General features: G+C 70.7%; 172 protein-coding genes. 72 read left to right on the forward strand and 100 right to left on the reverse strand.

From position 1 onward, the window contains the following. Window positions 1-130: 130 nt before the first annotated feature. The 5 genes from ACGFIE_RS25585 to ACGFIE_RS25605 all read right to left on the reverse strand — a co-directional run bounded on the left by ACGFIE_RS25585 (window position 131) and on the right by ACGFIE_RS25605 (window position 3,534). Window positions 131-709: a dihydrofolate reductase family protein gene (locus ACGFIE_RS25585; protein ID WP_393298983.1), complete on the reverse strand. Its 579-nt coding sequence runs from the start codon at window positions 707-709 to the stop codon at window positions 131-133. Then, window positions 706-1,905, reverse strand: a complete 1,200-nt coding sequence (locus ACGFIE_RS25590) for an RNA polymerase sigma factor (protein WP_393298986.1) — start codon at window positions 1,903-1,905, stop codon at window positions 706-708. The genes ACGFIE_RS25585 and ACGFIE_RS25590 overlap by 4 nt, the downstream gene beginning before the upstream one ends. A 19-nt stretch (window positions 1,906-1,924) precedes the next feature. Then, entirely contained in the window at window positions 1,925-2,278 is a 354-nt protein-coding gene (locus ACGFIE_RS25595) for a YciI family protein (RefSeq protein ID WP_363683991.1), read from the reverse strand. A 41-nt stretch (window positions 2,279-2,319) separates the two neighbouring features. Continuing rightward, window positions 2,320-2,730 (reverse strand): DUF6069 family protein, encoded by a 411-nt coding sequence (locus ACGFIE_RS25600; protein WP_393298989.1) that lies wholly within the window; start codon window positions 2,728-2,730, stop codon window positions 2,320-2,322. A 153-nt stretch (window positions 2,731-2,883) separates the two neighbouring features. Continuing rightward, complete coding sequence (locus tag ACGFIE_RS25605) at window positions 2,884-3,534, reverse strand: TMEM175 family protein (RefSeq protein ID WP_393298992.1); 651 nt, start codon at window positions 3,532-3,534, stop codon at window positions 2,884-2,886. Window positions 3,535-3,793: 259 nt separating this feature from the next. Here ACGFIE_RS25605 and ACGFIE_RS25610 point away from each other — a divergent pair, with 259 nt between their 5' ends. Continuing rightward, window positions 3,794-5,272, forward strand: a complete 1,479-nt coding sequence (locus ACGFIE_RS25610; protein WP_393298995.1) for a DUF1996 domain-containing protein — start codon at window positions 3,794-3,796, stop codon at window positions 5,270-5,272. 168 nt (window positions 5,273-5,440) lie between these two features. After that, the gene (locus ACGFIE_RS25615; RefSeq protein WP_393298997.1) at window positions 5,441-6,526 is read left to right on the forward strand and encodes a hypothetical protein; all 1,086 of its coding nucleotides are present in this window, start codon (window positions 5,441-5,443) and stop codon (window positions 6,524-6,526) included. Window positions 6,527-6,703: 177 nt separating this feature from the next. Here the strand turns inward: ACGFIE_RS25615 and ACGFIE_RS25620 are convergent, their stop codons facing one another. Beyond that, window positions 6,704-8,299: a hypothetical protein gene (locus tag ACGFIE_RS25620; protein ID WP_393299000.1), complete on the reverse strand. Its 1,596-nt coding sequence runs from the start codon at window positions 8,297-8,299 to the stop codon at window positions 6,704-6,706. 245 nt (window positions 8,300-8,544) lie between these two features. Between ACGFIE_RS25620 and ACGFIE_RS25625 the strand changes: the two genes are divergently transcribed. Beyond that, entirely contained in the window at window positions 8,545-10,104 is a 1,560-nt protein-coding gene (locus tag ACGFIE_RS25625; RefSeq protein WP_393299003.1) for an MFS transporter, read from the forward strand. A 41-nt stretch (window positions 10,105-10,145) separates the two neighbouring features. Beyond that, window positions 10,146-10,784, forward strand: coding sequence for a TetR family transcriptional regulator (locus ACGFIE_RS25630; protein WP_393299006.1), 639 nt, complete (start codon window positions 10,146-10,148; stop codon window positions 10,782-10,784). Window positions 10,785-10,846: 62 nt separating this feature from the next. Here ACGFIE_RS25630 and ACGFIE_RS25635 read toward each other — a convergent pair whose 3' ends face one another. The 3 genes from ACGFIE_RS25635 to ACGFIE_RS25645 form a co-directional block, all read right to left on the reverse strand. Continuing rightward, complete coding sequence (locus ACGFIE_RS25635) at window positions 10,847-12,244, reverse strand: acyl-CoA synthetase (RefSeq protein WP_393299009.1); 1,398 nt, start codon at window positions 12,242-12,244, stop codon at window positions 10,847-10,849. A 58-nt stretch (window positions 12,245-12,302) separates the two neighbouring features. Then, window positions 12,303-12,689, reverse strand: a complete 387-nt coding sequence (locus ACGFIE_RS25640) for a DUF302 domain-containing protein (protein WP_393299012.1) — start codon at window positions 12,687-12,689, stop codon at window positions 12,303-12,305. Between the two features lie 136 nt (window positions 12,690-12,825). Further along, on the reverse strand, window positions 12,826-13,260 hold the full coding sequence (locus ACGFIE_RS25645) for a glutaredoxin domain-containing protein (RefSeq protein ID WP_393299015.1): 435 nt from the start codon (window positions 13,258-13,260) through the stop codon (window positions 12,826-12,828). 254 nt (window positions 13,261-13,514) lie between these two features. Between ACGFIE_RS25645 and ACGFIE_RS25650 the strand changes: the two genes are divergently transcribed. The 3 genes from ACGFIE_RS25650 to ACGFIE_RS25660 all read left to right on the forward strand — a co-directional run bounded on the left by ACGFIE_RS25650 (window position 13,515) and on the right by ACGFIE_RS25660 (window position 16,171). Beyond that, window positions 13,515-14,654, forward strand: a complete 1,140-nt coding sequence (locus tag ACGFIE_RS25650) for a hypothetical protein (protein WP_393299018.1) — start codon at window positions 13,515-13,517, stop codon at window positions 14,652-14,654. A gap of 202 nt (window positions 14,655-14,856) precedes the next feature. Next, complete coding sequence (locus ACGFIE_RS25655) at window positions 14,857-15,462, forward strand: response regulator transcription factor (RefSeq protein WP_393299021.1); 606 nt, start codon at window positions 14,857-14,859, stop codon at window positions 15,460-15,462. A gap of 124 nt (window positions 15,463-15,586) precedes the next feature. Next, entirely contained in the window at window positions 15,587-16,171 is a 585-nt protein-coding gene (locus tag ACGFIE_RS25660) for a response regulator transcription factor (RefSeq protein ID WP_363683963.1), read from the forward strand. A gap of 28 nt (window positions 16,172-16,199) precedes the next feature. Here the strand turns inward: ACGFIE_RS25660 and ACGFIE_RS25665 are convergent, their stop codons facing one another. The 4 genes from ACGFIE_RS25665 to lanKC form a co-directional block, all read right to left on the reverse strand. Continuing rightward, complete coding sequence (locus ACGFIE_RS25665; protein WP_393299024.1) at window positions 16,200-17,978, reverse strand: ATP-binding cassette domain-containing protein; 1,779 nt, start codon at window positions 17,976-17,978, stop codon at window positions 16,200-16,202. Next, on the reverse strand, window positions 17,975-19,702 hold the full coding sequence (locus ACGFIE_RS25670; RefSeq protein ID WP_393299027.1) for an ABC transporter ATP-binding protein: 1,728 nt from the start codon (window positions 19,700-19,702) through the stop codon (window positions 17,975-17,977). Before ACGFIE_RS25670 ends, ACGFIE_RS25665 begins: the two co-directional genes overlap by 4 nt. Window positions 19,703-19,770: 68 nt before the next feature. Then, the gene (locus ACGFIE_RS25675; RefSeq protein WP_013734295.1) at window positions 19,771-19,890 is read right to left on the reverse strand and encodes a SapB/AmfS family lanthipeptide; all 120 of its coding nucleotides are present in this window, start codon (window positions 19,888-19,890) and stop codon (window positions 19,771-19,773) included. 5 nt (window positions 19,891-19,895) lie between these two features. Further along, window positions 19,896-22,490 carry a class III lanthionine synthetase LanKC gene (gene lanKC / locus ACGFIE_RS25680; protein ID WP_393299030.1) on the reverse strand — a complete coding sequence of 865 codons (2,595 nt, stop codon included), beginning with the start codon at window positions 22,488-22,490 and terminating at the stop codon, window positions 19,896-19,898. Between the two features lie 491 nt (window positions 22,491-22,981). Between lanKC and ACGFIE_RS25685 the strand changes: the two genes are divergently transcribed. Then, window positions 22,982-24,730 carry an RICIN domain-containing protein gene (locus tag ACGFIE_RS25685; protein WP_393299032.1) on the forward strand — a complete coding sequence of 583 codons (1,749 nt, stop codon included), beginning with the start codon at window positions 22,982-22,984 and terminating at the stop codon, window positions 24,728-24,730. A 70-nt stretch (window positions 24,731-24,800) separates the two neighbouring features. Here the strand turns inward: ACGFIE_RS25685 and ACGFIE_RS25690 are convergent, their stop codons facing one another. From ACGFIE_RS25690 to ACGFIE_RS25700, 3 genes are all read right to left on the reverse strand, one after another. Next, a complete protein-coding gene (locus tag ACGFIE_RS25690; RefSeq protein ID WP_393299035.1) occupies window positions 24,801-25,157 on the reverse strand; it encodes a DNA polymerase ligase N-terminal domain-containing protein in 357 nt (118 codons plus the stop codon). 82 nt (window positions 25,158-25,239) lie between these two features. Then, window positions 25,240-26,694: an alkaline phosphatase PhoX gene (locus tag ACGFIE_RS25695; RefSeq protein WP_393299038.1), complete on the reverse strand. Its 1,455-nt coding sequence runs from the start codon at window positions 26,692-26,694 to the stop codon at window positions 25,240-25,242. A 139-nt stretch (window positions 26,695-26,833) separates the two neighbouring features. After that, entirely contained in the window at window positions 26,834-27,550 is a 717-nt protein-coding gene (locus ACGFIE_RS25700) for a TetR/AcrR family transcriptional regulator (protein ID WP_393299041.1), read from the reverse strand. Between the two features lie 102 nt (window positions 27,551-27,652). On the opposite strand from ACGFIE_RS25700, the gene ACGFIE_RS25705 reads away from it, so the two are divergent. Next, on the forward strand, window positions 27,653-28,636 hold the full coding sequence (locus ACGFIE_RS25705; RefSeq protein WP_393299044.1) for an NAD(P)-dependent alcohol dehydrogenase: 984 nt from the start codon (window positions 27,653-27,655) through the stop codon (window positions 28,634-28,636). 22 nt (window positions 28,637-28,658) lie between these two features. Here the strand turns inward: ACGFIE_RS25705 and ACGFIE_RS25710 are convergent, their stop codons facing one another. Together ACGFIE_RS25710 and ACGFIE_RS25715 are read right to left on the reverse strand one after the other, a co-directional pair. Then, window positions 28,659-29,759, reverse strand: a complete 1,101-nt coding sequence (locus ACGFIE_RS25710; RefSeq protein ID WP_393299047.1) for a Gfo/Idh/MocA family protein — start codon at window positions 29,757-29,759, stop codon at window positions 28,659-28,661. Then, window positions 29,729-30,439 carry a ThuA domain-containing protein gene (locus ACGFIE_RS25715; protein ID WP_393299050.1) on the reverse strand — a complete coding sequence of 237 codons (711 nt, stop codon included), beginning with the start codon at window positions 30,437-30,439 and terminating at the stop codon, window positions 29,729-29,731. Before ACGFIE_RS25715 ends, ACGFIE_RS25710 begins: the two co-directional genes overlap by 31 nt. A gap of 214 nt (window positions 30,440-30,653) precedes the next feature. On the opposite strand from ACGFIE_RS25715, the gene ACGFIE_RS25720 reads away from it, so the two are divergent. From ACGFIE_RS25720 to ACGFIE_RS25740, 5 genes are all read left to right on the forward strand, one after another. After that, a complete protein-coding gene (locus ACGFIE_RS25720; protein ID WP_393299053.1) occupies window positions 30,654-32,891 on the forward strand; it encodes an ATP-binding protein in 2,238 nt (745 codons plus the stop codon). Between the two features lie 129 nt (window positions 32,892-33,020). Next, window positions 33,021-33,479 carry a peptidoglycan-binding protein gene (locus ACGFIE_RS25725; protein WP_393299056.1) on the forward strand — a complete coding sequence of 153 codons (459 nt, stop codon included), beginning with the start codon at window positions 33,021-33,023 and terminating at the stop codon, window positions 33,477-33,479. A gap of 181 nt (window positions 33,480-33,660) precedes the next feature. Next, the gene (locus ACGFIE_RS25730) at window positions 33,661-34,281 is read left to right on the forward strand and encodes a TetR family transcriptional regulator (protein WP_393299059.1); all 621 of its coding nucleotides are present in this window, start codon (window positions 33,661-33,663) and stop codon (window positions 34,279-34,281) included. A gap of 124 nt (window positions 34,282-34,405) precedes the next feature. Then, on the forward strand, window positions 34,406-35,905 hold the full coding sequence (locus tag ACGFIE_RS25735; RefSeq protein ID WP_393299062.1) for an FAD-dependent monooxygenase: 1,500 nt from the start codon (window positions 34,406-34,408) through the stop codon (window positions 35,903-35,905). Window positions 35,906-36,025: 120 nt separating this feature from the next. Continuing rightward, window positions 36,026-36,424, forward strand: a complete 399-nt coding sequence (locus ACGFIE_RS25740) for a hypothetical protein (protein WP_393299064.1) — start codon at window positions 36,026-36,028, stop codon at window positions 36,422-36,424. An 81-nt stretch (window positions 36,425-36,505) separates the two neighbouring features. Here ACGFIE_RS25740 and ACGFIE_RS25745 read toward each other — a convergent pair whose 3' ends face one another. Together ACGFIE_RS25745 and ACGFIE_RS25750 are read right to left on the reverse strand one after the other, a co-directional pair. Beyond that, on the reverse strand, window positions 36,506-36,652 hold the full coding sequence (locus tag ACGFIE_RS25745; protein ID WP_393299067.1) for a hypothetical protein: 147 nt from the start codon (window positions 36,650-36,652) through the stop codon (window positions 36,506-36,508). A 107-nt stretch (window positions 36,653-36,759) separates the two neighbouring features. Then, window positions 36,760-37,143: a hypothetical protein gene (locus tag ACGFIE_RS25750; protein WP_393299422.1), complete on the reverse strand. Its 384-nt coding sequence runs from the start codon at window positions 37,141-37,143 to the stop codon at window positions 36,760-36,762. Between the two features lie 214 nt (window positions 37,144-37,357). On the opposite strand from ACGFIE_RS25750, the gene nhaA reads away from it, so the two are divergent. Then, complete coding sequence (nhaA, locus tag ACGFIE_RS25755) at window positions 37,358-38,638, forward strand: Na+/H+ antiporter NhaA (RefSeq protein WP_393299070.1); 1,281 nt, start codon at window positions 37,358-37,360, stop codon at window positions 38,636-38,638. A gap of 69 nt (window positions 38,639-38,707) precedes the next feature. Beyond that, window positions 38,708-39,154 (forward strand): CBS domain-containing protein, encoded by a 447-nt coding sequence (locus tag ACGFIE_RS25760; protein WP_393299073.1) that lies wholly within the window; start codon window positions 38,708-38,710, stop codon window positions 39,152-39,154. 3 nt (window positions 39,155-39,157) lie between these two features. Here ACGFIE_RS25760 and ACGFIE_RS25765 read toward each other — a convergent pair whose 3' ends face one another. Further along, window positions 39,158-40,447, reverse strand: coding sequence for an ArsB/NhaD family transporter (locus tag ACGFIE_RS25765; protein ID WP_393299076.1), 1,290 nt, complete (start codon window positions 40,445-40,447; stop codon window positions 39,158-39,160). A 248-nt stretch (window positions 40,448-40,695) separates the two neighbouring features. Here ACGFIE_RS25765 and ACGFIE_RS25770 point away from each other — a divergent pair, with 248 nt between their 5' ends. Continuing rightward, window positions 40,696-41,259: a DM13 domain-containing protein gene (locus ACGFIE_RS25770; protein ID WP_393299078.1), complete on the forward strand. Its 564-nt coding sequence runs from the start codon at window positions 40,696-40,698 to the stop codon at window positions 41,257-41,259. A 136-nt stretch (window positions 41,260-41,395) separates the two neighbouring features. Here ACGFIE_RS25770 and ACGFIE_RS25775 read toward each other — a convergent pair whose 3' ends face one another. Beyond that, window positions 41,396-42,916, reverse strand: a complete 1,521-nt coding sequence (locus tag ACGFIE_RS25775) for an RICIN domain-containing protein (RefSeq protein ID WP_393299081.1) — start codon at window positions 42,914-42,916, stop codon at window positions 41,396-41,398. Window positions 42,917-42,951: 35 nt separating this feature from the next. Further along, window positions 42,952-44,391, reverse strand: coding sequence for a glycoside hydrolase family 43 protein (locus ACGFIE_RS25780; protein WP_393299084.1), 1,440 nt, complete (start codon window positions 44,389-44,391; stop codon window positions 42,952-42,954). Between the two features lie 636 nt (window positions 44,392-45,027). Here ACGFIE_RS25780 and ACGFIE_RS25785 point away from each other — a divergent pair. Then, window positions 45,028-46,341 (forward strand): ricin-type beta-trefoil lectin domain protein, encoded by a 1,314-nt coding sequence (locus ACGFIE_RS25785; RefSeq protein ID WP_393299425.1) that lies wholly within the window; start codon window positions 45,028-45,030, stop codon window positions 46,339-46,341. 107 nt (window positions 46,342-46,448) lie between these two features. On the opposite strand, the gene iolB is transcribed toward ACGFIE_RS25785, so the two are convergent. From iolB to ACGFIE_RS25825, 8 genes are all read right to left on the reverse strand, one after another. Then, on the reverse strand, window positions 46,449-47,273 hold the full coding sequence (gene iolB / locus ACGFIE_RS25790) for a 5-deoxy-glucuronate isomerase (RefSeq protein WP_393299428.1): 825 nt from the start codon (window positions 47,271-47,273) through the stop codon (window positions 46,449-46,451). A gap of 46 nt (window positions 47,274-47,319) precedes the next feature. Then, entirely contained in the window at window positions 47,320-48,504 is a 1,185-nt protein-coding gene (locus tag ACGFIE_RS25795; RefSeq protein WP_393299087.1) for a glycoside hydrolase family 88 protein, read from the reverse strand. 84 nt (window positions 48,505-48,588) lie between these two features. Further along, window positions 48,589-49,266, reverse strand: a complete 678-nt coding sequence (locus tag ACGFIE_RS25800) for a hypothetical protein (protein WP_393299090.1) — start codon at window positions 49,264-49,266, stop codon at window positions 48,589-48,591. A 5-nt stretch (window positions 49,267-49,271) separates the two neighbouring features. Further along, complete coding sequence (locus ACGFIE_RS25805; RefSeq protein WP_393299093.1) at window positions 49,272-50,168, reverse strand: carbohydrate ABC transporter permease; 897 nt, start codon at window positions 50,166-50,168, stop codon at window positions 49,272-49,274. Beyond that, window positions 50,168-51,031 carry a carbohydrate ABC transporter permease gene (locus ACGFIE_RS25810; RefSeq protein ID WP_393299096.1) on the reverse strand — a complete coding sequence of 288 codons (864 nt, stop codon included), beginning with the start codon at window positions 51,029-51,031 and terminating at the stop codon, window positions 50,168-50,170. Before ACGFIE_RS25810 ends, ACGFIE_RS25805 begins: the two co-directional genes overlap by 1 nt. Before the next feature lie 116 nt (window positions 51,032-51,147). Next, window positions 51,148-52,452, reverse strand: coding sequence for an ABC transporter substrate-binding protein (locus ACGFIE_RS25815; RefSeq protein ID WP_393299099.1), 1,305 nt, complete (start codon window positions 52,450-52,452; stop codon window positions 51,148-51,150). 41 nt (window positions 52,453-52,493) lie between these two features. After that, window positions 52,494-54,497 carry a DUF2264 domain-containing protein gene (locus ACGFIE_RS25820; protein ID WP_393299102.1) on the reverse strand — a complete coding sequence of 668 codons (2,004 nt, stop codon included), beginning with the start codon at window positions 54,495-54,497 and terminating at the stop codon, window positions 52,494-52,496. A 327-nt stretch (window positions 54,498-54,824) separates the two neighbouring features. Then, window positions 54,825-54,980 carry a hypothetical protein gene (locus ACGFIE_RS25825; protein WP_393299105.1) on the reverse strand — a complete coding sequence of 52 codons (156 nt, stop codon included), beginning with the start codon at window positions 54,978-54,980 and terminating at the stop codon, window positions 54,825-54,827. A 23-nt stretch (window positions 54,981-55,003) separates the two neighbouring features. Between ACGFIE_RS25825 and ACGFIE_RS25830 the strand changes: the two genes are divergently transcribed. Then, on the forward strand, window positions 55,004-56,143 hold the full coding sequence (locus ACGFIE_RS25830) for a substrate-binding domain-containing protein (RefSeq protein ID WP_393299108.1): 1,140 nt from the start codon (window positions 55,004-55,006) through the stop codon (window positions 56,141-56,143). 29 nt (window positions 56,144-56,172) lie between these two features. Here ACGFIE_RS25830 and ACGFIE_RS25835 read toward each other — a convergent pair whose 3' ends face one another. The 4 genes from ACGFIE_RS25835 to ACGFIE_RS25850 all read right to left on the reverse strand — a co-directional run bounded on the left by ACGFIE_RS25835 (window position 56,173) and on the right by ACGFIE_RS25850 (window position 59,311). Next, entirely contained in the window at window positions 56,173-57,090 is a 918-nt protein-coding gene (locus ACGFIE_RS25835; protein WP_393299111.1) for a serine hydrolase, read from the reverse strand. Continuing rightward, entirely contained in the window at window positions 57,083-57,544 is a 462-nt protein-coding gene (locus ACGFIE_RS25840) for a hypothetical protein (RefSeq protein ID WP_393299113.1), read from the reverse strand. The genes ACGFIE_RS25835 and ACGFIE_RS25840 overlap by 8 nt, the downstream gene beginning before the upstream one ends. A 383-nt stretch (window positions 57,545-57,927) precedes the next feature. After that, window positions 57,928-58,428, reverse strand: a complete 501-nt coding sequence (locus ACGFIE_RS25845) for a SigE family RNA polymerase sigma factor (RefSeq protein ID WP_393299116.1) — start codon at window positions 58,426-58,428, stop codon at window positions 57,928-57,930. Beyond that, window positions 58,421-59,311: a hypothetical protein gene (locus ACGFIE_RS25850; protein ID WP_393299119.1), complete on the reverse strand. Its 891-nt coding sequence runs from the start codon at window positions 59,309-59,311 to the stop codon at window positions 58,421-58,423. Before ACGFIE_RS25850 ends, ACGFIE_RS25845 begins: the two co-directional genes overlap by 8 nt. A gap of 310 nt (window positions 59,312-59,621) precedes the next feature. Between ACGFIE_RS25850 and ACGFIE_RS25855 the strand changes: the two genes are divergently transcribed. Both ACGFIE_RS25855 and ACGFIE_RS25860 read left to right on the forward strand, forming a co-directional pair. Then, window positions 59,622-60,905, forward strand: a complete 1,284-nt coding sequence (locus ACGFIE_RS25855; RefSeq protein WP_393299122.1) for a protein kinase — start codon at window positions 59,622-59,624, stop codon at window positions 60,903-60,905. An 84-nt stretch (window positions 60,906-60,989) separates the two neighbouring features. Then, window positions 60,990-62,780 (forward strand): extracellular solute-binding protein, encoded by a 1,791-nt coding sequence (locus tag ACGFIE_RS25860; protein WP_393299125.1) that lies wholly within the window; start codon window positions 60,990-60,992, stop codon window positions 62,778-62,780. 59 nt (window positions 62,781-62,839) lie between these two features. On the opposite strand, the gene ACGFIE_RS25865 is transcribed toward ACGFIE_RS25860, so the two are convergent. The 11 genes from ACGFIE_RS25865 to ACGFIE_RS25915 all read right to left on the reverse strand — a co-directional run bounded on the left by ACGFIE_RS25865 (window position 62,840) and on the right by ACGFIE_RS25915 (window position 75,868). Then, the gene (locus ACGFIE_RS25865; RefSeq protein ID WP_393299128.1) at window positions 62,840-63,307 is read right to left on the reverse strand and encodes a hypothetical protein; all 468 of its coding nucleotides are present in this window, start codon (window positions 63,305-63,307) and stop codon (window positions 62,840-62,842) included. A gap of 37 nt (window positions 63,308-63,344) precedes the next feature. Then, window positions 63,345-64,172: an SAM-dependent methyltransferase gene (locus ACGFIE_RS25870; RefSeq protein WP_393299431.1), complete on the reverse strand. Its 828-nt coding sequence runs from the start codon at window positions 64,170-64,172 to the stop codon at window positions 63,345-63,347. A gap of 22 nt (window positions 64,173-64,194) precedes the next feature. After that, window positions 64,195-65,574: an IS607 family element RNA-guided endonuclease TnpB gene (gene tnpB, locus ACGFIE_RS25875; RefSeq protein WP_393299131.1), complete on the reverse strand. Its 1,380-nt coding sequence runs from the start codon at window positions 65,572-65,574 to the stop codon at window positions 64,195-64,197. Then, on the reverse strand, window positions 65,571-66,149 hold the full coding sequence (locus tag ACGFIE_RS25880; protein WP_393299134.1) for an IS607 family transposase: 579 nt from the start codon (window positions 66,147-66,149) through the stop codon (window positions 65,571-65,573). Before ACGFIE_RS25880 ends, tnpB begins: the two co-directional genes overlap by 4 nt. Before the next feature lie 181 nt (window positions 66,150-66,330). Beyond that, window positions 66,331-67,350, reverse strand: a complete 1,020-nt coding sequence (locus tag ACGFIE_RS25885) for a LacI family DNA-binding transcriptional regulator (protein WP_393299137.1) — start codon at window positions 67,348-67,350, stop codon at window positions 66,331-66,333. A gap of 76 nt (window positions 67,351-67,426) precedes the next feature. Continuing rightward, on the reverse strand, window positions 67,427-69,154 hold the full coding sequence (locus ACGFIE_RS25890) for an IlvD/Edd family dehydratase (protein ID WP_393299140.1): 1,728 nt from the start codon (window positions 69,152-69,154) through the stop codon (window positions 67,427-67,429). A gap of 49 nt (window positions 69,155-69,203) precedes the next feature. After that, entirely contained in the window at window positions 69,204-70,088 is an 885-nt protein-coding gene (locus ACGFIE_RS25895) for a carbohydrate ABC transporter permease (protein ID WP_393299143.1), read from the reverse strand. Further along, a complete protein-coding gene (locus ACGFIE_RS25900) occupies window positions 70,089-71,030 on the reverse strand; it encodes a carbohydrate ABC transporter permease (RefSeq protein WP_393299145.1) in 942 nt (313 codons plus the stop codon). Between the two features lie 72 nt (window positions 71,031-71,102). Further along, a complete protein-coding gene (locus ACGFIE_RS25905) occupies window positions 71,103-72,443 on the reverse strand; it encodes an ABC transporter substrate-binding protein (RefSeq protein ID WP_393299148.1) in 1,341 nt (446 codons plus the stop codon). Between the two features lie 105 nt (window positions 72,444-72,548). After that, window positions 72,549-74,696, reverse strand: a complete 2,148-nt coding sequence (locus ACGFIE_RS25910) for an alpha/beta hydrolase (protein WP_393299151.1) — start codon at window positions 74,694-74,696, stop codon at window positions 72,549-72,551. A 149-nt stretch (window positions 74,697-74,845) separates the two neighbouring features. Beyond that, on the reverse strand, window positions 74,846-75,868 hold the full coding sequence (locus ACGFIE_RS25915; protein ID WP_393299154.1) for a LacI family DNA-binding transcriptional regulator: 1,023 nt from the start codon (window positions 75,866-75,868) through the stop codon (window positions 74,846-74,848). Window positions 75,869-76,451: 583 nt separating this feature from the next. On the opposite strand from ACGFIE_RS25915, the gene ACGFIE_RS25920 reads away from it, so the two are divergent. Further along, a complete protein-coding gene (locus tag ACGFIE_RS25920; protein ID WP_393299157.1) occupies window positions 76,452-77,975 on the forward strand; it encodes an alpha-N-arabinofuranosidase in 1,524 nt (507 codons plus the stop codon). 217 nt (window positions 77,976-78,192) lie between these two features. Here the strand turns inward: ACGFIE_RS25920 and ACGFIE_RS25925 are convergent, their stop codons facing one another. Both ACGFIE_RS25925 and ACGFIE_RS25930 read right to left on the reverse strand, forming a co-directional pair. Beyond that, on the reverse strand, window positions 78,193-79,710 hold the full coding sequence (locus tag ACGFIE_RS25925) for an aldehyde dehydrogenase family protein (RefSeq protein WP_393299160.1): 1,518 nt from the start codon (window positions 79,708-79,710) through the stop codon (window positions 78,193-78,195). Further along, complete coding sequence (locus ACGFIE_RS25930) at window positions 79,707-80,903, reverse strand: fumarylacetoacetate hydrolase family protein (protein ID WP_393299162.1); 1,197 nt, start codon at window positions 80,901-80,903, stop codon at window positions 79,707-79,709. Before ACGFIE_RS25930 ends, ACGFIE_RS25925 begins: the two co-directional genes overlap by 4 nt. A gap of 258 nt (window positions 80,904-81,161) precedes the next feature. Here ACGFIE_RS25930 and ACGFIE_RS25935 point away from each other — a divergent pair, with 258 nt between their 5' ends. Further along, entirely contained in the window at window positions 81,162-81,950 is a 789-nt protein-coding gene (locus ACGFIE_RS25935) for an IclR family transcriptional regulator (RefSeq protein ID WP_393299165.1), read from the forward strand. 13 nt (window positions 81,951-81,963) lie between these two features. On the opposite strand, the gene ACGFIE_RS25940 is transcribed toward ACGFIE_RS25935, so the two are convergent. Continuing rightward, a complete protein-coding gene (locus ACGFIE_RS25940) occupies window positions 81,964-82,368 on the reverse strand; it encodes a winged helix-turn-helix transcriptional regulator (RefSeq protein ID WP_393299168.1) in 405 nt (134 codons plus the stop codon). Window positions 82,369-82,421: 53 nt separating this feature from the next. Between ACGFIE_RS25940 and ACGFIE_RS25945 the strand changes: the two genes are divergently transcribed. Then, window positions 82,422-83,237: an alpha/beta fold hydrolase gene (locus ACGFIE_RS25945; RefSeq protein WP_393299171.1), complete on the forward strand. Its 816-nt coding sequence runs from the start codon at window positions 82,422-82,424 to the stop codon at window positions 83,235-83,237. 83 nt (window positions 83,238-83,320) lie between these two features. Here the strand turns inward: ACGFIE_RS25945 and ACGFIE_RS25950 are convergent, their stop codons facing one another. Then, entirely contained in the window at window positions 83,321-84,616 is a 1,296-nt protein-coding gene (locus ACGFIE_RS25950) for a BNR repeat-containing protein (protein ID WP_393299174.1), read from the reverse strand. Between the two features lie 211 nt (window positions 84,617-84,827). Here ACGFIE_RS25950 and ACGFIE_RS25955 point away from each other — a divergent pair, with 211 nt between their 5' ends. Beyond that, complete coding sequence (locus ACGFIE_RS25955; protein WP_393299177.1) at window positions 84,828-86,186, forward strand: carbohydrate-binding protein; 1,359 nt, start codon at window positions 84,828-84,830, stop codon at window positions 86,184-86,186. A gap of 299 nt (window positions 86,187-86,485) precedes the next feature. Here the strand turns inward: ACGFIE_RS25955 and ACGFIE_RS25960 are convergent, their stop codons facing one another. Both ACGFIE_RS25960 and ACGFIE_RS25965 read right to left on the reverse strand, forming a co-directional pair. Beyond that, entirely contained in the window at window positions 86,486-87,910 is a 1,425-nt protein-coding gene (locus ACGFIE_RS25960) for a DHA2 family efflux MFS transporter permease subunit (protein ID WP_393299179.1), read from the reverse strand. Continuing rightward, on the reverse strand, window positions 87,907-88,494 hold the full coding sequence (locus tag ACGFIE_RS25965) for an NADPH-dependent FMN reductase (protein ID WP_393299181.1): 588 nt from the start codon (window positions 88,492-88,494) through the stop codon (window positions 87,907-87,909). Before ACGFIE_RS25965 ends, ACGFIE_RS25960 begins: the two co-directional genes overlap by 4 nt. A 99-nt stretch (window positions 88,495-88,593) precedes the next feature. Between ACGFIE_RS25965 and ACGFIE_RS25970 the strand changes: the two genes are divergently transcribed. After that, window positions 88,594-89,229, forward strand: a complete 636-nt coding sequence (locus tag ACGFIE_RS25970) for a TetR/AcrR family transcriptional regulator (protein ID WP_393299184.1) — start codon at window positions 88,594-88,596, stop codon at window positions 89,227-89,229. Window positions 89,230-89,265: 36 nt separating this feature from the next. Here ACGFIE_RS25970 and ACGFIE_RS25975 read toward each other — a convergent pair whose 3' ends face one another. Further along, window positions 89,266-89,661: a PPOX class F420-dependent oxidoreductase gene (locus tag ACGFIE_RS25975; RefSeq protein ID WP_393299187.1), complete on the reverse strand. Its 396-nt coding sequence runs from the start codon at window positions 89,659-89,661 to the stop codon at window positions 89,266-89,268. A gap of 246 nt (window positions 89,662-89,907) precedes the next feature. Between ACGFIE_RS25975 and ACGFIE_RS25980 the strand changes: the two genes are divergently transcribed. Next, complete coding sequence (locus ACGFIE_RS25980; protein WP_393299190.1) at window positions 89,908-90,837, forward strand: hypothetical protein; 930 nt, start codon at window positions 89,908-89,910, stop codon at window positions 90,835-90,837. Between the two features lie 78 nt (window positions 90,838-90,915). Here ACGFIE_RS25980 and ACGFIE_RS25985 read toward each other — a convergent pair whose 3' ends face one another. The 3 genes from ACGFIE_RS25985 to ACGFIE_RS25995 all read right to left on the reverse strand — a co-directional run bounded on the left by ACGFIE_RS25985 (window position 90,916) and on the right by ACGFIE_RS25995 (window position 95,984). Then, on the reverse strand, window positions 90,916-94,101 hold the full coding sequence (locus tag ACGFIE_RS25985; protein ID WP_393299193.1) for a penicillin acylase family protein: 3,186 nt from the start codon (window positions 94,099-94,101) through the stop codon (window positions 90,916-90,918). A gap of 266 nt (window positions 94,102-94,367) precedes the next feature. Further along, window positions 94,368-95,153 carry a hypothetical protein gene (locus ACGFIE_RS25990; RefSeq protein WP_393299196.1) on the reverse strand — a complete coding sequence of 262 codons (786 nt, stop codon included), beginning with the start codon at window positions 95,151-95,153 and terminating at the stop codon, window positions 94,368-94,370. A gap of 213 nt (window positions 95,154-95,366) precedes the next feature. After that, a complete protein-coding gene (locus ACGFIE_RS25995; protein WP_393299198.1) occupies window positions 95,367-95,984 on the reverse strand; it encodes a TetR/AcrR family transcriptional regulator in 618 nt (205 codons plus the stop codon). Window positions 95,985-96,065: 81 nt separating this feature from the next. Between ACGFIE_RS25995 and ACGFIE_RS26000 the strand changes: the two genes are divergently transcribed. Beyond that, window positions 96,066-96,494, forward strand: coding sequence for a hypothetical protein (locus ACGFIE_RS26000; protein WP_393299201.1), 429 nt, complete (start codon window positions 96,066-96,068; stop codon window positions 96,492-96,494). A gap of 11 nt (window positions 96,495-96,505) precedes the next feature. Then, entirely contained in the window at window positions 96,506-96,904 is a 399-nt protein-coding gene (locus tag ACGFIE_RS26005; RefSeq protein WP_393299204.1) for a hypothetical protein, read from the forward strand. A 130-nt stretch (window positions 96,905-97,034) separates the two neighbouring features. Here ACGFIE_RS26005 and ACGFIE_RS26010 read toward each other — a convergent pair whose 3' ends face one another. From ACGFIE_RS26010 to ACGFIE_RS26030, 5 genes are all read right to left on the reverse strand, one after another. Further along, on the reverse strand, window positions 97,035-98,033 hold the full coding sequence (locus tag ACGFIE_RS26010) for a hypothetical protein (protein WP_393299207.1): 999 nt from the start codon (window positions 98,031-98,033) through the stop codon (window positions 97,035-97,037). Between the two features lie 99 nt (window positions 98,034-98,132). Then, on the reverse strand, window positions 98,133-99,368 hold the full coding sequence (locus ACGFIE_RS26015) for a hypothetical protein (protein WP_393299210.1): 1,236 nt from the start codon (window positions 99,366-99,368) through the stop codon (window positions 98,133-98,135). Window positions 99,369-99,544: 176 nt separating this feature from the next. Then, the gene (locus tag ACGFIE_RS26020) at window positions 99,545-99,871 is read right to left on the reverse strand and encodes a hypothetical protein (RefSeq protein WP_393299213.1); all 327 of its coding nucleotides are present in this window, start codon (window positions 99,869-99,871) and stop codon (window positions 99,545-99,547) included. 9 nt (window positions 99,872-99,880) lie between these two features. Beyond that, window positions 99,881-101,281 carry a hypothetical protein gene (locus ACGFIE_RS26025; RefSeq protein WP_393299216.1) on the reverse strand — a complete coding sequence of 467 codons (1,401 nt, stop codon included), beginning with the start codon at window positions 101,279-101,281 and terminating at the stop codon, window positions 99,881-99,883. Continuing rightward, the gene (locus ACGFIE_RS26030) at window positions 101,278-104,037 is read right to left on the reverse strand and encodes an ATP-binding protein (protein ID WP_393299219.1); all 2,760 of its coding nucleotides are present in this window, start codon (window positions 104,035-104,037) and stop codon (window positions 101,278-101,280) included. The genes ACGFIE_RS26025 and ACGFIE_RS26030 overlap by 4 nt, the downstream gene beginning before the upstream one ends. Before the next feature lie 154 nt (window positions 104,038-104,191). Here ACGFIE_RS26030 and ACGFIE_RS26035 point away from each other — a divergent pair, with 154 nt between their 5' ends. From ACGFIE_RS26035 to ACGFIE_RS26055, 5 genes are all read left to right on the forward strand, one after another. Further along, window positions 104,192-105,418 (forward strand): hypothetical protein, encoded by a 1,227-nt coding sequence (locus ACGFIE_RS26035; RefSeq protein ID WP_393299222.1) that lies wholly within the window; start codon window positions 104,192-104,194, stop codon window positions 105,416-105,418. 21 nt (window positions 105,419-105,439) lie between these two features. Continuing rightward, entirely contained in the window at window positions 105,440-106,357 is a 918-nt protein-coding gene (locus ACGFIE_RS26040) for an adhesin (RefSeq protein WP_393299225.1), read from the forward strand. A gap of 93 nt (window positions 106,358-106,450) precedes the next feature. Beyond that, entirely contained in the window at window positions 106,451-109,405 is a 2,955-nt protein-coding gene (locus ACGFIE_RS26045; RefSeq protein ID WP_393299227.1) for an ATP-binding protein, read from the forward strand. An 80-nt stretch (window positions 109,406-109,485) separates the two neighbouring features. Then, on the forward strand, window positions 109,486-109,638 hold the full coding sequence (locus tag ACGFIE_RS26050) for a hypothetical protein (RefSeq protein WP_393299230.1): 153 nt from the start codon (window positions 109,486-109,488) through the stop codon (window positions 109,636-109,638). A gap of 14 nt (window positions 109,639-109,652) precedes the next feature. Continuing rightward, window positions 109,653-115,838, forward strand: a complete 6,186-nt coding sequence (locus ACGFIE_RS26055) for a S8 family serine peptidase (protein ID WP_393299233.1) — start codon at window positions 109,653-109,655, stop codon at window positions 115,836-115,838. Between the two features lie 75 nt (window positions 115,839-115,913). Here the strand turns inward: ACGFIE_RS26055 and ACGFIE_RS26060 are convergent, their stop codons facing one another. Beyond that, the gene (locus ACGFIE_RS26060) at window positions 115,914-116,831 is read right to left on the reverse strand and encodes an NADP-dependent oxidoreductase (protein ID WP_393299235.1); all 918 of its coding nucleotides are present in this window, start codon (window positions 116,829-116,831) and stop codon (window positions 115,914-115,916) included. Between the two features lie 476 nt (window positions 116,832-117,307). Between ACGFIE_RS26060 and msrA the strand changes: the two genes are divergently transcribed. The 4 genes from msrA (at window position 117,308) to ACGFIE_RS26080 (ending at window position 119,872) form a co-directional block, all read left to right on the forward strand. Further along, window positions 117,308-117,814: a peptide-methionine (S)-S-oxide reductase MsrA gene (msrA, locus tag ACGFIE_RS26065; protein ID WP_363683808.1), complete on the forward strand. Its 507-nt coding sequence runs from the start codon at window positions 117,308-117,310 to the stop codon at window positions 117,812-117,814. Between the two features lie 110 nt (window positions 117,815-117,924). Further along, window positions 117,925-118,614 carry a TetR/AcrR family transcriptional regulator gene (locus ACGFIE_RS26070; protein WP_393299238.1) on the forward strand — a complete coding sequence of 230 codons (690 nt, stop codon included), beginning with the start codon at window positions 117,925-117,927 and terminating at the stop codon, window positions 118,612-118,614. A 152-nt stretch (window positions 118,615-118,766) separates the two neighbouring features. Next, window positions 118,767-119,222, forward strand: coding sequence for a GNAT family N-acetyltransferase (locus ACGFIE_RS26075; protein WP_363683804.1), 456 nt, complete (start codon window positions 118,767-118,769; stop codon window positions 119,220-119,222). Then, complete coding sequence (locus ACGFIE_RS26080; RefSeq protein ID WP_393299241.1) at window positions 119,219-119,872, forward strand: nucleotidyltransferase domain-containing protein; 654 nt, start codon at window positions 119,219-119,221, stop codon at window positions 119,870-119,872. Before ACGFIE_RS26075 ends, ACGFIE_RS26080 begins: the two co-directional genes overlap by 4 nt. Window positions 119,873-119,894: 22 nt before the next feature. On the opposite strand, the gene ACGFIE_RS26085 is transcribed toward ACGFIE_RS26080, so the two are convergent. The 8 genes from ACGFIE_RS26085 to ACGFIE_RS26120 all read right to left on the reverse strand — a co-directional run bounded on the left by ACGFIE_RS26085 (window position 119,895) and on the right by ACGFIE_RS26120 (window position 125,793). Continuing rightward, window positions 119,895-120,278, reverse strand: a complete 384-nt coding sequence (locus tag ACGFIE_RS26085) for a PPOX class F420-dependent oxidoreductase (RefSeq protein ID WP_393299244.1) — start codon at window positions 120,276-120,278, stop codon at window positions 119,895-119,897. Between the two features lie 23 nt (window positions 120,279-120,301). Continuing rightward, window positions 120,302-121,222: an NAD-dependent epimerase/dehydratase family protein gene (locus tag ACGFIE_RS26090; protein ID WP_393299247.1), complete on the reverse strand. Its 921-nt coding sequence runs from the start codon at window positions 121,220-121,222 to the stop codon at window positions 120,302-120,304. After that, complete coding sequence (locus tag ACGFIE_RS26095; RefSeq protein WP_393299250.1) at window positions 121,219-121,812, reverse strand: dihydrofolate reductase family protein; 594 nt, start codon at window positions 121,810-121,812, stop codon at window positions 121,219-121,221. The genes ACGFIE_RS26090 and ACGFIE_RS26095 overlap by 4 nt, the downstream gene beginning before the upstream one ends. Window positions 121,813-121,987: 175 nt before the next feature. Further along, window positions 121,988-122,824, reverse strand: coding sequence for a helix-turn-helix domain-containing protein (locus ACGFIE_RS26100; protein ID WP_393299253.1), 837 nt, complete (start codon window positions 122,822-122,824; stop codon window positions 121,988-121,990). Then, entirely contained in the window at window positions 122,821-124,038 is a 1,218-nt protein-coding gene (locus ACGFIE_RS26105; RefSeq protein WP_393299256.1) for a nucleotide disphospho-sugar-binding domain-containing protein, read from the reverse strand. The genes ACGFIE_RS26100 and ACGFIE_RS26105 overlap by 4 nt, the downstream gene beginning before the upstream one ends. Next, window positions 124,035-124,709 carry a VC0807 family protein gene (locus tag ACGFIE_RS26110; protein WP_393299259.1) on the reverse strand — a complete coding sequence of 225 codons (675 nt, stop codon included), beginning with the start codon at window positions 124,707-124,709 and terminating at the stop codon, window positions 124,035-124,037. Before ACGFIE_RS26110 ends, ACGFIE_RS26105 begins: the two co-directional genes overlap by 4 nt. Continuing rightward, window positions 124,706-125,323 (reverse strand): TetR/AcrR family transcriptional regulator, encoded by a 618-nt coding sequence (locus ACGFIE_RS26115; RefSeq protein ID WP_393299262.1) that lies wholly within the window; start codon window positions 125,321-125,323, stop codon window positions 124,706-124,708. Before ACGFIE_RS26115 ends, ACGFIE_RS26110 begins: the two co-directional genes overlap by 4 nt. 158 nt (window positions 125,324-125,481) lie before the next feature. Beyond that, complete coding sequence (locus ACGFIE_RS26120; RefSeq protein WP_393299434.1) at window positions 125,482-125,793, reverse strand: Rrf2 family transcriptional regulator; 312 nt, start codon at window positions 125,791-125,793, stop codon at window positions 125,482-125,484. On the opposite strand from ACGFIE_RS26120, the gene ACGFIE_RS26125 reads away from it, so the two are divergent. Beyond that, the gene (locus ACGFIE_RS26125; RefSeq protein WP_393299265.1) at window positions 125,781-126,200 is read left to right on the forward strand and encodes a nuclear transport factor 2 family protein; all 420 of its coding nucleotides are present in this window, start codon (window positions 125,781-125,783) and stop codon (window positions 126,198-126,200) included. The genes ACGFIE_RS26120 and ACGFIE_RS26125 overlap by 13 nt on opposite strands. A gap of 156 nt (window positions 126,201-126,356) precedes the next feature. Then, window positions 126,357-127,280, forward strand: coding sequence for an alpha/beta fold hydrolase (locus tag ACGFIE_RS26130; RefSeq protein WP_393299268.1), 924 nt, complete (start codon window positions 126,357-126,359; stop codon window positions 127,278-127,280). Between the two features lie 51 nt (window positions 127,281-127,331). Here ACGFIE_RS26130 and ACGFIE_RS26135 read toward each other — a convergent pair whose 3' ends face one another. Together ACGFIE_RS26135 and ACGFIE_RS26140 are read right to left on the reverse strand one after the other, a co-directional pair. Next, complete coding sequence (locus ACGFIE_RS26135) at window positions 127,332-127,715, reverse strand: nuclear transport factor 2 family protein (protein ID WP_363683787.1); 384 nt, start codon at window positions 127,713-127,715, stop codon at window positions 127,332-127,334. A 162-nt stretch (window positions 127,716-127,877) separates the two neighbouring features. Continuing rightward, a complete protein-coding gene (locus ACGFIE_RS26140; protein WP_393299271.1) occupies window positions 127,878-128,678 on the reverse strand; it encodes an SDR family NAD(P)-dependent oxidoreductase in 801 nt (266 codons plus the stop codon). A gap of 85 nt (window positions 128,679-128,763) precedes the next feature. On the opposite strand from ACGFIE_RS26140, the gene ACGFIE_RS26145 reads away from it, so the two are divergent. Beyond that, window positions 128,764-129,402: a TetR/AcrR family transcriptional regulator gene (locus ACGFIE_RS26145; RefSeq protein ID WP_393299274.1), complete on the forward strand. Its 639-nt coding sequence runs from the start codon at window positions 128,764-128,766 to the stop codon at window positions 129,400-129,402. Window positions 129,403-129,432: 30 nt separating this feature from the next. On the opposite strand, the gene ACGFIE_RS26150 is transcribed toward ACGFIE_RS26145, so the two are convergent. The 8 genes from ACGFIE_RS26150 to ACGFIE_RS26185 form a co-directional block, all read right to left on the reverse strand. Next, window positions 129,433-130,602 carry an FAD-dependent monooxygenase gene (locus tag ACGFIE_RS26150; protein WP_393299277.1) on the reverse strand — a complete coding sequence of 390 codons (1,170 nt, stop codon included), beginning with the start codon at window positions 130,600-130,602 and terminating at the stop codon, window positions 129,433-129,435. Continuing rightward, a complete protein-coding gene (locus ACGFIE_RS26155; protein WP_393299280.1) occupies window positions 130,599-131,771 on the reverse strand; it encodes an FAD-dependent monooxygenase in 1,173 nt (390 codons plus the stop codon). Before ACGFIE_RS26155 ends, ACGFIE_RS26150 begins: the two co-directional genes overlap by 4 nt. Next, complete coding sequence (locus ACGFIE_RS26160) at window positions 131,768-132,685, reverse strand: thiopeptide-type bacteriocin biosynthesis protein (RefSeq protein ID WP_393299283.1); 918 nt, start codon at window positions 132,683-132,685, stop codon at window positions 131,768-131,770. The genes ACGFIE_RS26155 and ACGFIE_RS26160 overlap by 4 nt, the downstream gene beginning before the upstream one ends. A 70-nt stretch (window positions 132,686-132,755) precedes the next feature. Beyond that, on the reverse strand, window positions 132,756-134,246 hold the full coding sequence (locus tag ACGFIE_RS26165) for a hypothetical protein (protein ID WP_393299286.1): 1,491 nt from the start codon (window positions 134,244-134,246) through the stop codon (window positions 132,756-132,758). Then, the gene (locus ACGFIE_RS26170; RefSeq protein ID WP_393299289.1) at window positions 134,243-136,165 is read right to left on the reverse strand and encodes a TOMM precursor leader peptide-binding protein; all 1,923 of its coding nucleotides are present in this window, start codon (window positions 136,163-136,165) and stop codon (window positions 134,243-134,245) included. Before ACGFIE_RS26170 ends, ACGFIE_RS26165 begins: the two co-directional genes overlap by 4 nt. Continuing rightward, on the reverse strand, window positions 136,155-137,786 hold the full coding sequence (locus ACGFIE_RS26175; RefSeq protein WP_393299292.1) for a hypothetical protein: 1,632 nt from the start codon (window positions 137,784-137,786) through the stop codon (window positions 136,155-136,157). The genes ACGFIE_RS26170 and ACGFIE_RS26175 overlap by 11 nt, the downstream gene beginning before the upstream one ends. Continuing rightward, complete coding sequence (locus tag ACGFIE_RS26180; protein ID WP_393299295.1) at window positions 137,783-140,365, reverse strand: hypothetical protein; 2,583 nt, start codon at window positions 140,363-140,365, stop codon at window positions 137,783-137,785. Before ACGFIE_RS26180 ends, ACGFIE_RS26175 begins: the two co-directional genes overlap by 4 nt. Continuing rightward, window positions 140,362-141,504, reverse strand: coding sequence for a hypothetical protein (locus ACGFIE_RS26185; RefSeq protein WP_393299298.1), 1,143 nt, complete (start codon window positions 141,502-141,504; stop codon window positions 140,362-140,364). Before ACGFIE_RS26185 ends, ACGFIE_RS26180 begins: the two co-directional genes overlap by 4 nt. A gap of 173 nt (window positions 141,505-141,677) precedes the next feature. Between ACGFIE_RS26185 and ACGFIE_RS26190 the strand changes: the two genes are divergently transcribed. Further along, complete coding sequence (locus ACGFIE_RS26190) at window positions 141,678-142,253, forward strand: hypothetical protein (protein ID WP_393299301.1); 576 nt, start codon at window positions 141,678-141,680, stop codon at window positions 142,251-142,253. A 190-nt stretch (window positions 142,254-142,443) separates the two neighbouring features. Here the strand turns inward: ACGFIE_RS26190 and ACGFIE_RS26195 are convergent, their stop codons facing one another. Both ACGFIE_RS26195 and ACGFIE_RS26200 read right to left on the reverse strand, forming a co-directional pair. Beyond that, window positions 142,444-142,626, reverse strand: coding sequence for a thiazolylpeptide-type bacteriocin (locus tag ACGFIE_RS26195; protein WP_363683761.1), 183 nt, complete (start codon window positions 142,624-142,626; stop codon window positions 142,444-142,446). A gap of 233 nt (window positions 142,627-142,859) precedes the next feature. After that, window positions 142,860-144,365, reverse strand: coding sequence for a SagB family peptide dehydrogenase (locus ACGFIE_RS26200; protein ID WP_393299305.1), 1,506 nt, complete (start codon window positions 144,363-144,365; stop codon window positions 142,860-142,862). 303 nt (window positions 144,366-144,668) lie between these two features. Between ACGFIE_RS26200 and ACGFIE_RS26205 the strand changes: the two genes are divergently transcribed. Together ACGFIE_RS26205 and ACGFIE_RS26210 are read left to right on the forward strand one after the other, a co-directional pair. Then, complete coding sequence (locus ACGFIE_RS26205; protein ID WP_393299308.1) at window positions 144,669-146,189, forward strand: class I adenylate-forming enzyme family protein; 1,521 nt, start codon at window positions 144,669-144,671, stop codon at window positions 146,187-146,189. Window positions 146,190-146,311: 122 nt separating this feature from the next. Then, window positions 146,312-146,920, forward strand: coding sequence for a DNA-binding response regulator (locus ACGFIE_RS26210; protein WP_120688552.1), 609 nt, complete (start codon window positions 146,312-146,314; stop codon window positions 146,918-146,920). A gap of 19 nt (window positions 146,921-146,939) precedes the next feature. On the opposite strand, the gene ACGFIE_RS26215 is transcribed toward ACGFIE_RS26210, so the two are convergent. The 4 genes from ACGFIE_RS26215 to ACGFIE_RS26230 all read right to left on the reverse strand — a co-directional run bounded on the left by ACGFIE_RS26215 (window position 146,940) and on the right by ACGFIE_RS26230 (window position 151,441). Further along, the gene (locus ACGFIE_RS26215; protein WP_393299311.1) at window positions 146,940-148,133 is read right to left on the reverse strand and encodes a sensor histidine kinase; all 1,194 of its coding nucleotides are present in this window, start codon (window positions 148,131-148,133) and stop codon (window positions 146,940-146,942) included. A gap of 122 nt (window positions 148,134-148,255) precedes the next feature. After that, a complete protein-coding gene (locus tag ACGFIE_RS26220) occupies window positions 148,256-148,954 on the reverse strand; it encodes a hypothetical protein (RefSeq protein WP_393299314.1) in 699 nt (232 codons plus the stop codon). A gap of 35 nt (window positions 148,955-148,989) precedes the next feature. After that, window positions 148,990-151,248, reverse strand: a complete 2,259-nt coding sequence (locus ACGFIE_RS26225) for a TOMM precursor leader peptide-binding protein (protein WP_393299317.1) — start codon at window positions 151,246-151,248, stop codon at window positions 148,990-148,992. Between the two features lies 1 nt (window position 151,249). Then, the gene (locus ACGFIE_RS26230; protein ID WP_393299320.1) at window positions 151,250-151,441 is read right to left on the reverse strand and encodes a hypothetical protein; all 192 of its coding nucleotides are present in this window, start codon (window positions 151,439-151,441) and stop codon (window positions 151,250-151,252) included. A gap of 287 nt (window positions 151,442-151,728) precedes the next feature. On the opposite strand from ACGFIE_RS26230, the gene ACGFIE_RS26235 reads away from it, so the two are divergent. The 3 genes from ACGFIE_RS26235 to ACGFIE_RS26245 all read left to right on the forward strand — a co-directional run bounded on the left by ACGFIE_RS26235 (window position 151,729) and on the right by ACGFIE_RS26245 (window position 154,247). After that, the gene (locus tag ACGFIE_RS26235) at window positions 151,729-152,334 is read left to right on the forward strand and encodes a response regulator transcription factor (protein WP_363683747.1); all 606 of its coding nucleotides are present in this window, start codon (window positions 151,729-151,731) and stop codon (window positions 152,332-152,334) included. A gap of 129 nt (window positions 152,335-152,463) precedes the next feature. After that, complete coding sequence (locus ACGFIE_RS26240; RefSeq protein ID WP_363683745.1) at window positions 152,464-153,426, forward strand: ABC transporter ATP-binding protein; 963 nt, start codon at window positions 152,464-152,466, stop codon at window positions 153,424-153,426. Further along, the gene (locus tag ACGFIE_RS26245) at window positions 153,423-154,247 is read left to right on the forward strand and encodes an ABC transporter permease (RefSeq protein ID WP_393299323.1); all 825 of its coding nucleotides are present in this window, start codon (window positions 153,423-153,425) and stop codon (window positions 154,245-154,247) included. Before ACGFIE_RS26240 ends, ACGFIE_RS26245 begins: the two co-directional genes overlap by 4 nt. Before the next feature lie 212 nt (window positions 154,248-154,459). On the opposite strand, the gene ACGFIE_RS26250 is transcribed toward ACGFIE_RS26245, so the two are convergent. Together ACGFIE_RS26250 and ACGFIE_RS26255 are read right to left on the reverse strand one after the other, a co-directional pair. Further along, on the reverse strand, window positions 154,460-154,681 hold the full coding sequence (locus ACGFIE_RS26250; RefSeq protein ID WP_393299326.1) for a hypothetical protein: 222 nt from the start codon (window positions 154,679-154,681) through the stop codon (window positions 154,460-154,462). Window positions 154,682-154,981: 300 nt separating this feature from the next. Beyond that, complete coding sequence (locus ACGFIE_RS26255; protein WP_393299329.1) at window positions 154,982-156,097, reverse strand: hypothetical protein; 1,116 nt, start codon at window positions 156,095-156,097, stop codon at window positions 154,982-154,984. A gap of 345 nt (window positions 156,098-156,442) precedes the next feature. Between ACGFIE_RS26255 and ACGFIE_RS26260 the strand changes: the two genes are divergently transcribed. The 3 genes from ACGFIE_RS26260 to ACGFIE_RS26270 all read left to right on the forward strand — a co-directional run bounded on the left by ACGFIE_RS26260 (window position 156,443) and on the right by ACGFIE_RS26270 (window position 159,896). Further along, complete coding sequence (locus ACGFIE_RS26260; protein ID WP_393299332.1) at window positions 156,443-157,903, forward strand: multicopper oxidase family protein; 1,461 nt, start codon at window positions 156,443-156,445, stop codon at window positions 157,901-157,903. A gap of 72 nt (window positions 157,904-157,975) precedes the next feature. Next, a complete protein-coding gene (locus ACGFIE_RS26265; RefSeq protein ID WP_393299335.1) occupies window positions 157,976-158,815 on the forward strand; it encodes a 2-amino-3,7-dideoxy-D-threo-hept-6-ulosonate synthase in 840 nt (279 codons plus the stop codon). Then, complete coding sequence (locus tag ACGFIE_RS26270; protein WP_393299337.1) at window positions 158,787-159,896, forward strand: 3-dehydroquinate synthase II family protein; 1,110 nt, start codon at window positions 158,787-158,789, stop codon at window positions 159,894-159,896. The genes ACGFIE_RS26265 and ACGFIE_RS26270 overlap by 29 nt, the downstream gene beginning before the upstream one ends. A 128-nt stretch (window positions 159,897-160,024) precedes the next feature. Here ACGFIE_RS26270 and ACGFIE_RS26275 read toward each other — a convergent pair whose 3' ends face one another. Further along, window positions 160,025-160,798 carry a hypothetical protein gene (locus ACGFIE_RS26275; protein WP_393299340.1) on the reverse strand — a complete coding sequence of 258 codons (774 nt, stop codon included), beginning with the start codon at window positions 160,796-160,798 and terminating at the stop codon, window positions 160,025-160,027. Window positions 160,799-161,110: 312 nt separating this feature from the next. Then, window positions 161,111-162,616 carry an endo-1,4-beta-xylanase gene (locus ACGFIE_RS26280; protein WP_393299342.1) on the reverse strand — a complete coding sequence of 502 codons (1,506 nt, stop codon included), beginning with the start codon at window positions 162,614-162,616 and terminating at the stop codon, window positions 161,111-161,113. A gap of 691 nt (window positions 162,617-163,307) precedes the next feature. Here ACGFIE_RS26280 and ACGFIE_RS26285 point away from each other — a divergent pair. The 3 genes from ACGFIE_RS26285 to ACGFIE_RS26295 all read left to right on the forward strand — a co-directional run bounded on the left by ACGFIE_RS26285 (window position 163,308) and on the right by ACGFIE_RS26295 (window position 166,089). Next, on the forward strand, window positions 163,308-163,886 hold the full coding sequence (locus tag ACGFIE_RS26285) for a hypothetical protein (protein WP_393299345.1): 579 nt from the start codon (window positions 163,308-163,310) through the stop codon (window positions 163,884-163,886). A gap of 253 nt (window positions 163,887-164,139) precedes the next feature. After that, entirely contained in the window at window positions 164,140-164,742 is a 603-nt protein-coding gene (locus tag ACGFIE_RS26290) for a lytic polysaccharide monooxygenase (RefSeq protein ID WP_363683723.1), read from the forward strand. A 102-nt stretch (window positions 164,743-164,844) separates the two neighbouring features. Continuing rightward, window positions 164,845-166,089, forward strand: a complete 1,245-nt coding sequence (locus ACGFIE_RS26295) for a PQQ-dependent sugar dehydrogenase (RefSeq protein WP_393299348.1) — start codon at window positions 164,845-164,847, stop codon at window positions 166,087-166,089. Window positions 166,090-166,180: 91 nt separating this feature from the next. Here ACGFIE_RS26295 and ACGFIE_RS26300 read toward each other — a convergent pair whose 3' ends face one another. Continuing rightward, window positions 166,181-166,960 carry an alpha/beta hydrolase gene (locus ACGFIE_RS26300; RefSeq protein ID WP_393299351.1) on the reverse strand — a complete coding sequence of 260 codons (780 nt, stop codon included), beginning with the start codon at window positions 166,958-166,960 and terminating at the stop codon, window positions 166,181-166,183. Between the two features lie 25 nt (window positions 166,961-166,985). After that, entirely contained in the window at window positions 166,986-168,446 is a 1,461-nt protein-coding gene (locus ACGFIE_RS26305; RefSeq protein WP_393299354.1) for a DHA2 family efflux MFS transporter permease subunit, read from the reverse strand. A gap of 187 nt (window positions 168,447-168,633) precedes the next feature. Between ACGFIE_RS26305 and ACGFIE_RS26310 the strand changes: the two genes are divergently transcribed. Next, window positions 168,634-169,095 carry a MarR family transcriptional regulator gene (locus ACGFIE_RS26310; RefSeq protein WP_363683715.1) on the forward strand — a complete coding sequence of 154 codons (462 nt, stop codon included), beginning with the start codon at window positions 168,634-168,636 and terminating at the stop codon, window positions 169,093-169,095. A gap of 43 nt (window positions 169,096-169,138) precedes the next feature. Here the strand turns inward: ACGFIE_RS26310 and ACGFIE_RS26315 are convergent, their stop codons facing one another. From ACGFIE_RS26315 to ACGFIE_RS26325, 3 genes are all read right to left on the reverse strand, one after another. After that, window positions 169,139-169,963, reverse strand: coding sequence for an alpha/beta fold hydrolase (locus tag ACGFIE_RS26315; protein ID WP_393299357.1), 825 nt, complete (start codon window positions 169,961-169,963; stop codon window positions 169,139-169,141). 19 nt (window positions 169,964-169,982) lie between these two features. Continuing rightward, window positions 169,983-170,552 carry a DJ-1/PfpI family protein gene (locus ACGFIE_RS26320; protein WP_357402270.1) on the reverse strand — a complete coding sequence of 190 codons (570 nt, stop codon included), beginning with the start codon at window positions 170,550-170,552 and terminating at the stop codon, window positions 169,983-169,985. 87 nt (window positions 170,553-170,639) lie between these two features. Beyond that, window positions 170,640-171,383 carry a GntR family transcriptional regulator gene (locus tag ACGFIE_RS26325; protein WP_393299360.1) on the reverse strand — a complete coding sequence of 248 codons (744 nt, stop codon included), beginning with the start codon at window positions 171,381-171,383 and terminating at the stop codon, window positions 170,640-170,642. 351 nt (window positions 171,384-171,734) lie between these two features. On the opposite strand from ACGFIE_RS26325, the gene ACGFIE_RS26330 reads away from it, so the two are divergent. From ACGFIE_RS26330 to ACGFIE_RS26360, 7 genes are all read left to right on the forward strand, one after another. After that, window positions 171,735-173,099 carry an extracellular solute-binding protein gene (locus ACGFIE_RS26330; RefSeq protein ID WP_393299363.1) on the forward strand — a complete coding sequence of 455 codons (1,365 nt, stop codon included), beginning with the start codon at window positions 171,735-171,737 and terminating at the stop codon, window positions 173,097-173,099. Between the two features lie 101 nt (window positions 173,100-173,200). Next, entirely contained in the window at window positions 173,201-174,046 is an 846-nt protein-coding gene (locus ACGFIE_RS26335) for a carbohydrate ABC transporter permease (protein WP_266244096.1), read from the forward strand. Further along, window positions 174,046-174,957, forward strand: coding sequence for a carbohydrate ABC transporter permease (locus ACGFIE_RS26340; protein WP_393299367.1), 912 nt, complete (start codon window positions 174,046-174,048; stop codon window positions 174,955-174,957). Before ACGFIE_RS26335 ends, ACGFIE_RS26340 begins: the two co-directional genes overlap by 1 nt. Further along, entirely contained in the window at window positions 174,957-176,024 is a 1,068-nt protein-coding gene (locus tag ACGFIE_RS26345; protein ID WP_393299370.1) for an ABC transporter ATP-binding protein, read from the forward strand. The genes ACGFIE_RS26340 and ACGFIE_RS26345 overlap by 1 nt, the downstream gene beginning before the upstream one ends. Beyond that, window positions 176,024-177,100, forward strand: coding sequence for an ABC transporter ATP-binding protein (locus ACGFIE_RS26350; RefSeq protein ID WP_393299373.1), 1,077 nt, complete (start codon window positions 176,024-176,026; stop codon window positions 177,098-177,100). The genes ACGFIE_RS26345 and ACGFIE_RS26350 overlap by 1 nt, the downstream gene beginning before the upstream one ends. A 250-nt stretch (window positions 177,101-177,350) precedes the next feature. Next, window positions 177,351-178,811: an NAD-dependent succinate-semialdehyde dehydrogenase gene (locus ACGFIE_RS26355; protein WP_393299375.1), complete on the forward strand. Its 1,461-nt coding sequence runs from the start codon at window positions 177,351-177,353 to the stop codon at window positions 178,809-178,811. Window positions 178,812-178,949: 138 nt separating this feature from the next. Beyond that, a complete protein-coding gene (locus tag ACGFIE_RS26360) occupies window positions 178,950-180,203 on the forward strand; it encodes an iron-containing alcohol dehydrogenase (RefSeq protein WP_393299378.1) in 1,254 nt (417 codons plus the stop codon). A gap of 71 nt (window positions 180,204-180,274) precedes the next feature. Here ACGFIE_RS26360 and ACGFIE_RS26365 read toward each other — a convergent pair whose 3' ends face one another. Then, on the reverse strand, window positions 180,275-181,360 hold the full coding sequence (locus ACGFIE_RS26365) for a hypothetical protein (protein WP_393299381.1): 1,086 nt from the start codon (window positions 181,358-181,360) through the stop codon (window positions 180,275-180,277). Between the two features lie 129 nt (window positions 181,361-181,489). On the opposite strand from ACGFIE_RS26365, the gene ACGFIE_RS26370 reads away from it, so the two are divergent. Genes ACGFIE_RS26370 through ACGFIE_RS26380 form a run of 3 tightly spaced genes read left to right on the forward strand, consistent with a single transcriptional unit; the run spans window position 181,490 to window position 184,448 of the window. Next, entirely contained in the window at window positions 181,490-182,629 is a 1,140-nt protein-coding gene (locus ACGFIE_RS26370) for a hypothetical protein (RefSeq protein ID WP_393299384.1), read from the forward strand. Window position 182,630: 1 nt separating this feature from the next. Then, window positions 182,631-183,752 (forward strand): sensor histidine kinase, encoded by a 1,122-nt coding sequence (locus tag ACGFIE_RS26375; RefSeq protein WP_393299387.1) that lies wholly within the window; start codon window positions 182,631-182,633, stop codon window positions 183,750-183,752. Between the two features lie 51 nt (window positions 183,753-183,803). Further along, window positions 183,804-184,448 (forward strand): response regulator, encoded by a 645-nt coding sequence (locus ACGFIE_RS26380; protein WP_393299390.1) that lies wholly within the window; start codon window positions 183,804-183,806, stop codon window positions 184,446-184,448. Between the two features lie 70 nt (window positions 184,449-184,518). On the opposite strand, the gene ACGFIE_RS26385 is transcribed toward ACGFIE_RS26380, so the two are convergent. Both ACGFIE_RS26385 and ACGFIE_RS26390 read right to left on the reverse strand, forming a co-directional pair. Continuing rightward, a complete protein-coding gene (locus tag ACGFIE_RS26385) occupies window positions 184,519-185,358 on the reverse strand; it encodes an ABC transporter ATP-binding protein (RefSeq protein WP_393299393.1) in 840 nt (279 codons plus the stop codon). A gap of 112 nt (window positions 185,359-185,470) precedes the next feature. Then, window positions 185,471-186,016: a GNAT family N-acetyltransferase gene (locus ACGFIE_RS26390; protein WP_393299395.1), complete on the reverse strand. Its 546-nt coding sequence runs from the start codon at window positions 186,014-186,016 to the stop codon at window positions 185,471-185,473. Between the two features lie 120 nt (window positions 186,017-186,136). Here ACGFIE_RS26390 and ACGFIE_RS26395 point away from each other — a divergent pair, with 120 nt between their 5' ends. The 8 genes from ACGFIE_RS26395 (at window position 186,137) to ACGFIE_RS26430 (ending at window position 197,290) form a co-directional block, all read left to right on the forward strand. Then, window positions 186,137-189,235: a hypothetical protein gene (locus ACGFIE_RS26395; RefSeq protein ID WP_393299398.1), complete on the forward strand. Its 3,099-nt coding sequence runs from the start codon at window positions 186,137-186,139 to the stop codon at window positions 189,233-189,235. A gap of 105 nt (window positions 189,236-189,340) precedes the next feature. Continuing rightward, complete coding sequence (locus ACGFIE_RS26400; protein WP_393299401.1) at window positions 189,341-190,027, forward strand: Type 1 glutamine amidotransferase-like domain-containing protein; 687 nt, start codon at window positions 189,341-189,343, stop codon at window positions 190,025-190,027. Between the two features lie 34 nt (window positions 190,028-190,061). Continuing rightward, a complete protein-coding gene (locus ACGFIE_RS26405; RefSeq protein WP_393299404.1) occupies window positions 190,062-190,361 on the forward strand; it encodes a hypothetical protein in 300 nt (99 codons plus the stop codon). 151 nt (window positions 190,362-190,512) lie between these two features. After that, window positions 190,513-192,639, forward strand: a complete 2,127-nt coding sequence (locus ACGFIE_RS26410; RefSeq protein ID WP_393299437.1) for a molybdopterin oxidoreductase family protein — start codon at window positions 190,513-190,515, stop codon at window positions 192,637-192,639. Window positions 192,640-192,655: 16 nt separating this feature from the next. Next, window positions 192,656-193,003, forward strand: a complete 348-nt coding sequence (locus ACGFIE_RS26415; protein WP_196924121.1) for a molybdopterin oxidoreductase — start codon at window positions 192,656-192,658, stop codon at window positions 193,001-193,003. Continuing rightward, window positions 193,003-195,516 carry a nitrite reductase large subunit NirB gene (gene nirB, locus ACGFIE_RS26420; RefSeq protein WP_393299407.1) on the forward strand — a complete coding sequence of 838 codons (2,514 nt, stop codon included), beginning with the start codon at window positions 193,003-193,005 and terminating at the stop codon, window positions 195,514-195,516. The genes ACGFIE_RS26415 and nirB overlap by 1 nt, the downstream gene beginning before the upstream one ends. Continuing rightward, entirely contained in the window at window positions 195,516-195,845 is a 330-nt protein-coding gene (locus ACGFIE_RS26425) for a Rieske (2Fe-2S) protein (RefSeq protein WP_393299410.1), read from the forward strand. The genes nirB and ACGFIE_RS26425 overlap by 1 nt, the downstream gene beginning before the upstream one ends. A 53-nt stretch (window positions 195,846-195,898) precedes the next feature. Beyond that, window positions 195,899-197,290, forward strand: coding sequence for a nitrate/nitrite transporter (locus tag ACGFIE_RS26430; protein WP_393299413.1), 1,392 nt, complete (start codon window positions 195,899-195,901; stop codon window positions 197,288-197,290). 75 nt (window positions 197,291-197,365) lie between these two features. Here the strand turns inward: ACGFIE_RS26430 and ACGFIE_RS26435 are convergent, their stop codons facing one another. Together ACGFIE_RS26435 and ACGFIE_RS26440 are read right to left on the reverse strand one after the other, a co-directional pair. Beyond that, window positions 197,366-198,466, reverse strand: coding sequence for a hypothetical protein (locus ACGFIE_RS26435; protein ID WP_393299416.1), 1,101 nt, complete (start codon window positions 198,464-198,466; stop codon window positions 197,366-197,368). Window positions 198,467-198,599: 133 nt separating this feature from the next. Next, window positions 198,600-199,277 (reverse strand): hypothetical protein, encoded by a 678-nt coding sequence (locus tag ACGFIE_RS26440; protein WP_393299419.1) that lies wholly within the window; start codon window positions 199,275-199,277, stop codon window positions 198,600-198,602. Window positions 199,278-199,976 lie beyond the last annotated feature (699 nt).

Below are 199,976 nucleotides of genomic sequence, written 5' to 3' on the forward strand. Positions count from 1 at the left end.
GGCCCACCCGGGGGAGGGGGTGGGGGGTGTGCGGGGGTGGGTGGGGGGGGGGGGGGGCCGCGGGCGGGGGGGGGCGGGGGGCGGGCGGGGGGGGGGGCGCCCCCCGCCCCACCGCCGGACCACGAACGACTCAGGCGTGCAGGCTGGGTCGGTAGATGAACTCCTGGGTGCGGCCGTCGAGCGTCCGGCTCTCGATCAGCTCCAGGTCGTAGTCGGCCGTCCCGTGGAAGATCGGCTCGGTTCCGGTCGCGCCGGTGACCACCGGGAAGAGCGTCACCTGGACGAAGTCGACCAGGCCGGCGGCCAGCAGTGCCCGGTTCATCGAGAGGCTGCCGTGCGAGCGCAACGGCACGTCGGACTCCTCCTTGAGCCGGGCGACGACGTCGACGGCGTCACCGCGCACGACGGTTCCGTCCGGCCAGTCGAGGGGGCCCTCCACCGTGTTCGACACGACAGTCGCCGGAAGGTTGATCATGCGGGTGACCCAGGCGTCCCGGACGTCGGAGTCCTCGGTGCTGGCAGCCAGCATCCCCGCGAACATGCGATAGGTGCTGGCGCCGAAGACCATCCGCAGGTCCTCGCCGTACGTGGCGAGGCGACGCTCCAACAGCTCCGGGCCCTGCTTACCCCAGTAGCCGCCCCAGTTGCCCGTGGTGCTGCCGAAGCCGTCGAGGCTGGTGAAGACGTCGAAGGTGTAGGTGGTGGTCATGATGATCTCCTCGGGTGGATGAGTGCGGTACGACGCGTCCGCAGGAAGGCACGCTCGGTCTCGTTACTGGTCAGGGCGATGGCCTGGTCGTAGGCGGCGCGGGCCTCCGCGTCGCGGCCGAGCCGGGCCAGCAGCTCGGCCCGGGTGGCGGGCAGCCGGTGGTAGCCCGGAAGGTCGACGGCCTCCAGCGCGGCGAGGGCCACCGCCGGCCCGTGCACCTCGGCGACAGCGACCGCCCGGTTGAGCGCGACGACAGAGGTCGGCGCGAGCGCGAGGAGCTGGTCGTACAGCGCCAGGACCTGCGGCCAGTCGGTGGCCACGCCGTCGGTGTGCACCGCGCCTATCGCGGCCTGGATCTGATACGGGCCGGGCCGGTTGCGCCGCAGGCAGCGCCGGACCAGGTCGTGGCCCTCGGCGATGAGCGCCCGGTTCCACAGCGACCGGTCCTGGTCGGGCAGGAGCACGAGTTCGCCGGTCGGGCCGAGCCGGGCCGGACGCCGTGCCTCGGTCAACAGCAGCAGGGCGAGCAGGCCCAGGACCTCGGGCTCGTCGGGCATCAACGCGGCCAGCTCGCGGGCGAGCCGGATCGCCTCGGCGCACAGGTCCGTCCTGATCAGCGGCCCGGCGGTGGACGCGTACCCCTCGTTGAACATCAGGTACAGCACGGTGAGCACGGGCGGCAGCCGGTCCGGCAGCTCGTGTTCGGCGGGCACTCGGTACGGGATTCCGGCGTCCCGGATCTTCTTCTTCGCACGCACGATCCGCTGCGCGATCGTCGTTTCCTGGACCAGGTACGCCCGGGCGATCTCCGGTACCTCCAGACCGCCGAGCAGACGGAGCGTGAGGGCCGTCCGCGCGTCCGGGGCCAGTGCCGGGTGACAGCAGGTGAAGATGAGTCGCAGTTGGTCGTCCTGCACCGGTCCCACCTCCTGGGGTTCGTCCTGTTGGTGTAGCAGCAGGGCCTGGGCGTGCCGGGCCTCGCGTGTCGACTCCCGGCGGAGCCGATCGATGGCCCGGTTGCGCGCGGTCGTCACGATCCAGGCCCCGGGGTTGGGCGGCAGGGCCTGCCACTTCTGCAGCGCTGTGGCGAAGGCGTCCTGGACGGCCTCCTCGGCGAGGTTGATGTCACCGAGGAGGCGGGCCAGGGTGGCGACGCAGCGGCCGTACTCCGCGCGGTAGATGCTCGCCAGGTCCATGTCGGGTGATGGCTTCCGCTCAGGCCTGGGAGAGGTCGTCGAAGGGGCGCACCTCGACCGGACCGCAGGCGGCCGCGCACCTCTCGGCCCAGGCCAGCGCCGCGTCCAGGTCGTCGCACTTGATCACCCAGAATCCGGCGATGTGTTCCTTCGTCTCGGCGAACGGCCCGTCGCTCATGGAGGTGGCGCCGTTCTCGACCCGTACGACTGTGGCGCTGTCGGGCGACGTGAGGCCCCCGGCGAAGACCCAGGCGCCCGCGGCCTGCATGTCGTCGTTGATCCGACCGGTCTCCCGGAACATGATCTGGGTTTCCTCGTCGGACGGCGTCGGCGCGCCCTCGACGAAGTGCACGGACAGCAGGTACTGCTTCATGGTGGTCCTCTCGATAACTCGACGGTGGGATGGGAACGGGGTCAGGCGGCCAGGCGACGCGCGACAGCCGGGATCACGATCGCGGCCGCGACCAGGTGGGTGAGCATCAGCAGCGCCTTGGTGGGCGTCCCGGCGTCGGCGAGCACGTCCGGCACCAGGGACAGGACCGTCAACACCACGGTCGTACGGACGAACGCGCGCCGCGGCCGCCGCGCGAAGCGGGCCAGCAGTACGGCGAGGAGCACGCCGATCGCCGAGAAGGCTGCGGTCAGCACACCGAACCCGGAAACCGGAATCGGGGCACCGCTCACGTCGAGGCTGACGCCCGCCGCACGGCCGACGGTGGCGACGGCCATGGTGGTGGCGCTCGCGGCGACCGTGGCGAGCACACCGGCCCCGATCAGCGCGCCGAAGGCCGTGGTGGTGCGGGTGGTCTGCGCGGTGGTGGTCATCGTGCCCTCCAGCGGGTGCGTGGCCCGTCTCGATGCCGGGCTCTCACTAGGGCTACGAAGAGAGCCGGCCCCGATCGACAGCCACGCCCACAATATTTTGACGAATCTCGACCGCGGTGTACGCCGAGCCGGTCTCCGGGCCAACGGGCCGGTTCAGCTCCGACTGTCGGTGGTCTCGCCGCCCTCGCCGTACTCGCCACGGATGGGCAGGTAGTAGGCGGGCAGGAAGGCCGCGATGATGGCCACGCCGGCGATCGGCACGAACGCGCCGACGAGGATGCCGCCGCCGATCCAGACCAGCGCGAACGCGTAGCGGCGGCCGATGGCCCGGACGCCGAAGGGCCCGAGACTGGGATCCAGGAGTTTCGCCCGGCGAAGGTGTGCCCAGATGACGTTGAACAGGGCCGCTGCCACCCACAGTGTGCTGCCGTAGACGACTACCGCAATGCGTAGCCCCTGCTCCGCGCGGAGCGCGTCGGCGAGCAGCGACGTGGAGAACGGCAGGAACGCGATGACCATCAGGAGCAGCGTGTTGAGGAACAGGACCGGACGGTCGACGTGCCGCACCCGGTCGAACATGACGTGGTGATTCACCCACACCTGCCCGATGAGCAGGAAGCTCAGCGCGTAGCCCAGGTACGACGGCCACAGCGCCCCAAGGCCCGGCAGGAGGCGCCCGAAGTCCTTCGGCGGTTGGATCTCCAGCACGAGGAGCGTCACGGCGATGGCGAAGACACCGTCGCTGAAGGCGACCAGCCGCCCCGGCCGGCGCGTCAGCCGAGGGGTGCCAGGTCGGGACGACATGCCCTCCAGTATCCGATCGGATGACGATTCGTTACCGCAGAATCCGTAATCAGCGGGGGTCGGGTCGCCTTCGGGGAGTTAAAACAAACTTAAGGCTGCGCGGGCGAAAAACTGTTATCCCGAGCGGGGACGGCGGCCACCAGGAGCCCTGCTCAGCACCCTCCTTAAATCTTTTTCCGCACGTTGCTGCGGGATCTGGACGTGCACATACTTCATCCCGACCGGAGCGTTATAGCCAACTCGAAGGAAACCACTGGCAATGCGGACTCCCCCCGCGCATGTCGCACCACCGGACCGGGCGCGGAAGCGCCGTCGCCTCGCTCGCACCACGCTCGCCGCCGCGGTCGTCGCCGCGCTGGGCGGCAGCGGCATCTACATCGCCGGCGCCCAGGCCGAAGAGGTAGCCGTGCCCGGCCGGGTCCAGGCGGAGGCATTCGCCGCGCAGTCCGGTGCGCAGACCGAGAGCACAGGCGACACCGACGGCGGCAGGAACGTCGGCTGGCTGGCCGACGGCGACTGGCTGCGGTACGACAACGTGGCGATTACCGGCGCCGACCTGACGGCCCGGGTCGCCGCACTGAACACCACAGGCGGCTCTGTCGAGTTGCACCTCGGCGCGCGGGACGGTCAACTGCTGGCCAGTTTCCCGATCGCCTCCACCGGCGGCTGGCAGAAGTGGACGACGGTCACCGCGAAGGCATCACGTGTGCCGGCCGGCGCGCAGACCGTCTTCGCCGTCCTGAAGAGCATCGGCACGTCGGACTTCGTGAATCTGAACTGGTTCACGTTCGGTCCGGCGACGGCCACGACGCCGAGCGTGACGGCCGCACCGAGCTCCAGCCCGTCGGCGTCCCCCTCGACGTCCCCGTCGGGCGCTCCGGCCGGCGGCGGCTGGGTGCCTGTCGACCAGGCCAGGTGGAGCAAGGAACTGGCCGCCTTCAACGCGATCACGCCGAAGGCGGTGCCGGCGGGCACCACCCGCGTCCCCGAGTTCCACACCGACTGCGAGGTCGCCAACTCCGCGCCGGACGACCCGATCGTCCTGCCCGGCCTCTCGGGCGCCTCGCACATGCACACGTTCTTCGGTCCCAAGGTCGACGCCTTCACCACCACCGACAAGCTGCTCTCCTCGACGACCACCTGCAACGCCCCCGGTGACCTGAGCGCCTACTGGGTCCCGGAGCTGCGCAAGGACGGCAAGCCCGTTCCGATGAAGAGCTTCCGGGTCTACTACGGCTCGCGCGTCAAGGACCCGTCGACAGTCAAGCCCTTCCCGCCGGGCCTGCGGGTTGTCGAGGGCGACGCCAAGAAGCAGGTGGACACCCCGAAGAACGCCGGTAGCAATCAGTTCTGGTGCGCCGGCAGCGCCGAGATCGGCCGCAGCGCCGACGGCAACTGGCCGGTCTGCGCCCCCGGCGGCAACCTCATCTTCCAGCTGGTGTTCAAGGACTGCTGGGACGGCAAGAACATCGACTCGCCCGACCACAAGTCGCACATGGGCGACCCGGTCAACGGCGTCTGCACCGGCAAGTACCCGGTGGCGGTGCCCGACCTCTCCTTCATGGTCAACTACCAGTCGCTGGGCGGGGACGGTCTCAGCCTCGCCTCCGGCAAGCCGTCCTCCATGCACGGCGACTTCATGAACGCCTGGGAGCCCGACCACCTGGGCGCCCTGGTGAAGTCCTGCCTCAACCAGGACGCCAAGTGCGGGGTGGAACCGACGTTCGCCGGCGGCTGATCCCCGCATCCGCACTCCTGGACGGCCCTCTCGCCCGGCGAGGGGGCCGTCCGTTGTCACCTGCGGGTGGCCGACACCCGACACCCGCACGCGGCACAGCCGACTGTGACCAACCCGTCACCAGGCGCACACTCCTTGCCGACACGTCCCTGTCGACTGGAGGAACAGATGCGTCTCCGATCGTTCGTCACCGCCGCGCTGGCCGCCGTCCTGGCCGCCGGCGCACTCGCACCGCCGACGCCGGCCGCCGCGGCCACCGCCGACCGCTGGGGGTTCGCGTACGTGCAGGACCCCACGGTGCCGGTCTGGACCGTGCTGGACACCAGCCGGCAGTGGGGTAGCTGGAAGACCGCGTTCCCGGCCGCCTGGGCCACCGGCGTCAAGCTCGCGCCCGGCCGGTTCCAGGTCCGCTTTCCACAGGTGGGCGCCGCCTCGCGGGGCGTGCCGCACGTGACTCCGGTGAACCGGACCGGGCACTACTGCGAGGTGGTTCGCTGGTTCCAGTCCGGCGTCGACGAGATCGTCGACGTGCAGTGCCACCGGCCCGGTGGCACGCGCGAGGACACCCCGTTCACGGTGCTCTGGACGACCAGCTCCGGCGTACTGCCGGCCGGCACCTCCCACGCGTACGTGCAGTGGGGCGGCGGCGTGGTGGTGCAGTCGTACAACTCGACGGGCGCGGTGAACACGGCCGGGCCACTGGGGGTCGGGCAGTACCTGGTGCGGCTGCCCGGGGTGGGGCTGGCCGGGGTGCTCGCCGGCAACGTGCAGGTCACCGCCGTGCAGCCGAACGCCGGCCCCCGCCGGTGCAAGGTCTACTCCTGGGCCGCCGTGGGCAGCGACGTGCAGGTGTACGTCTTCTGCTACGACCAGGCCGGCGCGTTCGTCAACACCGACTTCGCCCTGTCGTACCACCGCCGACGGCCGGTGATCGGCTCCCTCGCGCCGCCGTCGCGCTTCGGGTACCTGGGCACCGCCGTCGGCGGGCCGACAAACGACAACTCGGTCCTCGGCGTCGGCGCCAACACGGTGGCGCCGCTGGCGCCGGCCGGCCGCTACCTGGCGACCTTCCCGCAGATCGGGCTCAAGGAGACGCACGTCCAGGTGGTGGCGCAGGGCGTCGGCAGCAACTACTGCCATCTCACCCAACCGTGGACGTACACCACGAACGCCGACGTCGACGTGATCTGCTTCGACAACGCCGGGGTGGTTACCCCGCACCGCTTCCTGGCCACCTTCACCTCGCGGCTCTGACGCCACGACCGCGCCGGCGGTGGCCGCTCCCGGTCGCCGCCGGCAGGAAGAAGCCGCTCTGACGTACGCATCCGGTCCCGCCACGGTCCGATCTGGTGATCGAGCCGGAGCGGGACCGGATGTCCCGTACCGCTGTCGGTCGCGCTGGTCCGCTCGGCAAGCTGGCCGAGGAGCCGCTCAGCCGAAGCAGTTGGTGACTGGTGGCGCGCTGGGCGTGCAGTTGGTGGGCCGGTTGCCGCTGACGACCGACTTCTCGTCCACGGTGGCCTGGCCGCCGTCGTTGAAGATCCCTCCCGGCGCCAGGACGGAGATGTTCTCCGTGACCCTGGATTCGGTGAGGGTGACGGTGCCCCCGTTGTAGATGCCGCCGGCCCGCGAATCCGTGCCGAACGCCTTGTTGCGGCTGACCTGGGTGTGCCGCAGCACGACGACGCCGCTGCCGACGTAGACGCCGCCGCCGTTCTCTATGCTGCTGTTCGTGCTGGCGGCGTTCTCACTGATCTGGACGTCCTCGGCCACGAATTGACCGATCTGGTTGAAGATCCCGCCGCCGCGTTGGCCGGCGTTGTTGCGGCTGATCTTGCTGTGCTCCAGGTGGAAGACGCCGTCGCTGAAGATTCCGCCGCCCTCGCTGCCTGTCGCGTTCTCGGTGACCTCGATGTTCCGGGCCGTGGTGGTGGCGTTGATGCCGCTGCGGATGCCACCACCCCGGAAGCCGGCGGTGTTGTGGTGGACGCGGACGTCCTCGAGCACCGCGACGCTGGAGTTCGACAGACCACCGCCCGTGCCACCGATGGGCAGGACGTTGAAGATCCCGACCGTGCTGTTGTCGCTGAGCCTGGTGTTCCGCACGGTGAGGTTGCCGTTGTTGTAGACGCCCCCGCCGTCAATCTGGGAACCGTTGTCGCTGATCCTGCTCTCGTCGTCCCCGTGCTTGTCGCCGTCCTTGCCGTCCCGGCCCTTGTCGTCCCCGCCCTTGTCGTTCCGGCCCTTGTCCGCGCCGTGATCGCTCCGGCCGAGGATGCTGGTGTTCCCGAAGTTGGCGATCCCGCCGCCCAAGCCGTTGGTGTGGTTGAAGACCACCTCGATGTTCTCGAGGGTGGCCCGGCCGCCGATGTCGATCCGGATGCCGCCTCCACCGCCGCCGATCCCACTCCTGTCCTCGCCGCCCTTGATGGTGACGTCGCGCAGCTTCAGGTCTCCGCCCGCGCCCACCTCCAGGATCCGGAACGGTGTGGCGGTGGCCCCGCGGACGATCGTGGACCCGTTGCCGTCGATGGTGATCGGCTGAGTGACGATCGGCAGGCCGATGGGACCATGGGGCACGGGCGGCTGCGGCGCGGACGCGTTGAGCGTGTAGGTGCACCTCTCGGCGAGCTTGAGCTTCGCCCCGTGTCCGGCGTTCGCGCGGACGAGCGCCGCGATCAACTCGTTGGCGCCACAGGGTACGTCCCAGGCGTCGCCGCCCGCGCCGCTCCACTTGTCGTCGCCCCTGTGGTCCTTGTCGTCGCGACCGCCGGAGCCGTGCCCCGCCTTGTCGTCGTCCGCGGCCCGGCTGTTCCCGGTGAGCACCTGCTCTCCGACGTTCAGCAGGCTGCCGCCGCCCGTGGCGAACGCTGCGGTCACCCCTGCCGGTGCCGCGACGGCGGCCAGGCCGGCGACCCCGGTCAGGCCGGCCACCCCGGCGACGAGCCAGCGTGCCCGCCGCTTCCTCGGCGGACGAGGTCGATCTGCCGCTGTGTCGTCGTCGTTCGGGTGTCGATGGTTGGACATACCTGCCCCTTCTCCGTACACCATGTCTCTGCACGTCACACTCGGTGCAGACAGCGACAAATCGGTTGTCGCCCCCACGGGGAACGTAGCCGAGCGGAACTCGCATTAACCGGTCTTATGCGAAGAAGTCCTGCATTCGGTGCGGATACGCCGCAGTTCGCCCCCCACCGTCAGCGCTGTTGTCTCGGACACGCTCTTGCGTTAGCTTCTAACATGTTAGTGGCTAACTCGAAGGAGCCCTGAGGATGAGCACACGCGTTGATCGCCGCTGGTGGATGCTTGTCGCCGTCTGCCTTGCCGTACTGGTGCTGAGCCTCGATTTCACCGTCCTGAACGTGGCCCTGCCCAGCATCTCGAGCTCGCTGGGCGCCAGCACCTCCGACCTGCAGTGGATCGTCGACGCGTACTCGCTGGCGATCGCCGGCGCGATGCTGCCCTCCGGCGCGATCGCCGACCGTATCGGCCGCAAGAAGGTCATGCTGACGGGGCTCGGCCTGTTCTTCGTCGCCTCGATCGCCGCCGCGCTGTCGGAGACGGCGGGCCAGTTGATCGCGGCCCGCGCCGTGCTGGGTGTCGGGTCCGCGATCATCCTGCCGTTGACCCCGGCGCTTGTCATCACGACCTTCTCCGGCCGGGAACGCACCCGGGCCATGGCCCTGTTCACGGCCGCGGTCGGCGCCGGAATGCCGTTCGGGCCGATCCTCGGCGGCGTCCTGCTCGAGCGCTACTCGTGGAGTTCGGTCTTCTGGATCAACGTTCCGATCCTCGCGATCGCGTTCGTGGCCGGGCTGCTGCTGATCGACGAGTCGCGCAGCGAGACGCCGCGCCCGCTGGACGTCGTCGGCAGCATCCTGGCCGTGGTCGCCACTGTCGCCCTGGTGTACGGCGTCATCCGCGGCCCCGAATCGGGCTGGACGGACGGCCTGACCATCGCCCTGCTGATCGGCGCGGTGACAGCGATCGCGCTGTTCGTGGCCTGGGAACGGCACGTCATCCACCCGTTGGTGACGTTCCGACTGTTCCGCATGCCGCAGTTCACCTGGAACACCGTCGCGATCATGATCGTCGCCTTCGCGCTCGCCGGTGTCATCTTCGTGGTCCCGCTCTACCTGCAGGCGGTGCGGGGCTTCGACCCGCTCGGCACCGGCCTACGGATCATCCCGATGATGGCTGGCCTTCTGGTGTCCGGCGCCCTGGCCACCAGCCTGGACCGTAGGTTCGGCGGGAAGGTCATCGTGATCACCGGCCTGGTGGTGCTGGGCGCCGGGCTGCTCCTGCTGACCCGGGTCGACGAGGCCAGCGAGTACGTGTGGCTGGCGGTCGGCCTGGCCGGCTGCGGGTTCGGCGTCGGCGCCGTGATGGCCACCTCCCTGGAGGCGGCCGTCGGCTCGGTCGGCGACGACGACGCGGGCAGCGGCTCGGCGGTCGTGAACACGCTGCGCCAGGTCGGCAGCGCGGTGGCGGTGGCCGCGCTGGGCAGCGTGCTGTCCGGTGTCTACCGGAAGGACCTCGCTCCGGCGCTCGGCGGTCTCCCGTCCGACGCGGCCGACGCGGCGAAGGAGTCGGTGTTCGGCGCGGCCGCCGTCGCGGACAGGCTCGGACCGTCCGGTTCCGCGCTGTTGCGCTCCGCCCACCTGGCGTACGTCGACGGGATGTCGATGGTCATGTGGTGCTGCTTCGGCCTCGCCGTGGTCGGCGCCGCGCTCTGCCTGGCCTTCCTGCCGACACGCGAACCGCTCACGGCGGTGACACCGCACGATGACGACGAATCCCCGGCGCGTACCACCGCGCGGAGCAGAGGTTAGGCTGCCACGGTATCCCGATGAATCCGCGGAATGAGCCCCCTGTGAGCGGTACTGACACGTCCCGGGCCGCGGGAACCGACTGGCGGCGCGCGAAACGCGAGCGCACCCGACGGCTGCTTCAGCAGAACGCCATGCGGCTCTTTCTGGAGAAGGGTTTCGACGCCACGACGGTCGAGGAGATCGCGGCCGCCTCCGGCGTCTCCCACATGACGTTCTTCCGCTACTTCCCCACCAAGGAGGACGCGGCGCTCGAGGACGACTACGACCCGATGATCGCCGACCTGATCGCCGAGCGTCCGGCCGACGAGCCCGCCATCGACAAGATCCGGCACGCTCTCACGCACGGGCTCAACCAGCTCTACGACAGCGAACGCGACGTGCTGCTGGCCCGGATGCGGCTGGTCTACCGGACACCCGCGCTGCGAGCCGGCACCGGGCAGCGGCGCGACGCCGACCAGCGGCTGCTCCTCGCGGCCCTGGCGCCCACCGCCGGCGGGTCCCGCGGCGAGCTGCACCTGCGGGTCGTGGTCGCGGCGGCCCTGGCGGCCACGACGGAGGCCATCCGGTACTGGGCGGAGAGCAACGGCGCCGACGACCTGCGCCACCTCATCAACGAGGCCTTCGACGCGCTGCGCGCGGAGTTGACGCACGACGCGCCGACCGACGGGGCCTCCGACTGACCCGGCGCCGACCGTCTCCACGAGGACGACAGGCGCCGGGGCCGAGCCGCGCGCCACGGTGGTCAGCCGGCGAGCAGGTGCTTCTGCACCTTGCCCATCGCGTTGCGGGGCAGCGCGTCGAGGAACCTGATCTGTCGAGGCCGTTTGTGGACGGACAGCGTCCGTGCCACGAAGTCGACGAGCTCGGCCGCGGTGACCTGGTCAGCGACGACGAAGGCGGTCACCTCCTGGCCGAGGTCGTCGTCGGGCGTACCGACGACCGCAGCCTCACGAACGCCCGGGTGGGCCAGCAGCGCGTCCTCGACCTCACCCGCGCCGATCCGGTAACCACCGCTCTTGATCAGGTCGGTGGACCGGCGGCCGACAAGTCGGTGCGCGCCGTCGGGTGACACGCTCGCGATATCACCGGTACGGAACCACCCGTCCCCGTCGAGCAGTCGGGCGGTGACGTCGGGTTTGCCCAGGTAGCCGTCGAACAGCATCGGCCCTCGAACCCACAGCTCCCCGATGGCCGTACCGTCGGCGGGTACCGGGTGCCCGTCGTCGTCGACGACCCGCGTCTGCGCCCCCGGCACCGGAGTGCCGACCATGCCGGGCCGGCGGGACGGGTCGTCGGCCCGGTTGCTCAGCGTGATCAGCGTCTCGGTCATGCCGTAGCGCTCGACCGGCCGGTGACCGGTGAGCTGACGCATCCGCTCGAACGACGGCACGGGCAACGCGGCGCTGCCGGAGACCAGCAGCCGTGCCGAACTGAGGCGCGCGGCGGCCGCGGGCTGGGCGCAGATCCGCGACCAGACGGTCGGCACCCCGAAGTAGAGGGTGCCGCCGGCCTCGGCGTACGCCTGCGGGGTTGGTCGTCCGGTGTGGTGCAGTCGGCAACCCACCCGCAGTGCGCCGAGCACGCCGAGCACGAGACCGTGGACGTGGAACAGGGGAAGACCGTGCACCAGGAGGTCGTCGGGGGTCCAGGCCCAGGCGTCGGCGAGCGCGTCGATGCCGGCCTCCACGGCACGGTGCGACAGGACGGCACCCTTGGGCGCCCCCGTGGTGCCGCTCGTGTACATGATCAGGGCGGTTCGTTCGGGAGTCGGCTCCGGGTGTCGGGTGTCCGAGACGCGCCCCAGGTCGACCCGACGGACCGCGACCTGCGCCGGCTCGTCTCCCGTGCCGCCGAGCAGCAGCGTCGCCCCGGAGTCGCGCAGAATGTGCGCCCTCTCCCGAGGACCCGAGTCGGGCGGCACGGGGACGACGGCAGCCCCGCTGAGCAGCGCGCCGACCACCCCCACCACGGTCTCGGCGGTGGCGGTGGCGTGCACGGCGACGACCGGTTCCCCGTGCAGGTCGTCCGCCAGAGCGGCGGCGCATCCCAGCAGACGCTCGGCGGACATCGTCACCGGGCCGAACCGGATCAGGTCGCCGACGGCGGAGTTGGAGCTGGCGAGACCGGCGAGCAGGCGCATGGGCCGAGGCTACGCCGGATGTGACACGTACAGGACTGTGCGTGCGGGCGTACGTCGCTCAGCCGCCGTCCAGCGCGGAGGCGATGGTGGCCGGTGCCTTCAGGGGTGCGAGTTGGTCCCCGCCCAGTCCGTACCGCTCGGCGAGGTACGCCGGGTCCTGCCAGGTGACCAGCGAGCCGGGCTGGCCGTCGTCGCGCACCATGATTCGCATCGGCAGGTCGATGGCGATCTCCGGATGGGCCTGCATGAGCGGGGTGCCCGCCTGCGGGTTCCCGAAGATGACGACCTGCGTGTCCGGCATGCTCAGCCCGACCTTGCGAGCGGCCGCCGCGTGGTCGACCACCGCCGCCACCGCCGCGCCCGCGCGTTCCGCCTCGGCCCGCAGCGCCGCGACCGTCTCGCCGACATCGCGGGCGCTCCGCCTGGTGACCAACCCGTCGTTCACGCCCAACCCCCGCTCACCGTGGCATCAGCGAATCCATCTCATCGTGCCGGCAACCGAGGGCGGCCCGGGGAGGATTGCGGCAAACAGCCCCTGGTTCGCGACAGGCGTGGCGCCCGACCCCCGATGCGCGCGCGTGTCAGGACGAGCGGAGTCGCTCGCGGAGCCAGGCCCGATCGGGGTTCACCACGGCCCGACCGCCGAGCACGACGGTGGGCACGGTCTCATTGCCGCCGGTTATCGCCCGGACGGCGGCGGCACCCGCCGGATCGTGCCAGATGTCCACCCAGTGCGCCCGCCGGGCGAGCCGGCCAAGCGAGAACCGGAGGTGAAGGCAGTAGCGGCAGCCGGGACGCCAGTACACGATCGGCCGCCCGTCCGCCGCGCTGGCCCGTTGCGCCATGGCCGCGCCCACCGAGCGGGGAAAGGCCCACGGCGACAGCAACAGCGCCAGCACCAGGAAAATCAGGAACTCGACGCCGCCGACCACCGGTAACCCGGCCCGCAGCTGGGCCACCAGGACCACCACGCCGCAGGTCGCCGTCACGATCGCCAGGGTCCACCGCCGCGCCACGTCGGGGACACTACCGCCGGACGAGCGGACACGCGCTCTCGCCGGCCTGGGCGGAATACCCGGATCGCGCCGCCGAGATCGCGCGGACGCGGTGCCGAGTCCGGTTGACGACTCACACGCATCTTCAGATGCGAATGCGTGAGTGCATGGCTACCATGGGTCAGCAATCCAGAGGGAAGGGGGGTCGTGTCGGCGTGCGAAGTCCCGTCAACGGAACCGCGACGATGTCTGCGCCAGGCCGATCGGCTCCGCTCGTGGCCGGCCGACTGCGCAGGCTCGCCCGGCGGGTGGTGCTGATCGCGGCTGCCGTCGGTGCCGGTTTCCTGCTGGCCGCCCTGTTCCAGGAGCCGGCCGCCGCCGACGGGATACGCAGCCACCCCGGCGACGAGCCTCATCGGCAGCTCCGCGCTCTGGTCGAGCCGATCGCGCGGCTCACGGTCGCCGAGCGTTCCGCGGATGCCCGCCCGCGCGTCGTACGGGCCGACAAGACCCCCCATGACCGGCTTCGTGCCCCGCTGGCAGGGGCCATCGGCGGCGTCGTCGCGCCCCGTGACCTGACGCCCCCGGCGGCGCCTCGTCGGCCGACGAACGCATCGCGCGGGTCCGTGCCGCTGCCTCGGGTCGGCGCCACCGTCCCGTCCGGCACCGTCGAGCGCACACAGCTCCGGCCCGCCTCACCGGCATCCGTGACTCATCGCCCCGCTCCCCACGGGCGCCCGTCCCGGCCGGCCGCCGGCCCGGGACCGGGGCCGGCCCCCTCCGCGGCCGACGCGCCCGCGCTGCCCGTACCGGCCCATCCGCTCGCGCCGCCCGTACCGGCCGGTTCTCTCGCGGTGGGCCTGATCACCGCCCCGCTGCCGCACGTCGTCGACATCGTGCGCGCGGTGCCGATCCAGTCGGTCATCATCGCGCTCGTCCGTGTCACCGACGCTCTCCTCCCGCCCGCGCTCCGGGCGGTGATCCCTCCGGCCGCACCTCCGCTGGCTGCTCCCCGAGCGCCCGGGCCGGCCGAACTGCCGGTGACCGGCTCGCCACCGGTGACGGCCGTGCCGACATCACCGGCGCCGCCACCCGTCCCCGCCGCGTGCGGGGTGGCACGCGCCACGGCGGCCGCGCCGCTGCCGATGTTCGTCGCCGGCCCCGCGCGTTCCGCGGCGTCGACGGGGCACGCGGCCGTGCGCTCCGCCCCGTTGGCGGTGGCCGTCGACCATCCCGTCCGACCCGTCGCGCCCGTCGACGAGGATGCCGCCGGCGTCGACAACGGATCGACGCCAGTCCCCGGGCTGATCCTGCCGGTCGACCGGCAGTCCCCCCTCGGCACCGGGGTGCCCTGCGCACTCGTGCCACTCGCTGTCGAGAGCCGCGCTCCGTCTGCGATCGCCCGCCCGGGCTGAGGCGGATCGACCGCCCCGGGTGGCCGGCCGACACAATCGGCTCCGTCCGCTGGCGTGGTCGATCAGTGCCCGTGCCCGTCTGCCATGACGGTGTGCCGCGGGCCCATGCCTGTCCGCCCGTCGCGCACGACCGCCTGAGCAGCCCGTGGACGTTCCGGGTTCGGTGGCCGGTGTGACGCGTACCTGAGATCGGAGAAACGTGGTGATCCACGTTGTCGTCGCCGAGGACATGGGTTTACTTCGCGGTGCGCTGTGCGCCGCGCTGTCAGGTGAGGAGGACATGAAGGTGGTCGCCGACGTCGAGGGTGTCGGCGAGTTGTTGACGGTGGTCCGCAGGTGCAGACCCCAGGTGGTGGTGCTGGCGCTGACACCGGAGTCGCCCGACCCGGTGGAGGTGGTCGCCCGGATCAGCGACGAGGCGCCGCACGCGGCCGTGCTGGCCATGAGCCCTCGGTGGAGTCCTGCCCTGGTGGAGGCCGCGCTGGCGGCCGGCGCACGCGGCCTGGTCGGAAAGGACAGCTCACTGGTGGAGCTGGTACGGGCGATCCGCGCGCTCGCCGCCGGGGAACGGGCGATCGACCCGGCCGCCGCGGTGGCGGTGCTGAGCCCTCCGGAGGTCCCGTTGACAGCGCGGGAGATGGACGTGCTGCGGATGGCGGCCGAGGGTCTGCCCCTGAAGGAGATCGCGGCCCGCCTCTTTCTGGCACACGGGACGGTGCGCAACCACCTGTCGGTGATCCTGCGCAAGACGGGGGCTCGCAACCGTCTGGAAGCGGTGTGGCGCGCGCGAAGTAACGGCTGGTTGTAGCCGTCGGGGGCGGGGCCGGCAGAGGTGCCCGGACCCGCCCCCGTCGCCGTGCGGACCTCGCGGATGCGTGTTTGAATATTGACGTTGTGTGATCGCCATTCATCGGAGTGCGGGAAGGTCCATCGTGATCCGTACCCTGCTCGCCCTGGACGGCGCCCTGGTGCTGGGCGCGCTGTCGCTCGTCCTCGCCGCCGAGGACGACATCCATGTCGTGGCCGAGGTGGATCGCGGCGACGCGGTCTCCGCGGCCGTCCGCGCCCAACGCCCCGATGTGGTGGTGGCCGACCTCGACGTCGTCGAGGGAGTCGACCCGAGCCGCCTCGGCCGGTGCCCCGTCCTGGTGCTGGCCCACCCCCACCGGGCACGGCGCCTACGGGGCATGCTCTGCCCGACCCGTACGGTCGGCATCCTGCGCCGCGACGCGGCCCCTCAGCGGGTCATCGAGGGAATTCGCCGGCTCGCCCGCCGCGAGCCGGTGCTCGACGCGGACCTCATCGTGGCGGCGCTGCGCTCGGACGGGCCGCTGACCAGCCGCGAGACAGAGGTGTTGACGCTGACCGCGGCGGGGGCGCCGGTCGCGGAGGTGGCCGCGTCGCTCGGGCTCAGCCGGGGCACCGTCCGTAACCATCTCGGTCGAATCACCCGCAAGGTGGGTGCGCGCACCCGGGTCGAGGCCGTGCGGATGGCAGGCGAGGCGGGCTGGATCTGATGGCGACGTCGGCTCGGGCGGGGGGAATTCAGCCCCGCCGTGCCGCCGCCGTCCGGGGCCGCGCCACCGGGTCGTCCCAGCAGCCGACGAGCTCCCGGTAGGTGGCCGACCGGGCCATCAACTGCTCGTGCGTTCCCACCATGGGCTCGTCGCCACCGAGGACCAGCACCCGATCGGCCCGCAGCGCGGAACTGATCCGGTGCGCGATCACCACGAGGCTGCCGGGTCGCCGGGCGAAGGCGCTCTCGACCGTCGCCTCCAGCGCCGGGTCCAGGTGACCGGTCGCCTCGTCGAGGAGCACCAGCGGTGCGGGTGCCAGCCAGGCCCGGACCGCCGCGACGAGCTGCCGTTCCCCGGCGGACAGCAGAGCCGGCGCGACAGGCGCGTCCAGACCGCCCAGGCGGGTCGCCAGGGGACGCGCGCCGAGCGCGTCGAGGGCAACCTCCAGCAGGTCGGCGTCGGCGTCCGGCCGCAGGTAGCGGAGATTGTCGGCGAGGCTGCCGGTGAAGACGTACGCCTCCTGCGGCACCAGCACCCGCATCCGGGCCAGGTCTGGCGGCGCGACGTCGGCCACCGTGACGCCGGCCAGGTGGACCGTGCCGGCCTGCGGCGGCACCAGACCGGCCAGCAGGGCGGCAAGCGTGGACTTGCCCACGCCGCTCGGGCCCACCAGGGCGAGGTGCTCCCCGTCGGCGAGCGTCAGCGAGAAGTCCTCCAGCACGGGCCGGGCGCGCGGGCCGTACCCGAAGGTCAGTCGGCGAACCTCGGCGGCCGGTGCGCGGCCGGCCGGACCGGTCGGCGGGCGGACGGGCGCTGGCCGGGTGGCGGGAGCGGGCAGGCGGGGTCCGTCGGGCGCCGGACCGGCCCGCAGGATGTTCTCCAGGGTGACCACGTACCGCAGTCCACCACCGCCGAGGCCCTGCACCAGCGTGTGCAGGGCCGGTTGCAGGCCGGTGGAGACGTAGATCAGCGCACCCAGCACCGCGCCCGCCGTCAATCCGCGTTCGACGAGCCACGGAGCTGCCGAGAGCAGCACGACCAGCGGCAACCAGCCGCCGATGCCGAGGCTGAGGCTGCGGATCACCGCCATCCGCGCGAGGGTACGTTCGGCGACGGCCTGCGCCGACACCCGCTGCTCCACCTCGGACGTGACCCGTGCCTGCGCGCCGCAGGCGACCACGTCGCGGTGGCCGGCAAGCGCGGTCGACGCCGACTGGCCGAGCTGCTCACCGGCCCGGACGTACGCGCGTTGGTGCCCGACCATCGACGGCAACGCGGCGAGGAACACGACCAGGCCGGCGAGCAGCGGCGCGGCGGCCAGCGCCGCCACCACCGGCGCCAGGGCGAGCAGGCCGAGCAGTGCCGCGCCGGCGGAGAAGAGGAAACCGCGGGTCACCATCAGCAGGCCGGCGAAGGTGTCGCGGACGATCTCCATCTGGTGGGTCAGCCGGGTCACCGCTGCGCCGTCCGGGCGACCGCCCGCCCGGGTGGCGTCGCGCAGCGCACCCCGGACCACCTGGGCGGCCACCTCGTCGCGGAACGGCTCGACAACGGCACCCAGGCTCCGGTACGTCCGGCCGGTCGCCGCCGCGCCGACCAGCACGGCGACGGCGAGGACCGCCAACCACGCCAGGCCGGTGAGGAGACGTCCGGCCAGAAATCCCTCGTCGACGGCGCGGGCGACCAGGAGGCCGGCGAGCAGTGCGGGCAACGACTCGACGAGCGACCAGCCGCAGAGCCGGGCGAGGTCGCGCCGGCGGGCCCGCAGGGCCTGCCAGGTGACCCGCCGTACGCTGCGACGGCTCACGACCCGCCGCCGGGCGGCTGGAAGACGGCACGGTACTCCGGGTCGGCCCAGAGTCGCCGGTGTGGCGCCAGGCCACGCAGCCGACCACCGTCCAGCCAGGCGACGAGGTCGGCCGCCGCGGCTGCCGCGCTCCGATGGGTGACCACCAGTCGGGTACGCTCGCCGCCGCGTCCGAGGACCGCCTCGGTGATCCGGTGCTCGGTCGCGGTGTCCAGACTGGATGTGGCGTCGTCCAGGATCAGCAGCCGCTCGGCGGCGAACGCCCGAGCCAGGCCGAGGCGCTGCGTCTCGCCGCCAGAGAGCGGTGTGTCCACCAGCGGGGTGCGGTAGCCGTCGGGCAGGCGGTCGATCACGTCGGCGACCGCCGCCAGGTGGGCTGCCCGTCGGACGGCAGGCGTGGCCGGGTCCGGACCGACCGGCGGCGTCGCCGAGTCGAGCGGCAGCGCCAAGCCGATCGCGTCGTGCACAGTGGCGCCGATCAGCACCGGCTGGTCGAAGGCGTAGCCGACGGCTCGGCGCAGCGCCGGGCCGTCGAGGTCGCGCAGCGGCACACCGTCGAGTCGCACCTCACCGCCGTCGGGGTCGTGCAGCCGTCCCGCCACGGCGGCCAGGGTCGACTTGCCGGCACCGGACGCGCCGACGACCGCCACTGTCGCGCCGGCCGGCACGTCCAGGTCGATGCCGTCCAGGATGGGTCGGCCGTCGTCGGCGTACACGCGTACACCACGCAGGCGCAGGGCACCGCCGCCGGGTGGAAGGGGCCGGTCGCCCGCCGGCGCGACGGGTTGGTGCAGCAGCTCGGCGACGCGGGCCGCTCCCGCGCGGCTGCGTACCAGGTGGTTCAGGGTGGCGAGCACCGCGCCGAGCCCGGCGCCCATGGCCGCGTACCGGACCGCGGCGACCAGTTGGCCCGGCGTGAGCCAGCCCGCGGTCAGGGCGTACCCGCCGACCGCGACGACGCTCAGGTGCAGCAGCGGTGCCACGGCGGAGGTGCGCGCGCTCGCCCGGGCCAGCAGGTCCCAACCGCGCGCGCCGTGCCGGCCCAGCTCCGGCAGGTCCGCCAGCACGCGGTCCTCCTCGCTGCGGGTGGTGGCGGCGGCCGCGATGGTCCGGGCACCGCCCAGCGACTCCAGCAGTCGACCGGCGATGGCGCCGAGCACCCGTTGGTATCCGGCGGTCACGGCCGAGGCGTCGACAACGAAGGCGCGCATGAGGACGGCGAGCAGGCAGAGGCCGGCGAGCAGGGTGATCCCCAGGACCGGCTCCATGATGGCCAGCGCGATGACGCTGCCGAGTGGCGGGAGCACCGCAACGACGGCCAGGACCACGGCGTTGCCGGCCTGGCCGGCGTCGGCGGCCTGGCCGACCAAACGGCCGACGAGGTCACCGACCGGATATCGGCGGGTGACGCGAACGTCGAGCGCGAACAGGTGACGCAGCAGGTGCCGGCGCAGTCCGGCGGTGGCGCGTGCCGCCCCGTACCCGCTGGTCAGGTCCGTGAGGGTGTCGACGCCGATGAGGACGACCACCAGGCCACCGGCGGACACCGCCCACCAGCCGGCGCCGCCGACGAGGGCGGCGTCCACGGCGCGGCCGAGGGTCGCGGGTAGCACCAGTTCGGCGGCCGCGCCGAGCAGCGCGACGGCGGCGAGTCCACCGGTCCAGCCGCCGCCGGCCCGGGCCGTCCGCCGCAGCAGCCGGTCCCCCGTGGCGAACGTCGGCATGGGTCCTCCCGTGGGTACGCCGCTGCCCTGGGTGGGTACGTCTACCCACCCAGGGCGTGTACGGCGGATCAGTTGCAGGTCGTGACGGAGAGCGAGCTGTCGCCGCAGAGCAGCAGGCTCGCCCGGCTACCGCCACCCGTGCGGTCGGCCGGAGCCATCTCCAGGCCCTGGAGGTCCAGAAGCGCCATGTCGTTCACCTCCCTTCCATCCGTTCGCCGATCACTTCGCCCCCGCTGTCGCGAGGGAGTCTCTGCGCGCCCGGTAGGGGCGCGAGGAAGGGCAGCACCGGCGGCTGGTCGTGCTGCGCGCAGGCAAGCGCGTAGAGCACGCCGGCGGTGCCGGTGCCGAAGTCCATGGAGAGCCGCAGCAACTGCTCGCCGGGGAAGGCGGTTCCGTCGCGGTACGGCAACGCGTGCCAGGCCAGCCGGTCCCGCTGCGTGCCGAGTTCCCGGCGGTCGGCCTCGTCGGTCGAGGCGGCGAGGTAGGCGATGATGCCGGCCCGGCCGGCGAAGAGCCCGGACTGCGCGTAGAACGGTGACCGTGCCGCGCGTCGGATCCCCGCGCTCGCCTCGGCGAAGCGGTCGTCGGCGCGGTGGCGCAGGTACTGGTCGAGGATCAGCCCGATACCCACGCTGCCGTGCGCCAGGTACGGCATGGTCCGCCAGCCCTCGTTGACCTCCAGGGCGCCGTCCGGGCGCAGCACGCACCGGCGCAGATCCTGGCGCAGCGCCGTGGCGGCGTGCCCCAGCAGTTCGTCGTCACCGCTGAGCTCGTAGAGCCGCAGCAACATCAGCGCCGGTCCGGTCCGGCCGCGCAGCAGCCCGGCGTACGGGTTACGTCCGCCGCTGACATCAGGACCCGGGTCCTCGGCGAGTTGCCCGATCACCCGTTCGGCGGTCCGCCACGCGGTGTCGCGCAACGACGTCTCCCCGGTCCGTGCGGCCAGCTCGGCCAGGTTGAGCGCGATCCCGGACAGGCCGCTCGCCAGGCTGTGATCGAGCCCGTCCAGGGGTTCCCGCAGGCAGATGTCCAGCACGTCCAGCGCGTCCTGCCGACGTCCGAGGTGATCGAGGGCGTACGCGACGCCGTGCAGCCCGTCGTAGAAGCCGCATCGGGTGCCGGACGCAGGCGCTGTCGCCCGCCGCACCAGCCAGTCCTCGTGGTCGGGCCACCGCCCGGCACCGCTCTTGTCGAGCGCGTACAGCACGCCGGCCGCTCCGTGGGCGAGGTTGAGGCCGCCGCTGCGGAACTGCTCGATGTCACCGGGAAAGAGCCTGTCGTCGCGCTCGGGGGTGGCGCTCGCCAGGATCGCCGTGGTCAGTCGGTCCCGCGTGGTCGGCCAGTCAGCGGTGGCGTAGGCCCCTGCCGGGTCCGCGATCGGGACGGCACCGGTGATCTCCTCGACCGCCGGGTCGAGGAAGGACCTCGGCACCGGGAAGTTCGCGGCGATGATGTCGGCCAGGTGGGCGACCTTCGCCGGGGCGAGCCGGACCAGCTGGGTCAGGGGCAGGAACAGCGCCAACCGCAGGCACGCCAGGGCGTACCTGTCGACCGCCGGTCCGCTCCGGTCCCTCGGTGCCGCGAAGCCCTGGTTCCGCAGCCCGGGCCGGCGGTGCCCGGTGATCGGCGCGGCCACCTCGAAGTCGACAAGGGCGACCCGGTCGTCCGGCCGGATCATGATGTTGAACAGGTGCAGGTCCCCGTAGACCAGACCGCGCTCGTGGATCGCCGCGACGACGGACTCGACCTGCTCGTAGGTCTGCCGGGCCCAGCGGGCGTACGCCTCCCGGTCGTCGTCCGTCGCGTCGGCGTCGATGAGCGGATACCTGTCGACGAGCACCTTGTTCAGGGGCCGGCCCTCGATGAACTCGAGCGCGAGGAAACGGTGCTCGCCGAGGGTGAACTCGTCGTGCACCCGCGGCACCTGCGGCAGGTCGGCGAGTTGCCGCAGGGCGTCGGCCTCGCGGGCCAGCCGGGCGACGGCGTCGGTGCCGTCGGCGTCCAGGCCGGCGTGCGGCCGAGCCTCCTTCAGCACCACCTCGGTGTCGGTCCGCAGATCCCGGCCCACGTACAGCCCACCGCCGTTGGAGAAGTGGATCACCCGCTCGATCCGGTACGGCACCTGGTCGGTGCTGGTTCCGCTGCGGGCGGCCACGTGTGGGCCGAGGAAGTCGGGCAGGGTGACCCAGGCTGGTACGTGGAAGACGGGCTCGCGGCGGTCCGGCACCAGCGTGCCGGAGTCGTCCTCGATCGCCGGCACCACCTGGCCGTCGGGTGAGTGGCAGTAGCGGGCGGCGAAGCCCCCGTAGCGCACGTGGACCGGGCCGTCGCCGTAGCGGAGGTCACTGAGGATGTACGGGCCGGTTTCGCCGGTGAGCAGTTCGTCGAGCTCCTTGCAGACCAGCTCCAGCTCCGCGTCGTCGCGGGGGTAGACGGTGATGAACTTGCCGCTGGCGGCCCGCGCGGCGTACTTCGAGTTGCGCAGCAGCAGTGTGCGGGGCCCACGGAGGAACTTGAAGGACAGGCCGCGGGGGACGCAGTAGTTCCAGACGGCGTCCAGCACCCGCTCGGCGTTCGCCAGGCCCGCCGAAACGTGGATCTTCCAGCCCTGCTGTGGAAGCGAGCCGCCGTCGGGCGCGTAGATCAGCCAGTCGTCGAGCGGCTCGCGCCGCCAGCCGGTCGGGATCGGCCGGTCGGCGGCCGGGAAGACGGGCTGTGCGACGGCGCTGCCGAGCGAGTCGTAGAACAGCCGGTCCGCGGCGCAGTAGCTGTCGTAGCGTTCGTCCACCGTCCCGCCCCTCTCGAACTCGGCCGGCCCATTGTTCCGGCGTTGAATCGAGTCTCATCGACGGGATGGGGTGGGCTCCAGTGCGCTTAGTCACCGACTGCAATGCGGGGCGCACCGGCGGCCCATGACATAAGTCAGGGTCACCTCCACCAGGTGTGGGTGCCGGCGAGCGGCCCGGCGCTCCGCGCAGACGCCCGACCGCTCTGCAGCAGTGGTGACCCGACAAGCCGCCCGACCTGGGGTTTCTTTACCAAGCTCAGTAACGCAGAGCGTTCATCCGCTCACCGAGCCGCTTCTCCTTGACCCCCGCGACGGGCGGAACTTAGACTCCCGTCATTGTTAGCGTTAACAGTCGCGTCACTCGATCGAAACCACACGGATAAGCACCACCGGGACCACCGTCACTCTCAGTAGCGACGCGACACGCCAGTGCCGACCGGGCCGATGGGACCGCGACGGCGCGTACCACCACCACCCAGGAGGACGAGACCATGACGAACGAGCAGAACGAGCCGGTACGCGGCGAGCGACGACTGGTGAGCCGGAGAACCATCCTGACGACGATGGGCGCCGTGCCTCTCGCGACCGTCGCCACCGTCGCGGGGGCCACCGAAGCCTCGGCCGCGGCGGCGAGCATCAACCTGTCGGCGCAGCGGCAGACGATCCGCGGGTTCGGCGCGATGGCCCACGCCGCCTGGATCGGCGACCTCACCGCCGCCCAGCGCGAGACGGCGTTCGGCACCGGCGAGGGCCGACTGGGGTTCTCCCTGCTGCGGATCCCCGTCAACGAGAACCAGGCTGACTGGAGCGCCGACCTGGCGACGGCGCAGCGCGCCGCCGAGCTCGGGGTGACCGTCTTCGCGTCGCCGTGGAATCCCCCGGCCAGCATGATCGAGACCTTCACCCGCGGCGGTCAGACGAACGCGAAACGCCTCCGGTACAGCTCGTACGGCGCCTACGCCCAGCACCTGAACAGCTTCACCACCCACCTGCGCAACAACGGGGTGAACCTGTACGCCATCTCGGTGCAGAACGAACCCGACTACGCGTCGGAGTGGACGTGGTGGACGTCCACGGAGATGGTCCGGTTCCTGCGGGAGAACGCCGGCTCGATCAGCACCAGGGTCATCGCGCCCGAGTCCTTCCAGTACGTGAAGTCCATGTCGGACCCGATCCTCAACGACTCCACGGCCCTCGCCAACGTGGACATCATCGGGGCGCACCTCTACGGCACGTCGTACTCGAACTTCCCCTACCCCCTGTTCAAGCAGAAGGGCGCGGGCAAGGAACTCTGGATGACGGAGGTCTACTACCCGAACAGCAACACCAACTCCGGTGACGCCTGGCCCGAGGCCCTCGACGTGGGCGAGCACATCCACCACGCCATGGTGGACGCCGAGTTCCAGGCGTACGTCTGGTGGTACCTCCGGCGCAGCTACGGCCCCATGCGCGAGGACGGCCAGATCAGCAAGCGCGGCGCCATGATGGCGCACTTCTCCCGGTTCGTCCGCCCCGGCTACGTGCGAATCGACGCGACGGCGAACCCGGCGTCGAACGTCTACGTCTCGGCCTACCGGGGCGGCGACACCGTCGTGATCGTCGCCGTCAACAAGAACACCTCGTCGGTGAGCCAGCAGTTCACCCTGTCGAACACCACCGCGTCCGGCAGCGTCTCGAACTGGCTGACCGACGGGAGCAGGACCGTCGCGCCCCAGGGTGCGCTCACCATGTCGAACGGCTCCCTCACCGTCACACTGCCCGCGCGGAGCATGATGACCTTCGTGGCCAACGTGAGCGGCGGCGGCAGCACCCCCACCGGGGACACCTACAAGCTGGTGAACGTCGACACCGGCGTGGTCCTCGGCGTGCAGAACATGTCCACCGCCGACGGCGGTCTGGCCGTGGTGTGGGGTGACACCGGCACCGCCGACCACAACTGGGTCCGGGTCACCGACGGCAGCGCGTTCCGGTTCCGCAACGCCAACAGCGGCAAGGTCCTCGGCGTCGAGAACATGTCGACAGCCGACAACGCCCGCGTCCTGCAGTGGAGCGACAACGGCACCGCCGACCACCGCTGGACCCTGGTGGCCAACAGCGACGGCTCCTACCGCATCCGCAACGTCAACAGCGGCAAGGTGCTCGCCATCCTCAACGGCTCCAGCACCTGGGGCACGCAGGCCGTCCAGTACACCGACAACGGCAGCACCCGCAACAACTGGCGGCTGGTGCAGGTCGGCTGACCCTTGCACGGCTCCGGGCCGACCGCACCCGGCCGGCCCGGAGCCGTCGCCACGTCACAGAGCGCGGGCCTCAGCCCGGCGGCTGCTCCTTGGTCAGGTGCAGCAGCCAGCCCTCGCCGGTGCGGATGAGCGCGTAGCGCCGGTGACCGGTACGCCCGTGCAGCGTGAACAGCATCCGGCGGTCGGTGCGGTCGTGCTCCTCCCACGTGCCGATGTCGGCTATCGACTTGTCGGCGTCGGTGTAGGTGAGGTGATCGAGGTGGTGATCGGGCACCGCGATCGCGAGCCGGTTGTCGCGGGGGCTGTCCGGCAGGCCACGGGGAACCGCCCACGAGCGCAGCACCCCGTTCTCCTCGAGCCGCAGGTCGAAGTGCGGTCGTGGTTTGCGGTGGTCGTGCAGGACGAAGGCCGGGTCCACCCTTGCCATTGTCGGCGATCTCCGGCCCGGCCGCCGGTCCGGTGGGAATCAGGCCCGTCTCCCGATCCCCACCGGCCGGTGTGGCGCGCCCTCAGCCCAGGTACTTCTCCCACGGGCCGGTGATGGCCAGGGTGAGGCCGGGGTCCTGCATGTTGACGAAGAGCACCCTGCCGTCGGCCGTGAAGGTCGGCCCGCAGAACTCCGAGTCGTTGAGCTGGTTGCGGGCGATCGGGTACGTCGGCCCGCCCGGGATCGTGCTGAGCACGTGGGAGGCGCCGGTGCCGTCCTCGGCGAGCACCAGACTTCCCCACGGGGTGACTGTCACGTTGTCCGGGCCGTCGAAGGTGAGGTCGGTGTACTTGACCGGCGCGCCCTCCTCGGAGGCCGTCTGGTGCGGGAAGTACGTCACGAGCTGGATGGTCTGGGTCCGGTAGTTGTAGAACCAGACCATGCCGTCGTGCGGCGCGGCGTCGGCCGGCAGGTCACCGTCGTCCCAGGCGTACGAGTTGACCACGTACACGCCCTCGTCGGTGGCCCACACGCCCTCGAACTTGCGGCCCCGGGTGACCTGACCGTCGGCGAACTGCTCGCGGACGGACGTGGTCCGCGCGTCGCGGTCCGGCACCTCGATCCACCGCACCGGGAAGGGGCGACCCAGCTGGGCGGAGGTCAGGTAGGCGACGTCCGGCAGCACGGAGCCGTCGTCCATGATGATCTGCATCGCGGCGAGGACGCCGGCGTTCGGCGCGAGGCGGGTGAGCACGCCGGGGCCCAGCTTGACCCCGGACGGGGCGGTCCAGCGGTAGAAGAGACCGTTGGGCTCGTCCGCGTCCTCGGAGAGGTAGACGTGGGTCCGGTCCTTGTCGACCGCCACGGCCTCGTGGGAGTAGCGGCCCAGGCACTTGATCGGCCGAGGGTCGGCGCTGCCGTCGGCCCAGACCTCGAAGACGTACCCGTGGTCCTTCTGGAAGGCGCCGGTGCGGCCGCCCTCCTCCCACGCGTCGCCGGCCCGGTCCTCGGCCTCTTCGCAGCTCAGCCACGTCCCCCAGGGGGTCGGACCGCCGGCGCAGTTGGAGATGGTGCCGGAGAGCGCGACGAACTCGCCCAGGTTGCGACCCGCGCGGTCCGTCCTGATCACGGTGCAACCGCCGGCGTCGACCGCGCCCGCGTCGTAGACCGTGCCCTTGACGTGCGGTACGCCGAACTCGGCGCCCGGGTCGATCTCGTGGTTCTGGATGAGGGTGTAGCGGCCGTGGCCGGCGTCGTAGACGGCCATGCCGTCGTGGTCCGACGGCGTCGTGCCCTGACCGCGGTCGAGTCGGGTGACACCGGTGCGCGTGACCACGGTGTAGCTGAAGCCCTTTGGCAGGGCCAGGATCCCCTTGGGGTCGTCCACGAGCGGCGGGAAGGGCACGTGACCACCCGGGACCGGCGGATGCGGCCGAGCGGGGCTGGCCTGCGCCAGGGACGGCAGGCCACCGGCGACGGCGAGGCCCACACCGGCGGCGGCACCGCCGGCGAGGAAGGTACGACGGGAGGAAGGCACGCGGATCAGCTCCTGGTCAAGGCAAGTGCGACGGCCGACAGCCAACTCCCGCCGACGAACACGGACACGTCACCTCGGGGGTCGCACGGTGACATCGAAGTGAAGAATCAGGGCCGCGCCACCGGTGCCGGCTCCCGCCTCACCCGTTTCGGCGCGGCGACGTCCAGCCCCGCTGGTGCAGCCTTTCGATGCCGTCGAGCAGCAGGTCCAGCGCGAACTCGAACTCGAACTGGTCGTCGCAGCCCTGTCCCACGATCGACTCGTCGTCGTGGGACGCCGCCCCGGCGATCTCCGCCAGGTGGGGGAACCGGTCGGCGAACTCCGGCGGTAGGGCGGCGGGCGGCTCGGGGTTGGTGGCTCCGGACCGTCCGGCCTGGCGGGAGGCGTCGAACAGCTCCTGACTGAAGCCCAGAACCCGGCTGCCCATCGTGTGCATCACGTGGTGGGCGAGGTTGGCGGAGAACCCGCCGGCCTTGAACGTCGCGACCACCGAGTCGAGGTAGGCGAGGACGGCCGGCGTCGCCATCGTCCGGGACTCGATCGCGAGCGGCGCCCAGGGGTGGCGACGCAGCACCTCCCGCGCCGAGAGGATGCGCCGGCGGACGGCGTCCTTCCAGTGGGTGTCGGACGCGGGCGGGTCGATCTGGCCGACGATCACGTCGATCATGCCGTCGAGCAGTTCGTCCTTGTTGGCCACGTGCTTGTAGAGGGCCATCGGCACGACGCCGAGATCCTGGGCGAGGTTACGCATGCTGAGGGATTCGATGCCGGTCTCGTCGGCGAGCGTCACGGCGGCACGCAGGACGCGGTCCCTGCTCAGCGGCGTCCGGCGCAGCGTCTCAGCCTGCTCAGCCATCTCGTCCTCGTCCTGTCCGGCGGTCGTTGAACCATAACCGCCTTGACAGGTGTACGGCGTACACCTACCGTCGGTGTACGCCGTACACCCTCGGGAGGGGCCATGAAGGCGATCGTTCAGGACCGGTACGGCCCACCGGAGACGCTCGCGCTGGCCGAGGTCGCCGCGCCGACGCCCGCCCCCGACGAAGTCCTCGTCCGGGTGCAGGCCGCCTCGCTCAACGCGTACGACTGGCATGCCATGCGGGGTGATCCCCGGCTGGCGCGGTTGTCGATGGGCCGGACGCGGCCCCGGGCGCGCATCCGTGGCCGCGACTTCGCGGGCCGGGTCGAGGCAGTCGGCGCGAAGGTCCGGCAGGTACGCCCGGGCGACGCCGTGTTCGGCGACCTCGGCGACGCCAATGGCGCGTTCGCCGAGTACGTGTGCGTCCCCGAGACGTCTACAGCGGCGATGCCGGCGAGCCTGACGCCGCAGCAGGCGGCGGCCCTGCCGCTGGCCGGTGTCACCGCGCTGATGGGACTGCGCGACGTCGGACGGGTCCAGCCCGGCCACCGCGTGCTCGTCAACGGCGCCTCGGGCGGCGTCGGCACCCTCGCCGTGCAACTGGGCAAGGCGCTCGGCGCGACCGTGACCGGGGTGTGCAGCACCCGCAACGTCGACCTGGTCCGCTCCCTCGGCGCCGACCACGTCGTCGACTACCGGCAGGACGACTTCGCCCACGGCACGGACCGCCACGACGTCGTGTTCGACCTGGTCGGCAACCGCCCACTGAGCGAACTACGGCGGGCGCTGACACCGACCGGGACGCTGGTGCTCTCCGGTGGCGGCGTGTACGACGGTGGCCGCGTCCTCGGGCCGGTCTGGCTGATCGCGCGCGGACGGCTGCTGGCGCCTCTGGTCCGGCAGCGCATCGTCACGCTCGCGGCGACGCCGAGCCGACCACACCTCCACGCGCTGCGCGGTTACGTCGATGCCGGCCACCTCACCCCGGTCATCGACCGTACGTATCCACTCCACGAGGTGCCGGTGGCTCTCCGGTACCTCGAAGGCGAGCACGCGCGGGCGAAGGTCGTCATCACCATCTGACGGTTCGGCATCGGTGAGTGCGTTACGTCGTCCAGTCCTCTGTCGACGTGAACGGGACCGGCGCGGGCCGGCGCACCGCAGTCGTCAGCTCGATCCGCCGGCCTTCGGCAGCCGAACGGAGCAGAGCGGTCATCGTGTCGAGCACGTGCAGCGCGACATCGCCGCCGGCCCGCGGTGGACGCTGGCGGTCGGCCCGGATCAGGTCGAGCAGACCGATGCCACGGGCGGCTCCGGCGTAACCGGCTCGGGGTTCGAGGGCCTCCCACTCGGTGCCGCCGAGCGCGCGAAGGCGGACCGTACCGTCGAAGGTGTTCGGGTCGGGTACGGCGATCGTGCCGGTCTCCCCGTGCACCTCGATGGGCGCGGCCGTCGTCGCGACGCCGTCGAAGCTCGTGGTGATGGTGGAGAGAGCACCGTCGGCGTGTTCGAGCACGCCTGTGACGTGGGTGTCCACCTGCACCGGGATCGGCTCGCCGGCGCGCGGGCCCGAGCCGATGACACGCTCGGCGCGCAGACGGCTGGCGGCGCCGACCACCGCGCGAACCGGCCCGAGCAGGTGGATGAGCGCCGAGAGGTAGTACGGCCCCATGTCCAGCAACGGACCGCCGCCCGGGGCGTAGTAGAAGTCGGGGTGGGGATGCCAGCGCTCGTGCCCCGGCGTCACCATGACGGCCGTCGCGGACATCGGGCGTCCGATGAGCCCGCCGTCGATCGCCGCCCGCGCCGTCTGCGTACCCGTGCCCAGGACGGTGTCCGGAGCGCATCCCACACGGACGCCCGCCGCCGTGGCCCGTTCGATGATCGCTTGGCCGTCCGGGAAGGCCACGGCCAGCGGCTTCTCGACGTACACGTTCTTGCCCGCGTCGATCGCGCCCAGCGAGATGTCGGCGTGTGCCGCGGGGATCGTGAGGTTGAGCACCGTCTGCACGTCCGGGTGGGCGAGCAGACGCTCGACGCTCAACGCCTCGCTGCCCGCGATCGTGGCGGCGGCCGCGGCCGACCGGGAGGCGTCGAGGTCGGCCACCGCCGCGATGTGCACCGCCGGGTGGCTCGCGAGCGTGTCCAGGTAGGCGCGGGAGATGACCCCGATACCTACGATGCCGACGCCGTGCGGGTCGCCCACACCATTCCCCTCTCGATGACGGTACGGACGGCCGGGTGCTCCAGCACGTCCAGGCTGTGGCCCGGAGTGGTCACGACGACACGCCCGGCACCCCAGCGTCGGGTCCAGATCGCCGGTGAGGTGACCGGTCGGTGCCACGGTTGCCACGCCTGCGTCGGGTGGGTGGTGACGGCCAGGACGTCGATCAGGTCGTCGTGCAGCACCCAGTACTGCTCGGTGACCAGGTCGAAGTCCTCGATTCCCGCGGTGATCGGGTGCTCCCGGCCGAGGTCGGTGACGCACACCGTGTGCGGCAGGAAGTTGTCCTCCGCGCCACCGTGCCGCTCGCAGGGCTCCTTACCCGGATGGGTAGCGAACTGGCCGCCCACCAGATGCAGGTACTCCGAAGACGCGCGGAACGCGTCGACGATGCCGCCGTGCCAGCCGGTGAGGCCCGTGCCGGCGCTGACCGCCGCGCTCAGGCCCGCCGACTGGGCCGCGGTGATCTCCCCCATCGTCACGCACTGCACGACGAGGTCGGTTGCGGCCATCTCGGCGGCATCGGCGTAGATCTCCGTCGTCTCCTCGACCCGTACGGCATAGCCGCTGTCGCGGAGGAAGGGGATGAACAGGTCCGTCGCCCCGGCCGGTTGGTGCCCCTCCCAGCCGCCCCGAACCACCAGTGCTCTCGGCTGTGCCACTCGTGCTCCCTCCCCCGGTCCGTCGCCGCCGGGCCGGCCACTCCCGCCCGGCGACGTGCCGCCGACACCGGTGCTCGTCGAGCACCCAGCGGCGACGATCACGACCATTGTGTCCACGGCGGCGGGAGGGTGACAACGAGCGGACACCGCGGCTCGTGGTCTTGCGTCGTATGGCCGATTGTCCACACTGAACGCCGTCGATACGGTGAGCCACGTGTTCGGGGAGGCCGTACAGGAGCTGCGGCGGCACAGCGCGCTGACGCAGGAGGATCTGGCCGCGAAGACGGGGCTGTCGGTCCGGCACCTCCGGGACCTGGAGGCGGGACGGATCGCGCGGCCGCGACCCGCGACGATGCTGCTGTTGGCGGATGCCTTCGGCCTACGGGGCGTGCGACGGGACCGGTTCCTCGCCGGTACGCCGACGCCGGCATCCACCAGCGGTGTTCCGGCGCAGTTGCCTGCGGACGGCTTCGGTTTCGTCGGGCGAGCGGGCGCGCTGACCCGCCTCGACGAGATCCTGGCCCGGGCGGTGGAGCAACCGACCGCGATGGGACTCGCGATGGTCTCCGGCACGGCCGGAGTGGGTAAGACCGCGCTCGCGGTGCACTGGGCGCACCGCGTCGCCGCGCAGTTCCCCGACGGCCAGCTCTACGTCAACCTCCGCGGCTTCGACCCGGGCGGCGTCCCGGTCAGCCCGAGCACGGCGCTCGCCGGGTTCGTCAACGCCCTCGCGGGCCCCGGTGACCGTCCGGCGACCACCCTGGACGAGCAGGTGGCGCGTTATCGCAGTCTGCTCGGCGGCCGGCGGGTGCTTGTCGTCCTGGACAACGCCGGTGACGCCGATCAGGTACGCCCGCTGCTGCCCGGCGCTCCGGGCTGCTTCGTCCTCGTCACCAGTCGGGACCAGTTCCTGGGTCTGGTCAGCGTGAACGGCGCCCATCCGCTCACCCTGGACGTCCTGTCCGGGGGCGAGTCCCGTGAACTGCTGACCCGACGCCTCGGCGCGGAGCGCGTGACCGCCGAGCCGGATGCCGTGGACGCGATCGTCAGCGCCTCCTCCGGTCTGCCTCTGGCGCTGTCCGTGGTGGCCGCCCGGGCCGCCATCAACACCGGTTTCCGCCTGCTGGAGCTCGCGGCGAACCTGCGCCAGGTGTCCGGGCGCCTGGACGCCTTCGACGGCGGTGAGCCCGTCACCAACCTGCGGCTGGTCATGTCCTGGTCGTACCGGACCCTCGACACGCACACCGCCCGGCTGTTCCGGCTGCTCAGCGTTCACCCGGGCCCCGACTTCGCCGTCGCGGCGGCCGCCAGCATCGCGGGGATCGCGCCCGCCCAGGCCCACCGCCACCTGACCGAGCTGACCCGGGCACACCTGCTCAGCGAACACCGTCCCGGGCGGTTCACGTACCACGATCTGCTCCGCGCGTACGCCGCCGAGCTGACCGCTTCCGAGGACAGCGAGGCGAACCGTCACGCCGCCCGTTCTCGCCTGCTCGACCACTACCTGTCCGTCGCGTACGCCGCCGACGAGCTGCTCTACCCGCAGCGGGACCGGCTGCCTGTCGACCCGCCGGGGCCCGGGGTCGCGCCGGTGCCGCTCGACGATCGTGACCAGGCCATGTGGTGGTTCGCCGACGAGCACCAGGTGCTGCTCTCCGCCGTGCGGCTGGCGGGCGACCACGGCTTCGACCGCCACACGAGTCACCTCGCCTGGGCGATCACCACCTACCTCAACCAGGGCGGCTACTGGGAGGACTGGACCAGCAGCCTGCAGGCGGCGTTGTCGGCGGCGGTCCGGCTGGCCGACGACCGGGCCGAGGCGTACGCCCACGGGGTGCTCGGCTTCGCCGACATCGCGCTGCACCAGTACGACGACGCGCGGCGCCACCTGGAGCTGGCGTACGACAGGTACCGGCGCCTCGGCGACCTCGCCGGGCAGGCCCGGGTCGAGCTCAACCTCGGGTGGATCCGAGACCGCGCCGGTGAGCCCGCGGAGGCGCTCGGCCACGCCCGGGAGGCGCTGCGCCTGCACCGGCAGGCCGGGCACGTCACCGGCCAGGCCTTCGCGCTCAACGCGGTCGGCTGGTCGCACAGCCAACTGGGTGACCACCGCGCCGCGGTCGAGAGCTGCGAACAGGCTCTCGCCCTGTTCAGGTCGGTCGACAACGTGCTCGGCCAGGCGATCACCTGGGCCAGCCTCGGGCACGCCCACCTTCAGCTCGACGCGTCCACGGAAGCGGTCACCTGCTTCGAGCACGCGGTCCGCCTGCGCCGCGACATCGGTCACCGACGGCTGGAGGCGGACGCGTTGGTGAGCCTCGGCGACGCCCACCTGGCCGCCGATGAGGCCGCCTCGGCCCGCTCGGCCTGGCAGCGGGCGCTGGACATCTTCCTGTCGCTGGGCGAGGCCGACACCGGCGTGCTCGGCGCCAAGCTCGCCGCGCTGGGCTGAGCAGCCCCGAAGTGCCGGTCAATCTCCGGTCCGGCTCCTGTCCGGGCTGCGTGGTGGACGAAACGATTGTGGGGCAAGCCGCGCGCCCAGCGTTGCGCGTGCGACCCACACCTGGACCAGGGGGTTCCCATGCTCCGACGTCTTCTCCGCCTCGGCCTCACCGCCGTGCTCGCCGTCTCCACAGTGGGTGGCGCGGTGGCGATCTCCTCGCCGGCCCAAGCCGCCCTGCCGCACTGCAACGGCGCGGGCGTCTACACCTCCACCTGGTCGGGCGCCCGCGGCGCTACGGCCTGGATCCCGGCGTACGTCAGCAGCACCATCAACTTCAACTGCCTGCTGATCCGCGGCGACCACAGTTCCGGCGTCGGCGAGCTGCAGCGGACGCTGACGGGGATCTACGGGAGGTACCTCGGCCCCAACGGGGTCGACAACGACTTCGGCGGCTACACCCAGAGCGCGCTGCGCAGCGTCCAGGCCGACATCGGCATCTCGGCCGACGGCGAGTACGGGCCGCAGACCCGCGACAACCTGTGCTGGCGGTGGACGGGCAGCGACAACTCGTGCATCTGGCTCAACAACAACCACTGAAAACGCGCGGGGCGCGTCGACGGGGGCACCCCGCAACCGACCGCCTCGGCTCCGGCCGGGGCGGTCGTCTCTGCGAACGCGTCAGCTTCGGCTGGAGTGCGTGATCGGGCTCGGGCCGGCGCACCCTTACTTGCGTGCCACGCATATTTGCGGGGCGCGCAATTAGTGCTACCGTTGTGGCATGACGGGGCTACGGGAGCGCAAGAAGGCCGAGACGCGGGCGGCGCTCGGCTGGGCGGCCATCCACCTGACCGCCGAGCGCGGCTACGACAACGTCCGCGTCGAGGACATCGCCGAGGCGGCCGGGGTCTCCCCGCGTACCTTCAACAACTACTTCTCCAGCAAGGCCGAGGCGATCGCCTCCCGCCACCTCGACCGCAGCCTGCGCACCGCCGTCGCGCTGCGCGAGCGCCCCGTCGACGAGCCGCTCTGGGCGGCGCTCACCCAGGCCGCGCTGGAGCAGTTCACGCGCGGCCCCGAGGTCGACGCGATGCCGTCCCCCGCACACGCCCAGTGGGTGGCCGGCGTCCGCACCATGCTCGCCGAGCCCGCCCTGCAGGGCGAGCGACAGCGCGCCGTTGCGATCGCCGAGGCCGAGTTGGCCGCCGCGGTCGCCGAGCGCACCGGCACCGACCTCGCCACCGACATGTATCCCCGGCTCGTCGCGGCCGCCGCCAGCGCCGCCGTCGCCGTCGCCATGCAGCACTATCTCGACAGCCCCGATCCGCCCACCCCGATCGAGCGCCTCATCACCGACGCCTTCGCCCAGGTCGCCGCAGGCCTCCCGGCACCGCCCCGCTGACGCTCTGCCCCCGCTCGGGGCAGAGCCGCTCCCCCACGTCTCCCGCAGCGTCACACCCCACTGTGGGCCGGCCATGTGCCGCGCCTGGCGGGGCGATGACGCACGCCCCGAAGGGATCACCACCATGATCGATGTCCTCATCGTCGGAGCCGGCCCCAACGGCCTCATGCTCGCCTGTGAACTGGCCCTCGCCGGCGTCCACCCGGTCGTCCTCGAACGCCACGCCACACCCACCCGCGAGCCCCGCGCCAACGGCGTCGTCGGCCAGGTCGTCCGCCTGCTCGACAGGCGCGGCCTCTACACGCGGCTCAGTGGCGAGAACACCCCACCGGCCCCCCAACCGGCCTTCGTCTTCGGCGCGTTCCCGCTGGATCTCACGATGCTCGCGGAGAACCCGCACTACGTGCTCGGTGTGCCGCAGGCCCAGCTTGAGGCCACCCTCGCCACCCGAGCGGCCGAGCTCGGAGTCGACCTGCGCCGCGGCCACGAGGTCGTCGACCTTCGCCAACGCCCCGACGCGGTCGAGGTTCACCTCGCCGACGGTACGCGGCTGACCGCCCGCTTCCTCGTCGGCGCCGACGGTGGCCGCAGCGTGGTGCGCCGCCTCGCCGGCATCGACTTCCCCGGTGCCACGTTCGACCGGTCGGTCTCCCGCACCGCCACCGTGACCGTCCCGACGTCCTCCCTCGACCCCGAGACCGGCGGCCTGCGCGTCCCCGGCTACGGCGTCGTCCCACCGTTCCAGCACACCCGCACCGAGCAGGGCATGATCGCCTGGGCCCCGTTTCCCGGCCGCCCGGCGATCCTGAGCACGACGGAATGGCCCGACGTGCCGACCAACGACGAGGCCCCGATGAGCCTGGCGGAGCTACGCGCCAGCGTCGCCCGGGTACTCGGCGCCGACGTCCCCATCGGCCCGCCGGACGGCCCCGGCCTGCTGCGGCGGCTGACCGGCCAGAACACCCGCATCGCCGCCCGCTACCGCGCCGGGAGGGTGCTGTTGGTCGGCGACGCCGCGCACGTACACCCGGCGATCGGCGGCCCCGGCCTCAACCTGGGCCTGCAGGACGCCGCCAACCTGGGGTGGAAGCTCGCCGCCACAGTGCGCGGCTGGGCGCCACCGGGCCTGCTCGACACGTACGAGGCCGAGCGCCGCCCCGTCGCCGAGCGGGTGGTCATGTCCACCCGGGCGCAGTCGGCGCTCATCGGCCCCGGGGACGAGATCACCGGCCTGCGGGAACTCTTCGCCGAACTGCTGCGCATGCCGGAGGTGACCGGGCACATCGCGGCGCTGATGTCCGGTGCGGACATCCGCTACCCCGCCGACCCGGCGGATCCGTTGGCCGGGCGGTCCGCCCCCGACGTGGTCGTGCACGGTGACCACGGTGCCGTACGCCTCGCCGAGCTGACCCGTACGGCCCGGCCGCTGCTGTTGGACTCCACGGGTGTCTACGCCGAGGTGGCCGCGCCCTGGCGGGACCGGGTCGACGTCGTCACCGGAGCGCTGCGGGGCACGACCGCGACCGCGTTGCTCGTACGCCCCGACTGCTTCGTCGCGTGGTCCGCCGGGGACGCGGACACCCTGCGCGCCGCGCTCACCCACCACTTCGGCCTGCCGAGCTGACCGGAGATCACCGTTCGTCGGATCTCGTGCACCGAGCACGACCAGCCGTATCGTGGCAGGCGGAGACAGCGATCCGCCATCTTCGATGAGACACCACCTGCGGCGGCCGAGGAGGCCATCATGATCGGTGTGGCGACCATCGGTGCGGTCGTGGCCGTCCTGCTCGTCGGTGTCGTGGTCCTGGTCCGCAAACCGGCCGACGCTCGGCGGGTCCTCCGCTGGTCGGCCCTGGCGATCACCCTGCTGGTCGCCGCCGTGCTGACGCCCTACACCGTGGACGACTCCGGGGCCGCGGCCGCCTATCTGCTCGGGGTGCCCGTCGTCGCCGCGTTGCTGCCGGTTCTCGCACAGCGGATCGGCCGGCTGGCAGTGGTCGCCGACCTGACCGCCGCGCTGATCGTCGCCGGGTGGGGGCTGCTGCTGGGGCTGGGCATCGGCGGCGCGTTCCTGCCGGCAGTGGTGCTCCTTCTCGCCAGCGCCGTGAGCACCGGGGCAGCGCGGCCGGCCGCTACCGCCTGAGCTGGAAACGTCTGGTGGGCGTCGCTGGCGTCGGCCGACCGGCAGCATCTCGTGCGCATGCTGCCGGCCACCGACCGCGGCTCAGCCGGTGATCACCGGCCAGGCGTAGGCGAGCAGGGCGCAGGCGGCACCCAGCAGCGCGAACGAGATACCCCGGGTGGGCAGGGGCAGGGCGGCGAGCACGATCAGGATCACCGCGATGATGTAGAGAAATGCCTGAGCCGACATGACGCTCTCCTCAATAAGGGAATTGCTGGCGACCGGCGATGAGAGCCGGGGGGTGACACCCGCCGGTGGGCGAACGCCACACGGGCGGGACGGGCGCGTGAAATCGATCAGCCGTCTGGGGTGAAGAGCCCCTGGATGCCGACGACGATCGCGATGAGACCGAAGATCGCGAGCAACAGGCGGAGTCCGGTCGCGCCGTCCGACCGCTCCTCGCGGGACGCTGGCCGCCCGGTCAGCCGGCCCCACAACAGGGCGAGCCCCACACCGATCCCCACCACCTCGAAGTGGAACACCCGGGGGCCGGACACCAGGTGGACGATGAGGTAGTAGCCGCCGGTCACGAGCGCCACGAGGCCGACCACCCACGCGATCGGGGCCGCACGACCGGCGAGGCGGCCCAGGTCGTCACCGACACGCGGCAACAGCCGCAGCACGGCGACAGCGAGCAGAAAACCACCAACGATGTTGGCGAGGTCGAGCAGCAGAGCCATGATCACGAGGGTCTCCGTCGATCGGATGATCAGCCGGTGGGAGCGTACCCACGGACCCGGGCAGTTGAAACGAGATCCGGCGGCCGACAGCGCACCGCCGGCTGTGGGCGGTCGAGGGCGCTGCGGCGAATCGTCCCGGTAGGATGGCTTCCGGTGCGCCGGGAAGTCTGGTCGGCAATTGGCTCCGATCCGTCTTCCGAAAGCTGGCCCGCCTGTGACGTCGAATCCCCCTCCTCGTGTCCTCGGTCGTGGTTCCTGGGCTGAGGCACGGCGCATCGCCGACGTGCTGCGCAAGGAGACGATCGGCGGCGCGCTGCTGCTGCTCGCTGCCGTGGTGGCGCTGATCTGGGCGAACTCACCGTGGGCGCACCGCTATCAGGCGCTGACGACGCTCACCGTCGGGCCCCACGCGCTGCACCTCGACCTGTCGCTGGCGATGTGGGCCTCCGACGGACTGCTGGCGATCTTCTTCTTCGTCGCCGGTCTCGAACTCAAGCGCGAGTTCGTCGCCGGCGATCTGCGTGATCCCCGCCGGGCCGCGGTCCCGGTCGCTGCCGCCGTCGGCGGCGTCCTCGTGCCGGCCCTGCTGTACACGGTGGTGAACTGGGGCGGCGCGGTGAAGGGCTGGGCGGTTCCGACCGCCACCGACATCGCGTTCGCCCTCGCCGTGCTGGCAGTGATCGGCCGACATCTGCCGAGCGCACTGCGTACCTTCCTGCTGACCCTGGCGGTGGTGGACGACCTGCTGGCGATCGTCATCATCGCGGTCTTCTACACCGCCCACCTCTCGCTGCTGCCGCTGCTGGTCGCGGTGGTGCCGCTGGGCTTGTTCACGCTGCTGGTGCAGCGCCGGGTGCGCTCATGGTGGCTGCTTCTGCCGCTGGCGTTCGCCACCTGGGCGCTGGTGCACGCCTCCGGCGTGCACGCCACAGTCGCCGGAGTGCTGCTCGCCTTCGCCGTTCCGGTGCTGCGCTCCGCGGGGGCCGGCCCGGGGCCCGGCCTGGCCGAGCACTTCGAGCACCGGTTCCGGCCGATCTCCGCAGGTGTCGCGGTGCCGGTGTTCGCGCTGATGGCCGCCGGGGTGGCCGTCGGCGGCCTCGACGGCCTGGCGCAGGCCGCCAGGGACCCGATCGCCGTGGGCATCACGCTCGGCCTGGTCGTCGGCAAGCCGATAGGCATTCTGCTGGCGACCTGGCTCGTCGCCCGGTTCACCCGGGCCCGGCTGGACTCGGAACTGGTATGGATCGACGTGGTCGGTTTGGCCGTGCTGGCCGGCATCGGCTTCACCGTCTCGCTGCTGATCGGCGAACTCGCCTTCGGCATCGGCAGCGACGCCGACGGCCGGGTCAAGATCGCCGTACTGGCGGGCTCGGTGATCGCTGCCGCACTCGCCATGATCATCTTGCGGACGCGCAATCGCGCCTACCGTCAGATCTACGAGGCCGAGCAGGTCGATCGTGACCGCGACGACGTTCCCGACGTCTACCAGCAGTAGGTCTGCCGCAGGCGGCCTGACAGGCGGCATCAGAGCGGTCGACACGGCGCCCGGGCGTATCGTCGGTGCGTGCGCGCGAGCGATGTGGCGATCCAGATGGAAACCGTTACCGAGGACATGCCGGCCCGGGAGGCCGCGCGGATCCTGGCGGCGCAGGACCTGCCCGGCCTGATCGTGGTGGACACCATGGGCCGTCCCTCGACGGTGCTGGCCGGTACGCAGGTGCTGCGGATGGCGCTGCCGTCCTACTGCCAGGACGATCCGGCGCTGGCCCGGGTGATCGACGAGGCCGCCGCCGACGTGATCCTGGAGGGAATCGGTGACCGCACCGTGGCGGACCTGCTGCCCCGCAACCGTCCGGGGCTGCCGGTGGTCAGCGCCGACGCCACTCTGCTCGAGGTCGCCTCGGTGATGGCCCGATCGAACGTGCCGCTGGTCGCCGTCGTCGACGGCAACCGGGTGATGACCGGCGCGATCACCCTGGACGGTCTGCTCGACCGGATGCTCGGCACCTGAGCCTCAGAAGAACCGCAGCCACAGATACGGCACCGCGATCGCCACCGAGATCACGGTGACGATCAGACCGTACTTGGTGAATCCCCAGAATGTGATCTTGTGCCCGGCGCGGTCGGCGATGCCGAGCACCACCACGTTCGCCGAGGCGCCGACGGCGGTGGCGTTGCCGCCGAAGTCAGCCCCGATGGCGAGCGCCCACCACAGCACCTGAGCCTTGTCGAGCCCGCCCTCGGCGTTCACCAGCTCGCTCACGATCGGGCTCATCGTCGCCACGTACGGGATGTTGTCCACGATCGCCGACAGCCCCGCCGACGCCCACAGCAGCAACATGGTGGCCGGCCACAGCTTGCCCTGAACGGCCCCGGTGGCCGACCGGGCGATGCTGTCGATCACTCCGGTGGCGACCAGGGCCCCGACCATGATGAACAGGCCGGCGAAGAACACAAGCGTTGGCCACTCGACCTCCTTGGCCACATCTTCGGCGTCCAGCCGGGACAACGCCAGCAGCAGCAGGCCGCCGAGGATGGCCACCACCGACGGCTCCAGGTGCAGCACCGTGTGCAGGCTGAACGCGACAAGCACCGCGCCGAGCACCACCAGGCTGATCACCACGAGTCGGCGGTCACGAATCGCGTCGGCCTCCCGCAGCGCCATCACCCTGGCAACGCGCTCGGCGTCGTAGCGGAACGCCCTGCGGAACATGATCCGGCACAGCCCGATGAACACGACGAGCACGATCAGCACCAGCGGGGTCATGACGTTCAGGAAGTCGGTGAAGCTGAGCCCCGAACGGCTGCCGATGATGATGTTCGGCGGGTCGCCGACGAGGGTGGCCGCACCACCGATGTTGGACGCCATCACCTCGGCGATCAGGAACGGGACCGGCGGCACACCGAGCCGCTCGCACACCAGCAGCGTCACCGGCGCCACCAGCAGCACCGTAGTGACGTTGTCCAGCGCCGCCGACACCACTGCGGTCACCACGACCAGGATGACCATGATCGGGAACGGGCGGCCTCGGGCCTTCTTGGCACTCCAGATCGCCAGATACTCGAACAGGCCGGTGCGTTTCAGCACACCGACGATCAACATCATCCCCAGCAGCAGGAAGATGACGTTCCAGTCGATGCCCGCCTCCTCGGAGAAGAACGCGTGCTCGGCGTCGGTTGCCCCGATCGCCAGCATGATCGACGCACCACCCAGGGCCACCGCCACCCGGTTGATCTTCTCGGTGGCGATGAGGACGTAGGCGGCAACGAAAACGGCCACCGCGATCCAGGCCAGGGTGCTCATTCGGCGCTTCTCCGGTTCTGGTCAGCCGTCATCGCAACGCCGACCAGGCTTCCCGGCACACCTCACATCAACCTATCAGCCTGGGCGATCAGCATCGGGTGTGGTGTGTGCCGTCTGGCCGACCCGCAGCGGCACCGCACCACCTGTGCGCCGACGCCAACTGACGCAGGCTGGAGCCCGGAGCGTCGTAAGCGTTCCGAAAGGGCTCGCGAGCTCTCCGACGGCCGCAACGGTCGTACGCTCCGGGGGTGAGAAAAAGGATCTTCCGGTCGCGAGTGGCCTGGGCCGGTCTCGCCTCGGCTGTCCTCGTGACGGCTCTGGCCCTCTACTGGTTCCAGCCGTGGAAGCTGTTCACCGACACGTACGTCGACGAGGCGGTTCCCCCGGTGCGGGCGACATCGACCACGCCGACGCCCACACCCGCGGCGCCCGCCGCTCCGGCGGCGACACCGGCCGGGAACGAGATCCTGACCGCCGGCGAGTTCGTCACGCATGAGCACGGGACGACCGGCACCGCCGAGATCCACCGGCTCGCCAACGGCCGTCACCAGCTCGTCATCCGGAACCTGAGTACGTCGAGCGGACCGGACCTGCGAGTGTGGCTGAGCGACCAGCCGGTCACCCTCGGCAGGGCTGGGTGGCGGGTGTTCGACGACGGCGAATGGGTCGAACTGGCCCGCCTCAAGGGCAACAAGGGCAACCAGGTGTACGAGATACCGGCCTCGGTCGACCCCCGCGACTTCCGGAGCGTCTCCATCTGGTGCAAGCGATTCGCCGTCTCCTTCGGCGCGGCCGACCTCAGGGCCGCCTGACGCGGGAATCGCCGGGCCCAGCCGTTGCGAGGCCGACACCTCCGGCGTCGGTACGGCGCACACCCCCGGTGCCGGTCACCAGCTCGGTACCGGGGGTGTGGCTCACCGTGGATCGGTCGTCACGTCGAGAAGACCGTCAGACCGCCGTGCGCGACCACTGCTGGTTGGCGCCGGTGTTGCAGGTGTACTGCTTGAGGACCACGCCGTCCGCGGTCGAGGCCGCCGGCACGTCCACGCACTTGTTGCTGTGCCGGGCGCGGAGCTGGAAGTAGCTGCCGTTGGTGACCATCTGGAACTGCTGGTTGGTGCCGCTGCCGCAGGTGTACTGGACGAGCTCGGCGCCGTCGGCTGTCGACGCACTCACCACGTCGAGGCACTTTCCGCTGTTCCGGCTGATGATGCGCCAGTAGCCGCTGCCGGCGTCCTGGAACTGCCACTGCTGCCATGCGTTGCCGCCGTAGGTGTACTGGCCGACGCGGGCGCCGTTGTCGGTGTTCGGTGACTGGACGTCCATGGCCTTGCCGCTGTGCCGCACGTTGATCCGGTAGAACGTTCCCGTCGTGGGCGGAGGCGTCGTCGGGTCGCCGCCGCCGATGGTGTCGCCCCAGGCGTACCGGATCCGGTCGGCACCGGAGGTGTTGCGGACGGTCAGGTTGAGGTCGGTGCCGCTGCCGCTGAGGGCGAACATCGAGTACCAGTCGTAGCCGATGGTGCCGGTCTTGCCGCCGAGGGCGGGCCAGTAGGTGCCGCCCATCTGGTTGTCCCGCATGACCTGGGCCATGGCGCGGATGTAGCGCACGAAGTTGTCGGTGCTACCCGCGTCGGCGTAGTTGCGACCGTCGTTCATGGGGCCGCCGAACTCGGTCGCGACCGCGCGGGAGGCGCAGTTGCCGAGGCGTTCCCGGATGTGGCTGCGGAAGCCGTCGTAGGTCATCGCGCCGTAGAAGAAGGCGTAGTAGTGGAAGGACAGCAGCGTCGAGTTGAAGCGGCTGTCGTTGCAGATGTCGCGCAGGTCCTGGCTGAAGCCGGTGCCGCCGATCAGCACCCGGCCGGGCACCGCCGAGGTGTGGTAGCTGAGCCAGTTCGCGGCGACGTTGCGCCATTCCGTCGAGCTGTAGCCGTGCGGCTCGTTCATCGGCTCGAAGTAGACGTTGGGGTTCGAGCCGTACGTGTTGGTCACCGTGGACCACATCGTGTTCCACGCGGCCAGGTTCGTGATTCTGCCGCCGGAGGCGGCGGCGTCCTCCCAGTAGGCGAGGATGACTTTGAACCCGCGGGCGGTGGCGGCGTCGATGGCACCTCGGTACGCCTCCCACCAGGCGGTACCCACCGTGTGGGTGTTGATGGGCAGCCGGACGGTGTTGACCCCCATGGTGGAGGCCATGTCGTCGTAGAGTGCGTTGGCCTTGGCCCGTACGGTCGCGTTGCTGTCGGACATGCTCAGGCCCTGCACGACGAGCGGGCTGGTCTTGAAGTTGTCACCCAGCATGGCCCAGTTCATGCCGCGGAACTGGCTGGTGGCGGCAGTGGCCGGCTGCGTTGTGACGACGACGATGCCGACCAGCGCGGTCACCGCGCTCACCAGAGCGATCAGGAGCCGGCGCAGCGGCGGGGTGCTCGGCGACACGTGTCCGTGGGACAGCCTTTTCCGTTTCATGACAGGTCCAATCGGTGTGGGGTGGCAGTCGGTGGTCAGGTGGTCAGGCGGAAGGTGGCGTCGGCGCGGCTAGTCGTGTCGCTGACCGGGTCGAGCCGGAGCAGGTAGCTGTAGTGCCGGATGTAGCGATCCGGGTGGCTGTACGACTGGAACGATGTCCAGGAGGAGTTGGCCAGGCCGGGGACCTGCCGGAAGGTGGTGTCGGCGGCGAAGGTGGCGGTGCCGTCGTCGGCTTCCAGCCGGAAGTCGAACCCGTAGTGGCGCAGGTAGTAGCCCGGGTAGTTGACCGACTGGATGGAGACCGTGCCGGAGCCGGCCAGGCCGGGCACCAGCCGCCACTGGCCGTCCTGGGCGGGGCTGACGTTCGGGTCGATGCGGACGTCGTAGTCGTGGTGCCGCACGTACCGGTCCTGGAAGTTGTACGACTGGATCCGGTTGATTGCCGTGACGGGCCAGCGAGCGAGCACACGGCTCTGTTCGGCGGCGGTCAGGTTGAGGATCGAGCCGTGTCGCTTCCTGGTGCCACCCATGGCGTACGAGCCGGACGCCGGCAACCGGTAGCTGGCCGCGCTCGACGGGTCGGTGGTCAGGACCGGCAGGTAGCCGCGCCCGCTGGAGTACTGGTCCAGATAGAGGACCCACTCGTTACGGGAGTTGAACTTCATCCACATCGGCCCCTCGACCTCGGAGCCGGTCAGCCCGATGCCGGACAGGTTTCCGAGGTTGGTCCAGGTGCCGAGGATGGAGTTGCTGCCCTCGATGGTGATCTGGCCGTCCCGGGAGGCGCGGACGTAGCGGTAGGCGCCGACGCCGGCCGGCACCTCGACGATCTGGGTGTCGATGATCTCCTGGCTGCCAGGACGGTTGAGGTAGACCTGCGGCGCGCTGACGCTGCGGAAGTCCGCCGTGCGGGCGTAGTAGATGCGGTGCTTGGTCGCCCCGTTGAGCGGAACGTTCGTCGCCCAGTAGAGGACGTAGTCGCCGGTCGCCGGGTTCCAGATCGCCTCCGGGGCCCAGGCGTTGCGTCCGTCCGGGATCGCGCCGGCGACGTTCAGCAGCCACGGCACCGACCAGTTGACCAGGTCGGTGGACTCCCACACGACGAGGTTGCGGCTGCCGTTGTTGATGGCGGCCGACCAGTCCTGGCCGCAGCCGATGCACAGGTCCGTGGCGATGATCCAGTACCTGTCACCGGCGGGCGAGCGGACCAGGGCGGGGTCGCGGACGCCGCGGGTGCCGACTGTGGAACGCAGCACGAGCCCGCCGTTGTTGAGGTCCGTCCACCGCAGGCCGTCGGTGCTGTGGGCGAGGTAGATCTGTTGGCCGGTCGAGGACTCGCCGGTGAAATGCGCCATCAGGTAGCCGACGGTCGGGTCGAGTGCGGCTGCTTCCTTCGGTGTCGCCACCGACCAGGTGGTGAACAGCAGGCACGCGGCGAGCGACACCGCGTAGAGCCGGGCGAGGACTCTCGACATCGGTCCTTCTCCTTCGCGGAGGGGCAGACGACTCAGCTGGGAGGGCCCGACGACGGGGCGGATGCCTGCGTCGCCTCGGACCTTCGCCGGGTGTCGCGGGCGCCGACACTCTCGGATCGACTTCACGTGTGAGCGTTAACAGCTCTGGGGCGGTGTGTTCTCGGGCTACGCCGCCGTGGGTGGCGAATGACGTGCCACACCGGGGTCCCCGGCGAGGCAGACGCCATGTGTCCAGATCATTAAGTACGTGTTGCCGACAAGTGTTAGCGATCCCATCTAGAGTGTCAAGGCATCGAAGACGCTCGTTCGGGTTGGCCGAAGGGGGCATCCCGACGGCCGGATCCGGTTCGGGAATCTGCTCCACGGCGACTGATGACGTCATACGTCACACGACGATGCTAGTCTATTTGTGGCGTGGCTCACCGCCGGCTGGCGGCCCGGCGACCAGAACCGGACGCCGCGGCGTCGGCAGTGCCCGCGACGGTCCGCGAAGGACCGCCGTCGGCGCCATCGCTGGCCGGTGATCCCGAACGCCAGCAGCAACAACCAACCACCGATGTTCGTCCACCACCACCACCACAAGGAGTCGCAGCTGTGCCACTTCGCAAACTCTCCAGCCCCTGGATAGGGGCCGCCATGGCCGTCATGGTTCTCGTCGCCGTCGGGGCGTACGTCCTCATGGCCGGCGGATCGGCATCCGCCGCCACCACCGCCGGCTGCGGCAAGGCGCCCGGTCTGAGCAGCGGCACCCACACGATCCAGAGCAGCGGAAAGAACCGCAGCTTCATCCTTCGGCTGCCCGACAGCTACAACAACACCTACGCCCACCGGCTGGCCTTCGGGTTCCACTGGTTGGGGGGCACCGCCGAGCAGGTCGCGTCGGGCGGCAGCGACGGAGCACCGTGGGCCTACTACGGCATGCTCTCCCAGTCGAACAACACCACGATCTTCGTCGCCCCGCAGGGCATCGGTAACGGCTGGGGCAACTCCAACGGTGAGGACGTGACCTTCACCGACGACATGGTCCGCGTCATCGAGAACGCGCTCTGCGTCGACACGACGCAACTCTTCTCGGTCGGGTTCAGCTACGGCGGCGCGATGAGCTACTCGTTGGCGTGTTCCCGGCCCACCGTGTTCCGTGCGGTCGCGGCGATCGCCGCCCCGGGAGCGATCAGCGGTTGCAGCGGTGGCACCCAGCCGGTGGCGTACCTGGGGATTCACGGCGTCAACGACAACATCCCGAACGGCCGGGCGTTGCGCGACAGGTTCGTCCGGAACAACGGTTGCGCCGCGCAGAACCCGCCGGAACCGAGGGCGGGCAGCCTGACCCACATCACCACCGCCTACTCGTGTCGGGCCGGCTATCCGGTGCTCTGGGCCGCCTTCGACGGTGGCCACCAGCAGGGCCCGGTGGACGGGTGTGCCGGCTGTGAGAGCGGCGCGCGGAGCTGGGTCAAGCAGGAGGTGTGGAGGTTCTTCAGCCAGTTCGGGTCGACAGTGCCGCCCACCAGCCCCCCGCCCAGCACTCCCCCGCCCAGCACTCCCCCGCCGTCCGGCCAGCAGAACGTGCTGATCGCGGGTAACCAGTCCGGCCGCTGCATCGACGTCCCCGGTTCCAGCACCACCAACGGGGCCCGCCCGGCGCTGTGGGACTGTCACGGCCGCACCAACCAGCGCTGGACCCACACCGCCGGCCGCACCCTGACCGTCTACGGCAACAAGTGCCTGGACGCCAGCGGGGCGGGCAGCAGCAACGGCACGGCGGTCATCATCTGGGACTGCAACGGCCAACCCAACCAGCAGTGGAACCTCAACTCCAACGGCACCATCACCGGAGTCCAGTCGGGGCTCTGCCTCGACGCCGTCAACTCCGGCACGGCCAACGGAACGCAACTGCACCTCTGGGCCTGCCAGGGCAGCGCCAACCAGCAGTGGAGCACGCGCGCCTAGTGCCGCATCCGGCAACGCTGAGCCTGCCGGAGACGCGCCGCCCGGGTCCTGTCCCGGGCGGCGCGTCGCCGTCCGGCGGTGCGGGCGGCCGAACGGGGCAGGCATCGCTACAGCCCCACGCTGCGCAGGGTCGGCACGGTCTGACCCACCCAGGCGAGGTCGGCGTCCTCGCGGGCGCCCTGGGTGCGTTGTGTGCCGGCCAGGAACCACAGGAAGTACGTGGTGTAGCCGGGCGCGCTGACCACTGTGTGGTACCCCTCGGGCATCATCTGCATCACGTGGTCGCGGATGGTGACGTTCTCCTCGTACCCCTCGTCGGTGTAGACCCGGCTGATGCCGAACCCGTTCCCCGGGTTGACGCGGTAGTAGTACATCTCCTCGTGCGCCGCCTCGGCGGGCAGGTCGTCGACCTTGTGCCGGTGTGGTGGGTAGGTGCTCCAGTTACCCGAGGGCGTGTACGTCTCGCCGACGATGAGCCGGCGGGCGGGCAGGTCCGGTTGCGCGATCTCGGTGAGGATCTGGTGATAGGTGCGACCGAAGTTGGCCGCTCCCCAACGGCCGGTGGCGACCTGCTCCGGCGCGATGACATAGGGGTCGGTGGCCAGTTCGCTGGGGGCGCTGGGGAGGGCGATCTCCACGTCGGTGACGGCCTCGACGGTGATCGAGGAGCCGGCCGGGAGGTAGACGGAGTGCGGCTTGCCGGAGAACACGTCCGGACGACCGCCGACCTCCGGGAAGTGGTGGCCGGCGACGGTGAAGCTGGCGGTGCCACCGAGGATGACGGCCAGGATCTCCCGGTCACCGGACTCGCCGGTCCAGGACTCACCCGCCGACAGCCGCAGCAGGGTGAAGTCCAGCAGCCGGCAGGGATTGAAGGGCAGCGCGTTCCGGCCGTCGGCGGCGGGAATCGAGCAGTGGTAGCGGTAGTCCATGGTCACCTTTCTCAGGATGCGGGGCGGTGCGGATCGGTCCTGGCGGTCACCAGGGGCTGGTCCAGCCGGGGATCGTGGCGCGGGTGAGGGCTTCCAGGTAGAAGTAGTCGCCCCACAGGGTTCCCTCGTCGACGCCGACATCCTTGGGTTTGTCGTAGACGCCGTGCAGGATCAGCGCGTTCGAGACCGGATGGCCGCCTGTGGAGTAGTGGTCGATGAGCGAGCGCAGGATCGCCGCGGCGGCCGTCCGGTACCGGCCGGCGCTGGCCGGGTCGGCGAGGTTGTCGGCCAGTTCGACAAGGCCACAGACGGCGATGGCCGCGGCCGAGCTGTCCCGCTCCTGGCCGCTGCCGTCGCCGAACTCCAGATCCCAGTACGCGACGTGGTCGTCGGGCAGGCTGGCCAGGAAGCGGTCCGCGCAGGTCCGCGCGGCGGTGAGCAGTGCGGGGTCGCCGATGTGCCGGTGGTTGAGGCTGAAGCCGTAGATGCCCCAGGCCTGCCCGCGGGCCCAGCAGGAGTGGTCGGCGTGGCCCTGCTCGGTCTCCCCGCGCAGTGGCGCGCCGCTGTCCGTGTCCCAGTAGAAGGTGTGGAAGGTGGTGCCGTCCGGGCGCAGGATGTGCTGGCGCAGTTGAGCGGTGTGCCGGCGGGCCGCGGCGGCGTAACGGTCGTCGCCGGTGGTCTGGCTGGCCCAGAAGAGCAGCGGCGTGTTCATGAGGCTGTCGATGATCGTGCGGCCGCGTTGACGGCTGTCGTTCAGGTCACCCCAGGCCTGGATGATCCCGGCGGGTTCGAGGACGCGCGTCATCAGGTGGTCGGCGGCGGCGAGAGCAGCGTTCCGGGCCCGGCTGTCGCCGGTGCGGCGGGCCGCTGTGACGCAGGAGAGGGTGTAGAGGAAACCGAGGTCGTGGGTGTCCAGGTCGATGCCGCGGTGCACGCGCTCCGCGAAGCTGTCCACGTGGCACAGCGCCGCCCGCAGGTGGCGGTCGTCACCGCTCAGGTCGTGTGCCAGCCAGAGCTGGCCGGGCCAGAAGCTGGTGGTCCAACCGACGTTGGCGCCCTCGGGTTGGCCAGCGCTCGGGGGCCGGAGCGGGTAGCGGTTGGCGGCGGTGGTGTCCGCGGGGTACCGGTCGCCGAAGGTGGCGATGTTCGCGTCGACGGTGCGTATCGCGGCGGCCACCGCGGCCGCCGTGGCCTCTGCGTCGGAGCTGGGACGGACGTCGGTCGCCGTCATGGATGCTGTTCTCCCTCGTGGGTCCGGTCCGATGCCGGGCAGGTGTGTCATGGGCGTCCCGGCTGGATGGCCGGAACATGGTGGTCAGGCGCGCTGTGGTGCTGCCGTCGGTGGGTCGAGGGCGGCGCGCAGGGTGAAGCGGCTGTTGGCCCAGACGACGTAGAGCAGTGGCGCGGCGGCGAGGCCGAGCGCGATCGCGGGGCGGGCCGCCAGAATCTGGGCGAGCAGCGCGAGCACGAGCAGGGACGCGGCGGTGAGGTACCACCGGCGCACCGCCAAATACACGCAGGCGCGGGCCACCTCGCGCAGCGGCGCGGTGGGTCGCTCGGCGACTGTCACCAACCCGAGCAGCGCGGTCGCGACGGTGAGGACCAGCAGGGTCGCCAGCACCGGCAGGGCGAGTGCTCCCACCCGGTGGCCCCACGCGGCACGGGCGTCGACGGCGAGCACCACCACGGCAACCATGGCTACCGCCGTCCAGAGCATCGCCGGCCGGGCAGTGGCTCGCCAGGCACGGCCGTAGGTGCGCAGCACACCGCCGGTGTCGCCGGCCGAGTAGGCCGACATGACCGCGAAGACCGCACAGAGCCCTGGCGCGCAGAGTGGGGCGGTCAGCGCGTACAGGGGCCAGGAGCGCGCCGCCTCGGTCGTGAACGCGAGCGTCACCAGTGGCAGGCAACCGAGCACCAGCAACAGGTTGGTGACGAGCGCGACGTAGAACCCGTCGAAGACGGCGGTGACGATGGTGTGGCGCGAACGCATGGACCTCAGCCCTTCAGTCCGGTCGAGGCGACGCCCTCGACGAAGTAGCGCTGGCCGAGCAGGAAGATGACGGCGACGGGCAGCACGGACAGCACCGAGCCCGTCATGATCAGCGCGTACTCGGCGTTGTACTGGGAGATGAAGGTATTCAGCCCCAACTGGATGGTGCGCAGCTCCGGACTACGCAGATAGATCAGTGGGCCGAGGTAGTCGTTCCAGGTGGTCGTGAACGTCAGCAGGGCCAGGCTGGCGAGCGCCGGCCGGGACAGCGGCAGGATGATCCGTCGGTAGATGCCGAACTCGCTGAGCCCGTCCACCCGCGCCGCTTCGCTGAGTTCCTCGGGAATCGTCTCGTAGAACTGCTTCATCAGGAACACGCCGATCGCGCCGAACGTCTGTATCGCCACGATCGACCACAGGGTGTTCGACAGGTGCAGCTTCGACATGAGGATGAACTGCGGGATCATGTACGACTGCCAGGGCACCGCTATCGTCCCGACGTATGCCAGGAAGAGCAGGTTGCGGCCGGGGAAGCGGACGCGGGCGAAGCCGTAGGCGGCGAAGCTGCCGGTGAGCACCTGCAGGAAGGTGACGGTCACCGCCAGCAGCAGGGTGTTCCGCAGCCACGTCGTCATGTCCGAGCGTTGCCAGATGTCGAGGTAGTTGCGCCACACCACGGGATCGGGGAGCCAGGTGATCGGGATGGTGAAGACGTCGTTGTTGGTCTTCAACGACGTCACCACCATCCAGAAGAACGGCAGCAGCAGCCCGGCCGCCGCGAGCACGAGAGCGACGTACCCGACGAGCCGCCAGCCCCGAGACCTGCCACGTCGGGCGGACGTTGCGTGGTTGCCGGGCGCGGCGATGGCCGGGACGGACGTGGAGAGGTCGGTCGCGGTCATCAGCTGTTCCTCCGCTTGTTGACCCAGAACTGGATGACCGTGATGCCGAAACAGATGGCGAACAGGACGATGGAGACCGCCGAGGCGTAGCCGAACTGGTTCTCCTCGAAGCCCTTCTGGTAGATGTACTGCGAGAGCACCAGTGTCGACTGCCCCGGTCCGCCGCCGGTCATCACGAGGATGAGGTCGAAGACCTTGAAACTTTCGATGGTGAGCAGCACGGTGACGAAGAAGGTCGTGGTTCGTAACCCGGGCAGGGTCACGTGCACGAACCGCTGCCACGGTGAGGCGCCGTCGGTCTCGGCCGCCTCGTAGAGCTGGGTCGGGATGGTCTGCAGGCCGGCCAGGAACAGCAGCATGTAGTAGCCCATGTACCGCCACGTGCCGACGATGATGACCGCCGGCATCGACCAGGTCGCCGACGCGGTCCAGCCCGGCGGATCGTCCACCCCGACGGCGCCGAGGAGAGCGTTGATCGGGCCGTACTCCGGGCTGAACAGCTGGTTCCAGACGACCGCGATCGCCACGATCGACGTGATGTAGGGGAAGAAGGCGACGGTGCGGAAGAACCGCACACCACGGAGTTTGCGGTTGAGCAGCAGCGCCAGCCCGAGTGCTGCCGCGAGGGTCAGTGGGATGTGGAAGGCGGCGTAGTAGACGGTGTTGCGCAGTGCGGTCCAGAAGCTCGCGTCGTCCCACATCCGCCGGAAGTTGGCCGTGCCGGTCCACTCGGCCACCCCGAAGACGTTCCAGTTGGTGAAGGCCACGTAGAACAGCACCACGACGGGTAGCAGGGTGAGCACGGCGAAGCCGAGGAAGTTGGGCAGGATGAACGACCAGCCGGCGACCGTGTTGCGCGACACCAGCCGCCGGTTCCTGGGTCTCGTGCGCGGCAATGTTGCCATAGGGAGTCTCCGGAAGCGTTCGGCCTGGCGGCGGGACCGGCGTACGGCGCAGGCGCGCCGGTCCCGCCATCAGCTCACTGGTTGAGAACTTCGTTCTTGGCGCGGGTCTGCGCCTTGCTCAGCTCCGCGTCGACGCCCTTGTTGTCGGAGAGGATCGCCGAATGCGTCTCGTTGAGGAGGTTCTGCAGGCCGGCGGTGTGCTTCGACACCGGGTTCTCCGGCTTGATGGTGTGCTTGGTGTAGGCGAACTTCGACAGGTCGTCCTGCGGTACGCCGTCCAGCCCGAACAGGCTCGCGGTGACGGCGTCGGTGACCTGGGCCGGGGTGATGCCGATCCCGGCCAGTGCCTTGCCGGCTTCCGGGCCGGCCGCGTACCTGAGGAAGTCCTTGGCCGCGGCGGCCTTGGACTTGCTGATCTTCGGGTTGATCCCCAGGCCGGTCGGGTCACCGAAGGTGACGGGCGTGGCGGAGGTGCCGGTGGTGGACTTGTCGAACTGCGGCGCCGGCGCGATTCCCCACTGGAACGTGTCGGCGTCACCGCTCTTGCGCTGGTTGAGCAGCGTGGCCATGTACCAGGTGCCCATCAGCAGCATGGCCGACTGCTGCTTGCCGAACTGCGCCTGGTAGGTCAGCTTGTTGGTCTTCGCGGTGCCGAAGGTCGGCTGCGCGCCGGCCGCCTGCAGGTCCAGTGACCGCTCGTAGTACGGCTTCATGAAGCCGAAGTCGCCGGAGAGCAGGTCCGCGTTGGGGGTCTGGGCGAGCGCGAATCCCTGCACTGTCGACTGGAAGGTGTGCTGGTAGGCACCGGTCGCCTTCGAGCCGGCCCCCTTCAGGCCGGTGGTGAGCCGCTTCGCCGCGTCGGTGTAGTCGTCCCAGGTCCAACTGCCGTCCGGCAGCGCCACCTTCGCCTTGGCGAACAGGTCCTTGTTGTAGTAGAGCACCCAGGAGTCCTGCCGGTACGGCACCGCGTACGCCTTGCCGTCCACCTGGTACGACGCGAGCGCAGGGCTCGAGCCGAGACCGGAGGTGACGTCGGAGACGTCGAGCAGCTGACTCCCGCTCTGGTACGTGTAGAAGTTCTTGAGGTTCTTCATGACGTAGACGTCCGGGGCGGTGCCGGCGGCCAGGTCCGTGATCATCTGGGTGTCGTAGTCGTTGCCGGGGGCGTACTCCTTGAGCTCCACCGTCACGTTCGGGTGGGACGCCTTGAAGCCGTCGGCGAGCGTCTTGAACTCGGGCGTGGACGACAGGCTCCAGCCGGCCAGGGTGATCGTCACCGGGGCGTTGGGGTCGACTGGCTCGTCGTCGCCCCCGCAGCCGGTGAGAACAAGTGTCAGGGCCATCGCGGCGCTGATGACGGCCGGTATCGTGCGCTTCATCCCTTTCTCCTTAGGTCAGGGGCCCAGATGGGCCCGCACTGCTACCAGGTCGCCTGGCTGGGCCTGGAGTGCTTCGTGTCCGGACGGGTCGATGTGCTGATCCCGTCGGGCCAGTCGACCGCCACGTGGAGACCGCGGGCGTCCTCGTCGATCACGGCCCGGCATGCCTGCCCGACAGTGGTCGTCGGGGCCGTGGACAGCTCGATGAGGGTGGCGGCCCATGCGCCCGGCCGGACGGGGTGATCCAGCCAGGGCACGACCAGCCCGCCGGCCAGAGGGCCGCCGTTCGGAACGGTGGTGGCGTCGGCGGTTCCGCCGCCGTGCACGCTCTCGATCCGACTGGTCAGACCGGTGCCGGTCACGGCCGCCACGCTGCCGCGAACAGTTGCCGTCGCCTCCCCGGCGATGGCCCAGCCGCCGATCCGCAGTCGCAGCGCATCCGCCTCGATGCCCTCGGCGAGGCCGTCGACGCGGGTCAGACGCAGCTCCCAGGGGCCGCGGACCAGCGAGTACACGGTGAGGTGCCCGGCCGGTCGGGACCGGCCCAGGCGGCCGCCGCCGTGATCGCGCTGACCCGGATCCGGGTCGACCCAGTGGGCGAGGGCACGTGATCCGGCCACACCCACGCCGTCGGTGTCGACGTGCACGGTCAGCAGGCGCATGCCGGCGCGGTGCGTGACCCGGCCCGCGTCGTCGACGAGGGTGACGGACTGGTCGAGAGGACTGAGCCAACCGCCGTCGTCGAGGACGGGGCTGGTGGCGGTGGAGTAGCCCAGCCGAGCGTAGAGCGGGGAATCTCCGACGGTGGCACCCTCGACCGCGTGGTCGGTGCCGTGGTTGACGACGCGGACGATCCCGTCGCTACGGGTGCCGGAGACCAGCCAACCGGGTGCGTGTATCGCCCGCACCTCGTCGCGCTCCTCGACCGGCAGCGGCTCCTCGGGCGTCGTCCACACCGGATGATCCGCGGGCAGCGCGATGCCGAGCAGGCCCTTGCTGGCCCAGTACGGCGAGCCCGGCCCGGAGTACGACTGCGCCAGTCGCGGCCACGGCCGGTGCCAACCGACGGTGAGCAGGCCGCGTTCGTCCGGGGCGCCGTTGGCGGCGAAGTGGCGCACGATGCGGGTGGCCGCGCCGCGCAACCGGCCCAGGCTGACCGAGGGCACGCCGGCGATCGCGCCGACCCAGAACGGCGCTGCCGCGGCGAAGCGGTAGATCAGGCTCCGTCCCTGGATCAACGGTGATCCGTCGGCGCCCACGAGCGCGACCGCGTCACCCAGGAAGCGGTCGAGGCTGGCCCGGTCCCGATCGCGGCGCTGCTCGGCCAGGTCGGCAGCGCCGGCCATGCGGGCCCACAGCGTCGGGTACAGGTGCAGGGCCCAGCCCACATAGTGGTCGTAGGCGCGCTCCGGCCCGTCGGACATCCAGCCACCCCCGCGGGCGAAGCCGTCGTGCGTGTGCAGGTCCTCGGCCATCTCGTCGAGCGAGTGCGGCCCGCCCACCGACCGCAGGAACGTCTGGACGACCAGCCGGAACCAGACCCAGTTGATCCGTGGATACGTGTCGTCACCGACCGCCGGGCGCAGGTAGTCGACGACCCGTTCCTGCACGGCGGACGGCAGCCGATCCCAGATCCACGGACGGGTCAGGTCCAGGGCCAGCGCGATGGAGGCGGCCTCCACCTTCGCCTGGGGGTGCTCGTCCAGGCGTACCCACCGGTCCGGAGAGCGCGGGTCGGTGCCGGCGGTGATGCCGGCCGCGTACCGGTCCGGGAGCTCGTCCACGCCCACTCCCCGGGCGCCGGTGATGCGGAAAGCGGCCAGGAGGAAGGTGCGGGCGAAGCCCTCCAGGCCGTCGACGGCCCGTCCGTAGCCACCCTCGCGGCCGGGAAGGGTGACCAGAGCGTGGCCGGGTGACGCGAACGGTCGGGTGGCGGCGAGCATCCGGTCGGCGAGGGCCAACCAGTCAGCCCGGCCCCAGGTCACGGCGGTAGCGGCATCCGCGGCCGTTCCCAATGCCAACCGGCCGGTCGTCCCGGACGTCATCCCAGATCCTGTCGCATCGATCCGTCTCCATGGAGGGTGGCGAGCGGGGCGTCGCTCACGAATGTGACGCACCGGCTTCCACGAGGTTTCCGAAGTAAAACGCTCACATCAGATCAAGTCAATGCTGATCTCAAACCAGTTCGAGCACATCCGATCAGAACAGCACACGCAGCCGTCGTGAACTGCCGCGACCGGGGCACCGTCGGCATCGGACGGAGGTGGTTCTGCGGCCCGCGAGCCGACCGGCTCCGGCGTCACGGCGACTCGGCCAGCCCGTTCGACGCCGTAACTGATCTGATACGATCAGAATCGCTCATAGCTGCTCTCTCAGCTCGAAGGGCAGTGTTCGTCGCGAACCACCTCGCCGGCTTCGGGCTGCGAGTTGCCGGGCATCAGCAGGACACTGTCGGCAGGGGTGCCCACGCAGCCGCGTTCAACCCGGCCGGCAAGCTTGTCGTCACCACGCGAGAGCTTCCGCCGCACGAAGCGTTCCTCGGAGGTCCCCCATGAGCAAGGACAGTTCTGTCGTCGCCACGGCGGAGACGTCCCGTGCGCCGCTTCAGGTCGCCCGCCGCCAGCAACTGTTGGCAGCCCTGCAACGCGACGGCTCTATGCGCATCTCCGACCTGTCACACGTGCTTGGCGCCGCACCGGTCACCATCCGGCGCGACATCGCGGAACTCGCCGCCGAAGGGTTGGTTCGTCGCGTCCACGGTGGAGTCGCCCTGCTCCTGCCGGACGACGTTCCGGCAGCCGAGGAGCCGCCCGCGGCAGGTCTGAACCCGCTGGTCGGGCGTACGCTCGGCATGCTCGTGCCCTCCCTGGACTACTACTGGCCGGACGTGGCGCGCGGCGTCGAGAGCGCCGCCCGCGAGCTGGACATGCGGGTGGTGCTGCGCGGCTCCTCCTACGACACCGAGGACGACCAACCGCAGCTGGCTCGCCTGGTGGAGCGGATGGGCGCCGATGCGCTGATCATCGCGCCGAGCATGGACGCACCGACCGCCGAACGCACCATCGAGTGGCTCGACCAGGTCGGCGTTCCGGTCGTCCTGCTGGAACGCACCGCCACGGTCGGCAGTCATCACGCCGTCATGGAATCGGTGGTCACCGACCACGCGCTCGGCGCGGCCATGGCGGTGCGCCACCTCACCTCGCTCGGGCACCGCAAGGTCGGCCTGGTGCTCGACGCCGACAGCCCCACCAGTCAGCACGTGCGGCGCGGCTGGCTCGACGCCACCACCCAGTGCGGCCTCGACTCCGACGCGACGGTGGTCGCCGTCGTACCGGACACGCGGTCCCCGGAGCGGGACACCGTGCTCGACGGCGTGCTCGACCAGTGCCAGGCGACCGGGACGACGGCGCTGCTGGTGCACGCCGACGCCGAGGCGATCGCGCTCGTGCAGCACTGCGAGGAGCGGCACCTCTCCGTCCCCGGTGACCTCTCCATCGTGGCGTACGACGACGAGGTCGCCGGACTCTTCAGCCCGCCCCTGACCGCGGTCCGGCCGCCGCGACGCTCGATCGGACGGGCCGCCGTACGTCTCGTCGCCGACCGGCTCGCCGACCCCGACCGCCCCACCCATCGGGTCGTCATCAGCCCATCGCTGCGGATCCGGGAGTCGACCGCGCCGCCACCGGCGTAGGTGCTCTTCCACGGCCCCTAGCTCCACCGCTAAGAAGCACCGTCGCCGGCGGTGGCGGCGCGCAGCTCCTTGAGCACGTAGGTGGCGGCCTTCTCGACGACGCGGACGCCCTCTTTCTGGCTCACGTGATGGTCGGAGAGCACGGCGATCAGCCAGTCGTGACGGGCCTCGACGATCCGTCCGATGCTGTTGACCAGCCAGCGGCCGCCGTCCGCATCGGCGGTGTCCCACCCGTTCTTGACGTAGGAGGAACGAGTGTCCGGCGCCCGCGCGGCGGTGACTCCCCATCGTTGCTCAGGGATCACCTTCTTCATCAGACCCATGATGAAGGCACGGTCCTGCGGGGTCAGCGGTCCCGTCGGCGACGTCAGCGCGGTCAGCAGACGGAGCTGGTCGTCAGCCGTGGTCGTGGTGGTTCCCCAGTGCGAGCTGGGCTTGGTCTGCCGTAGACCGAGTGCACGGTTCGCGGCGGCGAGGCCGCGCGAACCGTCGATCCGCTGCCACAGGGCTACCGCCGCGTCGTTGTCACTGGACACGATCATGGCCTCGGCCAACCGTCGGGTGCCGGCGCTCAGTGCCCTGCCCTGCGGGCTCTGGCGCAGCAGCAGTGCCGCGAGGATGTTGACTTTGACGACGCTGGCGGTCTCGAACCGTCTGGTGCCCACCGTCACCGCAGCCGTCCCCTGTCGGTCCCGCGCCGCGACCGCCAGGTGGCCGTCGTACCGCTCCACGTAGGCCTCGATGCGCGTCCTCGCCTGGGCGATCCGGTCGATGGCCGGCGTGGTGGGGATCGGACTGGCAGGGGAGGGACCGCGCGATGGAGCGACTCCGTCGCCGTCGCGAGGGCGCGTTGCACCGAAGGCCGCCGTCGCGACACCGGCCAGGAAGATGGTGCCCGCCGAGACGACCCAGCGGCGCGACACCTGCCGACCGCTGCGCTCAGCCAAGGCGGGCCACCGCCCTCGCCGCGATCGAGTCCACCGCTGCCTTACTGCCCGGATCAGGCAGGCGGACCGTCGAAACCGTCTCCCCGCGCTTCAGCATCACGAAGTACGTGACCGTATCCGGGACGTCCCGGTGGGCGATGCGACCTCGGATGAGCATGCCAGCACCCTTCAGGTAGTGGGGATCGACGACGTCGAACGAGACCTGGGATCCGAGGACCGGGTACCTCGCGCACCGCAACAGGACCCGACGGACGTCATCGATGTTCCGACCGGCCCATCCAGGTTCGTACGTCTCCACGACGTGGTAGGCCGACGACGAGCCGTCAGGCAGCCGGTAGTAGCGCTCCACGGCGTTGCGCCGGTGTGACTTGGCCGGGTAGTCGCCGCTCTGATAGTTCGGGCAGTCGTCCTGCTCCCACGGCCAGGGCGGCAGACCGGTTCGAGCGTCGTCCACGCGCCAGTCCGCTCCCAGATCGCCCGCACCCAGCAGCAGGCTCAGATCGCCCCGATCCGCGTTCCCGCTGCGTCGCTCCTGGACGCCGACGTCGGATTCCCGCCGATCGCATCCCGCGGCCATCACGACCAACGCCGACAGGACCGCTGGCACGACAGCGGCCGAGACTCGGCCCCTACCGCGAATCCGGCCACGGCATGTCCTGCTGCTCGACTCGGACACCGGACACCCTTCCCACACGCAGATACTTGCCAACACGGTGGCGCTTCAGGCGACGACGCGTGGTGGCGCGCTCGTCGCCGCCGCAGCACAGGTGCAGCGGTCGACGGCCGACGGCCCGACACCACCGGAATCCGCCACTCCCCCGCCGCGGACGGGACCGGTCAATGGCGTTCCTCGGCGAACAGGTCGGAACGGGTCTCACCGAGCAGCTCGCGCAGGCGGTTGAGGGAGCGCATGCTCTGGCTCTTGACGACCGCGGTGGAGACGCCCACCACCTCGGCGGTCGCCTCCACGCTCAGGTCGTCCCAGTAACGCAGGACGATGATCGCCCGATCCCGCATCGGCAGGGTGGCGATCGCGTCCAGCAACGTCATGCGCAGCTCAGCCGGATGTTCCTCGCCCCGCTCCGGCGGCGCCGACATCGCGAACTCGCGGCTGGAGCGACGCCGCTTCTGGTCGATCATGCAGCGCAGCAGTATCTTGCGGGCGTACGCGTGGGGGTCGTCGGCCCGACGGACCCGCCTCCAGTTGGCGTACACCTTCGCCAGCGTCGTCTGGGTGAGGTCCTGGGCGAGATGCCAGTCGCGACACATCAGGAACGCGGCATCGCGCAGCCGGCCGGCGGCCGCCTGCGCGAACTCCAGGAAGTCCTCGTCAGCCATTCGACCGGGCCAGCGTCGGGAACCTCTTGGCACCGCTGATGACGTACTCGGTCGGCAGTCTCGTCCCCCAGATCGGGTTGGCGGCGATCTCGGTCGCCTCCTTCAGGGACAGGACGGGCGGTGCCGGCACGTTGCCCTTGCCGTCCCAGGCCAGACAGGTGGAAATCATCAGATCGACCTGGAGGCCATCGCGGTGGTGCACGGTGACCATCTGGTTCTCCACGCAGTTGTCGGGCACCTCGGTCAGCTCCACAGTCCCCGGGGCCGGGTCGCCGCCGAGCCTGTCCCGGTAGATGGAGAGCCGCAGCATCCCCGGTCCATCGCCCCGGTCCAGGTAGAGCTGGACGAACGGCATGCCGGGGCCCGCTCCACTGCTGGGCAGACTCGCAAATCCGCTGGTCTTTCCCGCGGGCAGCAGCCGGGTCAGCAGTTCCAGGGCGCCCTGCGGTGTGGTGGTCAGCAGCTCACCGCCCGGCTCCGGCCCCATCCTCAGGATGTCGATCACCGTGGGCGAGGGAGACGGCGGCACGAACCGATGGGACCCATCTCTGTGCTCCCCGTCGGTGCCCGTTCCGATCCCGCCCGGTGCGCCACCGGCGGACGCAGCCGGGGACGGCGTGCCGATGTCGACAGACCCACCCGGGAAACCCACGTTCGGCCCGCCGGGCTGACCGACGTCGTCGGCACCGACACCGATCGGCCCGGCGGCCAGGCCGACCACGAGCAGCATGGCCAACAACGAGCCGCCGCCGCCGAACTGCGCCAGGCGGCGTCGGCGACGCAGTCGGCGGCCCTGCAGCATCGACTGCTGGACCAGGTCACCCAACGGCGGGGCGGGGTGTCGTGCCAGGTCGTCCCTGAAACGCCTTCGGACGTCCCCCATGTCCCATCCCTTCTCGGCTGGCCGCCCGCGGTGGCGATCCATCACTGACCTGACGGGTTGGTCAGCAGATTTGGTTACCGAATTCCGGCGTGAAATCTCAGTCACACCTCTCGGCTGAACACCGTGTTCCACAACGTGTTCAGCCGCCTCCACAGCGTCATGTTTCTCGTGCCAGGAGCGTTGCTGCGGACGGCCGTCGGCGGCCAACGGCACCCCGAGGGTGGCGACCGACCCGCCGCCGACGGCCGACATGGCACGATGGCCGTGTCCTGCGCCGCCGGTGGCCGGGCACGACGCTTATGGAGTCGGGATGTCAGAACTGGCCGGCACGCCGGTGCCAGGGTTGGCGAAACTGTGGACGCACGATCCGGTCACCGCCGGCCCGTACCGGCTGGTCGGCCGGCTGGGCGCGGGTGGGCAGGGGGTCGTCTACCTCGGTGAGGACGACGCCGGTGACCGGGTCGCGGTCAAGATGGTCAACATCGATCTGAGTGACCCCCGGGCGCGGTCGCAGTTCGTGAAGGAGATCGCCGCCGCACGCCGGGTCGCTCCGTTCTGCACCGCGCAGGTGCTCTTCGCCGAGGTGGACGGCGAACGGCCCTATGTGGTCAGTGAGTTCATCGAGGGCCTGACCCTGCATCGGCACGTCCGCGAGCGCGGCCCGGTGACCGGAAACGCCCTGCACCGGCTCGCGGTCGGCACGGTCACCGCGCTCGCCGCGATCCACAGCGCCGGGGTGGTGCACTGCGATTTCAAGCCGGACAACGTGGTGCTGGGCGAGGACGGTCCCCGAGTGATCGACTTTGGCATCGCCCGTGCGTTGGGTGTCACCGAGACGGCGTCCAGCCGGGTCATGGGGACCACCGCGTACATGGCGCCCGAACGGTTCCGCAACGACGCTGTCGGTCCGCCCTGCGACGTCTTCGCCTGGGCGGCCACGATCGCCTTCGCCGCCGGTGGTCAACCACCGTTCGGCAACGACTCGCTCTTCGCCGTGATGCACCGGGTGCTGCACGATCCGCCCGACCTGCCGGCGTTGCCTCCCGTCCTGGACGAGCTGATCCGGGAGTGCCTGGCCAAGGACCCTGCCGACCGGCCGGCCGCCGAGCACGTGCTGGTCCGACTGCTCCGGCAGGACGGCACGGTCAGCGAGCCGCTACGTCGGGACAACCTGCTGGAGGTCGGCATCGAGACCGCGGGCGCACCGACGCCGAACGCCCCGCTGCCGCAGATCACGCCGACGGCACCGCAGCCGCGCCGGGCCCAGCCGCAGACGCCGACACAGCCGACGGTGCCTGCCCAGGCCCAGCCGACCCAACCGGTGACGACACGGCCTGCACACCAGCCGGCGACGGCGTCCGGCGTCGGTGCCGGAGGTGGGAGCGGCGCGTGGCGGCGGCTGCGTGGTGAGGCCCTCGACGCCTGGGGCATCTCGACCGCGCTCTTCCTCGGTTCGGCTGGCGCCGCCGCCGGCTACGTCGCGTCGAGCGCGATCGGCCCCGCCGCCGCGTCCGGCGCGGTCACCTTCGTCGTGGTCTACCTGGTTCGACTGCTGGTCGCGACGGCGGTCGGGGAACGACCCGACCACGGGTGACAGGCCCGCTGGGGTCAGGGTCGCCGGCTGGCACCGGATCGATAGGTTGACTGCCACCAGCCGCCCGCCGAGGAGGACGTCCCGATGGCCCCATCCGCTACGCGTACGCGGCAGTGGTTGCCGTACACCGCCGCCGTCACCGCCGGGCTGGTGGTCATCGCCGGGGCGTTCGTGTTCGTCCGGCAGCGCGAAGCGGGCAACGAGGGGGCACGCGGCGACTGCGCCACCACCCTCCAGGTCAACTCCTCCACCGAGAAGGCGGCTCTGCTGGTCGAGCTGGCCGAGCGCTACAACAGCAGCGACCGGTCGATCGACGGCGGCGGCTGCGCCCAGGTGCACGTCAGCGCGCTGAACTCGGGCCAGGCCACCGAGGCGCTGGCAAGCGGCTGGACCCACACCGGCCTGCCGCAGCCACAGGTCTGGCTGCCGACGTCGAGCCTGTGGACCGGTCAGCTCCGCCTGCTCGACAGGGCCGCCGGGCGGGAGTTGCAGACCCCGGACCACTACCCGTCGATCGCCAACAGTCCCCTGGTGATCGCGATGCCGCAGCCCAAGGCCGAGCTGCTACGCCAGCGCGGGCCGCTGGGCTGGGGAGAGATCCTGGGCCTGTCCGGGCGGGACGGGTGGGCGAGCTTCGGCAAGCCGGAGTGGGGCCGCTTCACCTTCGGCAAGGACAACCCGAACCTGTCGACCTCCGGGCTGGCGGCGACCATCGCCACCTACTACGCGGCGGTGCAACGGTCGAGCGATCTGACCCGGGACGACCTGGCCAACCCGACGGTCACCCAGTTCGTCCGCCGGATCGAGGCAAACGTGTCGCACTACAGCGACGACTCGGTGGACCTGCTCCGCAGCCTCGCCGAGGCGGACCTGGCCGGCGGGGCGGGCAGTGCGGACGACATGAGTGCCGTCGTCCTGCAGGAGGAGCTGGTGGACCTCTACAACACGGGCGCGCTGAGTCCTCGGCAGGACGGGCAGGAGCGGGGTCGCCGGCCGAACGTGCCGTTGGTCGCCGTCCACCCCAAGGAGGGCACGTTCAACCTGGACCACCCGTTCGTGGTGCTGCCCTCCGCGGACAAGCGGCAACGCGCGGCGGCGGCCGACTTCCAGAAATTCCTGACCGAGGATGACCAGCAGGAGAGCTTCGCCCGTCTCGGCTTCCGGGACCACGAGCGCCGCGCCTCGACGGAGCTGCTCGCCAGCGTCGGCGCCGAGCCCACCGGCGGGCTTACCTACTTCGACCCCCCCGACCCCCAGGTGGTCGGTGCGATGCTGGACGGTTGGCGCACGCTCCGTAAGAAGGCGAACATCCTGATCGCCCTGGACACCTCGGGGTCGATGCAGACGATGGTCGGCACCCGTACCCGTTTCCAGGTCGCCTCGGCGGCGGCGGGCAAGGGCCTTGCGCTGCTCAACAGCGAAGACCGGGTAGGGCTCTTGTCGTTCTCCTCGGAGACCCCGAAGCGGCCGAAGAGCCCCTACCGGACAGAGGTGCCTCTCGACGAGTTCGACCAGAAGCGGATCAACAGCAAGATCGCCGGCCTGCACGTCGAGGGTGGCACCGCGCTCTACGCGACGGTCCGGGCCGCACACCGCGAGCTTGTCGACAGGTACGACCCGCAGCGGATCAACGCGATCGTCGTGCTGACCGACGGCAAGAACGAGTACAGCAAGGACAACGACCTGGCCCGATTGCTCGCCGAGGTCGCCCTGGACCCAAAGCGTCCGGTGAAGGTGTTCTGCATCGCCTTCGACCGGGAGTCGGACTTCGCCACCCTGGACCAGATCGCCAAGGCGTCGTCGGGCAAGGCCTTCGACGCCACCGATCCCGCCAAGATCGACGAGGCGTTCGTGAAGCTGGTCAGCAGCTTCTGACGCTCTCCCTGCCCGGACCGGCGCGCTCAGAGCCGGGCGGCCGGCGTCGGTTCCGCGTGTCACGTGTCGGCCTGCGCGTCGCAGAGCACGTCGATGTGCAGCACCCTTGCGGTGCCCTCACGCACCGACTGCTGCTGGCTGCGGGTCAGGTGGTCATCAAGGTAACCCACCGCCTTGGGCCGGTCCCGGATCTCGTACACGGTCACCCGGCAGCTGCCCGTGTCCGAGTCGGTGCCCTCGCCGGTGGCCAGGTAGTCGTAGAACGGGTACGACAGGTCCGTGCCACCCGCACTCAGGGTGAGCCCGGGCGCGGTGACCGCGGGCGTGGCGTCGCCGGCAGGGCCGAGGTAGGACCGACCTTCGCCGTTCGCGTACGCGGTCTTGACCAGCGTGAATCCCTCTACGCGTATGCGGTCGGCGTACCGCTGGGTCTCGTTGCCGTCGTAACCGCACCCGGATGCGGCTACGGTGAGCAGCGCGGCCGTCACCGCGAACCGGGCGCGGCGACGCACCGACGTCGGGAACACGTGCGCACTCCGCAGTGGTGGGCCGGCCAACCGGGTGTCAGTGCTTGCGGCCGACCCCGCCGAAGGCGTCGATGTCGGCGGGCGTGTCGACCGCGTCGTCGGGTCGCCACTGCGGGCACGGTACGACGCCGGGAGCCACCAGCTCCAGGCCGTCGAAGAAGCCGGCGATCTCGGCGGGCGAGCGCAGCGTGTACGGGGTCGCCCCGCTGTCGTTGTAGTCGTCCTGCGCCTGCTGCATCTCGGCGCTGATCAGGCTCGTGCCGTCGTTCAGTGAGAGGTAGCTGCCGCTGGGCAGGGCGGCCAACAACTGGCGCGTGATCGACCGGGCCGTCTCGTAGTCGGGCACATGGCCCATGACGCCGCTGAGGATGAGACCTATCGGCTGCTGGAAGTCGAGCGTCTTGCCGGCCTCGGCGACGACCGCCGCCGGCTCCCGCAGGTCACCGTCGATGTAGGCGGTCCTGCCCTCGGTCGTGCCGACCAGCAGTGCGCGGGCGTGCACAAGCACCAGCGGGTCACTGTCGACGTAGACGATCCGCGCGTCCGGCGCGATCCGCTGCGCCACCTCATGGGTGTTGTTGGCCGTCGGCAGCCCCGTGCCGACATCGAGGAACTGGCGGACGCCCGCGTCGGCGGCGAGGAACCTGATCGAACGGACCAGGAACTGCCGCGAGGCGCGGGCGACGTCGACGACGCCGGGGAAGATCTGCCGGTACTGATCGCCGGCCTCGCGGTCGACAGCGAAGTTGTCCTTCCCACCGAGCCAGTAGTTCCAGATACGCGCCGAATGCGGCACCGACGTGTCGATCTTCTGCTGGGAGCCGACCTCGCCCGCCTCGGGCCGGCCGGTCGTCGGCGATTCCATGGTCACGACGAACCGTCACCTCTCAGTGCGCTTTAGCAAGCACATGGTTGGTAGTCCTGCCTTGCGGCGGAACGGTCCCGGTCTGACCGGCGGATGCCGTGCCGGGTTCACGCTTCGTCGCCACCTGCCCGCGTACGCGGGTCTTCTGGTCGGCTCCACGTGCTGGCACCGGGCCACTCCCGGCGGTATCGAACTCGGCCGCGAGAGCGGCCAGGTTCAAGGAGGCGTTGCGGTCCCGGTCGATGACCAGACCGCACGCCTCGCAGGTGTATTCGCGCTCGGACAGGGCCAGCTTGGTTTTCACTGTGCCGCAGCCCGAGCAGGTCTTGGAGGACGGATACCAGCGGTCGGCCAGCAGTAGCTGACCATTGTTCCATCCGGTCTTGTACGCCAACTGGCGGCGGATCTCCGCGAAACCGGCGTCTGCGATGTGCCGGGCCAGCCGCCGATTGGCGAGCATGCCGGCCACGTTGAGGTGTTCGACCACGATCATGCTGTGCTCGCGGGCCAGGCGGGTGGTGAGCTTGTGCAGGCCGTCGCGGCGCAGGTTCGCCACGCGGGCGTGAGCGCGGCCGAGCCGGGCGGCTGCCCGTTCCCACCGCTTCGAGGCTCGTCTTGCGGTACGCCGGTCCGGGCCGGTCCTGCGTGACAGCGCCCGACCCAACGAGCGCATGCGTTGCTGCGCGGCGACTAGGTGGCGCGGGTTGTCGACCAGTTCGCCAGTGGACAGCACCGCAAGGTGCGTGATCCCGACGTCCACGCCGACGACCGACTGCGGCCGGGCAGGGGCGCGTTCGGCCCGTTCGACGTCAACGGTGAACGACACGTGCCAGCGTCCGCCGTCGCGCCGCACGGTCGCGGACATGATCCGGGCGGTGCCGTTGTCCAGGCGGCGGGCGAGTTTGCGGGCCGACTCGTGCAGCTTCAACCGGCCCAGTCGGGGCAGCACCACGTGCATGCGGTCGGGTTCGACCCGGATCGCCCCGGTGGTGAACCGCACGGATGGTGTGCTGCGGCGGCGGGACTTGAACCGGGGAAACCTGACCGGCCGCCCGGCCCGTGCGCCCTTACGGGAGTCGGCCCAATTCTTCAAGCCGCGCGCGAGGGCGTCCAAGCCGGTGTTGAACGCCTCCTTCGACACCTCGTCCCACCACGGCGCAACCCCGGGCTTAGCGGCGTTCCACGCCTTGCGCAACCCAGCGAGGGACCATGACAGCGACGGCGTCAACGCCTCGCGCGGCACGCCGTAGGACCGCTCGGCGGTCCGCTGGTCCATGACCGCCTTGACCTTCGCCAGTGCCCAGTTATGCGCGGCCCGGGCCGCCCCGGCATGCGCGAGCACGTCACGTTCCTGGCCCGGGGTGAGGTCGAGGGCGAACCGGTACGCCTGGATCGTCTTCACACCGGAGCCTCGGTGGCGGCTTCGACTGCGCGGCGGGCGCGGTTCGCGGCGGCGCGACGACCGTACAGGCGGGCGCACAGCGAGGTCAGGATCTCGGTGACGTCGCGGACCAGGTCGTCATCGACCTCAGCCGGGTCGACCACCAGCAGACGCCGGCCCTGCGCGGCCAGCGCGGCTTCAACGTACTCGGCACCGAAGCGGGCGAACCGGTCACGGTGCTCGACCACAATGGTTGACACACCCGGATCGCGGAGCAGGGCCAGGAACTTCTCACGGTGCCCGTTCACCGCGGACCCGACCTCGGTGACCACCCGGTCCACGCCGAGCTTCTGGCCGGTGGCCCACACGGTCACCCGGGCGACCTGACGGTCCAGATCCGCCTTCTGATCGGCTGACGACACCCGGGCGTACACCACGGTCTGCCCGGCCTCGGCCGCCGTTGCGGTGACCGGATCTCCGACCATGATCAGGCGGCCGATCCGGTAGGTGGGAATGGGTAGCGTCCCGGACTCGTAACGCCGACGTGCTGTCGCATACGAGATCCCGGTGGCCGCTGCCCATTCCTTCAAGTTCACAACGCCGACTATAGCCCGCTAGTGAGCGCTACTGACGACCGACACGCCAACAGCCGACTACCCTCTCGTCTCGCTCGCGTACACGACGCCGTCGCGGGTGGACCTGTCGAGGAAACGGTCGCCCCTGGGCGTGTCACGCTATAGAAGGTCGACAATTCGCGCCACACCCCGGCCCCGTCGCTCACCTGCCGGTCCCGCTCAGAGGCGCCGTGCTCTCTCGAACCACGAGCGTGGGGACGACCAACGGCAGGGGCTGAGGCACGGTGTCGTCGATGGCCTGTGTGACGGCCGTGATGGCCCGCCGACCGACCGCGTCGAAGTCCTGCTGGATCGTGGTCAACGGCGGAACCAGGTACGCCGCCTCGGGAACGTCGTCGAATCCGACGACGGAGATGTCCTGGGGCACCCGCCGCCCGCGCTCGTGCAGCGCGCGCAGCACACCGATGGCCATCTGGTCGTTGGCGACGAAGACCGCTGTCGTCCCGCGCATCTCGCAGATCCGCAGCCCGGCGACGTAGCCGCTGGGTGCCCTCCAGTCACCCTGGACCGGCTCGGGTGGGCGTAGGCCCGCCGCACTCATCGCCGCGCGCCAGCCGTCACGGCGGGCACGGGCCTCGGCCCAGTTGAGCGGACCGGCCACATGCACGATCTCCCGGTGCCCGAGGCCGAGCAGGTGGTCGGTCGCCATCCGGGCGCCGAGCACCTGGTCGACCCCGACGGTGACGCTGGCCCTGGACACGTCGCCCTCCACCACCACGAAGGGGACGCCGGACCGGGTCATCCGCACCACCTCGAGAGCCTCGTCGTTGCCGGCGATCATCACGACGCCTTCCACACCGACGCGCATGAGGTGTTCGGTGGCGTCGCTGAGCGCCCGTACCGTGACCTCCGACAGGCTCACCGAGGTGGCGAAGTAGCCGGCAGCGCGGGCAGCGTCCTCGACGCTGCGGTGGATGCTCGTCGGACCGAACAGCGTCCTGGCCGTGCCGATGATGCCGATCATCCCGGAGCGTCCGCGCACCAGCGCGCGGGCGGCGGTGTTGGGGCGGTAGTCGAGCCGTCGGATCGCCTCGAGAACCCGTTCCCGTGTCTCGCGCCTGATGGCCGGCGCCCCGTTGATGACCCGGGACACCGTCTGGTGCGACACGCCCGCCAGACGGGCGACGTCCGCCATGACCGGCGGACGGTGGGCGGCCGTCACCGCTTTCTCCGCGTGAACTCGCACTGGCGGGCCGTCCGTTCTTCCATGAGTCGTTTCCTCGTCCGTTCCCCGGCCGTCAGTGTGAGTGACGGGGCACCGCGCTGCCGCTGCCACCGACGAGGAAGTCGAGGTCCGCGCCGCTGTCGGCCTGCAGAACATGTTCGCTGTACAGCCGTGTCCACCCCCGCTCGGCCACCGGCGGCGGTGGGACCCAGGCGGAACGGCGTTCGGCGAGTTCCGCGTCGTCGACCAGGAGGTCCAGGCGGCGGGTGGTGACGTCGACGCGGACCAGATCGCCGGTGCGTACCAGCGCGAGGGGGCCGCCCACGGACGCCTCCGGCGCCACGTGCAGGACGCACGTGCCATAGCCGGTGCCACTCATGCGGGCGTCCGAGATCCGCACCATGTCCGTGATGCCGTCGGCGAGCAACCGGCGGGGCATGGGTACGTTGCCCACCTCGGGGAAGCCGGGGTAGCCGCGTGGTCCGGCGTTGCGGACGACGATCACCGTGTCGGCTGTGACATCGAGATCCGGGTCGTCGGCGGCGACGACGTACTCCTCGATCCGGTCGAAGACGAGGGCCGGGCCGGTGTGCGTGAGAAGGTGGGCGGAGGCGGCGGAGACCTTCAGCACCGCCCCGGACGGCGCGAGCGACCCGCGCAGCACCACGGTGCCGGAGCCGGCGGGCTGGAACGGCTCCTCCAGGGTGGCGATGACGTCGGTGTTCCAGCACTGGGCGCCGTCGACGTTCTCGGCCACGCTCCGGCCGCTGACTGTGACGTGATCCGTGTGCAGCAGCGGGGCGAGTTCCTTCATCACCACCGGGAGGCCGCCCGCGTAGGCGAAGTCCTCCATCAGGTACGCCCCGGACGGCATGAGGTTGACGAGCAGGGGCACGTCGGCGGTGAGGGTGTCGAAGTCCTCCAGCGACAGGGGCACGCCGAGGCGTCCGGCGATCGCGAGCAGGTGCACGACCGCGTTCGTGGAGCCGCCGATCGCGGCGTTGACCCGGATGGCGTTCTCGAACGCCGAACGGGTGAGCACCGTGGACAGGCGCTGGTCCTCGCCGACCATGGCGACGATCCGACGCCCGGCGGCGTGCGCGAGCGCGTACCGCCGGGAGTCGACCGCCGGCACGGCGGCGGCGCCGGGCAGTTGTACGCCCAACGCCTCGGTCACGCAGGCCATCGTCGACGCCGTACCCATGGTCATGCAGTGGCCCCGGCTGCGGGACATGCCGACCTCCGCCTCCGCGCAGTCGGCGGCGGTCATCCGGCCGGCCCGCATCTCCTCGGTGAAGCGCCAGACGACCGTGCCGGAGCCGATGTCCTGGCCGCGGAACTTGCCGTTGAGCATCGGGCCGCCGGTCATCATCAGCGTCGGCAGGTCGACGCTCGCCGCACCCATCAGCAGGCCGGGAGTGGTCTTGTCGCAGCCGGAGAGCAGGACCACCCCGTCGAGGGGATTGGCGCGGACCGACTCCTCCAACTCCATGGCCAGCAGATTGCGGTAGAGCATGGTGGTGGGTCGCATGAGCGGCTCGCCCAGGCTCATCGCCGGGAACTCCAGCGGCAGACCGCCGCTCTCCCACACGCCCCGCTTCACCGATTCGGCCAGGTCGCGCAGGTGGGCGTTGCAGGGCGTCAGCTCCGACCAGGTGGTGGCGATGCCGATCACCGGGCGACCGTCGAAGACGTCGTCCGCGAAACCCTGGTTGCGCATCCAGGACCGATGGATGAACCCGTTGCGGCCCTCCGCACCGAACCACTGCCCGCTACGCAGGGACCCATCCGTCGTCGACATCGACACACCTCTCTGTTCGTCCGAACACGTGGCTGACGGAGGGTCGGCCCTACCGGAGGCCCCCGACGGACAGTCCGCCGCGCCAGTGTCGTTGCAGGCTGAAGAACGCGATGACCAGTGGGATCACGGACACGAGCGAGCCCAGGATGATGAGGCTCCACAGCGAGGTGCCTCCCGAGTTGTTCGCGGAGGCGATCCCCTGCCAGAGGCCGAGGCCGACAGTCACCGGGAAGAGCCGGTTGTCGGAGAGCATGGCCAGGGGCAGGAAGTAGTTGTTCCAGGACGCCACCGCCGACAGGAGCAGCACGGTGACCACCGCGGGGCGCATCAGCGGGAGGGCGATCTGGAGGAACGTCCGCACCTCCCCCGCGCCATCGACACGTGCCGCGTCCAACAGCTCGTCGGGCACGGCGTCGCGGGCGTACACGTGCATCAGGTAGACGCCGAACGGGTTGAGCAACGACGGGAGGATCACCGCCCACACCGTGTTCGTCAGGCCGAGCCGGGAGAACATGATGAAGGTCGGGATGACCAGGGCGGTGGCGGGCACCATCAGCGCGCCCAGCACGACGGCGAAGCTGAAGCGCCGCGCGGCGAACCGGTACTTGGCGAACCCGTAGCCGGCCATGACCGCCAGGACGGTCGCGCCGATCCCGCCGGCGATGGCGTACAGCGTGGAGTTGAGGATCCACCGCAGGTAGATGCCACCGTCGTAGGTGAAGAGCTGCCTGAGGTTGCCGAGGTAGTCGACCCGGTCGGTGAACCAGAGGGTGTTGCCCCCACCGAACAGGCCCGGCGCGTCTTTGGAGCTGTTGACGATGACCCACCAGAACGGTACGAGGAAGTAGATCACCAGGAAGCCGAGGAGGATCTGCAGAGGGAGGTAGCGCTGCGGGCGGCGGGTGCCTGCGCGGGCGCTGGTGTGATCGGTCATCTACAGGAAGCTCCTCCGCTTGCGGGTGAAGAACAGGAAGGCGTACACGCAGATGAACACGATGCCGCCGAGAGCGAACGAGATCGCGGACCCGTAGTTGAAGTTGGCGAGCCCGAACGCCTGCTGGTACGCGTACATGTTGGGCGTGAAGTCGGTCCCGATCGTGCCCGCGGCGAGGTAGCGCAGGATCTGCGGTTCGTTGAAGAACTGCAGGGTGCCGATGAGCGAGAAGACCAGGATCAGGATCAGCGCGGGAGCGATCAGCGGGATCTTGATGCGCGTGGCGATCTGGAATCGGCCGGCGCCGTCCATCCGTGCGGCTTCGTAGAGGGTCGGGTCGACTCCCTGCAACGCCGCGTACAGGATGATCATGTAGTAGCCGGCCCACTGCCAGGTGACGACGTTGAGCAGGCCGTAGAAGATCAGGTCACTGCCCAGGAAGTCGGGTGCGGTGGCGCCGAACAGCCCGAAGATGTCGGTGAGCGGGCCGAAGCCCTTGCTGTAGAGGAACCCCCACATCACGGCCCCGATGACCGTCGGGATCGCGTACGGAAGAAAGATCATGAGGCGGGAGAAGCGCGCGAAAAGCGTCGTCACCGAGTCCAGGATGAGGGCCAGCACGAGCGCGATGGCGATCTGCACCGGGATGGAGACGAGCGAGAAGCGGAGAACGAACCATGCCCCGGACAGGAAGCTCGGGTCGGTGAACGCCTTCACGTAGTTGTCGAAGAGGACGAAGCTGGTGCCGCCGATCAGCTTCTTCTGGAAGAGACTGAGGTACAACGCGTAGGTCAGCGGCGCGATGAGGAACGCCAGGAAGACGACCGCGAATGGCCCGACGAAGAGCCACCCCATCAGGTGCTCGCGGAGATGCACCTTGCCACGGATCTTGCGCGTCTCGTGCTGACGACGCCGTGCGCGCTTCTCGGTCAGGAGTGTCATCTGTGGTCTCCAGGACGTGGACGCTGGCGGTGGTGGGTGGGCCGGCCGTGCTGGCGCGGCCCACCCATCCGGTCACTGAACGGTGAAGCCCTGTTCCTTGGCGTACTTCGCCACGTCCTCCTGGAGCTTGTCGGCAGCCTGCGAACCGGTGACCGAGCCCTTGATGATCTCGCTGACCTGCTTCGTCATGGCGTCGAGGTAGTACTGGCCGAAGGGCGCGTAGGCGACCCCCTTGTAGGCCTCGGCCGCGGGAAGGTAGACCTCCCTGTTCGCCTGCTGGCCGTCGAAGAACGCCACCTTCAGGTCGACGAACGCCGGATCCTTGAGCGCCGTGAGGTTCAGCGGGAAGATGATCTGGTTGGTCCAGCCGTCGGTGAGCGACTCCTTGTCGGCGTAGAGCCCGTAGGCGACCTTCGCCGCCAGCTCCGGCTTCTTGGCCTGCTTGGTCACCGAGAAGGCCGACCCACCCCAGTTGACCTGGACCGGGTTGGCCGGATCCCACTGCGGCAGCGGCGCTACCGCGAACTTGCCGGTGTCCTGGCCCTTACCGACACCCGCGCCGGTGAGGTAGCCGGGCGCCCACGCCGCCGAGATGTAGGTCGCGTAGTTGCCGTTGATGACGCCGGAGATGTACTCCGGGGTGAACTGGTCCTGCGTGCCCACCAGGCCCTTCTTGGCGAGGCCGCCCCAGTAGTCCAGCACGTCCTTGGACGCCTGGTCGTTGAGCTTCACGCCTATCGACTTCGGCTGCGCCGGATCGAAGGTGAAGGGCGCGGCGCCCTTCTGGATCTGCAGCGCCATCAGGACCGCCGGCACGTTCGCGCCGAGGTCGCCGAAGAGCGGACCACCGGCGTCCTTCACCTTCTGCGCGGCCTGCTCGTACTCGGTCCAGGTCTTCGGCGGGGTGACCTTGTACTTGTCGAAGATGTCCTTGCGGTAGATCATGCCCATCGGACCGCCGTCGACCGGGACGCCGTAGACCGCGTCGCCGACCGACACGTCCTTCCAGGCGCCCTCGCCGTAGTTGGCCTTCACCGCGTCGTAGCCGTACTGCTTGATGTCGACGAGCGCGCCCTGGATCTGGAAGGTCGGGATCCGGTCCGCCTCGACCATGATCACGTCCGGCGCCCCGGTGCCCGCCGAGATGGCCGTCTGGAACTTGTCGTACTCGTCGCCGCCCTGCCCGACGTTGGTCCAGCAGACCTGCACGTCGTCGTGCTGCTTGTTGAAGTTGTCGACGACGAGCTGGGTGTTGGGGTACCAGCCCCACATCGTCACCACCGGCACGTTCTGCTTGGTGATGGTGTTCGTGCAGTTGCTCGCGTTGCTGCCGCCCCCGTCGGAGGAGCAGGCGACCAGGCCGCTCCCGGCCGCGAGCATGACCACCGTGGCGAGTATGCGTCGTCTCTTCATTGAGATGGTTCCCTTCGGAGGTGGCGGTGCGGAGGCATCCGTGCGCTGGCGGGCGCCACCGGGGCGGGAGACCCCGATCCCGGTGGCGTCGCCGGGTAGGGGCTCCTAGCGCTTGAACAGACGCGGAGCCAGGTCGATGAGGTTCTTCTGCCACACGTCCCAGCCGTGCGGCCCGGGGGTGACGCCGTCGAACTCGTAGCGGATACCGAGGGTGTCCAACGTGGTAAGCGACGCCACGAAGCTCGGGTGGACGAAGTCGGTCTGGTCGCCCACGTACAGGCGCAGCATCTTCGTCCCGTTGTTGATCGCGGCCACGTCGACGCCGGCGCCGCTGCCGAACCCGGCCGAGAGGGCCGCGACGTACGCGAACTCCCCCGGGTACGCCTTCAGCACCCCGAGCGCCTGCCCGCCGCCCATCGACAGACCGGCGAGGGCCTGCTGGGACGGATCGCTGGAGATGTGGTAGCGGGCACGGGCCGTCGGCACGATGTTCTCCAGCAGCTCCCGGTTGAAGTTCGACGAGTTGCCGTTGCCCATCACGACGACCATGGGCGTGAGGTCCCCGTCGAGGAACTGGTTGTCGAGGATTTGCTTGGCGCGGCCCATCTCGACCCAGTCGGTGTAGCTCTGGCCGCTGCCGTGCTGGAGATAGAGGACGGGGTACGGCTGCGCTCGACCCCTGTCGTACCCGGGTGGGGTCCACACCAGCGCGGTGCGGTCCTGACCGGCCACCGTGCTGGGGTAGGTCATGCGCTCGACGGTTCCGCCCCGGCCGGCGGGCACGTCCGACAGCAGGCGGGCACCCGGCCCCGGGAGGAGGAAGGTGCTCCACATCGGTTCGGAGGTCACGGTCGTCGGGTTCGAGGCGTCCTTGACCGCGACCCGGTCGACGATGAACCGGTAGTAGTAGAACCAGGGCTTCAACGGCCCGACTGTCGCCCGCCACCGGTCGCCGTCGCGCCTCAGTGGCACGCGCAGCCAACTGCCGCCCGGCGCGATGTTGGCCCACACCGTGACGTGCTGAGCGTCCGTGAAGTCGGTGGTCGTCTCGAAGGTGACGAACCCGCCCTCGCTGACGAACGGCGTCGGGGTGGTGCCGGCCGGCGGCGGGGTGAACTCCCGCCGCAACGGCTGGTGACCGGGGCTGGGCCGGTGGTCGGTCACGTGCCGGAACAGCCGCGGCAGGAAGTCGACCAGGTTCTCCTGCCACGTGGTCCAGTTCGCGCCGCCGTCCGGGTTGACCCCGTCGAACTCGAACCGGACGTCGGCTCGGTCCAGCGCCCTCATCAGCTGGTAGGTGGGGTTGTACGCGGGATCGGTGACGTTGCCCGTGTAGAGGCGCAGCAGCTTGAGGCCGCGGTTGGTCGCCGTGGCGTGCTTCCGGTCGATCGCCGGAGCCGACGTGCCCGAGAACGAACCGACGTAGCCGAACTGACCCGGCTTCGCGAGCGCGGCCCGCAGCGCCTGCGTGCCACCGTCGGCCACTCCCGCGATCGCCTGGTGTGCCGGATCGCGAAGGACCCGGTAGGTGTCGGCGACCGCCTTCCGGAGGTCGTTCAACTCCCTGTCGTCGGCGTCACTGAGCACCACCACCATCGGGCTGATGGCACGCGCGGCCGAGAGGTTGTCGAGGATCTGCCTGGAGCGACCGAGGTCGAGCCAGTCGGTGGCGGCAGCACCGGCGCCGGACTGGAGGAAGAGCGCCGGGTAACCCTTCGGCCCCTTGGCCGTGTACCCCGGTGGCGTCCAGACCAGGGCGGATCGCTGCGCGTTACCGGTGCGGTAGGTCAGCGTCTCGATCTTTCCGCCGGTGCCGGCGGGCGCGTCGACAAGCCACCGCGCCGAGTCACCCGCGACGAGGAAGGTGCTCAGCAGCGGGTCCGACGCGACGCCTGTGGCGTTCGTCGGGTCCTTGATGGTCAAGGTGTCGTCGGCGGTGAGCTGGTAGCGGTACAGCCCCGGGGCGAGCGCGCCGAGCACACCGGACCACACGTCACCGCGGCGGGTCAGACCGAATTCCGCCCAGGTGGCGGACGGACCGAAGTTGCCCTCGACGACGACCTGCGAGACGGTGCCCAGCTTCTCCTGGACGTACGCCGCCGGAACGGCGAACGAGGCGTAGCGGTCCCCGGAGACGGCAAGCCACGGCGTGTCCGCCGTCGCGGGCTGCGGGGCGAGCAGGGCCGCCGCGATGGCGACGACTCCGGCGGTGAACACCGCCGAGACCCGCCGGCGTACGCCCGGACGGCGCAAGCGCCCATGATAATGTTCGGTTGTCACGCTCCACTCCTTTCATGTGCCGGCAGCGGATGCGACCCGCTGGCCGGCTCAACTCATCGGTGGATCTCGCCGTGCGTGGTGCGTACACCCCCTTCCCGCTCCTGCCACGGGAGCGCGAGTTCTCACGGTCGTGCCGCGCTCTGCGGTGCGGCGGTCGAGTTGCGGACCACGAGGCTTGTCGGAAGCACTATCTGGTGGGGCTCGTCCCACTCGCCGGTCACCAGTGACTTGAGCATCCGCGCGGCCTCGTACCCGAGCTGGTACATCGACTGGTCCACTGTGGTCAGACCCGGCTCGGTCGACGCCGACTCCGGGATGTTGTCGAACCCGACGACGGACAGGTCCCCCGGGACGGAGAGCCCCAGCTCCCTGGCGACCTCCAGGACCTTGAGGGCCATCCCGTCGCTCGCCGCGAAGATCGCCGACGGCCGGTCGGCTCGTCGCAGCAGGGCACGCGCCAACGGAGCTGCCGACTCGGGGTTGAAATCCCCCCTGCCGATCAACGTCGGGTCGACCGGGACGCCGGCCTCGGTCAGCGCCGCCCGGTAGCCCTCCTCGCGCGACCACGCCGAGGCCAGGCTGTCGCGGCCGGCGATGAACCCGATGCGCCGATGACCCAGGCCGAGCAGGTGCTCGACCGCGGCGGTGGCGCCCACGAGGTTGTCGGCCGTGACCGAGGGCGCCGTCGAACCTCGCACCGGGTCGATGGCCACGACTGGTGTCCGGCTGCGTACCTCGCCCCACGGGGTGACGACTATGCACCCGTCGGTGAGGGTGCCCGACAGCCGGGTCAGATGCCGCTGCTCCCAGCCCTCCGAGTACGACCCGTAGAGGTCGCTGTTGGCGTAGATGATGAGGTCGAAGCCCGAGCGACTCAGGGCCTTCATGACCCCCTTGAGCACCTCTGCGGTGTACGACTGGAAGCTGTGCGCCACGAGGCCGAGAACATTGGTGCGGCTGCGGCGGAGGCTCGACGCCACCAGGCTCGACTCGTAGCCGAGCTGCTCGATCGCGGTCCGCACCTGGGCGATCGTGCGGGCGCTGACGCCGTAGTGCCCGTTGACGACGCGCGAGACGGTGGCTGTGGAAACGCCGGCGACCCGGGCGACATCACTCATTGTCACCGGCGCATTGGCTTCGATCATGCCGCTCTCTCTGGACTGCAATCGTTATCGGTTACGTTTCCAGGATGTTGCCAACGTAACGGACGACGATTACGAACACAAGACTCCTTCACGCGCACGGCAACCCGGTTCGAAAGGTCCTAACGGGACGGTCGCAGGGCGGGCTTCGCACCTCGATAACCGATACGACGGACACGATCGGTAGCCACTTCAGGCGTCCGGAGTGGATCGCCCAATTCCGCGATGGCTCCATTCGAGGACCACGTCGGGGTCCATTCCCGGCCACCGATCACCGATCACGGCACCGGAACGAGCCCGGGGCAGGCGACACCCGCGTGGCGTGCGGCCCGCCCGAGGCGAACATTGGTCACGGCCACCGTGTTCCCTGCTGCAAACGTGATCGGTAACGTTTACATAGATCGAGAACGTAATCGATGATCATGGCGATGTCCAGAGCTCGCACCGACCCACCACCCCTCGGTCCCGGCACCGCGACGGAGATCTCGACGTCGGGGCCCCGCACGAAGGAGCCCGCCCTGAACACCCACCCCCACCGCGCCGCGCTGCCGGTCCGACCCCGTCGACACCAGCGGGGAGGGCTGTCGTGAACACTGCACGCCTGCTCCTGGATCCACGCCGACGCGTCGCGCCGGTGCCCCGCCGGCTCTTCGGCTCGTTCGTCGAACACCTCGGCCGCGCCGTCTACAGCGGAATCTACGAGCCGGGCCACCCGACCGCCGACGCGGACGGCTTCCGAGGCGACGTCCTCGCGCTCGTCCGGGAGCTGGGCATCACCACGGTCCGCTACCCGGGCGGCAACTTCGTCTCCTCGTACCGCTGGGAGGACGGTGTGGGCCCGGTCGACAAACGACCGGCCCGGCTCGACCTCGCCTGGCACAGTCTGGAGACCAACGCGTTCGGGCTGGACGAGTTCATGCGCTGGGTCGGCAAGGCCGGTGTCGACCCGATCATGGCGGTCAACCTCGGCACCCGTGGTACCGCCGAGGCCGTCGACCTGCTGGAGTACGCCAACCACCGCGGCGGGAGTCACCTCGCCGACAAGCGCCGCGACAACGGCGCCGTCGACCCGTACGGGATCAGGCTGTGGTGCCTGGGCAACGAGATGGACGGCCCGTGGCAGGTGGGCCAGCGCAGCGCGACCGAGTACGGGCGGCTCGCGGCGCAGACCGCGAAGGCCATGCGCCGTTTCGACCCGGACCTCGAACTCGTCGCCTGCGGCTCGTCCCACCTCGGCATGCCGACCTTCGGCAGCTGGGAGCGCGACGTGCTGACCGAGGCGTACGACGACGTCGACCTGATCTCACTGCACGCCTACTACCAGCCGGTCGACGACGACCTACCCAGCTTCCTCGCCTCGGCCGAGGACATGGACGTCTACATCGACGCCGTCACCGCCATCGCCGACTCGGTCGGAGCGATCCGCCGGTCGACCAGGAAGATCATGATCGCGTTCGACGAGTGGAACGTCTGGTACCAGTCGGCCGCGCCGTCCACCCCGCCGAGTGGGGAGGACTGGCCGGTCGCGCCGCCCCTGCTGGAGGACCACTACAGCGTGGCCGACGCCGTCGTCGTCGGTGGCCTGCTCATCAGCCTGCTGCGGCACAGCGACCGGGTGACCGCGGCGTGCCAGGCCCAGCTGGTGAACGTCATCGCCCCGATCATGACCGAACCGGGCGGCTCGGCCTGGCGGCAGACCATCTTCCACCCCTTCGCCCGCACGGCCCGGCACGCCCGGGGCGCAGTGCTCGACGTGCTCCGCGACAGCAGCACGACGACCACCGACCGCTACGGCGCGGTCGACGCGGTCGACGCGGTCTCCACCTGGGACGACAGCACCGGGGAGATGACCGTGTTTCTCGTCAACCGGGTCGTCGACACTCCGGCCGAGGTGACAGTCGACGTCGCCGGCGCCCAGGTGGGCGGGATCATCGAGTGCGTCACAGTCGGCGGCACCGACCTCGACGCCAGGAACACCGCCGACGGTCCGGACCACGCCGAGCCGCGCCCCAACGACACGACCCGGGGCACTGGTGCCAGCGTCCGGCTGACCCTTCCGCCGGCGTCGTGGACCATGCTGCGGCTCCGCGCCACCGACGTGACCCCCTAGGGCACCCCGGCCGCGCGCCTCCTGGTGTGACCCGGGGGCGCGCGGCCGGGACTTCCCCACCAAAGGGAGTACGTCAGCAGAAACAGGAATTGCCACGACGGCCACAATGGGTCGACGAATGGATTCGGAAATCACGTCGACATCCATTCGGGCGCGTTTCGACGATGCCCGTCGCGGGTGGTCCCGAAACACACCCGTGAGAGAGCGCCGGACGCGATTATTCGACCGCTGGCATCAACCTCCCGTCGACGCGTCGGGGAATGGCTGTGTACTCGTCGCGCAACTCCTCGGGAAGCACCCAGGCCGGGGCGTCCTGCCACGCCAACGGGCGGAGGAATCGTCGGATCGACGTGGCGCCCACCGACGTGTGCACCGCGTTCGTCGACGGCCAGGGTCCACCGTGGTGCTGGGCCCACGACACCCGTACACCTGTGGGGTAGCCGTCGAAGACGATGCGGCCCGCGCGGGCGGAGAGCACGTCCACCAACAGGCGTACGACGTCGGCGTCGTCACCCGGGCCGCGATGGACGGAGCCGGTCAGCGACGATGGGACGGCGTCCAGCGCGGCGTCGAGTTCGCCGGCGTCGTGATAGCGGACCACCACCATGAGCGGGCCGAAACACTCGTCGGCGATCTCGGCGCTCAGACCCGGCAGATCGACCTCCAGGAGCCTCGGTGCGGCGGTGAAGCCCTCCCCGGGGTCGATCTGGGGCCGCGCCGAGAGGTGAGCGCCGGCCCGCTCGAACTCCGCGGCCCGGCGCTCGTACGCGTCCCGGATGCGCTCGTTGAGCAGGACCGTGCCGCCCGCGGAGGCGACCTTCTCCCGCAGCGTGTCGACCAGCCGATCGCCGCCCCGACCCGACGGAATGAACGCGAGGCCGGGCTTGGTACAGAGCTGACCACCGGAGGCGGTGAACGAGGCGAACAGCCCTTCGGCGATCTGGTCACCGCGGTCGGCGGCCGCGTCGGGCAGGACGACGATCGGGTTCACGCTGCTCAGCTCGGCGTACAGGGGAATGGGGTCGGGTCGTTCGTCGATGGCGGCCTGGATGGCGCGGGCGGCGTTGACCGAGCCGGTCAGGGCGGCCGCGCGGATCGCGGGGTGACGCACCAGCGAGCGGCCGGCCTGCTCCCCGTACACGAGGGCGATCACCCCCTCGGGGCCGTCGAGGTCGCCGATGGCCGAGGAGATCGCGGCGGCGGAGGCGTGCGAGGTCAACGGGTGGGACGGGTGGGCCTTCAGGATCGCGGGACACCCGGCGGCGAGCGCGGCTGCCGTGTCGCCGCCGGCGACCGAGAAGGCGAACGGGAAGTTGCTGGCCCCGAAGACGGCGACCGGTCCGAGGGGTACGAGCATCCGCCGCACGTCCGGGCCGGGTCCGAGCGGTGTGTCGACGGCGTGGTCGATGGCCGCCTCGACGTACGCCCCGTCGCGCAGCACGTCGCCGAACATCCGGAACTGGACCGCGGCACGGGTGAGCTCCTGGTCCAGCCGCGCGTGGGCCAGCCCGGTCTCCGCCTCGGCCGCCGCGACCAGATCCACCCGACGGGCCTGAAGAGACGCGGCGATCGCGTCCAGCAGGTCCGCCCGGCCGAGCCTCCCGAGGCCGGCCAACCACCGTGTCGCCCGGGACGCCTGGCCGACGATCACCTCCAGCCGGGACTCGTCGGTCTCGGTGAGATCCGTCGCGCGACGCCTACCGTCGCGCGGATCGACCGTGCTGACCACGTTCACAGCAGTCCCCTCCTTGCCAGATTGCCCATGAGGTCGCGGACGCCGAAGTGCCACGGCTCGCACTCCTGGGCGTGCCGCACCCGGTTGACCAGAGTGCCGAGTGCCGGGCAGCTGATGCGTACCACGTCGTCGATCTTGTGGGTGAAGCCCTCGCCGGGGCGGTCCCGGTCCTGGATGGGCGCGAACATGGTGCCGAGCATCAGGGCGGCGCCATCGGGATAGCGGTGGTGCGGGCCGATCAACTGCCGCACCAGGTCCTCCGGGTCGCGCGACATCCGGGTCATCTCCGAGACCGCCTCCAGGAGGAAGCCGTCCACGCCGCGGACCTCCAGGCGCACCTCGAGTTCGCGAACCTGTTGCATGCCGAACCGGTCGTCGAAGAGCCGGATCAGCGGGCCGAGGGCGCAGGAGGCGTTGTTGTCCTTCGCCAGGGGAAGCAGGAGCGCCGAGCGGCCCTCGATGTCGCGCAGGTTCACGTCGTTGCCGAGTGTGGCGCCGACGATCCGGCCGCTGGACGCCACGACGAGGGTGACCTCGGGCTCCGGGTTGTTCCAGGTCGACGCGGCGAGCACGCCGACTTCGACGGCGGTGCCGACGGCGGAGAGGATCTGCCCCTTGGTGAAGATCTCGGCGTCCGGGCCGATCCCCACCTCCAGGTACTGGCTCCACATGCCCTCGGCGACCAGCAGGCTCTTGAGTCGGGCCGCCTCGGCCGAGCCCGGGTCCAGGTCGTGCAGGCCGACGCCGATGTCGGCGAACATCCGTTGCCTGATGTCCGCCGCGAGCGCCAGGTCTCCCCGTGCCCGCTCCTCGATCACGCGTTCGATCATCGAGATGGGGAAGGTCACGCCGGCGGCCTTGAGCGCCTGGAGGTCGACCGGGGCGAGCAGCCAGGGCCGCCCACGGTCCCGGGTGGCGGCGCCCGTGTTGGCCAGGATCTCCCCGAAGTCGCCCACCCGCGCGCCGTCGAGCTCGGCCACGGTCGCCGCCGGGTCGGGTAGCTCGCAGATGTCCCGGATGGTGGGGAACCGGTGACTGAGGTCGATGACCTCGCCGTTGCGAACGGCAACGGGCGTGGGGCCGTCGACGGAAGGGTCCCAGATCCGGCCGATCAGGACGCTGTCCACCTCGCCCGGCAACGCCTCGGCGGCCGCCCCGAACCAGTCCGCGTCGGCTGCCGGCCCTCGGGTCACCGCGAACACGTACTCGTTGCGGGCGTGCGGGCGGTGGCGACCGGGTCGAGGGCACCTGTCGCCCTGGGGAAGCCGAAACGAGCGCGCTGATTACCCATCGTCACTCCACTGTTACGAGTTGGCGTCAACGAATGGAATTGCAACGATCGTAGCGACATGCGCAACGCTGTCAAGTGACGATTGCGCATTGCGTCGCATCTATTGCACATGATGCAATGGCCGTCACGGTGCTGCCGCCGCGCGAGGGGAGAAGCAGCCTTGGCGCAATCCATACGCCGCGCGATCGACCTCATCCGTCGCTCGGCCGAACATCCGCTGTCCCTGACGGAGGCCGCAGACGTGCTGGGCGTCCACAAGTCCACGGCCCTACGGATCCTGCAGACGCTGGAATCGGCTCGCTTCGTCCGCCGGACCGGGGCGGGCACGTACGTGCTCGGCAGCGGGCTCATCGAGCTGTCCGAACTCGCGCTCGGCTCGATGGACCTGCGCCAGCCCGCCGCCGCCCACCTCCGCGCGCTGCAACGCGCGACAGGCCACACCGTGCACCTGGCACAACTGACCGGCGATGAGATCATCTACATCGACAAGGTGGACAGTCCCGCGTTCGACGCCGTCAAGCTGCCCTCGCGGATCGGGCGTGCGGTGTCGATCTACGCGAGCGCGGTGGGCAAGACGATCCTGGCCCACCTGCCGCGGGAGGAGCGCGACCGTCTTCTCTCCCCCGTCGTCTTCGAGAGATTCACCGACACCACCCTCACCGACCACGACGCCCTCGAAGCCGAACTCGCCCGCATCCACGAACGCGGCTGGGCAGTGGACAACGGCGAGCACGACGCGTACGTGCTGTGCGTGGCCGCACCGATCAGGGATTCGCGAGGTCAGGTCATCGCCGCCGCCTCGATCACCGCGATCGAGGTCATCGCGAGCCTCGACCAACTGAAGAGCAACCTCCCGCTCCTCCTGGAGACCGCCGACCAGATCTCGTACGAACTCGGCTACCCACGGCCGTCCGTGGACCCGGACGGTGACGGCCGGTCCGCGCCCTGACGACGCGCGGCCCCTACTGACCAGGGCGACGACGGCACTCTTCGATGGAAGAAATGTGCTGCTCGGCCCACGCCCGGACCGCTGCCAGCGGGGCATCCAGGGAGAGACCCAGGCCGGTGAGCGCGTAATGGACGCGCGGCGGCACGCTCGCCTCGACCCGTCGGGTCACCAGACCATCGCGGCACAGGCTCTGCAGCGTCTGCGACAACATCTTGTTCGACACCCCGGGGGCGCGGCGGCGGAGCTCCGCGAAGCCGAGCTCCGCCGGATGGTTCTCTGCCAGCACCTTGATCAGCATCGACGTCCACTTGTCGCCGATCCGGTCGAGCAGCTGCCGGGTCGGACACGCCGGGCTGAACAGATCCCCAGTTACCCCGGCCTCACCAGGTGGCGCGAAAGTGCCGTCTTGCCAAGCCATCAGGCATCTCCCATGTTAAGCAGGTAACCAATGGTAACCGGCGGAGGTCAGACATGGAGTTGCGCAGAATCCGGACCAACGGCACCGAGTTGAACGTCGCCCTGGACGGCGCCGGCCCGCCGGTGCTGCTGATGCACGGTTGGCCACACACGTGGCAGGTGTGGCGGGAGGTGCTGCCGTTGCTGGGTGGACGACGCCGCGTCATCGCACCGGACCTTCGAGGGCTCGGCGACAGCGCTCGCGCGGCGGACGGCTTCGACGCGGCGACCGGCGCCGGAGACATGCTCGGCCTGCTCGACGCGCTGGGGGTCGAGCAGACCGAGGTCGTGGCCCTGGACGCGGGCGTGCCGGGCGCTTTCCTGCTCGGCGCGCTGCACCCGACCCGGGTACGCCGCCTCGTGCTGATGGAGGCGGCGCTGCCCGGCCTGCCCGGCGGCTTCCCGGCACCACCGTGGTGGTTCGGCTTCCACTCGGCTCCCGGGCTGGCCGAGACGGTGCTCGAAGGCCACGAGGCCGAGTACGTCGACTTCTTCCTCGCGGCCGGCACCTTCGAGCGACGGGGGGTGCCCCCGCAGATCCGGGACGCGTTCGTCAGCGCGTACACCGGTCGTGAGGCACTGCGCTGCGGCTTCGGCTACTACCGCGCCGCCGGGCAGAACGCGACGGCGATCTCCGCAGCCGGCCGACTGACCGTGCCCACCCTGGCCGTCGGCGGCAACACCGTCGGCGACCTGCTCCACCGGCAGCTCATCGGTGTTGCCGACGACCTTTCCGGTGAGCTGATCCCCCGCAGCGGGCATATCGTGCCGCTGGACCGCCCGGACGCCGTCGCGCAGTTACTCCGCACCGACTCCGCCGTGTCCCGTTAACCGAGCGGCGCCAGGGGCGCGACTACTGCCCCACGAGCGGGAACCCGGTCTGCTCCCGCTCGCGGCCGCCCTCAGCGGGTCGGTCAGTTCCCGGCGCTTGTGAAGTTCAGGACGTCGATCCGGCTGCCGCCCCGATGCGGCGCGAAGACGCTGGCGATGTTGTTCGACTTCAACAGGCGGTGGTCGAGCAGCGGATCGGAGGTGAAGGTCGCCGAGGACCGGTAGCGCACGGCCCAGTCCGACCAACCCGAGGCCCGGGACGCCGTCGCGACCTGCAATACGCCCGTGTTCGAGGCGGCGCTCACCACGAACAGATTGTCCCGGGAATCGACGCCGATGTCGCCGCGGCTGACGCCCGCCTGGTAGCCGAGGATTCGCTGACGCCACTGGCCGGTCGCGGCCTCACGCCAGTAGTGCACGAGCACGGCGCTGGTGCGGGCGTTGGTGAAGACGGCGTCACTGGGCGCCGACGGCGGCAGGTGGGAGGCCAGGACGTGCACGTTCCCCGCCGAGTCGACGGTCTGCGACTCCTGGTTCATCAGGCCGCGGTTCTGCCCGATGGCCCAGAACCGCGCGGCGGCGGTGGTCGTCGAGATCGGGCTGGAGTCGGCGGTGCCGATCAACGCACCCGAACCACTGCGCCACGTACGGCCCCGGTCCGTGCTGTACGCGTAGTAGAGATCGTGGTTGCTGCTCCCGTCGAAGGTCTCCCGGACGGTCCAGGTCATGTGCAGCACGCCCTGTCCGTCGTACTGGAAGCCGAACAGGTAGGCGTTGTTGCCGAGCGTGGTGCCGTTCATGATCTTGCCAACGAAACTCCACGCACCGGCCCGATACTCGAACAGAACCTGGTTGCCGTTCCCGCTCTCCCCCGTACGGATCGTCAGTTGCAGGTTGCCGTCGGGCATCGTGGTGAACTGCGGGTAGGTCATGACTGCCAGGTCGCGTCCGGCGAGGCTGTTCTGCACGGCGCCGAAGATGCCCGGTGACCAGGTGGCGGTGTCCGGCGAGGTGGCGATGCCGGCCACCGACTTGCGGTAGCGGAAGCGCTGGGAGTGCATGTCGAACGACAGGTGGATGCTTCCGTCCACGTGCGAGAGACCGATGCTGATCACGTTGTGCGAATCGGTGGCGGCGGTGCGGTAGTCCGTCAGGCGGATGGTCTGCCACGTGCCGTTCGTCGGACGCCTGGAGACGTTGACGTAGCCCTCGTCGTCCCAGAACGTCGCGTACTGCCACCGTCGGTGCGAGACGATGCCGTCCTGCTGGAACGACTCGCCGTTCATCAGGCCCGTGTAGCTCTCGGCGGTGCGGCCGTGGGTGGTCAGCGTGGTGGTGGTCGGCGTGTTGACCGTCGGGGAGGCCGCCGAGGCCGTCATTCGAAGATCCTCTCCTGGGTAGTGCCAACGCGGACTGTCCGATCAGGACGCCGGCAACGGATAGCGGGAGTACGTCTGGACATCTTGCACCCCGGACCGCTGGCGCTGACGATCCACCGGCCGCCCGGGATCTGTAAACAACCCTTGCTATTAACCGTTGTGAACGTCAATATGTGGAGGTCGCGGGACGTCGAAGCCTGGGGAGTGAGCCATGAGAAGCCGTCGGATTTTCGCAGTGGTAGCCGGGGCGGCGATGACTGTCGCGGCCGCCGTCGCCTTCGTCCCCAGCAGCATGGCGGCGGCCGTGTCCTCGGCGGGCACCGTCGCGATGGTCGCGTGCGCCGCACCGGCCTGGGCCGAGGGCGTCACCTACCAGGCGGGCGTCCAGGTCACCTACGGCGGCCGGCTCTACCAGGCTCTGGTCACCCACACCGCGTACCCCGGCGCCGGCTGGAACCCCGCCGCGACCCCGTCGCTGTGGCGCGACCTGGGCGCGTGCTCGGGCAGCACACCGCCGCCCACCACGGCGCCGCCAACGACCGCGCCGCCCACCACCCCTCCCCCCACCACGGCACCACCGACCACACCTCCCCCCACCACGCCTCCGCCGACCGGTGGGACCTGCGCGGTGAAGTCGCGGCCCGCCGGCAAGGTGTTGCAGGGCTACTGGGAGAACTGGGACGGCGCCTCCAACGGCGTACATCCCGGTCTCGGCTGGATCCCGATCACCGACAGCCGGCTCGGCCAGCACGGCTACAACGTGATCAACGCGGCGTTCCCGGTGATCCGCGCGGACGGCACGGTCCTCTGGGAGAACGGCATGGACGCCGGCGTGAAGGTCGCCACCCCGGCCGAGATGTGCCAGGCCAAAGCGGCCGGCGCCACCATCCTGATGTCGATCGGCGGGGCCGCCGCGGGCATCGACCTGAGCTCCACCGCCGTCGCCGACCGGTTCGTCGCGACGATCGTGCCGATCCTGACGGCCTACCACTTCGACGGCATCGACATCGACATCGAGACCGGCCTGACCGGCAGCGGCAGCATCAACACCCTGTCCACGTCGCAGGCCAACCTGATCCGGATCATCGACGGCGTGCTGGCCCGGATGCCGTCCAACTTCGGCCTGACCATGGCCCCCGAGACGGCCTACGTCACCGGCGGCAGCGTGGTCTACGGCTCGATCTGGGGCTCGTACCTGCCGATCATCAAGAAGTACGTGGACAACGGCCGGCTCTGGTGGCTGAACATGCAGTACTACAACGGCAGCATGTACGGCTGCGCCGGCGACTCGTACCCCGCCGGCACCGTGCAGGGCTTCACCGTGCAGACGCAGTGCCTCAACAACGGCCTCACCATCCAGGGCACCACCATCCGTGTGCCCTACGACAAGCAGGTCCCCGGCCTGCCCGCGCAGAACGGGGCAGGCGGCGGCTACCTGTCGACGTCACTTGTCACGCAGGCCTGGAACTCCGTGCCCGGCCTCAAGGGCCTGATGACCTGGTCGGCGAACTGGGACGGGTCGAAGGGCTGGACCTTCGGCGACAACGTCAAGCGCCTACAGGGCCGCTGACCGGCCCCCAGCCTGCGGCGAGAACGCGAGCACCGACCCGCCGACCGTCAACCGGCCGGCGGGTCGTGTGAGACCTGGCTGGGTGATCAGGTCGAGTGGGGAATGGAGGCGCCGTCGTCATCGAGGGGCGAGCCGCCCAAGGCACGGTCCATCTCGACGGCGGTCAGTTGCACTCCAACATCGCCGTCGGAGGTGGGCAGCTCAGGGGTCCAGGTAAGACAGCCCGTTCGCTGCGGAGGAGCCTTGCCGCTCGCCACGGGGGCGGCGAGCGGCGAGGTGTGTGCGGGGTGCGGCACTGCTCAGTGATGCGCCGGGGCGGTGGCCCGGTCACCGTTGCGGGACAGGATGAACCACAGCAGCAGGGCGCCCGCGAAGGCCGCGATGCCGGTGCCGGCCTGCCAGGTGAAGGCGACCCGGAAGGCATGATGCGCGCCGGTCGGCAGCGCGCGGGCCAGAACCACGGCGTAGATCGCCGCACCGAGCGCACCGCCGATGCGGACGATGATGTTGATCTGCGAGGTGGCGTCGGGCAGCCGCTCGCGGGGCACCGCGGTGAACGCCGACACCATGAGCGGGGTGGACGCCATGCCGATGCCCATCCCGAGCAGGAAGATCATGGCCTGCTCGAGGACCGGCTGCTGGTCGAGTCCGAGGGCGAAGGCGCCGGTGGCGACGGCCGTGCACAGCGTGCCGGTGGCGGCGACCGGGCCACCGCCGTACCGGTCGGTCAGCCGGCCGCTCAGCGGCAGCATCACCGCCGTGCCGGCACCCAGCGCGAGCGTGCGCAGACCGGTCTCGAACACGCCCTCACCGTGCAGCAACTGGAAATAGAGCGGGATCAGCAGCGCACAGCCGAAGGTCAGCGCCCCGTTGAACACGAACGCCACGCTCGCCGCCGTGTAGGCCGACGTCCGGTAGAGCGTCACGTCCAGCAGCGGATCGGTGCGTCGCAGCGCGTGCACCACGAATGCGGCCATGCCGGCGCAGCCGAGAGCCAGCGACAGCAGCACCCGGGCGGGCTCGGGCGTGCCGAGCGCCCCCCAGGTGGTGAGGCCGTAGACGGTCAGCGGCAGGCCGAGTCCGATGTAGGCGAACCCGGCCACGTCGAGTGGGCCGGTGTGGGTGCCCCTCTCGTGCGGGATCCACTTCAGCCCGGCCAGGATGGCGAGGATCCCGATCGGCACGTTGATCAGGAACAGCCAACGCCAGGACAGGCCGTGCAGCAGCAGCCCGCCGAGGACCGGGCCGAGGGCCGGCGCCAGCACCACGGCGATGCCGATCCGAGCCATGACCCGTCCGAGCCGGCCGGGGCCGACGGCCTGGCCGAGGATCGTCTGACCGGCCGGCACGAGCAGGCCCGCGGTCAGGCCCTGCAGCACCCGCAGGCCGATGAGCACCGGCATCGACGGGGCCGCCGCGCACAGACCGGAGACGACTGTGAACGCCACCAGCGCCCCGAGCCAGAGCCGGCCCACCCCCAGCCGCCGCCCCAGCCACGCGCACACGGGCAGGGAGACGGCCAGGGCCAGCAGGTACGCGCTCGAGATCCACTGAGCCAGCTCGAGATCGGCCCCGAAGTCACGCTCGATGGTGTTCAGCGCGATGTTGATCAGCGAGGTGTCGAGGCCGCCGGCGAACGCGCCGAACGCGACGACCCAGGCCAGGCGCCAGGTCTCGGGGCTGATCTCCAGCGGCGGCGCGGACCGGCTGTCGACGCGGGTCATACGAGGGCCGGGCTGCGCAGCGACTCCAGCGCCGTGGACCAGGCGGCGATCTCGCCGAGCATGGTGACCAGGGTCGGCTCGTTGTGGGCCCCCGGCGTGAACGAGCCGGTCTCGGTCGGCGCCGACATGGTGAAGTCGTTGAAAATCGACAGAACGACCTGCGTGCGTACGGTCGGGACCTTGAGCTCGGCCAGGATGAGCCGCAGGTGCTCGACGGCGCGCGTGCCGCCGTGCAGCCCGTAGCTGACGAAGCCGGCCGGCTTGTGGTGCCACTCGGCGAACAGGTAGTCGAGGGCGTTCTTGAGCGCCCCCGGGACGGAGTGGTTGTATTCCGCCGTCACGAAGACGAACCCGTCATACGACTCGATCGTCTCCGCCCAGCGCCGGGTGTGGTCCTTGCCGTACTTGCCGAACAGGGCCGGATGCTCCTCGTCGAGGAGCGGCAGGTCGAAGTCGGCGACGTCGACGATCTCGTAGGTCACGTCGTCCTGCTGCTTGGCGGCGACCTCGGCCACCCACTCGGCGACCTGCTGTCCCCGGCGGCCCGGACGGGTGCTGCCCAGGATGATCCCGATCTTGGTCATTAGGTGCTCTCTCTCCAGTCATGGACTCCGGCGAGGATCAGGTTACAACGAACGTTGCTCTAACTACAATGAACGTTGTAAGAGCGCTAGACTCGGGCCGTGACGGAGAAGCCGAACAGTTGGTCAGGCGGGGGCTCCCCGGACAAACGGCGGGCCATCATCGAGGGCGCGCTGGCGATCTTCTCGCGGGACGGCTACACGCGAGCCGGTCTGGACGCGATCGCCGCCGAGGCCGGCGTGTCCAGCCGGACGATCTACAACCACTTCAAGGACAAGGCGAGCCTGTTCGAGGCGGTGATCGAGGAGAGCTCGCGCCGGCTGGTGGAGACCCAGCTCGCGATCATCGACCGCCACCTGCACAAGATCGTCGAGCTGGAGGGCGACCTCGTCGCGTTCGGCATCGAGTGGATCTCAGTGCGCAACTCGGCCAACGCCCCGCATTTCGCGCTGGTCCGGCAGATCCACGCGGAGGCGGAGCACATCCCCGCCGCGGCCATCGCCGCCTGGCAGGAGAACGGGCCGCAGCGGGTGCGCCGGGAGTTGGCCGACCGGCTGTGCGCGATCGCCGAGCGGCACCCGCTCAAGATGGACGATCCGGAGCGCGCCGCGGGCCATCTGATGGTGCTGATCTCGTCGGACAATCTGCCCTACCTGGTCGGTCCGCCGGCCGAGCGCGAGGTGGCCGCGATGGTAGCGGCCGGGGTGCACACCTTCCTGCACGGCTACCAGGCGTAACCGGGCGGCGACCTTCCCGCCGCCCGGTCACGCGCGTCACGCCACCGACCGGATGCCCGCGTCGGGGTCGATGTTGAAGCTCAGGATGCGGCGGGGGTGGATCCGGATGAGCGCGCCGGTCGGCTCGCCCGCCGCGTTCGTCGCCTCTGGCAGGGCCTCGGCGCTGCCGCGGATCTCCAGGCAGCGCACGCTCCACGGATTGGTCGAGGCCACGTCGTCCACCACCAGCGAGACGCTGGAGCCGGCCGCCACGTTGCGGAACTTCTGGCTGCTCTCCATGCCGTGGCCGTCGATGTCGATCGCGTGCAGCGTGGTGTTGTACCCGAACGTCACCGGGTTGTTCTGCACGGTGCCGTTCCGCTGGACGGTGGCCAGCCTGCCCAGAAGTTGCTCACTCAGGAAGGCCAGCTCCCGCTCGGTGAACACGGTCATGTACCCGTTGCGTCGGCCCGGGAAGCGAGGACCCGATCTGCGACAGTGCCTCGTGAAGGCGTTCATCGTCGAATTCACCCGGCCGGCGTCGCCACACTGTGGACATCTCGGTGGGTTCGCCGCCGGGCAGCCAATTGCCTGCCGAATGATGGTCTCAACCAAGAACGTCGGCTGCGATGGGCGACAAGGCTGGTGTACTCGGCCGCCAACCGACGGACGAGAAGGACAATGTGGGCGGTATCTGTCGTGGTTGACGAAGTCGTTGTGGCAGGCGTGTCGACAATCGCCGCCGCCGCCGTCGCGGCGTGGGCGACGCTCAGAGCGCAACGACGCAGGGCCGAGGTGATCAGCCTCGTCGACGTGTTGGTGTCTGATGCCGAGGTGATCCAGGCAGAGCCGCACACTGACACGCACCTCGTGGGAACCATCGAGCCGGACCGGCCAGTTCTGGACGTCCTCGTGCGTAACGACGGCGATCGGCCGGGGCTGCTGCGACGCATTCACCTCGACGTGCAAGGCACCCTCCGCGTTCCCACGATCGATCCGCCTCTCGTAGTCAGGTTTCCCGGCGGAACGGTCACCGGTGGTGAGCAGGTGATGGAGCGGCGACTGGGGCCCAGTGCCTCGTATGCGGTCGACTTTCCGCTGCAGAAGGGGCGCTACTCCAGTCCGATCAGGCAGGAGATCCCCGCGAACGGCAACGACCGCTTCCTCGTACCCCTTGTGGCGAGCGAGGCGAGACGAGGCAGTGACTTCTACACGGTCACCCTCACCCTGGACGGGGTAAGGAACAGGAGAGGAAGTGCCCGACGCTCGTTTGAACCCGTGCGGGTCCTGGCGCTCGGTCCGCCCTGCTGGGAAGGCTCCGAGGTGATCAAGGAACGGCTGACAATGATCGCCGATCGTGTCTCTGAGCTGTCGCCGGGAGGTGGCAAGGATGTGGGCGTGATCTTCAATGCGGCCATCTATCCCGCTCGGACGGGCATGGAGGACTACGTCGCTTTTTATGCGGCGAAGCTTCGGACGCTGGAGGAGAGCTTGCGACACTGTCTGCACCACGCGTCGGACAAGGCGCTGGTGCGGGGGTGGCTCACCGAGCTGGAGCTGAGCCTCGCCACGGTCGACGAGCTCCATCAACACGCGAAGGATCTCCGCACTTCCGGCCGGCACCCCTGACGGGAGCGGGAACGAGCACCGCGGGCCCGGGCCTCGGAGAGGGCGGCGGGTGTGTGCCGCCGCCCCCTCCGACCGAGGTCACCGTCCGTACAGCTCGAATTCGTAGAGCGAGAATCCGTACGAGGTGGCCCGCTTGACTCCGTACACCCGCACGTAGCGGGCGGTGACCGGCGCGAAGGTGGCGTTGTCGACGCCGCCGTTGCCGGTGGTGGTGGCAAACACCGGCGTCCACGAGCTGCCGTCGCCGGATACCTCGATCCGGTACGAGGTGCCGTACGCGGACTCCCAGCGCAACACCGCCCGGCTGACGGTGCGGGCCGCGCCGAGGTCGACCCGGAGCCACTGGTTGTCGTTGTAGCTGCTGGCCCACCGGCTGCCGAGGCTGCCGTCGACCGCCTTGTCCGGCGTGTAGCTGGTCAGGAACTGGGTGCTCGACGCGGTGGCCGGGCGCCCCTGTGCCAGGTTGGTGACATCGTCGCCCCGGTGCGCCGGGAACGAGACGACCTGCTGGTAGGTGGGGCGGTTCTGCCAGGCGATCAGCGGCTGCGTGATGCCGCCGAGGCCGGACTGGGCGATCGAGTCGGCGCACCACTGGTCGCCGGCGGAGCAGGACTTGTCCCCCGGGTACACGGTGGTGGCCGGCACCGCGGCCGCCTGGCCGAGCCCGTCGAGCAACGCCTGCCGGCACGCGCCGAGGTTGCCGTCGCCGCAGTACGCGCGGCCCAGCCCACCGGCCACCGGGTCACCGAGCACGGTGCGCAGGTCCTTGTCGACGTAGCCCCACCAGCCGTGCTGGAACGACGAACCCTTGTGCGCCTGCCCCTGCGACGCCCAGCTCACGGCGCCGTCGCGCCCGCCGTTCTGGCCGCCCGACGGCGCCTCGTTCACCTCGATGGCATCGACGAGCGCGGCGTACAGGTCGGGCCCGAGGCCGGGGCGGAACTCCGCCGAGGCCAGCAGGGGCCACCAGGCGTCGAAGATCCGGATGGCATCGGCGTGCTGGTAGACCTTGGAGCCGGGCGACGTCTCCACCCGGCGGGTGCCGGCCTGCTGCCAGGCCCGCAGCTTGCCGATCGCGTCGGCCAACGCCGGGTCGGTGACCGGCGCGCTGTCCAGCACCCGCAGCAGGTCGCCGAGGACCTGCTGGCCACGCAGGTCGGTCACCGCCGCGTCCGCCATGATCTTCACGACGTCAGCGCGGCCGAGCTTGCGCTGGGCGATCGCGGCGCGCACCGGGCCGTCGAGCAACTGAGCACGGTGTACGGAGCCGAAACTGAAGTTGCCGTCCGCGGCCCCGAAGTCCCGCGCCTGCTTGTTGTTCCAGCTGACGTAGTAGTCCTGGTTGACCGACTGCGGATGCGCCGACGCCGGAGCGTAGGTGGCGTCGTTGGTGTCCGGGTTCCAGCCGGCCCACTCGTACGCCGGCTCGGCCTTGGTGGGCAGGTTCGGGTCGGCGGTGGCCGACCGGACCGGGTTCGAGCCGGAGTTGAAGTACGCCGCCTCGGTCGAGTTGACGTAGAACCAGTTGAACGCGTACCCGACGCTGGCCGCTGACGCCTGGAACGCCGCCGCGCTGCCCATCGCCGACGGGTCGTTGAAGGCCTGGAAGCCCATCGCCGAGTCGGCCTCGTGCCGGTAGGTCGAGCGCAGCTTGGTGAACGCGGTCGGCTGCCCGTTCACCAACCCCCGGTACGCGACCAGCCCGTACTTCGTGCGCAACGCGCGCAGCGTGTACGAGCCGGCCGGGGTGGAGTCGGCGAGCGTCGGCGACCAGGAGTTGCGCTGCTCCAGCGCCTCCATGGCGAGGCACTGCCCGTGGTAGAGGTAGCGGTTGGTACGCAGCGTCGGGGCGCTGCCGTCGGTGGTGCACAGCGGCACCGCGTACGTGTCGGTGAGGTCCTGGGAGGCGGAGGTCGCGCTCCACGCGTAGTCCTGGCCGCGGCCGAGCAGCACGTAGAGGTTCAGACCGGCGAACGCGGCGCCGCGCGCGCTGATCCCCGGCCCCTGCAACTCCTGGAGCATCAGGAGTTGCGGCGCGAAGTAGCCGGTCTGCGGCCCGAAGACGGCGATCGGGTTGCCGGTGGTGGTGTGCCGCCCGGAGACCACTACCGCGTTGGACATGCCGTGCGCGCGCAGGTTGGACAGGCCGCCCAGCAGCCCCTGGGTGGCGGTGCTGGTGCCGGTGCGCGCGGCTGCCCCACCGCTGGCGTCGTACGCGAGAGGCTCGGCGACCACCGAGCCGGCATCGGGGAGCACCGCGCTTGTCGCGCCCGGCGGTGTCGCCCCGTACGGGAAGCTCTGCCCGTCGTGCAGGGTGAGTACGGTCTCCGGGTCGTTCTGCGACCGGAACGCCGTCCAGACCCGGTCACCCTCGGCGGCGCCGTACTTGGCTCGGGCGGCCACCCGGACCAGCGCGGACTGGATCTCGCTGCCGCCGCCTCCACCGAATAGCCCGCCGATCACCCCGGCGGTGGCGATCAGGTCGGTCATGGTGAAGTGCTTCGGCTTGCCGGCGCCGGCGAGCACGTACTCACCCGGGTAGTTGTCGTCGGCGATCGACTTGTCGATGTAGGCGTTGATGCCGGCGATGTAGTCGACCACGTCGGTGTAGAGCTGCTGGCCCCGGGCGCCCTTGGTGCGCAGCGCGTCCACCTGGGCCTGCAGGTCCGCCTCGGTGTAGGGCGAGTTGGCCCAGACGCTCTGCTCCAGCTCCCGGTTGCCCGGCGCGCCGCCGGCGAACGAGGTGACGTTGCCCCGGCCGACGTGCCGCAGCAGGTCCATCACCCACAGCCGGTCCTGGGCCCCGGCGTAGCCGGCCCCGAACATCGTGCCCGCGCGGGTGGTACCTGTGACGTGCGGGACGCCGGTGGCCTTGTCCCGCACGATTGTGACGTCCGCGCGCGGCGACACAGTGCTCTCGACCTGCGCGGCGGGCACGCCGAACGAGGCGTCGTTGTAGAAGTGGCCGATCTGCTCGTCGGTAAGCCCGGCGTAGTTGTAGACCAGGTTCGCGTACTCGTCGAGTTGGTCGCTGGAGTGCGCCGGGCGGGTGCCGAGCGCCTGGTGCGCCAGGATGGCGACAAGCGTGGCGTTGCCGTTCTGCCCGGGGGGCAGGATGTCGGCGCACTGGCCGAGGCAGTAGTCGTTGGCGGCGAACGTGCTGGCGGCCAGCGCCGGTGACGGCGGGGTCACCGTCAGGACGCTCGCGGTCAGGGCAGCGGCGGTGAACGCCGCGAGCCGGTTACGGGAAGCGGGACGGGGCATGGCGATCCTCCGGGGACGCGGAGTCGGGCCGTTCGGTACGCCCGGCTGCCGGTGCCGATCTCTCGCCCTCCGCGCCCGGACGTTCCACTAGGAGGTGAGACTGACTCACGTCTATCTCCCGGCAATGATCGATGCAGGATCGCCGTCGCGGATAGCCGTCGTTCACCACGCGCCAATGCCGACGTTTCGCCGCCTTCCGGACGGGACGCGTGGGGATCCGGACACGGAGACAGCCGCTGAGGGTGGCCCGGTCGGAACCGACCCGCTCAGGCCGCTGCCGGTGACGCGGCCGTCGGCACCGACGATGTGCTGAGGCCCACGACGAGCAGCAGGTACCCGGTCAGTTCAACCATCGCCGTGAGCGCCGGCATCGGTTGCGGCATGGACAGCGTGGGCGTGATGGCGTACCAGGCGAACACGGCGTTCTCGCTGCTCGCGTACAGCGGCATCGGGACCGTGGCGATGCAGGTGTCCATCAGCGGCAGCCCCGTGAGGGCCAGCAACGCCGCGCCGATCGCGGCGATCCGTCGACCGTGGCCACCGAGCGCCGAGGCGAGCGCCAGCGCGGTGACCCCGAGAACCAGGGGCGGCAGGACCGCCATTATCAGGTCGGCCATACCGGTGTCGTTCCCTCGCGGAGCTTCCGCGTCTGCGGCACTCCGGATACCAACGATACGGACGGCCGCGTACCCGATGATCAGCGCTGCCCCCGCGACACCCGGCGCCACCCATCGTCGGCGCCAGCCACCGCGGCGCCACGCGACGAGCAGCACCAGTGCCGCGGTCAACGCGGGCCAACAGAGGGACAGTGCAGACTCCAACGCGGACGGTGCCTCGGGAGCGGAGCCGGGCACGAGCACCTGCCAGCCGTAACCGGCGCTGTCCCGAGGGACAGGCATCGCCCGGAACGCGTCCACCAGCAGCACCGCGAGGGCTGCCCCCAGCGCCCATCGGGAGCGCGGCGGTCGGCTGACCAGAGCGTAGGCAAGGAGCAGACCGAGGCTCGCCACCTCGGCGTAACGCCAGATCGGACGGGCCGTCAGGACACCCATGACATGGAAGACGGCGCACGCAGCCGCAGCGGACAGGAGGAGAAGCCGGGGACGCACGGGCGCATCCTGCCAGGGTGCCGTCGTGGAGCGCAGCCCGCCGAGGGCGGAACCGCGCCGTGCCCCGGGTCGGGGAGTTGGTGGGTACCGACCATCAGCCGCGACGCATGGTGTTGTCGAGGCACGCTCTCTGCGGGGTCGCGGCCAACCGCACCGTCAGCGCAGCAGCGCCATCCGGTCGATGACGGAGTCGCGCAGCTCCGGTGGCCACGGGAACAGCGGCGCCGCCACCTGGAGCTGGGCGAATCCGTGCAACGCCACCCAGAGCGCCGACGCATCGCGGAAGGGGTCCGCGCTGGCGGACCGGCCCGCCGCGACGCAGTCGGCGAGCGTACGCCGGAAGATCTCGAACGCTCCCATGCCGAGAACGGAGAGCTCGTCAGCCATGCCCGGGGCCCGCTCAAGCGCCTGCCCGGCATCCCAGACGGCGCCGAACATCAGCCGGTACTGCTGCGGCCGGCGTTCGGCGAAGGTCAGGTAGGCCGCGCAGATCGCGCGCAGGCGCTCGACCGGATCCGCGTCATCCGGCGCGCCCAGCTCCTGCTCCAGGATGCCGAACGCGCGTTGCGCGACCGCGAGCAGGATCGAGTCCAGGTCCGGGAAGTGCGGATAGATCGACGGCGCGGAGATGCCGGCCTGCCGGGCGATCCCCCGCAGGGTCACGTTCTGCGGCGTGCCGTCCTCCAGCAGCCTCATCGCGGCGTCGACGATCTCGTCGCGCAGCTGGGCGCCTTCGCCGCGCTTGTTGCGGGCCCGCATTCTCGGTGTGGTCACCCCTCTGACTTTACAGACGTTAGGCGAACGCGTAAGTTAACGGTTGTAAGTTCACAGCCGTTCCCCAAGAATGGAGCTCTCATGACCGCCGCGACCGCTACCCGAGTCGACCCCGCTGCCCCCGCCCGCCGCAGAGACCTCGCCGGCCGCGGGCTGGCAGCCCTCGCCGCCCTGGCCACCGTCGTCGCGTTCGTCAACGGCATCCTGCTGACCATCAACGCCAGCGACGACCGTCTGTTCATCGAAGGCTGGCGAGTCTCCAGCTTCGGCATCTTCGCCGCGCTCTTCGCCCTGCTCGCGGTGCGGCCCCGTCAGGCGGCCGGCGTCTGGGAGATCGTGCTCGTCGGCAAGGCCGCCCTCGTCGTGTTCGGGGCGCTGATCGGAGACGTCCCCGAGGCACGCCTGTCGGCCGTCGTCGACTTCGGTCTCGTCGCCGTCGTCGCGGCCGCCTACGTGCTGTGTCGCGGCTGGTTGGCATGGCGTCCCGCGATCACCGACCCCACCCGCTGACGAGGACGACCATGCCCTCCCCCGCGTCTCCCCACACCCGGCGAAACCGCGCCGACCGGACTGCCGTCATCTCCATCTGGGCCGTTCCGGTCCTCGTCATCGGCCAGTTCGCCATGCTGGCCATCGTCCCGGTCGTCCTTGCGCTGACCGTGAGCCTGCGGCACGCCCACCTGCGCGGCCTACGCCGCTGGACCGTCGCTCTCGCCAGCGCGTACGCCACACCGCTGATCCTCTGGGCCGTCGGGCCCGACCGCGCCCCGAGCCTGTCCAAGGACATGCACCCGGTCTTCGCCGCGCTGATCGTCGTGGCCGCGCTGGCCGCGGGCACGGCCTTCCACCTCGGTCGTCGGCGCCCGCGCACGCCCGACGGGTCATCGAGCGAAAGGCCCGACCTCCGGGCCGCGCGGTGACCGAGCCGCCTCTGCCCCGCGTAAGCGGAGGCGTCGGATCGCCCGCCACCGTCCTCCGACGGTGGCGGGCGATCCGAGTATTCAGTACCGAGGGAACGGGCCCCACTGCTTGACGGCGACGCTCAACGGATCAGCGGCCCGGCAGGGTGGCCAGTGCCAGGTTCGGGTCGACGCCTGTCGTGTACGCGGCACTGAGCACGTAGACGGTGCGGCCCCGCACGGCCACCGAGGTCGGGTTCTGCAACCCGTCGGCGGCGGTCAGCAGCGTCCGGGAACGGCCTTCGGCGTCGATGCTGACCACGGTGTTCGGGCCGTTCAGTGTGGCGACGACCTGTCGGTCGCCGGCACCGACGAAGGCGAAGTCGTCGATGCCGACCAGGCCGGTCGCCGCCACCCGGACGGGCCCGGGCCGGCCGTGCCGCACCGCAATGCGCAGCAGCGTGCCCCGGTCGAGGTTTGTCGCCCAGATCGCGCCGGCGCGTACCTTGATGCCGTTGGCACCGAGGAAGCCCGCCGCGGCGAGCTCGGGCGCCGAGGACCAGACCTCGACACGGCCGCCGTCCAGGGGGACGGTGGAGATCGTGCCGAGCACCGAGTCGGTGAGGTAGAACCTCCCCGTTTCCGCGTCGAACGCCAGGCCGTTGGGCAGCCCGTCGGCCGGCAGAGCCGCGATGCGGTTCGGGGCCCCGCCGGGGCGTAGCCGGTACAGACCGGTGGAGGCGGCATCACCGCTCGCGTACAGGAAGTAGAGGGTGCCGTCGGTCATCCGGACGATGCCCGTGGTCAGCGCGAACGCGAGCACCGGGGTGTTAACGCCGCCATCGGCGGGGGCCGGCAGGGTCGCCAGGATCCGCGTACCGCCGGACGGGGTGACCGCGGCGACCTGTCGAGCCGCCGCGAAGGTGACGTAGGCGGTGCCGTCCGGACCGACCGCGACGTTCTCCGGCATCTGTCCCTTCGACAGGTCGAAGTGGTTCGCGATCCGCGAGGGCGCGGCGGACGCTCGGGCCGACCCGACGGTACGGGCCCCCGCGGTGGCGGCCGGCGCGGCGCTGGACGGTACGACCGTCACGACGCCGATTCCCGCTGCGGCGACGGCGATTGCGAGGGTCATCGTTCTGTTGCGCATTTCTGTCCTCACTGAGGCTGATGGTGCTGGGCTGGAAAAGGGCGCGACGGGTCCGGCGCTCCTTTCGGAGCACCTCGGGTCGAGCCGATGGGAACGGCGCTATTCGCGCCTGGCGAGCGGCTGCGCAGCGCCGGCACGGGTGGTGACGGCGCCGTGCACGAGCAACGTCATCGCGGCGTGCGATGCCGAGCCGGGTTCGGTGGTGGCGATGACAACTGTCTGATCGTCGTCGGTACGCAGGGTCTGCTGCGTCACGTCCATGGCGCCGACCAGCGGGTGACGCATCTGGTAGACGGTGTCGCCGCCGACCTTCACCCGATGGTCGGCCCACATGGTCGCGAACTCCGGGCTGCGCACCGTCAACTCACCGACCAGCGCGGCCATCAGCGGGTCGTCCGGGTGCTGCCCGGAGGCCATCCGCAGCGTCGCCACCACCGCGCGGGCCTTGGTGGGCCAGTCCGCGTACAGGTCACGGGTGTGCGCGTCCAGGAACACCAGCCGCGCCATGTTCGGGTGCGGGTTCGACCGCTGGGGGATCTCCGGATTCAGGTGACCGGCGAACAGGGCATGACCGGCGGTGTTCCAGGCCAGCACGTCGGCGCGGCGACCGAGCACCACCACGGGTACGTCACCGAGCGTCGCGACGAGTTGGCGTACCGCCGGGCTCACCCGCTCCGCGGCCGGGCGACGCACGGCAGGCGGGCGGCGGGTCCCGGCCGCCAACTCCCCCTCGGCGACGGTGTACGGCAGCTCGTACAGGGCCCGCTGCTCGTAGTGGGCGCGTCGCCACGCCTCCAGCATCGGTGTCTCGTAGCGCTTCGGACGGCGCCAGTCGAACAGCACCGTCCCGACCTCACCCGGAAGCGGCAGGTGGTTGTGCCGGGCGGCCACCGACAACGATCGGCGGTACTTGATCGCGTCGAACGCCGGATCGGGTCGCGCCGCCACCCAGTCACGGACGACGGCGCGGGTACGCCTGTTGTTGATCCGCAACCGGCGCAGCTCGCGGAGTACGCCGTACACCCGCTGTGGCGGCAGCGACCGCAGTCGCGCCGCGATCAGGCGTCCCTCCACCGTGCGCTGCGCGGCGCTGGCCTCCCGGGCGGTGCGCAGCAGGTTCGTCACCACCAGGGCGGCGTTGCGGTCGTTGACGTCCAGGGCCAGGGTCGCGGCGTACAGGTCGCGGTAGTTGCCCAGCACGTACTCGTGCAGAAACCCCAACGACAGGCGCTGCGCGGCGGCGTCGGAGCGGAACTCGCGCTGGGCCGTCGAGGCGATCGCGGCGTTGACGAACATGACCACGTCCTCGCACGCGACCCGGTCCGCCCGCGACATGACGGCGATCCAACCTCTCGGACGGTGACGACGGGGCCGGCCGGGGATTGGGGGCACGAACTGCGAAGCATCGCTTCAGAGGCGGGTTCCGGAAGTCGCACCGAAGTCCCGCGGCCGGCCCGGCCACGATACCCGCCCGCCGGAGGAGTCGGGTGCCCCGCCGGTTCCGTCGGTGCTCAGCTGCGGCGAAAGACGCTTTCCACGGTCAGGCCGGCCGCCGCTGCCGCTGCGACGATCTCTGCCTCGATCGGGAGGAGCGCCGCAGCTTGGGTGTCGCCGTCGACACTCAGGTCCACGGTCCATCCATCGCGGACGTCGTCCCGGATGAGGCGGATCCGAATGTGGCCACCCTGGACCGGGACCGTCCGCCTCCCGAAGATCGCATCCTGATCATCGGTGAACCGGCCCTCCGGGGTGAGGGCGAGACTCGTCCGTAACGACTCCATGGGCGCCCGGTCGAGCGGGCCCGACATCTCGTAGGTCACCACATGCGAAAAGGCCATCGTGTCTCCTCAGAGCTGGATCTTCCAGTCATCATCCCGGAAGTGCGCAGACATCCCGTTCCTTGAGGTCAGTGTCCTGTCCGGCGGACCGCTTCCGGGGAACACCGCCGGCGCGACCTCCCGGCCGGTGTTCGCCTCCTGGCCGCGGCGCCAGGCGCTCAGGTTCGGAAATGCGTCGTCCATCAGGCGCTTCCCGACGAAGTCGTATTTCGGATGGAAGAGATCAAGATTTGGAAACTGCTCCTGCCGGAGCGCCTCGGCCCGCTCGACCATCTGGTCCGAGGAGAGCTGGACGTCGTAATCGCTGGGGTCCTCGCCCTCCACGCCCAGCCTGTTCATCGAATCGAAGGGGCGGCGCTGCGGCGGCGTTCCCTGGCCGATCCATTCGTCGTACCTCGCCTGGGCTTCTGGATTGCCGGCAAGGTCGTCCCGTGCGGGAAAGTCCTTGTGCTTGCCGGAGAAGAAGTGGGCCGACGAGCCCTGCAGCCGGGCGTCGACGCCGGCCGGGTCGATGCCATCGGCCCGGAGCGCGTCGCTGAGGGACGAGCGGAAATCGGTGTACTGCTCCGGGGTCATGCCGAGCGGGGCGCTCCGGTCCGACCAGTCCCGGACCTGGTCGGGCGTGATGCCCAGGAACACGCAGTCCTCCGGCGTCAACTGCCGGCCGGAGTCGTCGGCGGGGAACAGGTCACGGACCTCGTCCCAGCCCGCTTCCTCGCCCCGATCCTGCTCCGCGTCGACCTCGTCCTGGTGCTCGGCGGCGGTCTGGTGCTCGGCGTCGGCCTGCTGCTCGGCGGCTGCCTCGTCCGGGTCCGGGGCTGGGGGCAGTGCGTCGTTGTCGGGAGCCGGGGTCTCCCCCGGCTCGGGGTCCGGACGCGGGTGGTCCGACGCGAACGGGTCGGGGACCGGCCGTTGCTGGCTCTCCGTACCGGTGGTGTCCTCGGGTGGATTCCTCACCTCGTCCACGTTGTCGTCGAGGTCCGGGGCGGGCACGGACTCCCGAGCCGTCGGGTCCTCGGCCGGCGGACCCTGCTCGTCGTGGGGAGGGCCGGTGTCCTCCGTCGTGTGAGAAGTCGCGTCCGGGGGCGGGCTCTGACCGTCGTTCTCCAGCGCAGGCGTGGTGTTCTGCGGGGTCTGGTCCGTCGGCTCGGCGTGGTCGGGGTCCGGGGCGAGCGGCTGCTCGCCGGAAGTCGCGGCCGGAGTCTCCTGCCCGGCCTCCGGGTCAGGCGCTGTCAGCTGCTCCCCGCCCCCGGGCTCGGCCCCTTCTGGCGGCGAGGACTCCGGCGGCGGGGACTCCGACGGCAAGGAACCCGGCGGCGGGGACTCGGGGTCGGGGGCCGGCGGGCGATCGTCGCTCTCGCTTCCGTGGTTCGCTTCCGGATCTGGAGGGGCCTCCCGGTAGTCGGTCATCGTGCGCCGCCCTGTCCCGCGCGCATCAGGTGGTCCCGGTAGAGGCCTCGCCAGCGGCCGGTGTCTCCGCTGTACGCCTTGCCGAGCAGAGCCACGAACACGGCGATGCTCCAGTGCTGATCTCCGGGCGCCGCGCGGTGGGGACGGCTCTTGTCGCCCCACGACTCCAGCAGCTCGCCGGTGTCGTCCCACCACGCCGGCCGGTCGGCCGGAGCGGACGGCCACGTCTTCATGCGCTCCCGGAACGCGGTCACGTGGTCCGCGGCCGCGCGCTCCGCGGCGTACGCCAAGGAACAGCGCACCGGGCAGATGCCGCAGGATGCCTGCGGTGCCATCGCTGCCGCGGCGGCGGGGTTGGTGGCCAGCCAGACGCGGTGCCGCCGGGTCAGCTCGTCATTGTCGGCCAGCGGCGCCTCGGGAAGCTCGCGCTCGGCGGCGTCGCGGGCTCGCACGTCGTCGACCGCTATCAACGCGGGCCGATCGAGGCGGGAGTGGAAGGCGAAGGCGGACATCTTCGGCAGGGCTCCCGCGTACGCCCGCTGGTCGTCGGAGAACCGCATGGTGTCGCCGATCAACTCGCGGTCCTCGGCCGACAACAGCTGGTGCATCACCTTGAGGTTGGTGTTCTTGTACGCGTCCGGGATCAGTTTCGACGGCGACTGCTCGACGATCACCAGGCCCTCGCCGTACTTCCGGTTCTCCGCGAGAGTGTTGGCGAACGTCTCCGCCGCCCTGGCCTGCGCGTCGCCCTGCCGGGCGTCGCCGCCGGGCACGGGTCGGCCAAGCAGTCGGTGCGCCTCCTCGATGACCGTGACGTGAGCCAGCCGGGACCCTTCCCGGTGCGCCTTGTAGTGCTCGGTCATCGCGTTCAGTAGCAGTGCCATGACAAGCGCCTGCTCCTTGGTGTCGTCACCGATCGCGGCCATTTCGATCACCACGGGCCGACTGAGCAGTTCGGCGACCGGAAATGATCGGGCCGCGGAGAGGGTCGGTCCGCAGGCCCCCTCGGCCAATGATTCGGCGCGCAGGCGGGATGCCGCCAGGATGTTGGAGCGCACCTCACCGGAGTAGTCGAGGCCTTCGGTGACCGCGGTGATCGCCGCGACGAAGTCGGACAGGGTCGGCCACGTGTCGGACTCCTCGGCGACCTCCGCAAGATCGAAACCGGCTTGCTGGTACGTCTCCCGAAGCGCCCGCGAGTAGATCGCCGGAAGGGGATCCCAGAGCCCGAACGCGGCGTCGAAGCAGGCCCGCAGGTTGCCTGTGTGGGTGGCGATGCGGACCCCGAGCGGCACCTCGAACGGGTTGAGCCGCAGCGGCGCGGTGTGCTCGTCCCCGACCGTGAACACCAGCAGATCCTCGAAGCCGGGCAGGGTGGCCAGCCAGCGGTAGTCGTCGCGCTCGGCGTTGACCGGTTCCAGCACGGTGAACGGAATGCGGTGCTCCGCCCACAGTTGCCGCACGAACGACAGTGTCGAGTTGGTCTTGCCCGAGCCGGTGGTGCCGAGGAACAGGGCGTGCCGGTTCAGGTCGGCCAGTTCGACGCCGAGCGAGCCGGCGGCCGGCTGCCCGCCGAGGATCACGTACGGCCCCGCCGGGGTGTAGTCGGCGACCACGGCCGGCGTGCGCGTGCGAACCGGGAAGCGGGGAAGCGTGCCGTGCGGGGCGATCGGGAGCCGGAACGCCGCGGTGGCCTCCTCGGCGTCGACGATCCAGGTCAGCGGGTACAGCGCGGCGGTGGGCGGGGTGGCGCTGCGCCACACCGGGTGGCCGCCCCAGTCGACGAACGACAGTGACCCGAGATTGCGGGCGAAGATCTCCAACTGCGGGCCGGCCGGGCGTTCCAGGGCGTAGGTCGCCCCGGTCGCCCTGCTGGTCAGATAGGTCTCCGACTCGGCGCGCTCGCTGCGCGAGACGGTCGCGCCGATCACCGACGGCAGGTCGTCGCCCAGCGGCTGCGGCGCGCAGACCGCCACCCGGATACGGAACGCCGACCCCTGGTAGCGGCGGCCCGCATCGGCGTAGATCTTTTCGGCGTCGACGGCGAACGCGTCCGGGGTGAGTTTGACCCGACCGCCGTACAGGCCACCGTGGTGAAACTCGCCGTCGACCGCCAGCCGCTTGTAGTGCGAGGCGGAGAGCGCGATCGCCTGGTTCAGGGATCCGGGCACCGGCATCGGGTCGAGCCCGACGGTGACCACCACCTGGTGCGGCAGGCTGGTGATCGCCCGCAGCAACGGCTCCCAGGACCGGGACGTGCCGGTGAACGGCTGCACCGCGAAGTAGTAGAGCACCCCGGCGTCCGGTCGCTGTGGCCTCTCCACCAGCACGCGTTTGCGCACCTCGACCGCGCCCGCCGGATGCGGGGGGAACGGCAGCAGCGCGGCGCGCAGACCAGTCTCGGTCAGCGGCGCCGTGAAGACGTGGCGCGGCGCGGCCATCAGGCGGCGCGCCGCGGTCTCGGCGGCGGCGCGGGCCGACGCTTCGGTGACGCCCGTGACCCGGGTCAGCAGATACGCCTCGAGCGCACCCTTCTCCGGCCGCCACCACCAGCGCAACTCGAGCGGAGCCCCGCTGTGCTCGCCGAGCTGCGCGGCCAGGAACGTGACCTGTTCGGACACCGCCTTGGCGACCCGTTCCTGCTCCTTCAACTCGGCGTACTCGCGCAGCTCGGACAGATCGGCCGCAGCCTCGATCCGTACGCCGGTCCACGCCCAGACGCCGGTTGGCTCTGCGGTGACAAGCACGGCAGTCATCAGCGTCCCCCGTCATAGAAAACGTTGACGTCGCACATGACGCGACGATGCAACCACACCTCGCGATCCGGCGGCAACGACGGTCTGTGACCGGTCCGTATCTGGTGTACCGTTCCGGTCACTTCGAATGCCCGTCACGGGGGGACGATCGTTGATGGACTCAGCCGAGGCGGCAGCCACCAGCGTGTGCTTCCAGTGCGGCGGCAGTGTCACGGCCGCGCAGGGCTCCTGCCACTACTGCGGCATGCCGGTGCTTCCCGAACTGGTCGGTGCCGCGCCCGCGCGGGCGGTGTCCACTTCGGATTCGCCCGAGCGGACCGTCGCTCCCGTCACGTCCACAGTGTCGCCTGCGTGGCAGACACTCACGCTCGGTGGCGAGGCTCCGCAACGGGGATTCGGCCGTAAGCCCGTGCTGATCGCGGTCGCCGCGGTCGGCGCCCTGGTCCTCCTGGCGACCGGGATCGCCGTGGTGTCGAAACTGATCGCGGAAACCCCACGGTCGACGGTCGAGGCGTACTTCGACGCGCTCGGTGACGGTGACGCGGCCGGCGCCCTGAAGCTGGTGTACCGCGCAGCCGAGATCGACCCCTCGAGGTACCCGCTGCTCACCGCCGCTGGACTGGCCGATCGCGACGCCCGCCCCCGCGATGTCAAGGTCGGCGACGCCAAGGAGGCAATCGGGCGGTACGACGAGGGCACCAGCACCGTCGACGTCACCTATCACGCCGGCGGCACCACTGTCGAGCAGACGATCCTGGTCACCGAGGCCGCGGACGGCGACGGTTACCTTCTGCACGGCCCGTTCGTCCAAGTCGAACTGAGGAACACCCTCTCGCGAGCGGTCACGGTCAACGGCGTCGCACTGAGCGACGACACGCAGGACGAGGTGGTCGCCTTCCCGGGTGCGTTCAAGGCGGAGGCCGCCGCCAGCGCACTGTTCGCCGGTGCGAGCGTGACCGCGCCCCCGGCCGGCACCAGGCTGAAGTACACGGCCGTGCTCGACTTCGGCACGCCGCAGCTGGCGCCCGGTGTGCAGGAGCGGATCGATTCGTCGGTGAAGTCGGCGATCGACAAGTGCGCGGCCAGCACGGCGGCCTCCCCCAGCGGGTGCCCATTCCGCGCGGACATCTACGCCTGGAACGTGTCGGTGCGGTGGTCGGTAACGAGGTACCCGGCGATCTCGGTGGACACCGCGACGATCGGTCTACTCGGCAACGACGACCAGGTGTCGATCTCCGACGACGGTAGCGGCAGCGTGCACTGGACTGCGACCTACAGCGACTTCTCAGGCGCACAGCAGACCAAGAGCGGCGACACGGCCATCCGAATCCGCGGCACCGCGCAGGCGTCCGGATCCGACATCCGGGTCACCCTGAACTGAACTCACACGAGTGGAGGATCTATGAGCATGCCCGGTGAGCCGCCGCGGCAGTGGGCGACTGCCGGCCCCAACAGCGGTGACGTCGCCTACCGTATGCAGGGGCTCCGGTACGGCGGGGTCGAACTCCCCCTCGACGAGTCGGTCCCGGCGATGGTCATCTTCCGGCTCTGGATCGGTGCGGCCGTGAGCGCGTTCGCCGTCTGGGTGCTCTTCGCCTTCCTCGGCATCATGGTCGCGATCGGCTCTGAGTCGTCGTCACTCAGCGGCGACTCCGCGGCGAGTGGCCTGTTCTATCTCGCCTCGATCCTGTCCTTCGCGGTTTTCTGGGTGGTACTGCTCGCCTCCAAGGTCGACGAGCCGATCGCCGAGTGGAAGACCCTGATGGAGGACCGGTATCAGGCGGCCGACTCGGCCTATGCGGCGATCTACGGCACACTGCGCCATCGCGGCTTCCCGCTGCACGCCAACGCCGTACGCATCCGCAGCGACCTGCTGGCCCCCGAGACGGTCAACAACCGTCTGCTGATCCAGCATCGCAACTACAGCATCTACGTCTCGGTCTTCCCCTACGGAAGCAGCCTCTATCTGGGCTGGATGATGTGGCGCAGCCGCCGCGGCGGGGCCCTGATCGGCCACTTCGTCAAGGACCTGATCGGCGGCATGCTGGGTCGCACCGGTTCGATCAACCAGATGCTGCGCACGGAGTGGGTCCGGGCGATGCGCGAGGCGGTGCACGCCGCCGTCCGCGAGGGCGCCGAGGTCGCCATGCAGGGCGCCGTGGTGCCGCTGGCCGCCACGTTCGGCCAGGAAATCCCCGTGCAGGACTTGCGCGCGGGCTTTGCCGGGCAGGGCTACGGGCCGGCGCCGGGCGTCGCCCCGACGCCGTCGTACACCCCGCCACCGGCCGCCCAGGCGCCGGCGCCCCGGCCACCCACCTGAGCGGTGCGTGCTGGACCGAGCGCGGCCATCCCGATCGGGGTGGCCGCGTTGGTGGTACTTGTGCCCGAGCAGCGAAAAGAGAGATCATCACGCATGCTCGACCCCTCCCCCGAGGACGACGGGACTGCACCGACCGTTTCCACGCCGCATTTCGTGGGTCGTGATCGGGAGATGGCGGCGCTTCGGGGCGCCCTGGCCCGGCCACCGGCGATCGTGCTGGTGGAGGGCGAGGCGGGGATCGGGAAGAGCCGACTGCTGCGCGAGTGGCTGGCCGCGCCGGAGCGGCGCAGCGCCCTGGTCTCGGTGTGTCCTCCGCTTCGCGAGTCGCTGACGCTGGGGCCGATCGTCGACGCGTTCCGTGCGATCGATCGACCGGTGTCACGACTGCGGCTCACCGAACTCGCGGGCGCGTTGCGGCCCCTGTTCCCGGAATGGTCCGCGGACCTGCCGCCCGCCCTGCCGCCCCTGGACGATGCGAAGGCGGCACGGCATCGCCTGTTCCGCGCCCTGGACGAGCTGCTGCGGGCGCTGCGTGTGGACGTTCTCGTGCTCGAGGACGCGCACTGGGCCGACGAGGTGACCCTGGAGTTCCTGCTGTTCGTCACCTCCCGACAGCAGACGGACGGGCCGAGCCTCGTCATCTCCTATCGGCCGGAGGAGGTGCACGACGGATCGCTGCTGCTGCGGCTGACGTCCCGGTTGCCCGCCGGCGTGACCCAGCTGAGGATCGCCCTGGCGCCCATGCGACCCGACCACACGGCGGAGCTGGTGTCCTCGATGTTGGACGGCAACCCGATATCACCGGAGTTCACGACGTTCATGCACGAGCGGACCGGCGGCGTTCCGCTGGCCGTGGAGGAGTCGGTTCGCCTCATGTGCGACCGCGCCGACCTCGTCTTCCGGGGCGGCCAGTGGGTCCGGCTGAAGCTACGCGAGCTACAGGTGCCGCCGACGGTGCGCGACTCCACCCGGGAGCGGGTGGGTCGTCTGTCGCCGACGGCGCAGCAGGTGTTGCGTGCCGCGGCCACGTTGGTGGAGCGGTCGTCGCTGGCCACGATCGCCATGACGGCCGGTCTGTCACCGACTGCCTGCCGAACCGCCGTCGCGGAGGCGGCCGGCGCCGGTGTCCTGGACGCGGACGAGCGTGGCCGGTGGCGATTCCGGCATGTGCTGGCCGCCACGGCTGTCTACGAAGCGATCCCGATGACCGACCGCAGACACTTCCACCTGCTGGCCGGCCGGGCCCTGGAGGACATTCATCCGCCCCCCGTGGCACGCCTTGCCCACCACTTCCGCGAGGCCGGCGAGACGCAGTCCTGGGCGCGGTACGCCGAGCAGGGCGCCGAGTTGGCCATGGCCTCGGGTGACCACACCAAGGCGGTCGACCTGCTTGTCGATCTGATGTCGTGGGCCGTGCTGCCGCCGGTGGATCGGGCACGGGTCGCGCGCGTCGCCGGAGTCGCCGCACTGGGCCGTCGCGAACCGGTCGACGCGGTCTACCACCGCGTGATCCGTACCCTGCGCTCGGTGTTGGAGACCCCCGGTCTCTCCGCCCGCCAACAGGCGGAGATCCGCAATCCCCTGGGCCGGCTTCTGATCACCGGGGGTGAGGCGCAGGCCGCACTCAGCGAGCTGGAGCAGGCGGTGGCCAACCTCGATCATGATCCGGTCGAGGCCGCTCGGGCAATGACCTACCTCGGCTGGGCCTATGCGGGCCCGTGGCCGGCGTCGACGCATCGGCGCTGGCTGGATCGCGCCGCCGAGCTCGCCGCCGCGTTCGACTCTCCCGCGGAGCGGCTGAACCTGGCCGGCAACCGAGCCGCGGCGTTGCTCATGCTCGGCGAGGAGGAGGCCTGGGATGTCGTCGCCGATCTTCCCGTCGACGGCACGACCGCGGCGGAGCGTCTCGACGTGGCCCGCATCCACGCGAATGTCGGGACCGGCGCGCTGATCTGGGGCCGGTACGCCGACGCCGAGGAGCACCTCGGGGTGGCCGAGCGCCTCGCCGAGGCCGAACAGGCGTCCCGATTGCAGCACAACGTTCGACTCGAACAGGCCAACCTGGCGTGGCTCACCGGTCGATGGGAGGGGCTCGCGGAGCGGAGCGCGGCACTCGCCGATGCCGACCGCGACCGGCCGGCGCACTACCTCGGCAGCATTCGCCTCGCTGCCCGGCTGGCAGCCGCGGCCGGACGGCGGCGCGCAGCGGAGGAGCAGTTCCGGCTGGTCCTTGAGGAGTCTGCCCGTCTCGGCGCGGCCGACGACACGATGGAGGCCGCCGCCGCGCTGGCCAGACTGTGGCTGACGGACGGCAACAGCGGCCGTGCGCTGCAGATCACTGACGAGCCGATGGACACGGTCCGGAGAAAGGGCATCTGGATCTGGGCGACGGACCTCGTCCCCGCCCGGATCGGGGCGCACCTCGCCGCGGGCGACCGGAAGGCCGCGACACGCCTGGGCGACCAGTTCGCCAGGGGACTGCGCGGCCGTACGGCGCCCGCGCCTCGCGCGGCGCTCGCCGTGTGCCGTGCCCTGCTGCTCGTCGCGGCCGGAGACCACGCCCGCGCGGCGACGGCGTGGGATCGGGCGGCGCGCGCCTGGAGCGCGTTGCCGCGCCCCTACGACGCCATGCTCGCCCGCGAGCGTCACGCCGAGGCGCTCATCGCGCACGGCCGGCTCGACCAGGGCCGCGAGCTGCTGGCGGCACAGTACGAGCAGCTGTTCCGGCTCGGCGCCCGCGGCGACGCGGACCGTGTGGCGCAGCGGCTTCGCGAACACGGCGCCGAGGTCCCGCGGCTGTGGCGCGGTGGCCGACGCGGGTACGGCGACCAGCTCTCGCCGCGCGAGCTCGACGTCGTCCAACTGGTCGTCGCCGGTAAGACGAACCGGGAGATCAGCCGGATCCTGGCCAAGTCGCCGGCCACTGTGGATCAGCAACTGCGTGCGGCGATGCGCAAGTTGAAGGTGAGCTCCCGGACCGCGCTCGCGGTCAAGGCGGTGGAGGCCGGCGTGTTCGCCGAAGAGGCCCCCCGCGACGACGCTTCGTGAATATTGACGTATCCGCTGGATAGCGAAGGTCACTCGTCCCGCCGAGCATGAGTCCATGATCCATAGCCATTGGGCGATGCATGCCTGAGCGACCTGTCGCGCACGACGACTCCGCCGCCGAGCACCAGCCGCCTCTCGTGCTGTCCCCCGAGCCGGGTGACAGCGCCCGCGACGCCTCCGACGCCCACGACGCCGACGCCCGCGAGAGCCACGACCCCTACCAACCCCTGTAGGCGGAAGGACCCCCATGAGACTCAAACCCCTCGCGGCAACACTTGCCGTAGCGGTCGGCCTGAGCATGATCCAGGCACCACCGGCGTCCGCCGCGGAGCCTGACCCAGGCCCCGCCAGCAAGATCGCCTCGAATTTGAAGGACCGCTTCCGCGCGCAACCACAGTCCGACTTCTGGATCACGTTCGAGACGGGAGCCGACCTCGCGCCGGCGAAGAAGGTCGCCGACTGGACCGCTCGTGGTCAGTTCGTCTACGACGCGCTGAACACGGCCGCGAAGAAGTCCCTGGCGTCCGTCTCGACCGACCTCGACCGGGCCGGCGTCACGTACACCTCCTACCCGATCGCGAACGCCGTGCTCGTCAAGGGTGGCACCGAGAAGCTCGCCCTCAACGTGGCCTCGAAGGTGCAGGTCGCCGAGATCCACGCGACGCCGCAGGTCGCGCTTGTCGAGCCCGTTGACGAGAAGATCCCCACCGACCAGGCTGCCCGACCCGCCGCCGGAAAGAAGGCGGCCGAGGCGGGCACCACCACGTGGGGTCTGGACGCCATCCACGCCCCCGAGGCGTGGGCCATGGGGGCCACCGGCGCGGGCATCACCGTGTCCAACCTCGACTCCGGTGTCCAGTTCGACCACCCCGCCCTGATGCACCAGTACCGGGGCACGAAGCCGGACGGCACCGTCGACCACAACTACAACTGGATGGCCACCCGGGGCACGTGCGCGGGAACACCGTGCGACGACAACGGACACGGCACGCACACCATGGGCACCATGGTCGGTGACGACGGCACCAACCACGTCGGCGTGGCGCCGGACGCGCAGTGGATCGCGACGAACGGCTGCTGCGACAGCACCGGCGTCGAGTCGCTGCTGCGGTCCGGCTGGTGGCTGCTCGCCCCGACCGACCTCCAGGGCAACAACCCCGACCCGTCCAAGCGCCCCCACGTCATCAACAACTCGTGGGGCCAGACGGTCGAACACAACTTCGACGACTTCTTCCAGGCCATCGACGAGGCATGGAGCGCGGCCGGCATGTTCAGCGTCTGGTCGTCGGGCAACACCACCCCGTACGCGGACTGCGACACCGTCTCCTCGCCCGGCTCCGCCACGAGCGCCTACTCGGTCGGCGCCTACTCGTCGGACGGCACACTCGCGCCGTTCTCCCGCAAGGGCGAGGGCGAGGGCGGCCGGATCAAGCCCGAGATCTCCGCCCCGGGTGACCTCGTCCGCTCGTCCTATCCGAACAACAGCTACGTCGAGATGTCCGGTACGTCGATGGCGGCACCGCACGTCGCCGGCGCCGTCGCCGCGCTCTGGAGCTACGACCCGACCCTGATCGGGCAGGTCGAGGAGACCCGACGCCTGCTCGGCGAGTCGGCCGTCGATGTCGACGACACCGAGTGCGGCGGCACCGCCGAGATCAACAACAAGTACGGCGAGGGCCGGCTCGACCTCGTCCGCCTGCTGAAGCTCGCGCCGCGCAAGGGCGGCACCCTCACCGGTGTCGTCACCGCCGACGGCGCTCCGGTCCCTGCGGCCGACGTGACGATCAGCGGGCCGTTCAGCCGGTCGATCGGCACCGACAAGGACGGCCGGTTCACGACGAACCTCCCGGCCGGCGACTACCAGCTCAGCACCAAGGTCTTCGGCTACCTGACCGCGACCGCCAAGGTCACGATCACCCTCGGCCAGGACACCGCCGTCACGCTGCCGCTCACTGCCGCCGTTAAGCACGACATCAGCGGCAGGGTCGTCGACGACAAGAAGCAGCCCGTCCCGAACGCGGACGTCTCCGTCACGGACACGCCGCTGAAGCCCGTACGCACGGACGCCAACGGCGCGTTCACGATCACCGCCGTCCCCGAGGGCGCGTACAAGTTGACCGTCGAGCCCAACGCCTGCTTCTCGCCCACGACCGTCGCGCTGACCGTCGGCGCGCAGAACCCGTCGGCCGAGATCCCGGTCGGGCTCGTCGTCGACAAGGGTGGCTACAGCTGTGCCGTCTCCGACGGCGAGTACCTGCGCGGCACCGACCCGGTCACGTTCAGCAGTGGCGTGTGGGCCACGGTGCAGCTGCCGTTCCCGATCGCGCTCTACAACGGCAGCCACGACAGCCTCGGCATCGGCCTGCGCGGCGTTATCGCCCCGGACGGCGCCACCGGCCCCGGCTACGGCGGTGCGGGCATCTTCCCGTTCTACGTCGAGACCCCCGTCGAGTTCGCGCCCGGTGGAGGCGTCTTCACGGCAACCACCAAGGTCGACGGTGAGGACGCATTCGTCGTCGAGTACCGCAACGCCAAGCTCTGGGCCTATCCGGACCGGACCGAGTACACCCAGCCGGTCAGCTTCTCGGCCACGCTCACCCGCTCCGGCACGGTGATCTTCGGCTACGGCGACGGCGTCGGGTCCGACGACCCGGTGACCGCCGGCGCGCACGCCGTCACCGGCATCCAGGGCTGGGCCGGCGTCGACGGCATCCGGTTCTCCGACAAGGCCCCGGTGCTGCGCGACGGGATGGTCGTCACCTACGACATGCCTGATTTCGGGTACCTCGACACGACAGTCGTCGACAAGAACGACGGGCAGCCGGTGGCCGGCGCCAAGGTCTCCTTCAGCAACAAGAACGGCCTGGTCGAGACCGTCACGACCAACGGTACCGGCGTCGTGCATCGCCAGCTTCCGGTCGGCGACTACACGATGACCGTCGACGCGCCGAACTACACGATCGCGGCGTACCCCTTCTCGCTCAAGAAGCTCTACGCCAAGGCCACGATCGACGCGCGGCTGACCACTGGCGTCGCCGGCCTGAAGGCCGACGGCCTCGACGCGCTGCTGGGCACCGACCAGAGCGGCGTGGGCTCGCTGACGCTCACCAACAACGGTTCCGCCCCCCTCACGTACGACCTGGGCGAGGCCGCGCGGCACCCCGAGCTCGACGGCGCCGGCGCCACCGAGCGCACCGGGAAGGGCGCGGCCAGCACGATCGACCTCGCCGCCTGGAAGGCCGGCGCGAGCGGTATGAAGCCGTCGAACGTCGACGGCAAGGCCGCGACGGCGAGCGCCGCGGAGGCGCAGGCGGCCGCCAGGGTCGGTACGACCTCCGGCGGTGACGTCATCACCCGGATCGCCATCCCCGGCACGATCGCGGAGAAGGAGCCGTCCGGCATCGGGTACGACGGCGACGTCTGGGTCCACGACTACAACGCGCGGACCAACACCGCCTACACGGTGACGGGCAAGAAGACCTCGAAGGTCTTCGACGCGTCGTGGAACCCCTCGTACCGGGCGTTCGACATGGCGCTGGACACCAAGACCGGTGACATGTGCCAGATGGAGGACAGCCCGGCCAGCTACATCCACTGTTTCAACACCGACACCGGGAAGGAGACGAGGCAGATCAAGGGTGACTGGTCCACGCTCCAGCTGACCGGGCTCGCCTACAACCCGGCCCAGGACGTGTTCTACGTCGGCGGCCGGGCGAACGGCATGATCGGCACCGTCGCCGGTACGTCGCACGACAAGCCGGGCGCGCTGCTGTCCTTCTGCACCCCGCCGCTGCCCGAGGTTATGGGCCTTGCCTACAACCAGGCGTCCGACACCATCTGGTACACCGACCTCACCTCGAACCGGCCCACCCGCCTGCTCCAGGTCGACCCCGACGACTGCTCGCTTGTGAACGCGTGGTGGTTCCCAGGGCAGAAGGCGGGCCAGGGCGGTGGCCTCGAGACCGACTCGACAGGTGCGCTGTGGGCGGCGGACCAGGTCGCCGACGACGTCGTGCTCGTCGACGTCGAGGACGACCTGCTCACCGACCTGCCGTGGCTGTCGCTCTCCTCGACCGGCGGCACCCTCGCCCCGGGTCAGTCGACGACGGTCAAGGTCTCGATCTCGTCGAAGGACGCCAAGCCCGGAGTCCTCGGCGCGAACATCGTGCTGCGGTCCGACTCCGGACGCCAGTCCAAGACCTACGTCCCGGTGACGCTCACGACCACGAACTACCAGGTGGGCGTCAACGCCGGTGGTGCGAAGCTCACCGACGGCTCCGGCTATACCTGGTCGGCCGACCAGCCCGCCGGCAAGAAGGCGTGGGGCTACGAGGGGAAGACCAAGGTCGCCGCCACGAACGCCGGGATCGCCGGCACGACTGACGACGGGCTGTTCCAGTCGCAGCGCACCACGGCGGACAAGCAACTGTTCTACAGGTTCCCCGACGCGCCCAAGGGCACCTACGCGATCGACCTCGGGTTCGCCGAGATCGACAAGGTGGCCAAGGGGAAGCGCGTGTTCGACGTCGTCGTGGACGGGGCGCTGACCGACTACGCGTACGACACGGCCGCGGCCGTGGGGCCGAACGCCGCCGACTGGCGTAGGGCTGTCGTGCAGCACGAGGGTGGTCCGCTGACCGTGGAGTTGCGGGGCTCGAAGGGATTGAAGGCCCCGAGCATCGCCGCGCTGCGGGTGACGCGCGACCCGCGCGCGGACGCGGTGGAGCCGGACCCCGAGCCCGAGCAGCCGGCTCCGGGTCCCGTACCGGTGGCGCCCGCCGGCCGCTCGTACACGATGAAGGTGACCGACGGGCTCTACCGCCAGGGCACCGAGGAGTCTGGGTGGCACGGCGACGACCTCTGCGGCGTGCTGTGGTTCGACTCCAGCTTCGTGTTCCCGTTCTACGACACGGCCTGGGACGGCGTGTGCGTGACGACGAACGGCACGCTGGCCTTCGACCGCGTCAGCACGTCGGGGAGCAACACGGCACTGCCGTCGCCGTACCCGATCGACGCGATCTATCCGCTCTGGGACGACCTCATCGTCGACGACGAGGCGGGCATCTACTACGGCACGACGACCGTGGACGGGCTGGCGGCGCAGGTCATCGAGTGGCGCAACGTGGCCTTCTACGGTGACTCGACCGCCCGCGTGAGCTTCTCGGTCACCCTGATCGCGGACGGACGGATCCAGATCGGGTACGCCGACGGCGTCGGCGGCGACAACCCCCTCACCAAGGGCTCCTCGGCGACTGTCGGGGTGGAGAGCCTGACCCGCAACCCCGCCGGCCAGTTCTCCTTCGACCAGCCCGCGCTGAAGGCCGGTCTGGGCCTGGAGTACACCCTTCCGTCCGCCGGCACGATCGAGGGCACGGTCACCGACAAGAACGACGGCAAGCCGATCGCGGACGCGGTCGTCACGCTCAAGGGGCCGAACGGCGAACGGGTCATCACTGTCGACGAAAAGGGCCGCTGGAAGACCCAGGCGCTGGTCGGCGAGAACACCGTGCAGGTCGAGGCGCCGAACTACGTCACCGCCAGCCACCCCGTGACCATCACGAAGAAGGACCAGGCCGAGGTGGTCGACACGGCGCTGACCACGGGCATCGCCACCGTCACCGGAGCTGATCTCGACTGGCTCCTGGACAAGAACCAGAAGGCGACTGCCGACATGACGGTCACCAACACCGGCTCCGCCCCGCTCGACGTGCGGATCAGCGAGCAGGCACGCACCAGCGACGGCGGACACGAGGCCGCCGACCTGCCGTGGCTGACCCTCGCTGGCGCGGCCGCGACAGGCACGGTCACGCTGGCGGCCGGCACGTCCACCACGGTCACGGTGACGGCGGACAACGCCGGCAGCAAGCCCGGCGTGCTCGTCGGGGACGTGCTCGTGGCATCGAACGCCGGCAAGGGCGAGGCCCAGCTCAAGCCGGTCCGCCTGGCGACGTCCGCCTACTGGAAGGGCGTCGACGCGGGCGGGTCGGGGTACGTCGATTCCGACGGCTTCTTCTGGGCGCCCGACCAGGCGCTCGGCTCGCGGCAGTGGGGCCACGTCGGCGGGAAGGCGAACACCACCAGGGCCGACATCGCCGGCACCGAGGACGACGCGCTGTTCCGCACCCAGCGGACCGGTCAGACGTTCACCTACGTGTTCAAGAACGCCCCCGCCGGCACGTACCGGATCGGCCTCGACTTCGCGGAGATCGAGAAGGTCAAGGCCGGCAAGCGTGCCTTCGATGTGCTCGCCGACGGCAAGGTCGTGCTCTACGACCACGACGTGCAGGCGACCGTGGGCGCGTTGACCGCGGACACGAACACCGTCACCGTCGAGCACGCCGGCGGCGATCTGACGATCGAGCTTCGCCGCGACAAGGGCGAGGGCGACCCGATCCTCAACGCCCTCAAGGTTCAGCAGGACCCACGCCTCTGAGCTGACCGACGATTCACCAGCAGTGGTCAGAGCCTCCCCGGGAAGAAGCTCCGGGGAGGCTCTGACCACGAGTCCTCACGAGCGAGTGCGGATGATCGTCTTTCCGGTGATCCGTTCAGTGGGGTTGAGAGCGGCGACGGCGTCGTCGAGGTCCGCGACGTTGCCGATGTTCGTCCGCAGTCGCCCATCCCGTACCCGCCCGACGATCTCCCCCAGTTGGGCGCGATCAGGTGTCACGACGAAATCGATCGCCAGGCCGTCCGCGGGCCGCGCCTCGGACGGCCCGACGACGGACACCAGGATTCCTCCGGCTCGAATCAGGCCTGCCGACCGCTTCCCGATGTCGCCACCGATGACGTCGAAAACCAGATCGACTCCACCGACGGCTTCGAGGGCGTCGTTCTCGAGGTCGACGAACTCCTGCACGCCGAAGTCGAGCGCCTTCAAACGGTCGGCAGCGCGTCCGGTGCCGATGACGTAGGCGCCGAACTCACGTGCGAGCTGCGTCACCATCGAACCGACCGCACCGGCAGCGCCGTGCACGAGGACGCTCTGCCCCGTCCGGAGGCGGCCGTGCTCGAACAGTCCCTGCCAGGCGGTCAGGCCAGAGATCGGCAGGCTCGCGCCCACCGTGAAGTCGACGTCGCCGGGCAGCGGCGCGAGGTTGCGCGCCTCGACGGCCACATACTCCGCAAGGGTGCCGTCGCGGGTCCAGTCCGTGAGGCCGAACACCCGCTGACCCACCGACAGTCCCGTCGTGCCATACCCGAGAGCCGTGACCACTCCCGCCAGTTCGTGCCCGGGGATCGACGGCGTCCGGTCACGGCCGAGGCGATCGGTCCAGGTCGAGGGCCACGCCATCTCGGTCGGGACGAAACCTGACGCGTGAATCTGGACGATGACGTCGTTGAGAGCCGGTTCCGGCTCAGGCCGCTTCACAAGCGTCATTCCGGCCGTTCCGGCAGCCTGGTCCGTCACCACGATCGCCTTCATCAGATACCTCCTGTATCCAGCCCTCGTCTGCACCGGCCCGAGGAGCACATTTCCGTTTCCCAGCAATGGCGGCGCCAAGCCTCGGCGCCGTGTCATCCACCCCGACCGGTGGCGGTTGGGGTGCCGGACGTGGCGGCAGCGTCTGCCGAACCGCACGTCGGGCACCTCGTTACTACCGGTGGCACCCCGCTGGGCGTCCCGAACCTAGCGACGGTAACCTGGACTGTCAAGTCCACTATTGAGTCGCGTGACCACTACTGTGTCCGCGAGGGAAGTGCCAGTTCAACCTCATCAGCAGGGTGGCTCGCCGGACCCTAGCGGGACACGGATCTTGGACTACGGGGTCCAGATAAGGGGGAGGCTGCGGGAATATGGCCGACCCGGAGAGTGTCTGCACTAGCGGGTCCGGTGCCCTCCACCTGGCTCCGCAGCTCTGACTACCAGGTACCCAGCACGACGACAGGCAAGGAGACGACGTGAACACCGAAAAGGCAATCCTCGCCGGCGGCTGCTTCTGGGGCATGGAGGAGTTGTTCCGCCGCCAGCCCGGCGTCGTGTCCACACGCGTCGGCTACAGCGGCGGCGACGTCCCGAACGCCACCTACCGCAACCACGGCACCCACGCGGAGTCCATCGAGGTCGTCTACGACACCGACAAGACCGACTTCCGCGCGCTGCTCGAGTTCTTCTTCCAGATCCACGATCCTTCGACGAAGAACCGCCAGGGTAACGACATCGGCATCAGCTACCGCTCGGCGATCTTCTACACCGGCGACGAGCAGAAGCGGGTCGCCGAGGACACCATCGCCGACGTCGACGCCTCGGGGCTGTGGCCCGGCAAGGTCGTCACCGAGGTCACCCCGGCAGGTGACTTCTGGGAGGCCGAGCCTGAGCACCAGAACTACCTCCAGACCTACCCCAACGGATACACCTGCCACTTCCCCCGCCCCGGGTGGAAGCTTCCGAAGCGGGCCACGGCCTGACATCTCCGGCGCGCGGACCCCGGGTCCGCGCGCCGGTCCGGGCGCAGGTGGTCGCCGTGGGCCGCTCACGACGCGCGGCCCTCATCTGGCCCGCTGGATAGACTCGACAGATGAGCGACGAGCAGACGGCTGCGCCGACAAATGGGCGGAGGATCAGTCAGCGGGGCATCGCGACGCGAGAGCGGATCCTCGAGGCGGCGAACCGGCTGATGCTCGTGCGCGGAGTGAACGCGACGACCCTTGACGACATCCGCGAGGCAAGCCAGACGAGCAAGTCGCAGCTCTACCACCACTTCGCCGACAAGCAGGAACTCGTACGCGCCCTGGTCAAATATCGGGGCGCGCTTGTGCTTCAGCGTGAACGGGGAGGGCTCGAACGACTGAGATCGTTCTCCGGCCTGGTCCGGTGGCGTAACGCGCTGGTCCAGGCAAATTCGCTGAACAACGGCAAGTACGGGTGCGGCCTCGGGTCAATGGCGCTCGAGCTGTCTGATCAAGATGAGCAGGCTCGATCGTCGCTGTCGGAGACGTTCGCGGCATGGGAAAGGCTGATCAGTGATGGTCTGCACCGGATGCGCGACAGCGGTCTACTGCGCCAGGATGCCGACCCGGAAAAATTGGCCACGGGATTGATGGCCGCTCTGCAAGGCGGCTACCTGCTGGCGAACGCCGCGCACGACGTCGCACCCATGGAGGTCGCATTGGACATGGCGCTGGAACACATCAAATCGTTCCTCGTGCAGCCGGCACCGCGACCGATCAGCCACACTGTCGGCGACCAAGCGGCAAAGATGCTGTGACCGCGATCAGCGACGACCAACAGAGGGAGCGACCCTGCTCAATCTGCCAGGTGCATCCGCCACGGGGGTGCACGAGATCAAGCGGCAGTCAGCTCCGGTGCGCCGGACGCTGGGGGCGATGTGAGGATGGCAGCGTGCTGACAATTGGCCCGTTGACCGAACCCGATCGCGACGAGTGGGAACGGTTGACCCGAAGTTTCCACGCGCACTGGGCCGGCCGCCCGGGTCGGCCCGCGACCGAGGTCGACGACGCTGGCTACGAACGGACGTGGCAACGCCTGGTCAACGGCGAGCAGATCCGTGGCGTCTGCGCGCGACTCGACGGCACGATGGTGGGCATCGCGCACTACCTGTTCCACGCCAGCGTCTGGGGCGCCGGGCGCTGCTACCTGGCGGATCTGTTCGTGGATCCGCACGTACGACGGCGAGGTGTCGCGACGGCGATGATCGAGTGGGTGGCCAAGGATGGCGATGAGCATGGCGCCCCACGCCTGTACTGGAACACCGAGATCGACGCCGACGCGCGCACCCTGTACGACAGGCTCGCCGTCTACCGGGGCTACATCGTGTACAACTACACGCGGCCCGCCCCCACGGCCGTGACGTGAGCCAGCGGATGGACGGCGGGTTACCCAGCGGCGGTATCGAGGTCTCGCCGGGCGACACCGAGGCGCTCGAAGCCCGCTGGGCGCACTGTTGGAAGCCGCGCGACGTCGCACGCCACCTGGCCGGGATCTCCGCGCCTTGGTACGTTGCGGCAGGCTGGGCGTTGGACCTGTACCGCGGCGAGCAGACCCGCGACCATCACGACATCGAGATCGCCGTACCTGCCGGACGGTTCCCGGAGATTCGCGAGCGTTTCGCCGGGCTCACGTTAGACGCGGTGGATTCCGGTCGAATCTGGGAGGCGGCGACGCCACAGGTGCTGAGCGCCACGTGGCAAACGTGGCTGCGCGAGCCGGAGACGGGGCGCTACCTGCTTGATGTCTTCCGGGAGCAGCACGACGGCGATGAGTGGATCTGCCGGAGAGACGCAACGATCAGGCTGCCGTATGCCGAGATCATCAGGTACACCCCGGAGCGGATCCCGTACCTGATCCCGGAGCTTGTCCTTCTCTTCAAGGCCAAGCACGTACGCCCGAAGGACCAGACGGACTTCGACGGCGTTCTCCCGCTGCTGGCGCACCGCCAACGCGCGACGTTGTCCACACTGCTGAGTCAGGTGCATCCGGGTCATGTCTGGCTGGCCGCCCTGTAGCGCCAACCTGACGGTTGTCGCGTCAACGGATGCCGACTGTCTGGTGATCGGGCTCGATGACGGCGACGACGCGCTCGTCGTCACGCGGGTAGGTCTCATCGGTGTACTTGGCGACGATGCGGTCGATGATCGACCAGCCGGCGTCGCCGTCGATCCAGTCGACAACGCGGCCGCGTACGGCGACAGGGGTGAACGGGTCCTCGGCCGGAGCGATGGACAACGCCAGGCGCGGATCGCGGCGCAGGTTGCGGGCTTTGCGTTTGCCGGGCGCGGTGAAGATGACGATGTGCTCGTCGTGAGTCCCGACGTACACGGGGGTGGCGTGCGGTGAGCCGTCCGGTAGGACGGTGGCGAGGTGGGCGATCGGTGCTTCGTCGAGCACGCGGCGGATGTCGGGATGCAGCACTGTGGTCTTCCCGTCTGTAGTGGTCAGCGGTCGTGGTGGGTGCGCCAGGCGAGGTAGTCGGCGACGGCGGCGGCGAGGTCGAAGGCCGGGGTGAAGCCGGTTTCGGTGGTGAGCCGGGCGATGTCGAGGTAGGGATCGTGGCCCGGCCCCGCCCGGCGTCCGTCGAGCAGGTCGAGCTGCGCGTGCGGAATGGCGGCGTGGACGGCGTCGACCAGCTGCCGGTTGGTGAACGGCTGTCCGCTGGAGACGTTGTAGACGTCGTGGGCGAGGGTGTCGGCGGTACTGAGCAGGGCGATGGCACGCCCGGCGTCAGGGGCGTAGCAGAAGTCGCCGCCGTCGTCGGCGTACAGGGGCGCGGGGCGTTCTCCGCGCAGCACGGCGCTGAGATAGGGCGGGACGGCGTTGAATGGTGTTGCCGGGTCCATGAGCGGTCCCCAGGTGCTGCCGATGCGAAGCACGACCGCTTGGATCCCGGTGTCCTGCAGTGCGTTCGTGGTGAGCGGTTCGACGGCCTTCTTGAAGGCGATGATCGGATGCGGTGCCGGCGCGGCGGGTAGCGCCAGGTCTTCGTGCCAGGGGATCTCGTTTCTGCCCAGGTAGGAGCCGAGGCTGCCGGCGACCGCGAAGCGCCGCACGCGCCAGGCGCGGGCGGCGTCGAGCATGGTGAGCAGCCCGGCGGTGTCGGCGCGGAAGTACGCGACCCGGTCCGCGCCGGGGATGCTGCCGGCCAGGTGCACGATGTCGGTGATCGAATACCTGTCGCCGAGTGCGGCCACCGCGGCGGGGTCGGTGACGTCGAGTTGTTCGACGATGACGTCGTCGGGCAGGAACGCCGGGCGCACGGTTCGCCGGTGGGCGGTCGCGACGACGGCGTGACCGAGGTCCGTCAGGGCGCCGACGGTGTGGGCACCGATCATGCCGAGGCCGCCGGTCACGAGGATCACCTGACCACCTCGTAGTGCAGGTGGGTCACACCCGGCGCGGCGACGGCCTCGATCAGCCGAAGTTCGACGGGCGCGGGCAGGGTCTGGAAGAACGGCCGGCCGGCGCCCAGCAACACCGGTCGCTGGTGCAGGATCAGTTCGTCGACCAGACCCGCTGTGAGCGCGGCGGTGGTCACTCCCCCGCCCATGAGGGCCACGTCCTTGTCACCGGCCAGGCGGCGGGCTGTGTCGACGGCCTCGTCGATGCCGCTGGTAACCAGCGTCTGGCGGGGATGCTGCGCGGGCAGCGGTCGGTGACTGAGCACCACGAGCGGCGCGTCGGGGTGCGGGGTGCCGCCGCTGCCCCAACCAGAGTCGTCGTAGGTGTTACGCCCGGCGAGGCTGGCTCCCACCCGTGCCGCGGCCCCGTCGAAGACGCGAGCGCTGGGGGCGCTGAGCCGGAAGCCGTCGAGCACCGCGCTCGGGGTGTCGCCGTCGAAGTACCAGTCGAACAACATTCCACCGTCACCGAGGCCGCGGCTGGGGCCCGGGCTGCGGCCGGTGATGTAGCCGTCGACCGAGACCGACAGCGCGGCGAGGACTTTGCTCATGGAGTACCTTTCGCTCGTCGCGGTACGTTTCAGGGGGGTCGGCCGGGTCGTGTCCGGGCAGGTCTCGGGTGAGCACGTCACCGTCGAAACCCTGGCCAGGCGCAGCAGATGCCGATCGATCACCGTGGCACGCTATCGAGCGACGCTTCGCCGGTCTTGAACGAATCGCGCACCATCACACGGGCACCGGCGAGCGACGGCCCGCGAGAAACGGCGTGTACGACGCGGTGTGGTCGTGACCGCACGAGCACCTGTCGACCTCCGCGCCGAGCAGTCCGCGTGGCGTCAAGCCGGTGAGGCGGCGCACCTCTCGACTCAGGTGGGCCTGATCCGCGTAGCCGACGTCGACCGCGAGCCCTGCCATGCCGTCGGCACCGCGCCGTCCGGTCGCGCTCGCGCCCGCCTGCGCCAACGCGAGGAAGCCCTGGAACCGCAGCGTCCGCTGCAACGACTTCGGCCCGGTGCCCACCGCCCACACGCAGCGACGCCGCAACTGACTGACCGACAGTCCGAGGTGGTCGGCGACCGCACCGACGTCACGCGGCTCCCAGGGCATCAACAACCGCACCGCCTCGCGGACGAGCGGGTCCGCACCGGCGGACCGCGCGCGGTCCAGCAGGAATGCCTGCAGGATGAGCAGCGCGGCCCGGGGTGTCGACGCGGCGGCGATCGCCTCGCCCAGGCGGCCCACCCACGGATGACCGAGCTCGTCGAGCGAGACACCCCGGTCGAGCAGGTCCGCAACGTCACCGGGTATCAGAACGGGTACCCCAGGGTGGAACCGGACGCCCACCAGGGTCGTGGCCGCGGGGATCACCTCGACCCGCGGTCCGGTCAACGGGCCGAGCAGCCGCGGCTGCCCACCGAGCGGCCAGTGCAGCTCCGCACCACCGGTCGGCAGGTGTCGCTGCACGTAGGACGCCGGCCCGGTCGTCTGCACCCACACGGTCCGTAGGTGGCTGACCAGCTCCGGCATCGGGGTGAGTTCCGCGTAGGACGGCGCCTCGGTCATGCGACGACCTCATCGTGATCGGACGCGAGGGCCGCCTCCACCGCGTCCGCCGCCGCTCGGCGCCCGCCGGCGTCCCGCACCCTCGCGGAGGCGGCGCGCAACCGTTCGCGGATCGCCGGATCGCGCGTGAGGTCGCGCATCCTGGCCACGCCCTCGTTCCCGCTCGGGTCACCGTCGTCCGGGAGTCGCACGCCGAGACCGAGCGCCTCGACCCGTGCCGCGACGAGGTGCTGCTCGCTCGTGCGCGGTGCGCACACCATCGGGACGGCGAACCAGAGGGCCTCCATGACGCTGCCCATCCCGGCGTGCGTGACGAAGAGGTCCGCCTGTGCCAACGCGGCGAGCTGGTCGACGTGCTCGTGCGCCTCGACCCGGTCGGGCATCCTCCCGAGGGCGGCGACCGGGAACCCGCCGGTGGACACGAGCACCCGGTGGTCCGGCAACGCGGCGGCCGCGGAGCGGACCAGCGACCGTACCGTTTCCGGCTCGGCCGCCGCGGTGCCGGCGCTGACGTACACGAGCCGTTCGTGCCCCGCGGGGCCGGTGCCGAGCCGCGAACCCAGACACGGTCCGACGAAGTGGTGGTCCGTGCCGAACTCGTCCCCGTTCCACTGGAACCACCGGGGGAGGAACGCGATCGATCGCCGCTCGCGCGCCTCGGCCAGGTCGCCTACGGTGCCGCGCTCGACTCCCCAGTGCGCGCAGAACTGGTCGAGCTGATCCTGTAAGGCTGTGAAGGCGGGGTGTGCGGGGTCGAGCACGCTCGTCTGCCCGGTGGCCGCGGCCAGCGACCACGCCGGCCCCTGGGCAAAGGACGGGAACAACGCCACCGCCGGCCGGTCGAGCAGCTGTGCCAGCGCGCGACCGGCCGGGTGGGCAGCCCGGTCGTAGAGCAGGATGTCGGGGACGTCGCCGCGCAGGACGGGAAGGACCTGGGGTACGACGGCGGCTGCCTCCGCCAGCAGCACGAAGGGCAGCCACACCGCGAAGTCACTCGGCGGCACCGACGACGACGGGCGCGTGACAAGCGTCGACTCGTAGGTGACGACGTCCGCGCCGGCGCGTCTCGCCGGGGGCGCCGCGACGTCCGGGGCGAAACAGGTGACCCGGTGCCCGCGCTCCCGCAATTCGGCGATCACGTCGAGTACGGGAAGCAGGTGGCCGGTGGCCCCGACGGCGAGGACGGCGACGTGCGCGCCGGGCGTCGTGCTCACGCGCGCAGTCCGTGTCGGGCGGTGTACCAGAAGAACCAGGACAGCAGCCCGGCGAGCATGACGACGTACTGCACGTTGGTGACCGTCGCGACCGCGTCGAGGTCGATCACCGAGGCGATCGCGATGCGGGCCACCGCGTCCAGCATCAGGACCACGCCGACCACCACGCTCACCAGGCGCAGGCGGCGCCGGAAGACGGGATCGTCGCTCCAGCGCTGCTGCCACGCCGCGGCTCCCGCGTCGCCGACCTTCGCCGTGGCGATGACAGTGCCGAGGTGGAGCATGAACGGCCGCTTCATGGCCAGCGACAGCAGCACCCAGGCGCCGAGCAGGCCGGTGAGCCATCCGTCCTTGATGTACAGCAGACGCGCGTCCCCGGTGACCACGCTCAACGCGCCCCCCGCGACGAACAGGCTGACGACGACGAGGCCGGCGACGTCGACCCGTCGGCTGCGCGCGGCGACCAGGGCGGCGTTGGCGGCGGGAACCGCGCCCGCGGCGAGGGTGGCGGCCAGCACGTCGGCGCCCAGGGCGCGAAGCACGTAGTAGACGACAAGTGGCAGGACCACGTCGACGACGACTCGTCCGACGAGAGCGCGGCGGGCACCCCGTCTCCCCCACACCTCGGCGGCGGCTGTCGCGTCCTCCGGGTGGTCGTCGGCCAGCCTCACGAGAGCACTCCCCCGAGATCCCCGGAGGCCCGGTCCACGGCGATCGCGCGATCGAAGATCGCGCACAACTCCTCCGCGTAGGCGGCCAGGTCCATCCCGTCTCCGCGGGCGAACCGCTCCACAGCGGCATCGACAGCGGCCCGGACCGTCACGGCCATCACCACCGGGTCGAACCGGCGCAGCTCCCCGGACTCCTGACCGGAGACGAACAGCTGCGCCAGCAGCACCAGCGGCACGTCCTCGCGAAGGTCCGCGTCCGCCGTCTCCCGGGGCAGGTTACGGGCGATCTCGACAGCGGCACGGGCGTACGCCGGCCGTTCGCCGAGAAAGCGGAAGTTCGAGCGCAGGTACGCGGCGAGCTTGCCGCGCGCCGACGCCTCGGCCTCGATCGCCGGGACCATGAACTGCTGCGCCCGCTCACCGATGTGGCGCAACGCCGCAGCGACCAACTCCTGCTTGGTGTCGTAGTGGTAGGTGATGAGCCGCGTGCTGCTGAGTCGCGCCGTCTCGACGATCCGCGCGAACGTCGCCCCCGCGTAGCCGTGTTCGGCCAGCAGCTCGACGACCGCCTCCAGGATCCGCGTCTTCCGATCGACCTCCGGTGTTATCTGCATGGATAAATCGAAGCAGATGATGGGGCCCCACGTCAAGGGAAGACCACCCGCACGTACCGGCAACTCCGGCCGACCGCCCCGCGCAGGAACGTCGTCACCCCATCCCCACCAGCGGCAGATCACGCCGCACACGACAGGGGATCGCGGTACGCCCGCCGTCAGGCCGTCGCGGGTTGCTGCGCCAGCACGTCCCGGAGCATGTCCGCGATGGTGGTGGCCAGCTCGCGTCGTACGGCCTCGTCGAGTCGGCCGAAGACCTGCCGCAGGGCCGGCTGGATGCCGAACCCGATCGGGCAGGAGCCGCTCGGTGTCGAACTATGCAGGGCGAAGAGCGCCTCGTCGTCGCCGACCGCGAGGTACGCGTCGAGCAAGGTGATCGACTCGGGCTCGCGTGCCAGATGCCAGCCGGCACCCGCCCCACCCGTCGCGACCGCTTGCTCCTGGAGAGGAACAGCAGATGAGAAGCGCAGGCGAACTGATGCTGGCCTACACCGCCACCATCGCCGACCCGGGTGCCACGGCGGCGCTGTTCACCGACGACGGCGTCATCGAACTGCCGTACCTGACGTCGATCGGGCTACCACCGCGCATCGTCGGCCCGGACGAGATCCGCGCGTTCATCGTCGGCCTGCTCAAGGTGGTGCCCGACTTCGGCTTCGACACCGTCGAGGTCTTCATCGACACCCCGGACCAGGCCTTCGGCGAATACTCGGTCGAGCGCCGGACGGTCACCGGCCGCGTCTTCAGCCAGATGTACGCCGGACGGCTGGTCGCCGAGAACGGCAAGATCAAGCTCCTGCGCGAGTCACTGGACCTCGTCCGGGCCGCCCGCGCCATGCTGCCCAACGGGGTGGCCGACATCCCTGCCGACCGGTAGCCAGGTTCGGCAAGCGTCACGGTGGCGGCGCATCGTACCCAGGGCGTTGACGGCCAGCTCGGCCTTGCGTAAACCGCCGGCGTGCTCGGTCGTTCGGCTCTACGTTTCAAGCGCTGCCCGGCGCACCTGCCGCAGTACCGAGCAGAGGAGCCGCAGATGGCGGGGACCAGTGCGAAGAGCGGTTCGACGGCCTCGTTCGACGAGGTGAAACAGGTCGATGCCGGCGTACTCAACGTCGGCTACGTTGACGCGGGCCCGCCCGACGGCGCCGTCGTGCTGCTGCTGCACGGCTGGCCGTACGACATTCACAGCTTCGTCGACGTCGTGCCGCTGCTGACCGACGCCGGCTACCGGGTCATCGTGCCGCACCTGCGGGGCTACGGCACGACGCGGTTCCGCTCCGGCGACGCGATGCGCAACGGCCAGCCGGCAGCCCTGGCCGCCGACGCCCTCGCGCTCATGGACGCCCTCAACGTGGAGAAGGCGAAGCTGGCCGGATTCGACTGGGGTGCCCGGACGGCCGACGTCGTGGCCGCGCTGTGGCCCGAGCGGTGCGCCGGCCTGGTCTCGGTGAGTGGCTATCTGATCGCCAGCCAGGAGTCGGGGAGGATGCCGCTGCCACCGAAGGCCGAGCTCGCCTGGTGGTACCAGTACTACTTCGCCACCGAGCGCGGCCGGGAGGGGTACGACAAGAATCGGCACGACTTCGCCAAACTGATCTGGCAGACGGCGTCCCCCAGGTGGACGTTCGACGACGCGACATTCGACCGCAGCGCCGCCTCGTTCGACAACCCCGATCACGTCGACGTCGTGGTGCACAACTACCGCTGGCGGCTGGCCATGGCCGAGGGCGAACCACAGTACGACGAGGTCGAGCAGCGGCTGGCCGGCAAGCCGAAGATCGCGGTGCCCACCATCAGCCTCGAGGGCGACGCCAACGGCGCACCCCACGTGGACCCCAGCGTCTACGCGAAGCAGTTCACGGGCCGGTACGAACACCGCACCATCAGCGGCGGCATCGGGCACAACCTGCCGCAGGAGGCGCCTCAGGCCTTCGCAGACGCGGTGCTGCAGGTCTGAGCCGCCTCCCTCCCGGCGGCGATCCGGGACGTCGACGTCACGTGGCCGTGCTCAGTCGAGCGGTCGGTTGTATTCGTGGAAGCCGACGACCTTGCCGTTTCGGACCATCACGTGAATGCAGTGCCGGGCCGCGTACGGCTCGTTGAAGAAGACGCCCCGAGCCCAGTCCTCGAAGACGACGCGATCCTCGGCGACGGTTTTGGAGATCACCTCGACCGTGTCGAACCGGCTGGTGCCGGGTGCGAACACGCTGAAGAACCCGACCAGCTTCTCGCGCCCCTCGGCACCGGTGAAGTGACCGGTCTGCGGGGCCGGGAGGATCACGTCCACCTCGTCGTCGAACAGGTCGAAGAAGCCCTCCCACGAACCGGTCTGGAACCCTTCGATCAGGGCGTCGTACGCCTTGTCGGCGATCACTCGAACATCGTGGCTCATTGTCTGTTCCTTCTGAATTGGCTCTGTGCAGGTCGGTGCGGGCCGGAGTGTGTCCACCACCGGACGCCGTGCGGGAACGCGCGGCGCCGCCCGCTCGTCGACCCGAGGGGTCGCTGTGGGTCTGACCGGCACCGGTCAGACCCACATCGATGGGTGTGGGGATCAGGTGACGTTGCGGATGGTGCCGCCGTCGACGCGGATGTTGGCGCCGCTGATGTAGCCGGCCAGTGGGCTGGCGAGGAAGGCGACCGCCGAGGCGATCTCCTCCGGCCGGCCGAGTCGGTCGATGTCGTTGGGCACCAACTCGTTCGTCGCGCCCCGCTCGATCTGCTCCCAGGTCTCGCCCCAGCCCCGCTCGGGGGCGATCTCGACCAGCAGGTCCTTGACGGCCTCGACGAGGATCGCTCCGGGCGCGACGATGTTCGAGGTCACGCCGGTGCCCTTCAGTTCCCGGGCGAGCGACACCGCCAGGTTGTGGCGGGCGGCGAGGGTGGCGTTGTACTGCGGGTGCTGGAACAACGGCTGGGTCGCGAGCCCGCCACCGATGGTGATGACGCGTCCCCAGCCACGCTCGCGCATGGCCGGCACCAGTCGCTGGATCATCCGTACGCCGGAGATGACGTTGCCCTCGTAGGTCTCCCGCCAGGAGTCCGGCGTGGCGTCGGTCCAGGAGAGGTGCTTGTAGGCGCCAGCGTTGTTGACCAGGATGTCGACCGGGCCGCCGGCCAGGGCCGCGGCGGCTACCGCGTCCGCACCCTCGTCCGTGGTGAGATCACCGAGCGCGATGTCCGCTTTGCCGCCGGTTGCGCGGATCGCCTCGGCCACCGCCGTGGCCCGCTTCTCGCTCCGTCCGTGCACGACCACCTCGGCGCCTTCGGCGGCGAGCAGTCGCGCCATCGCCTCACCGAGCCCGGAGCTCGAACCGGTCACCAGGGCGCGCCTGCCGGTCAGTTGCAGGTCCATCGGATTCTCCTTCTCTCTCTCGGCGTCACGCTGCTATGTCTACGACTGTAGACATCGCCGAACGGAGTAGTCTACACTCGTAGACGTGACGGCAGACACAGGCGAATCCGGTGACGGCCCGCGACGGCGCGATGCCGCCGCCACCCGCGAGGCGATCTTGAATTCGGCGATCGAGGCGTTCACCCGCCTGGGCTACGACGGCGCTGGCGTCCGCGAGGTCGCCGCGGGCGCCGGAGTGACGGCGATGCTTGTCAACCGCTACTTCGGCTCTAAGGAGAAGCTGTTCGCCGAGGCGGTCGACCGCTCGTTCGCTCCGCGAACCGTCGTCAGCGACGACCCAAGCGTGCTGAGCGAACGGACGGCGGCCAGGTTGGCCGCGCGGACCTCACCAGAGGCGGACGATCTGGACCCGTTCGTGCTGATGCTGCGATCGGTGGCCAATCCACGGGCCGCCGAGATCATCCGCGCGGGCATCGAAAAGCACGTGGGACGGCACCTGACCGACATCCTGCCCGGCCCCGATGCCGCCCCACGCGCGGAACTGCTTCTCTCCCTGATCGCCGGAGTGTGGCTGATGTGCAAGGTCATCGCGACCCCGGCACTCACCGGCATGGATCAAGGGGCTCTCACCCGACAACTGCACGATCTGATCGAGGTCATCGTCGCCACACCGCCAGACACCGGCGGCGGCGATGGCGCACCCGCCGCGACCAGCCCCGGCTGACGGCGCCACCACGGGCCCGGCCGGGCCGATCTATCCGCTCCCGCCGGTCGACAGGCCGTACGCCGGCTCCGCGTCGGGGTCGTGGCCGTACAGCCACCGGAGGTGGCTCAGGTCGACCTGCCGGGCCAGTTCCTCGTCGCGGGCGCGCTGCGCCGGCCCGTCGGGCAGGTGGAAGAGGGCGGCCCGGTGCCGGGCCTGCCGGTGCACCTCCGCCACCCGGGGCCGGCGTGCCCGCTCGTACCGGTCGAGGGCCGTGGTCGGGTCCGCGGCGAGCAGGTCGGCGACGAGCAGGGCGTCCTCCAACGCCTGGTTGGCGCCCTGCGACAGGTACGGCAGGGTCGGGTGCGCGGCATCGCCGAGCAGCACCAGCCGGCGGCTGTGCCAGGGCCCGGTGATGTCCCGGTCGTACAGCCCCCAGCGGCTGACCCCGCGGGCCGCGCCGATGACCCGACGCACCTCGGGATGCCAGCCGTGCAGGGCGGCGGCCAGCTCCTCGACGGCCACGTCGCCGGTCTCCGCGGTCCGCGCGCAGACCGCGGAGACGTGCACCGTTCGTCGGGCCGCGATCGGGTAGTACGTGACGTGGGCGTCGGGCCCGAACCAGAAGAGCACCCGGGGTACGCGGCCCAGGGCGGGCACCTCGTCCACCGGGAGCAGGCCGCGCCAGACGGCGTAGCCGGAGTAGCGCGGACTGTCGTCGATCAGCGCGGGGCGTACCACGGAGTGCACACCGTCGGCGCCGATGACCAGGTCGGCGGTCTCACTGGTGCCGTCGGCGAGGTGCAGCGTGGCCTGTTCGTCGTCCTCGCTGACTCCGACGACGCGCCGACCGAGCCCGAGGTCGGCGGCCGGCAGGAGTCCGACCAGGCCGCGCTGCAGGTCGGCACGGTGGATGAGCACGTACGGGGCGCCGAAGTCGGTCACGCACGCGTCGCCGTGTGGGACGGCACAGAGGAGCCGGCCGTCGTCCCAACGTCGGATCTCGATCGACTCGGCGGCCACGCCGTGCTCGCGCAGCGTCGGGCCCACACCGAGGCGGTGCAGGATCCGCACCCCGTTCGGGGAGAGCTGGATGCCGGCGCCGACGGCGGCGAACCGGGCCGACTGTTCGTAGATGCGGTACGGCATCCCGTGGTGGCGCAGCAGCGCGGCGACGGCCAGCCCGGCCACCCCGCCGCCCACGATCGCGATCCGTGTCACGCCGCCACCCCACCCGGCTCGTACCCGTACAGCCAGGCACGGGCGTCCAGGTCCGCGGCCTGGCGCAGCGCCACGTCACGGGCGGCCTGTTCGGGGCCGTCGGCGAGGTGCATGTGTCGGGCCTGCGCGCGCGAGGCGCTCTGCACGGCGGTGGCCCGGGGCATGCGCTGCCGCTGGTAGCGCAGCAGCCGGTCCGGGGCGTCGGCGCGGGAGGCGCCGGTGAGGCAGGAGGCCAGCTCGACGGCGTCCTCGACCGCCTGGTTGGCGCCCTGCGCCAGGAAGGGCAGCATCGGATGGGCGGCGTCGCCGAGCAGGGTGACCCGCCCGACCGACCAGGCGGTCAACGGTTCCCGGTCCCACAGCGCCCAGTACCGGACCTCGCGGGCGGCTCGCGCCACGGCGGTGACCGGGGCGTGCCAGCCGTCGAAGGCGGCGACCAGTTCGGCCGGATCCACAGTGGCGGACCACGATTCCACGGGCGGCTGACGCAGGGGGGCGATGGCGGCGAAGCCGAGCGCCCGGCCGCCGCTGACCGGGTAGCAGACGAAGTGCCGGCCCGGGCCGAGCCACATCCGGGCCACCGGCGCACGGGCGCCCGCCGGCAGGCGATCCATCGGCACCAGCCCACGGAACACGCCGAGGCCGGAGAAGACAGGCGTGTCCGGGACGAGCGCCGCGCGGACCGCCGACCGCAGCCCGTCCGCGCCGACCACCACGTCGGCCCGGTGGGTACGGCCGTCGGCGAAGGTGAGCACCACCTCCTCGCCGTCACCGTCCACACCGACCAACGGCCGGCCCAGATGCAGCCGGGTGGGGTCCACCCGCGCGTGCAGGGCGTCGCGCAGGTCGGCACGGTGAATCCCCAGGTACGGCGCGCCGAAGCGCACCTCACAGGCCGCGCCGAGTTCGGTGCGGGCCACCGGCCGGCCGGACCAGCCGTGGATCTGCGCCCCGGCGAGTCGGACGGCCCGGGCGTCGAGCGTCGGCCGCAGACCGAGCCGGTGCAGGGGTCGGACCGCATTCGGGGAGAGCTGGACTCCGGCGCCGACCTCGGTGAGCCGGTCGGCCCGCTCGAACACGTCGTAGGCCGTGCCGGCCGCGTCGAGGGCCGCGGCCAGGGCCAGCCCGCCGATGCCGGCGCCGACGACCGCCACCCGCGGGCTGCTCATGACGGGTTTCCGTCCGGGTACGCCGCGGCGAGCCAGGCGTAGGTGCGCAGCTCCTCGAAGAGGCTGCGGCCGAGTCGGTTGTGCAGCATGTGGACGTGGGAGAAGAGGATCTGGGCCGGCGGCGTGTCGCCGCTGGCGGCGATCTGCCCGGCCAGCTCCGCGATCGCGGCGTGCCAGCGGCGGAACGGGCCGTGTGCGTCCGGATCGGGCACCGGGCCGGTGGCGTCGACGGTGCAGAGGGCAGCGAGCTGCTCCGGCGTCGTGCCGGAGTTGCCGGCCCACACCCGCCAGGCGTCCATGCTGCGGCGGTAGAACTCGGCCTGCCGCTCACGACCCCCGAGGGCGGCCGCGGCGGCGATGGTGCCCCGCAGTCCCAGGCCGGTACGCAGCCCCTCGGAGGGCCGGCTGGGCAGCACGGCGACGACGAGCTCGCTGGAGAGCTGGAACAGCCGCTCGGTGGCGGGCATCAGCGACCTGCCGCCGTAGCGCAGGTGCTCCGGCTCGTAGACGGCCCGGTGCACGCCCGGGGGCATCAGGTCGAGAACCTGCCGGTCGGCACCGCGCTCGGTGGCGGCGAAGGTCACCGCCCCGGCCCGGTAGCCGGCCTCGTCGAGGGGCTCCTCGTCGTCGGCCAGCCGACCTGCCTCGGCCAGCCGGTCACGCAACGCCTCCTCCACCCGGTGGTACGCCTCGGAGTCCAGGTCGCCGACCCGGAACCGCAGGTGGGTGCCGGCCTGCCAGAAACGCATAAAGAACCAGGGCCGGCCGTCGAGTTCGGCGACCACCGGCCGGATCACCTCCTGGATCACCCGGTCCTGCACCGAGCGGGCGTCCGAGGCGAGGTGCAGGTGCCACGAACTCCAGTCGGTGGGCCGGATCGCGGCGGGGTCGGGGCGGAGCACGGTCTGGGTCACGGCATCTCCTCTGTTCTCGATTGCGGGGTTCGCAGACCCGGGTAACTGCTCGCGCTCACGGCACCGCTCCTCACAACCTGATGTCGAGCAGCCCGCCGCTGGCATGCCGCGGCGTGCCCACCACGGCGGCGAGCGCGATCATCTCGTCGCCGGCCAGGCCGAGCAGGTCCCGCGTCGCGTTCTCCACGAACGCCCGGACGGGCCGGGCGAAAAGGTCTGCCGCGCTGGCCGCGAGGGAGAGGCCGTGCGCGGCCCAGCCGACGGCGTACTGGGTGGCCGTCCAGGCCGTCGGCCCGTGGGCGGCGTGCAGCTCCCGGGGGCGGACCGACAGGAACCACACCATGGAGGCGTGCCGGACACCGCAGCCCTCGGTCGGGGTGAGCGGGTAGCCGTAGGTGGCCTCCAGCTTCGCGGTGATCTCCCGGTCGGCTCGGTGCAGGACGAGTTCGCCGTCCGGCCCGACCCGGTGCACGCCGTCGACGTACCCCTCGATGTCGCGCAGGGCGACCGAGACGGTGATCCGGTCGCGGACGGCGGCCAGGGTGGGTCCGGGTGCCGGCACGGCCAGCCAGCGGATGATGTCGTGCACGACCGCCGCCGGCAACCGCCGACGGCGGGAGTCGAAGCCGGGCCGGCCCGCAGGCATCCGCCCCGAGTTACGGCGCCAGGTCAGCTCCGCCCAGTCCGGCGCGGTCGGCGCGACAGCGGCGCCCGCCGGTACGCCGGAGCCGAGTCGGGCGGGTGGGTCGGTGAACGTCTGCTGCCGGTTCACCCCGGCCACCTCGGCGAGGACCGGATCGGCCGCCTCGGCGTGCGGGTCGGCGGGCGTCGGTCCGGGCACCAGCGGGGGCGCGCCCAACCCGACGGTGACCGGCAGCGACCACTCCCCGGCGGGGTCGAGCCCCAGCTCGGCGAGGACCGCGCCGGCCCCGGCGTCGGGCAGCCGCACCCACGCCGGCACCCGGAACTGGTGCAGGCCGATGGCGAGGGCGCGCAGCGCGTAGCCGGTCTCGATGGCGACCAGGGAGCCACGGAACCAGCGGTAGCCGCGCGGGATGCGGGTGTAGCGGCCGGTCAGCGCGAGCTGCCTGGCCCGGGGCGAGTGCGCGGGTACCGACAGCGTGTTCAGCGCGTGCCGGTCGGGATCCAGCAGTGCCCAGTGCTCCCCGTCGTCCGCGAAGACCTGCACCGGGTACAGGCAGCGCGGCGAGGCGTAGCCGCGGTGGGGGTTGTAGACGTTGTCCGGATCGTACCACTGCGGCCCGTACGCGGCGACCAGGGCGTGCCCGACCGGGTCCGCCACCTCCCCCGCCACCTGCCCGTGCGGGTACGCGGTCCGGCCCAGCAGCTCCGCCGTCCCGTACGGGAGTGGAAGGCGGGCGCCTCCCACGGCGACGGCCGGGGCGGATGGGTGGACGTGCGTCTCCATCGGAGGCACCGGCTGAGACAGCCAGGGTGGGATCACCGTCTCGTCCGCCCCGGTGGCGTACGCGTGCCAGAGCGACTCCCGGCCGATGGTGTGGTCGGTGTACGGGGCGGGAACCCGCAGCCCGGCGCTCACGGGAACGGGTGGGGATCGTAGGGCAGGGGGCGTCCGGCCTGGGCGGTGCCGGCGAGCGCGGCGGCGAGCCGGGGCTGACCCAGCAGCCGCTGCTGGGCGTGGCCGAAGCACATCGGCAGGATGCCGGGTACGACCATCTTGACCACCGAGATGCCGACGTCCCGGTGCTCCCGGGTGCTCTGGTCGACAAGCACCATCCGGTCCATGCCGGCCGCCGCGTAGAGCTCCCGGACGTGGTCCAGGGCGCCCCGAACGTCACCGGCGGCGGCCCGGTCGAGCTGGCCGGGCCAGTCGCCGAACGCCTCGGCGATCGTGGTCTGCGGACCGCCGAGCACGGCGGTGGCGCGGGCCAGCGTGGCCGGATGCATGTAGTAGCGGGGGTGGTGGACCAGTTCCTCCATGTTCCACGGGTCGGCCAACATCGGCTCGATGTCGGAGGTGTCCGGGTCCTGCGGGTCGGTGACGAGCTGGGCGACCTCCCGTAGTGCGCCCCGGATGGCGGTGGCCGGGTTGGCGCCGGACCCTCCGGAGTGGAAGGTGGCGGGGAATCCGCCGGTCCGGTTGACGGCGAGGGTCCACACGATCGGCAGGGCCACGTCGTGGGTGGCGACGAGGATGTGGACGTCGAAGCCACGGGCGTGGATGAGGTCGATCAGGGCCTGACTGTCCGGGTCGGTGATCGTCGAGGTGGGGATCACCGGCAGCGGGGTGGCCCGGTGCCAGGCGATCAGGAAGGCGTCCCGCTCGGCGAGCTCCAGCAGCGAGTGCAGGGCCGCCTCCTCCAGGCAGGAGCCGGCCGCGCAGCCGCTGGAGGAGTCGTAGAAGTGCTTCCGGTTCTCCCGCGGGTTGGCCCGGCGTGCGGCGCGGGCGGCCCGGCGGTTCAGCTTGTACCGGTACTCGTACTGGTAGAAGCCGATCTCGGCGGGCACCAGCACCGGCCGCCCGGTGCCGAGGTCGTGGCCCCACACCCAGTCCATCGGGCTGTCCGGGTGCACCGGGAGCACCCGTGCGGTGGGGTGGGCGAGCTGCTCGTCGGTGTGCCCGCCGAGAGTCGCCGGGTCGAGTGCGTGGTCGGCGACCTGACGGTAGGTCAGCCCCTGGAGCACCGGCGCGTCGAACGGGAAGCCGCCGAGGCGCTCGTAGAGCTCGATGAGGCCCACCGGTTCGGCCTCCCGGAAGGTCATCGCCCGGCCGTGTCCCCACGCCGGCGCGTCCGGCATGATCGACATGCTCATGGCGAAGGGTGCGGCCGACTCCAGAATGATCTTCTGGACCGGGCCGAAACGCTCGTCGACGACCCGGTCGCGCAGCGCCCCCGGAACGACCAGGCGGGCACCGTCCGCGGCCCGGGTGGGGTCGCCCGGCGCGGCCGGGTGGCTGCGCAGGGTCAGCGGCTCCGGTCGCCAGTCCAGGTCCGGCTGGAAGCGCGGCGCACACGACGAGCAGTAGAAGTGCCGCGGGATCCGGTGCCGCCGCACACCTGCCGGGCCGACGACGGCGAGCTCGCCGGGGGCCAGCGGGACGTCCGCCAGGTTCCGGGCAGCCGCCGCCAGCAGGTCCGGCAGCAGCGGGTCGCCGGTGCCGGTCCGCCAGCGGTTGAGGTCCAGTCGGGCCTGCAACGGGTGTTCCAGCACCGAACGCTCGCGGGACTCGGCGCAGACCGGGCAGCCGGCGTCGGTGCCCGGCACCCAGCGCGGTCCGATCTGCACCTCGTCGTCGTACACCCGCACCGACAGGTGCTCGCGGCCGTCGGCGGCGCTGCGCCGCCACTGCCCGGTCTGCCAGTCCAGGTCGAATCCGCGGTCGAGCGTCACTGTGGCGTCGACCGCGAGCAGCGGGGCCAGCGCGGTGAGCCACTCGTCGGCGGCGTCGGCGGTGAACCCCGGCCCGAGGTTGGGCCGGTCGGTGTCAGTGCCCATCGGTCTGCTCCTCGATGTCGCCGGTCACCTCGACCGGGCCGTACCAGAACGGAAGCTCGCCCAGGACGGGGTCGGCGTGCCGGGCGCGGCCGCGGAACCGGCGGCCGGTCGCCGCGGCCAGCGCGGTGACCTGCTTACGCAGCGCGTCCACCACGCCGTCACCGGCGAGCAGCAGGGCGTCGGTGTGCAGAGCGGGTGCCGGCTCGCCGCCGGCCGCCCGGACCTGCGCGGCGGTGACCGCCACCCCCACGGCGGCCCGGACGGCGGTGTCCGTGTCCGGCCCCCAGGCCACGCCGAGCGTCTCCCCGTCGGGGGTACGCACCCGGGCCAGCCGCCAGTCCAGGCCGGGCACCGCGCGCAGGTCGACGACGTGCGGCTGGGCACCCAGGCTCTGCCGGATCCGGTGCGTCTCCGGGTCCAGGTCCGCCGGGTCCACCGGGTGGGCCTGCTCGGCTTCCGCAGCGAGCAGCCGCAGTACGCCGTCGAGCAGCCACGTCTCCTCGGTCAGTCCCGCCGCGCCGCCGTCGGCCGCCCGCCGCATCCCCTCGATCGCCGCCGCGACGTACGCGGTCTGGAGGTCGGGTCCGGCGGCGAAGACCGAGCCGGTCCGGCCGTCGCGGTACGCCAGCTCGCGCTGCGACAGCGGCAGCTGGGGCAGCTCCGGTTCCCGGTCACCCCGGGTGTACGGGCCGGTCCAGCGGGTGGTCAGGGCCGAGACGGCCGGGGTCAGATCGTCGATCGTGGGCAGCGGAACGGGTTGGGCGTCGTCCAGCAGGTGCCACCGCTCGTCATCGGCCAGTGGCGCGCCGAGCACCACCCGGTCGGCGGTGAGCGCGTCGGAATGCACGACGTGCGCGTCCCGACGGGTGTCCTGACCAGCGATGATCGTGAACAGCAGGTGCGCGGCGAGCGCACCTGCCAGCGCGTCCGCGACCGGACGGGCGGCAGGCGGCACGCCGTCCGCCGCCGCCTGCTCCAGGACCCGGTCCCGCCACGCCGGCCACACCGCGGCGGTCGCGGCGTCGCTCACCACCGGCCCGGCCACCAGCACCCGGTCGTCCAGCAGCACCGGCAACACCGGCGCCGCGCCCGGCTCGGGCGCCTCGTCGGCGGCGAAACAGCGGATCACCGCGTCGAACCCGGCCAGGTCATCGGTCGCGTCCCGCGCCTCGGCCGCACCGATCCCGGCCCGGAGCAGCCCCCGCACCGCCGGCCCGGTGACCTCGACGGGGCCCACCACCGCGACCCGCGCCGCCCGCACCGCCGCGAAGGCGGCGTACGGATCCGCGGACACCGCCTCCAGGTAGGCCAGCGGGCCGGCCCACCGCTGCCGCTCGGCCTCGTCCGGCTCGGCGACGGTGTGCGCCGCGAAGTCCAGCAGCAGGTGGTGCCCCCGCAGCTGGTCGACCAGGTGGCGCACGGCCGGCCTGGCCCGCTCGGTGCCCAGCGCGGTCACCATCTCGTCCTCGGTGGTGCCGACGTCCAGCAGCGGCACACAGGTGTCGGCGACGCGGAACAGCAGCGCCGAGCCCCGCAGGACGAGCTGGTCGCGGCCCCCGGCGAGGTAGACGCCGTCGGGCGTCGGCGCGTAGTGCAGGTACGGTCGCGCGCGCAGTCTCATGACTTCTTCCCTCCGTACTGGAACAGGCCGCCGGGGCGCCTGCCGATCTCGACCACCCACTCGTGGGCGTGCGTGCCGTCGACCACCCCGGGAAGCGCCTCCTCCAGGTAGTCCACTGCCTTTCCGTCGGCCCGACGCTCGAGCATCCGCGGCAGCACCCGGGTGCCGAGGGCGGAGGTCAGGTCGACGTACTGCGGCTTCTGCTTCTGCCGACGGGGCATGATGTCGGCCGGGCGCAGCGACCGGGGCGCCTCGTCGTCGAAGGCGGTCTTGACCACCACCTCCTCCGGTACGCCGTACCGGCCGCGCCAGCCGGTGAGGGCGAGCAGCCGCTCGGGGCCCTCCGGCGCGGCCAGCGCTCCGTCCAGCTCGGCGCCGCCGTACCAGCGGCGGCGGCTCAGCACCACGTCACCGACGGCGATCCGGGGGGCGACCCGGGTACGGGCCCGGTCCCACGGGTTGCCGCCGTGCCAGAGGTCCAGCAGGTAGTTGTTGAGTCGGCCGCCGGTCGCCAGGCAGGACGCCACCGACAGGGGCGGCGGGAACAGCCCCGGGTGGCCGGTGCCCAGCGGCAGCACCCGCAGCCGCTGCCCGTCGGCATCGGTGACCGCGAGCGTGTCGGTGTCCGGATCGTGCACCAGACGCAGCGCGTACCAGTCGTCCGGGCCCAACCCGTCCGGCAGCACGCGGGGATGGGCGTTGACGTTGAGTCGGTGCAGCCCCAGGTCCTCCACGACGCGTGCGCCGTCCCAGCCGAAGCGCTCGGTGAGCCGGTCGGCGAGGTACGGCAGCGCCCGCCCGCCGAGCCGCCGGTCGCCGTCGAGGAAGCGGGAGTAGAGCATGCCGTGCCCCGGCAGTCCGTCGTTGACCACCAGCCGGTCCCCCGCCCACTGCGCGAGCACCCCGTAGCTGAGTGGGTCACGCCGGAACTCCGCGGGCAGTTCGGCGACGAGCTCGTACGCCTGCTCGGCGGACCACCGCACCTCGGGCTCGCCCGCCTCGGCGGCCCGGGTGATCTCCGCCCGGGTCCAGGCCATGATCCGTCGGCGCAGCGCGTACAGGCGCAGCAGCGGATCGTCGCCGACCGGGCTGTCGTCGGTGAGCGTGGCGGCGTAGTCCCCGGCCGCCACGGCCTGTGCGGACACCGCCTCGACGAGTTCGTCGGCGTGGTCGGCGAGCGAGACGCCCGCGCCCGCGCCGAACCGCCCCACGAAGGCCCTGGTGGTCATCATGCGAACGTCGTGCAGCCAGTCGAAGACCGACAGCAGCTCCACCGCCGCGCCCAGGTCGGCCAGGTTGCCCCGCACCGGCTCGGTGTTCACGGTGACCGGCGGGAGGAGGTAGTCCTCCTCCACCATCACCTGGGCCGGCCGCTGCGCCAGTCGGCTGACCCGGGCCAGGTCGGCGCGCAGGGTCGCCAGGTCGGCGCCGCGCTCCAGCACCGGCCCGTCGGCCAGCCGGGACAACCCGGTACGCACGTCGGCGAGGGCGTCGGCGGCCGAGGTGTCCGGCCGGTCGAGCTGTTCGGCCAGGTCGGCGTCGCCGTTCTCGGCCTCGTTGAAGGTGCACAGGATGCCGCTGTCCAACGCCCGCAGCACGATCTGTTCGGCGTCGGGCAGTGGGCAGCCGGAGTGCGTGGACACGTACGCCGCGACCGCCCGGGCCGGACGCGGGCCCATGGCGATCGCGTCCATCAGCAGCTTGATCGGGCCCCGCAGCGGCGCGGAGAGGCGCTGGTAGCCGCCCTCGGTGGGGCGCAGGAAGAACAGCGCGCCCTGCTCCGGCTCCACGGCGGACGTTGGCGAGAGCCCCACCCAGACACCGAGCCGCGCCGTGCCCGCCGGCGGGTTCAGCCCGCCCAGCACATAGGCGATCATGACGCGGTCCAGGCTGGGGAAGGAGTGCGCCCCGGTGAACGGCACGCCGCGCGGGTCGATCCCGTCGGGGCCGGGCACGGCGATGCCGACAGCGGTGAACCGGGCCAGCGGGCTGGTCCGGACCATGGCCCGGGTGACGTACTGGATCAGGCCGCGCTCGGACTTGCGGGCTCGGGCGGCCACCGGTTGCCCGGTGGCCACGGCGGCCCGGTAGCGCTCGGCCTCCTCGTGCACCTCGGGGGCGAGCAGGGCCAGCGAACGGCGCAGGTCCTCGTCGCCCAACAGCCCGGCGAGGGTCCCCCGTTCCCGCTCGGCCGCCGCCGGGTGCTCGGCGCTGAGCCGGGCGCGCAGTTCGTCGCGGCGGTGGCGGGCGGCGACCCAGGCTGCCACGGCGGGCAGATGGGTGAGGTCGGTGCGGGGCTCCCGGTCCCGGGAGATGGCGCGGCGGGCCTCCACGAGACGCTTGCGTTCGGCCTCGTCGGAGCTGGCGCCGATCAGCCGGTAGAGATCGTCGGCGCAGCGGGCGGCGCTGTCGGACAGCGCCCGGTCCACGTCGGTCAGGTCGGCCAGGAGCACCCGCAGCGTCGGGTCGGCGAGGCGGGCCCGGCGCAGCGGGTTGATCCGCAGTTGCCAGAGGGGCTCCGCCGGCGAGGTGGTCGTGATCGGGGCGAGGGGCGCCGGGGCGGCGGGGGCGAGTGTCATGCCGCCCTCCCCGCGGTCGCGACGACCCGGACCCGGTCGCGGGTGAGCCGGTCCTGCCAGCTCTCACCGAGCACCTCGTCGACCAGCTCGCTGATCGCGTAGCACATGTAGTAGCGCTGCATCGGCGACACGGTGAGCAGCGGAAGCTGCTGGTAGAAGAGGTTGATCAGCACGCGGTAGGCGGCGAACCACTGGGTGGTCCGGTCGTAGGCGCCCGACGCGGCGACCCTGCGGTGGAACTCGGTGTCCGGCTGGTCGCCTGTCGGCACCACGTCGGGGGCGGTGGGCGGGCCCATCGCCGCGGTGTCCACACCGCCGGTGATCTCGTCGAGCAGGTCGAGACTGAGCGTGCCGTCGGTCACGGCGGCGTCGAAGGTGCCGGCGCAGTAGGCGAATGCCGTCCGCCAGGCCGCCGCCGGGCCGCTGGGAGCGCCGGCGAGCCGCTGCTCGACCACCGGGCGCAGCACCGCCGCCTCCCGGGCCAACCGCTGCGCGAAGACCGGGCGTACGTCCTGGGTGGGCCGCGCCCAGGCCAGGAACGCCTCGACGTGCGACCGGAACGAGTAGACGCCGTGCGCAAGCCCCAGGAAGTAGGAGTCGGCGAGCGCCGCGAAGGCCTCGCCGAGGCGTACGGTGCCCTGCTCGGGCCGGCGTGCGAGTTCGTCCACGGTGTCCAGCAGCGGCGTGGTCAGGACGCTCTGCGCCACCTCCCAGCCGGGCAGGGCGCGCAGCGCCGGCTGTTGCGGGCCGGTGTCCTCCCGGCGGAGCAGCCGCACCGCGCCGTGCTCGGCCATCGGCAGGTAGGGCGGGGGCACCGCCTCCAACCGGCCGAACTCGCGAGCCTGGGTGAGGTAGTCCTCCTCGCTGAGTGCACGTGTCGGGTCCAGTGGGCCGGCGTCCAGCTTCGCGGCGACGGTGGCCCAGTCCGCCGCGCCCCCGGCGCCGCCGTAGGCGACGACGTCGACGTGCGGACCGTGCCGCCAGCCCCGACGGAGGTGGACGACGGCGTTGCCGTCGCCGTGCAGCGCGCGGGCCACCGGCACCACGGATCGTGCCAACCAGGGAAGCGTCAGAGGCCCCCTGGTGTGGAGCCGCACACCGATCACGTCGGTGGTCGGCTCATACGCCTCGGTCGTCATGTCGACGCACCTTTCCGGAATTGTCTCGACGAGCAGGAAATTCACTGGGAATTCGATTCTCGACCCGCGCGGCGATCGCACAAGAATGTTCCTGACAACTGTCAGCAATTCGCTGACGGCTCGTCCCGGCGGGTGGTTTGCGCCTTTTGAGCGACCTACGCTAGGGTCTGCTCATGTCAGCTGACACCGGCGCGCGTCAATTGGGCGGCGAGTCCGTGAATCGCCGAGGCCCGCTCGCCATGGGCGTCGTCACGATGATCGTCTACGGGTTGCTCTGGCTGATCGTGGGCGTGACCGGCCTACCGGTGCCCACCGGAGTCCGGCTCGCCCTCGACCTGGCCGCCGTGGTCGGCGCGGGCGCCCTCCTGGTGGCGGGCCGGCGGCTGCGGGCGCGCGGTCCGTCCCGGGTCCGCCGCGTCCGCCCACACTCGATGCGCTGGTTCCACCTGGTCAACCTGGCCCAGACCGTGCTGATCCTCGCGGCCGTCTTCGGGCTGCTCCGGGCCGGTTCACCAGGACTGATCGTGGTGGCCGTCTGCCTGGTCGTCGGCCTGCACTTCCTGCCCCTGGCCCGGATCTTCGACGTCCCCGGCTACTGGTGGACAGGCGCACTGCTGATCCTGGTGGCAGCGGCCGGCGCAACGGCGTACGGTCTTGATAGGAGCAACGAGACCGTGCGAGCGGTGGTCGGCCTGCCGGCCGCCGTCGCGCTCTGGTCCACCGCGCTGGACGTGTCCCGACGCGGATGAGCGAGGCGCCAGGCGCACCGACGTCGGCTGCACTCGTCCAACTTCGACTTGGACGAGCACAGCCGACGTCAGCCGCGTCAGCAGGTGCTGGGCGAGCGGGTGGGCGAGGGCGACAGTTGTTTCTCGTCGCCGTTCATCCCCTGTGTCCCGTCGCCGGTCCGGCTGGTCTCGGTCCGACCCTGACCGTCGTTCAGCAGGTGCTGGACGAGCAGGTCGAGGAGGAGGACGAGGTGCCGATGCTGCCGCTCGACGCGCCCAGCTCCGGCAGAGCCACGCCCTGGGCGACCTCGAGGACCTCCAGGTCGGCGATCTCGAACGAGTCGAAGGCCTTGTCGTCCTGGGCGGCGGCGGCAGCGGTTTCGTCGATGCTCATGTCATTTCTCCTTCTGCTGTGAAGGGCTTTTCTTCAACCCTTCCGGTGAAATCAATTCTGGCCTCGCGCACCGACCGTGTCCATGCTTTGCCAGCGCCTGCTGACACATATCACGGTGGCAATTACATCGGTGCCCCCCGTTATCGCGAAAGGGCCGCCCAGGGCGAGGTGAGAGCCTTTCGGAGAAGGCGCACACCAGGCCCGGACGGCCCGTGCAGCGGCGTTTGGGCAGGTCATCCGCGGCCCAGCTCCTCGCCGGCCCGCAGCGCCCACTCCGCGCCGTTGAGCAGCTGCCAGCCGTCCTCGGTGCGCCACGTGCCCAGGTCACCCGCCGGCCGGCTACCGAGCAGGAAGTCCCCCACCGACGTCTCGCGCAGCCAGTCCAGCCGCAGTACCCGGGCGGCCAGGTCGGCGTCGCCGATCCCCAGCCCGCACGGCGCCAGCCCCATCGCCGTCGCCACGAGGTACATGGTCTGGTAGACCACCCCGCAGTGCCGCAGCGTCATCCCGTAGGCGATGCCCGCGTACTTCCACGACAGCCGTTGGAAGCGGGACGTCAGGGTGATCAGCACGTCACCGTCCGCCTCGCCGCCGGTGGCGCCCGCCGCGACGTCCAACATCGCCGCCTGGTCCGCCGGGTCGTCGTTGACGAGCACCAACCGGTGCGCCACCGAGTCGTAGAACCAGATCCCCGCGTCCAGGCCCGCGCAGCGGCGCACGGTCAGGTACAGCTCGATCTCGTACGCCGACCCGCCGGTCGGATAGGGCCGCCCCACGATCTCGTTGCCTGTCGGGTCACCCTCGGCGCCGCGCAGCACCCGCACCCGACCCACCCGGTAGAGGAACTCGCCGAGCTGGCGCAGGGTGAGCGGCTCCTCGCCGTAGGAGCGGATGGACCGGCGGCCCTCCAGCGCCACGGTGAACGCCGGGTCCCGGGCCAGCACGTCGTCGAGCTCCGGTCGGTACAGCTCCACGGTGCGGCCCGCCGGCGGCTCCTTGACGGCTGGCAGCGGCGCGATCTCCCCCCGGTGCGGGTAGATCCCACCGATCGGGTCGTCGTAGCGACCGGGGCGGGTGCGCGAGTGGAAGAGCAGGTCGTGGAAGGACCACTGGCGCAGGGTCACATCCGTCTCGGACCCGAAGCCGCCGGTGCTGTCCGCCGCGTCGACCAGGCCCGCACCGACGAGATGACCGAGGAGCGTGGCGACCGCCGCGACGTCGAGGTCGTCGCCGGCCAACTCCAGCGGGGTACGCGGGGCGCCCAGCTCGGCCACCAGGCGTCGGGCCTCCGGGTGTACCAGGAGCACCCGGTGCCGGGCCAACGGCGACTCCAGCACCAGCGCGCCGTCCCGGGAGCGGCAGAACGCGAAGCGGGACAGCCGCACCCGGGCGGTGGGCGTCACGGTGACCGGCGCGTACTCCGTTCCGGGTGCGGTCCGCTCCAGCCGCAGCATCTCGCGGTCGCCGGCGACGACACCCCGGGCGAGCAGGTGGGGCGTCCGGTCGAGGAACCCGCGCAGCTGGGCGGCCTCCCGCGCGGTCAACCCGCTGAGCAGATCGGCGGGGTCGACGGGCCCGTCGGCGAGCCTGCGGAGCGCCGCGGTGAGCCCGTCGCCGACCTGCCGCATCGCGACCACACCGGCGGGGCTGGTGAGGACGACCCGGCCGGCTTCGAACTCCGCCCGGACGTCGTCGCGGAACCCGACGACCGTGCCGTCGGTAAGGGTTGTCGTCTGCATGGTGCACTCCGTATCCGTCGCGGGACCTGGGTCTTGGGTCTCGCCGCCACGGATTCCGGACCTCGCCCGGACACGACGCAACGAGGCGCCGCCGCCACTGTCACCGGCCACCTCGCCCGCTGTCATCGACGGATGACGCTCGCACCGCACGCCGGTGACACCTGTCATCCCGGGTTCGTGACACACGTACCGGCATCCGTGACGGACATCGTGGCGGGCCTGGTCGGATCGTGCGGTCCGGCGGAGGCTGGCCGGGCCCCCTCCTGCTCGGCGGCGGGCGGAGGTCGCGGACGGGAGGTCACGGTGGAGACCGGCGAGGCGCACTACGTACGGCGGCTGCTGGACGCCCTGCAACGGCGGCCCGGACGGCCCGTCCTGCACCGACCGGAGGGCGCGACGACAGGAGGCGCGCTCGCCGAGGCGATCCTGTCGACAGCCATCGGCCTGACCCGGGCCGGCGTGGCCCGCGGGGAGACGGTGGCCGTCCTGACCGAGCCGAACGTGCCGGCCATGCTCGTCACCCGGTACGCCGCGCACCTGCTCGGCGCCACCGTCACGCACGTGCGCTCGATGAACGCCCGCGCCGACGGTGAGCATCTTTCGAGCGTCGCCCGCCTGCGGGTGCTGCGCGCCACCGGTGCCCGCACCCTCGTGGTCGACGCGGCGAACGCCGGGCGTGGTCGGGAGTTGGCCGCCGCGGCACCCTCGCTGACGGTGGTGGCCGCCGACGATCTGCGCCGACACCGGTCGGGTCGCCTTCCGACCGCCGCCTGGCATCCGGACGACATCGCGGTGGTCGACCTGACAAGTGGCAGCTCCGGTGACCCGAAGCTGGTGCAGCAGCCGTTCGGCGCCCGCGACGCCCGGATCCGGGTGTCGGCAGGCGACGGCTCGCCGGACTGGCCGGTGACGATGCTGTCGGTGACCCCGGTCAGCCACGCCACGGCGACAATGGTCGACGCGGTCCTGATCGGCGGGGGCGCGGTGGTGCTCCGCGACGGCTTCGGCCTGGACGACGTGGTCGACGCCGTCGTCCGGCACCGGGTGACGGACGTCTACCTGGCGGTGCCGCACCTCTACCAACTTGTCGACCGACCGGAGGCCGCCCTGCGGGCGCTGCCCTCGCTGCGCCAGGTGCTCTACAGCGGCACCTTCGCCGCGCCGACCCGGATCGCCCAGGCGGTGACGCTCTTCGGCGAACGGCTGACCCAGCTGTACGGCAGCACCGAGGCCGGCGGCATGTGCACCCTCACCCCGCTCGATCACGCCGAGCCGGAGCTGCTGCCCAGCGTCGGCCGACCCTTCTCGTGGGTCGACCTGGAGATCCGCGAGGCCGACGGCCGGACCGCGACGCCTCGGGGAGCCACGGGCGAGGTCTGGGTACGCGCGGCGACCACCATGGCCGGCTACCTCGGCGACCCGGCCCTGACCGCGCAGACGATGCACGACGGCTGGCTACGCACCGGCGACCTGGCCCGCTTCGACCGCTACGGCTACCTCCACCTCGTCGGACGCATCGGAAGCGTGATCAAGGCGAACGGGTTGAAGATTCACCCGTCCACGGTGGAGCGCGTCCTCCTCGCCCACCCGGCGGTGGCCGACGCCGTCGTGTACGACCGACGCGACACGCGTCACGGGGAGACCGCCCACGCCGCGGTGCAACTGCGTCCCGGGGTCCGGTGTGGTGCCGCCCAGCTGCGCGAACACATCGCCGCCGGCCTGTCGCCGGCGCACGTGCCGGCCGGCTTCTCGTTCCTCGACGCGCTGCCGCTGACCGTGTCGGGAAAACCCGACCGCGTCGCCCTCCGCGCCGCCGCCGACTGACCCTCCGTTCAGCCGGAATGGCGCATACGGACGGTCGCCCCGTGACGACGGTCGGCCGGAGAGTCACGATGGTAGGACGAGTCGCCCCCTAACGCCGACGCGGTTGATGCGAAGCTGGCCGGGTGACGATCAGGGTTCTGCTCGCCGAGGACATGAACATGGTCCGCGGCGCTCTGCTGGCACTCCTCGCCCTGGAGCCCGACATCGACGTGGTCGCCGAGGTGGCGTCCGGTGACGACATCCTGCCGGCGGCGCTGGCGCAACGGCCGGATGTCGCGGTGCTCGACATCGACCTGCCGGGGATCAACGGGCTGACCGCGGCGGGTCTGCTGCGCGAGCAGTTGCCGAGCTGCCGCTGCCTGATGCTGACCAGCCTCGGCCGGCCGGGCAACCTGCGCCGGGCGATGGCGGCGCACGTCGCCGGCTTCATCCTCAAGGACGCCCCGCCGGAGATCCTGGCCGACGCGATCCGGGGGGTGGCGGCGGGCCGGCGGGTGGTCGACCCGCAGTTGGCGCTCGCCGCCTGGGACAGCGCCGAATGCCCGCTGACCACCCGCGAGGCCGAAGTGCTCCGGCTCACCGAGAAGGGCGCCGAGCCGACCGAGATCGCCACGCGGCTGTTCCTGTCTCCCGGGACCGTCCGCAATTATCTGACCACCGCGGTGACCAAACTCAACGCCCGAAACCGGATCGACGCGATCCGGATCGCCCGCGACGCCGGCTGGCTCTGACTCCGAACCCTCGGCCGGGTCAGGACGCGAGCTGGGCGGGCGCCTCCACGGCGACGGGCAGGCTGACCGGCAGCTCCGCCCGGAGCCGGAACCAACCGTCCGGGGAGCAGCTCGTGACCAGGCGGCCGCCGAGCGCCCCGGCCCGGTCGGAGAGGTTGCGCAGCCCGCTGCCCCCGTGCTCGGACGGCTGGCGGAGCCCCTGGTCGGCGCCGTCGTTGGCGATGGTGAGCAGCACGCGCCCGTCCTGCTCGGCGACCAGCACCTCGCAGGTGCGCGCCCTGCTGTGCCGCAGCAGGTTGGTGACCCCCTCGCGGAGCACCGTGGCGAGCACGGTGCTGACCGCCTGCGGCAGCTCGGGGTGGTCGATCTCCATCCGTACCCGGATGTCCGCGGCGGACAGGACTGATCGCGCCGAGCGGGCCTCGTCGCCCAGCGACATGTCGCGGTAGCCGCTGGCGAGCTGACGTACGTCGGCCAGCGCCTGCCGGGAGATGCCCAGGATGTCGTCCAGTTCGGCGAGCGCCCGGTCCGGGTTGCGGACCACCAGGCGCCGGGTCAGCTCGCTCTTGAGGGTGACCGCGGAGAGGCTGTAGCCGAGCAGGTCGTGCAGGTCACGGGAGAAGCGGAGCCGTTCCCGGATCACCGCCAGCCGGGCCAGTTCGGTGCGGGTCGCGTGCAGTTCACGGACCAGGATGGACATCTGGGACAACCCGTAGACGATAAGGCCGGTCAGCACCGTGGACACCGTCGTGTAGGCGACGAGCAGGACCTGCGTGGTCATCGCCGACTGGATCACCACGGTGCCGAAGACCGTCGCCGCGAAGGCCACGACGGAGCGGGGAGGTGCCAGCATCAGCAGGAAACTGCCCGCCACGAAGCCCGGCATCCCGACCCAGGCCTGGCCGAAGACGAGGAACGGGAGGAAGCCGAGCAGCGACTGGGCGACGAGCAGCCCCAGACGGGCGGGCCCGCCGAGTCGACGGGCCCGATCGGTCAGGAAGAACAGCTGCAGTGAGAGGAGCCCGCTCATCGACACCAGGGCGAGCACGACCGCACGGGGCTCCTGCGCCGTCTCGACGATGTTGAGCAGCGCGACCAGGCTGAGCCCGGTGACGACGGTGGCGACCACGACCCGGGCCAGTCGCGACGCCGTGGGGCCGGTGCGAACGTCGTCGTTCAGCGGTCTCGAATCGTCTGCCGGTGTCCGGTCCATGTGCACGCCCCCCAAGCGCCGGTCTTGCCCGCGCGAGCCTATGCGTTCGGGCCCTCGCGATGGATCCGCTGTGACGGCGGACTTCGATGTTAAGGTCTGCGTCGCCCGAGCGGGGGGCAGCATCACTCGTGCGCCCGACCCGCGGACTGCGCGTCCAGACTGGTCGCCGCCGCTCGCTCGGCGGGCGTGCCGGTGACCGCCACGCCCGTGGCGAGCAGGTGCGCGACCGCCTCGTCGACAAGCGCCGCCGGTAGTCCGGCGGCCGTCGTCAGCGCTGCCAGGGTGCTCGGCGCGGCCAGCGCCTCGACCAGCGGGCCGCCGTCCGGGCGGTGCAGGACCACCCGGTACGGGCCGCCGGGGATCTCCAGCGTCAGGCCACCCGACTCGTGGCGCGTCTGGACCGCCGGGGAGAGCCACACCGGGCGGTCCGCCGGTGGTGGCGTCACCCGGCACGCCGCCCGCGGGGTCAGCGGCACGACAGACAGCCACGGACCGAGGCCGTCGTCCAGGCCCACCGACCGGATCACCACGTGCTGAAGGTCGTCCAGCAGCTCGGACAGCCGGCGACGCAGGTCCTCGACGCCGTCGTCCGCGACACCCCGGAGAACGTTCTCCAGGGACACCGGGCCGAAGCTCATCCGGCGCAGCGACTCCACAGTCGTCGGATCCGGATCGGCCACCCGGATCTCACCCCAGCGGGTCAGCAGCAGCACACTGCCGTCCCGAGCGCCGGTCTCCACGAGCACGTCCTCCGGGAACGACCAGAGTGCTACCGTCCTGACCTGGCGGCCGGGTTGCCGCCACGACATGTGGCTGTTCACCTGGGCCCTCCTCACTACGGCGACGCGCCAACGAATCAGACAAAGATCGGGATGGGGTTCAGGTCCTCGTACCGGGTGGCCTGGTCGACCCGCCCGAGTTGGACCGGCAGGTCGTAGAGGCGCCCCGGCGCGAACCTGGCCCAGAAGTGCCGCAGTCCCGGTACCAGAACCTTGACCACCGGCAGGCCGATGTCCGGCCGCGTCTGGTCGAGCACCAGCAGCTCCAGGCCGAGCGCCGCCACTGCCCGCTGCACCGTACGGATGTCGTCGCGCAGGTCGGTGCCCGGGACGTAGCCGTAGTCGGCGGGCGTACGGGCCGAGATGTCGTCGTTCGGCCTCAGCCACTGTTGGTTCGCCACTGTCGCGCCTGCCCACCAGCGGCGTGCCTCCGGGTCGTCGCAGGCGTACCCGGCCCCCTGCGCGTCCACCTCCACCACGGCGGGCAGCAGCTGGTTGACCTCCGTCAGTGCCCGGCGCAGCGCCACCGCCGGGTCGAGATGCGCGCCGAAGCCGAAGACGATGTCCTCCGCCGGCTTGTCCGTCCGTCGGGACAGCGCCACGAACGTCGGCACGCCCAGGTCGGCGGTCAGGTCCAGGGCCCACACCTCCCGGTGCAGCCGGCGGTGTACCTGCCGCAGCTCGACCATCCACCCGTCGGCGAAGGCGTCGAGGTCCACACCCGGCTGCCGAGTGCGGTTGTACCACCACAGCGCCACCGCGTCCCGCTCCACCAGCTCGAAGAAGCCCTGGCAGATCGCGTCCTCCAGGCTGGCTCCGGCGGCGTTGCCGTTCGAGTCGGCCCGCAGGCAGCGCTGGCTCGACTCCGCCGGTGTGCCGTAGTAGAGCAGGGCGGTGGGGAGCAGGCGCTGCCGCCCGGCGGTCAGCGACCACACCGGCGTCCAGTCCAGCTCGGCCTGCTCGTCGAAGCGCGGACCGACATACTGGAACGCCGAGTGCCTGGTGTTCCAGACGGCACGGTCGGCGTACTGGCGATCGTCGAACAACTGCACCGAGTTGGGGTGGACGGCCTCGTCGCCCAGCTCGGCGAAGCGGGCCCGAATGCGCAACTCGTCGCCGTGGAAGGTGCCCGACTGGCGTTCCAGCGCCTCACAGAGCGCGCTCACCCGAGCCTGCTCGGCGGTGGCGCCCTTACCGCCGTGTTCGCTGCGCAGGCCGCGGCGCAGGTCGTCCAGGCCGCGTACGTCCAGGGCCAGGTTGGCGCCCGCACGGTAGGAGTGCAGGAACTCCGGCCCGTGCGTGTCCCGGCGAACCTCCCGGACCAGCCCGGTGACCGGGCTGACGAGGTGCTCGTACCGCTGCCACACCTGCCCCGGTGAGAGCGCCCGGTGCCCGCCGCCGTCGGTGGACGCCTTGGGCCGGCTGACCGGGGTGACCGGGCGGCGGGTGCGCTCGCGGACCAGTTGCGGGTCGCCGCAGGAGGGGCACTGTGGGCGGGCCCGCAGTTCATGATGCCGCCCGTCGAGGGTGAGGGTGTCCACCGTCCACACCGCCTGCTGACCGGCGTAGCGGTGGCCGGCCAGCCACTTCGTCGCCTCGAGGGCGACGAGTTGCGCGGCGACGGCGGCCGACGGCGGCACGGCGGCGACGGGGCGGGGCACCGGCCCGTTCCGTCCGAGGACGCGCTGCACGTACGCCTCGGCCCGCCTGTGCAACCAGAGCCGGTGCGCCAGGCAGTGCCAGCAGGCCTGACCCGGTCGCAGCACCGGGCCGATCCAGAGCTGGGTGCCGACCGGGCGAGCCAGCAGCCAGGGCCGGGCCGTCTCGCTCTGCCGCCGGTTCACCGCGGCCAGCTCGGCGTCGAGGTAGTCGGCGCAGAGCACCACGTCGAGGTCTGCGGCGCCCTCGCCGGTAAGCAGGGTGAGGCCGGCGGTGGCGCAGGCCTCGCGTACCGCCGTGTCGTCGACCCCACCCACGGCCTGGACCCGCACGGCGGCGCCGGTCAGGGCGGAGGTCGCGGCATCGCTGTCCAGCCCGGCCGACTCCCAGTACGCCACCGCCCGCGGGTCCTGCGGTCCGACACCGGGCGTACGGGCGACGAGCAGCCCGGCCTCGGCCAGGTCGCGGACCAGGCCCGCGCATTCCTCCGGGGCCTCCCGCAGCACTGTCGCCACGTCGCGGGTGCCGTCGAGCAGCGGGGTGAGGTGTTCCATCCGGGCCGCCTGGACGGCCGTCACACCGTGCTCCGAGAAGAGGTACGTCGCCTCACCGGCGACCACCTCCGGACGCAGGTGGCGCCGGAAGCCCACCAGCGACGGCTCCGCGACCCCGGTCATCTCAGGCGACCCGCTCGTCGTGGGCGGCGTCCGCCAGGCAGATCCAGGTGAAGGCGGCGGCCGCGGTGTCGGAGGTCGTCCACGCGTCGTGCTGGCTGATCCGCAGGCCGGAAATCGCACCGGCCGGGCCGCGGAAGACGTTGGCGGTGCCCGCCACACGGGAGTCGCGGTCAGGTGCGGATGAGTGCGCCATGGTGATCCTCGTTCCAGGTGGGGCAGGGGATCAGGGTCGCCCTGCGATGGGAAAATGGTGTCGTTGCAAGGGGTGGCCGCACCAGTGCCGACATCACCGACCCGATGTGAAAAACACACGTCGACGCGGCATGAGAATTTCAGGTTCGCCGGCTGCGTAATTTCATGTTCGCCTCGGGATCGGCGCACTGTTCCGATCACGGCCACGCCGCCATGCTTCTGGGGAACGTCGGAATGGCCTCCGCAACGCCGGCCAGCGACGAATCCTCTCACCAGCGGGGTGGCCCAATGAGCATTCGAATTGTCGTCTGTGACGACCACGCTCTGGTCCTGGACGCGTTCGCGGAGACTCTGCGGACGGTCCCGGGCTTCGAGATCGTCGGTCTCGTCAACGGCGGCCAGCACGTGGTCGCCACGGTCCGGCAGCTGCGTCCCTCCATCGTGATCCTGAGCATGGGGATGGCCGGCGCCGACTGCCTTCAACTCGCCCGTCAGGTACGCGAGGCACTCCCCTCCTGCGGTGTCGCTCTGATCGCCGCCGCGCCCACCCGAGCCCTGGTGGATCGCGCGGTGGAGGCGGGCGTCCTCAGCGTGATCCCGAAACACGCGCGCCTGTCCCACCTGGTCGGCGCGGTGCGCGGGGTGGCCGCCGGCTGCCTCACCATCGATCCGGCCCTGATCGGGCCGCCCGGGGCGCGGGCGCAGGCCCTGTCCCACCGCGAGAGGGAGATCCTCAGCCTCACCGTCGGCGGCGCCTCGGTGAAGGAGATCGCGAAGGAGCTCTTCCTCTCCGCCGGGACGGTCCGCAACCTCTCCTCGTCCGCCATGCGCAAGCTCAAGGGGCGCAACCGTTTCGACGCCGCCCGTATCGCCTACGAGCAGGGCTGGCTCTGACCGGCGGTGACATCTGTCCCGGACCGCGGTGATGTCGGTCAGCGACGCCGCTCTCCGGCCGCAGGGCGCTCTAGCGTCCTGGAAAACCAATCGAAAGGGAAAAACCGTGGCAGCACCGGAGCACCCCCGATGAGCGCCCTGGTCGTGGACGGACTGCGCAAGCGGTACCGCGACCACGAGGCCGTGGCCGGTATCGGCTTCACAGTCGAGCAGGGGGAGATCGTCGCCCTCCTCGGCCCGAACGGCGCCGGCAAGACCACCACACTGGAGATCCTGGAGGGCTTCCGCAGCCGCGACGCCGGCCGCGTGGAGGTGCTGGGCCGTGACCCGGGCGACCGGGCCGAGCGTCGGTGGCTGCGGGAGCGGGTCGGCCTGGTGCTCCAGGACATCGCTGTGGAACCGCACCTGCGTGTGCGGGAGACGATCGCCCGCAGCGCCGGCTACTACCCGGCCCCCCGTGACGTGGACGAGGTGGTCGAGCTCGTCGGACTCGACGAGAAGCGCGACGCCAAGGTGAAGGACCTCTCCGGCGGGCAGAAGCGCCGGCTGGACCTCGCCCTCGGCGTGATCGGAGACCCGAAGCTGCTCTTCCTCGACGAGCCCACCACCGGTTTCGACCCGACCGCCCGCCGCGGCGCCTGGGAGGTCGTCCGCAGCCTGCGCGACCTCGGCACCACAGTCGTGCTGACCACCCACTACATGGACGAGGCGCAGGCGCTCGCCGACCAGATCGTGGTGCTCAACGCGGGCCGCGTGGTGGCACAGGGAACCCCGGAGACGATCGGCGGCCGAGACACCGCCCGTACCCGGATCCGCTTCGCCCGGCCCGACGGCGTGGCACCGGAGGAGCTGCCCGTCGCCCCCAGCGAGATCGACGAGACGAACGTGACCCTTGAGGTGGACGACGCCACCGAGGCGTTGCACCGGCTGACCGGCTGGGCGCTGGCACGCGGGACGCCGCTGCACCGACTCGCGGTGGAGCAGCCCACCCTGGAGGACGTCTACCTAAGCCTGACCGGCGACGCCGCCGGCCGGCCCGAAGCCACGCCCACGTCACGTCGGCAGCGCCGCAGGAACCGGAGGGCAGCATGACCACGTTGAATCCCGTCGCCGTCGGAGTCGCCGACGAGACCACCGACCACCCGTCCCGCCGCCGCCGCAGCGACCTGGCCGTGCTGCTCCACCAGATCCGGTACGAGCAGCTGTCGTTCTGGCGCAACCCGCAGGCCATGATCTTCACGTTCGTCTTCCCGATCGCGTTCATCGCCATCATCGGTGCGGTCTTCGGTGGCGGCGAGGCCAGCGACTTCTTCTACGGCCGCACCGGCATGCAGTACTACTCGGCGACGATCGCCGCCGTGTCGGTGCTCGGAGCCTGCTACGGCCAGCTCGCCATCGCGCTCGCCGCCCGACGGCAGACCGGTGTGCTCAAGCGGCTGCACGCCACCCCGCTGCCGGCCTGGATCTACTTCGCCGGGCTCCTCGTACACTGCCTGATGGTCAGCGTCATCGACGTCGTCCTGGTGGTGGGCGTGGGTGCGCTGTACGGCGCGCCGGTTCCCGCCGACTGGGCCTCGGTCGGTGTCACCCTCCTGCTGGGCTCGGTCTGCTACTGCGCCCTGGGTGCGGCGGTCGCCTCGCTGGTCAGCAACTCCGAGGCAGCGCCCGCGGTGGTGCAGTTCGTACAGTTTCCGCTCGTCTTCATCTCCGGAAGCTACTTCCCCATCCACTCCGACACGTTGAACACCCTGGCTGGGCTGCTGCCCGTGAAGCCGTTCAACGACGCCCTGTTGTCGGCGTTCACCACAGGCGACGGCCTGCACTGGAAACAGCACGGTGTCCTGCTCGCCTGGGGTGTGCTGGGCACCCTGATCGCGGTCCGTCGGTTCCGTTGGGACCCGCGCCCGGAGTGATCCCAGCCGCACCGGCCCGCCAGCTCGGCGGCGTCCGGACGGTGAGTTCCGGCCCTGGTTCCGGAGCTCGCCGCCCGGACGTCGCCGTTCTCGTGCGCGGCTGCGACGCGGGCGCCACGTCAGCGGGACGGGCCGTGCTCACGCGGTTGGAGCGCTCACGATGAACCATGCTCTTCGGTGACCCTGGCCGCAGTCCTGCCGGGCGATGCCGGTCAGCCACCGGCGGACCATCCCTCGACGGCGTGAGTTGGATGGCACGGTGCCTGGTCGTCGTGACTGTCGAGCTGCCCCACCAGTGGGGCGGGCAGGCCCGTGGCCGGCTGCACGCCCGTGGCTGGCTGCATGGCCGTGGCCGGCTGCACGCCCATGGCCGGCTGCACGCCCATGGCCGGCTGCACGCCCATGGCCGGCTGCACGCCCGTGGCCGGCTGCATGGCCGTGGTCCCGCCGCATGGCAGTCCGCCTGTCGTGCCCTGGATGTCACCCTCGGGGCGCAGACCGAGGCCAGCGCCGCCCGGGCCAGCGCGCCCCACGGATGGGGCAGCTCGACAGGCAATGACCAGCACCCCCTGCCCAGCCGCGGGTCGGGCGTCCGCGCGACACCGCCTGGCCGCGTCGTCCGGCACAGGCGACTGCGCCCGACCCTCGGCCGAGGCCGTGGATCGGGCGCAGTGGATCGGGCGCAGTGGATCGGGCGCAGTGGATCGGGTGCGGTGGGCGGCCGGGCGTCGGGGTCAGTGGGCGAAGGCGGTGAGGTTCCAGCGCTGGCTGCGCAGTCGCTCCTGCCAGGGCTCTCCCAGCACGTCGTCGACGGTTTCCGCGATCGCGTGGCACATGTAGTAGCGCTGCAGCGGGGACACCGTCAACAGTGGCAACTGCTGGTAGAACAGGTTTGTCAGCAAGCTGTACGAGGCGAAGAACGGCGACGGAGACTCCACCACGCCCGACTCCCCCACCGCCCGGTGGAAGTCGCTGTCCGGTTCGCCGGCGAGGCGCCGCCGCGGCCCACCGTCCGGGCCCACCGAGTCGACCAGGTCCGGGGTGAGCACCCCGTTCGCGGCCGCGTTGTCGAGTGCGCCCGCGCAGTAGCCGAGCGAGGCCCGCCAGCCCGACGCGGCCGGTGACGGCGCGTCGGCGAGCCGGTCGGCGACCACCTGCCGGATCTGGTCGGCATCCTTGGCGAGACGATTGGCGAACGTGGTCCGGACCTTGCCGGCCGGCTTCGCCCAGGCCAGGAAGGCCTCCGCGTGCCAGCGCAACGAGAGAGCCCCGTAGGCGGTGCCGAGGGCGTGCGTGTCGGCGAGCGCGACGAACGCCTCGGCGAGGCGTACGGTCGCCCGTTCGGGGTGGGCGGACAGCTCGTCGACCAGACGCATCAGCGGCCGGCCGAGCATGCTGCGAACCACATCCTTGAGCTGATTGAACGCCGGCGCGGGCTCCTCCATGCCGGCGGCCCAGAGGAACTCCACCAGGCCGTGCGTCCGCAGGGTGCCGTACGGATGGGGCAACCCCTCCAGCCGGCCGAACTCCTCCGCCTGCGCCAGGTACACCTCCTCGGTGAGTGCGGTGGCGGGATCCAGCGGCCCCGCGTCGAGCCGCGCGGCGATGGAGTGCCATGGCGGCGGCGGCCCGAAGGCACGCCGCGCGATGATGTCCACGTGTGGGCCGTGCAACCAGCCCCGCCTGAGATAGACGATGCGTCCACTGCCCTCGGCGAGGGTCCGCGCGACCGGTACGACGTGGTCGGCGAGCCAGGGCAGGCTCACCGGCCCACGCGTGTACAGGCGCAGACCGGTCACGCCGGTGGTGTCCAGTTCCACAGTGTGCGATGGCACGGCGTCAGCCAGCATCTCCATGACCTCCCATAGGCATCGAAAACCGTCCACTGGTGCCGGTTCGGATGAGGGGCTCCGCCGACTGCCGGCGGCCGTTCCGCCTCGGATCATCCGGGCATGCGAGCATCGCGGGAAAGTGCTTGAAACGATCCGCTGACAAGTGTCACCCCGCTTTGTGTGCGGCTGTGAAAAACGCACATGACGGAACGTCAGCGGGACGATGACAAGTGTCCCCGACCGGGCCGCCCACACCTTACGGAAGGCCTTTCGCGCCTCATCATCAAGGCGTGGCGCAATGGCCCGGACCGGGCCGCCGGACGCACCGGAATTCGCTCCACCCCGTTACAGGAAAGGACCACCGTGTCCACTCGTCGTCAGTTGCTGCGCCTCGGTGCGGCGTCGGGCATCCTCGGCGCGACCGGTGGCCTCGCCAGCCTCGCCGATCGGCTGGCCGACACGCCCGCCGCGGCGGCCACCGTCGCGGCGCCGGCCTCCGTCCCGGCACCGTTCACCGTTCCGCTCACGGTGCCCGAGACACTGCGGCCGATCCGTCGGACGGCCACCACCGACTACTACTCGGTCACCATGCACCGCCGCCGGTTGGAGATCCTGCCCGGCACTCGCACCGAGGTCTACACCTACAACGGTGACCTGCCCGGCCCGACCATCCGGGCCCGCTCCGGTCGCCGCGTGGTGGTCCGGCAGCGCAACCGGCTCGACATGCCGACGGCGGTTCACCTGCACGGCGGAGCTACCGCGCCGAGCGACGACGGTTCCGGCGGTGTGACGATCGCCCCCGGCGGGGAGCGCGTCTACACCTACCCCAACCACCAGCCGCACGGCACCCTGTGGATGCACGACCACGCCCACCACATGGAGGCCGAGCACCTCTACCGCGGGCTGAGCAGCCTCTACCTCCTCACCGACGCCACCGAGGAGGCCCTGCCGCTGCCGCGCGGGTCCTTCGACGTGCCGCTGGTGCTGCGCGACGCCCACTTCGGCGCCGACGCGCAACTGGTCTGGACCATGGACGACGTCGAGAACCGCAACACCATCCTGGTAAACGGCCGGCCGACGCCCCGCTTCACGGTGCAGGCGCGGCGGTACCGACTGCGGCTTGTCAACTCCAGCAACATGCGGATCTTCCTGCTGCGGCTCGCCGACAGCGGGATCTTCACCGTGATCGGCTCGGACGGCGGGCTGCTGGAGGCGCCCGTCGACACGCCGTACCTGCTGCTGTCCCCGGGGGAGCGCCTGGAGGTGGTGGTCGACTTCGCCCGCTACGCACCCGGCAGCTCGGTGGTGCTGGAGAACCTCATGGGCCCAGGCCCGGCCGACCAGGTCGGCCAGGTCATGCGCTTCGACGTCGTACCGGCAGCAGCGCGGGACCGCAGCGCCGTGCCGGCCCGGCTGCGCACGCTGCCGGCACTGCCCACCCCGACGGTACGGCGGCAGGTGGAGCTGCGTATGGACGAGCCGGGGACGGGCCACCAGGCGTACATCGACGGAAAGGTCTTCGACCCGGCCCGGATCGACACCACCATCGCGTGGGGCACCACCGAGGAATGGACGGTGACGAATGCGAGCGCCACCATTCCCCACAACTTCCACACGCACCTGGTGCAGTTCCGGGTGCTCGATCGCGGACCCAACCCGGCCGACCCCACCGAGTCCGGCCTGAAGGACACCGTGACCATCTTTCCCGGCCAGTCGGTGCGCCTACAGGCGACGTTCAACACCTGGCGCGGTGTCTACCCCTACCACTGCCACATGGTCGACCACAGCGGGATGGGCATGATGGCCCAATTCAGAGTCGTCTGATCCTGACCTGCTCGAAAGAGACTCCCGGCCGACCGGGCCGGGCCACACACCTTCGGGACAGGAAGGATGAGAATGCCACTACACAGCCATTCGGCACGGTCGTTGCGACTACGCCGACTGCACCATCACAGCACCGCCGGTCTGGTCGTCGCGCCGGTCGACCACAGCATCGCCGACGGCCCGGTGGTGACGCCAAGCCAGCCCATCGACCGGCTCGTCGGCCAGCTCGCCGGCGGCGGTGTCGACGCGGTCGTGGTGCACAAGGGCAGCATGCGACACATCGGCCCGGACCGGTTCGCCGACATGTCGCTCATCGTGCACCTCAACGCGAGCACCAGCCAGGCCCCCGACCCCGACGCCAAGTACGTCGTCACGGCGGTGGAGGAGGCGATCCGCCTCGGTGCCGACGGGGTCAGCGTGCACGTCAACCTCGGCTCGCGGCAGGAGCACCAGCAGATCCAGGATCTGGCCCGGATCGCCGACTCGTGCGACAGGTGGAACCTGCCGCTGATGGCGATGATGTACCCGCGCGGGCCACGCATCGACGATCCCCGTGATCCGGCCCTGCTCGCACACGCGGTCACCATCGCCGCCGACCTCGGCGCGGACCTGGTCAAGACGGTCTACCCCGGCTCGGTGGCGGGGATGCTCGACCTCACCAGCATCTGCCCGATCCCGGTCCTGGTGGCCGGCGGGCCGCGACGGGGCAGCGAGGCCGAGTTGCTCCGCTTCGTCGCCGACGCGCTGGCCGGCGGGGCCGCCGGAGTGGCGATGGGTCGCAACCTCTTCCAGGCCCATGACCCGGAGCAGCTGGCGCGCAGGGTGGCGCGGCTGGTGCACCGCTACCCGATGGAACAGATCGACGACCTAGAGGGAGGACACCATGACGGGCAACAGACTGTGCTGGCTTGACATTCGGGCAGCAGGCGGGGCTACCGCAGCCATTCTCGAGGAGGCCGTACACCAGGGTCTGGACGCCGTGGTGGCGTCCGACCCGGCGGCCTTCGCGGGCCTGCCCCCGACGCTGGGCAAGGTTCTGCTGCTGCGCGGCGCCGAGTTGCCGGACGACCTCGGGGAGGCCGACACGGTGGTGCTGCCCGGCCCGAGCGTCGAGCGGGCCGCGCAACAGGAGGCGCACCCCGGTGTGCGTTTCGGTCGGTACGTCGAGATCGTCGACGCGCCGACCCTCGCCGAGGCATGTACGGCGGCCCGTGAGGAGGAGCTCGCGGTCCTGGACTTCCGCGACCCCACCAAGATCCCGCTGGAGATCGTGCTCGCCGCGGCGGCCGAGTCCCAGGGGACGATCGTCACTGTGGCCCACGACGTGCCCGAGGCCGAGATTCTCTTCGGGGTGCTGGAGGTCGGCTCCGACGGGGTGCTGATGGCTGCCCGTTCGGTGGGGGACGCGACCGCGCTGCGTCGCGCGGCGACCGGCCAGCACGGGGAGATCCCGCTGGTGGAGCTGGAGGTCACCCGGACGCAGCACGTGGGCATGGGCGAACGTGCCTGCGTGGACACGTGCACGTACTTCGGGCAGGACGAGGGGATCCTGGTGGGCTCCCACTCCAAGGGCATGGTGCTCTGTGTCAGCGAGACGCATCCCCTGCCGTACATGCCGACCCGGCCGTTCCGGGTGAACGCCGGCGCCATCCACTCGTACACCGTCGCGGCGGACGGGCGGACGCACTACCTGAGCGAGCTGGAGGCGGGCAGCAAGGTGCTCGCGGTGACCACCAAGGGCCAGACCCGGCTGGTCACGGTCGGCCGAGTCAAGATCGAGACTCGGCCACTGATCTCCATCGACGCGGTCGCGCCGAACGGGCAGACGGTCAACCTGATCCTCCAGGACGACTGGCACGTGCGGGTGCTCGGGCCCGACGCGGTGGTGCTCAACTCGACCGAACTGCAGCCCGGGGACCGGATCCTGGGCCATCTGCCCACCGCCGATCGGCACGTCGGCTACCCCATTGAGGAGTTCTGCCGCGAACAGTGAGTGACGGTTGCGCACCGAGGCGCGCCCCGCAGGCGATCAGTGGCCTGCGGGGCGCGCCTCGGTGTGGCGATCCGGGGTGCTCGTCGCCATCGGAACCGAGGTTCCTTCGAGCCACCCGGGGCTTCACGTCAGCAGCCGAGCCGCTTGCTCGACAGGGCGATGTCGTCGATCCAGAGGTCGAACTCGCCCGGTGTCGTGCCGCCCTGGTAGAGCTGCCAGCCGATCTTCACCGTGTCGACGGTGGGCAGGACGAAGGGAACGTCGCTGCCACCGTGGTTGTTCGTGGAGGCCGTCAGCTCCGGGTTCGCCACGCCGTCGATCCACACCGCGACGCGGTTGTCCGCCCCGTCGATCTTCCACTCGAAGCACTGCCAGGTGTCCTCGGCGACCGGGGCGGACTCCCGCCAGTTGGTCCAGTCGCCGGTCGGACCGCCGTCGGCGCCGACCCCCCAGAAGGTTCCGGGGACCGTGGGCGCGTACTGGCCCCCGACCGGACGGACGACCTCCGCGCTGCCGGCGCCTGTCGCTTCCACAAGCGTGAAGTGCGCCCAGTCCGGGGCCGTGGGGAAGGCATCGACGCGCAGACGCATCCGGCCGTAGAAGCGGTTGCCCGGCGCGGCGAAGTCGTCGACCCGCAGGAAGGCGCGCCCGTTGTCGACCGTGTGGATGTGCAGCACCTGGTTGCCCCGGCGGGCACGTTCCACGGTGAGCGTGCCGTGGCGGGTGTCGACGCCCCACTTCAACGTGCTGGGTCCCCCGGGAGACAGTCGCTCGAAGTCCTCACAGAAGAGCAGGCCACGGGGGCAAGAGGGCGGGGAGGCCCCCGACGCGGCGGCCGGCACGCTGCCGGCCGTAGCGACGAGGACCAGGGCGGCGCTGAACACCGCGAGAAGATTGCGCATGGTCATCCTCCATGACGGCTGGCCCCGCCAAGGGGCCGGGCCAGCAGGAACTTTCCGGCCCGCCGAGGCCGCCATGCTCGCGCTCGCACCGCCGGCGGCGCGGTTGGCCTCGCGCCGCTGGCGATCCGGGCTACTCCGGCGCGGCCGCGTCAGATCCGGCTATCTCGATAAGTCGGTGTGTGCGAAGAGGTTGGCCTCGGTCGGTCGGCAGCCGTGCTCGGGGTCCGACCGACCACGACGGCACCGGGCCCGGAGCCGGTGGCTCCGGGCCCGATCATCGTCCTGAGCCGACGGAGGGGTACGTGTCGCCGGTCAGGGGCTGGTGCAGGAGAGGCCGCTGGGCGCCGCGCTACTGCTGCCGTTGGCCAGGAAGCCGAAGGTCGTCGAGGCGTTCGCGCCGAGAGACCCGTTGTATTCGGCGTTGCGGACGCTTACCGTCCCGCTGGTGCCGGTGTTGATGCCGCTCCAGACGTTGGCGATGGTCTGCCCACCGGCCAGCGTCAGCCGAACGGTCCAGCCGCTGAGGGTGGTGGAGCCGTTGTTGGCCACGGTGACCTCGCCCTGGAAGCCACCGTTCCAACTGTTGACCATGCGGTACGTCGCGGTGCAGGCACCCGGCGGAGCGGTCGTCGGCGGAGCAGTCGTCGGCGGAGCAGTGGTCGGCGGAGCGGTCGTCGGCGGAGCAGTCGTCGGCGGAGCGGTCGTCGGCGGAGCAGTCGTCGGCGGAGCGGTCGTCGGCGGAGCAGTCGTCGGCGGTGTGCCCGGCACGGTGGTGGAGGCGGCGTTGAGAGCGTTCAGGACGGCGGTGTACGCCGCCTTGGGGTTGCTGTTGCGGTCGAAGAGCAGCGGGTTCTCGCTGCCACGCCAGGAGTCGCTGTCCCGGATCCCCCACGTCGTGATGCCGACGCAGCGGGGAACGTTCATGCAGGCCTGGGTCAGGCCCTGGTACTGGCTGGTCGAGGCGTTGGTGACGTCCGCCTCGGTCAACGCCACGTCGACCCCGAGGGCGGCGAAGCTGGACAGCGTCTGCTGGAAGTTGCCCGGCAGTGAGCTGCCACCGGTGAAGTGGGTCTGGAGGCCCACGCAGTCGACCGGGACGCCGCGGGCCTTGAAGTCCTTGATCAGGTTGTAGACGCCCTGCGTCTTGGCGTACGTCCAGTTCTCGATGTTGTAGTCGTTGTAGCACAGCTTCACGCTCGGGTCGGCGGCGCGCGCCGTCCGGAACGCCACCTCGATCCAGTCGTTCCCGGTGGCCTGCAGGTTCGACGACCGCCGGCTGCCGTTCTCGGCGTAGGCCTCGTTCACCACGTCCCAGTAGGCGAATTTGCCCTTGTAGTGGGCCATGACGCCGTTGATGTGGCTGATCATCGCGGCCCGCAGGGCGCTGCCGCTGAGACTTCCCCAGAACCTGGGCTGTTGGCCGTGCCAGGCCAGGGTGTGGCCACGGAATCGCATGCCGTGCTCGGTGGCCCAGTTGTAGATCGCGTCACCGCGACGGAAGTCGAACTGGCCAGGGTTGGGCTCGGTCGCGTCGGGCTTCATCTCGTTGACGGCCGTCATCATGTCGAACTCGCGGTTCGCGATGGTCAGGAAGCCCGAGTCGGTGAGACGGTCCGAACCCATGGCGGCACCGAAGTACCGGCCGCTGCGCTCGACGGCGGCTCTCAGGGTGGTCCCGGGCGGTCCGCTGAGATCGGCGCGGGCGAAGGTCGCCAGGGCCATCGAGGACACGGTGATCGCCAGGGCGCAGGCCCCACCCAGAAGCAGCCTGGCGGCACCCCTGGTTCGGCGTTTCGGTTGAGCGGGTACGTCGTTCATCTGTGCTTTCCCCTCGATGTTCTGTCTGGTCCATTGCCGACGCGAGGCGCAGACCCGACGATCGCTGCACGGCCGGCGAAGGGAGCACCGCGCTCGCCGTTGGACCAGCACGCCGCAGGTGACGCCGAGCCGGCGACAACCCCGCCGCGCCCGAATCGGTGACCACCGCAGGCTGCCCGGCCCGCCCGGTGGATGGTGAGCACTCCGCGCCGTACGCCCTGCGGAGTGACACTGCCCTGCCCGTGATGCTATATCGAATCAATTCGATCTGCGCGGTCGTCGACCGATGGCGTTGCGCCCGTGGCGCTGCGCGACCGGGGACCGGCCGGCCTGTGGTCGGCAAGCGGCGCGACCGGGCCGAACCAACACTGATGTACGTCGATGTTGCGAGCGTGGACCCAGATGTGCTGGAATGGCTCATATCGCCGCAGCGCGGGGGCAACCGTGCTGAGAACGGCCAGCACGGGAGCATCGCAGGGCCGGCAGCGCGTCACGTTGACAGTCGCTCGCGGCCCCTGCGTCGGGCCACCGCCACGAGGGCGTGCATCGCGCCGGGCGGGCATTCTCGCTCGCCACACGTGTCCCCCGGCACGCGTCCCCGACGGCTGACGCGCTCGACGCCGGACCTCCCGGGGGTTTCCGATTCGGTCTGCCAGCGCACCAGAACCGGCGACGAGGTGAGAAGCGAACGATGATTTCCCGAGAGAGTCTCGCGGGGTGGTACCGCCACCGCCTGTTCTGGGTGGCGGTGATCCTGCTGGCGGTGTCGGCCGGCACGGTCGTACTGGTCAACCGGGCCGACCAGGAGACGGCGCCGGCGGATCTGCAGGCGCAGATCGTGGCCCGGATGCGTACCACGCTCGAACAGGCGGACCCTGGGCAGCACAACCACGCCGGACACAGCGCCCAACCGGGAGCCACCGCGGAGAAGCCGCCGGTGATCTGCGGGATCCGCGTCTACGGCTACGAGCCGGCGGACGCCACCGCTCTCGCCGACGTCCGGGAGGTCTACGGCTTCCACCTCTGCGGAGTCGCCGAGCAGAAGCGCCCGTGGGACGTGGCGGTCAAGCTGGCCGGCCCCTTGATCATGGATATGTCCACCAACCCTCCGGGCATCCAGGTCGTCGAGGCGACCGCCGACGTCAGGTTCATCGACCGGCTACGGGAGATGTTCCCGGCCAGGTACGCGACGTTGGCACAGGAGGAGGCGCTGACCCCCGCGGAGATGGCCGAACAGCGCCGGCGGTACGACGCCGCGGCCGGGCTCTGACCAGGCCGGGCAGCCGAGCAGGTACGCGGATCCGCCATCGATCCGGCGATCCGGACAGCTCGCTCCACATCCGCCTAAAGATAGATCAACATTGATATTTGAGTTGATGGATGCAACAGTGGCTTTGGGAGCGTTCCCACATCGATGTCTCACACCGATGAACGGAGGATGAACAGTGCGTCTACACAAGCCCCATCAATCCGGCGGACGACAGCGGTCAACAGTCCGTCGGTCCCTCCAGGCGGTCGTCCTGATGGCCGCCTTGGTGGTCGGTACGCTGCCCTCGGTCGGCGCAGCTCAGGCACACGGCACCGTCATCGGTCCGGCGACCCGCGCCTACCAGTGCTGGAAGACCTGGGGCAACCAGCACACCAACCCGGCCATGCAGCAGCAGGACCCGATGTGCTGGCAGGCGTTCCAGGCCAACCCGGACACCATGTGGAACTGGATGAGCCAACTGCGGGACGGCCTCGCCGGTCAGTACCAGGCCCGCACGCCGGACGGGCAACTGTGCAGCAATGCCCTCGCCCGGAACGACGCGGTGAACCAGCCCGGGGCATGGAAGACGACAGCCGTCAGCCGCAATCTCACGGTCCAGATGTACGACCAGGCCAGCCACGGTGCTGACTACTTCCAGGTCTACGTCACCAAGCAGGGGTTCAACCCCGCCACCCAGCGGCTCGGGTGGGGCAACCTCGACCTGATCGCGACGACCGGGCGGTACGCGCCGGCCCAGAACATCTCGTTCAACGTCTCGCTCCCCGCACGCAGCGGGAACCAGATCCTGTTCGTGCTCTGGAAGGCGTCGCACCTGGACCAGACCTACATGTGGTGCAGCGACATCACCATCGCCTGATCGGCAGGCCCGACCGGTAGGGCAGCAACCACTCCGGCCCAGGGCGCGTTGACGCCCTGGGCCGGAGTGCCCGCCCTTCACCCACTGATCGAGGAGCTGAACATGCAGAGACGGCGTTATCGCCCGGCCACCATGCTGGCAGGGCTGCTCATCCTGACCCTGTCCGCGCTTCTGGTGCCACCGGCGCCGGTGGCCAGCCCTGCGGCAGCCGGAACGTCCCGCACCCGCGCGGTGCCACTCGCCGAACTGACAGTGGTGACCGAACGGGTGGCGTTCGGTCTGCAGCGTCCGATCGCGCTCACCGGACTGCCGGACGGGCGCATGTTGATCGCGGAGAAGAACGGCACCGTCCGCTCGTACCACCCCGACACCGGCCTGGCGGCGGAGCCGGTGCTCGACCTGACCGCCCGGATCGACACGTCGGACAACGAGCGCGGCCTTCTCGGCATCACGCCCGCGCCGAACTTCGCGCGGACCGGGCTCCTCTACGTGGCCTACACGAGCCTGCCGGCCGGCACGCTGACCCTGGCGCGAGTGCCCATCGGTGCTCCCGACCGACTGCAGGTGCTGCTCACCCAGGAGCACGCCGAGTTCGGCAACCACAACGGCGGCCAGGTCGCCTTCGGCCGCGACGGCTACCTCTACTGGTCCACCGGCGACGGCGGAAACGCGAACGACCCGTTCAAGAGCGGCCAGAACCTCGGCACCCTGCTCGGAAAGATCGTGCGGATCGACGTCAACCGTAGCTGCGGTGGCAAGCCCTACTGCGTACCCTTCGACAACCCGTTCGTCCGCACCGCTGGCGCACGGCCGGAGATCTGGGTCTACGGGCTGCGCAACCCGTGGAAGTTCTCCATCGACCCGGTCGACGGCTCGCTGTGGATCGGCGACGTCGGCCAGGGGCTGGTCGAGGAAATCAACCACATCCGCCCGTCGCAGCGTGGAGCGAACCTCGGTTGGTCCTGCAAGGAGGGCACGCCGGTCTTCGACCAGACGCAGTGCCGCCCGGGCGTGCGGCTCACCGACCCGGTCTTCGAGTACGAGCACTACCTGACGGACAACTGCTCGGTGATCGGCGGCGTGGTGTACCGAGGGTCCGCCACCCCGGAGGCCCGGGGCACGTACCTCGCGAGCGACTACTGCTCGACCCTCGCGTTCGCCGTCCGCCCCAAGTCCACCGGCGGCTACGAGTCCGCCACGATCGGCAACCTCCCCACCCAGCCAACAGCCATCGGCACCGATGCGAACGGCGAACTGTACGTGACCAGCGATCTCCCGGGGTGGCTGAGCCGGGTACGGTTCGAGCGGGTCCAGCCACCCGCGAGCAGCGGCGTGACGAACCGCTGAACCGGGGGCGATCCCCCGACATCCGTAACACCACAGTGGACGGCCGCGTACCAGCGGCCGTCCACGCCGGGGTCCGACCTCCGTCGTTTGCCTACCGCCCCACTCGGCCCCCGGCGACCGCTTCCCGGACTGTGGCGCGTGCGGCGGCGTCGATGAGGTCGGCGACCGGGCCGGGCTGAGAGACCGCCACGGCGTGGGACGCGTCGATTTCGACAGTCGTGGACCCGGCCCGCTTGGCCAGGAAGCGCTGCAGATCCGGCGGAATCCCCCTGTCCTGGGTGGTGATCATGGTCCAGGAGGGGATCGTCTTCCAGGCGGCCCTGGTGACGCTCTCCGTCTGGGCGGCCTCGGTGGGCGGCCGCTGCGTTACTGCCATCAGCTCAGCAGTGTCGCGGTCGACGTCGGCGGCGAACACCTCGGGGAACTTCTCCTGATAGATGTACTGCTCCATGGCCGTGCTCCCGTCGTCGAGGGTGCACGGCACCGTCCTGATGGAGGTGAGCAGCGCGCTCCCCGGGAACTTCGTGGTCAGCGCTGCCACGCTCTCGCCGACGTCCGGGCTCACGCTGGCGACGTACACCAGAGCCTTGACATTGGAGGCGCCGTCCGCAGCCTCGGTCATCACCGATCCGCCGTAGGAGTGAGCGGCCATCACGACCGGGCCGGAAATGGTATCCACAACGGACCGAACGTACGCCGCGTCCTTCTGCACACTGCGCAGCGGGTTCGCTACGGCCATGACCGGGTAACCCCGACGCTTGAGGTGAGCGATCACCCCGTTCCAACTCGACGCGTCCGCGAATGCGCCATGAACGAGCACGATGGTGGGGATTCCTGCCTCCTGGGCAGACCTGTCAGAAGCAGCACTCATCTGGCTCTCGAGGAAGGCCCGAGCGTCACGCGCGTTGTTGCTCCGGGGCCCGCCACGGCCCGGGTACCAGGGCCGCGGCGAGCCCCGCCACTACGGCGAAGCCCGCCACCAGCCAATACGTCCGGCCGTACGCTTCCGAGGGGAAGCCCGAGGCGCCACCGAGCCGCTGTTGCAACGCGACAGCGACCACCGCGATGCCCAGCGACCCGCCGATCTGGTTGAGGATGAACAGTGCGCTGGTGGCCCGGGGCGCGTCGTCGGGGCCGACCGCGAGGTACATGAACGCCATCAGGCCGGGCACTGTGAAACCGATGCCGAAGCCGCCGATGCCGAACGCGACAGCGGTCAGGGCCGTCGAGGTGTGGTCACCGACGCCGGACAGCACCAGCGCGGCGATCGTGGCGAGCAGCATCCCGATCGGAGCGGTCGCGCGGGCGGTGAGCCGGGCGCCGGCCTTGCCGACCGAGATCGCGCCGGCGGCGCCGAGGATGCCCGAGGGCACCATGAGCAGGCCTGCGTGCAGGGCGCCGAATCCGCGTGACTGCTGGTAGTACAGCGGGGTCAGGAACAGCAACGTGTTGGCGACCGCTCCGACGAGCAGCATGGTGACCACCGACATCGTGAAGCCGCGCTGGGTGAACAGCCGTACGTCGATCAGGGGCTCGGCCGCGCGGCGGGCGTGCAGCACGTACGCCAGCAGCAGCGCCGCGCCGACGGCGAAGGCGGTGACCGCCGCCGGATCGCCGAAGTCGCCCCGGTGGGCAGCGGTGGTGAGCCCGTAGATGAGCACCGCGAAGCCGGGTGAGAGCAGGGCCAGACCGATGACGTCGAGGCGTGGCCGCGGCGCTGCGGAGTCCGGCGCGTCGGCAGGCAGCGTGCGGAGCGCGAGCAGCAGAGCGATGACACCTACCGGCAGGTTGATGAGGAACATCCAGCGCCAGCTGATGTCGTCGACGAAGAAGCCGCCGAGAATCGGACCCAGGACCGGCCCGACGGTCAGCGGGATCGAGATCAGGCCCATCGCCTTGGTGACCCTGGCCGGGCCGGCGGCGCGGGCGATCGCGGCCTGGACGACTGGGAAGATCATGCCGCCGCCGAGCCCCTGGAGGAGGCGGAACGCGATCAGGCTGCCGGCCGACCAGGCCAGGCCGGACAGCAGCGAACCGACGGTGAACAGGACGACCGCGAACATCCAGATCCGACGGACGCCGAACCGGTCCACGCTCCAGCCGGAGATCGGGGTCGCGACGGCGACGGCGAGCAGGTATCCGGCGGTGACCCACTGGATGGTCGACAGCGAGGTCCCGAAGACGGTGACGAGGCGCTCCACGCCGACGTTGACGATGGTCTCGTCCAGCAGGGCCATGAGCAGTGCCAGCAGCAGGACTCCGGCCATCGTGAGGAATGCGGGATCGAGGCGGTCGGCCTCCGGGTCAGCGGGCTTGTCGCCGGGAGCGCGCCGGGGCGCGCTGGTGTCGCTGGCCATGGTCGTTACCTCCGAGCGGCAGTACGGTTCGGATTGACGCGCACAGAATACATGTAGGTGCAGACATAAGCAGGCACTCAAAGCCCTGTCCCGCCCCGCCATGAGTCCTGAGCTCACGAATAACGAATGTGTTTACATTGACTTCGCATGGACGTGTAAGGTATGCGGTGACGACTCGGAGGGCGGGATGGCGGAACGACGCGGCGGTCAACCGGACGTGCTCGACCTGTGGCGGCAACTGACGGTCCTCACCGGCCGCCTGGGCCAGACGCTCGACAAGCGCCTCGTGCGGGAGTTCGACCTCACCCTCACCGAGCTGCTGGTGCTCGACGAGCTGACTCGCGGCAACCCGCGCGGCATGCGCATCCAGGACCTCAGCGACGCGGTGGCCCTCGACCAGTCCTCGATGAGCCGCCTGGTCAGTCGCCTCACCGCCAAACAACTCGCCGCCCGGGTCAGCTGCGACCACGACCGCCGCGGCGTCTACTGCCAGATCACCGACCTGGGCGCCGAGCGGCACGCCGCGGCCACCCGGGTCAGCCGCGCCGAACTCGGTGCGGCACTGGACGCCGCCGCCTTCGACGACCGGCTGGCATCAGTGGTGGCGCGACTGACCCGCCCGGTCGTCACGCCCGCCGCCGAAACCTGAGACCCGAACCAGGGAGTCAGCCCGCGCAGTTGTCGATCCTGGATCAAGGGCCTGCCGCGTCCCGGCCGAGGAAGCACGACAGCAGTAGCCTGAACTCGTGCGGGTGCTCGATCGCCGGCACGTGCCCGCATCGGCCGAACACGTGCAGACGGACGTCGGCCAGGTGAGCGAGCAGGGGCTGGGCTGCCGTCCCGAGCGGGGTGACCCGGTCCTCGGCGCCGTGCACGAGCAGCACGGGCGCGCGCACCGCCGCCAGCGTGTGCGCCGAGAGAGTGAGATCATCGACCCATCGTGCCCTGGGTGGAGGGAACAACGTCGCGAAAGCGGCCGCCCCCGCTCGCATCGCCCCCGCGCGGGCATCGACCGCCGTATCGGTCACGAGCGCCTGGTCGAGGACGAGGCGACTCAGCATGTCCCGGGCCCCGGTCGGGCCGGCGGGGGCGGCCCAGACCGCGTCGAGGTCGGCGGACAGCGGCGCCCCGGGAGCGCCCATCGTCGAGACCGCAACGACACGGGTGACCCGCTGGGGGCGCGCGGCCGCCAACGCCAGCGCCACGGCGCCGCCCATGGAGTGACCCACCACGGCGTAGTGCTCGAAACCGAGAGCGTCCATCAGGCCCGCGCCCTGCTCCGTCCACGTCCGGAGCCCACCCCTGGAGCCCGCCGGAACGGGTGTACGGCCGAACCCCGCCTGGTCGGGAGCCACCAGGTGCAGCGAGTTGCCCAGCGCCTGCGCGGTCGCTGCCCAGGCTCCGGACCCGGTCGTGCCGGGTCCGGAGCCGTGCAGCATCAGCACCGCGGGCCCGGTGCCGCTCTCCAGGACGTGGACGGGTGAGCCGTCGACTGTGACGGTCCGAAGTGCCGTCACCGGGACAGGCCAGGTGCGCTCATGCCGATGCGGAGTCGACCGACTTCGAGAAGAGCTCCATCATCGCCCTGCCGAACTGCGGCATGTCGGGCCATCCACGGCAGGAGACGAGGTTGCCGTCCACGACGTCGGGAGCGTCGATGACAGTCGCGCCCGCGTTCTCCATGTCACCGGTGATGGGCGGGAAGCACGCCGTCTTTCGACCCTTCAACAGCCCGTACACCGCTGGCACCTGCGCGCCGTGGCACACCAGCGCGATGGGGAGGTTGCGCGCGAAGAAGTGCTCGGTGATGCGCCTGACGTCGGCGTCGACCCGGATCCACTCGGGGGCACGTCCCCCGGGGATGATGAGGGCGTCGTAGCGCTCGACGTCGACCTCGGCCCAGGGCACGTCGACGGGCAGCTTCCGACCGTTCTTCTCCACATAGGCGTCCGAGTTGGGGTCGAACTCGTGGATGACCAGTTGCACGTCACGCGTCGTCCGCGACGAGACGTCGACGTCCCAGCCGCCCTCCTGGACTCGATAGTAGGGATACATGGTGTCGAGTTCCTCGGCGGCGTCGCCGGTCAGGAGCAGCGCTCTGGGCACCTGCTTCTCCTCGCATGGGGGGACGGGTGAGGTGGATCCAATCCGATCCGATCGATTGAGTTAGCATTCCTCGACCCCGTCCGCCCGTCAAGCCTCTACCGCCACTCCGTCCGCGTCCCTGGCCTCGTCGAACAATCGCCGGAACCGCTCACCGGACCGCAGGATGTGCCGACGCATCGCGTAGGCGGCGGCGTCGGGGTCACGCGCGGCGATCGCGGCCACCACCTCCTCGTGCTCGGCCATCGCCAGGTGGGTGATCTGGGTGTCGTGGTGCAGCCGGAAGAGGTGCACGTGGCTGTGCAGGCGAGCGAGCGCCTCACGGATGACCTGGTTCTCCGCGCTCAGGGCGACGAGGTCGTGAAACGCGGCGTCGCGTAGTCCGAAGGCGCCGTAGGCCGTCGGCCCGTTGCCCCCCTCCAGCTCCGCCATCTCCTCCAGCATCCGTCGCAGGCCGGCCACCTGTTCCGCGGATGCGCGTTCGGCGGATCGGCGTGCCGCTGCCGGCTCGAGGAGCAGTCGTACCTCGAGCATGTCCTCGAATCGGTGCCGGGTGATCTGGGGCGGAATGCGGTAACCGGCATGGGGCACCCGCACGACCAGGCCCTCGGCCTCCATGCGGTTCAGGGCGTCTCGGATCGGCGTCTGCGAGACCCCCAGCTCCCGCGCCAGGACGTCGATCGTGACGCGGGCGCCAGGCTCGATCCGGAGCGACATCAACTGTCCGAGCAGCCTGTCGTACACCTCGTCGGCAAGCCGGCCGCCAGCTCTTCCCGGCGGCGTTCGGCCCGTCCCGGCCCTACGGCCCCGCGCGATCATCGCTTCGTCGTCCATCGTGGCGTGAGGACCTTTCTTGCGCCTTCGGGAACCTGTTGACATCAGTCACAACGCTGCGGGATGCTGACGCCCCCACTGGATCCTATAGGAAAAGCGTCGGACGATCGGCATTCAGCACCATCGCGGAGCCGCCCGCCATCGCTCTACCTCGATCTCGTGCCGCCGGTCCGCCTGTCGACCCCCGTGGCAGCCCGGCAACGCGCCTGAACAACACAGCAACTGCTCGGCGAAGCACATAGCGAGGCCCTAGAAGTCCCCACTCGGAAAGCAGGCAGGACTATGCGGCACCCACGGCGAACACGACGAACATCCGTTTCCGGGCGAAAGGTACGGCTGGCGGCGGCGGCCATGCTGCTGCTCGCGACGACCGTGACGGCTTGCGGCGGCGGCGAGGACGACGACGCGAAGACGAGCGCGCCCAAGGCGCCGGCGACCATCCCGGAGCTCACCAAGGACCCGCTGACCCTCAGCTTCATCTGGTTCGACTGGCCGCCCGCCCACGCGCTGGAGGACTTCGCGAACGCGGAGTACAAGAAGGAGCGGCCGAACGCGACCATCAAGGTCAACACCGTGCCGAACGCGAACTGGCACGACGCGATGTTCACCCAGTTCGCCGCGCACAAGACCGACTTCGACATCGCGGTCCTGGACTCGCAACACATCGGCGAGGCCGTGACGAACGGCAACATCCTCGACCTCACCGACTTCGTCAAGCAGAACATCGACGTCGCGGCCTACAACCCGTACCTCCTGGCGGCCTACGGCCAGTACCCACAGGCGGAGACCGGCAAGCGCGACGAGAGCGCCAGCCTGTACGGACTGCCGCTGCTCGGCGACACCTGGACGATGATCTACCGCAAGGACCTGATCGGCGACAAGCCACCGCAGACCTGGGACCAGATGATCTCGGCCGCCGAGAAGTGCCAGAGGGAGAACCCCGGCGTCAGCGGGCTGGCCTTCCACCAGGCCAACGGTTCCGACGCCGCGGCCGTCACCTACAACACGGTAAACGGCATCTACGGTGGCAACCTCTGGGACTCCAAGACGCGCAAGATCGACGGCGTCCTCAACGACGCCGCCGGCCAGGAGGCGATGGACGTCCTGGTCAACAAGATGAAGCCGCTGACCGCCAAGGGTTCCGGCAACTGGTTCATCGACGAGACGAACGCGGCGGTCGCCCAGGGCAAGGCATGCATCGCGTTCAACTGGATCGCCGCGAGCGGCGGCCTGCTCGATCCGAAGCAGTCGACGCTCGGCACCACGCGGAAGCAGATCCTCGACAAGCTGGGTTTCGCCACCCTGCCGAGCCAGAAGACGAACCTTGTCCCTCTCGGCGGTATGGGGATGCACGTGTCGGCCTACTCCGCGAAGGCGAACCAGGCCGAGGCCCTGAACTTCATGAAGTGGTTCGAGCGGGCTGACGTTCAGAAGAAGTGGGCCGCAGCGGGTGGCGTGCCCTCGCGTACGGACGCCCTGCAGTCGCCCGAGTTCCTCAACGCCGGGCCGTTCAACCAGGTATACACCGACTCGGTCCCGCGGATGCGGGACATGTGGAACGTGCCCGAGTACGCGCGCCTCGTCAACATCGAGAACACCAACGTGAACGCGGCCCTCAACGGCGCGAAGAAGCCGAAGGACGCGCTCGACGACATCGCCAAGGAGCAGCAGGGCGTGCTCGACTCCAGCGGCCGCAAGGGCGGCGGCGGACTGTGAGTGACCCTGTCCCTCTGACGACCGAACTCCCCGGGCAGGTGGCGTCCGCGACGCCACCTGCACCGGGTCGGTCCCGCCGCCTGGGCGACCGTGGGCTCGCCGTGGCCTTCATCTCGCCGGCGCTGCTGCTGTTGCTCGCGATGTCGGTGTTTCCGTTGCTGTGGGCGTTGTACCTGTCCTTCACCGACTACTCGGCCACCCGCGGAGGGCCCGCGAATTTCATCGGGTTCGGCAACTACACCGCGATTCTGACGTCGGCGCAGGTCCACCAGAGAGCCCTGACGACGTTGATCTACGTGGTCGGCGCGGTCGCCCTGCAGACCGTGCTCGGTTTCGGCATCGCCTACCTGATCTCACGGCGCACACACGGGCGGGGAGCGCTCACCACCCTGTTCCTGGTTCCGATGATGCTGTCGCCGGTCGTGGTCGGGCTGTTCTGGCGATTCATGCTCGACGCGCAGTTCGGCGTGGTCAACAGCATGCTCGGCTCCCTCGGCCTGGGGCAGGTGGAGTGGCTCACCCGGCAGCGAACGGCGTTGCTCTCCCTGATCGTGGTCGACACCTGGCAATGGACGCCGTTCATCATGCTCATCGCGCTCGCGGGCCTCACCGCGGTTCCCAAGTACCTGTACGAGGCCGCCTCGATCGACCGGGCGTCCGAGTGGTTCCGGTTCCGCACCATCACTCTTCCGCTTGTGTGGCCGCTGCTGCTCATTGCCGTGATGTTCCGGGGCATCGAGGCCTTCCGGCTGTTCGACCTCGTCTACATCCTCACCAGCGGGGGCCCGGGTGTCTCCACCGAGACCTTGTCGTTCCACGTCTACAAGGTCGCGTTCCTGGGCTTCAACACCGGCACTGCCTCGGCGTACGGGATCCTCATGGTCCTCGTCGTCATCGTCCTCACGCAGCTCTACCTGCGCTACCTGAACAAGCTCAAGGAGGGCTGATGGCCGTCTCCGTCGACGAGGCCGTGTCCACAGGTCCTGCCCCGGATCACACGCCCGCCGCTCGCCGCCTCGGCGGTCGGGGCCGTTCCGGGCTGGAGGTCGCGCTGCTGATCGTGCTGGCCGTCGTGATGCTCTTTCCGGTGCTGTGGATGATCGAGACGTCCATCAAGGACAACCGCGACGTCTACGCCATCCCGGCCAAGTTCTTCGGCTTCAACGTCACCATGGACCACTTCAAGGACGTGTTCGTCGCGCCCGGCGGCGGTCGCTCGGCACTGTCGGTCGCGTTCCTCAACTCCGTCGTGGTCGCCGGGGTCTCCACGCTGCTGGCCACCGTGCTGGGGGTCCCGGCGGCCTGGGCCTACTCACGCTTCGCCGTGAGGGCCAGGAAGGACCAACTGTTCTTCATCCTGTCCACCCGCTTCATGCCGCCCGTGGTGGTCGTGGTCCCGATCTTCCTCATGTACCGCCAGGTCGGGCTCATCGACAGCAAGCTCGGCCTGCTCCTCATCTACGCGGCCTTCAACGTCCCGTTCACGATCTGGATGATGAAGGGGTTCGTCGACGAGGTGCCCGCCGAGTACGAGGATGCCGCCATGCTCGACGGCTACACCCGTTTGCAGGCGTTCTGGCGTTACACCCTCCCCCTGCTCGTGCCCGGCATCGCCGCGACGGCGGTGTTCGCACTCATCTTCTCGTGGAACGAGTTCGTGTTCGCCATCTTCCTCACCTCCAGCGACGACGTGCGGACGGCGCCACCCGCCATCGCCGGCCTCATCGGTGGCACCACCACGGACTGGGGTCTCGTGGCCGCCGCCTCCGTGGTGTTCGCCCTACCGGTGCTCGTCTTCGCCTACCTGGTGCGCAAGCACCTCGTCGCAGGCGTGACGCTCGGGGCGGTGCGACGCTGATGGCGGGCATCGAGGTGACAGCGCTGCACAAGCGCTACCCGGACGGGACGGTGGCGGTCGAGCACGTCGACCTCTCCATCGGCGACGGCGAGCTGTTCGTGATGCTCGGCCCGTCGGGGTGCGGCAAGACGACCACGCTGCGGGCCATCGCCGGCCTGGAGAGGCAGACGACCGGCGACATCCGCATCGGCGACGCCCTGGTCAACGACCTGCGGCCCGCCGATCGCGACATCGCCATGGTGTTCCAGTTCTACGCCCTCTACCCACACCTGAGGACCCGCGACAACCTGGCGTTCCCCCTACGGGCCGAGGGACTGCCCAAGGCGGAGGTGCACGAGCGGGTCGCGGAGGCCGCCCGGCTGATGCGGCTTGGTCCGCTCCTGGACCGGCGACCGCGCCAGCTGTCCGGCGGGGAGCAGCAGCGCGTCGCGCTTGCCCGCGCCCTGGTACGCCGGCCGCGGGCATTCCTCATGGACGAACCTCTCACCAATCTGGACGCGGAGCTGAGGGCGGACATGCGTACGGAGATCAAGCACCTGCAGGGCGAGCTTGGGGCCACCATGGTCTACGTCACCCACGACCAGGTCGAAGCGATGTCGCTCGGCCACCGGATCGCCATCCTCAACAAGGGCCGCGTCGAGCAGATCGGCACGCCGCTGGAGGTCTACGACCGGCCGGCGAGCCTTTTCTGCGCCGCATTCATCGGCTCTCCGCCGATGAACCTGATCGAGGTGGAGGTGGCCGACGGGGCGCTGCGCAGTAAGGGTGGCCTGGTCCTCACGCCACCGCCAGGCCTGCCGCGCGACCGAAGCCTGGTCGCGGGCGTCCGGCCGGAGGCGCTGGAAGTCACCGAACCAGGGGCGGAACGTTCGATCCCGGCCCGTGTGGTCTCGGCGGAGTGGCTGGGCGACGAAATCATCTACGTGGTCGACCACGGCGGCCAGCACGACGTACGGGTTCGGATGCCACCGACTGTCCGTTTCGCCACTGACGCGCCGGTCGGACTGCGGCACACCGGCGCGACCCCGGCGGTCTACGACGTACGCACGGAAGAGCTGGTGGCCTGATGGGAACCGTGGCGGCGCAAGGGCTGTGCAAGTCCTTCGGCAAGGTCCAGGCCCTGGACGGGGTGACGCTTGACGTGCCGGACGGCTCGTTCTTCGTCGTGCTCGGGCCCTCCGGGGCGGGCAAGACGACGACCCTGCGTGCGATCGCGGGCCTGGAGAAGCTTGACGCCGGGTCGGTGCATCTGGACGGGAGGGACGCGACAGCTGACGCCCCGGCCGCACGCGACCTGGCCATGGTGTTCCAGAGCTACGCCCTCTACCCGCGACACACGGTGTACGAGAACATCGCCTCGCCGCTGCGGGCACGGCGCCGATCGTCGAGCGAGATCGCCGCCGCCATCGAGCGGATGTCGAGCCTGCTGCACATCGAACGTCTGCTCCAGCGTCGTCCCGCGCAGTTGTCCGGCGGTGAGATGCAGCGTGTCGCCCTGGCCCGGGCGCTGGTCCGAAGCCCGCGCGCGTTCCTCATGGACGAGCCGCTGACGAACCTCGACCTCAAGCTCCGCGTCGAGATGCGCACCGAGCTCACCCGCATCCACCGCAGCCTCGGAGCAACCTTCGTCTACGTGACGAACGACCAGGTCGAGGCCCTGTCCATGGCCGACCAGGTAGCGGTCCTCAAGGAGGGGAAGGTGCAACAGGTCGGAACGCCTACCGAGGTGTACGAGCGTCCCGCCAACCAGTGGGTCGCGGGATTCGTCGGTAGTCCGCCGATCAGCTTGCTCGCCTGCCGCGCCGAGGGAGATCGACTTGTCGGTGCGGAGGGCTGGACGCTGCCGCGGCCCCACTGGACCACGGCCGAGGACGGTCGTGCGCTGCTGCTGGGCCTGCGCGCCGAGGACCTGTCCGTCGAGCAGCGTGGGAACGCGTCGTTGTCGGGAGAGCTCTACGGGCTTGAGCCGCTCGGTGACCGAACGGTGGTCGACGTCCGAGTGGGGACGGAGATCCTCAAGGTCAAGGCACGACCCACAGTCACCGGTACGCCGGGCGAGCGGCTGGTTGTCGCTGTCGACCTGGACCGTGCACACCTGTTCGACGCGGGTACCGGATTGTCGCTTTCCGAGGCTGGGCGGTAGCCGCGGCGGGCGGCGACGACACATGCACCCGCACGTGGCAGTCGAGCGTCGGCGGACCGTCACCGGTGAGCGCGGCCTGAGAAGGCGATCGGTGGCACGGGCCGTCGCCCTTCGGACGGGGCGACGGCCACCTTCGACCCGCTCGGCGCCCTCGTCCCCGACGAGGGCGTGTGACCCGGCCGTCCATGCGCAGCGTGCGGCCCGCTGAAGCACGCCGGACAGCACCAAGAAGAGCACAGGAGGCGACGCGATGAGTGACCCGATGAACGTCCTGGCCCCCGAGCACCGGCGGCTCCGGATCGGCGACGCCTGGCGCGACGCCGCGAGCGGAGCGACCTTTGCCGTCGAGGATCCGGCCACCGGCAAGACCATCGCCGAGGTGGCGGACGCCGGCGTCGCCGACGGGCTCGCGGCTCTGGACGCGGCGAGCACCGCAATGGCCCAGTGGGCGGCGACCCCGCCCCGGAAACGGTCCGAGTTGTTGACCGCGACGTACCGGGCGCTGACCGAGCGATCCGAGGAGGTCGCCCGGCTGATAACGCTCGAGATGGGCAAGCCGCTCGCCGAGGCTCGGGCAGAGGTGGCGTACGGCGCCGAGTTCTTCCGTTGGTTCGCCGAGGAGGCGGTGCGCGTCGAGGGGCGCTACAGCACCGCTCCCGCGGGTGGATATCGCATCCTCACCGTGCCGAAGCCGGTCGGACCGTGCGTCTTCGTGACGCCCTGGAACTTTCCGTTGGCCATGGGTGCCCGCAAGATCGCTCCCGCGCTGGCCGCGGGCTGCACGACGATCACCAAGCCGGCGGGCCAGACGCCACTCACCATGCTGTTCCTGGCTCGCATCATGGAGGAGGTCGGCGTCCCCCCGGGCGTCGTCAACGTGGTGACCACCAAGCGTTCCGGCGAGGTGGTCGCCGCACTGCTGGCCGACAGTCGGACCCGCAAGCTGTCGTTCACCGGGTCGACCGAGGTGGGACGCGTGCTGCTCCGACAGGCTGCGGACAACGTCCTGCGTACCTCAATGGAACTGGGCGGCAACGCGGCCTTGATCGTGTGTGCGGACGCCGACCTGGACGTCGCGGTCGACGGTGCCATGGTGGCCAAGATGCGCAACATCGGGGAGTCCTGCATCGCGGCCAACCGGATCTACGTCGAGGAGCCGGTACGCGAGGAGTTCACGGCGCGCTTCGTGGAGCGGATGGGCGCGCTCTCGGTGGGCCATGGTCTCGACGACGGCGTGGACGTCGGGGCGTTGATCGACGAGGCCTCGGTCACCACGATCGATGGCCTCGTCGCCGACGCGGTCGATCGCGGCGCCCGGGTCCTGGTCGGCGGCGAGCGCCCGGACGGGCCGGGCCACTTCTACCCACCCACGGTCCTCGTCGACGTGCCCGACGATGCGCGGATGCTCAGGGCGGAGATCTTCGGCCCGGTGGCGCCGATCATCTCGTTCACGTCCGACGACGAGGTGCTGGCGAAGGCCAACGACACCGAGCACGGCCTGGTCGGGTACGTCTTCACCCGTGACCTCCAGCGGGCGCTGAGGTTCGCCGAGGGGCTGGAGACGGGGATGGTCGGCGTCAACCGTGGTCTGATCTCGGACCCGTCGGCTCCGTTCGGAGGCGTGAAGCAGTCCGGGATCGGCAAGGAGGGATCGCACGAGGGCATCCTCGAGTACCTCGACCTCACCTACGCGGCGATCGACCTGCCGTGACCGGCCCGCTGCACCGCGCGCCCGGCGAACGCGCCCGCGCCACCCGGGCGGCCAACCCTGCCGATGCCGTCCCGGTCGCGCAGGTGACCTGGACGTCCGCCCAGCACATCGCCGCCGACGTTCCGGAGAGGCACCGACATGCTTGAGACCGTCCGCGGACCACGCCAGCTGATAGTGGGTGAAGGGGTCGCGCAGAACATCCCGCGAGTGGTGGCCGAGAGCGGCTCGCGGGTCCTCATCGTGACCGACCAGGTCCTTCTGGGGCAGCCTGGCGTGGCCGAGATCGTGGCCGCCGTGCGGAAGAAGGTCGACGCCGTCGAGGTGTTCTCCGACGCGACCTCCGACGTGCCACTCGCCGACGTCGCCCTGGCCGTCTCGGCCGCCGCCAGGGTGGACGCCGACGTGATCCTCGCCATCGGGGGCGGCACGGTGATCGACCTCGCCAAAATCGTCGGAGTCATCCGCCGCCACGGTGGGACGCCGCGCGACTTCTACGGCGAGTCGAAGGTGCCGGGGCCGACGATTCCTCTGGTCGCGGTCCCGACGACATCGGGCACCGGCTCCGAGCTCACCCCCGTCTCGGTGTTGACCGACCCGGACCGCGAGCTGAAGGTCGGGGTGTCCAGCGTCCACATCGTGCCCGACTTCGCCATCGTCGACCCCGAACTCACCTACACCTGCCCGGCGAGCGTCACCGCCCACTCCGGCATCGACGCGCTCTGTCACGCGGTGGAGAGCTACACCGCGCGACCCCGCGCCCACGGACCGCGTGACCCGGTGGAGCAGGTGTTCCTCGGCCGCAACTCGATCACCGACCACTACGCGCTCCTGGCCGCGGAGCGGATCGCCCGTAGCCTGCGTCGTGCTGTCCACGACGGAGGCGACACGGAGGCGCGCGCCGACATGTCCTACGGGTCCATGCTCGCCGGGCTCGCCTTCTCCCACGCGGGCAACGCGGCCCCGCACGCTCTCCAGTACCCCATCGGCGCGGCCACGCACACGCCGCACGGCCTGGGTGTCGGACTACTACTGCCCTACGCGCTGGACGCGGCCAGGGATGCCATCGGCGACCGGTTGGCGATCCTCGCCGGGGTGTGCGGGCTCGACGTCACCGACGCCTCGGAGGCCGAGGCCGCCGACACGTTCCTCACCTGGCTCGATTGGCTCCTCGCCGACATCGGCATCCCGCGAACCCTGGCGGACATCGGCGTGGCACGCGCCGACCTCCCACGCTTCGCGGAGATGGCCGGTGGCGTCACCCGCCTGATCCAGAACCATCCCGGCCCGACCGACACCGCCAGTCTCACCGCGATCCTCGAAGCGGCCTGGACCGGGGACCGGACACGACACGTCCTGACGCCGAGCAGCGACAGCGACAGGCCGTCCCCATGACGACCGGTTGTGCGATTCACTGTGGTGTCGCCCGCCGGGACGAGTGATCATCACTTTCCCGACATGATCGACTATTGCCGCGCCAACTCCTGGTCGGACGAGGCGTAGCGGTAGTAGTAGCCGGCGAGTGCGACCGCCAATGAGACCGACCACAGTGGAAAGAGGCACCAGCCGAGCCCGCCCGCACCCCAGTACGCCCGGTCGTAGACCGGTTCTCCCCACAACTGGAATGTGTCGAGTTGGCCGGGCAGTTGCACGCCCAACTGTCCCAGCAGTAGTCCGCGGCCGAACGCGAAGATGCCGACGACGGCCGACCCGCCGAGCAGCAGGGGGAACCACATCGGTACGACCTTGCCACGCAGTCCGGGGATCCAGCGTGGGAACAACCTTCCCCACCGGGACAGCAGCCCAGAGGTGAGGACGACGCCACCTATCGCGAACGACGCGAGGGTCGGCTCGATGTACACGTTCTCCGGCTGGTTGCGGAGCAGGGAGGCGACGAACGGCTCAGGTGCTCCGACGGCCCAACCTCGTGACCACGCCAGTCGGATCAGCGCGTAGGGCAGCGGGCACGCCATCGCGACGTAGGTGGCGATCCTGCCGGTACGGATCCAGGCGGAGGCGCGGCGGCGGCGCAGATCCTGCGGGTCGTGTTCCCTGGTGCCGTCGGCGTAGTCGATGCTCGCCAGGAGAAACAGGGCCGCGCCGGCCGCCATGGCGACCTGAAACAGCGTCGGCCAGTCCGCCCTCAGCCAACCGATCGGGAGAATGCCCAGTGGCGGCAACAGCACGATCATCCGTCCGTCCAGCACGACGCACACGATCACCGCCGCGACACTGACTCCGCCGACGATCAGGGGCGTACGCCGACGTGGGTGGCGAGCACGTACGTCGAGCTGCCAGGCCACGGCAAGGGCCACCACGCCGAACACGGTGATCACCGGTCCGCCCGCGTCGCGCTCCAGGCCAGCCAGCAGCGACGAGTAGTCCGGGCCGGTGCGGTCGTTGCGCCCGAACGGGTAGCCGGCGCCGCCGAGAGACCAGAAGACGCCCATCACGATCAAGAACCAGGCCCATCCGCTCGCTGCGGCCGGCGCCCACCGCCGCCAGGACCGCCACCTGCCGTGCGTCGCCATCGATGCTGTCGAAACTGTCATGGCGGTGAGTGTCGGACACCAGGGCAGGGGCCGACGTCTCCCTGGCGGGGTGGACCGGCATCGTCGAGCGGGTCCGTCTCTGCCTGCCGGGCGAGGCGCGGTCCCCTGGCATCCGTGCAGGATCGACCCATGCGAAGGCGACAGCTGACATCCGCGCTTGTGGCACTCCTCCTCGCCGGAGTCGCCATGGTGGTGCTACCCCGGCACGGCAACACCGACGGCTGGCGGGACACCTTCAGTCCGGCCCTTCCCCCGCCGAGCGGATCACACGACGTGGGTGTACGACGGATTCGGCTGGTGGACCACGACCGCCGCGACCCGTGGCGCCCGGACAGCGACCGGACGTTGATGGTCGACGTGCACTACCCGGCCGACGCCGGGCCCAGGCCGCTGGCGCACTACGCCCTTGCACCCGCCACGACTGAATTCGGCTTCCTCGCCTGGGCGCCCGGCGAAGAGCAGCGTCTGGGACTGGTGACGGACGAGGTCAACTGGATGTTCCGCACCCACTCGCACGAGTGGGCGCCGCCTGCCAGCGGCTCGTTTCCGGTCCTGGTCGGCTCGCCTCCGCCGGGGATGATGCGCACGGCGTACACAGGTGTCGCCGAGGAGCTGGCGAGCCATGGCTACGTGGTCATCAGCGTTGACCACCCGTTCGACGCTCCGGTCGTCGATCTCTATCCCACCCGACGGGTGATCGAGCCGACCGACGCCGCCGTAACCGTCCAGCGTCTCGAAGCCGACGCGACCAGGGTTGCCGACATCGCCTACGTCACCAAGGAACTCTCCGGTCTGGACCCGCAGTTGAGCGGTGTGCTGGACCTTCGGCGGCTCGGACTCTTCGGCTGGACGGGATCGGACGTCGACCAACGAGCACGCCTCGCCCACCTGCCGGGTGTGTCCGGCATCGCGGACACGACCGGCACCGTCGGGGTCACCGACACCGGTGGGGTACCACTGCTGATCGTCGGCGGCTCCCCCGTCGACAATCACGGCGACCCCACGCACGGCGGTTGGCGAGCTACCGTGACCATTCCGGGCGCGTTCCCACTGTCGCTCACCGACGACGGCGTGGTCCTGGCACAGATCGCCGAGCGCTACCCACGTACCGAACCGGTCGTACGGCGGGACATCGGCGCGGTGCAGCCGTTGGCATACCGCACCGTCCGCCACGTGCTCGTCAGCTTCTTCGACCACCAGCTCAGCGGTGTGCCCGCCGGCACGTTCGCCGTGGAGCCCGGTGTAACGGTCGACGTGGTCTCACCGTGAGATGCTGACCCACATGGGACGGCTCGCCTGGGTGGCCGCAGGAATCGTGACAGTCCTGGCGCCCTGGTACGGCCAGCCAGCCGTGCTGCGGTTGACCGCCTGGGTCTCGGTGCTCGCCGCAACCGTGGCGATCTCGGCACCCCGACCGGCCCGTGCGCCGCTCGGCGCCACCGCGGCCATCGTGTCGGTGTGCGGGAGCATCTGGGCCTGGCAGTCCCTTGGATACAACTTCGTCGACGAAGGCAACGACTCCAGCAAGCTGCTGCTGTGGACCACTATCGAAGTCGGCGCACTGACCGCCCTCGGTGTCGCGCTGACTCGCAATGCCGACGGGCCCGCTCGGCTGCTCGGATGGCTCCTGCTGGTGCCTGGCGCCGCGGTCGGCTTTCGGCTGCTACCCGATGCCGCCGTCGGAGAACAGCTGTTCCTGAGCGCTCTGGGTGCCGTCACGGTGCTGGCCGGCACACTGCTCGGTCACTACCTTCGCGGGCTCGACGAGTTCCGGGTGGCCGCCGTGGAGCAGGCCCGATCGGAGCAACGCCGCACGGTCGCCGCAGACCTCCACGACTACGTCGCGCATGACATCGCCGGCATCGCGGTCGCGGCGCAGTCGGCGCGGATCGTCGGCGGAAGCGACCCGGGAGCACTCATGGAACAGGTTGAGCAGGCCGCAACCCGAGCCCTGCGACGCCTCGACCGCAGCATCCGGCTCATGCGGGACGATGACGAGCGGACAGCACCGCAGTACGGCCTCGCCGACGTCCCGGACCTCGTCGACGCGCACCCACTCCCCACCGAACTCAACCTGGCGTTGCCGGAACGCGACGACATCTCCGCCGCGATCCAGGCCACCGCGTACCGCGTGATCTCCGAGGCGCTCACGAACGTGGCTCGACACGCGTCCGCCACCGTTCCGGTGCGGGTGTGGGCGACCCAGCGGGACGGACGGCTCGACATCGTCGTCGCCAACGAGCTGTCGAGCCGCGCGACGCCAGCGCGTGCCACGGGCACCGGCGCTGGTCTGGCCTCACTTCGAGCCCGTGTGGAGGCACTCGACGGCGCCATGCGCGTCGGCGCCGAGAACGGATCGTGGCAGGTGCATGTCACGCTGCCCATAGACTGAGTCGATGCCGGCGCTCACACACCTACGGCTGGTTGGCCGGCAGGCGGCGCCATGACCACAGTCGTGATCGCCGACGACCACGACATGGTCCGCCACGGTTTCCGCATGGTGCTGTCGGCGCAGCCCGACCTCACGATCGTGGGTGAGGCCAGCAACGGCAACGCCGCCTGGGACCTGGTCCGCCGCCTACACCCTGCGGTACTGCTGGCGGACATCAGGATGCCCGGAATCGACGGCCTCGAGCTCGTCCGCCGCATAGCCACCACATCCGAATTGGCGACCAAGGTGATCGTCGTGACCACCTTCAACGAGGACGAGTACATCACCCGGGCGTTGCGCGACGGCGCGAGCGGCTTCCTGCTGAAAACCTCGGCACCTGGACTGCTCGTCGAGGCCGTCCGAGCCGCGCTCGCCGGCAGCGCCCTGATCAGCCCGGAAGTCACCGTCCGCCTACTGGAAAGGCTCAGACCCGGCCGGGAACCACTCCAGCCCGATCCGCCGTTGACCCCACGGGAGCGTGACGTCGCCAAGCTCCTGGCACGCGGACTGAGCAACGACGAGATCGGCGCGACACTCCACATCGCTCCGGGCACCATCAAGACCCACGTCAGCCACATCTCCATGAAGCTCGGTAACGTCACCCGCGTCCGGATAGCCGCGTGGGCATGGGAATCAGGCCTGGTGTCACGTCTCTGACCGCCCCGGCCCGGCCACCGTCCGACGGGCACCTCGGTCCCCGGCCTGTCACAGGCGTACCGGAAGGGTGTCAGCCGGTAGCGGCCGCCAACCGGCGGACGGACCCGGCGCGGGCCGCCCAGCGCCCGTCCTCGTGACGTACCTCGATGGGGTGCGCGAAGGCCGCCGACACCTGGGCGGTCGTGACCGTCTGATCGGCCGGACCGGCGGCGACGGCGCTGCCGCCGCTGATCAGCATCGCGTGGGTGGTCGTCGCCGGAAGTTCCTCGAGGTGGTGGGTGACCATGATCGAAGCGAGGCGGGGGTGAGTCTCGCGGAGGAGATCGATGGTCTCGAGCAGCTGTTCCCGGGCCGCGACGTCGAGACCGGTCGAGGGCTCGTCCAGCAGCAGTAGTCGCGGCTGGCTGAGGAGCGCCCGGACGATCAGGGCGCGACCCCGCTCGCCCTGCGAGAGGGTGGGCCAGCGTTCGTCGGCCCTGTCGACCAGCCCGAACATGCCCAGCAGGGAGTCCGCCCGATGACGGTCGTCCCGGGTCGGCTGCCAGCGCGGCGGCAGGTCGATCGATCCGACGAGCCCGGTCAGCACGACCTCACGGATGGTCAGGGGCGATCGCAGCGGATGGCGGGGATTCACGTGACCGATCGCCCTGCGCAGCTGTTGCAGGTCGACGCGGCCGAGTTGCTGACCGAGGATCCGCACGGTTCCCGAGGTCGGATGGGTCAGCGCGCCGCAGAATCCCAGCAGTGTGCTCTTGCCCGCGCCGTTCGGGCCGAGGAGCGCCCAGTGCTCCCCTTCGCGCACGGTGAGGTCGATGCCGTGCAGGATCTGCTTGCCGTCCCGCCGGAACGTGACGTCGCGCAGTTCGACGACGGGCGGCGGCGGTTGCGTCTCGGCGATCCTGGGAAGCATGGCCTTCTCTCGGTACGGCGACGGTCGCCCCGCACGCTGCCACAGACCGGCACGCAGGTCAGTGACCAGGACCACCGCCACCGCGCCGACGCCTGCCTCTCGGGAGGTTGTTCTACAGGTCCATCGCGTAGACCCGGACCTGACGGCCGGTGTCCGGCTGCACCGTTTCGCGCTCCAGCGACATGCCCAGCTTGACCATCACCCGTGCGGACGCCTCGTTCCCGACGATGTGGATGCTGACCAGCCGCCGCAGGGCCAACCGGGCACGAGCGTGGGCGACAACGGCCTGGGCCGCCTCGGTTGCCAGCCCCCGGCCCCAGTACGCCCGGCCGAGCCGCCAGCCGATCTCCACGGCCGGCATGATCTCGGGCAGGAAGGTCGGCACGGCCAGTCCGGTGAAACCGGCCAGCTCGCCGGTCTCCCTGATCACCACCGCGTACAGGCCGAAGCCGTGCTCGTCCCAGTGCCGCTGATAGGTGGCCAGGCGCTTCGCGGTCGCGGCCCGGTCGAGGGTGCGGCCGTCATGGATATAGCGCATCACCTCGGGCTGTGCGTTGACCGCGGCGAACCCGTCCAGATCATCGCTTCGCCAGCGGCGCAACAGCAGCCGCGACGTCTCCAGGGACGTGGCGTCAGGGGAGATCGTCGCGTCAGCCATGTCCCCTTCGTAGCATCTCGGAGCCCACGGGGCGATGGTCAGTGCGTCTGACCTCGAAGCGTTCAGTGCGACCCGTTGCTCATCGAGGACGACGGCGGGTGCGGCCACTACGATGCGAGCGTGGCTCACGTTGCCCCGGTCCGCCGGCCGTACCCGCTGCTCGTCGCCGCGGCGGTCCTCTTGGCGCTCGGCGCGGCCACGGCCTGGGCTGTCGGCGACACGCTGGGGCTGAGCCACTCCCCCGCCGCCGTGCCGCACGAGGACGCCGCCGCCGCGCCGGCGCTCGCGCCCGCGCCGGTCCCGCCGTTGGCGTCCCTCGTCGTGCCGGACGAGCCGCGCCTCCGGAAGGCCGCAGCGGCCGTCGCCGACGCGGTCGTCTTCCGCGGCCTGCCCCGGCCGGTGCTCGCCCCGGCCGCGTCGAGCCCGTCCAGGTCCGCGACGGCCGTGCCGGCGCCCGGCACGGCGCGCGTCGCCGCCCCGGACCTGTCGGCGGTGAGCACGCTGCGGGCGGGCGTGCTGGCCACCCTCGGCGGTACGCCCGAGTCGTACCGGCTCGACGTGCGCGGCACCGAACTGGCCGTCCAGGGCGGTGACGTCGCGGGCGTGGCAGCCGGGATGTACCGGCTGGCCGACCGGATCCGCTCCGGCGCCGAGGCGCTCCCCGCGGCGGACGCGGGTCGGGTGGTCATCCCCCGGCTCGGCCTGCGGCTGACCGACGCGGGTTCGGTGGGGCGCGAGCCCGACCCGGCCGTCTTCGCCCCCGGCGACGACTACGGCCTGAACACCGACGTGGTCGGGTCGGCGGTGCTGCCTCGCGCGCCGTGGGTGGACGCCGGCGCGGTGGCCCGCATCGACGCGCAGTTTCGGCAGTTCGTCGACCACTCGGTGGCGCAGGGATACAACGGAGTCGTCGTGCCCGGCTTCCTGGAGTACGTCACGTTCGCGAAGGTCGGCGACGGGCGCGCGGTCTACCCGCCCGGGGACCCGCACGTCGACCGCGCACGGGCGATGGTCGCGGCGTTCGGTCCCGTCTTCCGGTACGCCGAGGACATGGGCGTGCGGGTCTTCCTGCTGACCGACATGCTCGCGGTGTCGCCTCCGCTGGAGGCGTACCTGACGCGGACCGTCGGGGGCCTCGACGCGGAGGACCCTCGGCTGTGGGCGGTCTACCAGGCCGGTCTGGCCGAGCTGTTCGAGAGCATGCCGTTCGTCGACGGCCTGATGGTCCGCGTCGGTGAGGGCGGCGAGGTGTACGCCGGAACCGGCTGGGACTACTCGTCACGGCTCGCGGTCACCACGGAAACGTCGGTGCGCGCGATGCTGCGGGCGCTGCTGGACACCGCGGGCCCCGCCGGGAAGGAGATCATCTTCCGTACGTGGACGGTGGGCGTCGGCGCCGTCGGCGACCTGCACACCAACCCGGTGTCGTACGCGAAGGTCCTCGGCGGGCTCGACGACCCGCACCTGATCGTGTCCACCAAGTACACCCTGGGCGATTTCTACAGCCATCTGCCGCTGAACACCACCCTGCTGGGCGGCGGGCACCGCCGCATCGTGGAGTTCCAGGCGCGACGCGAGTTCGAAGGGTTCGGCTCGCTGCCCAACGACCTCGGCCCGCTGCACCGCGAGGCGCTGCGCGCGTTCCTTGCCGCCAACCCGAACGTCGAGGGTGTCTGGAACTGGACCCAGGACGGCGGTCCGCTGCGCGCCGGGCCCATGTCGCTGTACCTGCGCGCCGGGTTCTGGCAGCTCTACGACCTCAACACGTACGCCGTCGGCCGCCTGGCCTGGGACCCGACCGCCGACCCGGCACAGGTCACGGCGGACTGGGCGTACCGCACGTTCTCCGGCGACCCGACCACCGTCGCCGCGATCGGGCAGGCCATGGCGCTGTCCCGGCAGGCGATCACCAAGGGCCTCTACATCGGTCCGTACGCCAACCGGTCGGTGCGGGCGCTCGGACTGGAACCGCCACCCATGATGTGGATCTTCGAGTGGGACATCCCGACCGGCGACTCCGCCGCGCTGGACAGCATCTACGCGGTGACCGGCGGCCGCGTCGACGAGGCCATCGGGGAGGGCACGCAGGCCGTCGTGCTGGCCCGGCGCATGCGCGACCTGATCGCCGCGACCGCACCGGCGACCTGGCGGGACGCCGAACTGCGCGGGCGCTTCACCGCGACTCTCGACTACCAGGTCGACCTGTTCGAGACGCTTGGCGCGTACCGAACCATGGTGTTGCGGCACGCGCAGTGGCTGGACACGGGCGACCCGGCCGCCCGCCGCGACTGGCGGCTGGCCGCGGCGGCTTACCACGACGCGCGCGACGCGCACCGGCAGCGCTACGGCGCCGACCTGGACCTGCCCGCGTACAACTTCACCGCCGCCGATCTCGGGGCGCGGCGTGCCGACCAGGACCCCGCGATGGCCTGGGCGGCCCGGGTGATGCTCGGGTCGATCCTGCTGATGGCGCTGCTCGGCCGGTACGGGCGCGGGTTCGGCGCGAGCGCCGCGCGCGGGTTGCTGCTCGGCGCGCTCCGGCCGTGGCGGGTCGTCGCGCTGCCGACGCCCACGAGGCGGGCGGACCGGGTGTTGGTGTGGCTGGTCCCGGCCGTGGTGCTGGTGGCGAGCCGGCTCGTGTTGACCTGGTTCGCCGCGCCGGCGCACCTGCTGGTCACCCTCGGTGGGTGGGCGCTGTTCGCCCTCGTCGTACGCCTCGTCGTCGGCCGCCGGGATCCGTTCCACCTGTGGGCGGTGGTCGGCGGCGTCGCGCTGCTGCGCAGCGTGCTGCTGCTGGCGGCGCTCGCCGGGCGCGGACCGGGCGGTTACTGGTTCGCCTTCTGGACCGCGCCGAGTGTGCGCGCGGTGTACGTCACCGTCGCGTTCGCGGCGTTCTGTTGGTTGTTCGTGGTCGTCGCCGTGGTCCTGCGGGACCGGTACGGCCTGCGCCGTCGAAGCGCCGTCGGGCTGACCCTCACCGCCGCGGGTGTGCCCCTCGGCGTGCTGTCCGCCCTGGTCTCGGTGGTGGGCCTGGAACGCGCGCTGACGGTGTGGAACGACCAGCTCGCGCTGCTGCCCTGGGGTCTGTCCCGCATCCTCGGCATCACCGTCTACCTCGGCATTCCCGCCCAACTCCCCGCGTACGCCGCCGCCGCCGGAGTCGCCCTGGCCGCCGCCGGCCTGCTCCTACCACTCGGCCGCCACCGGCGATCCGCCTGACCGCCCGCCCCGACCTCCGCCGGCGTGGGCCCCCTGACGTTCACGAGTACCGCGAGCAGCGGTCAACTGGCAAGGTAGGGCGATGGCTTCGGGAGGGCGGATTCCATGAAGTTCCTTCTCACGTCGGGGGGCATCTGCAACCCGAGCATCTCCGACGCGCTCGTCGACCTGCTGGGCAAGCCGATCGCCGAGGCCACCGCCCTGTTCGTCCCCACCGGGGTCTACCCCTTCCCCGGCGGAGGCGCGAGGGCGTGGAAGGCGATCCACGGCCACGCGCAGATTCCGCTGTCCCAGCTCGGTTGGAAATCCCTGGGGATGTTGGAGCTCACCGCGCTGCCGACCATTCGGAAGGAGAACTGGGTCCCGGCGGTCCGCGAGGCCGATGCGATCCTCGTCTGGGGCGGAGACGTGTTGTACCTGACCTACTGGCTGCGCCAGTCGGGCCTGGCGGACCTTCTGCCGTCGCTGACCGACACGGTTTACGTGGGGGTCAGCGCCGGGAGCATCGCCGTCACCCCGTACAACTGCGACGCCGATTTCGACCTCGAATTCGTCCCCGACGGCAGCGACATGACGCAGGACGCCGACCGGGCGCTGGGGCTGGTGGACTTCACGCTGTACCCCCACCTGAATCATCCGGACATGGAGGACACCGAGCTGTCCCACATCCAGAAGTGGGCGTCCACGATCCCGGTCCCGACCTACGCCATCGACGACAACACCGCCATCAAGGTGGTCGATGGCACGGTCGAGGTCATCTCGGAAGGCGACTGGAGACTGCTCAACCCCTGACCGAACGATGTTCGTGCCCCCCGGAAGGAACGCGATGACGGAACGAGAGCTCCCCGCGCTGACCCGCGCCGAGCAGGAACTCGTGGACCGCTACCTGCGCATCATCGACCTGGTGGCCCGGCTCAACCCGGCTCGGGACAGCGGTCACTTCGACGCACGGAGTTGCGTCCTCGCCGCGCAGGCGCTGGCGGCGGAGGCCAGGGCGATCGGCGTGGCCGCGGAGACCATGCTCGAACGCGGCGAGGACGAACTGCACACCGCGACGCTGGCCCGGGCGATGCGCGCCCTGGACGGCGATCGCCGCATCGCGCGGCTGCGGCTGCCCGAGAACTGAACGTCGCACCGGACGGCCGGGTCGGGGGCTGGCCCTTCTCTCTCGATGTCGCGGGCGATTTCCCGGCGGCCCGAGGGTCGCAGAGCGTTACGACCCCGGTATGGATCGGAAACAGTGCCCGGCAAGCATCGGACGGGTGAGCGCATCGCCCATGATCGATACGCACTGCCCCTACTGCGCCATGCAGTGCGGGATCTCCCTGACGACCGGCGACGGGCCGCCTCGGCTGGCGCCCACCGAATTCCCGGTCAACAGGGGCGGTCTGTGCGCCAAGGGCTGGACGGCTGCCGACCTTCTCGACCACAGGGACCGGCTGCTGAGCCCGCTCGTCCGCAAGGATCCCGCCGACCGCACCAGCCCGTTGCGACCGGCGAGCTGGGACGAGGCCCTCGACCGCATCGTCGACGCCATCCGTACCAGCCAACACCGGTACGGCCCCGACAGCGTCGGGGCCTTCGGTGGCGGCGGGCTGACAAACGAGAAGGCGTACGCGCTGGGCAAGTTCGTCCGGGTGGCGCTGCGGTCGGCGTCGATCGACTACAACGGCCGGTTCTGCATGTCGTCCGCGGCGACCGCCTCCAACCGCACCCTCGGGATCGACCGGGGCCTGCCGTTCCCCCTGGCCGACATCGCCCAGGCGCAGGCCGTGCTGCTGGTCGGCGCGAATCCGGCGGACGCGCTGCCGCCGTCCATGCAGTACTTCGACGCCGGTCGGGCCGCCGGCGCGCGGCACGTCGTCGTCGACCCCCGCCGGACGACCACCGCCGGGGGTGCTCACCTCCACCTGCAACCGCTCCCGGGCACGGACCTCGCCCTGGCGAACGGAATGCTGCACGTCGCGATCCGCGAGGGCCTGGTCGACGAGACGTACGTGCGCGACCGTACGAGCGGGTTCGAAGCGGTCCGGGCCACCGTCGCGGCGTACTGGCCGGACCGGGTGGAGCGGATGACCGGCGTACCGGAGCGGGACCTGCGGGAGACGGTACGGCTGCTGGCGACCGCGACGTCCGCGATGGTGCTCACCGCTCGCGGCGCCGAGCAGCACAGCAACGGCACGGACACCGCGCAGGCGTACCTCAATCTCGCCCTCGCCCTGGGCCTTCCCGGACGGCCCTTCTCCGGCTACGGCACGATCACCGGGCAGGGCAACGGGCAGGGTGGCCGCGAGCACGGACAGAAAGCCGATCAACTGCCCGGCTACCGACGCCTGGACGACCCCGCGGCGCGCGCGCACGTCGCGGCCGTCTGGGGCATCGACCCGGACGAGCTGCCCCGGCCGGGCCGGTCGGCCTGGGAGATGCTCGACCGGCTCGGGACCGACGACGGGGTACGCGTGCTGCTCGTGCTCGCCAGCAACATCGCCGTGTCGGCCCCGCACACCAACCGGGTGATGGACCGACTGGGGGCACTGGACCTGCTTGTCGTCTCCGACATCTTCCTCTCCGAGACCGCAGCCGTGGCCGACGTGGTGCTGCCCACGGCGCAGTGGGCGGAGGAGGACGGCACGATGACGAATCTGGAGGGGCGCGTCATCCGCCGTAAGCGGGCCCTGTCGCCGCCGCCGCAGGTCCGCACCGACCTGCGGATGCTCGCCGACCTCGCCGGCCGGCTCGGGCGCGGCCAGTACTTCGACGACGATCCGCGCCGCGTCTTCGACGAGCTGCGCCGGGCCAGCGCCGGCGGGACGGCCGACTACGCCGGCATCACGTACGAGCGCATCGAGGCGGAGCAGGGGGTCTTCTGGCCGTGCCCGAGCGAGGACCATCCCGGTACGCCCCGGCTGTTCACCGACCGATTCCCGACCGCCGACGGGCGGGCGAGGTTCTTCCGGGTGGAGCACCGCGATCCGGCGGAACTGCCCGACGCCGACTACCCGTACGTGCTGACCACCGGCCGCAACATGCAGCAGTACCAGAGCGGCAACCAGACCCGCCGAGTCGGCGCCCTGACCATGGCGCTGCCGGACGCCCGGGCGGAGCTGCACCCGGACCTCGCCCGCCGGCACGGCATCGCCGACAACGACGTGGTGGAACTGCGCAGCAGACGCGGGCGGGCTCTCTTCCGGGCGCGCCTCACCAGCGGCATCCGCCGCGACACCATCTTCGCTCCGTTCCACTGGGCCGGCAGCTCCTCCGTGAACGCGCTCACCGACCCCGCGCTGGACCGCCATTCGCGGATGCCGGCCTTCAAATCCTGCGCCGTGTCGATCGCGCGCGTGGGCGGCCCGGACGACACCGACCTGTTGACCAGCCAACCGCCCAATCCAGCATCTCTTTGAGCAAGGGAGCGTCGCTGTGCACACCACTCCCCGTTTCTTGCAAGGCGTCTACAGCTTCGAGGGCAAGGGCCTCGACCGGCCCGGCCTCGTCGACGGCACGCTCAGCTACGTGGTGCCGGGCGGCGTCGTCGCCCAGCCGGTCTACTTCCGGGGCGGCAATGCCAGCGACGAGCTGATCTGTGTCCTGCTCATGCGCGACGGCCAGCCGATGCGGTACTTCCCGATCGGCGCCAAGTCCGACGTCCACGTCCCGCTGCGGGTGGTCGAGGACCTCGACTCCGGCACCGGTATCGAGGTGCACGTGGCGGCGCCCGCCGGGGTGTCCGGCACCGTGATCGTCGACCTGGGGTTGGTCGAGGTCTGATGGACGCCGTCGACAAGCGCCGGCGCCTCGTCGTGGTGGGCAACGGGATGGCCGGCGCCCGCACGGTCGAGGAGATCCTCGAACGCGGCGGAGGCGACCAGTTCGCCATCACGATGTTCGGCGAGGAGCCGTACGGCAACTACAACCGCATCCTGCTCTCCAACGTGCTCTCCGGGGTCGACGACGAGGCGGGCATCTTCCTCAACGACATGTCGTGGTACGCCGAGAACGGCATCACCCTGCACGTCGGCACCCGGGTCACCCGCATCGACCGCTTCGCGCGACGGATCTACGCGGACGACGGCACCGAGACGCCGTACGACAAGCTGATCATCGCCACCGGCAGCCGGGCGTTCGTTCCGCCGATTCCCGGCATCCACCGCCCTGGGCGTGGCTACCACCAGGGAGTGTTCGCGTTTCGCACCATCGACGACACCCGCAACATGATCCGGTACGCCCGCGAGCACGAGCGCGCGGTGGTGATCGGCGGGGGTCTGCTCGGTCTGGAGGCCGCCCGCGGCCTGCAGAACCACCTGGCCCACGTGACACTGGTGCACGCCGCCGGCCATCTGATGAACGCTCAGCTGGACGCCCAGGCGGGCGCGATCCTGCGGCGCAGCATCGAGCGACTCGGCATCGAGGTCGTCCTCGGCGCGCACACCACCGAGGTGCTCGGCAAGCACGCCGTGACGGGGGTCAAGCTCAAGGACGGTCGGACCGTGGCCTGCGACGTCGTCGTCGTGGCCGCCGGCATCCGGGCGAACGCCGAGATGGCCGCGACCAGCGGGCTGCCGGTGGAGCGGGGCATCGTCGTCGACGACCAGATGCGCGTGCAGGACGAGGTCGACATCTACTCGGTCGGCGAGTGCGCCCAGCACCGCGGCGAGACGTACGGCCTGGTGGCTCCGCTGTGGGAACAGGCGCGCGTGCTCGCCGACCACATCACCGGGACGAACCCGAACGCTGCGTACCACGGCTCTCGGCTGGCCACGAAGCTCAAGGTGGCGGGCGTGGACGTCGCCTCGATGGGCCTGAAGGAGGCGGAACGCGACGACGACGAGACGATCGTCTTCGCCGAGCCGCGCAAGGGCGTCTACAAGAGCCTCGTCATCCGCGACGACCGGCTCGTCGGCGCGATCCTCCTCGGCGACGTGCGGAAGGTCGCGTTCCTCATGCAGGCCTTCGACCGTGGGCTCGCCCTGCCGAAGGAGCGGGTCGAGATGTTGTTCGACCTCGGCGCCCCGTCGGCGGAGGTGAGTGCCGAGCTCGGCGACGACGTGCAGGTGTGCAACTGCAACGGCGTCACCAAGCGGGCGCTTGTCGGCACCGTGCAGGGCGGCGTGAAGACGCTCACCGGGGTCATGGACGCCACCCGTGCCGGCAAGGGCTGCGGGTCGTGCAAGGGCCTGGTCGCCCAGATCGTCGAGTGGGCCGCCGACGGCGAGGTCGAGGACGATCCGGCCGCGAGCTGGTACGTCCCCGGCGTGCCGATGCCCAAGGCGGAGCTGATGGCGGCGATCCGCGAACACGGCCTGAAATCCGTCAGCGCGGTGTTCGCCACCCTCGTGCCCGGCGGCGAGGAGGATGCGAAGAGCAAGATGGGCCTGGCCTCGCTGCTGCGGATGATGTGGGGCGACGAGTACGTCGACGAACGCGACGCCCGCTTCATCAACGACCGGGTGCACGCCAACATCCAACGAGACGGCACCTTCTCGGTAGTCCCCCAGATCAAGGGCGGTGTGACCACACCGGCGCAGCTCAAGCGAATCGCCGAGGTGGCCGAGAAGTACTCGGTGCCACTGGTGAAGATCACCGGCGGCCAGCGCATCGATCTGCTCGGCATCCGCAAGGAGGACCTGCCGAGGGTGTGGGCGGACCTCGACATGCCGTCCGGATACGCGTACGGCAAGAGCTTCCGCACCGTCAAGACCTGCGTCGGCTCCGACTTCTGCCGCTTCGGCGTCGGCGACTCCACAGCTCTCGGCATCGCGATCGAGGACCGGTTCAAGGCCATCGAGGGCCCCGGCAAGATGAAGCTCGCGGTCACCGGCTGCCCCCGCAACTGCGCCGAGGCCTATGTGAAGGATCTCGGTGTGGTCGCCATCGACGGCGGCAGGTGGGAGATCTACGTCGGCGGGGCCGCCGGCGCCCACGTACGCAAGGGGGACCTCCTCGCCGTCGTCGACTCCCCCGACGAGGTCATCACGCTCACCGGCCGGTTCCTGCAGTACTACCGGGAGAGCGCGAACTGGTTGGAACGCACGTACGCGTGGGTGCCCCGGCTCGGCATCGGCCACATCCGGGCGGTGGTCGTCGACGACAGCGACGGCATCGCGGCGCGGCTCGACGCGGCCATGGCTGCCTCCGTGGACGCGTACCGGGATCCGTGGCTGGAACGGCGCGACCCGGTCACCCCGGGGCAGTTCCGCACCTCCCTGCCGCTGGCGGTCCTGCCTCAGGTGCCGGTCCGCGAAGCCGTACCCGTCCCTCCGGCATCCGCGAGGGGTGCGTGATGGCCAGGCTCATCGCCGTGGAACACCTGCTCGGGCCGGTCGACGAGATCCCCCTCGGGGAGGGGCGCGCGTACGCCGTGGGTGACGACATGATCGCGATCTTCCGGCTGCGCGACGGCAGCCTGCGCGCGGTGTCGGCGGTCTGTCCGCACGCCGGCGGGCCGCTCGCGGACGGCCTGGTGGACATGACTGTCGTCGTCTGCCCCCTGCACCAGAACACCTTCGAGTTGGCGACCGGCTGTTCGACCACCGGACAGTCCCCACTCACCGTGTATCCGGTCCGTGCCGACGCCGACGGAAGCCTGGTGGTGGGTCTGCCGTCGGCGTGAGGAGCGAATCAGTCACGGTGTCGAGCGGACCGAGGACTCACCTGGGAGGAACCATGACCACGGCCGTGCCCGGCAGCATCGAGCAGGACCGGCGCAGCCTGACCCTTCGCGGCCACTGGATCGACGACTGGCGGCCCGAGGACCCCATCTTCTGGGAACGCCGGGGATCCCGCATCGCGCGGCGCAACCTGATCTTCTCCATCTACTCCGAACACATCGGCTTCTCCATCTGGACGATGTGGTCGGTCCTGGTGCTGTTCCTCGGGCCGCAGTACGGCATCGATCCGGCAGGGAAGTTCCTGCTCACCGCCGTGCCCGCACTTGTCGGGTCGGTGCTGCGGATCCCGTACACCCTTGCCGTGGCCCGGCTCGGCGGCCGCAACTGGACGATCATCAGCGCGTCGCTGCTGCTGATCCCGAGCCTGCTCGGCGCCCTTCTGATCCGGCCCGGCGTCTCGTACTCGACGCTTGTGCTCATCGCCGCGCTGGCGGGCGTCGGCGGCGGGAACTTCGCCTCCTCGATGGCGAACATCAACGCGTACTACCCCGACCGACTCAAGGGTTGGGCGCTCGGCATCAACGCCGGCGGCGGCAACCTCGGCGTCGCGGCGGTCCAGCTCGTCGGCCTGTTCGTGCTGGCGGTCCTGGGGACGGCCAGCCCCGGCATCGTCGCCGGCATCTACCTGCCGGCGATCGTGCTTGCCGCGCTCGGTTCCGCGATGTACATGGACAACCTCAGCCATGCCCGCAACGAGAAACGGGCCATGCGCGACGTCACCCGCGAACCGCACACCTGGATCATGTCCCTGCTCTACATCGGCACGTTCGGATCGTTCATCGGCTTCGGGTTCGCCTTCGGCCAGGTGCTCCAGGTGCAGTTCGCCGACACCTTCGACACCCCGGTGAAGGCCGCGTACCTGACGTTCCTCGGACCGCTGCTCGGCTCGCTCATCCGTCCCGTGGGCGGTGTCCTCGCCGACCGGCTCGGCGGCGCCCGGGTCACCTTCGTGAACTTCGTGGCGATGGCGGCCGGCGCGTCGGTCGTCCTGCTCGCCTCCCAGCAACGTTCGCTGCCGTTGTACCTGGTCGGCTTCATCGCGCTGTTCGTGTTCAGCGGCATCGGCAACGGCTCGACGTACAAGATGATCCCGGCGATCTTCCGGGCCAGGTGCGGTGTGCGGCCGACCGTCGGCGGTGCGGCCGACCCGCACGACCGGGCGGCGGAGCACGAGGCGCGACGCCTCTCCGGCGCGCTCATCGGCGTCGCCGGCGCCATCGGCGCGTTCGGCGGAGTCCTCGTCAATCTCGCCTTCCGGCAGTCTTTCCTGGCCTACAAGACTGCGGACGCGGCCTACATCGCCTTCATCGCCTTCTACGCGATCTGCTTCCTCATCACCTGGTTCGTGTACCTGCGCCCGTCGCCCGGGAGACTCGCGGGCGTCTGACAGCGGCCAGCCGGGCCCGGGTGGTGTCTGTGCTCGCGACGAGCGCCGGCAGGGCGGCGACGAGCACCAGCACGATCAGGTGGCACAACGGGAAGGCTGGGCCAGGGCGCGGCATGCCTCGCGGTCGTAGGGCAGGCCGGCGTCGCGGAAGGCCAGGGCGGCGTTGCCGTGGGTGGGGTCCCACAGGTCCGGATTGGCGGTGAGCGCGCTCAGGTATGCGCGCTGGACCGCGGTAAGAGGCCCGCCTGCGTACCCGGCGAAGAAGGTCCGCAGCAGCAGGCCCCAGTCCTGGTCGCAGGTGTGCCCGGTGGCAACCCCGGCGAGCCGCACGGCCGCTGGGAGCAGCGGGTCGGGCGCGGAGAGCCGGTCGATCGCGGCCGCCAGCAGGAAGAACCGGATCCGCGTGGGCAACCGGGGCGGCTGATCGGTGAACCAGTCGTCCGCGGCGGTGGGGTCGTCCAGGGCCGCGAGCAGTTCGGCCGTCGCGGCGGGGTCGCCGGCCAGGGCGGGGGCGAGGGCTGCGCAGGCGCGTACCCCCGGATGAGGATCTTGGAGATGACGGCGAGGCGCGATGCCGAGGTCACCGATGGCCAGGACCAGGGCCGCTCGTTCGTCCGGCGCGGCCGCCTCCGCCAACTGCTCCAAACGAGAGGCATCACCCCCACCGCAGGCGCCGATCGTGTACGCGGCCGCAGCTCGGACCTGTGGGGACGGATCGGACAACGCCGCGGTGGCCGTGGCCAGCAATGCCGGCACGATCTGTTGGCAACCGAGCACGGCCCGGAGGTAGAGGGCGTCCGGCAGCCGTTCGTCCTCCCAGATCGCCTCCTCGTCCCCGTCGCGGAGCACCTCTGCCAGAACAGCATCCACGTCGAAGTCCGGCTCGGACAGGCCCTCGCCGGTCATGCGACCCGCCTCGGCCACCGCGGCCAGGAAGTTGAGCAATTCGGCACGCAGGCCGGGATCGGTCACCCGCGGGTCGGAGAGCAGCGCGGCCACCTCAAGGGCTGCCGGCGGGGTCGCGGTCCACGGTGTCCCCTGGTGGATGATCGCCGACCACAGGTGCTCGAGCGCCCTCGCGCGGGCAGCCGGGTCGTCGCCGGCGAGCGCCGCCAGGTGGTCAGGGGTGTCCACGGCGAGGCCGTAGGCGTGCAGCAGAGTGGCGTATTCGGTCACGCCACGAAGGTAACGAACCCAGCAGTGCTCTCGCGGCTCCTCGGGGGGTGGGTGGCCTGAGACGCACCCGGCTCGGGTTTCTCGACTCCGGGCTGCCGCGGCTACGCCCCGGCGCGGTCAGAGGCGTACCGGCTCAACCTCCGGTGCCCTCGGCTTCCTGGTCGGGAGTGAGGGCGCCGCTGTCCTTGCCGGTGTCGAGATAGACGTGTTGGTGACCGTGCCCCGCGTCGATGTTGACCTGGTCGAGTTGGGTCGCGGCCACCGACCAGGTGGTGGCCGCGAGGGTCGCCTGCCGTGCCGCGAGGTCCGTCAGCGCCTTGCGATCGGCCGCCGGCGAGTTCGCGACCAGGGCGTACGTGTCCACCGCCACGGCAGCCTGATCCACAGCGCTGCGCAGGCCACCCCGGGCCACGTTCGTGGCGGTGGTGCCTGACGGCGGGTTGGCGAATGGTTCGGCGGCGGCGCGCACGGTCTGTTGCCACTGTCGGGCCTGAGCCGGGTCAGGCGCCGGCCCGGTCGTGCCGCCAGCCCCGAGGGCGGCGAGGACGGGCGAGATCTGATCACTGGTCCGACGGGCCAGCGCGGTGAGGTCGGCGATCTGCCCCAGGTCCCGCTTGATTTCCGCTCGACGCAGGTCGGCAATGCTCGTCTCGGTGGCATCCGGCCGCCCGATGCCGTAGCCGATGCCGCCGCCCAGCAGGCTCGCCGCCACGACGAGCCCCGCGCCCGCCGCGGCCAGACGAGTGATCCGCTGCCTGCGGCTGTCGGGACGTGTCGACAGGTAGGAAGGCTTGCCTGTCCGGCGCGACATCGTGCCTCCTCGGATTCACGGGCGTCATTGGCGTGCAGCGTACCGACATGATGTCCAAGCCGTCGACAGAGCTGGTGTGGAGTTCGGCGTCGGCTCGCAGCGCCGCACGCCGAGGCCCCCGAACAGGCGCGAACCGCGCCGCGCTGATCCGTAACAGGCCCGAAACTACCGGTTGAATATCCTGGAAATTTCTGCCAGCCTGAAGGCCATCGATCAGTGTGAACGTTAACAAGATCCTTTCCTCTGGAGGCGCTGCACGCGACCGTCAGGCCCACTCACCACTCGGCTAGCCCGGCACCCGGCGCTTCCTCGAACGGCGACAAGGCTCCCCCACCGGAGGATCAGCATGATTTCCCGGAACCGTCTCACCGGGCACACTCGATTCCGAACCCTGGCTATTTCCGGAACGTCCGCGATAGTTGCGACCCCCGTCGTCGCACTGCTGCCCAATCTCGCCCGGGCCGCCGAGACCGGCCCGGGTCCGCTGACGCTGCAGCGCTGACGATCGGACAACGTCGGGGGGGGGGGGGGGGGGGGGCCCCCCCGCCCCCCCCCCCCCCCCCCCCCCCCCCCCCCCCCCCCCCCCGCCGCCGCCCCCCCGGGGGGCGGTCGCCGCCGCGCCGGCCGCGGCGGCCCGCAGGAGCGTACGCCGGGTGAGCCGGCCGGACGGCGTCACCGCAGCGCCTCGTCGGGCTCGGT

The organism is Micromonospora sp. NPDC049275, from assembly GCF_043197115.1.
GTDB lineage: Bacteria > Actinomycetota > Actinomycetes > Mycobacteriales > Micromonosporaceae > Micromonospora.

Bases quoted from the DNA above. Each gene is read 5' to 3' on its own strand.
- ACGFIE_RS25585 (WP_393298983.1), bottom strand. From the start codon at position 709: ATGACCACCACCTACACCTTCGACGTCTTCACCAGCCTCGACGGCTTC.
- ACGFIE_RS25590 (WP_393298986.1), bottom strand. From the start codon at position 1,905: ATGGACCTGGCGAGCATCTACCGCGCGGAGTACGGCCGCTGCGTCGCC.
- ACGFIE_RS25595 (WP_363683991.1), bottom strand. From the start codon at position 2,278: ATGAAGCAGTACCTGCTGTCCGTGCACTTCGTCGAGGGCGCGCCGACG.
- ACGFIE_RS25600 (WP_393298989.1), bottom strand. From the start codon at position 2,730: ATGACCACCACCGCGCAGACCACCCGCACCACCACGGCCTTCGGCGCG.
- ACGFIE_RS25605 (WP_393298992.1), bottom strand. From the start codon at position 3,534: ATGTCGTCCCGACCTGGCACCCCTCGGCTGACGCGCCGGCCGGGGCGG.
- ACGFIE_RS25610 (WP_393298995.1), top strand. From the start codon at position 3,794: ATGCGGACTCCCCCCGCGCATGTCGCACCACCGGACCGGGCGCGGAAG.
- ACGFIE_RS25615 (WP_393298997.1), top strand. From the start codon at position 5,441: ATGCGTCTCCGATCGTTCGTCACCGCCGCGCTGGCCGCCGTCCTGGCC.
- ACGFIE_RS25620 (WP_393299000.1), bottom strand. From the start codon at position 8,299: ATGTCCAACCATCGACACCCGAACGACGACGACACAGCGGCAGATCGA.
- ACGFIE_RS25625 (WP_393299003.1), top strand. From the start codon at position 8,545: ATGAGCACACGCGTTGATCGCCGCTGGTGGATGCTTGTCGCCGTCTGC.
- ACGFIE_RS25635 (WP_393299009.1), bottom strand. From the start codon at position 12,244: ATGCGCCTGCTCGCCGGTCTCGCCAGCTCCAACTCCGCCGTCGGCGAC.
- ACGFIE_RS25670 (WP_393299027.1), bottom strand. From the start codon at position 19,702: ATGCCGACGTTCGCCACGGGGGACCGGCTGCTGCGGCGGACGGCCCGG.
- ACGFIE_RS25675 (WP_013734295.1), bottom strand. From the start codon at position 19,890: ATGGCGCTTCTGGACCTCCAGGGCCTGGAGATGGCTCCGGCCGACCGC.
- ACGFIE_RS25685 (WP_393299032.1), top strand. From the start codon at position 22,982: ATGACGAACGAGCAGAACGAGCCGGTACGCGGCGAGCGACGACTGGTG.
- ACGFIE_RS25690 (WP_393299035.1), bottom strand. From the start codon at position 25,157: ATGGCAAGGGTGGACCCGGCCTTCGTCCTGCACGACCACCGCAAACCA.
- ACGFIE_RS25700 (WP_393299041.1), bottom strand. From the start codon at position 27,550: ATGGCTGAGCAGGCTGAGACGCTGCGCCGGACGCCGCTGAGCAGGGAC.
- ACGFIE_RS25705 (WP_393299044.1), top strand. From the start codon at position 27,653: ATGAAGGCGATCGTTCAGGACCGGTACGGCCCACCGGAGACGCTCGCG.
- ACGFIE_RS25725 (WP_393299056.1), top strand. From the start codon at position 33,021: ATGCTCCGACGTCTTCTCCGCCTCGGCCTCACCGCCGTGCTCGCCGTC.
- ACGFIE_RS25730 (WP_393299059.1), top strand. From the start codon at position 33,661: ATGACGGGGCTACGGGAGCGCAAGAAGGCCGAGACGCGGGCGGCGCTC.
- ACGFIE_RS25735 (WP_393299062.1), top strand. From the start codon at position 34,406: ATGATCGATGTCCTCATCGTCGGAGCCGGCCCCAACGGCCTCATGCTC.
- ACGFIE_RS25740 (WP_393299064.1), top strand. From the start codon at position 36,026: ATGATCGGTGTGGCGACCATCGGTGCGGTCGTGGCCGTCCTGCTCGTC.
- ACGFIE_RS25745 (WP_393299067.1), bottom strand. From the start codon at position 36,652: ATGTCGGCTCAGGCATTTCTCTACATCATCGCGGTGATCCTGATCGTG.
- ACGFIE_RS25750 (WP_393299422.1), bottom strand. From the start codon at position 37,143: ATGGCTCTGCTGCTCGACCTCGCCAACATCGTTGGTGGTTTTCTGCTC.
- ACGFIE_RS25765 (WP_393299076.1), bottom strand. From the start codon at position 40,447: ATGAGCACCCTGGCCTGGATCGCGGTGGCCGTTTTCGTTGCCGCCTAC.
- ACGFIE_RS25775 (WP_393299081.1), bottom strand. From the start codon at position 42,916: ATGAAACGGAAAAGGCTGTCCCACGGACACGTGTCGCCGAGCACCCCG.
- ACGFIE_RS25780 (WP_393299084.1), bottom strand. From the start codon at position 44,391: ATGTCGAGAGTCCTCGCCCGGCTCTACGCGGTGTCGCTCGCCGCGTGC.
- ACGFIE_RS25785 (WP_393299425.1), top strand. From the start codon at position 45,028: ATGGCCGTCATGGTTCTCGTCGCCGTCGGGGCGTACGTCCTCATGGCC.
- iolB (WP_393299428.1), bottom strand. From the start codon at position 47,273: ATGGACTACCGCTACCACTGCTCGATTCCCGCCGCCGACGGCCGGAAC.
- ACGFIE_RS25795 (WP_393299087.1), bottom strand. From the start codon at position 48,504: ATGACGGCGACCGACGTCCGTCCCAGCTCCGACGCAGAGGCCACGGCG.
- ACGFIE_RS25800 (WP_393299090.1), bottom strand. From the start codon at position 49,266: ATGCGTTCGCGCCACACCATCGTCACCGCCGTCTTCGACGGGTTCTAC.
- ACGFIE_RS25805 (WP_393299093.1), bottom strand. From the start codon at position 50,168: ATGACCGCGACCGACCTCTCCACGTCCGTCCCGGCCATCGCCGCGCCC.
- ACGFIE_RS25815 (WP_393299099.1), bottom strand. From the start codon at position 52,452: ATGAAGCGCACGATACCGGCCGTCATCAGCGCCGCGATGGCCCTGACA.
- ACGFIE_RS25820 (WP_393299102.1), bottom strand. From the start codon at position 54,497: ATGACGTCCGGGACGACCGGCCGGTTGGCATTGGGAACGGCCGCGGAT.
- ACGFIE_RS25830 (WP_393299108.1), top strand. From the start codon at position 55,004: ATGAGCAAGGACAGTTCTGTCGTCGCCACGGCGGAGACGTCCCGTGCG.
- ACGFIE_RS25845 (WP_393299116.1), bottom strand. From the start codon at position 58,428: ATGGCTGACGAGGACTTCCTGGAGTTCGCGCAGGCGGCCGCCGGCCGG.
- ACGFIE_RS25850 (WP_393299119.1), bottom strand. From the start codon at position 59,311: ATGGGGGACGTCCGAAGGCGTTTCAGGGACGACCTGGCACGACACCCC.
- ACGFIE_RS25855 (WP_393299122.1), top strand. From the start codon at position 59,622: ATGTCAGAACTGGCCGGCACGCCGGTGCCAGGGTTGGCGAAACTGTGG.
- ACGFIE_RS25860 (WP_393299125.1), top strand. From the start codon at position 60,990: ATGGCCCCATCCGCTACGCGTACGCGGCAGTGGTTGCCGTACACCGCC.
- ACGFIE_RS25870 (WP_393299431.1), bottom strand. From the start codon at position 64,172: ATGGAATCGCCGACGACCGGCCGGCCCGAGGCGGGCGAGGTCGGCTCC.
- ACGFIE_RS25890 (WP_393299140.1), bottom strand. From the start codon at position 69,154: ATGTCGACGACGGATGGGTCCCTGCGTAGCGGGCAGTGGTTCGGTGCG.
- ACGFIE_RS25895 (WP_393299143.1), bottom strand. From the start codon at position 70,088: ATGACCGATCACACCAGCGCCCGCGCAGGCACCCGCCGCCCGCAGCGC.
- ACGFIE_RS25900 (WP_393299145.1), bottom strand. From the start codon at position 71,030: ATGACACTCCTGACCGAGAAGCGCGCACGGCGTCGTCAGCACGAGACG.
- ACGFIE_RS25905 (WP_393299148.1), bottom strand. From the start codon at position 72,443: ATGAAGAGACGACGCATACTCGCCACGGTGGTCATGCTCGCGGCCGGG.
- ACGFIE_RS25915 (WP_393299154.1), bottom strand. From the start codon at position 75,868: ATGATCGAAGCCAATGCGCCGGTGACAATGAGTGATGTCGCCCGGGTC.
- ACGFIE_RS25940 (WP_393299168.1), bottom strand. From the start codon at position 82,368: ATGGCTTGGCAAGACGGCACTTTCGCGCCACCTGGTGAGGCCGGGGTA.
- ACGFIE_RS25945 (WP_393299171.1), top strand. From the start codon at position 82,422: ATGGAGTTGCGCAGAATCCGGACCAACGGCACCGAGTTGAACGTCGCC.
- ACGFIE_RS25950 (WP_393299174.1), bottom strand. From the start codon at position 84,616: ATGACGGCCTCGGCGGCCTCCCCGACGGTCAACACGCCGACCACCACC.
- ACGFIE_RS25955 (WP_393299177.1), top strand. From the start codon at position 84,828: ATGAGAAGCCGTCGGATTTTCGCAGTGGTAGCCGGGGCGGCGATGACT.
- ACGFIE_RS25960 (WP_393299179.1), bottom strand. From the start codon at position 87,910: ATGACCCGCGTCGACAGCCGGTCCGCGCCGCCGCTGGAGATCAGCCCC.
- ACGFIE_RS25965 (WP_393299181.1), bottom strand. From the start codon at position 88,494: ATGACCAAGATCGGGATCATCCTGGGCAGCACCCGTCCGGGCCGCCGG.
- ACGFIE_RS25975 (WP_393299187.1), bottom strand. From the start codon at position 89,661: ATGACCGTGTTCACCGAGCGGGAGCTGGCCTTCCTGAGTGAGCAACTT.
- ACGFIE_RS25985 (WP_393299193.1), bottom strand. From the start codon at position 94,101: ATGCCCCGTCCCGCTTCCCGTAACCGGCTCGCGGCGTTCACCGCCGCT.
- ACGFIE_RS25990 (WP_393299196.1), bottom strand. From the start codon at position 95,153: ATGGGTGTCCTGACGGCCCGTCCGATCTGGCGTTACGCCGAGGTGGCG.
- ACGFIE_RS26000 (WP_393299201.1), top strand. From the start codon at position 96,066: ATGACCGCCGCGACCGCTACCCGAGTCGACCCCGCTGCCCCCGCCCGC.
- ACGFIE_RS26005 (WP_393299204.1), top strand. From the start codon at position 96,506: ATGCCCTCCCCCGCGTCTCCCCACACCCGGCGAAACCGCGCCGACCGG.
- ACGFIE_RS26010 (WP_393299207.1), bottom strand. From the start codon at position 98,033: ATGCGCAACAGAACGATGACCCTCGCAATCGCCGTCGCCGCAGCGGGA.
- ACGFIE_RS26015 (WP_393299210.1), bottom strand. From the start codon at position 99,368: ATGTCGCGGGCGGACCGGGTCGCGTGCGAGGACGTGGTCATGTTCGTC.
- ACGFIE_RS26020 (WP_393299213.1), bottom strand. From the start codon at position 99,871: ATGGCCTTTTCGCATGTGGTGACCTACGAGATGTCGGGCCCGCTCGAC.
- ACGFIE_RS26025 (WP_393299216.1), bottom strand. From the start codon at position 101,281: ATGACCGACTACCGGGAGGCCCCTCCAGATCCGGAAGCGAACCACGGA.
- ACGFIE_RS26030 (WP_393299219.1), bottom strand. From the start codon at position 104,037: ATGACTGCCGTGCTTGTCACCGCAGAGCCAACCGGCGTCTGGGCGTGG.
- ACGFIE_RS26035 (WP_393299222.1), top strand. From the start codon at position 104,192: ATGGACTCAGCCGAGGCGGCAGCCACCAGCGTGTGCTTCCAGTGCGGC.
- ACGFIE_RS26040 (WP_393299225.1), top strand. From the start codon at position 105,440: ATGAGCATGCCCGGTGAGCCGCCGCGGCAGTGGGCGACTGCCGGCCCC.
- ACGFIE_RS26045 (WP_393299227.1), top strand. From the start codon at position 106,451: ATGCTCGACCCCTCCCCCGAGGACGACGGGACTGCACCGACCGTTTCC.
- ACGFIE_RS26050 (WP_393299230.1), top strand. From the start codon at position 109,486: ATGCCTGAGCGACCTGTCGCGCACGACGACTCCGCCGCCGAGCACCAG.
- ACGFIE_RS26055 (WP_393299233.1), top strand. From the start codon at position 109,653: ATGAGACTCAAACCCCTCGCGGCAACACTTGCCGTAGCGGTCGGCCTG.
- ACGFIE_RS26060 (WP_393299235.1), bottom strand. From the start codon at position 116,831: ATGAAGGCGATCGTGGTGACGGACCAGGCTGCCGGAACGGCCGGAATG.
- ACGFIE_RS26070 (WP_393299238.1), top strand. From the start codon at position 117,925: ATGAGCGACGAGCAGACGGCTGCGCCGACAAATGGGCGGAGGATCAGT.
- ACGFIE_RS26095 (WP_393299250.1), bottom strand. From the start codon at position 121,812: ATGAGCAAAGTCCTCGCCGCGCTGTCGGTCTCGGTCGACGGCTACATC.
- ACGFIE_RS26100 (WP_393299253.1), bottom strand. From the start codon at position 122,824: ATGACCGAGGCGCCGTCCTACGCGGAACTCACCCCGATGCCGGAGCTG.
- ACGFIE_RS26115 (WP_393299262.1), bottom strand. From the start codon at position 125,323: ATGCAGATAACACCGGAGGTCGATCGGAAGACGCGGATCCTGGAGGCG.
- ACGFIE_RS26125 (WP_393299265.1), top strand. From the start codon at position 125,781: ATGAGAAGCGCAGGCGAACTGATGCTGGCCTACACCGCCACCATCGCC.
- ACGFIE_RS26130 (WP_393299268.1), top strand. From the start codon at position 126,357: ATGGCGGGGACCAGTGCGAAGAGCGGTTCGACGGCCTCGTTCGACGAG.
- ACGFIE_RS26135 (WP_363683787.1), bottom strand. From the start codon at position 127,715: ATGAGCCACGATGTTCGAGTGATCGCCGACAAGGCGTACGACGCCCTG.
- ACGFIE_RS26140 (WP_393299271.1), bottom strand. From the start codon at position 128,678: ATGGACCTGCAACTGACCGGCAGGCGCGCCCTGGTGACCGGTTCGAGC.
- ACGFIE_RS26155 (WP_393299280.1), bottom strand. From the start codon at position 131,771: ATGAGCAGCCCGCGGGTGGCGGTCGTCGGCGCCGGCATCGGCGGGCTG.
- ACGFIE_RS26170 (WP_393299289.1), bottom strand. From the start codon at position 136,165: ATGGGCACTGACACCGACCGGCCCAACCTCGGGCCGGGGTTCACCGCC.
- ACGFIE_RS26175 (WP_393299292.1), bottom strand. From the start codon at position 137,786: ATGAGACTGCGCGCGCGACCGTACCTGCACTACGCGCCGACGCCCGAC.
- ACGFIE_RS26180 (WP_393299295.1), bottom strand. From the start codon at position 140,365: ATGACACTCGCCCCCGCCGCCCCGGCGCCCCTCGCCCCGATCACGACC.
- ACGFIE_RS26185 (WP_393299298.1), bottom strand. From the start codon at position 141,504: ATGACGACCGAGGCGTATGAGCCGACCACCGACGTGATCGGTGTGCGG.
- ACGFIE_RS26190 (WP_393299301.1), top strand. From the start codon at position 141,678: ATGTCAGCTGACACCGGCGCGCGTCAATTGGGCGGCGAGTCCGTGAAT.
- ACGFIE_RS26195 (WP_363683761.1), bottom strand. From the start codon at position 142,626: ATGAGCATCGACGAAACCGCTGCCGCCGCCGCCCAGGACGACAAGGCC.
- ACGFIE_RS26200 (WP_393299305.1), bottom strand. From the start codon at position 144,365: ATGCAGACGACAACCCTTACCGACGGCACGGTCGTCGGGTTCCGCGAC.
- ACGFIE_RS26215 (WP_393299311.1), bottom strand. From the start codon at position 148,133: ATGGACCGGACACCGGCAGACGATTCGAGACCGCTGAACGACGACGTT.
- ACGFIE_RS26225 (WP_393299317.1), bottom strand. From the start codon at position 151,248: ATGACCGGGGTCGCGGAGCCGTCGCTGGTGGGCTTCCGGCGCCACCTG.
- ACGFIE_RS26230 (WP_393299320.1), bottom strand. From the start codon at position 151,441: ATGGCGCACTCATCCGCACCTGACCGCGACTCCCGTGTGGCGGGCACC.
- ACGFIE_RS26235 (WP_363683747.1), top strand. From the start codon at position 151,729: ATGAGCATTCGAATTGTCGTCTGTGACGACCACGCTCTGGTCCTGGAC.
- ACGFIE_RS26240 (WP_363683745.1), top strand. From the start codon at position 152,464: ATGAGCGCCCTGGTCGTGGACGGACTGCGCAAGCGGTACCGCGACCAC.
- ACGFIE_RS26245 (WP_393299323.1), top strand. From the start codon at position 153,423: ATGACCACGTTGAATCCCGTCGCCGTCGGAGTCGCCGACGAGACCACC.
- ACGFIE_RS26250 (WP_393299326.1), bottom strand. From the start codon at position 154,681: ATGCAGCCGGCCACGGGCGTGCAGCCGGCCATGGGCGTGCAGCCGGCC.
- ACGFIE_RS26255 (WP_393299329.1), bottom strand. From the start codon at position 156,097: ATGCTGGCTGACGCCGTGCCATCGCACACTGTGGAACTGGACACCACC.
- ACGFIE_RS26265 (WP_393299335.1), top strand. From the start codon at position 157,976: ATGCCACTACACAGCCATTCGGCACGGTCGTTGCGACTACGCCGACTG.
- ACGFIE_RS26270 (WP_393299337.1), top strand. From the start codon at position 158,787: ATGACGGGCAACAGACTGTGCTGGCTTGACATTCGGGCAGCAGGCGGG.
- ACGFIE_RS26275 (WP_393299340.1), bottom strand. From the start codon at position 160,798: ATGCGCAATCTTCTCGCGGTGTTCAGCGCCGCCCTGGTCCTCGTCGCT.
- ACGFIE_RS26280 (WP_393299342.1), bottom strand. From the start codon at position 162,616: ATGAACGACGTACCCGCTCAACCGAAACGCCGAACCAGGGGTGCCGCC.
- ACGFIE_RS26285 (WP_393299345.1), top strand. From the start codon at position 163,308: ATGATTTCCCGAGAGAGTCTCGCGGGGTGGTACCGCCACCGCCTGTTC.
- ACGFIE_RS26290 (WP_363683723.1), top strand. From the start codon at position 164,140: ATGGCCGCCTTGGTGGTCGGTACGCTGCCCTCGGTCGGCGCAGCTCAG.
- ACGFIE_RS26295 (WP_393299348.1), top strand. From the start codon at position 164,845: ATGCAGAGACGGCGTTATCGCCCGGCCACCATGCTGGCAGGGCTGCTC.
- ACGFIE_RS26300 (WP_393299351.1), bottom strand. From the start codon at position 166,960: ATGAGTGCTGCTTCTGACAGGTCTGCCCAGGAGGCAGGAATCCCCACC.
- ACGFIE_RS26305 (WP_393299354.1), bottom strand. From the start codon at position 168,446: ATGGCCAGCGACACCAGCGCGCCCCGGCGCGCTCCCGGCGACAAGCCC.
- ACGFIE_RS26310 (WP_363683715.1), top strand. From the start codon at position 168,634: ATGGCGGAACGACGCGGCGGTCAACCGGACGTGCTCGACCTGTGGCGG.
- ACGFIE_RS26325 (WP_393299360.1), bottom strand. From the start codon at position 171,383: ATGGACGACGAAGCGATGATCGCGCGGGGCCGTAGGGCCGGGACGGGC.
- ACGFIE_RS26330 (WP_393299363.1), top strand. From the start codon at position 171,735: ATGCTGCTGCTCGCGACGACCGTGACGGCTTGCGGCGGCGGCGAGGAC.
- ACGFIE_RS26340 (WP_393299367.1), top strand. From the start codon at position 174,046: ATGGCCGTCTCCGTCGACGAGGCCGTGTCCACAGGTCCTGCCCCGGAT.
- ACGFIE_RS26345 (WP_393299370.1), top strand. From the start codon at position 174,957: ATGGCGGGCATCGAGGTGACAGCGCTGCACAAGCGCTACCCGGACGGG.
- ACGFIE_RS26350 (WP_393299373.1), top strand. From the start codon at position 176,024: ATGGGAACCGTGGCGGCGCAAGGGCTGTGCAAGTCCTTCGGCAAGGTC.
- ACGFIE_RS26355 (WP_393299375.1), top strand. From the start codon at position 177,351: ATGAGTGACCCGATGAACGTCCTGGCCCCCGAGCACCGGCGGCTCCGG.
- ACGFIE_RS26360 (WP_393299378.1), top strand. From the start codon at position 178,950: ATGCTTGAGACCGTCCGCGGACCACGCCAGCTGATAGTGGGTGAAGGG.
- ACGFIE_RS26365 (WP_393299381.1), bottom strand. From the start codon at position 181,360: ATGACAGTTTCGACAGCATCGATGGCGACGCACGGCAGGTGGCGGTCC.
- ACGFIE_RS26370 (WP_393299384.1), top strand. From the start codon at position 181,490: ATGCGAAGGCGACAGCTGACATCCGCGCTTGTGGCACTCCTCCTCGCC.
- ACGFIE_RS26375 (WP_393299387.1), top strand. From the start codon at position 182,631: ATGCTGACCCACATGGGACGGCTCGCCTGGGTGGCCGCAGGAATCGTG.
- ACGFIE_RS26380 (WP_393299390.1), top strand. From the start codon at position 183,804: ATGACCACAGTCGTGATCGCCGACGACCACGACATGGTCCGCCACGGT.
- ACGFIE_RS26385 (WP_393299393.1), bottom strand. From the start codon at position 185,358: ATGCTTCCCAGGATCGCCGAGACGCAACCGCCGCCGCCCGTCGTCGAA.
- ACGFIE_RS26390 (WP_393299395.1), bottom strand. From the start codon at position 186,016: ATGGCTGACGCGACGATCTCCCCTGACGCCACGTCCCTGGAGACGTCG.
- ACGFIE_RS26400 (WP_393299401.1), top strand. From the start codon at position 189,341: ATGAAGTTCCTTCTCACGTCGGGGGGCATCTGCAACCCGAGCATCTCC.
- ACGFIE_RS26405 (WP_393299404.1), top strand. From the start codon at position 190,062: ATGACGGAACGAGAGCTCCCCGCGCTGACCCGCGCCGAGCAGGAACTC.
- ACGFIE_RS26410 (WP_393299437.1), top strand. From the start codon at position 190,513: ATGATCGATACGCACTGCCCCTACTGCGCCATGCAGTGCGGGATCTCC.
- nirB (WP_393299407.1), top strand. From the start codon at position 193,003: ATGGACGCCGTCGACAAGCGCCGGCGCCTCGTCGTGGTGGGCAACGGG.
- ACGFIE_RS26425 (WP_393299410.1), top strand. From the start codon at position 195,516: ATGGCCAGGCTCATCGCCGTGGAACACCTGCTCGGGCCGGTCGACGAG.
- ACGFIE_RS26430 (WP_393299413.1), top strand. From the start codon at position 195,899: ATGACCACGGCCGTGCCCGGCAGCATCGAGCAGGACCGGCGCAGCCTG.
- ACGFIE_RS26440 (WP_393299419.1), bottom strand. From the start codon at position 199,277: ATGTCGCGCCGGACAGGCAAGCCTTCCTACCTGTCGACACGTCCCGAC.